At 66.3% G+C, this 230686-nt stretch carries 183 protein-coding genes, 1 tRNA gene and 1 pseudogene (2 of these 185 only partly in view); 87 read left to right on the top strand and 98 right to left on the bottom strand.

Features of this window, described 5'->3' with window-relative positions; all coding sequences use genetic code 11:
* From ACQPZ2_RS07195 to ACQPZ2_RS07170, 6 genes are all read left to right on the top strand, one after another.
* Nucleotides 1-90, top strand: the final stretch of a protein-coding gene (locus ACQPZ2_RS07195; protein WP_433524829.1) for a TetR/AcrR family transcriptional regulator. It extends 510 nt beyond the left edge of the window; only the last 90 of its 600 coding nucleotides appear in the window; the start codon falls outside the window, past its left edge; its stop codon occupies nt 88-90.
* 147 nt (nt 91-237) lie between these two features.
* Complete coding sequence (locus ACQPZ2_RS07190; RefSeq protein WP_063036709.1) at nt 238-444, top strand: heavy-metal-associated domain-containing protein; 207 nt, start codon at nt 238-240, stop codon at nt 442-444.
* A complete protein-coding gene (locus ACQPZ2_RS07185) occupies nt 444-1340 on the top strand; it encodes a hypothetical protein (protein WP_433524828.1) in 897 nt (298 codons plus the stop codon). The genes ACQPZ2_RS07190 and ACQPZ2_RS07185 overlap by 1 nt, the downstream gene beginning before the upstream one ends.
* A 60-nt stretch (nt 1341-1400) precedes the next feature.
* Entirely contained in the window at nt 1401-1649 is a 249-nt protein-coding gene (locus ACQPZ2_RS07180) for a hypothetical protein (protein ID WP_433524827.1), read from the top strand.
* Between the two features lie 15 nt (nt 1650-1664).
* Complete coding sequence (locus tag ACQPZ2_RS07175) at nt 1665-2261, top strand: TetR/AcrR family transcriptional regulator (protein ID WP_433524826.1); 597 nt, start codon at nt 1665-1667, stop codon at nt 2259-2261.
* Nucleotides 2258-3490 carry a cytochrome P450 gene (locus ACQPZ2_RS07170; protein ID WP_433524825.1) on the top strand — a complete coding sequence of 411 codons (1233 nt, stop codon included), beginning with the start codon at nt 2258-2260 and terminating at the stop codon, nt 3488-3490. Before ACQPZ2_RS07175 ends, ACQPZ2_RS07170 begins: the two co-directional genes overlap by 4 nt.
* An 11-nt stretch (nt 3491-3501) precedes the next feature.
* Here ACQPZ2_RS07170 and rsmA read toward each other — a convergent pair whose 3' ends face one another.
* The 3 genes from rsmA to ACQPZ2_RS07155 all read right to left on the bottom strand — a co-directional run bounded on the left by rsmA (nt 3502) and on the right by ACQPZ2_RS07155 (nt 6575).
* On the bottom strand, nt 3502-4383 hold the full coding sequence (rsmA, locus tag ACQPZ2_RS07165) for a 16S rRNA (adenine(1518)-N(6)/adenine(1519)-N(6))-dimethyltransferase RsmA (protein ID WP_433524824.1): 882 nt from the start codon (nt 4381-4383) through the stop codon (nt 3502-3504).
* A 31-nt stretch (nt 4384-4414) separates the two neighbouring features.
* Nucleotides 4415-5542 carry a transglycosylase family protein gene (locus tag ACQPZ2_RS07160; protein ID WP_433524823.1) on the bottom strand — a complete coding sequence of 376 codons (1128 nt, stop codon included), beginning with the start codon at nt 5540-5542 and terminating at the stop codon, nt 4415-4417.
* Between the two features lie 205 nt (nt 5543-5747).
* A complete protein-coding gene (locus tag ACQPZ2_RS07155; RefSeq protein WP_433524822.1) occupies nt 5748-6575 on the bottom strand; it encodes a TatD family hydrolase in 828 nt (275 codons plus the stop codon).
* 104 nt (nt 6576-6679) lie between these two features.
* Between ACQPZ2_RS07155 and metG the strand changes: the two genes are divergently transcribed.
* Nucleotides 6680-8239, top strand: a complete 1560-nt coding sequence (gene metG, locus ACQPZ2_RS07150; RefSeq protein ID WP_433524821.1) for a methionine--tRNA ligase — start codon at nt 6680-6682, stop codon at nt 8237-8239.
* 220 nt (nt 8240-8459) lie between these two features.
* Here the strand turns inward: metG and ACQPZ2_RS07145 are convergent, their stop codons facing one another.
* Both ACQPZ2_RS07145 and rsmI read right to left on the bottom strand, forming a co-directional pair.
* Nucleotides 8460-9212: an isocitrate lyase/PEP mutase family protein gene (locus tag ACQPZ2_RS07145; protein WP_433524820.1), complete on the bottom strand. Its 753-nt coding sequence runs from the start codon at nt 9210-9212 to the stop codon at nt 8460-8462.
* 87 nt (nt 9213-9299) lie between these two features.
* On the bottom strand, nt 9300-10157 hold the full coding sequence (rsmI, locus tag ACQPZ2_RS07140) for a 16S rRNA (cytidine(1402)-2'-O)-methyltransferase (protein ID WP_433524819.1): 858 nt from the start codon (nt 10155-10157) through the stop codon (nt 9300-9302).
* A 304-nt stretch (nt 10158-10461) separates the two neighbouring features.
* Between rsmI and ACQPZ2_RS07135 the strand changes: the two genes are divergently transcribed.
* Nucleotides 10462-12063: a dolichyl-phosphate-mannose--protein mannosyltransferase gene (locus tag ACQPZ2_RS07135; protein ID WP_433524818.1), complete on the top strand. Its 1602-nt coding sequence runs from the start codon at nt 10462-10464 to the stop codon at nt 12061-12063.
* Nucleotides 12064-12066: 3 nt separating this feature from the next.
* On the opposite strand, the gene ACQPZ2_RS07130 is transcribed toward ACQPZ2_RS07135, so the two are convergent.
* Nucleotides 12067-12426, bottom strand: a complete 360-nt coding sequence (locus ACQPZ2_RS07130; RefSeq protein ID WP_433524817.1) for a GntR family transcriptional regulator — start codon at nt 12424-12426, stop codon at nt 12067-12069.
* Nucleotides 12427-12433: 7 nt separating this feature from the next.
* A complete protein-coding gene (gene arcA / locus ACQPZ2_RS07125) occupies nt 12434-13732 on the bottom strand; it encodes an arginine deiminase (protein ID WP_245720748.1) in 1299 nt (432 codons plus the stop codon).
* A gap of 109 nt (nt 13733-13841) precedes the next feature.
* On the opposite strand from arcA, the gene soxR reads away from it, so the two are divergent.
* Entirely contained in the window at nt 13842-14327 is a 486-nt protein-coding gene (soxR, locus tag ACQPZ2_RS07120) for a redox-sensitive transcriptional activator SoxR (RefSeq protein WP_040695381.1), read from the top strand.
* On the opposite strand, the gene ACQPZ2_RS07115 is transcribed toward soxR, so the two are convergent.
* From ACQPZ2_RS07115 to ACQPZ2_RS07085, 7 genes are all read right to left on the bottom strand, one after another.
* Nucleotides 14296-15174, bottom strand: a complete 879-nt coding sequence (locus ACQPZ2_RS07115; protein WP_433524816.1) for an SDR family oxidoreductase — start codon at nt 15172-15174, stop codon at nt 14296-14298. The genes soxR and ACQPZ2_RS07115 overlap by 32 nt on opposite strands.
* 103 nt (nt 15175-15277) lie before the next feature.
* Nucleotides 15278-16405, bottom strand: coding sequence for a glycosyltransferase (locus tag ACQPZ2_RS07110; protein WP_433524815.1), 1128 nt, complete (start codon nt 16403-16405; stop codon nt 15278-15280).
* Between the two features lie 127 nt (nt 16406-16532).
* On the bottom strand, nt 16533-18350 hold the full coding sequence (locus ACQPZ2_RS07105; RefSeq protein WP_051182549.1) for a putative bifunctional diguanylate cyclase/phosphodiesterase: 1818 nt from the start codon (nt 18348-18350) through the stop codon (nt 16533-16535).
* Nucleotides 18351-18417: 67 nt separating this feature from the next.
* A complete protein-coding gene (locus ACQPZ2_RS07100; protein ID WP_433524814.1) occupies nt 18418-20565 on the bottom strand; it encodes an Rv1355c family protein in 2148 nt (715 codons plus the stop codon).
* The gene (locus tag ACQPZ2_RS07095; protein ID WP_433524813.1) at nt 20562-21326 is read right to left on the bottom strand and encodes a hypothetical protein; all 765 of its coding nucleotides are present in this window, start codon (nt 21324-21326) and stop codon (nt 20562-20564) included. Before ACQPZ2_RS07095 ends, ACQPZ2_RS07100 begins: the two co-directional genes overlap by 4 nt.
* A gap of 256 nt (nt 21327-21582) precedes the next feature.
* On the bottom strand, nt 21583-22017 hold the full coding sequence (locus ACQPZ2_RS07090) for an effector binding domain-containing protein (protein WP_354959785.1): 435 nt from the start codon (nt 22015-22017) through the stop codon (nt 21583-21585).
* A complete protein-coding gene (locus tag ACQPZ2_RS07085; RefSeq protein ID WP_063036734.1) occupies nt 22014-22457 on the bottom strand; it encodes a GyrI-like domain-containing protein in 444 nt (147 codons plus the stop codon). Before ACQPZ2_RS07085 ends, ACQPZ2_RS07090 begins: the two co-directional genes overlap by 4 nt.
* 241 nt (nt 22458-22698) lie before the next feature.
* Between ACQPZ2_RS07085 and ACQPZ2_RS07080 the strand changes: the two genes are divergently transcribed.
* Together ACQPZ2_RS07080 and ACQPZ2_RS07075 are read left to right on the top strand one after the other, a co-directional pair.
* Nucleotides 22699-23988 (top strand): M20 metallopeptidase family protein, encoded by a 1290-nt coding sequence (locus tag ACQPZ2_RS07080; protein WP_433524812.1) that lies wholly within the window; start codon nt 22699-22701, stop codon nt 23986-23988.
* 19 nt (nt 23989-24007) lie between these two features.
* A complete protein-coding gene (locus tag ACQPZ2_RS07075) occupies nt 24008-24730 on the top strand; it encodes a uracil-DNA glycosylase (protein WP_433524811.1) in 723 nt (240 codons plus the stop codon).
* A gap of 9 nt (nt 24731-24739) precedes the next feature.
* Here the strand turns inward: ACQPZ2_RS07075 and ACQPZ2_RS07070 are convergent, their stop codons facing one another.
* The gene (locus ACQPZ2_RS07070) at nt 24740-25456 is read right to left on the bottom strand and encodes a hypothetical protein (RefSeq protein ID WP_433524810.1); all 717 of its coding nucleotides are present in this window, start codon (nt 25454-25456) and stop codon (nt 24740-24742) included.
* 453 nt (nt 25457-25909) lie between these two features.
* Here ACQPZ2_RS07070 and ACQPZ2_RS07065 point away from each other — a divergent pair, with 453 nt between their 5' ends.
* Complete coding sequence (locus ACQPZ2_RS07065) at nt 25910-27160, top strand: KasA/KasB family beta-ketoacyl-ACP synthase (protein ID WP_433524809.1); 1251 nt, start codon at nt 25910-25912, stop codon at nt 27158-27160.
* Here ACQPZ2_RS07065 and ACQPZ2_RS07060 read toward each other — a convergent pair.
* From ACQPZ2_RS07060 to ACQPZ2_RS07050, 3 genes are read right to left on the bottom strand one after another with little or no spacing between them, the layout of a single operon-like run.
* Nucleotides 27157-28008, bottom strand: coding sequence for a GNAT family N-acetyltransferase (locus ACQPZ2_RS07060; protein ID WP_433524808.1), 852 nt, complete (start codon nt 28006-28008; stop codon nt 27157-27159). The genes ACQPZ2_RS07065 and ACQPZ2_RS07060 overlap by 4 nt on opposite strands.
* A gap of 42 nt (nt 28009-28050) precedes the next feature.
* Complete coding sequence (locus ACQPZ2_RS07055; RefSeq protein ID WP_433524807.1) at nt 28051-28548, bottom strand: DoxX family protein; 498 nt, start codon at nt 28546-28548, stop codon at nt 28051-28053.
* Between the two features lie 56 nt (nt 28549-28604).
* The gene (locus ACQPZ2_RS07050) at nt 28605-29039 is read right to left on the bottom strand and encodes a universal stress protein (RefSeq protein ID WP_433524806.1); all 435 of its coding nucleotides are present in this window, start codon (nt 29037-29039) and stop codon (nt 28605-28607) included.
* A 110-nt stretch (nt 29040-29149) separates the two neighbouring features.
* Between ACQPZ2_RS07050 and ACQPZ2_RS07045 the strand changes: the two genes are divergently transcribed.
* Nucleotides 29150-30040, top strand: coding sequence for an alpha/beta fold hydrolase (locus tag ACQPZ2_RS07045; protein ID WP_433524805.1), 891 nt, complete (start codon nt 29150-29152; stop codon nt 30038-30040).
* Nucleotides 30041-30208: 168 nt separating this feature from the next.
* Here ACQPZ2_RS07045 and ACQPZ2_RS07040 read toward each other — a convergent pair whose 3' ends face one another.
* On the bottom strand, nt 30209-30520 hold the full coding sequence (locus ACQPZ2_RS07040; RefSeq protein ID WP_433524804.1) for a hypothetical protein: 312 nt from the start codon (nt 30518-30520) through the stop codon (nt 30209-30211).
* Nucleotides 30521-30766: 246 nt separating this feature from the next.
* Between ACQPZ2_RS07040 and ACQPZ2_RS07035 the strand changes: the two genes are divergently transcribed.
* Nucleotides 30767-31390: an antibiotic biosynthesis monooxygenase gene (locus ACQPZ2_RS07035; protein WP_433524803.1), complete on the top strand. Its 624-nt coding sequence runs from the start codon at nt 30767-30769 to the stop codon at nt 31388-31390.
* Nucleotides 31391-31459: 69 nt separating this feature from the next.
* Here ACQPZ2_RS07035 and ACQPZ2_RS07030 read toward each other — a convergent pair whose 3' ends face one another.
* Nucleotides 31460-33010 carry an AMP-binding protein gene (locus ACQPZ2_RS07030; protein ID WP_433524802.1) on the bottom strand — a complete coding sequence of 517 codons (1551 nt, stop codon included), beginning with the start codon at nt 33008-33010 and terminating at the stop codon, nt 31460-31462.
* Nucleotides 33011-33131: 121 nt separating this feature from the next.
* Between ACQPZ2_RS07030 and ACQPZ2_RS07025 the strand changes: the two genes are divergently transcribed.
* Nucleotides 33132-33833, top strand: coding sequence for a class I SAM-dependent methyltransferase (locus ACQPZ2_RS07025; protein WP_433524801.1), 702 nt, complete (start codon nt 33132-33134; stop codon nt 33831-33833).
* Between the two features lie 114 nt (nt 33834-33947).
* On the opposite strand, the gene ACQPZ2_RS07020 is transcribed toward ACQPZ2_RS07025, so the two are convergent.
* Nucleotides 33948-34616, bottom strand: a complete 669-nt coding sequence (locus tag ACQPZ2_RS07020; protein ID WP_433524800.1) for a class I SAM-dependent methyltransferase — start codon at nt 34614-34616, stop codon at nt 33948-33950.
* A 471-nt stretch (nt 34617-35087) separates the two neighbouring features.
* Here ACQPZ2_RS07020 and ACQPZ2_RS07015 point away from each other — a divergent pair, with 471 nt between their 5' ends.
* Entirely contained in the window at nt 35088-35705 is a 618-nt protein-coding gene (locus ACQPZ2_RS07015; protein WP_433524799.1) for an HAD family hydrolase, read from the top strand.
* A 65-nt stretch (nt 35706-35770) separates the two neighbouring features.
* On the opposite strand, the gene ACQPZ2_RS07010 is transcribed toward ACQPZ2_RS07015, so the two are convergent.
* The 5 genes from ACQPZ2_RS07010 to ACQPZ2_RS06990 all read right to left on the bottom strand — a co-directional run bounded on the left by ACQPZ2_RS07010 (nt 35771) and on the right by ACQPZ2_RS06990 (nt 40408).
* A tRNA-Ala gene (locus ACQPZ2_RS07010) sits at nt 35771-35843 on the bottom strand.
* Nucleotides 35844-35928: 85 nt separating this feature from the next.
* Entirely contained in the window at nt 35929-36999 is a 1071-nt protein-coding gene (sepX, locus tag ACQPZ2_RS07005) for a divisome protein SepX/GlpR (RefSeq protein ID WP_433524798.1), read from the bottom strand.
* A 328-nt stretch (nt 37000-37327) separates the two neighbouring features.
* Nucleotides 37328-37978 carry a GNAT family N-acetyltransferase gene (locus ACQPZ2_RS07000; protein ID WP_433524797.1) on the bottom strand — a complete coding sequence of 217 codons (651 nt, stop codon included), beginning with the start codon at nt 37976-37978 and terminating at the stop codon, nt 37328-37330.
* Between the two features lie 12 nt (nt 37979-37990).
* Nucleotides 37991-39250: a molybdotransferase-like divisome protein Glp gene (gene glp, locus ACQPZ2_RS06995; RefSeq protein WP_063036798.1), complete on the bottom strand. Its 1260-nt coding sequence runs from the start codon at nt 39248-39250 to the stop codon at nt 37991-37993.
* A 201-nt stretch (nt 39251-39451) separates the two neighbouring features.
* Complete coding sequence (locus tag ACQPZ2_RS06990) at nt 39452-40408, bottom strand: UTP--glucose-1-phosphate uridylyltransferase (protein ID WP_387293430.1); 957 nt, start codon at nt 40406-40408, stop codon at nt 39452-39454.
* A gap of 86 nt (nt 40409-40494) precedes the next feature.
* On the opposite strand from ACQPZ2_RS06990, the gene ACQPZ2_RS06985 reads away from it, so the two are divergent.
* The 4 genes from ACQPZ2_RS06985 to mscL all read left to right on the top strand — a co-directional run bounded on the left by ACQPZ2_RS06985 (nt 40495) and on the right by mscL (nt 42790).
* On the top strand, nt 40495-41082 hold the full coding sequence (locus tag ACQPZ2_RS06985) for a 5-formyltetrahydrofolate cyclo-ligase (RefSeq protein WP_433527347.1): 588 nt from the start codon (nt 40495-40497) through the stop codon (nt 41080-41082).
* Between the two features lie 69 nt (nt 41083-41151).
* Nucleotides 41152-41448, top strand: a complete 297-nt coding sequence (locus tag ACQPZ2_RS06980; RefSeq protein WP_433524796.1) for an FmdB family zinc ribbon protein — start codon at nt 41152-41154, stop codon at nt 41446-41448.
* A gap of 110 nt (nt 41449-41558) precedes the next feature.
* Nucleotides 41559-42272: an SAF domain-containing protein gene (locus tag ACQPZ2_RS06975; RefSeq protein WP_433524795.1), complete on the top strand. Its 714-nt coding sequence runs from the start codon at nt 41559-41561 to the stop codon at nt 42270-42272.
* Nucleotides 42273-42382: 110 nt separating this feature from the next.
* A complete protein-coding gene (mscL, locus tag ACQPZ2_RS06970) occupies nt 42383-42790 on the top strand; it encodes a large conductance mechanosensitive channel protein MscL (RefSeq protein ID WP_433524794.1) in 408 nt (135 codons plus the stop codon).
* A gap of 134 nt (nt 42791-42924) precedes the next feature.
* Here mscL and ACQPZ2_RS06965 read toward each other — a convergent pair whose 3' ends face one another.
* From ACQPZ2_RS06965 to ACQPZ2_RS06925, 9 genes are all read right to left on the bottom strand, one after another.
* A complete protein-coding gene (locus ACQPZ2_RS06965) occupies nt 42925-43596 on the bottom strand; it encodes an MspA family porin (RefSeq protein ID WP_063036807.1) in 672 nt (223 codons plus the stop codon).
* 75 nt (nt 43597-43671) lie between these two features.
* On the bottom strand, nt 43672-44346 hold the full coding sequence (locus ACQPZ2_RS06960) for an MspA family porin (protein WP_063036809.1): 675 nt from the start codon (nt 44344-44346) through the stop codon (nt 43672-43674).
* A gap of 309 nt (nt 44347-44655) precedes the next feature.
* Nucleotides 44656-45324 (bottom strand): MspA family porin, encoded by a 669-nt coding sequence (locus ACQPZ2_RS06955; RefSeq protein ID WP_063036811.1) that lies wholly within the window; start codon nt 45322-45324, stop codon nt 44656-44658.
* 62 nt (nt 45325-45386) lie between these two features.
* A complete protein-coding gene (locus tag ACQPZ2_RS06950; protein WP_433524793.1) occupies nt 45387-46061 on the bottom strand; it encodes an MspA family porin in 675 nt (224 codons plus the stop codon).
* A gap of 505 nt (nt 46062-46566) precedes the next feature.
* The gene (locus ACQPZ2_RS06945) at nt 46567-46752 is read right to left on the bottom strand and encodes a hypothetical protein (RefSeq protein WP_083898204.1); all 186 of its coding nucleotides are present in this window, start codon (nt 46750-46752) and stop codon (nt 46567-46569) included.
* Nucleotides 46753-47247, bottom strand: coding sequence for a MogA/MoaB family molybdenum cofactor biosynthesis protein (locus tag ACQPZ2_RS06940; RefSeq protein WP_157123982.1), 495 nt, complete (start codon nt 47245-47247; stop codon nt 46753-46755).
* 80 nt (nt 47248-47327) lie between these two features.
* Nucleotides 47328-48791 (bottom strand): trypsin-like peptidase domain-containing protein, encoded by a 1464-nt coding sequence (locus ACQPZ2_RS06935; protein WP_433524792.1) that lies wholly within the window; start codon nt 48789-48791, stop codon nt 47328-47330.
* A 127-nt stretch (nt 48792-48918) separates the two neighbouring features.
* Nucleotides 48919-50391: an ATP-binding protein gene (locus tag ACQPZ2_RS06930; RefSeq protein WP_433524791.1), complete on the bottom strand. Its 1473-nt coding sequence runs from the start codon at nt 50389-50391 to the stop codon at nt 48919-48921.
* A 15-nt stretch (nt 50392-50406) separates the two neighbouring features.
* The gene (locus tag ACQPZ2_RS06925; protein ID WP_433524790.1) at nt 50407-51093 is read right to left on the bottom strand and encodes a response regulator transcription factor; all 687 of its coding nucleotides are present in this window, start codon (nt 51091-51093) and stop codon (nt 50407-50409) included.
* Between the two features lie 358 nt (nt 51094-51451).
* Between ACQPZ2_RS06925 and ACQPZ2_RS06920 the strand changes: the two genes are divergently transcribed.
* The 5 genes from ACQPZ2_RS06920 to ACQPZ2_RS06900 all read left to right on the top strand — a co-directional run bounded on the left by ACQPZ2_RS06920 (nt 51452) and on the right by ACQPZ2_RS06900 (nt 56505).
* On the top strand, nt 51452-54244 hold the full coding sequence (locus ACQPZ2_RS06920; protein WP_433524789.1) for an ATP-binding protein: 2793 nt from the start codon (nt 51452-51454) through the stop codon (nt 54242-54244).
* Entirely contained in the window at nt 54241-54648 is a 408-nt protein-coding gene (locus tag ACQPZ2_RS06915; protein WP_040695425.1) for a roadblock/LC7 domain-containing protein, read from the top strand. Before ACQPZ2_RS06920 ends, ACQPZ2_RS06915 begins: the two co-directional genes overlap by 4 nt.
* A gap of 7 nt (nt 54649-54655) precedes the next feature.
* Complete coding sequence (locus ACQPZ2_RS06910) at nt 54656-55030, top strand: DUF742 domain-containing protein (RefSeq protein WP_040695427.1); 375 nt, start codon at nt 54656-54658, stop codon at nt 55028-55030.
* Nucleotides 55031-55118: 88 nt separating this feature from the next.
* Complete coding sequence (locus tag ACQPZ2_RS06905; protein WP_040695543.1) at nt 55119-55676, top strand: GTP-binding protein; 558 nt, start codon at nt 55119-55121, stop codon at nt 55674-55676.
* Nucleotides 55669-56505: an MHYT domain-containing protein gene (locus tag ACQPZ2_RS06900; RefSeq protein WP_433524788.1), complete on the top strand. Its 837-nt coding sequence runs from the start codon at nt 55669-55671 to the stop codon at nt 56503-56505. The genes ACQPZ2_RS06905 and ACQPZ2_RS06900 overlap by 8 nt, the downstream gene beginning before the upstream one ends.
* A gap of 33 nt (nt 56506-56538) precedes the next feature.
* Here ACQPZ2_RS06900 and ACQPZ2_RS06895 read toward each other — a convergent pair whose 3' ends face one another.
* Nucleotides 56539-56913 carry a VOC family protein gene (locus ACQPZ2_RS06895; RefSeq protein ID WP_433527346.1) on the bottom strand — a complete coding sequence of 125 codons (375 nt, stop codon included), beginning with the start codon at nt 56911-56913 and terminating at the stop codon, nt 56539-56541.
* A 195-nt stretch (nt 56914-57108) separates the two neighbouring features.
* On the opposite strand from ACQPZ2_RS06895, the gene ACQPZ2_RS06890 reads away from it, so the two are divergent.
* Nucleotides 57109-58134 carry a glycoside hydrolase domain-containing protein gene (locus ACQPZ2_RS06890; protein WP_433524787.1) on the top strand — a complete coding sequence of 342 codons (1026 nt, stop codon included), beginning with the start codon at nt 57109-57111 and terminating at the stop codon, nt 58132-58134.
* A gap of 360 nt (nt 58135-58494) precedes the next feature.
* A complete protein-coding gene (locus ACQPZ2_RS06885; protein WP_040695430.1) occupies nt 58495-58719 on the top strand; it encodes a hypothetical protein in 225 nt (74 codons plus the stop codon).
* Nucleotides 58720-58950: 231 nt separating this feature from the next.
* Here the strand turns inward: ACQPZ2_RS06885 and rpmF are convergent, their stop codons facing one another.
* The 3 genes from rpmF to mrf are packed head-to-tail and all read right to left on the bottom strand — an operon-like array spanning nt 58951 to nt 60717.
* Nucleotides 58951-59124 (bottom strand): 50S ribosomal protein L32, encoded by a 174-nt coding sequence (gene rpmF / locus ACQPZ2_RS06880; protein ID WP_433524786.1) that lies wholly within the window; start codon nt 59122-59124, stop codon nt 58951-58953.
* 1 nt (nt 59125) lies between these two features.
* The gene (locus ACQPZ2_RS06875; RefSeq protein ID WP_433524785.1) at nt 59126-59401 is read right to left on the bottom strand and encodes a type B 50S ribosomal protein L31; all 276 of its coding nucleotides are present in this window, start codon (nt 59399-59401) and stop codon (nt 59126-59128) included.
* A complete protein-coding gene (gene mrf, locus ACQPZ2_RS06870) occupies nt 59398-60717 on the bottom strand; it encodes a ribosome hibernation factor-recruiting GTPase MRF (protein ID WP_433524784.1) in 1320 nt (439 codons plus the stop codon). The genes ACQPZ2_RS06875 and mrf overlap by 4 nt, the downstream gene beginning before the upstream one ends.
* Before the next feature lie 102 nt (nt 60718-60819).
* Here mrf and rpmB point away from each other — a divergent pair, with 102 nt between their 5' ends.
* Genes rpmB through rpsR form a run of 4 tightly spaced genes read left to right on the top strand, consistent with a single transcriptional unit; the run spans nt 60820 to nt 61830 of the window.
* Nucleotides 60820-61056, top strand: a complete 237-nt coding sequence (gene rpmB / locus ACQPZ2_RS06865; protein WP_063036843.1) for a 50S ribosomal protein L28 — start codon at nt 60820-60822, stop codon at nt 61054-61056.
* A gap of 10 nt (nt 61057-61066) precedes the next feature.
* The gene (gene rpmG / locus ACQPZ2_RS06860; RefSeq protein ID WP_040695436.1) at nt 61067-61237 is read left to right on the top strand and encodes a 50S ribosomal protein L33; all 171 of its coding nucleotides are present in this window, start codon (nt 61067-61069) and stop codon (nt 61235-61237) included.
* Nucleotides 61237-61542 (top strand): 30S ribosomal protein S14, encoded by a 306-nt coding sequence (gene rpsN / locus ACQPZ2_RS06855; RefSeq protein ID WP_063036845.1) that lies wholly within the window; start codon nt 61237-61239, stop codon nt 61540-61542. Before rpmG ends, rpsN begins: the two co-directional genes overlap by 1 nt.
* Before the next feature lie 33 nt (nt 61543-61575).
* A complete protein-coding gene (rpsR, locus tag ACQPZ2_RS06850) occupies nt 61576-61830 on the top strand; it encodes a 30S ribosomal protein S18 (RefSeq protein ID WP_040695439.1) in 255 nt (84 codons plus the stop codon).
* Between the two features lie 60 nt (nt 61831-61890).
* Here the strand turns inward: rpsR and ACQPZ2_RS06845 are convergent, their stop codons facing one another.
* Nucleotides 61891-62469, bottom strand: coding sequence for a LysM peptidoglycan-binding domain-containing protein (locus ACQPZ2_RS06845; RefSeq protein WP_433524783.1), 579 nt, complete (start codon nt 62467-62469; stop codon nt 61891-61893).
* Between the two features lie 245 nt (nt 62470-62714).
* On the opposite strand from ACQPZ2_RS06845, the gene ACQPZ2_RS06840 reads away from it, so the two are divergent.
* On the top strand, nt 62715-63167 hold the full coding sequence (locus ACQPZ2_RS06840) for a hypothetical protein (RefSeq protein ID WP_433524782.1): 453 nt from the start codon (nt 62715-62717) through the stop codon (nt 63165-63167).
* Here ACQPZ2_RS06840 and ACQPZ2_RS06835 read toward each other — a convergent pair.
* The 7 genes from ACQPZ2_RS06835 to ACQPZ2_RS06805 all read right to left on the bottom strand — a co-directional run bounded on the left by ACQPZ2_RS06835 (nt 63164) and on the right by ACQPZ2_RS06805 (nt 73577).
* Nucleotides 63164-64717 carry a family 20 glycosylhydrolase gene (locus ACQPZ2_RS06835; RefSeq protein ID WP_433524781.1) on the bottom strand — a complete coding sequence of 518 codons (1554 nt, stop codon included), beginning with the start codon at nt 64715-64717 and terminating at the stop codon, nt 63164-63166. The two genes, ACQPZ2_RS06840 and ACQPZ2_RS06835, sit on opposite strands and share 4 nt — an antisense overlap.
* Nucleotides 64718-64817: 100 nt before the next feature.
* A complete protein-coding gene (gene purH / locus ACQPZ2_RS06830; RefSeq protein WP_433524780.1) occupies nt 64818-66392 on the bottom strand; it encodes a bifunctional phosphoribosylaminoimidazolecarboxamide formyltransferase/IMP cyclohydrolase in 1575 nt (524 codons plus the stop codon).
* Entirely contained in the window at nt 66389-67081 is a 693-nt protein-coding gene (purN, locus tag ACQPZ2_RS06825; protein WP_433524779.1) for a phosphoribosylglycinamide formyltransferase, read from the bottom strand. Before purN ends, purH begins: the two co-directional genes overlap by 4 nt.
* 66 nt (nt 67082-67147) lie before the next feature.
* Nucleotides 67148-68698, bottom strand: a complete 1551-nt coding sequence (locus ACQPZ2_RS06820) for a cell division protein PerM (protein ID WP_433524778.1) — start codon at nt 68696-68698, stop codon at nt 67148-67150.
* An 83-nt stretch (nt 68699-68781) separates the two neighbouring features.
* Nucleotides 68782-69825 carry a DUF5336 domain-containing protein gene (locus ACQPZ2_RS06815; RefSeq protein WP_433524777.1) on the bottom strand — a complete coding sequence of 348 codons (1044 nt, stop codon included), beginning with the start codon at nt 69823-69825 and terminating at the stop codon, nt 68782-68784.
* A 247-nt stretch (nt 69826-70072) separates the two neighbouring features.
* Nucleotides 70073-70330 (bottom strand): hypothetical protein, encoded by a 258-nt coding sequence (locus ACQPZ2_RS06810; RefSeq protein WP_433524776.1) that lies wholly within the window; start codon nt 70328-70330, stop codon nt 70073-70075.
* Between the two features lie 82 nt (nt 70331-70412).
* A complete protein-coding gene (locus tag ACQPZ2_RS06805; protein ID WP_433524775.1) occupies nt 70413-73577 on the bottom strand; it encodes an AfsR/SARP family transcriptional regulator in 3165 nt (1054 codons plus the stop codon).
* 294 nt (nt 73578-73871) lie between these two features.
* Here ACQPZ2_RS06805 and ACQPZ2_RS06800 point away from each other — a divergent pair, with 294 nt between their 5' ends.
* Complete coding sequence (locus ACQPZ2_RS06800) at nt 73872-74504, top strand: Uma2 family endonuclease (protein WP_433524774.1); 633 nt, start codon at nt 73872-73874, stop codon at nt 74502-74504.
* An 89-nt stretch (nt 74505-74593) separates the two neighbouring features.
* The gene (locus tag ACQPZ2_RS06795; RefSeq protein WP_433524773.1) at nt 74594-75538 is read left to right on the top strand and encodes an undecaprenyl-diphosphate phosphatase; all 945 of its coding nucleotides are present in this window, start codon (nt 74594-74596) and stop codon (nt 75536-75538) included.
* A 57-nt stretch (nt 75539-75595) separates the two neighbouring features.
* Here the strand turns inward: ACQPZ2_RS06795 and sucD are convergent, their stop codons facing one another.
* Both sucD and sucC read right to left on the bottom strand, forming a co-directional pair.
* Nucleotides 75596-76510 carry a succinate--CoA ligase subunit alpha gene (gene sucD, locus ACQPZ2_RS06790; protein WP_364340945.1) on the bottom strand — a complete coding sequence of 305 codons (915 nt, stop codon included), beginning with the start codon at nt 76508-76510 and terminating at the stop codon, nt 75596-75598.
* 11 nt (nt 76511-76521) lie between these two features.
* Complete coding sequence (gene sucC / locus ACQPZ2_RS06785; protein ID WP_063036868.1) at nt 76522-77688, bottom strand: ADP-forming succinate--CoA ligase subunit beta; 1167 nt, start codon at nt 77686-77688, stop codon at nt 76522-76524.
* 705 nt (nt 77689-78393) lie between these two features.
* Between sucC and ACQPZ2_RS06780 the strand changes: the two genes are divergently transcribed.
* Together ACQPZ2_RS06780 and ACQPZ2_RS06775 are read left to right on the top strand one after the other, a co-directional pair.
* Complete coding sequence (locus ACQPZ2_RS06780) at nt 78394-79476, top strand: M23 family metallopeptidase (RefSeq protein ID WP_433524772.1); 1083 nt, start codon at nt 78394-78396, stop codon at nt 79474-79476.
* A gap of 1436 nt (nt 79477-80912) precedes the next feature.
* Complete coding sequence (locus ACQPZ2_RS06775; RefSeq protein ID WP_433527345.1) at nt 80913-81938, top strand: M23 family metallopeptidase; 1026 nt, start codon at nt 80913-80915, stop codon at nt 81936-81938.
* 585 nt (nt 81939-82523) lie between these two features.
* Here ACQPZ2_RS06775 and ACQPZ2_RS06770 read toward each other — a convergent pair.
* Complete coding sequence (locus ACQPZ2_RS06770; RefSeq protein WP_433524771.1) at nt 82524-82949, bottom strand: hypothetical protein; 426 nt, start codon at nt 82947-82949, stop codon at nt 82524-82526.
* A gap of 53 nt (nt 82950-83002) precedes the next feature.
* Nucleotides 83003-85630 carry a DNA helicase PcrA gene (gene pcrA / locus ACQPZ2_RS06765; RefSeq protein WP_433524770.1) on the bottom strand — a complete coding sequence of 876 codons (2628 nt, stop codon included), beginning with the start codon at nt 85628-85630 and terminating at the stop codon, nt 83003-83005.
* A gap of 443 nt (nt 85631-86073) precedes the next feature.
* Here pcrA and ACQPZ2_RS06760 point away from each other — a divergent pair, with 443 nt between their 5' ends.
* Nucleotides 86074-86364, top strand: a complete 291-nt coding sequence (locus ACQPZ2_RS06760) for a chorismate mutase (protein ID WP_397056570.1) — start codon at nt 86074-86076, stop codon at nt 86362-86364.
* 118 nt (nt 86365-86482) lie between these two features.
* Here ACQPZ2_RS06760 and ACQPZ2_RS06755 read toward each other — a convergent pair whose 3' ends face one another.
* Nucleotides 86483-87934, bottom strand: a complete 1452-nt coding sequence (locus ACQPZ2_RS06755) for an NAD-dependent succinate-semialdehyde dehydrogenase (protein ID WP_433524769.1) — start codon at nt 87932-87934, stop codon at nt 86483-86485.
* A gap of 195 nt (nt 87935-88129) precedes the next feature.
* Between ACQPZ2_RS06755 and pgi the strand changes: the two genes are divergently transcribed.
* On the top strand, nt 88130-89767 hold the full coding sequence (gene pgi, locus ACQPZ2_RS06750) for a glucose-6-phosphate isomerase (RefSeq protein ID WP_433524768.1): 1638 nt from the start codon (nt 88130-88132) through the stop codon (nt 89765-89767).
* 3 nt (nt 89768-89770) lie between these two features.
* Here pgi and ACQPZ2_RS06745 read toward each other — a convergent pair whose 3' ends face one another.
* From ACQPZ2_RS06745 to ACQPZ2_RS06735, 3 genes are all read right to left on the bottom strand, one after another.
* On the bottom strand, nt 89771-90193 hold the full coding sequence (locus tag ACQPZ2_RS06745) for an SRPBCC family protein (RefSeq protein WP_433524767.1): 423 nt from the start codon (nt 90191-90193) through the stop codon (nt 89771-89773).
* Between the two features lie 81 nt (nt 90194-90274).
* Entirely contained in the window at nt 90275-90955 is a 681-nt protein-coding gene (locus ACQPZ2_RS06740) for a nucleoside/nucleotide kinase family protein (RefSeq protein ID WP_433524766.1), read from the bottom strand.
* A gap of 65 nt (nt 90956-91020) precedes the next feature.
* Nucleotides 91021-91923 carry a LysR family transcriptional regulator gene (locus ACQPZ2_RS06735; protein ID WP_433524765.1) on the bottom strand — a complete coding sequence of 301 codons (903 nt, stop codon included), beginning with the start codon at nt 91921-91923 and terminating at the stop codon, nt 91021-91023.
* A 72-nt stretch (nt 91924-91995) separates the two neighbouring features.
* Between ACQPZ2_RS06735 and ACQPZ2_RS06730 the strand changes: the two genes are divergently transcribed.
* The gene (locus ACQPZ2_RS06730; protein ID WP_433524764.1) at nt 91996-92397 is read left to right on the top strand and encodes a nuclear transport factor 2 family protein; all 402 of its coding nucleotides are present in this window, start codon (nt 91996-91998) and stop codon (nt 92395-92397) included.
* 142 nt (nt 92398-92539) lie between these two features.
* Here the strand turns inward: ACQPZ2_RS06730 and ACQPZ2_RS06725 are convergent, their stop codons facing one another.
* Complete coding sequence (locus ACQPZ2_RS06725) at nt 92540-93217, bottom strand: class I SAM-dependent methyltransferase (RefSeq protein WP_433524763.1); 678 nt, start codon at nt 93215-93217, stop codon at nt 92540-92542.
* 74 nt (nt 93218-93291) lie between these two features.
* Here ACQPZ2_RS06725 and ACQPZ2_RS06720 point away from each other — a divergent pair, with 74 nt between their 5' ends.
* Nucleotides 93292-94158: a helix-turn-helix transcriptional regulator gene (locus tag ACQPZ2_RS06720; RefSeq protein WP_433524762.1), complete on the top strand. Its 867-nt coding sequence runs from the start codon at nt 93292-93294 to the stop codon at nt 94156-94158.
* 293 nt (nt 94159-94451) lie between these two features.
* Here ACQPZ2_RS06720 and ACQPZ2_RS06715 read toward each other — a convergent pair whose 3' ends face one another.
* Both ACQPZ2_RS06715 and ACQPZ2_RS06710 read right to left on the bottom strand, forming a co-directional pair.
* Complete coding sequence (locus ACQPZ2_RS06715) at nt 94452-96071, bottom strand: acyl-CoA dehydrogenase family protein (RefSeq protein WP_433524761.1); 1620 nt, start codon at nt 96069-96071, stop codon at nt 94452-94454.
* Complete coding sequence (locus tag ACQPZ2_RS06710) at nt 96058-96687, bottom strand: TetR/AcrR family transcriptional regulator (RefSeq protein ID WP_433524760.1); 630 nt, start codon at nt 96685-96687, stop codon at nt 96058-96060. The genes ACQPZ2_RS06715 and ACQPZ2_RS06710 overlap by 14 nt, the downstream gene beginning before the upstream one ends.
* A gap of 66 nt (nt 96688-96753) precedes the next feature.
* Between ACQPZ2_RS06710 and ACQPZ2_RS06705 the strand changes: the two genes are divergently transcribed.
* Together ACQPZ2_RS06705 and ACQPZ2_RS06700 are read left to right on the top strand one after the other, a co-directional pair.
* On the top strand, nt 96754-97515 hold the full coding sequence (locus ACQPZ2_RS06705) for a crotonase/enoyl-CoA hydratase family protein (RefSeq protein ID WP_433524759.1): 762 nt from the start codon (nt 96754-96756) through the stop codon (nt 97513-97515).
* A gap of 2 nt (nt 97516-97517) precedes the next feature.
* Nucleotides 97518-98906 (top strand): hypothetical protein, encoded by a 1389-nt coding sequence (locus ACQPZ2_RS06700; protein ID WP_433524758.1) that lies wholly within the window; start codon nt 97518-97520, stop codon nt 98904-98906.
* Here the strand turns inward: ACQPZ2_RS06700 and ACQPZ2_RS06695 are convergent.
* Nucleotides 98893-100119 carry an FAD-dependent monooxygenase gene (locus tag ACQPZ2_RS06695; RefSeq protein ID WP_433524757.1) on the bottom strand — a complete coding sequence of 409 codons (1227 nt, stop codon included), beginning with the start codon at nt 100117-100119 and terminating at the stop codon, nt 98893-98895. The two genes, ACQPZ2_RS06700 and ACQPZ2_RS06695, sit on opposite strands and share 14 nt — an antisense overlap.
* Nucleotides 100120-100196: 77 nt before the next feature.
* On the opposite strand from ACQPZ2_RS06695, the gene ACQPZ2_RS06690 reads away from it, so the two are divergent.
* The 3 genes from ACQPZ2_RS06690 to ACQPZ2_RS06680 all read left to right on the top strand — a co-directional run bounded on the left by ACQPZ2_RS06690 (nt 100197) and on the right by ACQPZ2_RS06680 (nt 102983).
* The gene (locus ACQPZ2_RS06690; protein ID WP_433524756.1) at nt 100197-100748 is read left to right on the top strand and encodes a TetR/AcrR family transcriptional regulator; all 552 of its coding nucleotides are present in this window, start codon (nt 100197-100199) and stop codon (nt 100746-100748) included.
* 92 nt (nt 100749-100840) lie between these two features.
* Nucleotides 100841-102031: an NAD(P)/FAD-dependent oxidoreductase gene (locus ACQPZ2_RS06685; protein ID WP_433524755.1), complete on the top strand. Its 1191-nt coding sequence runs from the start codon at nt 100841-100843 to the stop codon at nt 102029-102031.
* Between the two features lie 10 nt (nt 102032-102041).
* Nucleotides 102042-102983 (top strand): sigma-70 family RNA polymerase sigma factor, encoded by a 942-nt coding sequence (locus ACQPZ2_RS06680; protein ID WP_433524754.1) that lies wholly within the window; start codon nt 102042-102044, stop codon nt 102981-102983.
* Between the two features lie 79 nt (nt 102984-103062).
* Here the strand turns inward: ACQPZ2_RS06680 and ACQPZ2_RS06675 are convergent, their stop codons facing one another.
* Nucleotides 103063-103740 carry a pyridoxamine 5'-phosphate oxidase family protein gene (locus ACQPZ2_RS06675; RefSeq protein ID WP_433524753.1) on the bottom strand — a complete coding sequence of 226 codons (678 nt, stop codon included), beginning with the start codon at nt 103738-103740 and terminating at the stop codon, nt 103063-103065.
* An 81-nt stretch (nt 103741-103821) separates the two neighbouring features.
* On the opposite strand from ACQPZ2_RS06675, the gene ACQPZ2_RS06670 reads away from it, so the two are divergent.
* The 4 genes from ACQPZ2_RS06670 to ACQPZ2_RS06655 all read left to right on the top strand — a co-directional run bounded on the left by ACQPZ2_RS06670 (nt 103822) and on the right by ACQPZ2_RS06655 (nt 108884).
* A complete protein-coding gene (locus tag ACQPZ2_RS06670) occupies nt 103822-105219 on the top strand; it encodes a PLP-dependent aminotransferase family protein (protein WP_433524752.1) in 1398 nt (465 codons plus the stop codon).
* 472 nt (nt 105220-105691) lie between these two features.
* Nucleotides 105692-105937, top strand: coding sequence for a DUF2630 family protein (locus ACQPZ2_RS06665; protein ID WP_063036928.1), 246 nt, complete (start codon nt 105692-105694; stop codon nt 105935-105937).
* Complete coding sequence (locus ACQPZ2_RS06660) at nt 105934-107364, top strand: dihydrolipoyl dehydrogenase family protein (protein WP_433524751.1); 1431 nt, start codon at nt 105934-105936, stop codon at nt 107362-107364. Before ACQPZ2_RS06665 ends, ACQPZ2_RS06660 begins: the two co-directional genes overlap by 4 nt.
* A gap of 14 nt (nt 107365-107378) precedes the next feature.
* Nucleotides 107379-108884, top strand: a complete 1506-nt coding sequence (locus ACQPZ2_RS06655) for a carboxylesterase/lipase family protein (protein ID WP_433524750.1) — start codon at nt 107379-107381, stop codon at nt 108882-108884.
* A 1-nt stretch (nt 108885) separates the two neighbouring features.
* Here ACQPZ2_RS06655 and ACQPZ2_RS06650 read toward each other — a convergent pair whose 3' ends face one another.
* Together ACQPZ2_RS06650 and ACQPZ2_RS06645 are read right to left on the bottom strand one after the other, a co-directional pair.
* Nucleotides 108886-109755, bottom strand: coding sequence for an Fpg/Nei family DNA glycosylase (locus ACQPZ2_RS06650; RefSeq protein WP_433524749.1), 870 nt, complete (start codon nt 109753-109755; stop codon nt 108886-108888).
* A 137-nt stretch (nt 109756-109892) separates the two neighbouring features.
* Complete coding sequence (locus tag ACQPZ2_RS06645; RefSeq protein ID WP_433524748.1) at nt 109893-110750, bottom strand: NAD(P)H-binding protein; 858 nt, start codon at nt 110748-110750, stop codon at nt 109893-109895.
* Nucleotides 110751-110870: 120 nt separating this feature from the next.
* Between ACQPZ2_RS06645 and ACQPZ2_RS06640 the strand changes: the two genes are divergently transcribed.
* Nucleotides 110871-111854 carry an Lrp/AsnC family transcriptional regulator gene (locus ACQPZ2_RS06640; RefSeq protein WP_433524747.1) on the top strand — a complete coding sequence of 328 codons (984 nt, stop codon included), beginning with the start codon at nt 110871-110873 and terminating at the stop codon, nt 111852-111854.
* On the opposite strand, the gene cobF is transcribed toward ACQPZ2_RS06640, so the two are convergent.
* On the bottom strand, nt 111830-112570 hold the full coding sequence (gene cobF / locus ACQPZ2_RS06635; protein WP_433524746.1) for a precorrin-6A synthase (deacetylating): 741 nt from the start codon (nt 112568-112570) through the stop codon (nt 111830-111832). The two genes, ACQPZ2_RS06640 and cobF, sit on opposite strands and share 25 nt — an antisense overlap.
* Nucleotides 112571-112612: 42 nt before the next feature.
* Between cobF and ACQPZ2_RS06630 the strand changes: the two genes are divergently transcribed.
* The 8 genes from ACQPZ2_RS06630 (at nt 112613) to ACQPZ2_RS06595 (ending at nt 120048) form a co-directional block, all read left to right on the top strand.
* Nucleotides 112613-113419, top strand: coding sequence for a thymidylate synthase (locus ACQPZ2_RS06630; protein WP_063036939.1), 807 nt, complete (start codon nt 112613-112615; stop codon nt 113417-113419).
* The gene (locus tag ACQPZ2_RS06625; protein ID WP_433524745.1) at nt 113416-113964 is read left to right on the top strand and encodes a dihydrofolate reductase; all 549 of its coding nucleotides are present in this window, start codon (nt 113416-113418) and stop codon (nt 113962-113964) included. The genes ACQPZ2_RS06630 and ACQPZ2_RS06625 overlap by 4 nt, the downstream gene beginning before the upstream one ends.
* 153 nt (nt 113965-114117) lie before the next feature.
* A complete protein-coding gene (locus tag ACQPZ2_RS06620) occupies nt 114118-114444 on the top strand; it encodes a cupin domain-containing protein (RefSeq protein ID WP_040695490.1) in 327 nt (108 codons plus the stop codon).
* Between the two features lie 60 nt (nt 114445-114504).
* The gene (locus tag ACQPZ2_RS06615) at nt 114505-115533 is read left to right on the top strand and encodes a Dyp-type peroxidase (RefSeq protein ID WP_433524744.1); all 1029 of its coding nucleotides are present in this window, start codon (nt 114505-114507) and stop codon (nt 115531-115533) included.
* The gene (locus ACQPZ2_RS06610; protein WP_063036943.1) at nt 115530-116330 is read left to right on the top strand and encodes a family 1 encapsulin nanocompartment shell protein; all 801 of its coding nucleotides are present in this window, start codon (nt 115530-115532) and stop codon (nt 116328-116330) included. Before ACQPZ2_RS06615 ends, ACQPZ2_RS06610 begins: the two co-directional genes overlap by 4 nt.
* 77 nt (nt 116331-116407) lie before the next feature.
* Nucleotides 116408-116938: a hypothetical protein gene (locus ACQPZ2_RS06605; protein WP_433524743.1), complete on the top strand. Its 531-nt coding sequence runs from the start codon at nt 116408-116410 to the stop codon at nt 116936-116938.
* 64 nt (nt 116939-117002) lie between these two features.
* Nucleotides 117003-118628 (top strand): TerD family protein, encoded by a 1626-nt coding sequence (locus ACQPZ2_RS06600; RefSeq protein ID WP_433527344.1) that lies wholly within the window; start codon nt 117003-117005, stop codon nt 118626-118628.
* Between the two features lie 28 nt (nt 118629-118656).
* On the top strand, nt 118657-120048 hold the full coding sequence (locus ACQPZ2_RS06595) for a TerD family protein (protein ID WP_433524742.1): 1392 nt from the start codon (nt 118657-118659) through the stop codon (nt 120046-120048).
* Nucleotides 120049-120060: 12 nt separating this feature from the next.
* Here the strand turns inward: ACQPZ2_RS06595 and ACQPZ2_RS06590 are convergent, their stop codons facing one another.
* Nucleotides 120061-120714 carry a TetR/AcrR family transcriptional regulator gene (locus ACQPZ2_RS06590; protein ID WP_433524741.1) on the bottom strand — a complete coding sequence of 218 codons (654 nt, stop codon included), beginning with the start codon at nt 120712-120714 and terminating at the stop codon, nt 120061-120063.
* 232 nt (nt 120715-120946) lie between these two features.
* Here ACQPZ2_RS06590 and ACQPZ2_RS06585 point away from each other — a divergent pair, with 232 nt between their 5' ends.
* The 4 genes from ACQPZ2_RS06585 to ACQPZ2_RS06570 all read left to right on the top strand — a co-directional run bounded on the left by ACQPZ2_RS06585 (nt 120947) and on the right by ACQPZ2_RS06570 (nt 125985).
* Nucleotides 120947-122482: an amino acid permease gene (locus ACQPZ2_RS06585; protein WP_433524740.1), complete on the top strand. Its 1536-nt coding sequence runs from the start codon at nt 120947-120949 to the stop codon at nt 122480-122482.
* A 73-nt stretch (nt 122483-122555) separates the two neighbouring features.
* Nucleotides 122556-123305 carry a DUF1989 domain-containing protein gene (locus ACQPZ2_RS06580; protein WP_433524739.1) on the top strand — a complete coding sequence of 250 codons (750 nt, stop codon included), beginning with the start codon at nt 122556-122558 and terminating at the stop codon, nt 123303-123305.
* Nucleotides 123302-123922, top strand: coding sequence for an urea amidolyase associated protein UAAP2 (locus ACQPZ2_RS06575; RefSeq protein WP_063036963.1), 621 nt, complete (start codon nt 123302-123304; stop codon nt 123920-123922). The genes ACQPZ2_RS06580 and ACQPZ2_RS06575 overlap by 4 nt, the downstream gene beginning before the upstream one ends.
* Before the next feature lie 59 nt (nt 123923-123981).
* Nucleotides 123982-125985 (top strand): 5-oxoprolinase/urea amidolyase family protein, encoded by a 2004-nt coding sequence (locus ACQPZ2_RS06570; RefSeq protein WP_433527343.1) that lies wholly within the window; start codon nt 123982-123984, stop codon nt 125983-125985.
* Between the two features lie 7 nt (nt 125986-125992).
* Here the strand turns inward: ACQPZ2_RS06570 and ACQPZ2_RS06565 are convergent, their stop codons facing one another.
* Nucleotides 125993-126145: a hypothetical protein gene (locus ACQPZ2_RS06565; RefSeq protein ID WP_169814426.1), complete on the bottom strand. Its 153-nt coding sequence runs from the start codon at nt 126143-126145 to the stop codon at nt 125993-125995.
* 86 nt (nt 126146-126231) lie between these two features.
* Complete coding sequence (locus ACQPZ2_RS06560; protein WP_433524738.1) at nt 126232-127383, bottom strand: epoxide hydrolase family protein; 1152 nt, start codon at nt 127381-127383, stop codon at nt 126232-126234.
* A 63-nt stretch (nt 127384-127446) separates the two neighbouring features.
* Here ACQPZ2_RS06560 and ACQPZ2_RS06555 point away from each other — a divergent pair, with 63 nt between their 5' ends.
* Nucleotides 127447-128397, top strand: a complete 951-nt coding sequence (locus ACQPZ2_RS06555) for a helix-turn-helix transcriptional regulator (RefSeq protein ID WP_433524737.1) — start codon at nt 127447-127449, stop codon at nt 128395-128397.
* A 152-nt stretch (nt 128398-128549) separates the two neighbouring features.
* On the opposite strand, the gene ACQPZ2_RS06550 is transcribed toward ACQPZ2_RS06555, so the two are convergent.
* Nucleotides 128550-129023: a MarR family winged helix-turn-helix transcriptional regulator gene (locus tag ACQPZ2_RS06550; RefSeq protein ID WP_063036971.1), complete on the bottom strand. Its 474-nt coding sequence runs from the start codon at nt 129021-129023 to the stop codon at nt 128550-128552.
* Nucleotides 129024-129133: 110 nt separating this feature from the next.
* Between ACQPZ2_RS06550 and ACQPZ2_RS06545 the strand changes: the two genes are divergently transcribed.
* On the top strand, nt 129134-130261 hold the full coding sequence (locus ACQPZ2_RS06545) for a GDSL-type esterase/lipase family protein (protein WP_433524736.1): 1128 nt from the start codon (nt 129134-129136) through the stop codon (nt 130259-130261).
* A gap of 156 nt (nt 130262-130417) precedes the next feature.
* Here ACQPZ2_RS06545 and ACQPZ2_RS06540 read toward each other — a convergent pair whose 3' ends face one another.
* Nucleotides 130418-131029: a TetR/AcrR family transcriptional regulator gene (locus tag ACQPZ2_RS06540; RefSeq protein ID WP_433524735.1), complete on the bottom strand. Its 612-nt coding sequence runs from the start codon at nt 131027-131029 to the stop codon at nt 130418-130420.
* 71 nt (nt 131030-131100) lie between these two features.
* Between ACQPZ2_RS06540 and ACQPZ2_RS06535 the strand changes: the two genes are divergently transcribed.
* Nucleotides 131101-131673 carry a peroxiredoxin-like family protein gene (locus tag ACQPZ2_RS06535; protein ID WP_433524734.1) on the top strand — a complete coding sequence of 191 codons (573 nt, stop codon included), beginning with the start codon at nt 131101-131103 and terminating at the stop codon, nt 131671-131673.
* Here ACQPZ2_RS06535 and ACQPZ2_RS06530 read toward each other — a convergent pair.
* Nucleotides 131659-132234, bottom strand: coding sequence for a Uma2 family endonuclease (locus ACQPZ2_RS06530; RefSeq protein ID WP_433524733.1), 576 nt, complete (start codon nt 132232-132234; stop codon nt 131659-131661). The genes ACQPZ2_RS06535 and ACQPZ2_RS06530 overlap by 15 nt on opposite strands.
* 169 nt (nt 132235-132403) lie before the next feature.
* Here ACQPZ2_RS06530 and ACQPZ2_RS06525 point away from each other — a divergent pair, with 169 nt between their 5' ends.
* Nucleotides 132404-133789 (top strand): serine hydrolase domain-containing protein, encoded by a 1386-nt coding sequence (locus ACQPZ2_RS06525; protein ID WP_433524732.1) that lies wholly within the window; start codon nt 132404-132406, stop codon nt 133787-133789.
* 276 nt (nt 133790-134065) lie between these two features.
* Here the strand turns inward: ACQPZ2_RS06525 and ACQPZ2_RS06520 are convergent, their stop codons facing one another.
* From ACQPZ2_RS06520 to ACQPZ2_RS06505, 4 genes are all read right to left on the bottom strand, one after another.
* A complete protein-coding gene (locus ACQPZ2_RS06520) occupies nt 134066-134590 on the bottom strand; it encodes a DUF6879 family protein (protein WP_433524731.1) in 525 nt (174 codons plus the stop codon).
* Entirely contained in the window at nt 134559-134768 is a 210-nt protein-coding gene (locus ACQPZ2_RS06515; RefSeq protein WP_433524730.1) for a hypothetical protein, read from the bottom strand. Before ACQPZ2_RS06515 ends, ACQPZ2_RS06520 begins: the two co-directional genes overlap by 32 nt.
* Before the next feature lie 95 nt (nt 134769-134863).
* A complete protein-coding gene (locus tag ACQPZ2_RS06510) occupies nt 134864-135337 on the bottom strand; it encodes an NUDIX domain-containing protein (protein WP_433524729.1) in 474 nt (157 codons plus the stop codon).
* Nucleotides 135321-136085, bottom strand: a complete 765-nt coding sequence (locus tag ACQPZ2_RS06505) for a hypothetical protein (RefSeq protein ID WP_433524728.1) — start codon at nt 136083-136085, stop codon at nt 135321-135323. Before ACQPZ2_RS06505 ends, ACQPZ2_RS06510 begins: the two co-directional genes overlap by 17 nt.
* Nucleotides 136086-136250: 165 nt before the next feature.
* On the opposite strand from ACQPZ2_RS06505, the gene ACQPZ2_RS06500 reads away from it, so the two are divergent.
* Nucleotides 136251-136484, top strand: coding sequence for a hypothetical protein (locus tag ACQPZ2_RS06500; RefSeq protein WP_433524727.1), 234 nt, complete (start codon nt 136251-136253; stop codon nt 136482-136484).
* Complete coding sequence (locus ACQPZ2_RS06495) at nt 136481-136651, top strand: hypothetical protein (RefSeq protein WP_433524726.1); 171 nt, start codon at nt 136481-136483, stop codon at nt 136649-136651. Before ACQPZ2_RS06500 ends, ACQPZ2_RS06495 begins: the two co-directional genes overlap by 4 nt.
* A 219-nt stretch (nt 136652-136870) precedes the next feature.
* Here ACQPZ2_RS06495 and ACQPZ2_RS06490 read toward each other — a convergent pair whose 3' ends face one another.
* The 5 genes and pseudogenes from ACQPZ2_RS06490 to ACQPZ2_RS06470 all read right to left on the bottom strand — a co-directional run.
* Complete coding sequence (locus tag ACQPZ2_RS06490; protein ID WP_433524725.1) at nt 136871-181054, bottom strand: non-ribosomal peptide synthase/polyketide synthase; 44184 nt, start codon at nt 181052-181054, stop codon at nt 136871-136873.
* A gap of 270 nt (nt 181055-181324) precedes the next feature.
* Nucleotides 181325-182089: a precorrin-4 C(11)-methyltransferase gene (gene cobM / locus ACQPZ2_RS06485; protein ID WP_433524724.1), complete on the bottom strand. Its 765-nt coding sequence runs from the start codon at nt 182087-182089 to the stop codon at nt 181325-181327.
* A gap of 16 nt (nt 182090-182105) precedes the next feature.
* On the bottom strand, nt 182106-182531 hold the full coding sequence (locus ACQPZ2_RS06480; protein WP_433524723.1) for a PPOX class F420-dependent oxidoreductase: 426 nt from the start codon (nt 182529-182531) through the stop codon (nt 182106-182108).
* Between the two features lie 66 nt (nt 182532-182597).
* The gene (locus tag ACQPZ2_RS06475) at nt 182598-183215 is read right to left on the bottom strand and encodes a LuxR C-terminal-related transcriptional regulator (RefSeq protein WP_433524722.1); all 618 of its coding nucleotides are present in this window, start codon (nt 183213-183215) and stop codon (nt 182598-182600) included.
* Between the two features lie 281 nt (nt 183216-183496).
* Nucleotides 183497-184645: pseudogene (locus ACQPZ2_RS06470) on the bottom strand (sensor histidine kinase); the annotation flags it as partial.
* A gap of 130 nt (nt 184646-184775) precedes the next feature.
* On the opposite strand from ACQPZ2_RS06470, the gene ACQPZ2_RS06465 reads away from it, so the two are divergent.
* The 3 genes from ACQPZ2_RS06465 to ACQPZ2_RS06455 are packed head-to-tail and all read left to right on the top strand — an operon-like array spanning nt 184776 to nt 186990.
* Nucleotides 184776-185834 (top strand): ABC transporter permease, encoded by a 1059-nt coding sequence (locus ACQPZ2_RS06465; protein ID WP_433524721.1) that lies wholly within the window; start codon nt 184776-184778, stop codon nt 185832-185834.
* Nucleotides 185835-185865: 31 nt separating this feature from the next.
* Complete coding sequence (locus ACQPZ2_RS06460) at nt 185866-186597, top strand: ABC transporter ATP-binding protein (protein ID WP_433527342.1); 732 nt, start codon at nt 185866-185868, stop codon at nt 186595-186597.
* Nucleotides 186598-186651: 54 nt separating this feature from the next.
* Nucleotides 186652-186990, top strand: a complete 339-nt coding sequence (locus ACQPZ2_RS06455; protein WP_433524720.1) for a hypothetical protein — start codon at nt 186652-186654, stop codon at nt 186988-186990.
* A 93-nt stretch (nt 186991-187083) separates the two neighbouring features.
* Here ACQPZ2_RS06455 and ACQPZ2_RS06450 read toward each other — a convergent pair whose 3' ends face one another.
* Nucleotides 187084-188007: a LysR family transcriptional regulator gene (locus tag ACQPZ2_RS06450; RefSeq protein ID WP_433524719.1), complete on the bottom strand. Its 924-nt coding sequence runs from the start codon at nt 188005-188007 to the stop codon at nt 187084-187086.
* 141 nt (nt 188008-188148) lie between these two features.
* Here ACQPZ2_RS06450 and ACQPZ2_RS06445 point away from each other — a divergent pair, with 141 nt between their 5' ends.
* Both ACQPZ2_RS06445 and ACQPZ2_RS06440 read left to right on the top strand, forming a co-directional pair.
* On the top strand, nt 188149-189558 hold the full coding sequence (locus tag ACQPZ2_RS06445) for an MFS transporter (RefSeq protein ID WP_433524718.1): 1410 nt from the start codon (nt 188149-188151) through the stop codon (nt 189556-189558).
* A 76-nt stretch (nt 189559-189634) separates the two neighbouring features.
* Complete coding sequence (locus tag ACQPZ2_RS06440; RefSeq protein WP_433524717.1) at nt 189635-190381, top strand: 3-hydroxybutyrate dehydrogenase; 747 nt, start codon at nt 189635-189637, stop codon at nt 190379-190381.
* A gap of 190 nt (nt 190382-190571) precedes the next feature.
* On the opposite strand, the gene ACQPZ2_RS06435 is transcribed toward ACQPZ2_RS06440, so the two are convergent.
* A complete protein-coding gene (locus tag ACQPZ2_RS06435) occupies nt 190572-191180 on the bottom strand; it encodes an SACE_7040 family transcriptional regulator (protein ID WP_433524716.1) in 609 nt (202 codons plus the stop codon).
* Nucleotides 191181-191273: 93 nt separating this feature from the next.
* Between ACQPZ2_RS06435 and ACQPZ2_RS06430 the strand changes: the two genes are divergently transcribed.
* The 9 genes from ACQPZ2_RS06430 to ACQPZ2_RS06390 all read left to right on the top strand — a co-directional run bounded on the left by ACQPZ2_RS06430 (nt 191274) and on the right by ACQPZ2_RS06390 (nt 205836).
* Nucleotides 191274-192863, top strand: a complete 1590-nt coding sequence (locus ACQPZ2_RS06430; RefSeq protein ID WP_433524715.1) for a carboxyl transferase domain-containing protein — start codon at nt 191274-191276, stop codon at nt 192861-192863.
* A 5-nt stretch (nt 192864-192868) separates the two neighbouring features.
* Nucleotides 192869-194902: an acetyl/propionyl/methylcrotonyl-CoA carboxylase subunit alpha gene (locus tag ACQPZ2_RS06425; protein WP_433524714.1), complete on the top strand. Its 2034-nt coding sequence runs from the start codon at nt 192869-192871 to the stop codon at nt 194900-194902.
* A 76-nt stretch (nt 194903-194978) separates the two neighbouring features.
* Nucleotides 194979-196139 carry an acyl-CoA dehydrogenase family protein gene (locus ACQPZ2_RS06420; RefSeq protein WP_433524713.1) on the top strand — a complete coding sequence of 387 codons (1161 nt, stop codon included), beginning with the start codon at nt 194979-194981 and terminating at the stop codon, nt 196137-196139.
* Complete coding sequence (locus ACQPZ2_RS06415; protein WP_063037020.1) at nt 196136-196624, top strand: MaoC family dehydratase; 489 nt, start codon at nt 196136-196138, stop codon at nt 196622-196624. The genes ACQPZ2_RS06420 and ACQPZ2_RS06415 overlap by 4 nt, the downstream gene beginning before the upstream one ends.
* The gene (locus tag ACQPZ2_RS06410; protein WP_433524712.1) at nt 196621-197433 is read left to right on the top strand and encodes an HpcH/HpaI aldolase/citrate lyase family protein; all 813 of its coding nucleotides are present in this window, start codon (nt 196621-196623) and stop codon (nt 197431-197433) included. Before ACQPZ2_RS06415 ends, ACQPZ2_RS06410 begins: the two co-directional genes overlap by 4 nt.
* Before the next feature lie 31 nt (nt 197434-197464).
* Complete coding sequence (locus tag ACQPZ2_RS06405) at nt 197465-199408, top strand: acetoacetate--CoA ligase (RefSeq protein ID WP_433524711.1); 1944 nt, start codon at nt 197465-197467, stop codon at nt 199406-199408.
* Between the two features lie 83 nt (nt 199409-199491).
* Nucleotides 199492-200484 carry a LacI family DNA-binding transcriptional regulator gene (locus tag ACQPZ2_RS06400; RefSeq protein ID WP_433524710.1) on the top strand — a complete coding sequence of 331 codons (993 nt, stop codon included), beginning with the start codon at nt 199492-199494 and terminating at the stop codon, nt 200482-200484.
* 92 nt (nt 200485-200576) lie between these two features.
* Complete coding sequence (locus ACQPZ2_RS06395; RefSeq protein WP_433524709.1) at nt 200577-202976, top strand: beta-glucosidase family protein; 2400 nt, start codon at nt 200577-200579, stop codon at nt 202974-202976.
* A 25-nt stretch (nt 202977-203001) separates the two neighbouring features.
* On the top strand, nt 203002-205836 hold the full coding sequence (locus ACQPZ2_RS06390; protein ID WP_433524708.1) for a family 78 glycoside hydrolase catalytic domain: 2835 nt from the start codon (nt 203002-203004) through the stop codon (nt 205834-205836).
* A gap of 24 nt (nt 205837-205860) precedes the next feature.
* On the opposite strand, the gene ACQPZ2_RS06385 is transcribed toward ACQPZ2_RS06390, so the two are convergent.
* Nucleotides 205861-206460 carry a TetR/AcrR family transcriptional regulator gene (locus ACQPZ2_RS06385; protein ID WP_433524707.1) on the bottom strand — a complete coding sequence of 200 codons (600 nt, stop codon included), beginning with the start codon at nt 206458-206460 and terminating at the stop codon, nt 205861-205863.
* 48 nt (nt 206461-206508) lie between these two features.
* On the opposite strand from ACQPZ2_RS06385, the gene ACQPZ2_RS06380 reads away from it, so the two are divergent.
* The 3 genes from ACQPZ2_RS06380 (at nt 206509) to ACQPZ2_RS06370 (ending at nt 210750) form a co-directional block, all read left to right on the top strand.
* Nucleotides 206509-207939, top strand: a complete 1431-nt coding sequence (locus tag ACQPZ2_RS06380) for a DHA2 family efflux MFS transporter permease subunit (protein ID WP_433524706.1) — start codon at nt 206509-206511, stop codon at nt 207937-207939.
* A gap of 99 nt (nt 207940-208038) precedes the next feature.
* Entirely contained in the window at nt 208039-209328 is a 1290-nt protein-coding gene (locus tag ACQPZ2_RS06375; protein WP_433524705.1) for a TetR/AcrR family transcriptional regulator, read from the top strand.
* A 180-nt stretch (nt 209329-209508) separates the two neighbouring features.
* The gene (locus tag ACQPZ2_RS06370; RefSeq protein ID WP_433524704.1) at nt 209509-210750 is read left to right on the top strand and encodes a TetR/AcrR family transcriptional regulator; all 1242 of its coding nucleotides are present in this window, start codon (nt 209509-209511) and stop codon (nt 210748-210750) included.
* A gap of 12 nt (nt 210751-210762) precedes the next feature.
* On the opposite strand, the gene ACQPZ2_RS06365 is transcribed toward ACQPZ2_RS06370, so the two are convergent.
* From ACQPZ2_RS06365 to ACQPZ2_RS06295, 15 genes are all read right to left on the bottom strand, one after another.
* Nucleotides 210763-211878 carry a lipase family protein gene (locus ACQPZ2_RS06365; protein WP_433527341.1) on the bottom strand — a complete coding sequence of 372 codons (1116 nt, stop codon included), beginning with the start codon at nt 211876-211878 and terminating at the stop codon, nt 210763-210765.
* Between the two features lie 279 nt (nt 211879-212157).
* On the bottom strand, nt 212158-212847 hold the full coding sequence (locus tag ACQPZ2_RS06360) for a hypothetical protein (protein ID WP_433524703.1): 690 nt from the start codon (nt 212845-212847) through the stop codon (nt 212158-212160).
* 12 nt (nt 212848-212859) lie between these two features.
* Nucleotides 212860-214038, bottom strand: a complete 1179-nt coding sequence (locus ACQPZ2_RS06355; RefSeq protein ID WP_433524702.1) for an MCE family protein — start codon at nt 214036-214038, stop codon at nt 212860-212862.
* Nucleotides 214035-215114, bottom strand: coding sequence for an MCE family protein (locus ACQPZ2_RS06350; RefSeq protein ID WP_433524701.1), 1080 nt, complete (start codon nt 215112-215114; stop codon nt 214035-214037). Before ACQPZ2_RS06350 ends, ACQPZ2_RS06355 begins: the two co-directional genes overlap by 4 nt.
* Nucleotides 215111-216211, bottom strand: coding sequence for an MCE family protein (locus tag ACQPZ2_RS06345; RefSeq protein ID WP_433524700.1), 1101 nt, complete (start codon nt 216209-216211; stop codon nt 215111-215113). Before ACQPZ2_RS06345 ends, ACQPZ2_RS06350 begins: the two co-directional genes overlap by 4 nt.
* Entirely contained in the window at nt 216211-217215 is a 1005-nt protein-coding gene (locus ACQPZ2_RS06340; RefSeq protein ID WP_433524699.1) for an MCE family protein, read from the bottom strand. Before ACQPZ2_RS06340 ends, ACQPZ2_RS06345 begins: the two co-directional genes overlap by 1 nt.
* Complete coding sequence (locus tag ACQPZ2_RS06335) at nt 217212-218234, bottom strand: MCE family protein (protein ID WP_433524698.1); 1023 nt, start codon at nt 218232-218234, stop codon at nt 217212-217214. Before ACQPZ2_RS06335 ends, ACQPZ2_RS06340 begins: the two co-directional genes overlap by 4 nt.
* Before the next feature lie 4 nt (nt 218235-218238).
* Nucleotides 218239-219648 (bottom strand): MlaD family protein, encoded by a 1410-nt coding sequence (locus tag ACQPZ2_RS06330; protein WP_433524697.1) that lies wholly within the window; start codon nt 219646-219648, stop codon nt 218239-218241.
* A gap of 6 nt (nt 219649-219654) precedes the next feature.
* The gene (locus tag ACQPZ2_RS06325; protein WP_433524696.1) at nt 219655-220518 is read right to left on the bottom strand and encodes an ABC transporter permease; all 864 of its coding nucleotides are present in this window, start codon (nt 220516-220518) and stop codon (nt 219655-219657) included.
* Nucleotide 220519: 1 nt separating this feature from the next.
* Nucleotides 220520-221380: an MlaE family ABC transporter permease gene (locus ACQPZ2_RS06320; RefSeq protein ID WP_433524695.1), complete on the bottom strand. Its 861-nt coding sequence runs from the start codon at nt 221378-221380 to the stop codon at nt 220520-220522.
* Nucleotides 221377-221565, bottom strand: a complete 189-nt coding sequence (locus ACQPZ2_RS06315) for a hypothetical protein (protein ID WP_433524694.1) — start codon at nt 221563-221565, stop codon at nt 221377-221379. The genes ACQPZ2_RS06320 and ACQPZ2_RS06315 overlap by 4 nt, the downstream gene beginning before the upstream one ends.
* Nucleotides 221565-221789: a hypothetical protein gene (locus tag ACQPZ2_RS06310; RefSeq protein WP_040695729.1), complete on the bottom strand. Its 225-nt coding sequence runs from the start codon at nt 221787-221789 to the stop codon at nt 221565-221567. Before ACQPZ2_RS06310 ends, ACQPZ2_RS06315 begins: the two co-directional genes overlap by 1 nt.
* A 396-nt stretch (nt 221790-222185) precedes the next feature.
* Nucleotides 222186-223079 carry an NAD-dependent epimerase/dehydratase family protein gene (locus ACQPZ2_RS06305; protein WP_433524693.1) on the bottom strand — a complete coding sequence of 298 codons (894 nt, stop codon included), beginning with the start codon at nt 223077-223079 and terminating at the stop codon, nt 222186-222188.
* 29 nt (nt 223080-223108) lie between these two features.
* The gene (locus ACQPZ2_RS06300) at nt 223109-224998 is read right to left on the bottom strand and encodes a hydroxysqualene dehydroxylase (RefSeq protein WP_433524692.1); all 1890 of its coding nucleotides are present in this window, start codon (nt 224996-224998) and stop codon (nt 223109-223111) included.
* Between the two features lie 82 nt (nt 224999-225080).
* Nucleotides 225081-226199 carry a serine hydrolase domain-containing protein gene (locus ACQPZ2_RS06295; protein WP_433524691.1) on the bottom strand — a complete coding sequence of 373 codons (1119 nt, stop codon included), beginning with the start codon at nt 226197-226199 and terminating at the stop codon, nt 225081-225083.
* A 439-nt stretch (nt 226200-226638) separates the two neighbouring features.
* On the opposite strand from ACQPZ2_RS06295, the gene ACQPZ2_RS06290 reads away from it, so the two are divergent.
* Both ACQPZ2_RS06290 and ACQPZ2_RS06285 read left to right on the top strand, forming a co-directional pair.
* Complete coding sequence (locus tag ACQPZ2_RS06290; protein WP_433524690.1) at nt 226639-227451, top strand: carboxymuconolactone decarboxylase family protein; 813 nt, start codon at nt 226639-226641, stop codon at nt 227449-227451.
* Nucleotides 227452-228034: 583 nt separating this feature from the next.
* Nucleotides 228035-229375, top strand: coding sequence for a helix-turn-helix domain-containing protein (locus tag ACQPZ2_RS06285; protein ID WP_433524689.1), 1341 nt, complete (start codon nt 228035-228037; stop codon nt 229373-229375).
* Between the two features lie 57 nt (nt 229376-229432).
* Here the strand turns inward: ACQPZ2_RS06285 and ACQPZ2_RS06280 are convergent, their stop codons facing one another.
* Both ACQPZ2_RS06280 and ACQPZ2_RS06275 read right to left on the bottom strand, forming a co-directional pair.
* Entirely contained in the window at nt 229433-229651 is a 219-nt protein-coding gene (locus tag ACQPZ2_RS06280) for an MbtH family protein (RefSeq protein ID WP_433524688.1), read from the bottom strand.
* A gap of 26 nt (nt 229652-229677) precedes the next feature.
* Nucleotides 229678-230686: the 3' end of a non-ribosomal peptide synthase/polyketide synthase gene (locus ACQPZ2_RS06275; RefSeq protein ID WP_433524687.1), read on the bottom strand. It continues 24248 nt past the right edge of the window; the window shows 1009 of its 25257 coding nt (coding positions 24249-25257); the start codon falls outside the window, past its right edge; it ends in the stop codon at nt 229678-229680.

The following is a 230686-nucleotide window of genomic DNA, read 5'->3' as shown; positions in this document are numbered from 1 at the left end:
ATGTCGCAGGCGGCCCGAGATGGCGCGAGCGCCACGGAACTCGAGCGGGTTGCCGAAATGGCCATGCACGGTTGGTCTTCCGCCGTTTGATTCGGGAACTTTCCAGACCTCTGCGGCGACTGATCGACGGAACCTCGACGCAACTCACCCTTGCGTTCAATACCCTCCGGGGGTATGTTGATTTGCGTCGGGGATACCCCCGCACCGTATTATCGAATGTGAGCGAAGGAGTCGGAGATGGCCACGAGCACCTACACCGTCACGGGGATGACCTGCGGACACTGCGTCAGCTCGGTCAAGACGGAGATCGGCAAGATCGATGGCGTGACCAGCGTGGACGTCGACCTCGCCAGCGGTGCGGTCCGGGTGGACAGCACCGCACCGCTCGCCGACGCCGATATCGTCGCCGCCGTTGACGAGGCGGGATACGAGGTCGCCGTCTGATGCAGGCCCGGCTGAGATTCGCCGCGGTCGGCGGCGGTCTCGTCGCGCTGTTCGGTGTCGCACTCGGTATCGGCGCCCTGGTGGGCGATCCGACCGGATCGACACCGGACCACGGCGCGATGGCGCACACCGAACAGGACACCGGGCTGTCGGATTCGCGATCCGGCTACACCCTGACCGACCTGAGCGCGCCCACCGATCCGAATCGAGCCGGGGCCCTGCATTTTCGGATCACCGGACCGGACGGAGCTCCGGTCACCCGATTCACCACCCAGCACGACAAGAAGCTGCACCTGATCGTGGTCCGCTCGGATACCACCGGATATCGGCACGTGCACCCGACCATGGACGACACGGGCACCTGGTCGATCGATTGGAATTGGACAGCGCCCGGCACCTATCGCGTCTTCGCCGATTTCGTCCCAGAACGGGGACCCGGCGATCTGGTCCTGAGCCGGGCCGTGACGGTCGCGGGACCAGCCGAGCTCCAACCACTTCCATCCGAGTCCCGGTCGGCGACGGTGGACGGCTACCAAGTGCGCATGGCGGGCGATCCGAGCACCGCGGGCAGCGAACTTCGTTTCACCGTGACGCGCGACGGCGCGCCGGTGACAGACCTCGAGCCGTATCTCGGCGCGTACGCACATCTTGTGGTCTTGCGGGCCAACGACCTTGCCTACCTGCACGTCCATCCGCAGGGCGAAATCGGCCGCACCCCAGCCGGTCCGGAGGTCGGCTTCCATGCCCAGACCCCGAGTGCGGGCGTATTTCGGTTGTATCTAGACTTCTCCCACGGCGGTGTCGTACATACCGCCGAGTTCACTGCGCGCGTCGAATCATCCACAGCGCCATCCACATCCGATGGTGGACACCATCCGGGTGGCGGTCACCCCTGACCGTATGCGCCGACCAGCCCATGCTCGAGCTGGCATTCGGCGCGATGACCTGCGCTTTTCATGCGGCACGCGGAGTGTGGCGACACGCGCGAATTGATTGCCGCGGCACATGAATCCGGTTCCGCGACCAACAAGGCAAAAGTTGGTTATCCACAATCTGTTTCGCTCGCGGCGACACCCCCGCAAGCGAACCGCTCGGATAACGCCGCGCATGATCCCGCCTCACCCGCCACAGAAACCGACCAGTCCGGCAATCCTTCGCCATTGCCCGATACGGATTCCAAGCGCACACTTGGGAAATCCAAGTAGTTGATTGGGGAAACCGTGGCAGACGGTACTCGGGATCGCATCGTCGCCCAAGCGCTGCGCTTGTTCGCCGAACAGGGTTACGCGGCCACCAGCGTGGCGGCGATCGAGGAGGCGGCCGGACTTTCGCCGCGTTCCGGGGCGCTGTACACCCATTTCGGGTCGAAAGAGCAGGTGCTCGCGGCGGCCGTCGCGGGCGCGGTCGAATTGGCGCAGACCGGCTTCGCGCTGGCGTCGATGTTTCCGCTGGGCGATCTGCGGGCCGAACTCGTTCTGGTGGCGCGCGGCTCGCTGCTGCTGATGACGAACTGGCGCAATCTGATTCGGGTCATGATGAAGGAGAGCGAACAGTTCCCCGAGGTGATGTCGCAGGCCAGGGAGCGACTGTTCACGCCCTCGTATCGGTATCTGGCCGACTGGATGACCGAACGTGCCGCGCAGGAAGGTCTGCCCGAGCGCGACTTCGAGGCGACGGCCGCCGTCTGGCTCGGTGCGATCGAGAACTACTGGGTGATGTCGAACGTCTACCACCATCCACCCTTCGACATGGACGACGGAAGGTTCGTAGCCGAATGGGTTGATTCCCTACTCACCGCACTGGGGGCGAAACAATGACCTATACCTTCGATCTCAACGATCCAGCCGTCATCGCGGATCCATATCCGAACTACGCGCGACTACGCGACGAAGCGCCGGTACACCACTCGACCGACCCGGACCTGTGGCTGGTCAGCCGCTACGACGACGTACGCACCGTGGTGCGCGACGCCCAGCGGTTCTCCTCCGCGGTCTCCGCGATCGACTCCGATCCGTTCAATCCGAGCATGCAGCCACCGAAGTTGCTGCGTCGCCTATTCGCTGGAATACCCGCCATCCGGGTAATGCTGACCAGCGATCCGCCGGACCATACGATGTTGCGGCGCAAGGTGAGCCGCGTGTTCACCCCGCGCCGGATCGCCGAATGGGAGCCCCGGATCCGCGAGGTCACCGCACAGCTGATGAACGATATGTTGGCCGCCGACCGACCCGCAGATCTGGTCCGCGATCTCGCCTCACCACTGCCCGCCACAATCATCGCCGAAATGCTGGGCGTGCCCGCGGCACGCCAGGACGATTTCAAACGCTGGTCCGACGAACTGGTCGACGGATTGCTCACCGGCGGCAGCCGAACCAAGATGATCCGCAGCGCGATCGCCATCTCCTGGTTCTTTGTCCGCACCATTCGCCGACGCCGCCGCGCACCCGGCGACGACCTGATCAGCCTGCTTATCACCGGCACCGGGGACGAGGCGCTCACGCTTCCCGAGACCGTCAACTTCTGCGTCCTACTGCTGGTCGCCGGCCACGAGACGACAACCAACCTCATCGTCAACGCCATGCTCGCCCTCTTCGACCGCCCAGATCTCCGCGATCAGGTCCGTGCGAATCCCGAGTTGGCCGCTGCTGTCGTCGCGGAGGCGCTGCGCTTCGACGGTCCCGGCCAAGGTCTGCTCCGCGTCGCGCGCACGGATATCGAACTGAGCGGCACGACGATTCCCTCGGGCGCCTTTGTCCTGCCGCTGATCGGCTCCGCCAACCGCGACCCGCGCCGATTTCCGGACCCGGACGAATTCCGTTTGGACCGCCCGAATATCCAGGACCACTTGGCCTTCGGCGCGGGCATCCACTACTGCATCGGCAGCGCCCTCGCCCGCATCGAAGCCACCGCCGCCATCGCGGAAATCACCCGCCGTATCCCCGATATCGCTCCGGCCGGAGCGCCCGAGCGGATAGCCAGCCCCGTCCTGCGCGGTCTACGCACCCAACCGATCACCTTCACCCGCAACGAGATACACGCGGGTTGAACCTTCGGGGCTCACGCCTGGGCGGCGAGGCGGACGAAGGCTGCGGTGTCCAGGGTTTCGCCGCGGGCGGTCGGAGCGATTCCGGCGGCGACGAGGCGGCGTTCGGCTTCGGCGGGAGAACCGGCCCAGCTGCCCAGGGCGGCGCGGAGGGTTTTGCGGCGCTGGGCGAAGGCGGCGTCGACCACCTCGAAGACGCGGCGGCGGTGCGCTTCGTCCATCGGCCACGGCGGTTCGGCGTAGCGCTCGATGCGGACCAGGCCGGAGTCGACCCGGGGCACCGGCCAGAACACCTGGGTGCCCACCGCGCCCGCGCGGCGAACGGTGCCGAAGAAGCCCGCCTTGACGCTCGGGACGCCGTAGACGCGACTGCCGGGCTCGGCGGCGAGACGGTCCGCGACCTCGGCCTGCACCATCACCAATGAGGTTGTGATGCTGGGCAATTCGGCGAGCAGGTGCAGCAGCACCGGCACGGCGACGTTGTAGGGCAGATTCGCCACCAGCGCCGACGGCGCAGCAGGCAGTCTGTCCGCACGAACCCGCAGCGCATCGGCCTCCACGACGGTCAACTGCCCGGCCAGTTCCGGCGCGCGATCGGCGACGGTCACCGGAAGATGTTTCGCCAGAACGGGATCGATCTCGACGGCGATGACCGAATCCACCACATCGAGCAGCGCCAATGTCAGCGAACCGAGGCCCGGCCCGACCTCGAGCACCGCATCCCCGCGCCCGACCCCGGCCGCCGCGACAATCCGCCGCACCGTATTGGCGTCGTGCACGAAGTTCTGTCCGAGCTGCTTGGTCGGCCGCACGCCGAGTCGCTCGGCCAGTGCCCGCACCTCGGCGGGCCCCAGCAGCGCAGCACTCCCACGGGCGGAAATATCGGGTTCGGACACGTCCGACAACGTATCAACCCGCCCGCTGTGATCAGCCGATGCCCAGGCGACTCGTGCAGGCGGGCCAGGCACCCCACCCCTGGCGGGCGCGGGTGACTTCGGCGATGGCGATCTGTTCTTCGCGGGTCGCCAGGTCGGCGCGCGGGGCGTACTTGAGACCGCCCTGACGTTCCCAGGTGCCCTGGTCGAACTGGATGCCGCCGAAGTAGCCGTTGCCGGTGTTGATGCCCCAGTTACCGGTGGACTCGCAGCGGGCCAGCGCATCCCAGATATCACCGTCACGCACCGGCGGCACCTCGGTACCGGGCTTGGCCCCCTTGCGGACCGTCTTCGGCTGAGCCGTCACCTTCACATTGGAAGCGATCGGCCGCCGACTGACCTCCTGGCCATTGACCATGGTGACCGCGAACGTCACGTCCTGCACACCGGGCGCGCCCTGACTCTCCACCACGGTCCGGCTCATATTCAGGGTCGGATCCTCGATCACATTCTCCGGCGGATCCAGCGGCACCGTCTCGACCTTGTTCTCGACGCGCTGGCGGGTCACCACGATCCGCAGCCCATCGGTGAGCGGCGTGGTCGCCGCGGGCTCGACGGTGTCCTGCTCGATCAGCGGAATGCCCGCCGCGGTGAGGAATTCACCGACGGTCGGCGCGGCCAGTCGAACATCGACCGGATTGCCGATGCCGTCGAGCAGCGATATCGAACGCGGGCTGGCGATCTGCAGCGCGGCGCCCTCGAGCGGCAACTTCTCGTTGCGGGCGGGGGAAACGAATACCTCGCGGGGCAGGTGCAGTTGGTCGACCACGTCGCCCGCGGTCAGACCGGTCGACCACACCTTCTCGGGCTTGCCGTCCAGCGATATCGCGACCTCGCGCGCCCGGTTGTAGGTGATGGTCGCGCCATCGGTGATCGCCGCGGCCAGCGCGGGCCGGACCAGGTCGCGGTCGTTCACATCGAACCCCGCGGCCTTCAACACCCCGCTGACGTTGCGCGACATGGTGGTCTGCGTCATCTGCTCACCGTCCACGACGACCGTGACCGTCTTGCGGTTCACGATCGCCATCGCGGCACCGACGATCAGCGTCACCAGCAACGCCGCAACCGCCGCGTACAGCAGCGGCGAGCGGGACTGGTTGATCCTCGTGAATGGAGACATGGTCACAGTACGATAACGAAGGGGTCAGCGGTCTACAACCGTCGTGTTACGACCGGCGGGTATCAATATCACAAACGAATATCGACGCCGCAGGTAAATCACAAAACGTGCCGACCAAAGTGACCTAGGACACACTTACCCGCCCAAATGTGAAACAAGATCAGGTGAAATTGGGCGCCACTCGCGATTCCACCTGATCTCGAATTCAGATGCCGTAGATACGGCGGGCATTGGCGGTGGTGATTTCGGCGAGGGCCACCGGATCCTGGTCGCGCAATTCCGCCAGGGCGCGCACGGTGTAGGGAAGGCAATACGATTCGTTGGGTGCGCCACGGAATGGATGCGGCGTGAGATATGGCGCATCGGTTTCGACCAAGATCTGGTCATCGGGCACGACCTTGGCGGCCTCGCGCAATTCGTGCGCGTTCTTGAAACTCACCGTGCCGGAGAAGCTGAGGATGTACCCCTCGGCGACACACGACATCGCCATATTGGTGTCCGAGGAAAAGCAATGGAAGATCACGGTTTCCGGAGCGCCCTCGTCCAGCAGTACCGTCAGCAGATCGTGGTCGGCCTCGCGGTTGTGGATCATCAGCGGTTTGCGCAGACGTTTGGCCAGGTCGATATGCCAGCGGAAGCCCTCGACCTGATCCTCGATATCGGCGCAGCCCTCCAGCTTGCCCGGCCAGTAGTAATCCAGGCCGGTTTCGCCGATCGCGACCACGCGCGGGTCGGCGGCCAACCGCTCCAGTTCGGCCTTGGCCGCATCGTCGAGCGCATTCGCCCGCGTCGGATGCAGCGCCACGGCGGCGAACACCCTCCGATCCCAGCTCGCGGCCTGTACGGCCCACTGCGCCGCGGCCAGATCATCGGCGACGGTGACCACCTGGCCGACCCCGACCGAGGCCGCACGATCCACGATCACCGCCGTCGACTCCGCATCGGTCGCCCCGCAGGCATCCAGATGCGTATGCGCGTCGACCAGCGGCGCGAGCGGTTCCGGCAGCTCGGGCGCGGCCCGTTTGGCGCTCATCGGCGAACTCCGGCCGCACCGAACCCGGGCGCGTGACTGCGGCAATCGCGTCCAGGGATATTCACGTGAGCGTCGGAATCCACGCGCATTACAGTAGACACACCATGAGCCCAGCCGACCGCCCCGCCTTCTACATCACAACGGCCATCGCATACCCGAACGGTGCGCCGCACATCGGGCATGCGTACGAGTACATCTCGTCCGACGCCCTCGCCCGCTTCAAGCGGCTCGACGGTTATGACGTCTTCTTCATGACCGGCACCGATGAGCACGGGCAGAAGATGCAGCAGACCGCGGTGGCCGAGGGGGTGCCGGTGGAGGAGCTCGCGGCGCGCAACTCGGATGTGTTCGAGGCGATGGACAAGACGCTCGACATCTCCTACGACCGCTTCATCCGCACCACCGATGACGACCACCAGGTGGCCAGCGCGGCGATCTGGGAGCGGATGCTCGCCAACGGCGATATCTACCTGGACAACTACTCGGGTTGGTACTCGGTGCGCGACGAGGCGTTCTACACCGAGGAAGAAACGACACTGCTCGAGGACGGCACCCGGATCTCGACCGAATCGAAGACGCCGGTCACCTGGACCGAGGAGTCGAACTACTTCTTCCGGCTGTCGAACTACCAGGACAAGCTGCTCGCGCTCTACGACGAACATCCCGAATTCATCGCGCCCGCAACGGCTCGCAACGAGATGGTGAGTTATGTGAAGGCGGGTCTGAAGGACCTGTCCATTTCACGCACCACCTTCGACTGGGGCGTCCCGGTGCCCGGCCATCCCGATCATGTGATGTACGTATGGGTGGACGCGCTCACCAACTACATCACCGGCGTCGGCTTCCCGGATACGGAATCCGTTGCGTTCCAGCGGTTCTGGCCCGCCGACGTGCACATCATCGGTAAGGACATCACCCGGTTCCACACCGTGTACTGGCCCGCGTTCCTGATGTCGGCCGGGATCGAATTGCCGAAACGCGTTTTCGTGCACGGGTTCCTGTACAACAAGGGCGAGAAAATGTCCAAGTCGGTCGGCAATGTGGTCGACCCGCTGGCGCTGGTCGACGAGTACGGCGTGGACGCGGTGCGGTTCTTCCTGCTGCGCGAGATCTCCTACGGTCAGGACGGCAGCTACAGCCATGAGGCGATCGTCGGGCGGATCAATACCGATCTGGCCAATGAATTCGGCAATCTGGTGCAGCGCAGCCTGAAGCTGGTCGCGCGCGACTGCGGCGGTGTGGTGCCGACACCGGGCGAATTCACCGAGGCCGATCGCGCCCTGCTCGACCGCGCCAACGGCCTGCTGGAGCGCTGCCGCACCGAATTCGATACCCAGCAAATGCATTTGGCGCTGGAGGCGATCTGGCTGACGCTCGGTGAGGCCAACCGCTACTTCTCCGCTGAGGCGCCGTGGGCGCTGGCCAAGACCGGCACCGAGGAGTCGCTGGCCCGCGAGGCGACCGTGCTCTACGTGACCATCGAACTGCTGCGCATCGTGGCGATTCTGGTACAGCCGGTGGTGCCGGAGTCGGCGGGCAAGATCCTGGATCTGCTTGCCAGCCAGAACCGTACCTTCGCCGATATCGCGACCCCGCTGGTCCCGGGCACCCCGCTGCCCGAGCCCGAAGCGGTCTACCCGCGCTACGTGGAGCCGAAGAAGTAATCAGCAGAAGGCGATACGTAGCGCGAGGCGTTCCAGGCGGCTACCGCATCTGGGATAACAAGACGCGCCGTTACTGGGGTGACCACTACCAGCTGTGCCCGGACGATCTGCTGACCGAACTCAACGGTGCCGCCGATTACGCGAAGATCACCGCGTTACTGAGGCGCTACCGCTCGATGAAGCGGTAGCGCTTCAGGTTCAGCCGGATCTCCGGGGAGGGCTACTTCCAGCGGTCGAGCAGCCGATTGATCTCGGCGGTCAGCGCCCACTGCAGCATGGGGCCGAAGGTGATGCGGCCGACGCCCTGTTCAGCGAAGACGGCCTTATCCGACTTGCCGGGCAGCCCGACAGCGCTGATCGGCAGCGGCAATTCGCTGGTCAGCCGGCGCATATCGGTATCGGAGTGCCGACCCGCCGGGAACAGCGAATCCGCACCCGCCGCGGCGGCCAGCCGCAGGCGCGCGATGGCGCGATCGACGCGATCGCTCGCGTCACCGTCCTCGCGCATGAACAGGTCGGTGCGCGCATTGATGACCACGTGCACGCCCGCCGCGTCGGCGAATTGGCGCAATCCACGCACGAAATCGGCATGCTCCTCGGGCGTGCGCAACCGGCCGCCCTCGCTGTGCACCGTGTCCTCGATATTGAGGCCGATCGCGCCCGCCTCCAGCAGTCCCTCGATCAACTGCGCGGGTTCGAGGCCGTAACCGGATTCGATATCGACCGACACCGGAACCTCGACCGCACCGGTGATCTGCCGGACGCGGGTCAACAGTTCCGCGAATTTCATCCCTTCCTTATCGCTGCGTCCGATCGAGTCGGCGACCGGATGACTGCCCATGGTCAGCGCCGAAAATCCTGCCGCGACAGCGACATTCGCCGACCACGCATCCCACACCGTCGGAAAGACACCGGGATCGCCCGGGATATGCAATTCGAGAAACGCCTTCGCCTTGCTTTCCAAAGAGGTCATGACACCGATCATCGTCGCGCCCGTGATCGATAGCACTATGACACTCCCCATCCGTCCGCCCGGGAGTGTCGGCGATGGCGAGTCGCGCTAGGAACTGTCACCGCCGTTGCGGCGCGCGGTCAGCACCGCGTCGTACAGTTCGCGGCGGGAAACTCCGGTCTCGGCGGCCACCTGAGCGCAGGCGTCCTTGAGGCGAATACCTTCGGCGGTCAGCGATTCGACCTCGTCGACCAGATCGGCGGGATCGGCGGCGACGGGTTGGGCGCCCTCGAGGACGACGGTGATCTCACCGCGCGCCCCATCGACCGCCCAGGCGGCTAGTTCGCCGAGGGTACCGCGGACGACCTCCTCGTATGTCTTGGTCAGTTCCCGGCAGACCGCGGCCCGCCGGTCCGGACCGAGCACCTCGACCGCGTCGGCCAGACAGTCGGCGAGCCGGTGCGGTGCCTCGAAGAATACGCAGGCGCGCGGCTCGGTGAGTAAGGTGCGCAACCACTCTCGACGCTGGCCGGATTTGCGCGGCGCGAATCCGTCGAAACAGAAGCGTTCCACCGGGAGCGCGGACAGTGCCAGTGCGGTGGTCACCGCCGACGGTCCCGGCAGGCAGGTGACCTGCAGCTGACGCTCGACACAGGCCACCACCATGCGATAACCCGGATCGCTCACCGAGGGCATGCCCGCGTCGGTCACCAGCAGCACCGTGCTGCCGCCCTCGATCTCATCGAGCAGCGCCGGAATCTTGGCGGACTCGACGTGGTCGTCGAACCGCAGGACGCGCCCGGTGATCTCCACCTCCAGGGCCTTGGCGAGGGAGCGGGTGCGACGGGTGTCCTCGGCCGCGATGATCTCGGCGGATCCGAGCGCCTCGCGTAGCCGCTGTGAGGCGTCGCCGATCTCGCCCATCGGCGTCGCCGCGAGCACCAATCGCCCCACTCGGTCCACCACGCTCCTCCGCCTCCCCGGGCCTTTTGCCGGTCGTCAACGCCTCGAGACTTGGTCGCCGGACCGGCGGTTGGGTGCGCGACGAGTTCTGGGCGCACCCGATGAGTTACCCATGCCTCACGAAATCAGTCGCGACCTTCGCTGGAGAAAGATTCTCTCACCACAGGAAAACGAATCCGGTGCTGGGTGATCACGCCGACGTGGATACTCATCTCGTAACGTCTGGCCGGCTGCTCAGGGTGTGATTCGCGCGGCGGCGCGCTCACCGGTGCGGGTCACGGTGGCTCGAACAGCATACGATCGGGGCGTGACCCAGGTGACCGACCAGCGCGCGACCGTAGCCGGGGCCGTGCCCTCTTGGTCGAGCCCCGCGCCCCTGCGTCCATCGCCCGACTTCGGGCCGCTCGACAAGCTCCAGGGGTGGGTGGTCACCGCGGTACTCACCGCGATCGCGGCGTTGACGCGGTTCATCCTGCTGGACTATCCGACCGACGCCTACACCCCGGTCTTCGACGAGAAGCACTACGCGCCACAGGCCTGGCAGATCCTCACCGGCGGCGGCGTCGAGGACAATCCCGCATACGGGTTGGTGGTGCATCCCCCGATCGGCAAACAGCTGATCGCGGTGGGCGAGTGGATGTTCGGCTACAACGGCTGGGGTTGGCGATTCAGTGCGGCGCTGGCGGGCACCGTCCTGGTGCTGCTGGTCATCAGGATCGTTCGCCGGATGGCGCGGTCCACGATGGTGGGCGCGATCGCGGGCATTCTGCTGATCGCCGACGGACTCACCTTCGTCTCCTCGCGCATCGGCATGCTCGACATCTTCATGGCGGTGCTGGTCACCGCCGCATTCGGCTGTCTGATCGTGGACCGCGACGAGGTGCGCGCCCGAATCGCCAAGGCGGACTACGAGGGTCGGATCGATGCGAGCGAATGGGGTCCGCGACTCGGAGTGCGCTGGTGGCGCTTCGGCGCCGGTGTGCTGCTCGGACTGTCCTGCGGCACAAAGTGGTCCGGGATGTACTTCATCCTCGCGTTCGGGCTCATGAGCGTCTATTTCGACATGTCCGCGCGGCGCGCCTACGGTGTGCGGCGGCCCTGGGCCGGCACGGCCGTGCGCGACGTCGGGCCCGCGCTGTACTCGTTGATGCTGATTCCGCTCGGGGTGTATCTGGCCAGTTACTGGGCCTGGTTCGCCAGTGAGGACGGTGTCTTCCGGTATGCGGTCGGCAATCAGGTCGGTCGCGACGGTCCGTGGTCGTGGCTGCCGAGTGCGCTGCGCTCGCTGTGGTACTACAGCGGTGAAACGCTGCGGTTCCACGAGGGCCTGACCAATTCGGCAGGTAACCATCACCCCTGGGAATCCAAGCCGTGGACCTGGCCGATGGGGCTGCGGCCGATGCTCTACTACTACGCCGACAGCGGTGTCACCGGGTGCGGTCAAACCCAGTGCGTCAAGGCCGTGATGCTGATCGGCACCCCGGCGATCTGGTGGATCGCATTCCCGGTGCTGGGCTGGATGCTGTGGCGCACTGTGGTCCGTCGGGACTGGCGCTATGCGGCGGTACTGACCGGATACGGCGCCGGACTCATTCCCTGGTTCTTCACCCTCGATCGGCAGATGTACTACTTCTACGCCGTGCCGCTGGCCCCGTTCCTGGTGATGGGGATCGCACTGGTGTGCGGCGATATTCTCGGCCCGGCCCGATCGGTGCACATACCGCGAAGTCCGGCGGGCACCTATCTGCCCGCGGTCCCCAGTGAACGGCGCAGCCTCGGACTGCTCGCGGTCTGCATCTACCTCGGCCTGGTGATCGCCAATTTCATCTGGCTCTGGCCGATTCTGACCGCGCTGCCGATTACGCCCGGCAACTGGCACGACCATCTCTGGCTGCCCAGTTGGCGCTGAGGACTAACTCTCCAGAGCCGCTCTGACGTACTTCAGGGCCGCCTCGTCATCGAGACCGAGCCGTCTGATGGTGCCGACGTACTCGATCGCGGCGCGCCCTGCCAGATCCTTGGTCGGGTCACCCGAGGACGCGATGAAAGATCCTTGCCTGCCCCGGGTTTCGACGACCCCATCGGCCTCGAGTTCCCGATAGGCACGAGCGACCGTATTCGGCGCCAGCCCGAGTTGCGCGGCCAGCGCTCGCACCGTCGGGATCTTCGTTCCCGCCGTCAACTCCCCCGAGCGCACCTGCGCGATGACACCCAGCCGCAGCTGCTCGTAGGGCGGAATCGACGAATCATGGGTCACGGTAATGGTGAACATCGCACGCTCACACGTCATCTCGGGACAGCGGGCAGGACATGCACCGCGGTCCGCCGCGGCCGGAACCCAATTCGGAGCCAGGGATGCGCAGCACCTCGATGCCCGCGTCCTCGAGCCGCGCATTGGTCATATCGTTACGCTCGTAGGCGACGACCACGCCGGGCGCGAGCGCCAGCGTGTTGTTGCCGTCGTCCCACTGCTCGCGTTCAGCGGTGACCACATCGAGCCCGGTATCGATGACCCGCAGCTTGCCGATGCCCATCGCATCCGCGGCGGCGGGCAGGAACGGATCGGGGCCGCGCATGCTCACCCTGGCTTGATCGTTGCGTCCGCCGTAATCGTCCTCGCGATGAATCGTGAACGCGCACAGCGAATCCCGGACCGCCGGATACATCACGACGGCATCGGTGTCGACCATCGTGCAGACGGTGTCCAGGTGCATGGTCGCGCGACTCTGGGCGATCGGGACGACCAAAACCGTGTGGGCCAGATCGTCGTCGAACAGACTGCGCGCCAACGCTTCCGCACCCGCGGGCGAGGTGCGCTCACCGACCCCGACCGCGACCACGCCGGGCGCCAGCAACAGCACATCACCGCCCTCGATCGGCGCGGTATGCGATTCGTAGGCCCGCCGCACGCCGAGGAAGCGCGGATGGAATGCGTAGATGAGATCGGTCAGCGAGGTCTCGCGCATCCGCGCGGGCAGGGCGAGTGAGGTGATCGCCACCCTCGGGCCGACCCAGAATGACGAATCCCTGGTGAACAGCAGATTCGGCAGCGGATCGATGACGAAATCCGCACCGTGGTGCATGCGCCGCACCAGCGAGGTGTTGTCCCCCTCGAAGGGCAGTTCGTCGAAGGTCATCCCGGCCATCAGGATGTTGGCCAGATCCCTGGCCCGGACGCCGCGCAGGAAGGCCGCGAGCTCGTCGGCCAGCATGTGTCCGAGTTTGCGTGCGTCGACGGCGCCGGAGATGCCCTGGATGCGGGCCGCCCCGCTGACCGAGAGGGTTTCGGCGAGCAGATCGGCGAGCAGCAGCACCTCGACGCCGCGTTCGCGCAGCACCCCGGAGAAGATGTCGTGCTCCTGCTGGGCCCGCTCCACCCAGGGAATGCCGTCGAAGAGCAATTGATCGTTATTGCGCGGGGTCAGCCGCCGCAATTCGTCGCCTGGCCGGTGCAGCAGCACCGTGCGCAGGGTCCCGACCTCCGAGCTGACCGCCAGCCGACCGTCCGGATCGCCGACACCGTCCAGCTCATCGTCCGCACCGCCATCGTGCCCCGCCCGCACCGCGTCTGCTCCCATGATCCGACCGTAGTTCGCCGTAGGCGTAAGAGCACGCAATTGGGTGTCTCCGATTCCGACCCCAGCACACCCTAACCTGAAGTATTGTTTAGGTGAATGGAGGAGCGTGATGTCGACAACCGATTGGCGAGCGAAGGAGCTGACCCCCGGGCAGCTGTCCGAGCGTAGCGGAGTAGCGGTCTCCGCGTTGCACTTCTACGAACGCGAGGGTCTCATTTCGAGTCGTCGCACGAGTGGAAATCAACGCAGATACGCCCGCGAAACGCTGCGCCGCGTCGCCTTCATCCGCATCTCCCAGCGGGTCGGCATTCCGTTGAGCGAAATCCGCGCCGCGCTGGACAAGCTCCCGGAAGGCCGCACCCCGACCCGGCGCGACTGGGAGACCCTGTCCACCGCGTGGCAGGCCGACCTCGACGACCGCATCACCCAGCTGACTCGCCTGCGCGACAACCTGACCGGCTGCATCGGCTGCGGCTGCCTGTCGCTCGGCAGCTGCCGACTGGTCAACGAACACGACCGCCTCGGCGAACAGGGGCCGGGCGCCCGCGTGCTCGATGTGACGCTCAACTGCCCATCGAAGCCAGCAGCCTGTTGAACCGATCGCTGGCGCGGCGAATCACGAATTCGTAGGGGTAGGCGAATTTGCGCGCCCACCAATAGCCGAAACGGATATCGAAGGAGGTGTAGACGAGGAACCGATTGCGCTCGATACCCCGCAGGATCGACGCCGCAACATGTTCCGGCGATGCGGCATGCTTGGTGAACGCGGTGGTGAGTCGCTTTATCCTCGGGCTTTCCTTGTCCACGCCGACCAGCTCGACGCTCTGCACCAACGGTGTGTTCACCGCGCCGGGCACAACCAGATGTACCGAGATGTCGTGGTGCCGTAAGTCGAATCGCAGCACCTCGGAGACACCGCGGATACCGAATTTGCCCGCGCTGTAGGCGGCGTGCCACGGCAGCGCGAGGATTCCGGCCGCCGAGGAGACATTCACCAGTGCCCCACCGCGTTTCGCCCGGACCATCGGCGGCACGAAGTTCTCGATCACATGGATGGGGCCCATCAGGTTGACGTCCACCATCTTGCGCCAATGCCGGTGCTCGAGATTCTCGACGGTGCCCCAGGTGGAGGTGCCCGCGATATTCATGACGATATCGAGGCTGCCGAATTCGGCGTGCACGTCGGTGGCGAAGGCGGTGACCGCGTCGTAGTCGGTGATATCCAGTGCGCGCGCGACGAGCACGGTGCCGCCCGCCTCCTTGATGGTGCGAACCGTATCCTCGAGGCCCTCGGCATTGATATCGGTCAGCACCAATTCGGCGCCCCCGGCCGCGCACGCCACGGCGGTCGCCCGGCCTATCCCGCTCGCCGCCCCAGTGACCAGCACCTTCGCATCCCGCACTGTCTTCCTGCGCCCAAAGCCAAGCACACCGGATCCCATCTCGAAATTCCCCAATCGGTTGCACGCAGGGTACGCGGCAACGGTCACCTTCCGACGTTCATACGGCCGAAGCGGGTCGTGGAGTTCGAATCGGGACGGCGGGTTACCGCCCGAGCACCGCAAGCATCCCTGCCACCGCCCGCGGCCAGGTGAACTGCTCAGCCCGGCTGCGTGCCGCCTTCCGACGCCCGGCGGTGGGCATCGCGAGCACATCGGTGACGGCCTGGGCGAAGGCGGATGGGCGATCGGCGGCGACCGCGCCGCATTCGTCGGTGACGATATCGGCGAGCGCCGAGGATCGGCTGGCGACGACCGGCGTACCTGCGGCCAATGCCTCGAGCGCGGCGAGCCCGAAGGTTTCGTGTGGTCCCGGTGCCAGCGAAACATCGGCGGTGGCCAGTAGTTTCGCCACCATTGCCCGGTCGGTGATGAATCCGGTGAAGTGCACCGCGGGCAGACCGCCGGTCAGCGGCGGCAGAGAACGGGCCCGACGCTCCAGGGCTTCGCGCCGCGGCCCCTCCCCCGCGACGACCAGCCGCGCCTCGACACCCGCCTTACGCAGGGCGCCGATGGCTTCGATGCTGCGATCCACCCGCTTCTCCACCGACAATCTGCCGCAGTGCACAAGCAGCGGATGCCCCGGCACGCCGAGGTCGGCGCGCAGGCGGTAGTCGCGGCGACGCGGGCTGAACAGCTCCAGATCCACCCCGAGCGGCACCAGTTCGACATTGGGCGCGTCGATGCGCAGGAACTCCGCGCGCGCGAATTCCGTTGTGCAGACCACGATGTCGTAGTCGTCCGCGGTGCGCCGATTGGCGAAATCGGCGCACCGGCGAGCCACCGAGCCGGGCATGACCTGGCCGAGCAGTCGGTCCAGGCGCTCGTGCGAGATCATTACGCTCGCCACGTCGCGGGTGCGGGCCCAGCGTCCGAACCCCCGCAGCGTCAGCCGGTCCGAAACCTCGAGCACGTCCGGCCGCAATCCGGCCAGCACATCGGCCACCCGGCGCGGATCCGCAGCCCGATAACCGCCGGTTCCTGGAATCGCCAATGCGGGCAAAGTGATCCGCACCGCACCGGTCGGCAGGATCTCCTCGGCCCGGCGCGGTCCGGGCACGATCAGCACCACCTCGTGCCCGGCGGCCACGTACCCTTCGCCCAGGTGGTGCAAAGCGGTGCGCAGCCCACCCGACCGCGGACCGTAGAAGTTCGCCAGCTGCACGATGCGCACATCGCCGATCGTGCAGCGAATCGGGTTCCCTCCGGGACCGGTGCGCCCAACACCGCATGAACACCCGTGAAAGACCCTGCTAACGAGTGCGACGGCGCAGCAGTCCGACACGGGAGACCGATGCCGGTCACGCGCGCGTGGTACCCCGGCCCGCCCTGGGCAGATCGAGATCCAGCGGAATGCGCCCGACGGCCAGATGCGCCTCCACCTCATCGGCGGGCATCGGCCGCGCGATCAGAAACCCTTGCGCCCGATAGCAACCCAGCCCGACCAGGGTCCGCGCGGCCACCGGCGTCTCGACGCCTTCCCCGACTACACCGAGCCCGAACGACCCGGCCAACCCGATAATGGATTTCACGATCGCCAGATCGTCGGTGCTCGCGCCGAGGCGCTGCACGAAGCCACGGTCGATCTTCACCGCGTCGACCGGAAGCGCCTTCAGATGCGACAGCGAGCTGTATCCGGTGCCGAAATCGTCGATGGCGATCTGCACGCCCATTCGCTTGAGTCCGCGCAGCGTGACCTGGGTGCGCGCCAGATCCTGCACGACCACATGTTCGGTGATCTCCAGGCAGACCGAACTGCCATCGATCCCGAACAGCCGCAGAATGTCCTCGATCCGCTCCACGAAATCCAGGCTGACCAGCTGAACCGGCGAAACATTGATCCGCATCACCACATTCGCCGCCAGCCCCCGCCTGCGCCATTCGGCGAATTGCGCACAGGCCGAGCGGATCACCCAGCGCCCCAATTCACCCGCGAGATTGGTGGCCTCGGCAACGGTGACGAACGCACCGGGCGGCAGCAGCCCCCTGGTCGGATGCAACCAGCGCACCAGCGCCTCGAGCGCCACCACCCGGCCGGTGCGCAGATCGACCTCGGGCTGATAGTGCAGCAGCAGCGAGCCGTCCGAGACCGCGCCGCGCAGATTCAACTCCACATCGTCCTGCAGTTCGAACTGCGCGCGCATGGCGTCGGTGAAGACCGCGACACCGTTGCCGCCGCCCGATTTCGCCGACAGCAGCGCGTGGTCGGCCCGGCGCAGCACATCCGCGACCGTGGTCTCCCCCGGAATACCCACCGCGACACCGACGCTGGCGCCGCGGCTGACCGATTCCCCGCCGACGGTCACCCGCCGTCCGATGAGCTGCTGAATCCGCGTCGCCTCCAATTCGGCCGCCACCGCATCCATCGGTTTGGCCGGTACGATGACGAATTCGTCGCCACCGAGTCGGGCGATCATGTCATTGGGATCGAGATTCTCCCGCAGTCGCGAGGAGAGCGTGCGAATGAAGTTGTCCCCCGCGGTATGTCCGAGAAAATCGTTGAGCGCTTTGAGCCGGTCGAGATCGAGGAAGAAGGCGGCCACCGGGCCGGGACTGCCCTGTCTGAGCCGCTCCTCCATATGCTCGAGCAGCGCCCGCCGGTTCGCCAACCCGGTCAGATCATCGTGCAGGGCGATATATCGCAATCGTTCCTCGGCCACCACGCGCGCCTGCAACTGGGCGAAGAGTGCGGCGATCGCCTTGAGCACGTTCAGTTCCCGGGTGCTCCAGTCACGATCGCCCTGCTTGATGAACCCCAGCACGCCGGTCGACTCGCCGCGCGACAACAGCGGCACCGCGGCCATCGCGACCTGCGGAATACCCGATGAACGCCGGATCGTCTCCTGATAATCGGCGGATTGCTGGGACGGCCGCACAATGATCGGCTCGGTGGCGTGTTCCAATTCCCGGAATACCGAGTCGGCGTGCTCGAAATGCACGATCTTCAGCGGGTCCGGATCCGGTATGTCACCACGGTGCGGCCACTCCGCGATGAGCACGGTCGCCCGCTGCTCTCTATCGGTATGGCGTAGGTAGCTGAAGTCGACATCGAAATGCTCGACCAGCCTGGCCAGCACGCGTTCACTCGCCGCCACCATCGTTGTGGCGTCGACGCCCATCAACTCGGAGGCGACCTGGGTCACCAGTGAGTCGAGCGTTCGCCGAGGCACCCTATCTCCGATCGCGCTAGCTGCGGTTGCCCGCGCCCGGCACTGGAAGCCGCCTGCTGCGGACCGTGGCTGCTGCCGCATAGCTCAGGCGAAGCACCAATGCCATGATCTCATGCCCAGGCACTCCAAGCAGGTCCAGGAAACGGCCCTGAAGTGTCGTAAGTGTATCCGCGAAATCCGGTGAAATCCCTTTCAGCTCGTCGGGGTGCCGCGCATAAAGGAACAGGGGCGAGACCGGTTGCACCGCAAGACCGAGCCGTTGCGCCGCGATCCAGACCCGCTGCACGGCCGCGCCGCCGCGCGCGTAGTCGGCAAGTGATACCGACTCTGCTCCGGATCGACGCGGAAAAGTTATCGCGACCAGCGCCGAACTCGACAGCACGCGATCGCGGCTGTACTCGCCGAGCGCGGTCCCGCCGGACCATTCGCGCAGCCGATCCATGACATCGGAGCGCTCCCCGATCCGGATTTTGGCTTGCTCGTCGGCGGCCAATTCCATACTCCGGATATCGATCCCGGTGCGCGGATCCTCGCCGGGCCAGCGCAGTTCGCCGAACATCTCCTGATGCAGGCGCGGGGTCAGATAGCGAATGCGATCGGATTCGCCGAGCAGCGCGGCCGCGGCGGCGAGCTCATCGGGTGCGGTGACGGCATGGAGCACGGCATCGGTGGCGGCCGCGTCCAGGGCAGGCAGGACATGATCGCCCAGCGGCGCGCCCGCGCCGAGGTGTCGGTTCGTCTCCCGGGTCAGCGTGGCCGGATAGTCCGCGGCCAGTGCGGAATCGGTGCCGTTGCCGAGATGTAGCACCGCGGAAAACGGGGTGGAGTTGTTCTCGATGAACTCGTGCGCGCCGAGTATGCCGTGCGCGGCGGCCGCGGCGCGGGCGTTGTAGAGCGCCGCGCCGATCGATACCGCGCTGGCGCGATAGCCGATATCCATTGCGGACGAGCGGGTTCGGACGAGATCGATGCATAGCTCGTCGCCATCGACGCGGAGGTACCACGGTTGGGTATTGCCGCCCGACGGCGCCCGCTGCGCGGATTCGAGGACCTTCTCGACGGCGGACCCGTCCGGATTTGGTACACCGACGTCGGGCACCGGAAATTCGTCGGACACCTTCTCGCACACCGGCTCCGGTTCGGCCAGCTCGTCGAGACCACGCTCCAGATCGAACCGGGTCCGGCCCGAGGACAGCTTCTGTCCGAGCCCGACCCGGCGCACCGCCGCCGCCACGATGGCCGCGCCCAGCTGTACGTCACCGCCGAGTTGCGGCCAGGTCGTCACGGTTTCGTCGATCTCGACCAGACTCGCGGCCATCCGCGCGGATAGCTCCTTCGGGTCGAGAATCCGCATGACATGCGGCGCCTTGTCTTTGGTGGACAACCCGCGCAGATCCGCCCCGACGGTCGCACCGAGCAGACCGTGGAACGTCGGACGGTCCGGTTCCAGGTCATAGCGCTCGACATCGAGCAGGCCGCGATCGCTGGTATCCATCAACAGCGGAAGGCGGTGTCGGCGCGCACCTTCCCGGACGGCGAACTTGATATCGAGCGAATCGCATTCCTCGACGACCAGCGACAACCCGTGCAGGAATGCGTCGACGGTATGCTCGTCCACGCCCGCGGTGGCGACCTCGACCGGTAGATACGGATCGAGTTCGGCGATCCGGCGCGCGGTCACGATGGATTTGTTCACACCGATATCGAAGATCCCACCGGGCACCCGATTCAGATTCGACAGCTCGATGTCGTCGAAATCGGCCAGGCGCAATAGGCCACAGGTGCCTTCCAGTGCCAATGTGTAAGCGACCGCGTGCCCGACGCTCTGTCCGACCACCCCGATCGCGAGACCGGCGCAACGTTCCTGTTCGGCGCGGGTGAGCTTGTTCTGGTTGCGGTCCAAACGAATTGCCCGAAATGTCTTTTCACCGGGCAATCCGACGAGTGTGCGCCGCCATGGGTAATAGACCCATCGGTCGGTTTCTGGCCCACCGAGATCCGCAGGCGGCCGACGCACCTTGGCGAGTTCGGCGCGCAGCACATCACACAGGTCGAGAATGCGGACCTGCGGCGATTTCCGTAATTGCACGAGGATCCGTGCGTCGTCTGTGGCATTTTCATCGAGAATCAGCGGGCGGTGGTCCGCGGTGAGCTCACCGTTCATGCCTGCGCCAATCCTCCGATCCCTGATCCACCCGAGGGCGCTCGGCCATGTGGCGACAGCCAGGCATCGAGTGCCGCATGCTCCAGCGCGGTCAACGAACTTTGCAATTTGGTGGCTAATGACCGATATGTCCGGGCATCCCACCACATCGGAATGGTCCGATAGCGGTCGTCAGGATAAGGCACCGCCGGTATCCGATCGGCGACATACCCACCACTCGTGCGGTACAGACCGACATTTCGCGTGGCAGTGGTGACGAAACCGAACCTGGCATCGAGCAGCCCGGCGGCGTGCACGACACAGCGGGAGACCGCTGCGGCGAGCGCGGCACGATGCTCGGCCGCGCGGGAGACCCAGACGGCCTTCACCTCGACCACACCTTCTGGTATCCGATCGGCAACCATCGCGCGCAACTCGGCGGCGCCGGGTCGACCGGCCCAGGCGCGCAGTGCGTGCACTTCGTCGGCCGCACCGTAGGGCCCCTGCGCCCGCAATCCCGCGACGACCGCGCCGGACGAATCCACGGCGGCGAAGAACAACGACGTCGAACGGCCGTCGACAACGCTGTCGTATTCCAAAGCGTGATCAACACCGTAATGCCGGTAAACCTGCAGCGCACCACGCAGATAACGGCGCCACAGATCGGGATGAACCTGCGGAGTGGCGACATGAAAGGCATATCCGGAATGCATGTCGCGAAACCGCAACACCTCGGCATCGCGCGTGCCCCCCGGGCCGACTGCGATTGTTTCGACAGTCATGGTGTTCCTACTCCGTTTGCTACCGCACATCTGCACGGTCATCGAGCCGGCCTGACCGACTCGCCAGACGACTCGCCGATCGGTTGAGTTTGCCTAGGGCAGTATCCGTCATACGACAAGAATTGACCAGATATCTGGTTAATCTTCCGAAAACTGACTGCCCGACCCGAAATTACCGCAGGTCAGACCACTCGAACATGCCATCGAATAGATCGTGGAGACCAGTCGGTACTGACACAGCTAATGCATAGCAATCTCAAACCAGGATGGAGATGAACAGTTCGACCGACTCCGGCCCACGCCAGATCTCGATTTCCTCGCGGTACGCACGGGTGATCTCGGCCGATGCCGTCGCATCGTCGACCTGGGCCCACACGTCCTCGACCGGATCGTGGTAATCCCCGTTCGGCTCGAACCGAGCGTAGACACCCTTGGGCACCTTGACGAGTACGTCACCGACCGGAACCGCACTCGGATCGGAGTATTCGAAACACACGACGGCGTTGTAGTTTCCGGCCGGATCCGGCACGTATACCGTGTACATCGGCTGGTCCGCGCCCGCGCGGTCACGCAGCCGATCCTTCAGGAATTCGATCAGGTCGCTATTGCTGACCTTGAAGCTCGGACGTACCCGCGGCACCACCAGACCGCCGTAGATGGCCTCGCGGCGCACCACGATCGCGTATGTCATCGCGCCTCGACCGCCAGGTAGAGATCGATCTTGTAGGCGTGCGGATAACACTCGAAATCGCCGGTGTAGGTGCGTTTTATCTGGTTGTGTTCCTCGGCATAGGCGATCTGCGTCCACAGGTCCGTCATCACCTGCGGAAAGTTACCGACCGAGGAGAACCTGGCATAGGTGCCGCGCGGCAGCCGCGCCACCAGGTGGCCGCGGGTGACCTCGCCGAAGGATGCGCACTCATAGCCGACGATCTGGGTGTTGTAGGTGCCGAGTTCACCGGAGTAGTCGGTGTAGGCGCTGGCCAGTTGGCCGCCGAGCTCCTGATGCAGCACCGCCGCCCACGCGGCCTCGAGGTCGTGGTCCCGCAGTTCCCCGAGCGCACGTTTCGGGCTGCGCACCGGGAGCCCGGCAACCCACGTTTCGTCTCGCTCGACGATTTCAAACTGCATGGAAAGACTCTTTCGAGGTGAACCCGGGGGCGTTGCCCGCATCCGGTCGGCCAGAAAGGCCATGCTATCAACTCGACCGCGTGGTCCGGCTCACATGTCCGGGTCGTTATGCACATCTCACCGCCGCCTCGAACTGGTCGTGCGACCTGTACGCAAACCAGTGGCTATCGATGCATAGTGGACTTGATCGCTTCGTCTATCGCTGAGCGTGTGGCATCCCGACACAACGAACGGAGTTCAGATGACTGCAGGCGCGATCTATGACGAATTGGACGGGCGCGCGGCACAAGTGGCGGATCAGGTCATCCAGTGGCGGCACCATCTGCACCGGCATCCCGAGCTGTCCAACCGGGAGTCGAATACCGCCGCACTCATCGCCGATCATCTGCGCTCGCTGAATCTGGACGAGGTGCGCACCGGCATCGCCGGACACGGCATCGTCGGTGTGCTGCGCGGCGGTATGCACGGCGACCGGACAATCGCGCTGCGTGCCGATATCGACGCGCTGCCGGTACCCGACCTGTGCGGTGCCGATTTCGCATCGAAGGTCGTGGACAACGACTATCCCGGCGGACCGTTCCCGGTCTCGCACGCCTGCGGCCACGACTGCCACACCGCGATGCTGATGGGTGCCGCCTCGGTGCTGACCGACATGCGCGACCGCCTGCCCGGAACGGTGCTCTTCGTCTTCCAACCCGCCGAGGAGGGGCCGCCGGTCGACGAGAAGGGCGGCGCGAAGCAGATGATCGACGAGGGCGCGCTCGACGATCCATCGCCGACCATGGCGTTCGGCTTCCATGTCACGCCATATCCCAAGGGCTACATCGGATATCGGATCGGCAATCAGTTCGGCGCCTCCTGTCTGGCGAAGATCACCATCACCGGACAGCAGGTACACGGGTCCACACCGTGGATGGGCGTGGACCCGATGCCCGCCGCGGGCGCCGTCATCACCGGCATCGGCCAGTTGTACCGGCAGGTCAGCGCATTCGATCCGTTCACCGTCAGCATCGGCCACGTGCAGGATGTGGGCCGGTTCAACATCATCGGGCAGACCGTGACGCTGTGGGGCACTATCCGCTGCGCGGTCGAGGCCGATATGGGCGATATCCAGAAGCGCCTGGACACCCTCGCCGCGCATTCGGCGCAGGCCTACAACTGTACGGCGACAGTCGAATACCTGCAGGACGTGCCCGCCGTGCAAAACACCGAGGAGTGGATCAACGCCGCGCTGCCGACATTCCAGCGCGTCGCCGGGGCCGATAAGGTCACCCCGACGATCCCGACGCTCGGCTATGACGATGTCTCCGAATTCGTCAACAAGTACGGTGGTCTTTATGTGACCCTCGGTGTGCAGGATTCGGAGATCGATCCGAAAACGGGTATGCCCGTGCCGATTCCGGGTGGACGGGGTATGGCGATGAATCACAATCCGCACTTCTATGCCGACGACGGCCCGCTGGTCACCGGTGTGCGACTGCACGCACACGTCGCCCATGACCATCTGACCGGCCTGCTCGCGCCGAAATGACCTGCGGCACCTTGTGATCGTGTGCGAGACCATCGCCGAACTCGATGCCGCGGTCGCGGACTGCTTCGCCTGCCCGCGGCTGGTCGCCTGGCGGGAACGGGCGGCCAGGGAAAAGCGTGCCGCGTACCGTGACGAAACCTATTGGGGCAGAGCAGTTCCCGGCTACGGCCCGGACGACGCCCGGCTGCTGATCGTCGGGCTCGCCCCGGCCGCCCACGGCGGCAACAGGACCGGGCGAATGTTCACCGGCGACCGCAGTGGGGATTTCCTCTACGCCGCCATGTACAACGTCGGGCTGACCAACCAACCTACGGCGGTGCACCGCGATGACGGACTGCGGCTGATCGGTGCTCGGGTCACCGCGCCGGTGCACTGCGCGCCGCCCGACAATAAGCCGACACCCGACGAGCGGGATCGCTGCAGTCACTGGCTGAAGACCGAATTGGGCCTGCTCACACCGACATTGCGGGCGGTGGTCGTACTCGGCGCGTTCGGCTGGCAGGCACTGCTTCCGGTACTTGCCGCCGCGGGCTGGACCGTGCCGCGTCCGCGCCCCAAATTCGGGCACGGCGCTCACGTCGTGCTGCCGCCGACCGTCGATGATCGTGCGCCGCTGCACCTGTTCGGCTGCTACCACGTCAGCCAGCAGAACACCTTCACCGGTCGGCTCACTCCCGACATGCTCGAAACAGTCCTGGCCGCTGCGGCGACCACCGCGGGTCTTCCCGGCCGCCGGAGCTGAGCGGAAGACTCAGGACGGCGCGGTGATCTTGGTAATGACGGTGCTGCCCTCGTGGGGCGCGACGGTGACGAACTGTCGATAGGTGCGCACCGTCGCATCCAGTCGGAACTCGGTGATGACGACGTCGAAGCGACCGTCGAGCATCGGGGTGATCATGACGCAGTGCTGGGTGCCGGGCGGAATCGATTTGATGCCCGCGTCGATCAATGCGACCGAGGACACCGCCGCATCCGCTGTGGTCAGTGCCCGGGCATCGGAGGCCGAGCGGGTCACGTAGTAGGCATATTGGAAGGCCAGGATCACATCCGGACCGGATTCGGTCGACCCGGTTCCGTTGCCGCGCACCAGCTGTTCGGTGCGCGTCGGCTCGCAGTTCGGTCCGCCGCCGAGCACCCGATCGGTGATCGTGGCCGTCGACTGCCGGGTATTGCTCGCCTCGGCCGTGTATACGAGCACCAATGCCACCGCCGCCAGCGTCCCGAAGATCGCGGCACTGCCGACCAACCAGGGCCGACGCGGCGGACGCCGCTTCCGGCGATGTGGGCGCGTCGGCGGGAGGACCCGTGGTGCGGGTCCGGGCGGGAGCATGCCCGGCCACAGCGGATCGGCCGAGCGACTCCCGCGCCTGCTGACGTCTCGGGGGATGGCAGCCGGCGGAGCCGGCGGGGTGGGTGAACTCTGCGCGGCGGTATTGCCGCCGGACTCGGCTGTGTTCGACGACACCATGCTCTCGCCACACCCCTTCACCGGTGCCGCTGGGGCGACCCTTTCAATGCCGTTGTGCAATAACAAGATTGCATAGATGCGCCGGTAAGGCGACAGAATGGGCCGGAGAGAACCGGTCAATGGACCAGCAAGCTACGCCCGGATGGCCCGCGGATGAACGCGGTTCCTGCGACTTTGGAGGTTTCCCACAAGCGCCGGGCCGAAGGTTCGTAACGACGGGCATACCGTGATCAATCCGCGCCGGTATGCTCTTCCGGGAACGATGTCCAGCGAAAATACCAGCTCAGCAGTGCATTTCGGTGCATGCGGCGGCATAGTAGAACGCCTGCGACGATGCCGCACGACAACGAGGTCCGGCCGCCGTAGCCTGTCGAACGCCTGTCCACTTCAGCTAAGGCACTCGCCAGGACACCGAAAACCGCGTTATCGGAAGAGAAACCAGGAGCGACTCTCGTGCGAAACCTCTTTGCTGCCGACGGGCGATTCCCGAATGTCGTCGTGACGAGTCTCGCGGCGACCACCTCCATCGCGGGTGATGTCGACGCGACCTGGAAGGGACTCCTGAACGGCGAGAGCGGGATCGACGTGCTGGAGGATCCCTTCGTCGAGGAGTACGACCTCCCCGTCCGCATCGGCGGTCACCTGAAGGTTCGCCCCGAAACCCTGCTCACACGGGTCGAACAGCGCCGAATGGCTTATGTCGAACAGCTCGCGACGGTCCTCGGACGCGAGGTGTGGCGCAACGCGGGCAGTCCGGAGGTGGATCCCGAGCGGCTCGGTGTGGCGATCGGCACCGGGCTCGGCGGCGCGGATGCGATCACCGATGCGAACAACAAGCTGAAGAACGGTGGCTACCGCAAGATTTCGCCACTGGCCGTGCAGATGATCATGCCGAACGGCCCGTCGGCGGTCGTCGGTCTCGAATTGAAGGCCAAGGCAGGCGTGATCACGCCGGTCTCGGCGTGCTCGTCCGGGTCCGAGGCAATTGTCAACGCGTGGCGCATGATTGCGATGGGTGACGCAGATATGGTCGTAACCGGTGGCGTCGAGGGATACATCGATGTACTCCCGATCGCGGCATTCACCATGATGCGCGCGATGAGTACCCGCAACGACGACCCGAAGGGCGCCTCGCGTCCCTTCGACAAGGATCGCGACGGTTTCGTCTTCGGCGAGGCCGGTGCGCTGATGGTCCTCGAGACCGAGGAACACGCCAAGGCTCGTGGCGCGACCATCCACGCGCGCCTGCTCGGCGCCGGAATCACTTCCGACGGTTACCATTTGGTCGCTCCCGCCCCCGATGGCGACGGCGCGGCGCGCGCGATGACCCGGGCCATGCAGCTCGCAGGTCTCACCCCGAAGGACATCACCCACATCAACGCGCATGCGACCGCGACCCCCGTCGGCGACACCGCCGAGGCGAACGCGATCAACAAGGCCGTGGGCAACCATGCTTCGGTGTACGCGCCGAAGTCGGCACTTGGACATTCGATCGGTGCGGTGGGCGCACTGGAATCGATCCTGACCGTGCTCAGCATCCGCGACGGTGTCGTGCCGCCGACCCTGAACCTGGACAACCTCGATCCCGAAATCGATCTGGATGTCGTGCACGGCGAGGCACGCAACCAGGAGATCGAGTACGCGATCAACAACTCGTTCGGTTTCGGCGGGCACAATGTCGCGCTCGCCTTCGGCCGGTACTAGCGGACGAGAACAGCACGCGGGTAGAGCAGCTGGAAACCGAGCCTCTGCACGTTCTGCTGCGACTTCGAACCCGGCAGTGTGGTAACCACCGCGAGGTCACAACCCGCGGCCGCCGCGGCGGCGAGGCGCACCGACAGCAGTGCGCCCTGCACGCCGCGGCGGCGGAATTCGGGAAGGGTTGCCGCACCGCATAATTGGGCTACGCCGTCGCTGAGGCGCAGGCTCGCGCCGCCAGCGGGCTTGCCGTCGACCATGGCGAGCGAGCCGACGAAACCGCTCGTCGCGGTGAGGTCCCGCTCGGCCCGTTCGATAGCCTCGCGCGGGAATTCCTCGTGCGAGGCGACACCCTGGCTATCCGGCGTGGCGAAGCCGTCGACGACGACATTCACCCAGGTCTCGAATGCGTCGTGCCCGACATCGCGGATCTCGATGCCCTCGGCCGGCTGCGCCTGCCGCCCCGGCTCGAGCCGCAGGCCCAACACGTTCTCGAATCCGAACAGCACGTAGCCGCGGCGCGTCAGGCGTTCGACCACGGCCGGATCGGCCAGCGTGGAGACCTCGACCTGGACCGGTGCCTCCCGCTCGGCGAAGGCTTGTTCGACCGCGTCCAGCTCGGCGTCATCGAAGGCGGCGCCGTTCATGCCGATGCCGACCACCTTGTCGAGCGGTGAACCCGGGCCAGCCCACACCGCGAGCCCGCCGCCGATGGGGCGCACCAGCACTCGCTGCTGTGGGTCGCGGCGGGCGGCCGCGCGAGCGCCCTCTTCGATCAGCGTGCATTCGGCATGCTCGACCCGCGCGGCGAGGTCCTGTCCGGCGAACAAACCCGGGGCGAATTCAGTCGGCATGAGGCATTCCTACCTTGTCGGTAGCGCCGGATTCACCTGGTTTTACCGCTGGGCGGGTTCGGCGTGTCGCTTTTTGCCACGAATGAGCTCGGCGTCCAAGGAAAGTGTTCCGGCACCGACGATCAGCAGAAATGCGCTCCCACACAGTTGCGCGAGATCAGTGCGGGACTCGTGCAGGAAGGCCCACCATCCGGACTTGCCCGGGAACAGTGCCGCATCGCCCCAGAGCAATGGCAGTTTGGTAATCAGCAGCGCACCGACCATGTCGGCGATCATCGGGACTGCCGCGGCCCGTGTCAGCAGCCCGACGAGGATCAAGGCCCCGCAGGCGGTTTCGAAGACACCGTCGAGCGGTGCGACGAATCCGGGGGCCGGGATGCCGACCTTGTCGAATCGGCCGACGCCGAGGGTATCGGGATAGACGAACTTCTGGATGCCTTCGGATAGGAAAATCACACCGACGAACAGGCGGATCAGGACAACCGACGCGGGTGCGTTCGTCGTGGCCAGTCGAGCCGACCAGGTACTGAGCTGGGACATACGCTACGCCTCCGCCCGCAAGACCGTAATACCTTGCGCGCCGGACACATTCGGATTCACTTGTGGCCGTCCTGAGCGATGAGGACCGAGCAGTCGGCGTGCCGGGCGGCCTTCTCGGCGGTCGCGCCGATGAATCGGCCCCAGATCGCGGAATGTCCACTGCGGCCGAGCACCAGCAGATCCGCCTCGTGGTGTGTGGCGGCGACGGCGAGCTCATGTGCGGGGTGCCCGGCACGGATTTCGGCCGCGATAGCGATGCCACGTGCGGCGGCCGCCTCGGCAGCGGCGACGAGCCAGCGACGGGTGGTCACCTCCTCGACCGAGAGTTCCTCCTCGATCTCCCCGATCACCGGCCCATAGTGCGGACGATGCTCCTCCACCGCGACCACGGTGAGCACGGACTTGTTCGCGGCGGCCAGCTCGAGCGCCATCCGCAGAGCTTCCCTGGCGCCGGGTGAGTCGTCGTATCCCACTACGATCCGCTGGAACACACCTCCAGTGTGATCGTCGGTCCGGCGACGCGCTATCCGACCACAGGCGGTGGCCCGAATCCGACTCCAGAAGGTGGTTCGGCAGACGGTCGGCGAACTATCGTGAGCCTATGCCTGTTACCGACGGTACCGAACCGCCAGTCATACCCGGTGTGCGCCGTTCGTTCGTGACAGCTCGCGATGTCCGGTTCCACGTCACCGAATCCGGGCCCGAGGACGGTCGCCCGGTCGTGCTGCTGCACGGCTGGCCACAGCACCACTACGCCTACCGAGATCTCCTCGCCGACCCGCCCGAGGGACTCCGGATCATCGCCCCCGACCTGCCCGGATACGGCTGGTCGGGTCCCGCGCCGCACCGCTGGTCGAAGGAGGAAGTCGCCTCCGATGTGTTTGCACTCCTCGATGCGCTCGGACTGGAACGCGTGCTGCTCGTCGGCCATGACTGGGGCGGCTACATCGGCTATCGCATGGTGCTGCGCGAACCCGACCGCTTCGACGGCTACCTGGTGCTGAATATGGCCCATCCGTGGGTGCCGCCGACGACGGTCCTGCGACAGATCTGGCGCTTCCTCACCTACCAGCCGCTGGTCGCCACGGTGGGCGTGCCGCTGCAGCAGCGCACCCGCTTCCTCGAATGGCTCATCAGCGGGGCGATCACCGACCGCAGCACGGTCAGCCCCGAGGTGATCCGCACCTTCGCCGACCGCTTCCGTGATCCGGTCTGCGCCCGCGCCGCCACCGACACCTACCGCACCTTCTGGCTGCGCGAAATCCCGGATGCCGCACGTCATCCCGAACGCCGCCGTATCACCATCCCGATCCGCGTCCTCTTCGGCGTCGACGACCCCGCCGTGCACCGCTCCCTCGCCGCCGCCGAAACCGCCCGCGGCGCCGACGACTACACCTTCGAACCGGTAACCGGCTGCGGACATTTCGTCGCGGACGAACGCCCCGAACTCGTCCGTGCCCGCCTGATCGGACTCGCGGCAGACACGAAGTAGCCCATGCCACTGCGGCTTCCACGCCCACGCCTGGATAATGCGACGGTTGCCGACCGGTGTCCGGCATAGCGGAGTATGCGGCACCGGCGACGGCGGCCGTCAACCTGCTGCGACGGTGGAGCCGGATCGGCTGAACGCCGTCGAATACCAGCCGACTTCCGGCGTGGTTCATCTGTACCGCGAGACACCCGTCCTCGGCAGTGTCGAAGTCACCGCGATAACGGCCCGACCGGCATCACGGATGATGCGGTCGAGGTCGTCGATGATGTCGCTGATCGCATCGCGGGTCCGATCCGCCTGCGCGGCTGCGACCGGCTCCCTGTCGAATTCGATACCGATCTTGTTGAGCTGCAGTCCGGTATCGAGCAGACTTCGAACCAGGTTATCCGCGATCTCAGCGAAAGCGACTGTGTCGCTGTCCCATTCGTCGCTCTCGGGCTGCGGATGGGTGGTGATGTGGCCGAACTGCTTGTCCCACATAATAATTCCTCTTGCCGGACAGGTTCACTGGCTGCCTCGGCTGCCGATTGCCTGGAATTCGTTCAGCGCCGGAATTACCCCGCAACCAGCTATCGCAAACTCCTGAAGCCGCAGCGGCGGTCTCCGCCCATGAATATGCGTTGCGCGAAGTGTGCTGGCCCTATTGCCATGAGCGCCGCAGCGGGGCAGTGTGAACATGTCGGTGGCGCCACCGGGGCGCTGCCCTGAACACCGAGGGAGTCGCTCGTGTACGCACGTTCTACCACCATTCAGGCGCAACCCTCCGCTATCGACGCCGGGATTGCGCACGTACGTGACGAGGTAATGCCGGCTTTGGAAGACATACGCGGCTGTGTCGGACTATCGTTGCTGGTCGATCGCCAGTCCGGCCGGTGCATCGTAACTACCTCATGGGAAACCGAGGAGGCGATGACCCGCAGCGCCGACCGGGTTCGCCCCATTCGAGATCGCGCGGCCGCGGCATTCGGCGGCGGCGGCACCCAGATCGAGCACTGGGAAATCGCCGCCCTACATCGTGACCACCGTGCTCAGGAGGGCGCCTGCGCTCGGGTTGTCTGGATCAAGACGAACCCGGATCGACAGGACGCCGCGATCGAGACCTACAAGTCCCAAGCCCTACCCGACATGGAATCCCTCGAGGGGTTCTGCAGCGCGAGCCTCCTGGTCGAGCGCGCATCCGGCCGTGGCGTCTCCTGCGTCACCTTCGATACCGCCGACGCCATGGAACGCAACCGCGAAGACGCAACCGCCCTGCGCGAGCGAATCACCCGCCAAGCCGGTATGCAGGTAGTCGACATGTGTGAGTGCGAGTTGGCCATCGCTCACCTCCGCGTCCCCGAATTGGTGTAAACGCACGGCCGCGGCTCCCGGCCGAATGATCGGTCGGGAGCCGTCGGCGCTACACCGTTGCCCTGGGCATCAAGCTCCGTAGAGCGCCCGGAGTTCGCGTTTGTACACTTTGCCCGATTCATCCCGCGGCAAAGCCGCGACCACACGCACGTGGGCCGGAATCTTGTAGCGAGCAATCCGGTCGGCGAGACCCGCACGAATTCCACTGTCGGTAAGTGTCGCCCCGGATCGCGCAACGACATGCGCCGCAACCGCTTCCCCCAAATCGCCCGCATGCGGGACGCCGAATACGGCAACGTCCTCTACCCCATCGAGAGCAGCGATAGCGGCCTCGATCTCCGCAGGGTAGATATTGACGCCTCCCGAGATGATGATCTCGCTGGAGCGCCCCGTGAGGTAGAGATAGCCGTCGTCGTCGAGGTACCCGGTGTCACCGACATCGAGGAAGCCGGGGACGGGGCTGGTCGCTTGTGTATCGCGGTCGAGGTAGCGGAAATCGGGCCAGTAGTCGGCACCACGAACGAACACATTCCCGATCTCGTTCGACGGCAACGGTTTTCCGTCCTCGGTAGCGACAACGACATCGGAACCGTCGGCACCACGGCCGACGCTGCCCGGATGTTCGAGCCATTCCGCGGCGCCGATCCAGGTAACGGTGCCCGCCTCGGTGCAGCCATAGAACTCGATCACCGCATCACCGAACCACTCGATCGCGGCGCGTTTGACGGCGGGCGGACACGGCGCCGCGGAATGGATGAGGTGCGTCAGACTGGAAACGTCGTAACGACAGGCGATTTCGGCAGGCAGGGACAACAGCCGCGACAGCATCGTCGGTACCACCTTGGCCTGCGTAATCCGACGCTTCTCGACAAGCCGCAGAAATCGCTCCGCATCCCAACGCGGCATGATCGCAATATTGGTCCCCATCCGCAGCGCCAACACCGCCACCGCATTGGGACTGGTGTGATACAGCGGCCCAGCTACCAGCATCTGCCCACCCGGGGCCAATCCCATCCGTTTCGCCGTACCACCCGCGATGGACAACAGCTGATGCGGCGTCATACGTTCGCGGAGAACACCTTTCGGCGTTCCCGTGGTGCCCGATGTGTAGATGAGCCCCATCGAATCCGCGATCGCACCATCGAGATAACCGAGCGGTTCGGGATGATCCCGGATCCACTGCTCAACAGACCTGTGCCGACCCGTGGGCTGCGCCAACGCCGAGTTGAGCCCAGCTTCCTCGAGCAGTTCGATCGGCATAGCGACCTCGACAATCATCGGACCCACCCCGGCTGTCTCACAAGCCTTCTCGATGGTGCCGATGAACTCGGTGTGCGCGAGAACGACGCGGGCACCGCTGTCTTCGAGGACATGGGCAACCTCGGCGGCCCGCCAGCCGGTATTGACAGGAACGGGATTGGCCCCACAGGCAGCAACCGCAAGAGAGACTTCGAGAAACTCGATGTCGTTCCGCAACATCACCGCGACGCGATCACCGCGCGTGATTCCCGCCGCAACGAACGCCGAGGCAAGACACCCAGCGCGATGATGCGCCTCCGACTGAGCGCGCACCCGTGCACCGCAGCTGATCGTCGAGGCAGCCGAGGAACCATCGTTCATGCGCGCATTCTGTCAGGTGCGACCTCGGCAAGCGTTGCTCAGCGCGCTGGAACGCCGAGGACCTCGGCGACAACGGCGACCGCGCGTTGACAGACACCCAGGTCACTGATACTCATATGCTATGACTGGGCCGGATGATTTCGAGTTCGAAGCCGTCTACCGAGGCACGGGTGGCCCGTTCGGGCCGGGCGTCAAACCGCCGTGGAGTATCGGGGAACCCCAGCCGGAACTCGCCACGCTGATCGAGCAGGGCAAATTCCATGGCCATGTCCTCGATGTGGGATGCGGTGAGGCGGCGATCTCGCTGTATCTGGCCGAGCGGGGCTACACCACCGTGGGACTGGACCTGTCGCCGACCGCGATCGAGCTGGCCCGCGCCGAGGCGGCAAGGCGCGGCTTGGCCAACGCCTCCTTCGAGGTCGCCGACGTCACCTCATTCACCGGCTACGACGGTCGCTTCGACACGATCGTCGACAGCACGCTGTTCCATTCGATCCCGGTCGAGTCGCGGGCGGGCTACCAGCAGTCGATCGTGCGCGCCGCCGCGCCGGGCGCATCATATTTCGCGCTGGTCTTCGACCGCACCGCCCTGCCCGAAGTACCCGTACCGGGGCCTGCACCGGTCACCGCCGACGAGCTGCGCGAAGCGGTGGAAAAGTACTGGGTGATCGATGAGATCAGGCCGGCACGAATCCACGGCAACCTGCCTGTCGGCGACTTCGGCCCTGCCGACGGCCCGAGGTTCCGGTTCGAGGGCATCCGCGACGAACCCAGCGGCCGCAAGTCGGTTCCCGCCTGGCTGCTGTGCGCCCGACTGGGCTGACCTCCACAAACCCGGTCCATGCGCTGCGGCTCTCGGACTGATCAACCATCCGGCTGGTTGGGCCGCACCGAAGATGACTCCCCAAGGAATTCCGAGCCACCCGGTGCCGTTTGGCTAACCCTCGCCCCGGCGAGAGGTCAGGGGTGGCAGGGCCTGGGTGACGCGCCACAAACGGCGGGGCAGGTCGCCCTCTTCGAAGGAGTGGACCTCGGTCAGATCCCATCCGTCGGCGACAGCATCGACCAGCGTGCGCGAAAAGAAGTGGACCGCGAATCCGCCCTGCTCGTAGATGTCGTCACCATGGGAGATGCCCGTCTTGTAATGCGCGTCGCCGACATGGCGGACGGTGTAGATGAAGATGCCGCCGGGTCGTAGCACCCGCTTGATGTTGCTCGCCAAGGCGAGGATCTGCTCGGTGGACAGAGCCATGCACAACAGCATGTGCGCGAAAACGCCGTCGAATGCGTTGTCGGGCAGCGGGATCGGCGTGCGCGCATCGTGTTCGAGTGTCCGCACCCGGTCTTCGATACCCGCGGTAGCGGCGGCGTGCCGAAGCTGGGCCAAGCCGACTGCGCTGAAGTCGGTGGCGGTGACCTGAAAGCCGGATCGGGCCAGATACAAGGCGTCACGTCCGTGGCCCGCGCCGAGTTCGAGGACATCCCGCACAGCAGCGGCGCGGAAGGATTCGGCGGCGTGGACCGCAGCTCGGGAAGGCCGCTCACCGTACATGCCGGGGTGGGAGCGGTAGGTTTGCTCCCAGTGCTGATGCTGATCGTGGCCCATCAGGACAGCGTAAATCCATGAGCAGCAGCGCTTCTCTCGCGCCGAGCGAATCGACACAAGCGTCGCCAGCGGTCTCGGCTACGACGGCGGTGAGACCTTCGGATGGCACTTTGTGGAGCGGATCACCAAGGCCCGTTCCGAGTGGTACCTCGCCGTACCCCTTGGTAGGTTTCGGCTTGTTCGCGCAGCGTCGCGCATCACCTCCAGCCTCCGACTCGCGGAACATTCCTTCGATCCACAGTTTGTGCGCCTCTTTCGTCATGGAAGCAGGCGGGAATCGTCATACCCACGCAGCCGATTTCGCGGCCATTCTCGACGGCGAAGTCGTCGGCGGCACCGATAGAGCTTTCGCTCATCGCACCGCGACGACACCGCCCTCCTCATGCTGCTCGCCCTGCTCGTCGCGGGCGTGGCTGTCCTGTCCCATCAAGCCTTGGAGAACCGGTGGTAACTGCACTACCTCACCAGCCCGTGGCACTCGACGCGGTCATCTTCGACTACAACGGCGTCATCGGCCTGCAGCCGACTGTTCCAATGTGGAACAGGCTCGCCGAACTCGCCGGATGGCACGCAGACCAGCTCGGGCTTTTCCAAACCGCCTTCTGGAGCGCCCGCGAACCCTACGATTCCGGTGAGTTCGACGACGCGGACTTCTGGACCGCCGTGCTCGGATATCGCCCGGACCCGGAACTGCTCACCAGGTTGCGTGCCGTCGACACCGCGATGTGGACCCGGACCGACGACCGCGTCGTCGCACTTCTGCACCATGCGTGGCGGGCAGATCTGCCGATGGTGCTGCTCTCCAACGCACCCCATCCGGTCAGCGACGCCCTCGACGGCTCCGACTGGCGCACGCTGATGACCGACGCCCTCTACTCGGCCCGGCTCGGCATGAACAAACCCCACCCCGACACCTACCGAAACGCACTCGCCGCGACCGGAGTTCGCGATCCCGGCCGCGTCCTTTTCGTCGACGACCGTGCCGACAACTGCCAAGCCGCCGCTCGCCTCGGTCTACGCACTCTCCACTACACCGGCTCACCCACCGACATCGAGGATCACCTCCGCCTCGCTACCGTCGCCGCGTAGGCCCCTGCGAGTCGTCACAAAATCAAAAGGCGAGTGCTCTACACGAGCACTCGCCTTCCCATTTGTGGAGCTAAGGGGAATCGAACCCCTGACCTTCTCGATGCGAACGAGACGCGCTACCAACTGCGCTATAGCCCCGTGCGGCTCCGGGGAACCGCGCTGTGACACTGTATCAGGCGGGGTGGGCAGACTCCGAATCGTGTGGGTGACCTGGGGGGATGGGTCAGGCGCCAGCGGCGCGGCGCATGTCGCCGGTGCCGCGGCGGAGGGCGCGGGCAGTGGCCGGGTCGAAGGTTTCCAGGTAGTCGAACGTGGGGTCTTCGTCGTCCACCTCGATGAGGGCGGAGCGGCGGCGCAGGGCGCGGGCGGTGTCGCGGTCCATGACGCGCTGTTGGGCGCGCTGCCCGGCCTCGCGTTCGGCCTCGATGTGCTCGCCGCGGCTGCGGGCCAGGCGGGCGAGGCGGCGGCGGCGGATTTCCTCCTCCATGCGGACCTGCTTGCGCAGGTACGCCAGATAGGTCACCAGGACGAGCGCGGAGCCGCCGCAGCCCCACCAGAACATGGGGCTCAGCGCCACCGAGAGTCCACCGAAGGCGAGGGCGGCCAGAACGAGGCCGAGCACCGCGCGCTGACGGAAGGTGTAGCGGGCCGCGCGCGCGATGGCGTCGGCCTCCGGATCGAAGCCGCCGCGGCCGCGCCGGGTCGGCACGAAATCCGAGTCGTCGGAGTCGGATTCGTCGAATCGGGCGGGCGCCGCCGTCCGGGCCGGGGGGATTCGGGCACCGGTCGATTCGGTGTGCTCTAAAGCCACCCGGTCATCATCGGCGGTCGCCGGTTGCTTCGCAGCCGTTCGGGCCGTTGCGATTTCGGCATCATCGGAATCGGCGGCGTCGAGTTCTTCGGCTTCGTCGTCGAATTCACTATCCGCACCGTCGAATTCGTCCATGTCGTCGATTTCGGCATCGGATACCGCCGACTCGGCTTCGGGCGGGCTGTCCGCGGGATTGTCGTCCTCGGTGACCTGCTCGTCGGCCGGTGGGGTCATCCGGTCCTCCGCATCATCGCTGTGGGAAAGCTTTCTCTGCACTCGGGTCGGCCGGTAATCCGGATCACTGTCGTGTCCCGCGGCCGGACCACTCTTGGTGCGCCGCTTGGAACCTCCGCGGTGCAATACGCGGGTCGCCAACGCCGCGTCGGTCGTCTGCCTGATCCTGGGATGCCGGTCGGCGAGGATCGGGAACAGCACAAAGACCCAGAGCACGACCAGGCCGATCCATAGGATCGAATTCGGCATCTCGCCTCTGCACCTCCGTCCCCGCCGCATCGTCCGCTCGGCCTTTCGACCGGGTCGCACCACGCCCCGTCGCGGTGCGTTCGCTCGCCGCAAAACGCCTCGGACGGACGGAACGTCCGGCCGCCGTGAGGCGTATTCGGCACTGCCTCACAGGCTGATTTGCCGGTGGCGCGGGACGCACCACCGACGTCCGTAGGTTAATTCCGTGGCGCACCAAGTTCGGTCAGGCGCGCCGTGCACATACGCCACACCTGTCACAGTTCCACCATTTTCGCCGCGCGCCGAAGTCAGCCGGGCGCGTCGAAAACAGCACGGACGTACCGGTATTTCAAGGCAGCGTGGCCCGGCCATCGCGCACCAGTCGATCGACGACGGTCCCCGCCACCTCCTCGACGGTGATGCCGACCAGCAGGTGATCGCGCCAGGCCCCGTCCACATCGAGGTACCGCTTCAGCAGACCCTCCTCGCGAAACCCCACATTGCGCAGAACCGCTTGACTGGCCAGGTTTTCCGGCCGCACGGTCGCCTCGACCCGATGCAATCCGACCGGCCCGAAGCAGTGGTCCAGCCCGAGCGCCAACGCGGCCGTCGCCACGCCCTGACCGCCCAAATCCTTGGCCACCCAATAGCCGATCCATGCCGAACGCAGTGCACCGCGCACGATATTGCCGACGGTCAGCTGCCCGCTGAACGCGCCGTCGACCTCGATCACGAGCGGAATCATCGCACCGCGCCTGGCCTCGGCCTTCAGACTCGACCACAGCGACGGCCAGTTCGACACATGGTTGCGGGCCTCCCAGGCACCGCGCCCGGTCGGCTCCCACGGCTCCAGATGCGCCCTGTCGCGCAACCGGATCCGGCTCCATGCGGCCGCATCGCGCAACCGGACCGGACGCAATGTCACCTCCCCGGCCGCGACGCGCACCGGTCCCAGATGCGCGGGCCAACCGGGATGCTGCGTGACCCGGAACACATTCATCGTCTCCACGCCTCAGCCACGCTGTGCGAGAAATGCGACCCGGACCTCGTCACCGGTCCTGATCTCGGTGTCGTCCGGGTCGATCACGATCAGACTGTTCGCCTCGGCCAGCGTGGCGAGCAGATGCGACGAACCGCCCGTGCCGCCGCCCAGCGGCTGCACCAGGTAGTCGCCGGTGGCCTCGTCGCGCATGAGTTGCGCACGCAGGTACCCCTTGCGTCCGGCCATCGAGGTGATGGGGGTGATCGTTCTGGCACGGATGATCCGGCGCATGGGATGCCTGCGCCCCAACGCGATTCGGATCAACGGTCGCACCATGACCTCGAAAACCACCAGTGCGCCAACGGGATTCGACGGCAGCAAAAAGGTCGGCACCTCATCGCGCCCGAGCCGCCCGAAACCCTGCACGGAGCCGGGATGCATGGCGACCCTTGCGATTTCGAGTTCGCCGAGCCCCTCGAGCGCCTCACGGACCTGCTCCGAGGCCCACCCGCCGATGGCGCCCGCGATCACCACGACCTCGGATCGAACCAGCTGACCCTCCACCACATCGCGCAGCCGCCGCGGATCCGAACTCACGATGCCGACCCGGTTCACATCCGCGCCCGCGTCGCGCGCGGCGGCGGCCAGCGCATAGGAATTCACGTCGTAGACCTGCCCCGGCCCCGGCGTCCGATCGATGTCGATCAACTCGCCGCCGATCGAGATCACCGACAGCCGCGGGCGCGGATGCACAAGCACCTTGTCCTGACCGACCGCGGCAAGCAGACCGACCTGCGGCGCACCGATGATGGTGCCCGCGCGCACCGCGACGTCGCCGGGCTGCACATCGTCACCGATACGCCGGACGTAATCACCGGATCGCACCGGCTCGTACACCTTGATCCTGGCCCGGCCGCCATCGGTGAAATCCAAGGGCAGCACGGCATCGGCCAGCGTCGGCAGCGGCGCACCGGTATCGACCCGCACCGTCTGGCGCGGCTGCAATCGAATCGGCTGCTTGGATCCGGCGACCACCTCGCCGACCACCGGCAGCGTCAGATCGACGAGTTCGCCGTCCTCGTCGCGGATATCGGTGCCCGCGGCGGACACATCGACGCTGCGCACCGCGTAACCATCGATCGCGGCCTGATCGAAGCCGGGCAGCGGCCGCTCGGTGACCACATCCTCGGCACACAGCAGGCCTTGCGCCTCGGAGATCGCGACCCGGACCGGGCGGGGCGCGACCGCCGCAGCCGTCACCTTGATCTGCTGATCCTCAACCGAGCGCATCCAGCCCTTCCTGATCTCTCCGCACCGACCCGATTCCGCGACCGCGCAACCGAACCCGCGCGGCTCTGCCCGATCCGCGGTGTTCCCGGGGCTCTACGTGGTTACGCAAGCTGCCGCCTCCGAGCCCGTCGCTCACACCGCAGATGAACCATCATTCGTACCCGACGGTCCACTATCGGCGAAACCCGACGCCCGCGCCTATCAGTCGTAGGTCGTCAGCTGTGGGTCCCAGTCCGCACTGAGCCGATGCTGCAGCCACTCCCGCAGGGCGGGGCCGTATTCCTCTCGTTCCAAAGCGAAATCGACCGCAGCACGAAGATAACCGCCCGGGTTGCCCAAATCGTGGCGCGACCCACGGTGGACCACCACATGGACCGGATGGCCCTCCTCGATGAGCAGTGCGATCGCGTCGGTGAGTTGCAGCTCGCCGCCGGTGCCCGGCTCGATCCGGCGCAGCGCGTCGAAGATGGCGCGGTCCAACAGGTATCGGCCCGCGGCCGCGTAGGTCGACGGTGCGTCCGCGAGCGCGGGCTTCTCCACCATTCCGTTGACCCGCAGCACATTCGGGTTCACCGCATCGGGTACCGGCGCGACGTCGAAAACACCGTAGGCGCTGACCTGATCCTTGGGAACGTCGATGGCGCACAACACAGTTCCGCCGCGCTTGCGACGGACCCGGCTCATCACGTCGAGCACGCCACACGGCAGCACCAGGTCGTCGGGCAGGAGTACGGCGATGGCGTCCTCGTCGTCGTCGAGTGCGCCCTCGGCCTGGGCGACGGCGTGGCCGAGACCGAGCGGCTCGTCCTGGACCACCGAGGTGACATCGAGCAGCGCGGGCGCCTTGCGCACCTTCTCCAACAGCTGGAACTTGCCACGCTCGGCGAGCGTGCCCTCCAGTACCAAGTCCTCGACGAAGTGTGCGACCACGCCGTCTTTACCCGGCGAGGTCACGATGACCAGCCGCTCCGCACCGGAATCGGCGGCTTCCGACGCGACCAGTTCGATGCCAGGAGTGTCCACCACCGGCAGCAACTCCTTGGGCACGGTCTTGGTCGCGGGCAGGAACCGCGTCCCGAGTCCGGCCGCGGGCACGACGGCCGTGCGGAAACACGACACGACCGCGCCATTCGCGGATTGTCCGGCCTTTGCTGTCATACGCCTACCCTATCCATCCGTCATCGGCCCGAAGCGGCCATCACGCCGACTCGGGTCCCGGTGAGCTTAAGGTGATCACCGTGGAGATGCCCGGCGAGCGCGACAAACATGCCTGGCGGGCGGAAATAGGTGCACGACGGGCCGCGATGAGCAGCGCCGACCAGGAAAACGAGGCGCGTGAGCTGGCCCACAGTGTCGCCGAGCTGGACGTCCCCGAATGGGTGTGCGCGTATGTGCCGGTGCGCGGGGAACCCGGATCGACGGCGCTGCTGACGGCTCTGCGTGCGGCGGGCGCCCGGGTGCTGCTGCCGGTCACCGGACCGCCGGGACCGCTGCGCTGGGCCGAGTTCACCGGCATCGATGACCTGCGGCGCGCCAGATTCGGGCTGCTGGAACCCGTCGGCGAGGTGCTCGACGATGCGCTCGCGCTGGCGGAGCTGATCCTGGTCCCCGCGCTGGCGGTGGATCGCCGCGGTGTTCGGCTCGGCCGCGGCGCCGGGTACTACGACCGGACGTTGTCCGCGGCCCGGCCGACGGCGCGGCTGATCGCGGTGGTCCGCGATGACGAACTGCTCGACCGGCTCCCCGAGGAACCGCACGATCTGCGCATGGGCTGGGCCCTCACACCGCACGGCGGACTGCATCGATTGGGTGGCGATAAGGATGCGGAATGAAATGCCGATTAGCGGTGTTGGCACTGTCGGCTGTAGAGTGCCAGATTGACGAACCCTGCGGAGGATGCTGTGCCAACTTATTCATATGCGTGCACCCAGTGTGACAACCGCTTCGACATCGTTCAGTCCTTCGCCGATGAGGCGCTGAGCGTCTGCTCGGAGTGCTCGGGCAAGCTGCGCAAGCTCTTCAACTCGGTCGGCATCGTGTTCAAGGGCAGCGGTTTCTACCGCACCGACAGCCGCGGTGGCTCCTCGACCGCCAGCGAGCCCGCGAAGTCGGACAGCGGTGCCAGCAGCTCCGCGCCGAGTTCGGATTCCGGTTCGTCCAGCAGCTCCAGCACTACCAGCACGGCCGTCGCAAGCTGAGTTTCCCCTGGTAGGAGCAGCCCTGCGGGAGTTATCCCCAGGGCTGTCGTTATCCACAGGGCACGCCTTTCCCGGGCGAGTCGCAGTGCCGATGACCATAGGCTCCGGGCATGGCTCCCCTGGGCATCCTTCCGTCGGGCAAGACCCGATCCTTGGCCGACCTCGGCCGCGGCGACTCGTTGCGCTCGGCGATCTGGGATAGGGCGAGTTGGAACAGACCGCCCTGGGCGGATGCGCTCCTGGCCCGACGCCTGCTGGCGGCGGCACTCACCGCACTCGCGATCGTCCTGTTCCTCCGCGGCGATCCCGGCAGTGCACGCACCGAGGTCGTGGTCGCCGGACGCGATCTGCCGCCGGGCCACCTGCTCGAGGCGACCGATCTACGCTCGACACCTCTCGAATCCGGCACGCTACCCTCGGGTGCGGTCGCTGATATCGCCGTTTTGGTCGGCGCGACGCTGACCGGCGGGATGCGCACCGGCGAGGTATTCACCGATCTGCGCATCGTCGGACCGCGACTGGCGGCGGTCGCCACCGGGGCGAGCAATGCCCGCATCGTGCCCATCCGGCTGGCCGATTCCGCGGTCGCGGAGATCCTGCGGGCGGGTGACCGGGTGGATGTCATCGGAGCCGAGGAGCAGAGCGGTCCCGGCACCCGTCCCGCCCGGCTGCTTGCGATCGACGCCGCGGTCGTACTGGTATCCGGTCCCGGTGACCGGCGCGGCGCGCCCGAGCGCGTGGTGCTGGTCGCGATGGACGCCGAACACGCCACCGCGGTTGCCGCCGCCTCGCTGCGCACCGCGCTGACCGTGGTTTTTCATTGACCGCAGTTCGCCGAGAATTTGCCTTCAAGGTCAACTAGCATCGGTCGATACGGCAGCCCGAACCGCCGAGCACAACGAGTCAGCTCCCACCCGAAGAGGAGATATCGGCAATGCTCAAGGGTTTCAAGGATTTCCTACTCCGCGGAAACGTCGTCGACCTGGCAGTAGCCGTGGTGATCGGTACCGCGTTCGTCGCGATCGTCACCGCCTTCACCAATGGCATCATCAACCCGATACTCGCCATCTTCGGCGAACGGGACGACCTCGGCCTCGGTTTCCAGTTGATTGCCGATAAACCGGCAACCTTCGTGCAGGTGGGTCCGCTCATCACCGCGGCCATCAACTTCGTGGTCATCGCGGCGGTGCTGTACTTCGTGCTGGTGCTGCCCGCACTGCACGCGAAGAAGCGGTTCGGCACCACCCCGGACACCGAACTCAGCGATTCCGAGGTGCTGATCGAGATCCGCGACCTGCTTGCCGACAGCCAGCGCAGCGCGGGTGGACGTCACGAATTCTGAATCGAATTCCCCTGCCCGCCAACATGAGCGGGAATTCGACTGCGCCACAATCACATACGGTAATTCCCTGCACCACAAGGCAAACGGGCCCGTCGCGCGTGCGACGGGCCCGTTCACATATTCGAGCGGAAGACTCAGCCGAGACTGAACGGCTGACCCCACAACGTCGTCCAGGTGATGACGTTGTCGGTCTCCACCTCGACGCTGACGAAGGCACGCGCCTGCGCGTAGCCACCACAGCCGCTGAGACCGATGGTCTCGTCGGCCCAGGTGACCGAGCCGCTGCCGCCCTTGAACTTGTTGCGCTTCTTGTGCGCCTCGTTGCCGAAGTCGTCGGCCTGCTCGAGATCGAGCACATAGAACGACTGCGCCTGGCCGGGACCGAGACTCAGGTTGGCGCCGCTGTTGGCGCTCACCTTCGGCTTGACGTTCTGGCTGTCGCTCCAATCCAGACCACCGGTGACGCCGCCGTCGACGCCACCGCCGTCGATATTCACTTGGCAGGCAACGACATAACCCGGGAAGATCGCGCCGTTCCAGCCATCGGTCACATCGACCTGCGCGCTACCGGACACCCACGCATTGCGGTGCACGGGTGTCGCGCCCATGGACGGATTGATATTGGCCGATTCGCCGACCAGCCGAATGGTAAGAACCGTTCCGTCGGAAAGCGTTTTGACGATTTGACCGCCCGGCAGCGGAATGAAGGTGTCGGCATTCGCCGCACCGGTGGACAACAGGCCGAGTGCCAGCGCGGCGGCACCGCCGAGCCCGGCAACGCGCGCCACAAACTTACGATCGATCATGATTGGTACTACCCCTAGCGATTGAGTTCGATGAATTCGATTCGGCGAGTAGAGATTCGACAGATCCCACCGCGGTCAGCCGATGCTGAACGGCGCTCCGTACAGGGTGACCTTGGAGTAGTTGTCGCCGATGATCTCGACAACGGTGTAGGCACGCGCCTGGGCATAGCCCGCGCAGCCCTGGATCTCGATCTCCGCATCCTGATACTCGACCGAGTAGCGACCCGGCTTCAGAATGTCCTTGTAATCGATCTGAACGAACTTGACATCGCCCGGGCCGAGGTTGAGGCCGATCGACCCACCGAGCGAACCGCCCGAGAGGTTGATGCCGCCGGAAACCCCGGCCGAGATCGCGTTATCGGCGATGCTCACCTGGCAGCCGACGATGTAGCCGGTGCTCAGCTGCGAAGCGCCGTGCGTCGAGGAGTTATTGGTACCCGGCGCCCCTGAGGCGCCATTGTTCGGGCCGATGGTGCCCTCGGGAGTGATGGACACATCGGCAATGGCGTTACCCGAGACCCACACGACTCGGCCCGCGCCATTCGCGGCCAGAGATGGTGAAATCAAGGCGCGTTCACCCGTCCGGCTGACGGTCACGCCCGGGCCCAGTTTCTGGCCGTCCGGCAACGGCACAAAAACGTCGGCGTTGGCAGCGCCGGTCGAAAGCAGGCCCATCCCAGCAGCGGCGGCGACAACGGCACCCGCGATGCGGACACCTCGACGCAGACCGCTGGTGCGGTTCTTGCTCATACTTCCCCTCATCGGATTCTAGCGGTCGGCCTCGGGGTACCGAGGACGAAAACCCTTTCATGCGGACGCCGCTCGCTGGAAAGACATTGGCCATCAAGCGGTTTGCCGACAATCTCGTCGGTGGACGATCTTGGGTGCGCCCAATATTAGTGGTTTGCGCCGAATTCCTGTGAGATTTCGCACATGTTACCGCTCGATCCGCTACGATCTGCGAATTTGGCTGGGCGCCACGGGGTTTCACAACGAAAACGGGCCCGCCGCGAATGCGACGAGCCCGCTCGGATTTTCAAGGGGCGTTGCCCCTACCGATCAGCCGAGGCTGAACGGCTGACCCCACAGCGTGGTCCAGGTGATGACGTTGTCGGTCTCCACCTCGACGCTGACGAAGGCACGAGCCTGGGCGTAACCGGCGCAGCCGGACAGGCCGATGGTCTCGTCGGCCCAGGTGACCGAGCCGCTGCCGTTCTTGAACTTGTTGCGCTTCTTGTGCGCCTCGTTGCCGAAGTCGTCGGCCTGCTCGAGGTCGAGCACGTAGAACGACTGCGACTGGCCGGGACCAAGGGTGAGGTTGCCGCCGCTGGTCGCGCCGACACCACCGGTGACGGTGTCACCGCTCCAGTCCGCGGTGCCCTCGACACCACCGGTGGCACCGCCACCGGAGATGTTCACCTGGCAGCCGACGGTGTAGCCCGGGAAGATCGAGCCGCCGCCATCACCGGACACCGAGACCTGGGCGCTACCGGACACCCACGCGTTGCGGTGCAGCGGGGTCGAGCCCATGGACGGGTTGATGTTGGCGGATTCGCCGGTCAGGCTGATGGTGACCACGGTGCCGTCGGAGAGCGTCTTGGTGATCGAGCCACCCGGCAGCGGCACAAAGGTATCGGCGTTCGCGGCGCCGGTGGAGAACAGGCCAAGAGCGACAGTGGCAGCGGCGCCGACACCGGCCACCCGTGCCACGTTCTTACGGTTGATCATGCTATTAATCCCTCGAGGGTTGAATCGCTTGAGCGAGAAGAATATTCGTGGATTGACCGATGTCAGCCGATGCTGAACGGCTGCCCGTAGAGGGTGGTCTTCGAGTAGTGGTCACCGATGATCTCGACGACGGTGTAGGCACGCGCCTGGGCATAGCCCGCGCAGCCCTGGATCTCGATCTCGGCATCCTGGTACTCGACCGAGTAGCGACCCGGCTTCAGAATGTCCTTGTAGTCGATCTGCACGAACTTGACCTCGCCGGGGCCGAGGTTGAGGCCGATCGAACCGCCGAGCGAACCGCCCGAGAGGTTGATGCCGCCGGAAATACCGGCCGAAATGGCGTCGCTGGCGATGCTCACCTGGCAGCCGACGATGTAGCCGGTGCTCAGCTGCGATGCGCCGTGGGTCGAGGAGTTATTGGTACCCGGGGCGCCCGAGGCGCCGTTGTTCGGCCCGACCGTGCCTTCCGGCGTCACGTTCACATCGGCGACAGCATTGCCCGAAACCCAGACCACACGGCCGGCACCGTTGGCCGCCAACGAAGGCGAAATCAGGGCGTGCTCACCAGTACGGGTGAGCGTCACATCGGGGCCGCCCTTCTGGCCGTCCGGCAACGGCACGAAGGTATCGGCATTGGCAGCACCGGTCGAAAGCAGGCCCATGGCCACGGCCGCGGCAGCGCCGACGCCCGCGATCCGGGCACCGCGGCGCAGACCGTTGGTGCGGTTCTCGCTCATACTTCCCCTCATCAGGTTCTAACAGTCAACCTCGACCATCGAGGCTGGACGTTGGTCCTCTCAGGCCCAGCTCAGTTTGTGCCCCGTTTGTTGCCGGTATGTAACCGGCTGTTATTTCGGCGCAACGGTCAGCGCTGGCATCGGAACCGAGCCGGGTTCCGCCGAGTCGACAAACGTACGTGCCGCACCCGGGCCCGCGAGGTCCAGCAGCGTGGGTGGCTCGTGGCGAGATTAAACCGACCAGTAACGGTCTGGCAACGTAAGTTTTCATTAAGATCAATGTGATCTAGATCACACCATCTCAAATGCTCATATTGCTTGACGTGCATAAACAGGAAACAAGCGCCACCCGAACGACCCCAAAGGGCGACTGCAGTCGCAACGATGCCGTTGGTAACTACGAGACAGCCCCGTACTTGAAGGTCGAGCAAAATTCAGCGTGAGGAATTCGCAATGGATGAAGGCGCGACCGCGGACCTTGGTACGTGACTGGACCGTAGATGAGTCAGGAGCCGTGATGGGGTGGCACCTGCGACCGGAGCCAGTCGTCGGATAACGATTCGGTCTCGTCGCCGCGCTCGTCACCGGTCGTCTCCGGGAGGACCTCACCGAAAATTTTTGCCAGACGCGCCGCGTCCCTCGCCCGGCGTGTCGCCGGACGAGGGTCGTCGGAGGAGTCCGCGGCGGTAATTTATTCCGCCAATCCGGACAGCTCGCCGATCACTCGGCTGGCGAGCGGACCGAGGGTTGCCATGCCGTCGCGCACCGCGGACCGGCTGCCCGGCAGATTTACCACCAATGTGCTGCCGGAGATTCCGGCCAGACCGCGCGAGAGGCCGGCGTCGAGCGAACCGGCCACGCGACCGGAGGAACGCAGCGCCTCGCTGATCCCCGTGAGTTCCCGGTCGAGCACCTGCGAGGTGGCCTCGGGCGTGACATCGCGCGGTGACATGCCGGTGCCGCCGACGGAGATGACCAGGTCGACACCGCCGATCACCGCGGTGTTGAGCGCATTGCGGATCTCGACCTCATCGGCCTGCACCGATACCGAAGCGTCCACCAGGAAACCCGCCTCGGTGAGCAGCTCGGTGACCAGCGGCCCGAGCGAATCCACACCTCCATGCGCCGTTCGATCGTCGACGACCACCACCAGAGCACGCCCCGCGACAGGAGCATCGATTTCCATATTGGTAACCGTAGCGTCCAGATCGACGAGGTGGGCGTCGGCTCCCGGTCGTGCCGACAATCCGCCGGGCAGGACCCGCATCACCGGCCACCGTCCGCGGCCGCACCGGAGAGCGTCACGTCGACTGTCTTGGGGTTGTTGCCTTGTTCATCGGTGTAGGTGACCTTCACCTTGTCTCCTGGCTGATGGGAACGGACGGCGGCGATGAGTGCGTCGCCCGAGTCGATGGTCCGGCTGTCCACCTTGGTGATGATGGCGCCGGCCGGAATTCCCGCCTTGGCGGCCGGGCCGTCCGGGGTCGCCTCGAGCACCCGTGCGGCGGTGTCCTGCGGGCGCAGTTTGATGCCGATCTGGGCGTAGGTGGCGTGACCGGTCTTGATGAGTTCGTCGGCGACCCGGCGGGCCTGATCGACCGGGATGGCGAAGCCGAGGCCGATGGAACCGCTCTGCTGACCGGTCGCCTCGCTGCCGCCGAGGCTGGCGATGGCGGTATTGATGCCGATGAGCTTGCCGTTGGCGTCGACCAACGCGCCACCGGAGTTGCCCGGGTTGATCGCGGCATCGGTCTGGATCGCATCGATGACCGGCTGCACCTGGCTCGGGGTGCCCTCACCGTTGGTGGAGACCGGGCGGTTGAGTGCCGAGACGATGCCCGTGGTCACCGTGCCCGCAAGCCCGAGCGGCGAGCCGATGGCGATGACCGGCTGGCCGACCGCTAGATCCGACGAGCTGCCCAGATCGATCGGGGTCAGTCCGCTCTTGCCCTGCACCTTGATCACGGCCAGATCGGATACCGGATCGGCACCGACCAGCGTGGCCGGTGCGGTGGTGCCGTCGGCGAAGGCGACCTCCATCTTGGCGTTGGCGCCGCCGCCGGAGGCGACATGGTTATTGGTGAGGATCAGACCGTCGGAGGACAGCACCACACCGGAGCCCTCGCCCTGGGCGCGATTGCTGGCGACCTTGATCATCACCACGCTCGGCAGCACCTTCTGCGCCACCGCCTGGGTGGAGCCGGCCGGCGCGTTCGCGACATTACTGACGTTGGGTTTGGGCACATCCAGGGCATTGGTCACCGTGGCGTGGCCGTTATCGGAGCGGGTGACCAGCGAGCCGACCGCGCCACCGACACCACCGCTGACGAGTGCGAGCGCGACCGCGCCGACGACGAGACCGGTACGGACCGGGCGGCGTGCGGGTTCGGGCTGCGGCTCGGCGGCGAATGCGGCGCCGGGATACGGCCCGCCGGGTGGAACGGGCGGGGCGTAGGACGGCTGGGCGTATTCCGGGCCCGCCTCGGGACCCGGGAATTGCTGCGCGTATTCCGGCCCCCCTTCGGGACCGGGGAATTGCTGTGTCGGGTTGGGCGGCATGCGTTGCTGCCAGATCGTCGGACGCGGTGTCGGTGCCTGAGGCCCGTATCCGGATTGCGCGTAGGTCTGGCCCGGTGGTGCGACCGGGATCTCCTGGGTCGGATGCGGACCGGGCGCGGCGTCGGCGTTATCCGGCTGCGGCGTCAAGCCTTCCTTGGAATCCTCGGTCATTTTTCTCCTTACGTCTTCGACCAGCTTGGCGACGACGACTGAGAGCGGACTGAGACGCTGCTTTCAGTTTTCCGAGTATTGCGGGCGGACCGGGTAAGGCCCGCCATCACCTTAGTCTCGAACGGCGTCAATCGGTTACGGAGTCGACCACACCGTCGAGCATGCTCGCCGCACCCGGCAGCACGATCCGGATCAGGGCGCCGCCGCGCTCGGAGGTCTCGATGGTGATCGTGCCGCCGTGCTTGGTCACCACCTGTTTGACGATCGCCAGGCCGAGCCCCGAGCCCGGCATGGAACGCGACGCCGTGGTCCGATAGAAACGATCGAACACCAGCTCGCGCTCGGCGGCCGGAATGCCCGGTCCGGCATCGTCGACATCGAGCTCGAGCAAGCCGCGACCGGTTTCCCGCATGGTGACCTTCACCTGCACGCCCGCCGGACTCCACTTCGCGGCATTGTCGAGGACATTCAGAATCGCCCGCTCCAAGCCCGCCTCATGGCCGTATACGAACCAGGGCTGCAGTTGCGCGGCGAACTCGATGGAACCGCGACGGCGCCGGGCCCGCTCGAGTGCGCGCTCGGCCACCTCGCCGAGATCCACTCGCTCGTAAACGGTTTCGGGCGCGTCCTCCCGGGCGAGATCGACGAGATCGCCGACCAGGGTCGACAATTCCTCGATCTGAGCCATCACATCCGCGCGCAGCTCGGCCATGTCCTGTTCCGGAATCTGCGGTGCGCCAGGGCGACTCGAGGCGATCAGCAATTCCATATTGGTGCGCAGCGAAGTCAGCGGCGTGCGCAATTCATGTCCGGCGTCGGCGACCAATCGGCGTTGCCTATCGCGCGATTCGGCGAGTGCGCGCAACATTGTGTTGAAGCTCTCTGTGAGCCTTGCGAGTTCATCGTCACCCGTTACCGGAATCGGTGTCAGATCATCGGTGCGCGCGACCCGTTCGGTCGCCGCGGTGAGCCGTCCGATCGGGCGCAGCCCAGTGCGACCGACCGCGGTACCCGCTGCCGCCGCCAGCACAACTCCACAACCGCCGACGACGAACAGCAACCAAGCCAGCCGGTCCAATACCTCGCGAGTAGGTTGCAGCCGCTGCGAGATGACCAGCGTCGCGCCGGAATGCGTCGGCATGGCGAGCACCCGCTGATTACTCACGGTGCGCAGTGACGAGGGCAGCTCACCGTTCGCGACCGCGAGTTCCTGGGCGCCGACCGGCGGAATCGTTTGCTGCGGCGGCATATACGCCTTGTCTTTCGCGTATATCAACGCCACTCCGACATCATTGGAGTACAGGCCGGCCAGCACGATCGACTGGAAACCCAAACTGTCGAAATTATTGTTGATCATGGTGTTCGCGCGTGCCTGGAGCTGCGCGTCCACATCGGCGTTCAGTGCGCGGGCCACCATGGCATAGGCGGCGATGGAAGTGACGGCAACGGCGATGGCGACCACCGAGGCGGCGAGCAGGGTGACCCGCCAGCGCAGGGAGACCGACCTGGTCAGGGGCATGGGCGGGCGCATATCCGGCGGTTCCGACGGGTATGCGCCGAGCGCGGCGACCACTTGCCGCTTGGGATTGGTTCTGGCCATGGGGTGTCGACTCGCCTACGGGGGTGTTTCGCGCAGCACGTAGCCGACACCGCGCACCGTGTGGATGAGCCGGTTCTCGCCCTCGGCCTCGGTCTTGCGGCGCAGGTAGCCGATATAGACCTCGAGCGCATTACCGGAGGTCGGGAAGTCGTAGCCCCAGACCTCCTCGAGAATGCGGCTGCGGGTCAGCACCCGGCGCGGATTGGCCATCAGCATTTCCAGCAGTGAGAACTCGGTGCGGGTCAGGCTGATCGAGCGGTCGCCTCGCGTCACCTCGCGGGTCACCGGATCCAGCGACAGATCGGCAAACGTCATAGTCTCGGAAACCTCGCCGGGATCGGTGGCCCGGCGGCGCAACAACGCGCGCAATCGGGCCAGCAATTCCTCCAGTGCGAATGGTTTCGGCAAATAGTCATCGGCGCCGGCATCGAGTCCGGCTACCCGTTCGGAAACCGAATCACGCGCCGTCAAAACCAGAATCGGCAGATCGTCTCCGGTGCTGCGCAAGCGTCGGCAAACTTCGAGCCCATCCATCCGGGGCATCATCACATCGAGCACGAGTGCGTCCGGTCGCTGCACGGTTGCTTTCTCCAGTGCGTCGACTCCGTCGACTGCGAGATCGACGGAGTAGCCGTTGAAGGTCAGCGACCGGCGCAGCGATTCCCGGACGGCACGATCGTCGTCGACTACCAGAATGCGCATGCCCCCAGTTTGACCGCATCGACTGAGAGTCGACTGAGAGGGCGCCGCCCGACACGCCGCGCCAGCATCGATGCCGCCCACTAGGGGCTGGACGAGCGACCAGCAGGTTTGTGATCACGTACAGATCTCGACGGAATCCGGCAACCGTTTTGGGCGACGAAAGCCGTTCTGAGTAGCCATATTCGAGTGAATTACAGAGCGACTGCCCCAGATTGCCGTTAGTCACTCTGCGCGGTATGTTCCCTGCGGTAAAAAGAAGACCTCTAGTTGGTTCTCAGCGGGTTGAATCAAAACCGAACAGCCACGCGCCATCCGGGGGCACACGTGCAAGCTCGTGAAGCGGAGGCAACGGAAGCGGATGGAAGCTGCACCGCGGTCCTGGCAATTCAGTCTGTCCAACTGGTCGGTCACTCGCAAGGTTGGCATCGTGCTGGTCCTGCCCGTGCTGCTGGCCACCGTCTTCGCCGTGCTCCGCATCAACAACGAACTGCGTACGATGTCGCAGTTGGACGCGGCGACCGAACAGGTCATCATCATTCGCCCGATCGTCAAGTTCGGCACGGCCACCGAACAACTCGCGGTCGCGGCGACCGCCTCCTGGGGTAACACCGCGGATCCGGCGACCGACGCGGCATTGACGAAATTCGATCAGGCGCTCGCCGATCTCGAGGCCGGAATGCACACCACCAAGGTGAGCACCCGGGTCACCTCCGAATTGGCCTCGGCCGTCGCCACCGGCACCACCATGCGCAATAGCCTGCGCAACGGATCGCCGATGATGGTCGGTGAGCAGGCCGACGAGATCGCGGTTCGGATCGGCAACGCGTTCGCGCTGTCGCCCTCGGTCGAGGACCTCAACATCCAGCGCTACTTCCTGCAGATCGGCGCGATCCAGAACGCCCGGCGGGTACTCACCCAGCAGCGCATGATGATCGGCTCCCCCGATGCCGGCCGCAATCCGAGCGTGCGCGCGAAGGTGCTCATCTCGGCGGGCGCCGAGATGACCATGATCAACACCTACGGCATCATCCTGCTGGACAATGCGCCGAATATGCGGCCGCTACTGGACGCGGTCGGCGTCCGCCTCGGCGCGTTCAGTCAGAACGTCGGGGATCCGACATCGAATCCGGCCGTACTGGATTCACTACAGGCCAGCTCGGACACCTACGAGAAGACGACCAATTCCCTCGCCGACACCATCGATAAGGCGCTGGCGCATCGGACCACCGAGGCGCAGACCGGTGCGCTGCGCGAGACCACGATCGTCATCGGCATGCTGCTGGCCGGTCTTGCGCTGGCCCTCGCCGTCGCGCGCACCCTGGTCGTCCCGGTGCGCAGGCTACGCCGCGACGCGCTCGAGGTCGCGCACGTCAAGCTGCCCGACGAACTCGCGGTGGTGCGCAGCGGTGGCGCCACCCCGGAGATCACCCCGGTCGGCGTGCACACCACCGACGAGGTCGGCCAGCTGGCCCGCGCCGTCGACGAAATCCACGAGCAGGCGCTCAATCTCGCCGCCGATCAGGCCCGACTGCGGCTGCAGATCGGGAATATGTTCGAAACCCTTTCCCGCCGTAGCCAATCCCTCGTCGAACAGCAGCTGTCACTGATCGAGGATCTGGAACACGATGAGGACAATGCCGAACGGCTACAGAGCCTGTTCCGCCTCGACCACCTCGCCACCCGCATGCGCCGCAACGGCGACAACCTGCTGGTGCTCGCCGGTACCGCGCTGCGCCGCGGTCAACTACATCCGGTGCCGCTATCGGACATGCTCTGGAGTGCGGTCTCCCAGGTGGAGGATTACCAGCGGGTCGAGATCGGCGCGGTGCCCGACGGCATCGTCGCCGGTGAGCCCGCTGTCGATATCGAACATCTGCTGGCCGAACTGATCGATAACGCGCTGCGCTACTCCCCGCCGACCACACCGGTTGCGGTGATGGTGGCGCGCGCGGTCGACGGCGGCTATCTGATCGAGATCACCGACCGCGGCCTCGGCATGTCACTCGAGGATCTGCAGCTCACCAACGACCGGCTGGCCTCCGGTGGTGAGGTCACCGTCGAAACCGCCCGCCGCATGGGCCTTTTCGTCGTCGGCCGACTCGCCAAGCGGCACACCATCACGGTGAGCCTGCGCCGCACCTCGACCATGGCGCAGCAGCCCGGCATCACCGCGAGTGTGCACCTGCCCGGCGCACTGGTCGCGCCGCCGCTCGATGCGACCGATCCGAACCAGCGGGCCATCGAAGCCCAGGTCATGGCCGCGTTGCCCGCCCCCTCGCAACAACAGCCGCCGCGCACGCTGGTGCCGGTGCCGAGCCTGCCACAGCGTGAACCATCGCGCTTCGCGGTCACCAGTTCCGGTCTCCCGCAACGTCGTCCGACCATGCGCGTCGCCGACGCGCCTGAAGTACCGATACCCGGCGATGATCACACCGAAACCTCGGTCGATGTATTCGCCGAGAATCCGGGCAGCCGCCGCGGCGACGACGACCGGTCCCGCATCGCGCCGTTCGGGCCGCCGACCCCGACGGATGAGCCTGCCACCGGACCGAATTCGGTCATCGACGTGGAACCACAGGTGCCCCTCGGCGCGGTCACCGATATGTGGGCCGAACAGCCCGACGAGCCGGTGGACACCGGATCGAACCCGATCGTCTCCCGTGAGCCCGCCGAGCCGTATCAGACCGCCGTCCTGCGGCCGACGCTGCCGACCAGAAAGCCCGCCGCCGCAACGGAACCCGAGCCGACCTCGACTCGACTACAGCCGGTCTCGGCCGACGCCGCGACCAACACCTCGACTCGACTACAGCCCGTGCAGGGCGAAACGCCCACCCCGATCTATCAGCGGATGGTCTCGGAGTGGTTGGTCGAGCCCGCGACGGCACAACCCTCGCCCTCGGCATGGACCTCCCCCGCCGACGCGGGCTGGACGGCCGCCGAGCAGGCCAGCCATCCGACCGCCGACGCGCGCACCGTCGGCGGACTGCCGATCCGCAGGCCCGGAGCGCAATTGGTGCCCGGCGGCCTCGCGCCGGTCGAGGAACCGGGCGTACGCGATCCGGAGGAGATCCGGAACAACTTGACCAGGCATCTCAGTGGGGTCCGCAGCGGGCGGGCCGAAGCGCAGTACAACGACGGAGGGCTTGTATGACCAACCCGAACAGCACCACGGACGAGAACCTCAACTGGCTGGTTGCCCGCTTCACCAAGGATGTGCCCGGAGTGTCGCACGCGGTGCTGGTGACGGCGGACGGTCTGCTGCAGGCGACCAGCCCGAATCTACCCGCGGACCGCGCTGAACAGCTTTCAGCGGTCACCGCGGGTCTGGCCAGCCTCGCCACCGGAGCGGCATCGCTGTTCGACGGCGGCAAGGTGATGCAGTCGATCGTGGAGATGCAGCGCGGCTACCTGTTGGTGATGAGCGTCGGCAACGGGTCGCACCTGGCCGTGCTCGCCAACAAGTCGCACGACATCGGTCGGATCGGCTACGAAATGGCCCTGCTCGTCGACCGCGTGGGCACGGTGGTCACGGCCACCGCCCGGACAGCAGTCTGATCCAACGATGTCGAGTCCATTCGGCCACGGACCGAACCGGCCGACCACCCGCGTCAGACCGTATGCCCTGACCTCCGGGCGTACCGAACCCGCGGTCGACCTACCGCTCGAAGCGGTTATCGAAACCCTGTCGTACACTGCGCATCTCGATTGGCCGGCGGGCGATCTGCGCACCGAGATCCTGCGGCTGGGCACGCACCGGCTGTCGGTCGCCGAGATCGCCGCCCACCTGGATCGACCGCTCGGCATGGTCCGGGTCATGGTCGGTGACCTCGTCGTCGACGGCGCGCTGCGCGTGCATTCGACACTGACCGACGAGGCGAGCTTCGACGAGCGCCGTTCCCTTATGGAGAGGACTTTGCGTGGACTCCGTGCCCTATAGGCAAGGCGGAAATTACGGGCAGCCCGGCAACTCCGGATCCGGCAATACCGGACCCGCCGATGCCGACACCCGCGTCGCCTCGACCAAGATCGTGGTCGCGGGCGGCTTCGGGGCAGGCAAGACGACCTTCGTCGGCGCGGTATCGGAGATCGTTCCCCTACGCACCGAGGCAATGGTGACCCGCTTTTCCGACGGTATCGACGATCTCGCCGATACCCCGGATAAGGAAACCACCACGGTCGCAATGGATTTCGGCCGCATCATCCTGCCCGGCAACCTGGTGCTCTATCTATTCGGCACGCCGGGCCAGCGCCGCTTCTGGTTCATGTGGGACGACCTGATCCGCGGCGCCATCGGCGCGGTGGTGCTCATCGACACCCGACGGCTGGAAGACAGCTTCGCCGCCGTGGACTTCTTCGAGGCGCGCAAGCTGCCGTTCCTGATCGCGGTCAACCGCTTTCCGGACGCGCCCCGCTTCCCGATCGCCGAACTGCGCGAGGCGCTTTCGGTGCGTGAGGGGGTACCCATCGTGGATATCGATGCGCGCAATGCCATGGAGGTCCGCCAGGCGCTGGCGGCCGTCACCGAATACGCGATCGCCCAACTGAAGGCGCTCGAATTGGAAGGAACCGCTCGACATGCATGACGTCCGGTTGTTCGCCGCGGCGGACAACGGCGCAGTGGTGGACCAGTTCTCCATGGGGTACTGGGTCGCCGCACTCTCCTTCGGTGTTTCGGTGCTCGGCGCCGTGGTCGGGCTGGCCTGTGTACTACACGCGGCGCGATCGTCGCGGTTCCGGTTGGTGTGGGTGACCTCGGCCGCGGTGGCGGTCGGCGGCGTCGGGGTCTGGTTGTCGACCTCGGTCGCGCTGCTCGGCCTCGATATTTCGGGTACCGCGGCGCGCTTCGACGGCGGCAAGATGATCGCGGCGATGGTGACCGCGTTCGTCGCGGTATTCGTCGCGCTGATCATCATCGGCCGTCGGCTGCAACTGGTCCGGCTCATCCCGGGCGGGCTGGTCATGGGATTCGGCATCGGTCTCACCCTGTATCTGGGGATCGGGTCCATTCGCATCCGGGGCTCGATCGATATATCCCCGTGGCTCGCGGCGGTCGCGATGGCGGTCGCGGTGCTCACCGGTGTGGGCACGCTGTGGTCGTTCCAGGCGCTGCACGGTCTGCTCGCGCGGGCGGCCACGGTGCTGCTGTTCGCCGCCGGTGTGGCGGGCATGTACTACGCCGGGGTCGCGGCCATCGACCCGAACATCGATATCACCGCGAAGGCACCGGACGGACTCACGCTGTTCGAATTCGTCTTCCCGATGTTCGTCATCGGATCGCTCGCGCTGACGGTCCCGATCAGCGCGGTACTCATCGCACCGGACCGGCGCGAGACGGCGGCTGCGCTCGAGGCCAAGCGCCGGTCCGAGCTGCGGTCGGACCGGCTCCGGTCCGAGCTCCAGTCGGTGCGCTGAGCCTGCTGGAGCTCGCTGCCGATCGGCCGAGGGTCAGGCTTTGGGTGTCGGCATCTCGCCGACGGTCTTGCTCGGATCGATGATGCCGATCGCCTCGCCCTGCGGACCGGCGATGACGGCTGAGCGTCCGGCAGGTGAATCCGCGATCGCCTGCAGCACCCGGCCACCCAATTCCGTTGCCTTGGCGACACCGGCGTCCACATCGTCGTGCTGGAACCACACCAGCCAGTACGAGGGCATACCGTCGGCGGGCTTACTGGACTGGTCGGCTATGCCACCGACGCCCTCGGTTCTGGCGGGCGGGGTGAACACCACGTAGTCGGCGTCGCCGAAGTCGAATTCGGTGTAGCTGAAGCCGAATACGTCGGCGTAGAACTTCTTCGCCGACTCGATATCGCGGGTGTGCAGTTCGTTCCAGCCGTAGGCGCCGTGCTCGTTGTAGACGGCCGCGCCGTTGTGCCCCGTCGCGTACGGGCATCGGTCATCTCCGTTTCCAGTGAACAGGCACCTCCAGGGACCTGGTCAACCACGGGGCGCCGACAGTTTCGGCGGGTTCGGCGATGCCGCCGATTTCGGCCCACGACACCCCCTACAGTGAGAGATATGCGTTTGGGGCTGGACTACGCAGGGGGCCGTCCCGGCGGCGCGGCCATTCGAGCGGCCGGTTTCGATTTCGTCGTGCGCTATCTCTCCGATGGTGGTCCGACCCTGCCCGGCAAGCAGTTGACCCCGGCCGAGGCCGACGACCTGCGGGCCAACGGCATCTCCATCGTGTCGAACTGGGAGACCACCGCGGCCAGGATGCTGGACGGCTACGGTGCCGGAATAGTCGATGCCCGTGCGGGTTCGGCGCACGTGCTGCGCTGTGGCGGGCGGTCGGATCGGCCGATCTACTTTTCCGCGGATTTCGATTCGACACCGCAGGAACAGGTGGCGATCAACGCCTATCTCGAAGGCGCGGCCACCGTGCTCGGCGCCGCGAATGTGGGTATCTACGGCGGGTTCTGGTCGATCAGCCGGGCGCTGGACGCGGGCGTCGCGGCTTGGTCGTGGCAGACCGGTGCCTGGTCGGGCACCAATGTGGAGACCAGGCGCAATATCCATCAGACATTGCGGCAGGTGGTCGTCGGTGGCGTGCTCTGCGATGTAAACGAAGCCGAGACAATCGATTTCGGTCAGTGGGACTTCGTACAGGAGGAACCGGATGTGACGCCGGAACAAGAGGCAGTGCTGCGCGATATCCAGATCCAGCTGCGCGGTCCGGAGCTGTCCGGCTGGCCGCAACTCGGCACCGATGCGGAGGGCCGCTATCGCACGCTGGTGGACGGCGTGGCGGCGGCGCTGCAGCGGATCAAGGAGCTGGAGGACGAATCTGCCGATTTGCGTACGCAAATCGGCGAATTGCGCACGGAGATCAGCGAACTCGAAGCCACCACCGCGGATCTGGTGGAAGAGGTCAAGCGGTTGGACGGACCGCATTGGCCGTGGCCGCTCTCGCTGATCGAGGGTCCGGCCGACTTCGTGGGTGAGCAACTGGCCCGGCTGGAGTCTCTATTGCCGGACTTGCCAGGTCGGCCCAGTGGCCGGGAAGTGGGGAAATCGGCAGAGAGGCCGGAAGTTTGGCGATGAGCGGGTTCCCGGAGATCCGGTGAACCGGGGGTTCCGAGAACCCGCCCTCTCGGATGAGGGTACCGGCGCGAGAGCACGAAATCATCACTGCGCCAGGACTTTTACGGATACGAAAAACCAACTCACAGTACGTAATTGATTAATGAGCTACCATGTCGCAATCATAGACACGGAAAACTTCCATGTGACACGATCTATTTGGGTAGCTATTGGATTGCTACGGTCTCGAGCGGTTCCGATCCGAGACCGGCATCGAGCCATTCCGGTCGATCGACCATCGACCCAGCGCGTTCCGTCCCGTACCAGCAGCGCACGAGTTATCGTCAGCTTGCACATACCGGTTCGTACGAAGGAGTTCGCATGACCGTAAACGTGGTGCTCGACAAGGCGCTCGACAAGGAATTCGAGAACAAGTCGCTGAAGGACATCCTCTCCGCCCCGCCGTCGGCGCTGGCGGGCCTCACCCCGGCGCACGATAAGCAGCTGCTGGAGGCCCTGAAAATCAAGACCATCGCCGACCTCGGCAACAACAAGTTCTTCCAGCTCGCCGCCACCTTGGTGCAGCTCGCCGAAAAAGAGGGCTGAGTTCGATTTGCCGCGCCTGCGGCGCGGCGTGTTCGCGGCCCCCTGGTGTCTCGCGTCCGAGCCTTTCGAGCGACCTGCAAGCAGTCGCCAGCGGCGCCGTCGAGACATACGACTGCGTCGTATGCGCTTCGACGACTCGGCTGTGTTCGATGGCCGCGCCTTCGGCGCGGACGCGAGACGGGCCGCGAACTCCTCGCTCGTAAGACTCGCTCCGTTGTGGTTACGAGGGCGTCAGATTCGCCCTGGATCGACGAGTCCGCGTTTGACCGCCTGCACCAAACGGCGCGGCACCTTGTGTACAACCCCGCCGACACTGACCGGCACCAGGTCCGGCGGGGTGGCCTTCCACTGCGAGCGACGGCTGCGGGTATTCGACCGCGACATCCTGCGCTTGGGCACCGCCATATCAGCCCTCCCCTCGTGAGGGCCGGGACGAGGCCCGTCTGCCGTATTTGCGCTCGAACTTCTCCACCCGGCCCTGGGTATCCAGCACGCGGTGCGCGCCGGTCCAGAACGGGTGCGAATCGGAGGTGACGTCCACGACCAGCAGCGGATAGACATTGCCGTCTTCCCACTCGACGGTGCGTGCGCTGGTGGCGGTGGACCGGGTGAGGAACCGCTTTCCGGTACTCGAATCCTCGAACACCACAGGGTGGTAGTCCGGATGTATGCCAGTCTTCATTTCGCTTCTCCTCCAGGGCTTTTCGTCTGACCATCGATCGGCAGGCCGGTGGATTCGCAGGGGTCGGCATGCCATTCGCCGAAGGGGTCCTCCCACTGCGCGACCCGCTCGGGTGCGCGTTCCACCAGGCGCAGTTCGTCGTCCTCGACCAGCGCCCAGTGCAGGGCCTGCCGGATCTCGGCCGGGTCCGCGTCACAGGCCAGGACAACCAGCGAAATATCGCGGTCGCCGAACTGCTCGTCCCAGCGCAGCGCGGCCATGGCCCGGCGCGTGGGGTCGGCCTGTGCCAGCTCGCTCGGACTCATGGCGGCCAGCCACGGTCCCGCGCCGCCGACGCGCAATCCGCCGCCCGCAGATTCCAGCCACACCACCTCGTTCGGCTGGGTGGCCAGCCACATCCGTCCCCGTGCGGTCACGACGCCGTCGAAGAGCACGTCGAGGGCCTCGTGCAGGCGAGCCGGATGGAACGGGCGGCTCGCGGCGAATTCGACCAGGACGACACCGTATTCGGCGCCGAGCGGCGGCTGGCCGCGCAACAGCGGCGCATGGGCATCGAAGACGCGGCCGCGCCGCGATTGGACCGGAATGCGTGCGAGCAGTGCCTCGACATCGGCCGAGTCGAGCAGATCGATATCGTCGATCCAGGCCACCGGTGCTTCGGGCGCGAGCCGGGACAGCACCGCGGCGAGCCGCGCCCGATCGAGGGGATCGCCGGTACTACCGTGTGCCACAACGGCATCCGCGAAGTCGACCTGACCGACCGCCACCTGGGCCACGGTCCGGTCGTCGGCGGCGGTCGTCGGCCCACGCTCGGCGAGGGTGTCCTCGCCGGTGGCATCGGCCAACCAGGTTCGCGCGTCCACACAGGTGAGCACGGCCTCGACTCGCACATCGCGCCCGGCCGGGCCGTCGACACGTCCGACCACACCGGTGACGACGATATTCTCGATCGCCCGGCATACCGCATCCGCCTCGAAGGCCGAATCCAGCTCCAGCACAATGCGATCCACCGAGCCACGGGCCGTGAGCGCGCACAGCAGCGGCAGCAGATCGATGCGCAGGGTGCAGGAGACGCAGCCGTGCGCCAATTCGAGCACGGTCGAGGTCTCCTGCTCGCCGATGCGCACCGCGCGATGCACGATGCCCTCGCCGAGTCCGCTCAGGTCGTGGCGGATGGTGACGGTGCCCGGCGTCTCGCGCAGTGCGGCGGCCAGTCGTGCCACACCCGCCGCGGCCGCTCCGGAGCATCCGGCGAGCACCACGACGGGGGTTCTCCGGTCGGACTGCCTCCCGGGTGGGGGTAGGGCGGGTTCCACGCAACCTTCCTTTCGATAACGATTTTCATTTGCTGTCAGGCAACGGTACATTGTCGAACAGCCGTTGTCGAAAATGATTGTCAAATACTGGAAGGAGTCCGCATGTCGGCCCACTGCCAGGTCACCGGGCGCAAGCCGGGATTCGGCAAGTCCGTATCGCACTCGCACAAGCGGACGAGCCGGCGCTGGAATCCCAATGTCCAGCGCAAGACCTATTACCTGCCCAGCGAGGACCGGCGCATCACGCTGAACGTCTCCGCCAAGGGCATCAAGACCATCGACCGGGACGGGATCGAGGCCGTGGTGGCCCGGATCCGAGCCCGCGGCGACAAGATCTGACAGGAGCGCCATGGCCTCGAAATCGACCGAGATCCGGCCGATCATCAAGCTGAAATCCACTGCGGGAACCGGATATACGTACGTCACGCGGAAGAACCGGCGCAACGATCCGGACCGCATGGTGTTGCGCAAATACGATCCGGTGGTGCGCAGGCACGTCGACTTCCGCGAGGAGCGCTGATGGCCAAGAAGTCGAAGATCGCCCGCAATGAACAGCGCAAGGAGATCGTCGCCCGCCATGCGGCGCGGCGCGCGGAGCTCAAGGAACTGATCCGCAAGCCGACCACCTCCGAGGAAGCCCGCGCAGCGGCACAGTCGGCGCTACAGCGGCTGCCCCGCGATGCCAGTCCGGTACGATTGCGCAATCGGGACGCCGCGGACGGACGACCGCGCGGTCATCTCCGGAAGTTCGGACTCTCCCGCGTACGTGTACGCGAGATGGCCCATCGGGGTGAACTCCCCGGTGTGCACAAATCGAGCTGGTAGACAACCACTGATCTCGAGAAGGAAACCCGTCACATGGCAGTCAAGCGAGCACCCTCGAAGAAGGTTCGCGCCGAGCAGGCCCGTCGCCCGAAGAAGAACCCGCTGATCGCGGCGGGCGTCGAGACGGTCGATTACAAGGACGTCAACCTGCTGCGCACCTTCATCTCCGACCGCGGCAAGATCCGCAGCCGCCGGGTCACCGGGCTCACCCCGCAGCAGCAGCGCCAAGTCGCCGTCGCGGTGAAGAACGCCCGCGAGATGGCACTTCTGCCGTTCACCAGCCGGTAGACACCGACCCGGAAGGGCCCCGAAGCTGAAGCAGCCTCGGGGCCCTTCGTCGTCAGCACGTCACGGGATGGTGAGCACCTGGCCGGGGTTGATGGCATCCGGGTTGTCGATGCCGCTGGCGTCCGCGATCTCCTGGTAGCGGTTGCCGTCGCCGTAGAAGCGCTCGGCGATCGCCCACAGGGTGTCGCCCGGCTCGACCGTGTAGGTCTGCGCGGCCGGCGGCGGTGGCGGAACCTCTTCGGCGGCGGGCGCGGCGGCCTGCTCGGCAACCGGCTCGGGCTCCGGTTCCGGGGCGGGCAGCGGGTTGTCGGTCTGGGTGTCCGAGGCCCACAGCGCGCTGCCGTCCGTGCCGTACAGCACCACATTGCGATCGGCCTGCACGGTCAGCCGGTCCGCTTCCCGGCCATTGGTTTCGGTGGCCCAGGCCGCGCCCTCACCCTTGTAGAGCACGAAGTTGCCGTCCTCCTGCAGGACGGCCCGCTCGACACCTTGATCGTGAGTCAGGGTGGACCACACGACATTTCCATCCGGTTCCGACAGCACCAGATTGCCATCGGGCTGCAGGGTCAGGGTGTACGCACCGCCGACCAGAGTCTGGCCGAGCCCGAGTTCTTCACCTACGCGCAGCGTGTCGCCCACGTTCTTCCTTTCGAAGGTTTACTGTGCCAAGCATTCCGACTCGATGCGTGCGCTCGGCGCGCATCGGCCCCCGAATGTACTGTGCGGGCGAGCGGCGCGGAGGTATTACGCGCAGGCTTAGCCGAATGTTCACTGTGTGGGCTTCACCGCTCTATCATCTTGTCGCACAAATCGACACAATCGTTCGCCTGGTTTGCTGGTGCGGTTCGGCTCGGTGCTTCGACGCGTGGATTAGGGTGGTCGGTATGTATCGGATGTCGCGAGTTCGGCCCGCCGCAGTCGCCGTCGCTTTGTTCGTCGGCCTCGCCGTCACCGCATGCGGTGGCTCCGATAACGGTGGGACACAAGGGAAGACAACGAGTGCGGCGAAGAGCACGCCGACCGAGGGTACACCCGCAGACGCGGGCCGGATGTTCGTCGCCGATCCGACGATCGTTGGCGCGCATCCGATTCCGTTCACGTCCTGGTCACGGGTGGCCGATGATCGGATCGCGGTCAACTTCGAAACCGGATCACCGGAGTGCTACGGCGTGGATGCCGGGGTGACCGAGACCGATTCGACGGTCACCGTGGAACTGCGCTCCGGTACGCGCGCCGATGCCGTCGGCCGAATGTGCACCATGATCGCGGTTTTCGGCACCCTCGAGGTGCCGCTGAAGGCTCCACTCGGCGGCCGACAGGTCCTCAGCGCGGTCTAGACGGGTTCGGCGACCGCGTCCGCGAGGGCGGCGAATTCCAGGTAGGTTACGGGTTTGGCTGGGCCCCAGGTCTTTTGCGCCATGACGCGCAACGGCATCGTGATCGATGCGGCTATCCGGGCCGGAGTTTGTGCGGTCGGATCGTCACACCATACGTGTAGACCGGAGCCGAGATTGCTCGCGTTCTGGTCCGGAGCCAGTCGGGTGCCGTCCACGAAAAGTGTTGGGTCCCATAGCTCGTAGGCCAGTGGGGCGGGAATATTGCCGATGGTGGCCGGTCGGCCGGTCACATAGTACGTGGGCGTGAAGGCCGCATTTTTCACCTGATGTCCGGTGGCGATGAGATCCGATGCGGTGCGCGCATTTCCGAAGAACGGCAGGGGCAGTTGCGGGATGCCCGCGCGGCTCCAGAAGTCGATGACGATATCGCGGTCGGGAGTGATGGTTCCCTCGCCGGTGTGCAGTCCGTCGTTCCAGATGCGTGGACGTTTGCCGTGGGCGCGCACGATTTCGGCGCCCCAGTTGATCAGGCCGAGGTAGGCGTCGACCGGTTGGGCCTGCGGGCCGTAGGTGGCGCGGGCGTATTCGCCAAGTTGCGGGTATTCGTCCATGGAAACGACGCGGGTGCCCTGCAATAGAAACTCGTCTGCGCCGAGATGCCAATAGCGGCCGGGGAATTGGGGCAGGAATTCCTCCAGGATGTCGCGCATCAAGTCGTAGCTTCGCGGGTTCGAGATATCGATGGCGGAGTCCGAGACGACTCCGGCCGCGCTACGCAGCTTCAACTCAGGGTGCGCCGCGAGGATTCCGTTCATATGGCCAGGGAAATCCACCTCCGGCACGATCTCGACCTGATAGCGCGCCGCGTATTCGATCAGATCGTGCATGTCTTGCTTCGAATAGTGTTCCGGCGCAGTGATTTCCGGATGACTTACGCTCTCGAGCCGAAAGCCGAAGGTGTCCGAGAAGTGCAGGTGCAGCAGGTTGAGTTTGAGCTGGGCCATGCGCCGGATCTGATCGCGCAGCATATCGACCGGCATGAATTCGCGGCCGACATCGAGCATGAGTGAGCGTTCGCGGTAGTCGGGCCAATCCGTCACGGTGCCGCCGGGAATAGTGGTGTTCCTGCGCAGCATCTGCAGTGCGGACCTGGTGGCGTAGAAGGTTCCGGCCGTGTCCGAGCCCTGGAGATCGAGCGTGTCGCCGACCGCTATCCGGTACGACTCCGGAGCGTTCGGCGCGCCGACGACCGGACCGTTCCGCAGCACGACGTCACCCGGACCGCCGGACGAACCGGACTGTGCCACAACATCATTGCCGGTAACAGCGCGTAGGCCGTCCGCAAGATCCACTGCGGCGTCGCGCAGCCCGTCTCCGGCATACAGCACTCGCGCATGTACGCCGAGTGTGAACCCGGTACCACCGGGAGTCCAGCTCTTCACCGACGGAACCGTCAGCGGTGCGGCCTGTTCGGCACGCGCCTGGGGCTGGGCGACAAGCGCCACGGCCGCCATAGCCACCACACCGGATACCACCGCACGAGTCGCCATACCGGTCACTCTACGAAAACCGTCCTGCTCTGCCCGGCAGTCGACTCATGACACGCAAAGAGGGCGGGAACCGGTGGCTCCTGCCCTCTTCAGGGATAACTCAGTGCGCGAAGTGGCGAGATCCCGTCAGGTAGAGGGTGACTCCCGCCTCACGGGCCAGATCGATGGTGTCCTGGTCGCGGACCGAGCCGCCGGGCTGCACAATGGCCCGGATACCGGCCTGGATGAGCTGCTGCGGGCCGTCGGAGAACGGGAAGAACGCATCCGATGCGGCGACCGAACCCTTGGCGCGGTCACCGGCACGCTGCACCGCGAGACCCACCGCGTCGACCCGGTTGACCTGGCCCATGCCGACGCCGACCGAGGCGCCGTCGTGGGCGAGCAGGATGGCATTGGACTTCACGGCACGGCAGGCGCGCCAAGCGAACTCGAGATCGGCAAGGGTTTCCGAATCGGCCGCCTCACCCGCCACCAGGGTCCAGTTCTCCGGGTTGTCGCCAGGGGCGTCGAGGATATCGCGGCTCTGCAGCAGTGCGCCGCCGCTGATCGGGCGCAGCTCCGCACCGGCGCGCCGCGGCGGCTCGGCGACCAGGATGCGCACATTCTTCTTGCGCTGCAACACCTCGACGGCGCCATCGGCATACGACGGTGCGACGATTACCTCGGTGAAGATATCGGCGACCTGCTCGGCCATCTCCACGCTGATCTCACCGTTGGCCGCGATCACACCGCCGTAGGCGCTCACCGGATCGCATGCGTGCGCCTTGCGGTGCGCCTCGGCGAGATCCGCGCCGATCGCGATGCCACAGGGGTTGGCGTGCTTGATGATCGCGACCGCCGGTGCCGAATGGTCGTAGGCGGCGCGCCAGGCGGCGTCGGCATCGGTGTAGTTGTTGTACGACATTTCCTTGCCGTGCAACTGCTTCGCCTGCGCCAGGCCCCGGCTGCCGTCGTTCTGGGTGTACAGCGCGGCGGCCTGATGCGGGTTCTCGCCGTAGCGCAGCACCGAGGCGCGCTCCCAGGAGCCGCCGATCCAGCTCGGGAACTGCTGTGCGGCAGCCTCATTCGACTCGACAGCCGGGGCGAGCACGCTGGTCATCCAGCTCGCGACCGCGACGTCATAGCTTGCGGTGTGCTGGAATGCCTTGGCCGCCAACGCGGTCCGCTCGGGCAGAGTGAAGCCGCCCGCCCGCACCGCCGCCAGTACGTCGTCGTAGTCGCCGCTGTCGACGACCACCGCGACCGACGGATGGTTCTTGGCGGCCGCGCGCACCATGGACGGACCGCCGATATCGATCTGCTCGACGCATTCGTCATTGCTCGCACCGCTGGCCACGGTCTGGGTGAACGGGTACAGATTCACCACCACGAGCTGGAAGGCCTCGACGCCGAGCTCGACCAACTGGTCGACGTGTTCGGCCTTGCGGGTATCGGCGAGGATGCCTGCGTGCACCCGCGGGTGCAGGGTCTTGACCCGGCCGTCCAGGGTCTCCGGGAATCCGGTCAGATCCTCGACCTTGGTCACCGGGATGCCCGCGTCGGCGATCTTGCCCGCCGTCGAACCGGTCGAAACCAGTTCGATACCGGCGGCGTTCAGTCCGGTCGCGAGTTCGATCAGCCCCGTCTTGTCGTAGACGCTGATCAGCGCCCTGTGAATCCCCTTACGCTCACTCACCGAAGTACCCGCTCATCTGGAATTACTGCCTTTCGTCCGTCGGAGACAATGCCTCTGGTGGCGACGGCGGCGACAATCTCCGCCAGCAACCGTCGCTCGACAACCTTGATGCGCTCGTGCAGCGTGGCCTCGTCGTCATCGTCTAGCACCGGCACCGCCTCCTGGGCCAGGATCGGTCCGGTATCGATGCCGGAATCGACCAGGTGCACGGTCGAACCGGTGACCTTCACCCCGTAGGCGAGTGCGTCGCGGACCCCGTGCGCGCCCGGGAATGCGGGCAGCAGCGCGGGGTGGGTATTGATGATCCGGCCGCCGTAGCGAGCCAGGAAGACCGGGCCGAGGATCTTCATGAATCCGGCCGAGACCACCAGATCGGGTTCATAGGCGGCGACCGCATCGGTCAGCGCGACATCCCAGGCGGCGCGATCCGGGAAATCTTTCACGGCCATCCGGAAGGCCGGAATCCCCGCGGCGGCCGCGTGTTCGGTGGCCTGGCAGACGCGGTCCACGCCGACGGCGACGACAGTCGCGGGATACTCCGGAGCGGCGGCGGCCTCGATGAGGGCGCGCAGCAGGGAACCGGTGCCAGAGGCCAGCACGACGACGGTTGCCGGGGTCGCGGATGGGACCCACGGGGCATTCGAGGACGGCTGGGGGTCGGCAGCCGGCGGAGCCGGCGGGGTGGGCAAGCTCAGCGGTCTACTCCTGCATGTCGGTCGAAAGGGTGGAGGCGGTGTTACACCGCCAGGTAAAGCCTAACGACCGTCCACCCGGTCACTTTCCGGCAGGTCCGCCTCGACCACTTCGGCATCGACGATGTCGGGGAAGGTATTGCTGCCCGCGGCGCCCGAGGTGGCGATGGCGGGCTGCTCGTCGACCAGTTCGCCGTCGAGTTCCACGTCGAAGTCGGGACCGGCGTAGTCCTCGTATTCGTCGTCGTAGTCGTCGTACTGCTCGTCCTCGTAATGGTCGTCGTAGTGGTCGCGGTCTTCGTAGTCGTCGTCTTCGTAGTAGTCGTCGTAATCCGCGTCCTCGTCGTCGTACCCGGTCACCGGCGCGCCGATGGGAACGACAACCCAACGCGCGAACACCAGACCCACATATCCGGTTACGGCCAACCAGCCGAAGGCCACCACCGCGAAAATCGGCAGGTCGAGCCCGAACTGCCCGAACGTTCCGAGGTCGCCGCCCGCCACCACGCCGAGCAGTACCAACGTCACGGTCGCCACCCCGGCTGAGGTCAGCGTCGCCCACGGCGCGGCCGCGCGGTCGTGGGAGGTCCTTCCGATATCGAGCCCGCCGAGCATTCCTACCGCGGCCGGAATCAACAGCAGCACCGGCCACCAGCCTTGGGCGGGTCCGGTCGGCACTGCCGCCATGAGCGGAACGGCCGGAATCGGGCCGCCGACAACGGAAAACACGCCGATCGACGCATCTCCGAATTGCGCGCCGGAGCCGACGAGGACGCCGACCGTCGCGATCACCACATTCGGCAGATACGCCAGCGAGAGCAGGATCAGCCCGAGCACACCCGCCGCATTGCCCGCGGTGTGAAAGGTGTCACCGATGCGCGACCAGTGCGCGAGGAAGGACACGATGACGACCGCGGTGGCGCAGGTCAGCAGGCGTACGACTGTCCGACCCGCGCCGAATGCGCCCGCGATCGCCCAGTCCGGCAATCGCAGCATGGTGAACAGCCGACGCCGACTCCGGCTCGCGATGCCACCGACCGCGGCGACCAGATGCACTGCGCCGACCCAGCCGAAGGCAGCCAGCGTATTCGGCGGCTGCAATGCCACGACACCGGAGGCGTCCTCGGCGACCGCCAGACAGACGGCAGTGACCAGCAGCGGCCCGGACAGCGCCGCACCGACGATCCAGCCGAGATCGGCGCGTGAACTGTCCGGCTCGACCGCGCGGGCACAATCACGACCGGTCGCCCAGACCAGCAGCCCGGTCGGCAGCAGCGGTAGGAGTTCGAGCGAGGTTTTGCCGATCATCAGCGGAACCTGGTGTGCCGCAAGCCAACCCGCGGCGATCGCACCCGAGGTGCCGGTCAGGTTACTGCCCGAGGACAGTAGGGCGGCCAGCATGAGGACGACGACGGCGACGAGCGCGTAGGTCGTCGGCCGGGCCGCGACCAGGAGCAGCACGCGGGCGCGCTCGGGGGTCAGCGATAGAAATCCGGCCTCGTCGAAAAAGTCCGCGGATGTGCGCGGCGTCGATCGGTCGCTCCGCGCCGAACGTTCCGGCGCGCCGCGGGACTCGGCGGTCCGGCGAACAAGAGAGGATCTCGAGGAGCTCATGGAAATTCAGCGTGGCAGCTCCCCCGGCGCGAGCGGGTCAGGCGCGCCGACCCGTTCTGGGGCGCGCCGGGAGAGCCGACGAACTATTTGTTCTCGTCCGGACGGAATGCGTGGGTGGCGTCCGAGGACGGGTCCGAACCGGATTCACCGCCGAACGGCTGGTTCTGCTGACCCTGCTGACCCTGACCGAAACCCGGTGTGCCGTACTGCTGTCCGGACTGCGGGGTCCCGAAGTGCTGGGTGGCACTCTCATCCGGGCGCGGCTGCGCGGCGGGCGACGAACCGTAGGGCGAGCCCTGCTGCGCCGCACCGTATCCGGGCTGCTGACCATAGGCGGGCGGCTGCTGGCCGTAGGACGGCTGCTGGCCCTGGCCGTAGGTCGGCTGGCTCGGCTGACTCTGACCGTAGGGCTGCTGCGACTGGTACTGCGGGGCGCCCTGGCCGTACTGACCCGGCTGGCTCTGGCCGAACTGACCCGGCTGACCGTACTGGCTCGGCTGCCCCTGACCGAAGGCTGAGGGCTGCCCCTGTCCGAACGCACCCTGCTGGCCGTAACCGCCGGAACCGAAACCGCTCGGCGGGGCCTGCGGAGTGGCGGGCTTGGGTGCGGGCGGGGTCAGGATGCCGGATTCGAAGAGCACGGCGACGACCGCGACGGCCGTCTGCACGAGCGCGAGGAATAGCAGCACGTACGCGCCCCACTTCAGCTCGACGTTCAGATCGTCGGGCGTGGTGAAGGACAGGAACAGCGTCCCGAGGAAACCGGCCGCGGATGCCGCGGCCGCGGCGCCGGTCCAATTCTGCTTGGGCAGCAACGAAAGTCCGGCGAGCAGGCCGCCGAGCAGCAGGATGGCCAGCAGTCCCGCCGCGCCAAAATACTGGAAGAGACTGAGCGTGTCATTACCCTCGACCGTGACACCACGCACTTCCCGCGGCTTCTGGCCGAAGAACGGGAGGAAGCCGAGCAGGAAGTTGATCACACCGAGCGCGGCGACACCGACCACCAGGAAATACGGCAGGCCCTTCGCGGTGGACTCGGTGCCGGTACCAGCCGATTGGCCGGAGCTTGCAGGTGCGGGTGGCGTCGCGGGTGCGTTGTACCCGGAGCCCCCGGTCGGGTATGACATGGTGGTCGTCTCCTAGGTCGAGTCGTACGTCGTCTGAACGGCTGGATCTCTACCTGACGCTACTGCACTCGCTTGCCCGGGTCACCCTTGACCAACTGGCCGGTCGGCCGAAAAATGGCGCATACGCTGGTCCTTTGCGGATCTGCGCCGACCGATAACAATTCTGCGCTACCACCTCCGATGGGAACGCACTTCGGCCAGGAGCAAGCTGCTCCGGGCCGAATCCCCTCCTGTGCGCCCCAAGTGATCAGCGGGGCACGACATACCAGGCGCCGTAGCTGCCGACGCAGTCGAAGTCCTGCCATTCGCCGGTACGGATGCCCTCGTTGCCGCGAGCGAGGCACTGGTGTTCGTATTCGAAAGGGCCGAGGTTGCCCGGCTGGGCCTGGGCCGATCCGGTGCCGAACGGGCCGGCTACGGCGGGGGCGATGCCGCCGATGAAGCCGGCGACGGTGAGGGCGGCGATGGCCGCGATGCGGGCGGGGCGGATGCGATTCATGCTCATTGTCTGCGCCTTTTCTCTGGTTGGTTCCTTTGGCGATGACCAGAGTCCCGTGCGGCCGTCTCAGCGCGATTTCATCCGCATTTCACGAGGTAGTGCCCGGTTTTTCGAGTCTGTTGAGATAGCGCTGCCAGCCGAAACCACTGGTCTGGTAGGCGGACCGAGTGCGCTCGACCAACTCGCCGTCCGGGTCGCCTCGGACATGCCGCAGCGCGACTTCGATCGCGCGGGCGGCGAGTGCAGGGACGCCGCCGGGAGCCGCCGCGTCGTGTTCCGCGAGCAGTCCTGCGGCCTCGTCGAATTCGCCCTTGGCGATGAGGACGTCGGCGAGTTCGAGCCGGGCCAGACCGGCCTCCTCTTCGTGGGCCAGGGCGGAGCGGCAATAGGATTCGGCGGCGTCGAGTTGTCCGGCGGCCAGCGCTACCGCGGCACGGGTGAGGTCGTTGAGCGGCAGGATCTGTCGATCGTCGAGGCGGCGGGCGTAGCGGTCGGATTCTTCGACCATCGCGAGTGCGTCCTCGGTGCGGCCCAGATCGAGCAGCGCCTTGGCCTGATTGCTCAAGCCACGGGAGAGGCTGTGCTCGTCGCCATTGGCCCGGTCGACCTCGGTGGAGCGCTGATACGCGGCGAGTGCGCCTGCCGCGTCACCCGAATACAACAGTGCGGTGCCGAGTGCGTCGGCGAAGGATGAGGCCTGGGTGACGCGCACCGCCAGCCGCTCCCCCTCGCGCAGGCGCTCGACCGCCTCCGGGAGTCTGGCCCGTTCGATATCGACGATGCCCTGGTAGTAGCGCACGGTCTGGGCGAGTTCGATGTCGTCCAGCGGCACGGCGAGTTCGCTTGCTCTGGCCAATTGTGCTGCGGCGGAATCGAAGTCGCCGGTCATCAGGGTGTGGAAGCCGTAATGACTCAGCGCCTGCGCCAATTCGGCCTGCGAAGTGTCGGCGGGCAGTGACTCGATCAGTGCCCCGTAGTGGCGTCGAGCCTCGCGGAACCAGGCCCTGGCCAGCCAGGGGACGTGCATTGCGGTGGCGAGTCGTAAACCGGCGGCGGCTCTCGGTGTTCCGGGTGCGTTTTCGAGCGCGGCCAGAATATTCGGCCATTCGGCGAACACCGCGGCCACGGATTCGGCCGTTGCGAAATCGTCGGGCTCGCCGATGTCGCGCACCAGATCGAGACACCAGGCCACGTGCCGGGCACGTAGCGGATCGATCTCGTGGGTTTGCGCCAGTTGTGCGAGTGCGTAGTCGCGGACGGTCTCCAAGAGTACGAATCGTCTTGTCGCACCGTAGTTCTGGACCGTCACCAAGCTTCGGTTCACCAGATCCGCGAGTGCGGGCGCGATATCGCCGTCTTCGAGATCCGCTGCGGGCGTCACAGCTTCGGCCGCCTCCAGCGTGCACCCGCCCGCGAATACCCCGAGCCTGCGCAGGACCGCCCGCTCCCGTTCGGCCAGCAGTTCATAACTCCAATCCAGGGCCACCCGCAGACTCGTATGCCGCCCTCCCCCGGCATCCCGCGCCCCGCCGACCAACAGCCGCACCCGATCATCGATGCGCTGCGCGAGTTGCGAAATCGTGAGCGTCCGAGTGAGACCTGCGGCCAATTCGATCCCCAGTGGCAGCCAATCCACCGCCGCGCAGATCCGTACCAGTTCCGCTCGCTCATCGACGGTGACCAAACCGTGCAATCCGGCACGTTCGGTGAACAGTGCGACGCCATTGCCACGTTCCAGCGGACCCAGCGGATAGATCGACTCGCCCGCCACTCCCAGTGCTCGCTGCGAAGTGATCAAGATGCTGGAACCGGCTGCGGCAGTCGCCAATTCAGCAACCGGCTCGATCAGGTGCTCGGCATTGTCGAGGATCAACAAGACTTGCTGCGCGTTACCGCTGGCGGCGGCCGAATTCGTCGACGCCATGAGGTCATGCAGTGCACGCGAGTCGCCCCGCGCATGCGACGGATCAAGCGCGCCGTCTCCGCGCGCACCCGAACCACCTCGGATGCCCGAGTCATTCGACGGACCCGCATTTGCGCGCTCGGGGTCACGCGAATCACCCATCGCTGCCGCAGCACCTGGCGCGCCCGAATCCCCGCGAGCACCGGAATCATCTGCGGTTCCCGAAGTACCCAGCGCCGCAACGATTCCCGGCAATGGGTCGTCGGGGTCGATCGGAATGTCTTCGGTCAGGCCATTTGTCTCGAGTACTGCGAGGACCGCGGGCAGCACGTCCTCGGCTCGGGCCAGGGGTGCCAGTTCGACGAAGGCGACCGGGCGGCCGGAGTTGGCGGCGGCGCGGGCGAGTTCGGCTGCGAGGCGGGACTTTCCGCTGCCTGCGACGCCGACCAGGGTGGTCAGGCCGGGTTCGGTGAGGCGGGTGCCGAGGGTGTCGAATTCGCGGCCGCGGCCGATAAAACTGGTCGCCGGGGCCGAGACGACCGGGTCAGGGTGGGGTGCGTCGGTTGCTGGTTCGGTAGCGACGGGGGTTGTGGGGATCGGTGCGGCATTCGTGGGACGCAGGGTCGGATCGTGGTCGAGGATGCGCAGTTCCAGCGCGGCTGTCTCCGGTGCCGGGTCGACACCGAGTTCGTCGGCGAGATTCCGGCGCAGGCGGGCCAGCCGGTCGAGTGCGTCCGCTTGCCGCCCAGTGCGATACAGCGCCAATGCCAGCAGACCCGAGAGCGGCTCGTGCAGCGGATAACGCGCCACCAGGCCGGTCAGCTCGGTGACGACCTCCCCCGCCGCGCCCAATTCCAGATTGGCCTCCAGCCCTGCCACGGTCAGCGACAGGCGCCAATCATCGAGCCGATCCCCCTCGGCCGCCGCATACGCAACGCTGCGCAGATCGGCCAGCGCGGCTCCACGCCACAACCCCAGCGCCTCTCGCGCGGCCGCCGCGACAACGGCATGGTCACCAGCCCGGCGCGCGGCATACAGCCGCTGCGCCGCCGCCTCCGCGGTCACCAGATCCGATGCCCTCGAGCTCGCGTGATATCCGGCAGGCGTCCGTCCGATGACCTCCGCATGCGCCCCGAGCGCCGCCCGCAGCCGCGAAACCACCACCCGCAGCCGCTGCACCGGCCGCTCGACGTCCGCACCCCACAGATCCTCGGCCAGCCGCCCATCCGGAACCGGCACACCGTTCGCCAACGCCAACCGCACCAGCAACGCACGCTCCAGTTGCCGATCGATGGCGACAATGTCTTCGCCTGCCCAAAACTGCACTGGGCCCAACACCAGCACATCCACGCCACACAGCATGTCAGTGGCGGGGCACCAGTGCCCAGCCGCCGCTCCGACCTGGCAACCATCGCCACCGGGCAGGGTATCCCTAGCAGTTGTAGCGGCTTCAGTGTCATGCCTGCGCCACGCTGCGCCCGGCCCGCTCAGCGTCCCCATTCGAGACCAGGTCACTCAGCCGGGGACCCTCGGTCCCAAATATGGATGCGATCATTGGTCTGCGTGCACGCTAATGTTTTGTGTGCACGCAAAACCGGGTACTTCCCCACGGCGCACAAGGCGACAAGGCACGGAGGCGGATCGATGACAGTCGAAATGGTGCCGATCCCGCACGGGCGGCCGATCAGCGTGCGAGAATTCGACGCTCTGCCGACCGACACCAGCCATCGTTACGAGATCGAGAACGGACTCTTGCTCGTGAACGCTCGCCCCGCGCCTCCCCATAGCCGCGCCATCATGAGGCTGGTCTTTCAGCTCGATGGTCAGTTGCCCCCGGGATGGGAAGCCTTCGCCGAAATCGAGGCGGAGCTGCCCGTCGGACGCTCCCAGCGGCGAGTGCCCGATATCGTCGTCACGCAGGTCGACATCGACTCGCAGGCACGTATCCGCAGTGAGCAGATCGCACTGGCCATCGAAATCGCTTCCTCGGACGAGTCGGCAGTTCGCGACTATGCGACCAAAGCAGGCGAGTACGCCGCCAATGGCATTCCGCACTACTGGGTGATCGACATCGTGGATCTCGAATCGATCGGCTTGACGGTGTACCGCTTGAACAATGACACCGGCAAATACGAGATCGCACCACGTATGACCGGTGTCGTGCAGCTCGAGTCTCCGCTTCCGCTCACCATCGATCTCGACATGCTGGCGGGGCCACGACGCGACAGCGGAGCCGGATCGGCCGGGGCGACCGCAGCGATCCAGACCACCGACTGAAACCCCCACTGCGACAAGCATTCCAAAACGGACACAGGTCTGTTTCAGGGCGGTGTCGTGGCGGGTTGGGCGTGCCAAGCTGTCAGGCGATGCTCACCTACACCCAAGCCGTTGTTATCGGCGCACTGCAAGGCATAACCGAACTGTTCCCGATTTCCAGCCTGGGTCATTCCGTTTTGGCGCCCGCGTGGCTGGGTGGGTCCTGGAGCGATCTGGTCACCCAGGGCGATTCCGATTCCGGCACACCGTATCTCGCCTTCGTGGTCGGGCTGCATGTGGCGACGGCGATCGCGCTGCTGGTGTTCTACCGGCGCGACTGGGTCGAGATCGTGACCGGTTTCCTCACCACACTGCGCACCCGCCGGATCGAAACCTCGACACAGCGCCTGGCGTGGCTGGTGGTCCTGGCGACCGCGCCGGTCGGCGTTCTCGGGTTGCTGCTGGAACATCCGTTGCGCACCTTGTTCGCGAAACCCCTTGCGGCGGGCTTGTTTCTGACGTTGAACGGAGTCGTGCTCGTCACCGGTGAGGTAATGCGCCGCCGCAGCCAGCCGACGCTGTCCGACTATGGCCGCCGCTTCGCCGAGTCCGAGGCACGGGCCAAGGCCATCGAAGATGGATACTTCGTCGCGACGGCGGAGGAGGAGCCGACCGGCCTGGGCGATCTGTCGGCCAAGGACGCGTTGATCATCGGTGTCTCGCAGGCAGGCGCACTATGCGCGGGCATCAGCCGCTCCGGCATGACAATGGTCGGCGGCCTGCTGCGCGGTTTGGACCATGAGGACGCGGCGAAATTCGCCTTCCTGCTTGCCACTCCGGTCATTCTGGCGGCGGGCGTGCTGAAGCTGCCGACGCTGGCGGGTCCGCAGGGCGACGGCATTCTCGGTCAGGTGCTGGTCGGATCGATTGTCGCGGGCGGTGCGGCGTATCTGGCGGTCCGCTTCCTGGAGCGCTACTTCAAATCGAATTCACTGCTGCCGTTCGCGGTGTACAGCCTCGTCTTCGGAATCGCTTCGATAGTCCACTTCTTCTGACACAACGCCGAAGGCCGCCATCCCGATCGGGATGGCGGCCTTCGTTCGATCAGCGAATCAGGCGGTGACGCTTGCCTTCTCCAGGATCTCCCGCGCCAGCGCGGCGGTCTCGGACGGCGTCTTGCCGACCTTCACCCCGGCGGCCTCGAGCGCATCCTTCTTCGCCTGGGCGGTACCGGCCGAACCGGACACGATGGCGCCCGCGTGGCCCATGGTCTTGCCCTCGGGAGCGGTGAAGCCCGCGACGTAGCCGACGACCGGCTTGGTGACATTGGCCTTGATGTAGGCCGCGGCCCGCTCCTCGGCGTCGCCGCCGATCTCACCGATCATCACGATCAGCTTGGTCTCCGGGTCCTTCTCGAACGCCTCGATGGCGTCGATGTGGGTGGTGCCGATGACCGGGTCGCCGCCGATGCCGATGGCGGTGGAGAAGCCGAAGTCACGCAGCTCGTACATCATCTGGTAGGTCAGGGTGCCGGACTTCGACACCAGGCCGACCGGGCCCTTACCGGTGATGTTGGCCGGGGTGATGCCGACCAGCGACTCGCCGGGGGTGATGATGCCGGGGCAGTTCGGGCCGATGATCCGGGTCTTGTTGCCCTTCTCCACGTTGTAGGCCCACGCGTACGCGGTGTCCTGCACCGGAATGCCCTCGGTGATGACCACGAGCAGCGGGATCTCCGCGTCGATGGCCTCGATGATGGCATCCTTGGCGAACTTCGGCGGCACGAAGGCGATGGAGACGTCGGCGCCGGTCTCCTTGATGGCCTCGGCGACGCTGCCGAACACCGGCAGCTCGACCGCGTTGCCGTCCTTGTCGGTGTGCGCGACGGTGGTGCCCGCCTTGCGCGCATTGACGCCGCCCACGACCTGGGTGCCGGCCTTGAGCATCAGCGCGGTGTGCTTGGTGCCCTCACCGCCGGTGATGCCCTGGACGATGACCTTGGAATCCTTGTTGAGGAAGATAGACATTTCCGGTTTCCTTACTTGGCCGCTGCCAGTTCGGCGGCCTTGTCGGCGCCTTCGTCCATTGTCTGCGCAAGTGTGATCAGCGGATGCGCGGCATCGACGAGAATCTTGCGACCCTCGTCCACCTTGTTGCCGTCGAGACGGACGACCAGCGGCTTGTTCGCTTCGGCACCAAGGATTTCCAGCGCCTTCACGATGCCGTTGGCGACCGCGTCACAGGCGGTGATACCACCGAAAACATTGACGAACACGCTCTTGACCTGGGCATCACCCAGGATGACATCGAGGCCGGCGGCCATCACCTCGGCCGAGGCGCCACCACCGATGTCGAGGAAGTTGGCGGGCTTGACGCCGCCGTGGTTCTCGCCCGCGTAGGCGACCACGTCGAGGGTGGACATGACCAGACCCGCACCGTTGCCGATGATGCCGACCTCACCGTCGAGCTTGACGTAGTTGAGGTCGTTCTCCTTGGCCTTGAGCTCCAGGGGATCGGTGGCGTCCTTGTCCGCGAAGGCCTCGTGGTCCGCGTGGCGGAATTCGGCGTTCTCGTCCAGGGTGACCTTGCCGTCGAGCGCGAGGATCTCGTTGTCGGGGGTGCGGACCAGCGGGTTGACCTCCACCAGGGTGGCGTCCTCGCCGATGAACACCTCCCAGAGCTTCTGGATGGTCACGGCCGCGGCGTCGAGCACGTCGGCGGGCAGGTGGCCCTGCTCGGCGATCGAGCGGGCGAACGCGAGGTCGACACCCTTGACGGCGTCGACGGGCACCTTGGCGAGGCGCTCGGGCTTGGTCGCGGCGACCTCTTCGATCTCCATACCACCTTCGACCGAGCACATGGCCAGGTAGGTACGGTTGGAGCGGTCCAGGAGGAAGGAGATGTAGTACTCCTCCGCGATGTCCTTGGCTTCGGCGACAAGGATCTTCTTGGTGATGTGGCCCTTGATATCCAGGCCGATGATGTTCTGCGCGTGCGTGAACGCGTCGTCCGGAGTGGCGGCGAACTTGACGCCACCCGCCTTGCCGCGGCCACCGGCCTTCACCTGGGCCTTGATCATCACCGGCTTGCCGATTTCCGCCGCGATGGCGCGGGCGTCCTCGGCCGTGTCCGTGACGCGGCCCTCGGACGAAGGCACTCCGTGCTTAACGAAGAGCTCCTTCGCCTGATATTCGAAGAGATCCATGTACTCACCGTCTCGTCTGCGTTGTGATGACAACGTCTTTGTTGGCGGCCCGACGTCGGAAGCGGGTCGGGTCGGACTTTAACCAGTCACATGGAGGGCCAGACGGCCACGTTCATCCTAAGTGGCGCAGGTCACGGGGTGCCGCCCAGGGCGGGAAAACGCCTGGCCAAGGCTACTCGCCAGTAGGTTGCTGACGGCGCGCCAGGTAGAGCCGCCGAACCGGTCGGCCGAGGGCCTTCTACTACGGTTCGTCGTCGCTTCGCCTCACCCGCGTGCCCCGATCGCAGTGAGATATTCCGATGCGTTACGGTGATCAATCTCACATGTTTGGATTGATCGCACGTAGCGCTTGCGGACCCCGCAATCGTTTCGTTACCGTAATTGCGGTCGATGTCACAACACGGTCACGACTAGGAGGACGGCAAGCTTGACGCAGCACAGCACTCCGCAGACGGAGAGCCGTTCCTTAACGCCTCTGACCAGGCAGTTCGACACCGTGATCTCTCGCTCGATGATGTGGCACCACCGATGAACCATCGCTCGACCTTCGCAACCGAAAATCGCGCTCACTCCGGACATCGTTACCGGTCCGATGATGACGAGGGATTCGGTGGACATTCCAGTGCTGCGGTAGACCCGTTCGGGACTTCGTCGCGGCGTGCCGGTGGGCATCGATATGCGACCGGCGGACATGAGGACAGCTCGTTGAGTGCGAATGATTCTTGGGCACAGTCCGATTCCGCTTGGGGGCAGTCGCGGGCCGACTCGTCGCCACAAGTTGATTCGTGGGGACAGTCGCAGGCCTGGGCGCAAGGCGATTCCTGGGCCGGTGGCGGCGCGTGGGCGTCCGAAGATTCTTGGACCCCCGAGGGCAACGAGACCTGGAACGCCGATTCCGAGGCGGCATGGACGCCGGAGGCGGACGGGTCCTGGGACGCCGACGAGTCCTGGGATGGCGAATCGTGGGAGGGTAGCGACTCTTCCTGGGAATCCGAGGATCCGGAAGGGCCGGCCCGGCCCACTGTGATCCCGGGCCGCAGGGCGAACCGCGGTAACGGTGGGGCGCATCGGATGCCCGCACCGCCCGCCTCGCTCAAGGGCCGCGCCGCGGTCGTCGCGGTCGCCGCGGGTGCGGTGGTCGCCGCCGGACAGGCCGCCTTCGCCTCGCCCGAACAGCCTTCGCAGGCTGTCGATTACGAGGCCGCCGGACAGATTCACGAAATCGCGGCGCAGTCGGTCAGCGTGGCCGATCCGAATACGTCGCCGGATTCGCCTCAGGTGCTCAATGTTTCGGCGCCGACCAATCTCGGTCAGTTCGGCGACATGCTGCAAAAGGGGCAGAAGTTCGCCGACGATCTGGCGGCGCAGGAGGCCTCGAAACTCCGCCCGTTGTTCACCAAATTCGCGGCAGGCAATTTCACCTCCGGATTCGGCGCCCGCTGGGGCGTACAGCATCTGGGCGTCGATATCGCGGGCCCGATCGGGACTCCGATCTACGCCGTCGCCGACGCCACCGTGCTCGAAGCAGGTCCGGCATCCGGATTCGGTATGTGGGTGCGACTGCTGCACGATGACGGGACCGTCACCATCTACGGTCACATCGACACCGCGACGGTATCGCAGGGTCAGCGCGTGCTGGCCGGCGATCAGATCGCCACCATCGGCAACCGTGGTTTCTCCACCGGCCCGCACTGCCATTTCGAGGTGTGGTTGAACGGTGTCGACAAGGTCGATCCGCTGCCGTGGTTGGCAACGCGCGGTATCAGCTTGGGCCCGCAGCGCGACTGATTCATTTTCCGGACAGGGGACTCCCTTTGGGGTCGGTGCATCTTTGCGCGCTTGGAGCCGAATTCAAAGTGCGGCAATAGGATTCATCGGACGACTGGTTGCGGTACCGCTATCGATTCGTTACCGTCGATGGACCCGCTCCCCTTCCGTAGTTGTGACCGGAGGATAGATATCTCCATGCGCGTTGCGAACACCCCGAGCGCCGTCCACGACACTCGAAGACCAGGAACTTTCGAACTTCCCTCGCATTCAGGACAATTCGGGCGCACCAGTGGTGTGATGCGGTTACCGCGATGACGCGAGAGTGGCTATCGGGCTCCAATGAGCAAGAGGTGCCGGTTCAGCATTATCCAGATAATCCTTGGCAATCTTCAGGGCAGTCGAACGGCGCCGAATCCTGGCAGCTGAATGATCAATGGTCGCAAACGGATTCACCGTTCGACAGTGGTATTCAGAGCTACCGCGGGGGACGGAATTACGCCGCGTGGCAGGACCGCACGTGGCAGAGCTACGACGGCGACGGCCAGTATCACGCTGGGCAGGGCTACAGCACAGGCCAGGATCAGGGCGCTGGCCAGATCAACGACGCACACCAGGATTATGGCGATAGCCCGCTTTACAGCGCGGGCAACGGCAGCTGGCACGGGTTCCCCGACGGCCGCGATGAGAGCCTGGACTGGAACGGCAGTGCCATCCAGGATCACGCCGCAGGCAGGGGCTACAACGCGGACTTGGATTACGGCGGGAGCTGGATCTACAGCACGGACAATGCCGACTGGCACGGGTTCCCCGACGGCCGCAACCAAGGTCTGGACCGGTACGGCCGCGTGCCCCGGAATCACGGCAAGAGTCAGGGCGAGGGCACACGCCAGGACCACGACGCAAGCCAGAACTACGAAATAAGCCAGGATGTCGGCCACGGCCTGATCTACAGCACGGGCAACGGCGGCTGGCACGAGCTCGGCGACCGCCACGAGCAGAATGCAACCTGGAACAGCGACGCCAGCCGGAATTACGACACTGGCCAGGATCACAGCGCAAGTCCGAGCCAGGAAAGCCAGAATCACGGCACCAGCCTGGACAACGGTACGGGCAACGGCGGCTGGCGCGAGCCCGGCGGCGACCACGATCGGGACTCGAGCTGGATCGGCGACGGCGCAAGCCAGGAATACGACACAAGCCAGAGCGACGGCACAAGCCGACACCACAGCGCACACCAGGGCCACGGCGGACACCAGGATCACAACGCACGCGAGGACCACGGCGCACACCAGGATCACAGCGCGAGCCAGTACGGCGCAAGCCCGGATTACGGCAACAGCCTGGACCACGGCATGGGTAATCGCGGCTGGCGCCAGCTGCACGGCGACCGCGATAAGAGCCTGGACTGGAACGGCCACGCTATCCAGCACCACGGCGAAAGCCAGGGCGAAGGCATAGGCGGGAGTCAGGAGACAAGCCTGAGTGCCGATGCGCGCCAAGAGCACGATGCACGCCAGCACTACGACGCAAACCACGATTACGGCGACAGTCTGCTTTACAACGCGGGCAATGCCGACTGGCGCGGGTTCGATGAGGGCGTGGAGTGGGATGGGATCGCGCTCCAGGATCGCGATGTCGCTCGGCGCGACGACGCTTTGCGGAATCGCGGTGGGGCTCGGGGTGATAGCGATTTCGGGGGCAGCGCTCGGGATGTCGAGGGGCGGGCGGGGGCCCCTGCCGATTCGGCCGGGCGGCGGAAGCGGCGAAGTGGTGCGCATCGGGTGCCTGCGCCGCCACGGGCGTTGAAGGGGCGGGCTGCGGTTATTGCGGTGGCGGCGGGGGCGATTGTGGCTGCGGGGCAGAATTTGGCGGCGGGTAGTGAAAAGTCGCCGCAGACAGCGGAATTGCAGGCCGTCGGGCAGCAGCAGGCGTTGGAGCCGGTGAGCGGTGACCTGCCGACGACACCGGAGTTGCTCGACACGGCCACACCGACGAACCTCGGGCAGTTCTCCGATGTGCTGGAGAACGGCGATAAGTTCGCGCAGGATCTGGCGGCGGAGGTGGAGGCGAAGCTGCGGCCGCTGTTCACGAAGTTCGCTTCGGGCACCTTCACTTCCGGCTACGGCGAGCGCTGGGGCGTGCTGCATCCCGGTGTCGACGTCGCCGCCCCCATCGGCACACCGATCTACGCGGTCGAGGACGGCACCGTCATCGACGCCGGCCCGGCAGCGGGTTTCGGCATGTGGGTACGGATGCGCGGCGACGACGGCACCGTCACGGTGTACGGCCACATCAACACCGCACTGGTCTCGGTAGGCCAGCACGTCATCGCGGGCGACGAGATCGCCACCGTCGGCAACCGCGGCGAATCCACCGGCCCGCACTGCCACTTCGAGGTCTGGCTCAATGGCACCGACCGCATCGACCCTCTCCCCTGGCTCGCCACCCGCGGCATCAGCCTCGGCCAGGAACGCGACTGACCCCTCACCAACGGCCCCGAGCCCCTCACCCCAGAGACTCACCAGGAATCGCCTTCGACGTACTCCGAGCCCTCTTCGAAGAGATGGCCGGTCCAGCTGGCCGCCACTCCCGCTGGCGACCCTCGGTATCGACGACCCAGATCTGGTATTGGTCAGATGTTCCCCATGCGCTGACGACAGCATCGGTCGAGAGACCCACTCCACCAGCGCATGGTGAACATGCGACCAGCTGGTAGTTAGTTGTCGAGGGGGCACTGCGGCGATAAGGCTGTTGCCGCTGTCCCATTTCGGCGCTCGTTGGCGTGGTAGCCGCCGCCGGTTTCGACGACCCGGAGTTGTCTGGCCAACGGCTGTCGCTTCGATGCCGCCAACGGCAGTCACCTGTGTATCCCGGCCAGACGCCGCCCGCTTATGCACCCGCTCCGAGGCGGAACGGGCAGGCACTGAAGCCCGGGCCACGGCGCGGCAGCGATTGCCAGTCCGATGGCTTCGATGCCGCCAACGGCAGTCACCTCGTATCCCGGCCCAACACCGCGCGTTTGGGTGCCCAATCCGACGCGGGACGGTCAAGCACTGAAGCCGGGGCTACGGCGCGGCGGCGATTGCCAGTCCGACCAAGCCCACGACCTTGACTACCTCCAACCCCACATACCAATAGTGAGCGTGCGAGCGCGGTAGCTCCGCGCCCGCGAGCACGCGGTTCGAGCGGCGGGTCAGCAGTGGCCGGACCGCGAGGAGTTGGACGGCGAGGATCGCGGCGGCGATGCCGAGCCAGATCCGAACGGCACCGCTGGGTGCGACAACCAGGGTCGCCACGATCAACAGGGCGGCGAGGACCGTCTCCACGATATTCAGCGCCCGGAATACCAGCCGCCCGATGCCCAGGCCGAGTGGCACGGTGATGCCCGGCGCCCGGAACTTCAGCGGCGCTTCCAGGAACGAGATGGCCAGCACCATGCCGAGCCACAGCATCGGAAGCAACCACAGCAGGTATTGCGCGACGGTTTCCATGTCGCGCACGCTACCGACAACATCGTCGCTAGATCAGGGGCGGAAGGCCCCTATCAGAGCTTGACCAGGGTGCGGCTGTATTGCGGGATGAGACGGATCTTGCCTGCGGTGCCGAAGTCGATGGTGACGGTCGCCAGGGGCCCGAAGCCTTCGGCGGCTACCACGCGGCCGAGGCCGTACTTGTCATCGCTGACTCGATCGCCAACCGCAAGTACGAGATTGGCATTGTTGCGGCTTGCGCCGCCGGGTGCGGGGCGGCGCGGGGCCCGGTCGCTGACACCCGGGCGCTGCTGGTTCCAGCCGTCGCGGGTCCAGTCGTGTTCCAGGCCGTCGTCGTCACCGCGGCGGCGGATGCCGCGGGTGAGCGGGGAACCCTTCGGCTCCAACCGCTTCCAGTCGACGAGGTGGGCCGGTATCTCTTGCAGGAAGCGGGATTCCGGATTCGAGACCGGCTGCCCCCAGCCGGAGCGCACCACCGCGCGGGTGACGTAGAGCCGCTGCCGCGCCCGGGTGATGCCGACGTAGGCGAGGCGGCGTTCCTCGGCCAGTTCGGTCGGATCGCCGAGTGCGCGCATATGCGGGAACTGCCCGTCCTCCCAACCGGTCACGAAGACCACCGGGAATTCCAGGCCCTTGGCGGTGTGCAGCGTCATCATGGTGACCACGCCGCTGCCCTCCTCGGGCAGCTGATCGCTATCGGCCACCAGCGAGACGCGTTCCAGGAAGGCGGCGAGCGAGCCCGGGTCGGGTTCGCCCTCGGCCACCTCCGGCACCAGTCCCTCTTCCCGGGCAGCCTCGGCATTGTTGTATGCCTCGGAGCTGAATTCCCGCGCGACGCTCACCAATTCGTTCAGGTTGTCGAGCCGGGCACCGTCCTGCGGATCGTCGGAGCCCTCCAACTCGGCCCGGTAGCCGGTGCGGTCGAGTACCGCCTCGACCATATTGCCGAGGTCGGGGAAATCCTGATCCGCCTGCGCACCGGCCGCCCGCACCTCTTCGAGCAGGTCGAGGAATCCGGCGATCGCGCGCTGCGCCCGCGTATTCAGCAGCGCCACCTTGCCATCGGCCGCATCGTGCAGTGCCTCGGCGAAACCGATGCCGCGCTGTTCGGCATGCACGGCCACACAGGCCTCGGCCCGGTCGCCGATGCCACGGCGCGGGGTGTTGAGGATGCGGCGCAGGCTCACCGTGTCCTCCGGATTGTCGAGCACGCGCAGGTACGCGACGATATCGCGCACCTCCTTGCGCTCGTAGAAGCGCACGCCGCCGACCACCTTGTAGGGCAGTCCCATGCGAATGAAGATCTCTTCCAGCGCGCGGGAGTTGTTGTTGGTGCGGTAGAAGACCGCGACATCGCTGTAGTTGGCATCGCCCGCGTCCACCAGCCGGTCGATCTCGCGGGCCACGAACGAGGCCTCGTCGTGCTCGTTGTCGGCGACGTAACCGGTGATCAGATCGCCCTCACCGGAATCGGTCCACAGCCGCTTGTCCCGGCGCTTCTCATTGCGCGATATCACCGCGTTGGCGGCGGACAGGATGTTCTGGGTGGAGCGGTAGTTCTGTTCCAGCAGAATGGTTTCCGCATCCGGGAAGTCGCGTTCGAATTCCTCGATATTGCGGATCGTCGCGCCGCGGAAGGCGTAGATGGACTGGTCCGCGTCACCGACGACGCACAGTTCGCTCGGCTCGACCGCGTCTTCGGCCTGCTCTTGCGCGTGATGCCCGACCAGCTCGCGGACCAGGGTGTACTGGGCGTGGTTGGTGTCCTGGTACTCGTCGACCAGCACATGCCGGAACCGGCGACGGTAGTACTCGGCGACCTGCGGATGGTTCTGCAGCAGCGCCACCGTTTCGCCGATCAGATCGTCGAAGTCGAGTGCGTTCGCCGAACGCAACCGGCGCTGATATTCGGTGTACACGCGGGCGACGAGTCCGGGCAGTTCGGTTTCGTCTGTTTCGGCATCGGCGGTGGCCTGCTCGGGCCCGATGAGCTCGTTCTTCAAATTCGAGATGGCGGTGGCCAGCAGCCGCGCCGAATATTTCTTGACGTCGATATCGAAGTCGCGGCTGATCATGGTGAGCAACCGCCGGGAATCGTCGGCGTCGTAGATGGAGAAATTGGAATTCAGGCCGGGCAGCAGCGCGGCCTGCATGCGCAGGATGCGAACACAGCTGGAGTGGAAGGTCGAGACCCACATATTGTTCGCGCGCGGACCGACCAGGCCGCTCACCCGCTCGCGCATTTCGGCAGCGGCCTTATTGGTGAAGGTGATGGCCAGGACCTGACCAGGGGTAACGCCCCGAGCAGCCAGCAAGTAGGCGATGCGCCGGGTGAGCACGGCGGTCTTGCCCGAACCCGCGCCCGCGACGATCAGCAGCGGCGCACCGGTGTGTACGACCGCGGCGCGCTGCTGCGGGTTGAGACCGTCGAGCAGCCGCTCGGCCTCCTCCGCGCGACGTTGCTCACGTTCGGCGCGGCGCTTTTCTTGTTCGACACGGTGCTTGTCGTCCGCGACACGCCGCGACGCATCATCGGTGGCCGGGTGCGGAACCCCCGCCGCGGTGGGCACGGCAGACTCGCCCATCTCCTCGGTGCGAGCAGCGTCGACCTGCGGTTTCTGGGCTGAATCCTGGTGCCGAGTCCGCCCGGCCTGCGTCTTGGGAGCCACCGTGATGTCCATCGCCCATCCACGCTACCGGCGGGCACCGACAGAGATGAAGTCCCGGTCGACATCGGTGTCCATTCAGCGAGCTGATCGTTTCGAGCGAACTGCAAGCAGTCGCTACGGGGAGGTGAACCACCCCGGGTCGACACAGGGAGGTGAACCACCCCGGGTCGACACGGGCGTCGCAACGTGCAAGCCTTACTCGGGAGATTCACAAAATGAGGTGTTTTGCATTGCTTCGGCCCCGTGGCAGACTGGCCCATATGACCTGCGCGACCGCCGCGAAGTATCCGATTCGGCTGACGGCCGGATATCGTGATCGCGGGCTTTGTACCTGAGCGCGCTGCCTGGGGGGAGGATTGCAAGACCTATCAGGTTTGTTTTACACGGTGAAAGAACCGATCGGTAACGAGCTCGGCTCACCGGCCGATCCATGTTCTGACACGAGGAGATGAATGATGAGCACCCCCGCCACGACCGGGTCCGATTCGGCTCTGCCCCACACCGAGGCCGAGATCGACAAGCTCCGCAAGGAGATCGACCAGCTCGACGCGGAAATTCTGGCAGCCGTCAAGCGCCGCACCGAGATCTCCCGGATCATCGGTCGCACGCGCATGGCCTCCGGCGGCCCCCGCCTCGTACACAGTCGTGAGATGAAGGTGCTCGAGCGCTTCAGCGAACTCGGCCAGGAGGGACACACCCTCGCCATGCTGCTGCTGCGCCTCGGCCGCGGCCGACTCGGCCACTGAGCGTCTCCGGCCGCCACTAGCGGCACAATCGAACCACGCGGCGTTCGCGAGATCGCCGCCTTCCACAAGGCCGCCCCGGGTGTATTCCACCCCGGGGCGGTCGTTTCATGTCTGCGGGTCAGGTGAGGGCGATGTACTTTGTGGACAAGTACTCCTCGATACCCTCGATACCGCCTTCGCGGCCGAAGCCGGACGCCTTGACGCCACCGAAAGGTGCTGCGGGATCGGAAATCACGCCGCGGTTGATGCCGACCATGCCGGATTCGATGCCCTCGGCGATGCGCAGGGCGCGGTCGAGATCGCGGGTGTAGACGTAGCTCACCAGGCCGAATTCGGTGTTGTTGGCGGCGGCGAGGCCCTCTTGCTCGGTGTCGAAGCCGACGATGGGGGCGACGGGGCCGAAGACCTCCTCGCGCAGGATCCGAGCATTCGCGGGGACCTCGCTGAGGATGGTCGCGGGATAGAACCAGCCTGGGCCGCCGGGCGCCTTTCCGCCGAGGCGGACCTGCGCGCCGACCGCCACCGCGTCATCGACCAGTTCGCTGACGGTATCGAGTTGCTCCTCGTTGATCAGCGGGCCGAGCGTGGTGTTCGGATCGGTACCCGGCCCGAGGACCGTATTCGACATCGCCTCGACGAGTTTGGTGGTGAACTCCTCCAGCACGCCGTTCTGCACGTGGAAGCGGTTGGCCGCGGTGCACGCCTCGCCGCCATTGCGCAGTTTGGCCAGCATCGCGCCCTGTACGGCGGCGTCGATATCGGCATCGTCGAAGACCACGAACGGTGCGTTGCCGCCGAGTTCCATCGAGGTGCGCAGCAGTCCGTTCGCCGACTTCTCCACCAGCTTCTTGCCGACCTCGGTGGATCCGGTGAAGGTGAGCTTGCGCAGTCGCGGATCGTCGAGCAGCGGCTGAGTGACGGCGCCGGAACGGCTGGAGGTGATCACCGAGAGCACCCCGTCCGGCAGCCCCGCCTCACTGCACAGCTTGGCCAGCGCCAGCATGGTCAGCGGTGTAGCCGATGCGGGCTTGACGATCATCGTGCAGCCCGCGGCCAGCGCGGGTCCGATCTTGCGGGTGCCCATGGCGAGCGGGAAGTTCCACGGCGTGATGGCCAGACACGGCCCGACCGGCTGCTTGTGCACCATGATCCGCCCGGTGCCAGAGGGCGCGTGCAAGTAGCGCCCGTGTACCCGCACAGCTTCCTCGCTGAACCAGCGGAAGAATTCTGCGCCGTAGCGCACCTCGTTGCGGCTTTCCGGCAGCGCCTTGCCCATCTCCAGCGTCATCAGCAGCGCGAATTCCTCGGCGCGCGCGGTCAGCTGATCGAAGACCCGGCGCAGGATCTCGCCGCGCTCCCGCGACGGTGTCGCCGCCCATTCGGCCTGCACCGCGACGGCCGCGTCGAGCGCGCGCACGGCATCTTCCGGCGTGGCGTCGGCGACTTCGGCCAGCACCTGTCCGTCGGCCGGATTGTGCACTGGGAAGGTGCCGCCCCCGGTGGCGTCGACGGGACCGCCGATCCACAGTTGCGTCGGCACGGATTGGAGTACTTCGCGTTCGGACACCATGTACCCCAGCCTAAGCCGCGCGCTCGCGCATCACCTCGACTCATCGATCCGAAATTCGCCGACCTATTCGAGCGGGTCGCACCCCCGTCCGAGCGACACGCGAATGATCGCCATGGGGTAGCCGTCAGGACAACATCGGCGAAAGTATGCCGTCCCTGCCTGCGCGCCCGATCGAGTGCTTGTAACCTCGCGGACGTGAGCAGCGACATCACCGCATCGGCGGCCTGGCGGAAACTGCACGAGCACCATGCCGCCGTCGCCGGACGACACCTGCGTGAATTCTTCGCCGAGGATCCCGATCGCGGCCGCGACCTGATCATCCAGGTCGGGGACCTGCACATCGACTACAGCAAGCACCGCGTCACCCGGGAAACCCTGCATCTGCTGGTCGAATTGGCGGATGAGGCCGGGGTGGCCGAACGACGCGACGCGATGTACCGCGGCGACCACATCAACACCTCGGAGGACCGCGCGGTCGAACACGTCGCGCTGCGCCTGCCCGAGGGCGAATCGGTCATCGTGGACGGCGTGGATGCGGGCGCCGAGGTGCACGAGGTGCTGCGGCGGATGGGCGAATTCACCGACGCGCTGCGCTCCGGTGCGTGGCGCGGAGCGACCGGCGAGCGCATCAAGACCGTGGTGAATATCGGCATCGGTGGTTCGGACCTCGGCCCGGATATGGTGCACCGCGCGCTGCGACACTATGCCGATGCCGGGATCGGCGCCCGATTCGTCTCGAATGTCGACCCGGCCGATCTGCTCGCGAAACTCGACGGACTCGATCCGGCCAGCACGCTGTTCATCGTTGCCTCCAAGACGTTTTCGACGCTGGAGACGCTGACCAATGCCACCGCGGCCCGGCGCTGGCTGGTCGCCGCGCTCGGCGAGGATGCCGTCGCCAAGCACTTCGTGGCCGTCTCGACGAACGCCGAGCGAGTCGCCGAATTCGGCATCGACACCGCGAATATGTTCGGCTTCTGGGATTGGGTCGGCGGCCGCTATTCGGTGGATTCGGCGATCGGGCTTTCGGTCATGGCGACCATCGGCAAGGAGCGCTTCGCCGAATTCCTGGCCGGAATGCACGCCGTCGACCGGCATTTCGCGACCGAGCCGCTGGACCGCAACGGTCCGGTACTGCTCGGCCTGCTCGGCATCTGGTACTCGAACTTCTTCGGCGCGGAATCGCGTGCGGTGCTGCCCTATTCGAACGATCTGTCGCGCTTTCCGGCCTATCTGCAGCAGCTGACCATGGAGTCCAACGGCAAATCGGTACGCGCCGACGGCACCCCGGTGACCACCTCGACCGGCGAAATCTTCTGGGGCGAACCGGGAACCAACGGCCAGCACGCCTTCTACCAGCTACTGCACCAGGGCACCCGGCTGATCCCGGCCGATTTCATCGGATTCGCCCAGCCCACCGCTGATCTGCCCACCATCGACGGCACCGGCAGCATGCACGACATCCTCATGAGCAACCTGTTCGCGCAGACCAAGGTGCTCGCCTTCGGCAAGACTGCCGAGGAGATCGCGGCGGAAGGCACCGATCCGAAGGTGGTGCCGCACAAGGTGATGCCGGGCAATCGGCCGAGCACCACGATCCTCGCGCCGCAGCTCACACCCTCGGTGGTCGGCCAGTTGATCGCGCTCTACGAGCATCAGGTGTTCGTCGAGGGCACCATCTGGGGCATCGATAGCTTCGACCAGTGGGGCGTGGAACTCGGCAAGCAGCAGGCGCTCGCGCTGGCCCCCTTGCTGACGTCTCCGGAAGAGCCACAGCCGCAAGGGGACTCGTCCACCGACGCCCTGATCGGCTGGTACCGCGACAACCGCTGAGCCTCAGCCCAGCGCTTGCGCCGTCTTGATCAGGGCGGCCACGACATCCGGGAAGTCGGCGGTGATCTCCGGACCGATTTCGGGGCCGACGGTATCGGCGGCGTCGCCGATGATCTCGGTCCGGTAGACGACGCGGGTCCACCCCTCGCCGACCGGCTCCAGGCGGTGCTCGGTGACGACGGTGAAATCGCCGCCGTCCATTTCATCGGTGAACAGTTCGCCGGGTTCGATCTCCACCAGGCGCATGCGCACGGTATCGCCGCCGGGGAGCGTCATGGTGAACGAAGTGCCGACCTCGAACGGGCCGTCGATTTCGATCTCGTCGAGCCCTTCGTTCCATTCGGGCCAGGACTCCACATCCGACCAGCACCGCCACAGCGCCTCCGGTGCGACCGCAGTCTCCGCGCTGTATTCGTACTCCCACATCCCGCTTGCTCCCGGTGCCTCGACACGATTTGTCGAGCGAGATCATGTCACTTCCAGCGTGATTCGGCGACGCGGCGCAGATCACCCCTCGGCGGCGTAGTAGCGGCCGCCACGCTGACGCAGCACGAGGTCGGCTCCGTGCCTGGTATCTGCGATCAGATCGGCATTGAGTAGATCACTGTCGTACACCTTGATTTTCGCGGCGTCGGGGGTGCGGCCGCCGCGAATGTGGCGGCGCAGCAGGCGTTGTTCGAGCACCTCGCGGGCCACGTCCAGGTACCAGACCTCGTCGAGGAATTCGCGGACGCCCGACCAGGCGCCGTCGGACAGCAGCAGGTAGTTGCCCTCGGTAATGGCGATCTCCTGCCGATCGAAGACGACACCGGCCGGGGTCGGTTCTTCGATGGCGCGGTCGAAGGTCGGCCACGGCACCGGCTCGCCGAGCGGGGTATCGCGTAAGCGGTGCAGGGTTTCCACGAAGGCGGCCACGTCGAAGGTGTGTGGTTCGCCCTTGCGCTCCAGATTCGCCGTCGCGCGCAGTACGGCATTGGGCAGGTGGAAACCGTCCATCGGCGCGATCTCGGCGATCCGGGCACCGGATCGGTTGTTCAGATCGTCACGAATGGCCTTGGAGAGCGTGGATTTACCCGCACCCGGCGGACCGGCGATGCCGAGCACGTACCGTCGGGCGCACCCCGCCGCCCGGATCCGCAGGTGCTCGACGAGCGAGCGCAACGGCATTTCGACGGAAGTCCGTGTCATCGAAATCACAGTACTCAGCATGAGTCGGTCCGCTGCGAATTCGGTCACGTGGCTATGTAAGTCGGCTATCGAAGTCGCTGGCGGACTTCGGTGGCGAGGTCGGCGGCGACGTCGCGCAGTGCCTCGATGAAGATCTGTCTCGGGGAGTCGCCTCTTCGATAGACGACGCACGTCGTGCGAACCGCCGCGGGATGGTCGATGCGGACCAGTGCGATGCCCGGCGGCAGGACGGGCACCGCGATTCCGGGTACCACGGTGCTGCCCATACCCGCCGCGACCAGCCCGAGCTTGGCGAACCAGTCGCGGGCGACGAAGGCGATCTCCGGTTCCCAGGTGGCGTCGCGCCATGCGCCGAGCAGGGTGCTGCTCACCTCGGTGCTGCCCGCGATCCAGCGTTCCCCGCGCAGCCGCGCGGGCGTGACACTGGCATGGCCTGCGAGTGCGTGGTCCGGTGGGACCGCGATGAGCAGCGGGTCGTCCAAGAGTGGCTCGATCTCGGTATCCGCGGGCAGATTCCGCGTCTCGGTCACCACCGCCAGATCAAGCCGACCGCGCGCGACTGCGGATACCAATCGCGGACTGGTTCCTTCGCGTAGCGGTACTCGCGCGAGTCGCGATGCGGTGACGGCAATGGCCCTTGGCACCAGTGCGGCCATGGCGGTCGAGAATGCGCCGACTCGGAGTGTGGCGGGCGGACGCGCGGTGAGTTCGTCGAGTTCTTGCCGCGCGGAGCCGAGCCCGCCGAGCAGCGTTTCGGCATGCCGCAGCACGATCCGGCCCGCCTCGGTGGTCTGCACACCGCGCGCGTGGCGCTCGAACAATACCCGGCCCGCCGCCTGCTCCATCAGGGCGATCTGCCGGGACACCGCCGACTGCGTGTAGCCCAGATTCTCCGCGGCCGTCGAGAACGACCCGCTCCGGGCTGCCTCCCGGACCACTCGCAATCCGACGATCGTGAACTCACCCATGCTGCTTACTCATACCAAATATGCGAGACTGTCGCTTGTTGCATATCTCGGCGGTACCTAGCGTCGGATGTTATGAGTGCAGCAGCGAACAAGAAACTGATCGAGGGTATCTTCGAGCAGATGTCCCAGGGCAATACCCGAGCGATGGGCGAGGCCATGGCCGAGGACTTCCGCTGGATCTTTCCGGGGAACTGGTCGTGGTCGCGCACCTGGGAATCGAAAACGGTTGTGCTGAACGAACTTCTGCGGCCGCTGATGACCCAGTTCGCCGAGTACCGCAGCGCGGCCGACTTCGTGATCGCCGAAGACGACCGCGTCGTCGCCCAGGTCCGCGGCCATGGCATCACCACCGGCGGCGAGCCTTACGAGCAAACCTACTGTTTCATTTTCCGGATCGCGCATGGCCAGCTCACGGAGGTGATCGAGCATTGCGATACGGCACTGGTCGAGCGGGTGCTCCAGCGCCTCGGCTAGGGCACCGTCCAGATGGGCTGCCGCACGTCAGGTTCGGCTCGCTCGCCGAGCGCAGTCGAAACGCGGCACGACACGCCCCGCAGTACCGCCACGTGACTGCGCTCGACGGATCTCGATGCCTAGAAGCCAGCTGGACGCGGCGCTACTTCGGGCGGGTGCCGCGGTAGAAGGTGACGCGACCGAGGCGACGGTGACGTTGGGAGGCGACCACGGTGCAGTCGAAGCCCACGGTGCGCAGGAGTTGAGGGATGCCGTCGCCGAGGTTGTCGTGGGCATGGTGGTTGTGCAGCAGCAGCCGGGCCATCAGGCCGTCGTCCGGGGACACCTCGCCGCCGATATCGAGGATGTGCAGGCTGCCGCCGGGGCGCAGGACGCGCAGCGCTTCGGCCAGTGCGGCGGTTTTGATGTCGGTTTCGAGGTGGTGCAGCATCATCGATGACAGGATGCGATCGAATTCTTGGTCCGGATACGGCAGTTCCTGGGCGTAGGCGCGTTCGAAGCGGATTCCGTTCAGGCCGTTCGCCTTTCGCTCGGCGCGGGCGAGTGCGAGCGGGTCGGGATCGGATCCGATCAGCTCCGCGGCAGGTTGGGCACGTTTGGCCTTCATAGTGAGATTGCCTGTGCCACAGCCGATTTCCAGTACGTGCTGACCAGGTTCGAGTTCGGCTTGGGCGACGAGGGTTTCGTGGAGTTTGTACATGCCGAGCAGGCGGGTGAGCAGATCGTAGGTGGGCAGCAGTGCGTCGCGACCCGCTGCGGGCAGGTAGTCGTGCTGGTTGCCCATGGCTTTGAGTACCGAATGTGGATGATCTTTGGTCATGATTCTCATGGTGCTCGCAGATCCAGCTTGATAATTGGGTGATTGTCGGCCGAATTTGGACTATTTTCGGTGTCATGACCGAGGCTACCCGGGTGGTCCGGCACCGCCGTGGTGTTCCGGTGTACGACTATCGGAGTGATCAGGTCACGCCGCCGGTGTCGCTGCTGCGCTTCGATCGTCATGCCGGACTCGGGCACCGCCCGCATATTCACAACTTTCCGGTATTGCTCTACGTCCGGTCCGCCGGTGTGGTGTACGTCGTCGCCGCAGGTCAGGTAATCGAGGCCGCGCCACCGCACGAGTTCGAAGGCGCGGTCGGGGTGTTCTTCGATCCCGCGACGCTCGGCGATGCCGGACGCGCGCCATGGCCCGCGTGGCGAGCGCATCCGTTGCTGTTTCCATTCCTGCACGAGCATTCGGGTGGGGTGCTGGAATTGACGGTCCCGGTGGAACGAAGACCGTTGTGGGACAATGCGATTGCCGCCATTGATGTCGAGCTGGCACAGCGACAGGAGGGATATCGGCAGGCGGCGTCGGCACATCTGACACTGCTGCTGATCGACCTCGCGCGGCTGGCCGCCGACGTGGTGGGAGATTTGCGGCGCAGCGGCGAACCGCTGCTCGCCGAGGTGTTCGATGTGATCGACCAGCGGCACACCGCACCGCTGTCGCTACGCGATGTGGCGGATGCGGTCGGCATGACCCCTGGGCATCTGACCACCGTGGTGCGCCGCCGCACCGGACGCACCGTGCAGGCCTGGATCACCGAGCGGCGGATGACCGAGGCGCGGCGGTTGCTGGCCGAGACGGATCTGCCGGTCGGTGAGATCGCCCGGCGGGTCGGGATCCCGGACGCGGGCTACTTCACTCGCTTGTTCCGGCGCAACAACGATCTGTCACCTCGACAATGGCGCGCCCAGTCTGGTTCGCTCGCGCGCTGACGCAGGCACCGCAGCGCGCTGACGCAGGCACAGCAATGGGCCGACGCAGGGCACCACAACGCACCAACGCAGGGCACCACAACGGACCCACGCAGGCACCCGCAGCAGACTCGCCCGAGCACCCGCAGCAGGCTGTCGCGAGTGCCGCAGCAGGCTGTCTCGAGCGCCGCAGCGAGCTGGCCCGCGCACTCACGACGCGCTGAGGTGGGCGCGTGCAGCCGTAGCGCGCTGAAGTGAGTGCCTGCACGAAACCCGTCGTCGGCGCCGACACGGGATGCCCGCGAACAACCGGGTCAGGTGAGGGCGCGCGCGATGATGTCGGTGGTGTTCACGCCGGTGGGGAGGGTGCCGAAGGCGATGCCCCAGTCGCCGCCGAGGCGGGTGGCGCAGAAGGCGTCGGCGACTGCGGGGTGGCCGTGCCGGACGAGTTGCGCGCCCTGTAGGACCAGGGCCATGAGTTCGACGACGCGGCGAGCGCGGTATTCGATTTCGTCGAGGTCGGACAGTTCCTTGCCGAGGCGAGCGATGGCATCGTCGAGGCGAGGGTCGGCGCCAGAGGCCAGCGAGACTTCGTTGAAGAAGGCCTCTACCGTTTCGGGCTGACGGCCCATGGCGCGCAGAGCATCCAGCGCCGCGACATTGCCGGAGCCTTCCCAGATCGACATGAGCGGGGCCTCACGATAGAGGCGCGGCATACCGGATTCCTCGGCATAACCATTGCCGCCGAAGCATTCCAAGGCCTCGGCCGCATGCGCGGGAGCGCGCTTGCAGACCCAATACTTGGTGACCGCCAAGGCGATTCGGCGCAGCGCGGCCTCGGCGGGGTCGGTGCTCGCACGGTCGGTCGCACCGGCCAGGCGCATCATGACCGTGGTGGCTGCATCGGATTCGATCACCAGGTCGGCGAGCACATTGCGCATCGCGGGTTGATCGATCAGCTTGGCCCCGAACACTTCTCGGTGTCGCGCGTGGTGCGCGGCGTACACGGCGCCGACGCGCATGCCGGTGGCGGAGCCGATGACGCAGTCCAGGCGGGTCATATTGACCATTTCGATGATGGTCTTGACGCCGGCCCCCTCCGTGCCGACCAGCCAGCCGGTGGCGTTCTCGTATTCGATCTCCGAGGACGCGTTCGACTTGTTGCCGAGCTTGTCCTTGAGGCGTTGGATCCGGATGGGATTGCGGGTGTCGTCCGGGAGGACGCGCGGCAGCAGGAAGCAGGACAGACCGCCGGGCGCCTGAGCCAGGGTGAGGAACATATCGGACATGGGCGCCGAGGTGAACCACTTGTGGCCGACGATGCGGTAGCTGCCGTCGGGTTGCGGTGTGGCGGTGGTGGTATTGGCGCGGACATCGGAGCCGCCCTGCTTCTCGGTCATCGACATGCCCGCGATGAGACCGGCCTTCGCCGACGGTTCGCGCAGGCCGAAATCATAAGTGCGGGAACCGAGTAGCGGTTCGTAGATGGCCGCGAGTTCCGGATTGTGGCGCAACGCGGGCACGACGGCGTAGGTCATCGAGATCGGACACATATGCCCGGCGTCGGCGACACCCCAGGTGTAGAACTTGGCCGCGCGGGCGGCATGGGTGCCGGGCCGGTCGTCGAGCCAGGGCGAGCCGTGGAGTCCGTGCGCGACAGCGACTTTCATCAGCTCGTGCCAGTACGGATGGAATTCGACCTCGTCGATGCGATTGCCGTAGCGGTCGTGCGTATGCAGGACGGGCGGGTATTCGTTGGCGAGGCGGCCCCACTCCTGCGCTTCGAACCCGCCTGCGAGCCTGCCGAGTTCACGCACTTCGGGTTCGGCCCAGCCCGCGCCTTCGCGGTGCAGTCCCTCGAGCAGGGCCGGGTTCTGCGCGACATCGAAGGGCACGATGTCGGGAACCTGGTTGAAGACTTCATGCGTCGACATCGGACACTCCTGAGTCGGATTCATCGCGCACACCGAGTGCGCGTAACGCGAAACTGATGAGTTCGGGCACAACGGATTCGCTGTGCGGTGCGTCGGCCAGCGGGCCGACCAAGACCTCGCCGATCGCGCCGACGAGCGCGGCCGCGCTGGTCTTGGCACCCTGCGCGGGCAATTCACCGCGCGAAACACCCTCCGCGACAGCGGATTCGAAGGCTTCGGCAAAGGCGCGGCGGAAGCGAAGCCGCTCGGCATCGACCACGGTATCGACGGGTTCGACGAGCAGGACGTAGGCGAGTTTCGGATTCTTCAGCGCCCGGCCCGCGAAGGTTTCCACCGCCGCGGTCACCCGCTCGACGGCCGTTCCCGAGGCACTCGCGGTAACCACCGCGGCCACTTCGTGCGCGACCACCTTCCGGAATACCGCGCTCACCAGGTCGGCCTTGCCACTGAAGTTCTTGTAGACCGTTCCGGTGGCCACGCCCGCCTCGGCGGCGACGGCCGCCATGGACAGTCCGGCATAGCCCGCGCGCGACAGCACCTTGGTCGCTGCCTGCACGATCAGGCCCGCCTGGGCATCGAGGCGAGCCTGCACAGCAGGGGTTCTGCGGTAGGCCATACAAGAAGTGAACCACAAATTCATTTCTTCACACAAGGGTACTTCCGACGGCGTATGGTCGTGCTCGTGACTGTGCGAATCGAACGCAACGGGCCCGTGACCACCGTGATCCTGCACCGCCCCCAGGCACGCAATGCCGTCGACGGCCCGACCGCCGCGGCCCTGGTCGACGCATTCCGCGAATTCGATGCCGATCCGGATGCCGCGGTCGCCGTGCTATGGGGCGACGGCGGCACCTTCTGTGCGGGCGCGGACCTGAAGGCGCTCGGCACCGAGCGCTCGAATCGGGTCACCGAGGACGGTGACGGTCCGATGGGACCGACCCGAATGCGACTGTCCAAACCGGTGATCGCCGCGGTCTCCGGATACGCGGTCGCGGGCGGACTGGAGTTGGCGCTGTGGTGCGACATGCGAGTCGCCGAGCAGGACAGTACCTTCGGCGTGTTCTGTCGCCGCTGGGGTGTGCCGCTGATCGATGGCGGCACGATTCGGTTGCCGCGCATTGTCGGCACCGGGCGCGCGATGGATATGGTGCTCACCGGTCGCGCCGTCGGCGCCACCGAGGCGCTGCAGATCGGGTTGATCAACCGGGTGGTGCCGAGTGGCGAATCCCGCAGTGCCGCCGAACAACTCGCCGCCGAGCTGGCCGCACTGCCGCAGACCTGCCTGCGCTCGGACCGCATGTCGCTGCTGGAGCAGGACGGTATGGACGAAGAGGCTGCGCTGCTCAACGAGTACCGACACGGCCTGAAGGCCCTGGCCGACGGAGCCCTGGACGGCGCGCAACGGTTCGCCGACGGTGCGGGCCGTCACGGTTCGCGTACCTGACAATGACTGCTGCCCAACGGTTGAGCGTCGTCGACGAGATCTTCCTGCGCACGCATCGCGGGCTCGGCACCCCGATCGCGCTCCAGGGTCTGTGGCGCACCGCCGATCGCGTCGATCCGGAGCTACTACGGCGGGTGCACACGGTCCTGCGGGTCGGGCCGTTGGGGCGCAGAGTGATTCGGCCTTCGGTTCCGGGTGCGCGTCGCAGCTGGCGGGCGAATGCGCGGGCATATCCGCTCGAGTTCACCGATGGCACTATCGCTACCGAGGACCTGCTCAGGTGGGCCGACGAGCAGGGCGCGAACCTCGATCCCGAATACGGTCCGGGTTGGCGATTGTCGACCGCCGCCTTGGATGACGGCGGATCGATTGTGTCGCTGACCTGTTCGCATGCGCTCGCGGATGGGAGAGCGCTGGTGCTCGCGGTCGATGATGCGCTGGGCGGCCCGAGCCTGACCACGTCGCCGGTACCGGCGGATACCGGATCAGGCATGAGGTCGGCATCGAAAGCAGGGGAACCAGACCGGTCCGACGCGCGAATGAATGCGTCGCTGGGCCGGGAAACCCGAGCTGCGGCATCGGATTGGTCCGATACTCGGCGGCAGTGGTCGATCGTTGTGCGCGGCACATTTCACGCGCTTCGTCGCGGAATCCCCGAACGTCCCGCCCGGACTGCGCCGACTCGCGAACAGGGGATATCGACGCCTGAAAGCGGGTCGGTCGCTGGACGCGTCGGGGCTGAGAGCGCGCCGACCCTCAGCGTTGTACTGCAGTGCCCCGCTGCCGACTGGGAGTCGGCGGCCGCGGCGCAGGGCGGTACGGCCAATAGCCTGTTCATCGCACTGATCGCGAAGATGTTGTTGGCCAGTGGATTTCCCGCCGAGACGATCGATGCCAGCCTTCCGGTCGACACCCGCGACGAGCCGCGCGTCGACAATGACCTCGCGATGACCGAGATCACCATCGAGCGCACCGATACTGCGGCCACGATTCGCGAGAAGGCCCGAATCGCCTACGAACGGCGCATGTCCAGCCCCGGCGGGATGCCGGAGGAACTGCTGCAGGTGATTCCGGATCGCTGGGCCTACGCGTTGTCCAAGGGGGCCGGTGAACGAGACATCCTGTGCTCCAACATCGGAACGCTCCCCGACTCGCTGCGCTCCCTCGGCCCACACCGCTGCACCGGCGTCGCCGCCCGCGCCATCCACCCCGGCCTCACCGCGGACCTCCTCCCCCGCACCCGACTATCCGGCTATCTCTGCCGCATCGCCGACACCTACACCCTCGCCGTCGTCAGCCTCGACCCCGCCCACATCGGCACCCCAGGAACCCTCCGCACCCTGGCCGACGAAACCGCAACCGCCCTCGGCCTCCCGATCACCCTCTGGTGACCGCCGCGGCGGGCGACGGTGGGTAGTCCTCGACGGTCATCGAGTTGTAGAGGCGTGCGCTCTTGGTGGTGAGGCGGATGAAAGCGCGGCCGGCCCCTGCGGGCAGGGCGGAAATCAGGCGGCTGCCCTGGACCAGTCCCGACACTCCGAGGCGTGACGTGGGGATCAGTGTCTTGCCCGCGCTCAGCGCGACCGCGTGGCTGCCGCGTATGTGATCCGCCATCGCGCGCTCGTAGGCGGGGAAGGCGCGCTCGTGGTCGCCGCCCGCGCGCGCCAGCTCCCCTGCGAGGACGTACGCGCCGACGACGGCCAGGGTGGTGCTGCCGCCGACGGCAGGGCCGGGGCAATAGCCCGCATCGCCGACGAGCGTCACCCGCCCCCGCGACCAGGTGTCCATATGCAGTTGGGTGATCGAGTCGAAGTAGAACGCCGGGGTGCGGTCGAGTTCGTCGAGCCAGCGGTCCACGTCGGCGTGCATGCCGCCGAACGCATTGCGCAGCAAGTCCTTCTGCCTGGGCACGTCACGGTGGTGGTAGTCGAGCTCGCGCACGCTCCGGAACAGGAACAAAGCCCTCGCGTCGCCGAGGTGCCGCGCGCCGTACATGCCAGCGGTTCGGCCGACGCCGACGTGGATGCGGAGCTCGCCGTCCAGACCGAAGCCGTTGGGCAGGGTCAGCACCCCTAGGTACGCCCCGATGAAGTCGCTGAAGCGGGACTCGTCACCGAAGACGAGGCGGCGCACGTTGGAATGCAGCCCGTCCGCGCCGATGACGAGGTCGAAGCGGCGCCGCGTTGCGTTCTCGAACCGGACCTCGCCGTCGGGTGAGATCGCGGTGATCGAGTCGCCGAAGACGTACTCGACGTCGTCGCGCGCGGCGTCGTAGTAGATCTCGCTCAGGTCGTCACGCATGATCTCGACGTGCCGGTCGGAGGTGGCGCCGAAGATCTTTGCGAGGTCCACCTGGACGGGACGCCGTTTGCCCTCCGGGTAGAGGGTCATCCGCTTCGTGCCGGTGGCCCGCTCCTCGACACGTGACAGCACGCCCATCTTCTCCGAGATGTCCATCGCGGGCCGGAACAGGTCGACCGCGTGGCCGCCGGTCTTGCGCAGAGCCGGTGCGCGCTCGACAACGGTGGCGGAGAAGCCGTGCCTGGTGAGCCAGTACGCCAGCGCCGGACCGGCGACGCTGGCGCCGGAGATGAGAATCCGCATGAGAATTTCCCCTTACTTAACGATAAGTAAGGGTAGCACCGTTACTTACCTATCGTTAAGTAAGATAGGCTCGCAGCATGCCTCGGCCCTCCGACACCAAGCAGCGGATCCAAGAGGTCGCCCGCGAACTCTTCGCACAGCAGGGTGTGCATCGGACCGGCCTGCAGGAGATCGCCGACCGGCTCGGTATCACCAAACCTGCGCTCTACTACCACTTCTCCTCACGCGAGGAACTGGTCCGCAGCATCGTGCAGCCGATCATCGACGAGGAAGAAGCGTTCCTCGAGGAGCAGGAGGCACTGCACGAGGTAGAGCCCCGCGCCCTGCTGGAGGGCTACTTCGACTTCCACTACCGCCACCGCAAAGACATCGTGCTCATGCTCGCCGAGTTGACCACCCTCGCCGACCTGGGCCTGATCGACCTGGTGCTGGCCTGGCGCGGACGGCTGGTGCAGCTGTTGTGCGGCCCCGAACCCACACTGGAGCAGGCCACCCGTGCCGTGATCGCCTTCGGCGGCCTCCAGGACTGCACGATCCAATTCGCCGACGTGCCAGAAGACGAACTCCGCCGAGCGGCCGTGGACGGCGCCTGCGCCACCCTGGGCATCGCCTCGCGCCCCGAACCCTGACTCTCGAGGGTGATCCACGTCACTGGAGAGTGCTGTCAGAAATTCGGGGGCTGTCTCGTTCAGGAAGCACGCGAACCAGACAGGAGCGAATCATGAAGCACCGCATCGTCGTCCTCGGGGCCGGATACGCCGGAGCCTTCTCGGCCGGATACCTGGCGCGCCAACTCCACCGCGACGACTTCGAGATCACCGTCGTCAACGCCGAACCCGATTTCGTCGAGCGGCTGCGCCTGCATCAGCTCGCCGCCGGGCAGGATCTGCGCCACCGGCCGCTGGCGGAGGTGTTCGCGGGCACCGGCATCCGGTTACGACTGGCGCGGGTGACCAATGTCGACGCCGAGCACCGGACTGTCACAGTCACCGACGGCGAGGGCATCGACCGGCTCGAATACGACACCCTGCTCTACGCGCTCGGCAGCACCGCCGCCGACCACGGCGTTCCGGGTGTCGACGAGCACGCCTTCCACGTGGCCGCGCGGCCGTCCGCACTGCGCCTGCGCGCACGCCTGGACGAGCTGGGCGAGGACGGGAAGGTGCTGGTAGTCGGCGGCAATCTGACCGCGATCGAGGCCGCCACCGAGCTCGCCGAATCCCGTCCAGGACTTCGGGTCAGCCTCGCCACCAGCGGCGAACTCGGCGGCTGGCTGGGCACGAAGGCCCGCCGTCACCTGCTGCGCACCTTCGACCGGTTCGATATCACGGTCCATGAGCACACCACCATCGAGCGCGTCGAGGCGGAGGCGGCGGTCGCCGCCGACGGCACCGTTTTCGCCTCCGACGCGACCGTGTGGGCCGCCGGCTTCGCCGTCCACCCGATTGCCGCCGCCAGCGGCCTCGAGGTGGCATCCAACGGCCAGATCACGGTCGACCGTCAGATGCGGTCGATCTCGCACCAGGATGTCTACGTTGCCGGTGACAGCGCCTTCGTCATCGGTGCGAACGGTCGGCCGTTGCCGATGTCGTGTGCTTCCGCGGGGTTCACCAGCATGCAGGCGACGGCCGCGATCATCGGGGACCTGACCGGGCGCAAGATCTCTACGACCTCGCTGTCGTACGTCGGCAACCACATCAGCCTCGGCCGCAAGGACGCGATCTTCCAGCTGGTCGACGGTGACGCGCGATCGAAGTCGTGGGCCCTGTGTGGCCGGATGGCCGCGCGCGTCAAGAAGGCAATCCTCGACACTTCCGCTTGGAGCCTGAGCCACCCGACCTTCGGAATGCCGAGTCACAGGTACCGCTCGGCCACCACCGGAGAGCACTCGCCCGCCGTGGTCGCCGCATAAAGTCGCGCTCATGGACACTGCCACCGTGGCGCGTTTCGAGGCCAGCCGGAATCGACTGGCCTCGCTCGCCTACCGTCTGCTCGGCTCGGCCGCCGACGCCGAGGACACGGTGCAGGACGCGTTCCTGCGGTGGCAGGCCGCCGACCGGGAGTACGTCGACGTGCCCGAGGCATGGCTGACCAAGATCGTCACCAATCTGGCGCTCGACCGGCTCCGCTCGGCGAAGGTGCGGCACGAACGCGCGGTCGGCGCCTGGATGCCCGAACCGCTCCTCGACGGCGACCCGATGCTCGGCCCGGCCGACACCGTCGAGCAGCGCGAATCGGTGACCCTGGCGGTGCTGACTCTCATGGAGCGTCTGTCGCCGGTGGAACGGGCCGCTTACGTGCTGCGCGAGGCCTTTGCGTACAGCCACGCCGAGATAGCCGAGATTCTCGGCATCACCGAGTCCGGGAGTCAGCAACACATCCACCGAGCGCGGCGTCGAATTGCCGCCGCCAGCAACGGCAATGACATCGACCGTGCCTCCGCGCGTCGAATCGTCGAGGCGTTCGTCGACGCCGCCTCCTCGGGCCGGACCGAACGGCTGGTGGCGCTGCTGACCGACGATGCGACCGGCATCTCCGACGGCGCCGGGCTGGGACTGGCCGAGAGGCTGATCCGGTACTCGACCCCGGAGCGGATCGCGAGCGCGGTGCGGGCGGGCTTCAAACCATCTCCGGCCAAGCGAAGACTCGCCGGTGGCTCGCCCTCGATCCACGCCGTCGTGGTCAACGGTTGCCCGGCCATGCTCGCCACGCTCGACGAGCGGGTCCTGGGCGTCGTGATCCTGGAGATCCGGGACGACAAGATCGCAGGCGTGCGCGGCATCGCCTCCGCGGACCGGCTCGGTCGCCTCACCGAGGAATGGCGGCGGCAGGAGCATGACGTCCCGCTGATCGAATCGTGGTAACCGACTGTCCGACACTCGATCTCACGTTCGTCCGTTAATTCCGGTTCGCGCCGACTTGACTGAGCCGGGACAGATCGGGTCAACGGGCGGGGACGGTGTCGGTTCGATCGAGTACGTCCTGTGGTATCTCGATGCCCGGTTCCAGGTCGTCCGAGGAGATCGGGGCGTCCCATACCTGGCGCAAGGGCAAGACGCCCGCCCAGACGCCACCGGTTTCGATATCGGCAGCATCGTCCTTGGGGCCGCCGGTTCGGACCTTCACCGATGCCTCGGTCAGGTCGAGGGCCAGGACCATGGTGGCAGCCATTTCCTTTTTGCTGGGCTGCCGCACGCGATCCCACGCACCCGGGGCGGAGTGTTCGACGATGACCCGCAGCGCGTGCATGCGGTCATCGGGATCGGTGAGTTCGATGGCACGGCCGCGCACTACGGCCGAGCGGAAGTTGGCGGAGAAGTGCATGGCCGAGCGGGCGTAGACGATGCCGTCGACCAGGGTGACGGCGACGGAGATATCGCCGGTCAGTGCTGCCCGCAGATTTCCGGCTCCGGTCGAGCCGTGCAGGTACAGCGTGTCGCCGTCGCGGCCGTAGACGGTCGGGAGCACCACCGGACTGTCGCCGAGCAGCACGCCGAGGTGGCAGACCAGGCCCGCGTCGAGCACCGCATCAAGTTCGGCCCGATCGGTCCGGCCACGCTCCTTGGAACGTGTCAAGGTGGTACGTGGGGTAGGCGAAAGCGGCGGCCGAGAGTTCGTCATACCTCTAGCGTGGAGCCGGAAGTGGCATTCTGAAATAGCCAATTCATGGAAATTCGAACAGTCCAATTCGGGAGGTGCGCGATGCTGGAGGAACTTCCGCTCGTCCTCGACCGCGAGGCTGAGCAGCCATTATCGGTTCAGGTCGCGGAAGGGCTGCGCGCCGCGGCGAGCAACGGACTCCTGCGCGCGGACGATCGACTCCCCTCGTCGCGAGCGCTGGCCCAGCGCCTCGGCGTGAGCCGCACGGTGGTCGCCGCCGCCTATGACCAACTGCACGCCGAGGGCTGGATCGCGGGCCGCCGCGGCTCGGGCACCTACCTGACCACCGCCCCCGCCGAACCGCCCGCACAACCGAGCGCACACGGCACCGCCGAGCACGCGCCTGACCTGCTCGATCTCGGCCCCGGCGCGCCCTGCACCGAGGCCCTCGACCAGGCAGCCTGGCGACGCGCCTGGCGCGCGGCCGCCGACGACTCCCCCATCATCCGCAAGAATCGCGGCGGCGAACCGGAATATCGCGCTGCGGTCGCCGAACACCTGCTGCGCCACCGCGGCCTCGGTGCGGGCAGTAAGTCCGTGGTGCTCGCGACAGCCGGAACCAGTTCGGCCGTAGGCGAACTCGCGGCCGCCCTCCTGCGCCCCGGCGATGCCATTGCCATGGAAGATCCGGGCTATCAGCGTGCCGCGGGCGCGTTCGTCGCGGCCGGAGTCCGGGTACTACCGGTGCCGATCGATGCCGACGGCCTGCGAGTCGACCGACTGCCCAACCGCATCAAGGCCGTGTATTGCACTCCGGCACATCAATTTCCACTCGGCACGCGCATGCAAGCGGCGCGGCGCGTACAACTTGTCGAATTCGCAAGGCGCGCTGGTCTACTCATAATCGAGGACGACTACGACGGCGAATTGCGTTATGACACTGCCCCTTTGCCGCTACTCGCTGCTATGGCTCCGGACGTTGTCGTCCATCTCGGCACCACGAGCAAGATCCTCTCGCCGACCTTGGGTGCCGGCTGGCTCGTCGCCGCCCCGGATATCACCGAAGCCGTTGTCGCGCACCGCGAACGAACCGGTACCGGGCCGAGCCCCGCGGGCCAGCGAGTACTCGCCGCATTCGCCGAGCACGGCGATCTCGCGAGACACCTGCGCCGACTGCGCCGCGCGGTGCCCCCACGCCGCGCCCTGGTCGTGGACGAGCTGCGCCGCCGCGGACTCGAAGTACTCGGCGACGATGCCGGTTCACACGTGGTGGTGCCACTGAATTCGGCCGAAGCCGAACGCCGTGCCGTGACAGCGGGCCGAACGCGCGGTGTGGAACTGGACGGACTGTCCCGCCATCACCTTGTGGTACAACAACATCCACTCGCCGCAGCCGTTGGTCCGCACACCTTCGGCATCGCCCTCGGCTACACGGCACTGAGCTGGACCGAGCTGCGTACCGCGATTCCGATTGCCGCAGAATGCCTTACACAGCCATAGCCCAACGTTGCCTCCCTTGCCGTCCGGTGGTCGGCGCGAACCGAACTGCTGGAACACTCCGCCCCGCGCACCCGGCCGAGTCCGTCTTCGATGGCGGCGATCGCGCCCGTGCAGTCGATGACCACCTCCCAACCCGGGCGGTCGAATTCGTCGGCGGCGGTGGTGGCGATATGGCACGAAGTCGGACCCGTCGGCCGCAGACGCCCCGCTGCGGTGCTGAGACGATCGCCGCTGGGACGGTGCGGTGCTGGTGCACGGCGCGGCACAGCGGAATGGGACGCCTTCACCGTAGGCGTTTCCAACGGCGAGTTCGACCGTGCGTAGTCCCGCGAGAACAAAGCATCAGGCCCGGTCCGGACCATTCGGATCGGGCTTTTTCGTGCACGCGGAACCAGCCGTTACGGCACCGATCAGCCCCGGGCCGATTCCCGAAGGACCGTGACCGCGCCGACGCGGTCGTAGCATGGTCCCCATGACCGAACAGGACATCCTGGCGCGTATCAAAAATCTGGTCGATCGTGAGCATGATTTGCGATCCAGGGCGACGGCGGGTGCGGTCGATCCGGTAACCGAGCGGCAGCAGCTCGCCGCACTCGAAGTAATGCTCGATCAGGCCTGGGATCTGCTGCGGCAGCGCCGGGCGCGCATCGACGCCGGGGCCACGCCCGAGGAGGCGCAGGAGAACCCGGCCCGTCAGGTCGAGGGTTATCTCCAGTGACCTCCGATTCCACCGCCGAATACGACGTCATCGTGATCGGTGGTGGGCCGGCGGGCGAGAACGCCGCCGCCTACGCCATCGCGGACAGCGAGCGCACCGCCGTGATCGTGGAACGGGAACTGGTCGGCGGTGAATGTTCGTATTGGGCTTGTATGCCGAGCAAGGCGCTGCTGCGACCGGCCCACGTGCTGTCCGGCGCCGAGGCGATGGCCGGAATCACCGCGAGCGGGCTCGATGTCGACGCGGTCTTGAAGCGGCGCGATACCTTCACGCATAAGCACGACGACAGCTCGCAGGTCGACTGGGCGAACGACAATCGCATCGAGGTGATCCGCGGCACGGGACGGCTCGCGGGCGAGCGATTGGTCGAGGTCGGCGGCCGACAGCTGCGCGCCCGGCACGCGGTGGTGCTGGCCACCGGCACCAAGGCCGCGGTTCCCGATGTGCCCGGATTGCGCGATGCGCTGCCGTGGATTTCCCGCGATGCGACCAATCTGCACGAGGTTCCGCGCCGGGTGGTGATCATCGGCGGTGGTGTGGTCGCGTGTGAGGCGGCAACCTGGCTCGCCGCGCTGGGCGCGAATGAGATCACCATGCTTGTCCGCGGCGATGCGTTGCTGGGCAATGCCGAACCGTTCGCGGGGGAACGCGTTGCTGCGGCGCTGTCCGATGCCGGTGTTCGGGTTCTGTTCGGCACCCAACCCACACGGGTGGTGCGCGCCGATGCGAAGGACTCCGGCGAGGGCTGGATCCACGGCGGTGTGGTGACCGTCGAGATCGGCGATGACGAGATCGAGGCCGACGAGGTCTTGGTCGCCGCCGGGCGCGGACCGGCGACGGCGGAACTCGGCCTTGGCTCGGTCGGGCTGCCGGACGGCTATGTCGAGGTGGACGACCGCTTGACGGTGCGCGGCATTGACGGCGACTGGCTTTATGCGGTCGGCGATGTGAATCACCGTGCGGCGCTTACACATATGGGGAAGTACCACGCCAGGGTGTGCGGTGATGTCATTGCTGCGCGGGCCGAGGGGCGCGCGCTGGCGGATGCGCGATACGCGGCGACGGCCGACCACGGGCAGGTGCCGCAGGTGGTATTCACCGCACCGGAGGTCGCGTCCGTCGGGCTGACCGAGGCGGCGGCGCGTAAAGCGGGCTATGCGGTGGAAACCGTGGAGCTCGATATCGCGGTCGCCGGATCGGCGCTGGCCCGCGACGATTACGCGGGGCGGGCGAAGATCGTCATCGATACCGCGACCGACACGCTGCTCGGGGCCACTTTCGTCGGACCGGAGGTCGGCGAGTTGATCCACGCGGCGACCATTGCCGTGGTCGGCGAGGTGCCGCTCGCGACGCTATGGCACGCAGTGCCAGCCTATCCGACGGTGAGCGAGCTCTGGTTGCGTCTGTTGGAGGCCCGCCGCTCGTAGTTACCATCGGAAAGATGTCCGAGATAACGACCGCCGACGGAGTTGTCCGCGGTTACCGCGGCCGTCGCGTCCTGCGCTGGCGCTCCCTGCCCTATGCCGCCCCACCGGTCGGCGACCTGCGATTTCGCGCACCACAGCCGGTGGCCTCGTGGACCGGTGTCCGCGAGGCCACCACATTCGGGTTCGCCGCGATGCAGCATCGGACCGGTGCAAGGATCGGGCCGCGCCGGTATCAGCCGACCAGTGAAGATGCTCTGACACTCAATGTCGTCGCGCCGATCGAACCATCGACGACACCCCGGCCGGTAATGGTGTTCATTCACGGCGGCGGGTATCTGATCGGCACCTCGGCGCTCGGTCTGTATTCCGGTGCGCGACTGGTGGTCGGCGGCGATGTGATCGTGGTGTCGCTGAACTACCGGCTCGGTGCGTTCGGTTACGTCGATTTCGGCGAATTCAGCACGTCCGAGCGAGCTTTCGACAGCAACCTCGGACTGCGCGATCAGGTCGCGGCGTTGGAGTGGGTGCGGCGCAATATCGCGGCGTTCGGCGGAGATCCCGGCAATGTCACCATTTTCGGCGAGTCCGCCGGTGCCCATGCGGTGCTCTCCCTGCTGGCCACACCGGCCGCCAAGGGACTGTTCCATCGCGGCATCGCACAAAGTCCGCCCGCCGATTGGGGTATGAGCGCAGAGGATGGGCGCGCGTTCGCCCGACGATGTATAGACGCGCTCGGAGCCACACCCGATACCGCAGCCAAAGCACTGATCACCGCCGGTGCCAACGATATTCGGCGCGCGGTCGACAAGACCAGCGACAAGGTACTGCGGGAGCGGCCCGGGCTGTTTCCGATCGCGCCGGTCGTGGACGGCGAATATCTGCCGCAGTCCCCGATCGATGCGATTACCGGCGGTGCCGCACATCAGGTTCCGCTCATCATCGGTACCAATCGCGATGAGGGCACATTGTTCGCGCGGTTCGGCGATGAACTGCCGACCACCCCGGATCGCCTGCATTCCTTGCTCACCCGTGCCGGTGGCGCGGAACTCGAATCCCGCGTTATCGCAGCCTATCCCGGCTATCCGGATGCGAAGGCCGCCGTTCGTGCCGGTGGAGATTATGTGTTCTGGCGACCTTCGGTGACCGTGGCGGCGGGTCACAGTTGCTACGCACCGACCTATTCCTACCGTTACGACTTCGCTCCGCGCACACTGCGCCTCGCGAGGATCGGCGCGACCCATGCCACGGAGCTGATTCCGGTCTTCGGTGCCGCCAATTCGCCGATCGGCCGGGCCTTCACGGCAGCGGGCGGGCGGCGGGGGATGCAGTCGGTCACTCGGCAGTTCCAGGACAATTGGCTCGCATTCGCGCGGACGGGGCGACCGCTCCCCTCGTGGCCCGCCTATACCGAAGACCGGCGGACAACGCTGATCATCGATGAGATCACCCGGTTGGAGAATGATCCGGACAAGGCCAAACGTATTGCCTGGCAAGGCATCCGGGTGCCCACGTTGATCTGAACTACTTCAGCAGGCGCGACATGCGACGGTCCGCGAGTACCTTGCCGCCGGTCTGGCAGGTCGGGCAGTACTGGAAGGAACGCTCGGCGTAGGAGACCTCACGGACGGTGTCGCCGCACACCGGGCAGGGCAGGCCGGTGCGGGCGTGTACCCGCATGCCGGAACGCTTTTCGCCCTTGAGACGGGCGGCGTCCTGGCCGACCGAGCGCTGCACGGCGTCGGCGAGCACCGAGCGCATGGCCTCGTAGAGCACCGAAATGGTCTCCGCCGACATTGTTTTGGTGTTGGCGAAGGGTGAGATCTTGGCGGTGTGCAGAATCTCGTCGGAGTAGGCATTACCGATCCCGGCGAGCAGGGTCTGGTCGACGATCGCGGTCTTGATGCGTTGCGATGCGCCGTGCAGGATCTCGCCGAATTGCTCCTCGGTCACCTCGAGTGCGTCCGGGCCGAGGCGCGAGATGCCGGGCACGAGTTTCGGATCGTCGACGATGTACACCGCGAGCCGTTTCTTGGTGCCCGCCTCGGTCAGGTCGAATGCGGGCGTCATGCCCTCCTGGGTGAAGAAGTGCACCCGCAGCGCGAGCGGGCTCTTGCCGCCCGGTTTGGGTGGCGTCTGGCTCGGCTCATCGATCCAGCGCAACCATCCGCCGCGCGACAGATGGGTGATCAACCAGAGTCCGTCGCACTCCATCCCGAGGAATTTCCCCCACCGGCCCGCCCCGGACACATCGCGCCCGGACAGCGCCGTAACCGGCGGATCGAACGTCTTGACCGCACTCAAGGCCGCCACATCGACACGCCCCACCACAGCGCCGACCGCGTGCTCCCGCAGGAACTGCGCCAACGCCTCCACTTCCGGTAGCTCAGGCACGCCCCTCAGGCTACCCGGCCCCACCGACATCGGCGCAGCTCACGCGAACGGTTGAATCAAGATCAGGTGGACATGGTGGCGGTGGCTTCGGGCGATGCCGCCACAGATTCCACCTGATCTTGATCGCCTGGCGGGCGTTAGGCTGCGGGGGCGAAGTGGGGGCGGTGGTGCTCGGCCCAGGTGTGGAAGGGGCGGGGTGGGGTTTTGGTGATGTGCTCGACGGTGGGGTGGATGACCGAGGTGAAGGCTTCTAGGGCGGTGGCGCGTAGGGCCATGATCGCGTCGGCCATTTCGTCGGGGACGCCGTGGTCGATGATCGACTGGCGGGCGGTGGCGGGTTCCACTTCGACGTAGCGCAACGGGCGGTCGAGTACGTCGGCAAGGATTTCGGTCTGCTCGCCGGGGGACAGCGGCTGCGGGCCGCTCAGGGTGTAGATCTCGCCCTCGTGGCCGTCGGTGGTGAGTGCCGCAGCGGCGACGGCGGCGACGTCGTGCGGGTCGACGACGGCGATGCGGCCCTGGCCGAACGGGGCGTAGACCGCGCCGTGATCGCGAATCGAACCGGCCCAGTGCAGCGCGTTGGCCATGAATCCCAAGGGGCGCACCATGGTCCACGGGACTCCGCTGTCGCGGACCGCCTGTTCTCCGGCGCGGTGCCAGGTGGGAATCGGATCGGTCGCGGTGTCGTCACCGGTGCGGCCGGATGACAACTTGACGATGTGCCGAACGTCCGCACGGGCTGCGGCTTGCGCGAGATTCGCATCGTGCGTGGGGATTTCGGGGCCGCTGGACAACAGGAACACTCGATCGACACCACGCAACGCCTCGGTGAGGCTGTCGGGATCGCCCAGGTCCGCGCGTACCACCTCGATGCCGTCGGGCAGTCCGGCGAGTTCGGGCCGCCGGGTCACCGCCCGCATCGGAACATCCTGCGCCAGCAACTGGCCGACCAACTCACGGCCTACGGTTCCGGTCGCTCCGGTCACCAGAATCATCGACTTCTCCTTCGTCTGCCGGGCCGAGCAGCCCGAGGCGAAGTCCACCTTCGGCAGACGCGCCGAAATTCACCATCAACCGAAGAAGATCAACAGATACTTTCCATATCAAGCGCAAATATGAAAGATATTTCCATGCTCGACGACGTAGACCGCGGCCTGATCCACGCCCTGCACATCGACGGCCGCGCGCCGTTCAGCAAGATCGCGGCGGTCCTCGACGTCTCTACCCAGACCGTCACCCGCCGCTACCAACGCCTGCGCGCCACCGCCGGACTGCGCGTGGTCGGCCTCGCGGATCCGAGCCACGCCGCACACACCCAGTGGTTGGTGCGCCTCACCACCACGACGGCCAGCGGCCAGAACCTCGCGAACTCGCTGGCCCGCCGCCCGGACACGTCATGGGTCAAACTCACCTCCGGCGGCACGGAAATCCTTCTGGTAGTCAATATTCCGCGCGGTGAGGCCTCCCGCTCGATATTGCTGCGGGACCTCCCCCGTGCCGCAGGTATTACCGCCGTCTCCGCGCACTACGTTCTGCACACCTACCTCGGCGGACCGACCGCATGGCGCGGCCACGTCACCGCACTGACCGAACAGCAACGAAAACAATTGGAGCCGAACCGATCCGGGCCCACACCCCGTCGTGGCCTCGCGGACTCCGATGCCCCGCTACTGAACACCCTGCAACAAGACGGCCGAGCGACCTTGGCCCACCTCGCCACGGCGACGGGCTGGTCCCAAGCCACCGTCACCCGTCGACTCACGGAACTACAAGCGGCACAGGCGATCTTCTTCGATGTCGAACTCGACGATGCTCGCTTCGGCGCCACCACCCAAGCGCTGCTGTGGATGTCGGTGGCACCGTCGCAGCTCGATCGCGTCGCAACCGCACTGGCCGAGCACGAAGAATTGGCCTTCGTCGCCGCCACCACCGGTCCGAAAAACCTTGTCGCGCAAGCCATGTGCTCGGATCCCGAGGCCCTGCATCACTACCTCACCCGGCGCCTCGGGGCATTCGAGGCCATTCACACGTTGGAGACCACACCCGTCCTCGTCACCGTGAAGGCCGTTTCGCATCAGGAGCCCGGACGTAGGAGGTAGACGTCCATGATCCAACCCTTTTCGGCACGTAACCGAGTGCGCCGCTCGACGATCTCCTGTTCGACCGCACGCAGCGGTCCTTCGATCAGCGTCTCGTCGGGCATTCCCAGATACGCGCCCCACCAGATGTGCACGTCGTCGCCGGGCACCTCCGTGAACGAACAGTCACCGTCCAGCATCACCACGGTCGAGCCGCTGAGTCCGTCCTCGCGCAACCGACGCCCGGTGGTGACGTGCACCGGCTCGCCGATGCGATGCAGCACCATCCGATGCCGAGCGGCCAAGGCCTGCACGCTGGTGATGCCGGGAATGACCTCGTAATCGAAGCTCTGGGCACCGCGATCCAGCACCCGCTCGATCATGCGCAGCGTGCTGTCGTAGAGCGAGGGATCGCCCCAGACGAGGATGCCGCCGACACCGTCGACCTGCGCGAACTCATGCTCGAGCAGCGCCGAACGGCGATCGTGCCAATCTTCGACAACGCCCTGATAGTCGGCGGGATCGCGGTCACGCGGCGGATCGGCGATCTCCACGATGCGGTACGGGTGATCGAGGTGTTCGGTCAGGATCGACGTGCGCACGTCGACCAGTTCCTGTTTCTCGGCCCCCTTGCCGATCACGAAGAACACCTCGACCTGCCGCATTGCCTTGATCGCCTGGACCGTCACCTGGTCCGGATCCCCGGCACCGATGCCGATCACGTAGAGCTTGCGCATGGCTCGAGCTTGCCAGGCACGACATGGGTAAGCTCGCCAGGCGTGGCCAACAATGCTGATACCCAGTACGAGGACCTGCTGCGCTCGGTCCTGGAGTCCGGCACCGCGAAGGCGGATCGCACCGGCACCGGCACGCGCAGCGTCTTCGGCCATCAGCTGCGCTACGACCTCGCCGCGGGCTTTCCGCTGATCACCACCAAAAAGGTGCATCTGAAGTCGATCGTCTACGAATTGCTGTGGTTCCTGCGCGGCGATTCGAATGTGGCCTGGCTGCACGAACACGGCGTCACCATCTGGGACGAGTGGGCGGATCGCCACGGCGAACTCGGCCCGGTCTACGGCGTGCAGTGGCGATCATGGCCCACCCCCAACGGCACCCATATCGACCAGATCGCCGAAGTGCTGCACACCCTGCGCACCAATCCGGATTCCCGGCGCATCATCGTCTCGGCCTGGAATGTGGCCGACCTCGACAAGATGGCATTGGCGCCGTGCCACGCGTTCTTCCAGTTCTATGTGGCCGACGGCAAGCTGTCCTGCCAGCTCTACCAGCGCAGCGCGGACCTTTTCCTCGGCGTGCCGTTCAATATCGCCAGTTATGCACTGCTCACGCACATGGTCGCGCAGCAGACCGAGTTGGAACCCGGTGAATTCATCTGGACCGGCGGCGATTGTCATATCTACGACAACCACGTCGAGCAGGTCACCGAGCAGCTGACCAGACAGCCCTACCCGTTCCCCACATTGAACCTGCGGCCCGCGCCGACGCTGTTCGATTACGTCTACGAGGATGTGGAAGTGGTCGGCTACCAACACCATCCGGCGATCAAGGCGCCGGTTGCGGTATGAATGCGGCATCGCATAGCGATTCGGTGGGGGGTGGTGGTCGGGCGACGGGAGGGCGCGACCGCACCATCGGTTTGATCTGGGCGCAGACTCCGGACGGGGTGATCGGCTTCGAGAACACCATCCCCTGGCGCGTGCCCGAGGATATGGCGAATTTCAAGGCCGTCACCATGGGTCATCCGGTCGTGATGGGCCGGCGCACCTGGGATTCCCTGCCGCCTCGATTCCGCCCGCTCGACGGTCGCCGCAATATCGTGGTGACCCGGCAGCCGGACTGGTCGGGCCCGGGTGCTGAACGCGCCGCATCGCTGTCCGAAGCTATGGCCGTGACCGCGCCGGAGGACGTCTGGATCATCGGCGGCGGCGAAATCTACCGAGCCGCCATGGATTTCGCGACCGACCTACTCGTCACCGAGGTGGACACCGCCGTCGATGGCGACGCCTACGCACCCGCCATCGGCCCCGAATGGCACGCCGACGACACCGACCCGTGGCACGAATCGACGACCGGCCTGCGCTTCCGGATTCGTCGCTACACCCGCAAGTAGTTCGACTTTCGAGCACCGATCGGCAGCGAACACGCCGCATACCGCCACGGCGACCAAACCGGACACACGTCACCCGGCATTCGGGCATACTCCTGGATATCAGCCCGTGTCACCAGCCCTGATCCGGCTGATTGCATCTGCGGAAGGTGGTCCATGGACAAGAAATCGCTGACTGCGGTCGCGCGCCAACAGCTCAAGTTGGCCAGCACCGCCACGAGCGGGCGCAGTTCGCAAACCATCTACGGCGGTCATGCCAATGCGCTGCGGCAGACCGTGGTCGGTCTGTCGGCAGGCCAGAGCCTGGCCGAACACGACAATGCGGGCGAATCCACGCTGCTGGTGCTCAGCGGCACACTGACCTTGATCAGCGGCACCAACGAGTGGAAGGGGTCGGCCGGAGACCTGCTGGTCGTGCCGAAGGCACGGCACAGCGTCAAGGCCGTGGACGATGTCGCATTCCTGCTGACGGTCGCCAAGTAGGAGCCGACGGGGCCGCACCGCGTGGCCGGTTTGCCGGAGCCGCCCTCTAGGGTGGAGCCCATGGGTGAGCCGCAGCCGATCCTCGAACCGCTCACACCGGCCGCCATCTTCCTTGTCGCCACAATCGACGAGGGTGGCGAAGCGGCGGTGCGCGACCTGCTCGCCGATCTCCCCGGATTACGTCGTTCCGTCGGTTTCCGGCTGCCCGGCGCCGGGCTCACCTGCGTCGCATCGATCGGGTCCGACGCGTGGGATCGCCTCTTCGCGGGCCCACGACCGGCCGAACTGCATGTGCTGCCCGAATTCGCCGGCGAGCACCACAGCGCGCCGACCACGCCGGGCGATCTGCTCTTCCACATCAAATCCGAATTCCAGGACGCTTGTTTCGAATTGGCGATGACGATCGGTGACCGGCTCGACGGTGCGGTCACCATCGTCGATCAGACCGTCGGGTTCCGGTATTTCGAGCAGCGCGATCTGCTCGGCTTCGTGGACGGCACGGAGAACCCGGAGGGCTCCGCGGCCTTCAGCGCGGCCTTCGTCGGCGATGAGGATCCGGACTTCACGGGCGGCAGTTATGTCATCGTGCAGAAGTACCTGCACCCCATGACCGAGTGGCGGGCGCTGTCGATCGAGGAGCAGGAGCGGGTGATCGGACGCACCAAACTCGACGATTTCGAGCTCTCCGATGCGGATAAGCCCGCGAATTCGCATGTCGCGGTGAATACCGTCACCGACGACGACGGCACCGAGCGAAAGATCCTGCGCGCCAATATGCCCTTCGGCAGCGTCAAGGACGGCGAATTCGGCACCTATTACGTCGCCTACGCGGCCACGCCGAGCATCACCGAAACCATGCTCACCCGGATGTTCATCGGAACCGAGGAGGCGGCCTATGACCGGATCCTGGACTTCTCCATCGCGGTGACCGGCACGCTGTTCTTCGCACCGCCCCTCGACTTCTTCGACGACCTCCCCGACGCACCCGAGGTCGCCGCGACAGCGCTCGCGGAATCTTTATCGCCGAATCATGTTGGCAGTAACGGTTCTCTGGGTATCGGCACGTTGAAAAGGAGCATGCAATCATGAACAACCTCCATCGCGAACTCGCGCCGATCACCGCCGAGGCATGGACAGCCATCGAGCAAGAGGCGACGCGTACCTTCAAGCGTCATATCGCTGGTCGCCGGGTGGTCGACCTGTCCGGGCCGCACGGCACCGACTACTCCGCGGTCGGCCTCGGCCGCACTACCGTCATCACCGCACCGGATGAGGGTGTGCAGGCCCGGCAGCGGGTGGTCGCGCCGCTGGTCGAATTGCGGGTGCCGTTCACGTTGTCGCGCGAGGAACTCGACGATGTCGAGCGCGGCGCGCAGGACACCGATCTGGATGCGGTGAAAGAGGCCGCGCGCAAGATCGCCTTCGCCGAGGACCGGGCCATTTTCGAGGGCTATCAGGCCGCGAATATCACCGGCATTCGGGCGAGTTCGTCCAATTCGCCGATTACGCTGCCCAGCGATCCGCGACTGGTTCCGGAGTCGGTCGCCCAGGCGTTGAGCGCGCTGCGGTTGGCGGGCGTCGACGGTCCGTATTCGGTGCTGTTGAGCGCGGACCTGTACACGGCGGTCAGCGAGACCTCCGATCACGGTCACCCGATCCGCACCCATATCGAACGCCTCATCCCGGAGGGCGAGATCATCTGGGCCCCGGCCATCGACGGTGCGTTCGTACTGACCACGCGCGGCGGCGATTTCGATCTGCAACTCGGCCAGGACCTGTCCATCGGCTACCAGACCCATGACGCGCAATCGGTGCAGCTCTACTTCCAGCAGAGTCTGCAGTTCCTCGTCTACACCGGCGAGGCGGCCGTCGCACTGGCGTCCTGATATCCGGGACCCGCCCGCATCGGGAAGCCAGCAGTAAACCGACCGGCTAGGTTGGGTGCGGTATGCAGGAGGTCGAGATGACGATGGTGCGCGCGGGTGTGGTTCCGACCGGGCGGGCAATGCTGTACGGGATCCTCGGGATCGCGGTCACCGTGTTGGTCTGCGGTGCGATCGTGACCGGATTCGGGGTCAACCGGATCTTCACCGGTCTGCTGGCCGGTGCGGTCGCCGGAATCGCGCTGCTGGTCGCGCTGTTCGGGCGCGATGTCGTCGTGCTCACCGAAGGGGCGATCTACCAGCGCACGCCGTGGCGGGAATCCAGTATCGACTGGGAGCGGGTGGTGGCCGGACGGTTCGCACTCGACGAGCGGGCCCGCTGGTCGCTGGCACTGGATCTGATCGGCGGCGACGAGCGGCACGGCGAACTCGTGCTGCTGTCCATCCCGCCGGTGCGGCGGCCGGTCGCCGGGGCGTACGACATGCGCAAACGTGAGCAGGTCAACGAGATTCGGGCCATGTTGCGGCGCAAGCGCGTGCCGGTCACGGTGCTGCCGGAGATCGCCGGTGCGCTGCAACACCATTGGCAGATCGCGCCGCCCACCCGCTGATAGCCGGGGCCCGCGGTGACCGAGACAGGGCACACCCAGGTCGTATACCTTGGCAGATGTGTCGATGATGAAGGGCGCCAACGTTGCGGTGCCGATGTCTTCAGTCCGCGTCGAGCTGGGGTGGCAGTCAGGTCCAGGGGTTCCGGATGCGGATGCGTCCGCGCTGTTACTCGTCTCCGGGAAGGTGCGGTCGGATAACGACTTCGTCTTCTACAACCAGCCGAATCATCCGTCCGGCGCGGTGCGGCACGAGGGGAAGCGGCCGGGACCGACGGTCATCGACACGTTGTCGGTGAATCTGGCTCAGGTCGAATCGCAGATCGACACGATTGTGATCGCGGCATCCGCGGATGGCGGCACGTTCGGGCAGTTCCAAGGGCTTTATGTGCGGGTGCTCGACGCGGTGAGCGGCGCGGAGGCGGCGCGGTTCGACAGTACGGGGGCGAGCACCGAGACGGCGTTCGTGCTCGGGGAGTTGTATCGACGGCAAGGGGCGTGGAAGTTCCGGGCGGTTGGTCAGGGTTATGCGACCGGGTTGGCCGGGCTGGCTACCGATTTCGGGATTTCGGTCGATGATCCGGGGGCTGGGCAGGCGCCTGCGGGTCAAGCGCAACCGGCTTACCCGACGCCCCCGTATACGTCCTCGTCCACCGCTCAGCAGCAGTACACGCCGCCCACAGCACAGCAGCAGACGCCGACGCCCGCGTCACAGCAGTTCGGGGCGCCGCCCGCGGCGCAACAATTCACGCCGCCGCCCGCGCCGCAGCAGCACGCGCCTTCGCCCGCGCAGCAGCAGTCCGTGACACCTCCGCAGTATCCGCCCGCGGCACCACCCGGGTTTCCGCCGAATCCGGGGCAGCCGTATCCGGCGAGCCCGACTTCGCAGCCCTACGCGCAGAACTCTTTTCCCCCGAACCAAACGCCGCAGCCCTATGCGTCGCCTGACCAGCAACCGCAGACTTATGCGCCGCCGAACCAACCGTCGCAGCCATATCCACCACCGACCGCGTCCAACCAATTCGCCCCGCCTGCTGCGGCTTCCGGCGCGCCGGTCGATCTCAGCAAGGTTTCGCTGACGAAGGACGCGCCGACGGTTTCGCTGACCAAGCACGGTGCGACCTCGGGCACCATGCGGGTCAACCTGAATTGGGTGACCGCGCAGACCGGCGGCGGTGGCCTGTTCGGCCGCAAGCGCGCCAACACCCTCGACCTCGATCTCTGCTGCTTCTTCGAACTGGCCGACGGCCGGATCGGATCCGTTCGCGCCCTGGACCGTTCGTTCGGCGCGCTGGATCGCCCACCGTTCATCCGGCTCGACCAGGACGACCGGACCGGCAGCAGCACGACCGGTGAGAATCTCGATATCAATCTCGACCACACCGCGCAGTTCCGCCGGATTCTGGTCTTCGCCTCGATCTACGAGGGTGCGAACAACTTCCAGGGCGTGCAGTCCACCGCCACGCTCTATCCGCTGAACTCGCCGCCGATCGAAATGATCATCAGCGGCTGCCAGGACAACTCACGCGATGTGATCCTCGCGCATATCGAGAATGTCAACGGCGAGTTGATCGTTCGTCGCGACGGCACCTTCGTCCGGCCGCCCTCGGGACATCCGGGCGGCGGTGTGCGCGAAATCGCGCGCATGTATAACTGGGGCTTCGAATTCAAAGCCACACGCGGTAAAGGCTAGGTCGTCCAAAACGATTGCGGGGGTATCTATGTCGATGATCAAGGGCGCCAATGTCGCGGTGCCGACGTCCACTGTTCAGGTCGAACTCGGCTGGCAGCCCGGGCCGGGTGTGCCCGACGCCGACGCGTCGGCACTGCTGCTCGCCGGTGGCAAGGTGCGCTCGGACAACGACTTCGTCTTCTACAACCAGCCGGGCCATCCGTCCGGCGCGGTGCGTTACGAGGGTAGGCAGCAAGGACCGACGGTGCTGGATGTGCTGTCGGTCAACCTGCCTCAGGTCGAAGCCGAGATCGAGACCGTCGTGATCGCGGCATCCGCCGACGGCGGAACCTTCGGGCAGTTCCAGGGTTTATATGTGCGACTGGTGGATTCGGCGACCGGTGCCGAACTCGCGCGCTTCGACAGCGTGGGCGCAACCACCGAAACCGCCTTCGTCCTCGGAGAACTGTATCGGCGACAGGGCAATTGGAAGTTCCGCGCAGTCGGCCAGGGATACGCCTCCGGATTAGCCGGACTGGCAACCGATTACGGAATCTCCGTCGACGAAGATCCGGCACCGCAACAGCCGATGTCGCAACAGCCCGCGCCACCGCAGCAGTTCGCGCCGCCGCAGCAGCCCGCACCGGCACAACAATTTGCAGCGCCCCAGCAGCCCGTGCCCCCACGGCAATTCACGCCACCCCAACAGCCCACGCCGCCACAGCAATTCGCACAGCCCCAGCAGCAGGTGCCGCCACAACACTTCACCCCGCCTGCGGCTCCGCCCTCAGCCCAGCAAGCACCGCCGGTCAACATGAGCAAGATCTCGCTGACCAAGGATGCCCCCGCCGTCTCGCTCACCAAGACCGGTGCCACACGCGGCATTATGCGGGTGAATCTGAACTGGTCCTCGCCTTCTGGCAAGGGCATCTTCGGTAAGCGGAAGACCGGGGATGCGCTCGACCTGGATCTTTGCTGCCTGTGGGAGCTGCAGGACGGGTCCAAGGGGACCATTCACGCGATCGGTAATTTCGGGTCGCTGGAGAATTCGCCCTACATCCTGCTCGATCAGGATGACCGCACCGGGGGCAGCGCGAGCGGTGAGAACCTCGATATCAATCTCGATCACACCACCGACTTCCGCAGGATCCTGGTGTTCGCCTCGCTGTATGAGGGTGCGCCGGACTTCCGCGGTGTGCGGGCCACCGCGACGTTGTATCCGGTGGGGGCTCCACCGATCGAAATGAGCGTCGACGGTTGTACGAATGATTCGCGGCGCATGGTGCTGGCGCTCATCGAGAACATCAATGGTGAGCTGGTGGTGCGGCGCGAGGGGGTATTCCTGCCGCGCCCGACCGATCCTTCGATCTTCCTCAATCAGGGCGTCGACCTGGCCTACGGCTGGGGCATGGAGTGGGTTGCGGCCGACGGAAAGTCCTGACGTGCGGGCGGTTCACGCCAAACGCTGGAGGAGTTCGGTGGCATCGGCGCGGAGGCCGTCCAGATCGCCGCGCCAGCCGAGCATGCGCATGATCGCGTCGGGAATGGTGCGTTCGGCGTGGGCGGGTGCGCTGCCCTCGTCCGAGCGGATATTGATCACCGTCTCCACGAGCCGGAACGGCAGGGCCTCTGCCCCATGCACGCCTGCCTCGGCAGCGACCGCCGCCGCCAAAGTTTCGTAATGCCTGCGCAATTCGTCGCGGCGCAGCCGAAAGGCGGCGAAGCGTTCGGTGCGCAATTCCGGAAGTAGGTAGAGCGCACCGAGATTCCAGTGCGACGCGCACAGTTGGCGCACGTCGAACCAGGCCAGCGCGTACAACCGGGTGTGCGCAGGCTCCGGCACCTCACGTATGCGTTCGGCGAGATCCAAGGGCCCTGCGATGGTTTCGGCGAGCAGTGCGTCGAGGATGTCGTCCTTGGCGCCGAAGTGGTGGTAGAGCGAGGCCTGCCGGATACCGACCGCATCCGCGACCGTCCGCGTCGAGGTATTGGCGTAGCCATTGGTGGTGAACAGTTCTCCGGCGGCGTCGAGGATCTCGTCGCGTGGCGTCCGACCGCGCCGGGGGCGCTGGTCGAGACGGGGACGGCCGGGACCGAGATTTGCCACGACGCCATTCTGACACCGCGCCCGATCCGGCCGACCGCCGCCATAGCGATCAGATCGGTCTGATGTTTCCAAGGCGATTGCCCAGGTGTGAGGTTTCTGTCACTCGATAGAAATCCAGGCAACGCAGAAGTTACCGGGGTTCCCGGAAGCGATACACGAGGGACACCGAAAGCGCGATCGCGAACGCAAAACTGTCATGCGATAGGTATTGGCCGCTCGCGAAGGAACCCCCATGGCCACCAAAGTCGATTCCCCCGCCCCCGTCCTCCCACCGCCCGCCAACCAGGACAATGCCGACCTGGCCGGCTTCGGCTATCAGCCGGTGCTACACCGCAAACTCGGCCGCTATGCCTCATTCGCGGCCGGATTCTCCTTCGTCTCGATCCTCACCACGATCTTCCAGTTCTTCGGCTTCGGATATTCGTTCGGCGGTGCCGCCTTCTTCTGGACCTGGCCGATCGTGTTCGCCGGACAGTTCCTGGTCGCGCTGAACTTCGCCGAACTGGCTGCGCGCTACCCGATTTCGGGCTGTATCTACCAGTGGTCGCGTCGGCTCGGCGGCGAGGTCGTCGGCTGGTTCGCCGGGTGGATGATGGTTATCGCCCAGATCGTCACGGCCGCCGCCGCCGCGATCGCGCTACAGGTGGTGCTGCCATCGATCTGGAGCGGATTCCAGATCGTCGGCGACGACACCGCGCTCACCTCGACCTCCGGCGCCACCAATGCGGTACTGCTCGGCAGCATCCTGCTGGTGCTCACCACGGTGATCAATGTGATCGGCATCGATCTGATGGCGCGGATCAATTCGATCGGCGTCACCGTGGAGATCATCGGCGTGCTGGCGATCATCGCGCTGTTCTTCACCCACACCGAGCGCGGGCCGGGCGTGGTGCTGCAAACCGATCAGGCCGCACCCGGGCCGTATTGGGCGGCGTTCCTCGTCTCCGGTCTGATGGCTGCCTATGTGATGGTTGGATTCGATTCCGCCGGAGAGCTTTCCGAGGAGACCAAGAATCCGCGGCAAGTCGCGCCGCGCACGATTCTGACCGCGCTCTCGGTCTCCGCGCTCGGCGGTGGACTGCTGCTGCTCGGTGCATTGATGGCAGCGCCGAGTCTGGATGACGGTTCGTTGGGCACCGAGGGCCTGGCCTATGTGCTCACCTCGAAGCTGGACAGCCCGGCGGGCAAGGTGCTGCTCGGATGTGTCGCGGTGGCGATCACGGTGTGCACCTTGGCAATTCAGACCGCGGGCTCGCGGTTGATGTTCTCGATGGCACGAGACGGCAAGCTTCCCTTCGCCCGTCGCCTGGCCGTGGTGCATCCGCGCTTCGGTACGCCGGTGCTGCCCGCGGTGATCATCGGCGTGCTCGGTATCGGTCTGCTGGTGCTCAATCTCGGCAATGCGGCGATCTTCGCCACCCTGGCCAGTGTCTGCATCGTGACGCTCTATCTGGCGTATCTGCTGGTCACCGTGCCGCTGCTGATGCGGCGGATCAAGGGGTGGGACAGCGGTGCTGCCGGGCTGTTCAGCCTGGGTCGCTTCGGAATTCCGATCAACGCACTCGCCGTCGTCTGGGGCATCGCGATGGCGGTGAATCTCGCATGGCCGCGGGCCGAGGTCTACACGCCGAATGGCGGTGGCTGGTGGATGCTCTGGGCCGCACCGCTTTTCGTGGTGATCGTGGTCGCCGTCGGAGTTGTCGTGCATCGGATCGTCAATGCGGGGTCAAGGACCGAAAGTCTCGAACCCGCCGCCCAGCTCGCCTGACCCTGCGCGCGGCGGTGGGTGCTGACGCCCACCGCCGCCGCACCAGTCGCCCACTACGACCTTAGGGACAACGATGACCAGCACAGCCTCCACTACCGGAGCGCGCACACATGCGAGGTCGCAAGCCGCCGCCGCAACCATTGCCGGACCTGAACTACCGGACGACGTCGCGGTGGCGAGTATCACCTTCGCACAACGCATTCCGGCCGGTGGATACGCGAATGTCGTACTCGGCCGCGGGACCAGACTGCGCTTGCGCGATCCCGACGGTGCCGCATGCGCGCACGTGTTGTTGCTGCGGGCCGACGCACCGTGGGAGCGGCTCAATGTCGCCGATACCGTGAAGGTGCCGTGGCAGGCCTATCTGGGCACCGGACATCCACTGCTCTCGGATCAGGGCCGGGTGCTGGCCACCGTCGTCACCGACAGCTCCGGTCGACACGACACCCTGTGCGGCCCAACGCCCGAAGGCCGTGCGCTGCTGCGCCTCGCGGGGGCCAAGCAGGGACTCGAGCCACGGGATATCGGGCCGACCGTGTCCTTCTTCCGCGGTGCGCGTGTCGAATCCAATGGTGCGCTGACCGCCACCGGTAGTGCGGGCCCGGGGTCCTCGGTCGACCTGCTCATCCATCTGCCGGTGGTACTGCTCATCGCCGACACCGCACACCCGCTCGATGACCGGCCCGCGACGGATCTCGACCTCGTCGCCTGGTCTGCACCGGAAGAGCTTGCCGTACAGCACAATTCCGATCCCGAGTATCTGCGGGCCGTGGAAAACACCGAACAGGCCTGGACGGCCGCGACTCTGGAGGTAGGGGCATGATCTCGGCACCGGCCCGCACCATCGTGCTCGACGAAACCGTGCCCGCCTGCGCGCCGTGGTCGACCGTGGTCCGCGCGGGCGACCAGCTCGAAATCATCGACCTGCACGGAAATCAGGCGGTGGACTGCCTGCTGTATTCGGCGGCCGACCACACCGACCGCTACAGCGCGCAGGCCACCATTACCGCACAGCGCAATATATTCCTCGGCACAGGCAGCGTGCTGCGCACCGACGCGGGCACCGCGCTGATGACCGTGCTCGTCGACGAGGTCGGCAACCACGACACCATCGCGGGCGCCTGCTCCCAGGAGTCCAACACGCTGCGTTACGGCCATCACACCCGCCACCAGCACGCCTGTGTGGAGAACTTCCTCACCGAGGCGTTGAAATGGGGACTGGGCAAACGGGATCTGGTGTCGAATATCAACTGGTTCATGAATGTCCCGGTCGAGGCCGATGGCACCCTCGGCATTGTCGACGGATTGTCGGCGCCGGGAAAGAAGGTCACGCTGCGCGCCGAGATCGACACGTTGGTGCTGGTGTCGAATTGCCCGCAGATCAATAACCCCTGCAACGGCTTCGATCCCACGCCCGTGCGGATGGTGGTGACCCGATGACCGTCGCCGACCTAGTGGTTGTCGCGCAGAGCGAAGTTGCGAGCCCCGCCCAGGATGCGATGCCGATCGACGGTACGCCTACCGTCGATCCAGAGCAGTCGGCGCAGGTGGTACGGCCGGGAATGCTTACCACGGTGCAGGATTGGCCGGGGCGAATCGGATATTGGCACGTCGGCGTTCCGCCCTCGGGGCCGATGGACGATCTGTCGTTCCGGCTCGGCAACCGTGTGCTCGGCAATCCGGAGGGTGCGGCGGGCCTCGAGTGCACACTCGGCGGTCCCGCGCTGAAGTTTTCCGCGCCGACCTGGGTGTGTGTCACCGGCGCACCGACCGATGTCACCGTGAACGGGACTCGCGTGCAGCAGTGGCGAACGGTGCTGGTCCCGGAGGATGGAATTCTCGATATCGGTGCGATAAGCGGGCCGGGCATGCGCTGCTATGTGCTGATCGCGGGTGGTATCCAACTGCCCGGATATCTGGGCAGCGCAGCCACATTCACCCTCGGAAAGTTCGGCGGCAGCGCGGGTAACACGTTGCGTACCGGTGAAATACTGCCGCTCGGCACGCATCAGGGCCGGGTGGCGGCCGCAGTGCCGATGGAGGAGCAGCCGGTCCTGTCCCGGCGGTGGGAATTGGCCGTCACCGAAGGTCCGCACGGCGCACCGGAGTTCTTCAGCCGTAGTGACTTCGACACGATTATCGGCACCGACTACGAGGTGCATTTCAATTCCGATCGCACCGGAGTCCGATTGATCGGCCCGAAACCCGAATGGGCCAGAACCGATGGCGGCGAAGCCGGACTGCACCCGTCCAATATCCACGACACCCCGTATTCGGTTGGAGCGCTGGACTTCACCGGCGATACGCCGATCCTGCTCGGCCCCGACGGACCCAGCCTAGGCGGTTTCGTCTGCCCGGTGACGGTGGTCGCCGCCGACCGATGGAAACTCGGTCAGCTCGCCCCCGGCGATGCCGTACGCTTCGTCCCGATCCGCAGCGATCGCGCCGCCTCGGTTCGCGAACTCGGTCCCGCCAGGCGCGCCGCGTGGCCCACGGTCCTCTCCCCCGGCGGCGACGGCGATGACGGTGTGCTGCGCCGTACCGATGTCGACGACGAGACCGGGGTGACCTACCGCCGTCAGGGAGATGACGGCGTCCTCGTCGAATATGGCGCCATGACACTGGATCTCGGGCTGCGTGCCCGCGTGCACGCCTTGCACCAGCACCTGCTCGAGATCGGTGTGCGCGGCGTGACGGAGCTGACGCCGGGTGTCCGTTCGCTGCAGATCCGCGTCGATCCGGCGGTCATGCCGGTCGCGACGCTGCTCGATCTGCTCACCGAGGCCGAACAGCACATCCCAGCTTCCGACCAGCTCGTGGTGCCGAGCCGCACCGTGCACCTGCCGCTGTCCTGGGACGATCCAGCCACGCGGGAGGCGATCACCCGCTATATGCACGGCGTGCGCGCGGACGCGCCTTGGTGCCCGTGGAATATCGAATTCATCCGGCGCATGAACGGATTGGCTTCGGTGCAGGACGTCTACGACACCGTCTTCGGGGCCGAATACCTGGTCCTCGGTCTCGGCGACGTCTATCTCGGCGCACCGGTCGCCACCCCGACCGACCCACGCCACCGGCTCGTCACCACGAAGTACAATCCGGCCCGCACCTGGACTCCCGAGAATGCCGTCGGCATCGGCGGCGCGTACCTGTGTATCTACGGGATGGAAGGCCCCGGCGGCTACCAATTCGTCGGCCGCACAACCCAAGTCTGGAACCACCGCCACCCCGGCACCGTGAGCGACGAATCTCCTTGGCTGCTACGCTATTTCGACCGAATCCACTGGTATCCGGTCGAGGCCGATGAACTCCTCGACCTGCGCGGCGATTTCGCGGCGGGCAAGATCCAGGTGCGGGCCGAGGACGGTGAGTTCGCGCTCGCCGACTATCGGAAGTTCCTCGCCGACAATGCCGAATCCATCGACGAATTCCGCGCGGTCCAAGCCGAAGCTTTTGCCGCCGAACGCGACTCTTGGCGGCAGGCAGGTGAACTCACCGCCTGATCACGCGTTACCAGCCGAAGAGCTCCGCCATATCGATGGACTCGTCATCCCAGAGTTCCTCGATATGGCGTCGTTCGGCCTCCGGCAGACCCGGTGACCAGCCGCAGCTCCGCCAGAAGTCTTCCCGATGTTGCTGAGTAATCCGTCTCGGCTCACTCATGGCGCTCACCTCTGCATTGCCACCGTCGTGCTGCCATTGATTGTGAGCCTGCTCCGGCCGCGACATGCCGGAACAGGCCCAACTTTTCAGCGCAGGTCGCGGAAGAACTCGCGAATATCGTTCGTCAGCAATACCGGTTCCTCCAGGGCCGCGAAATGCCCGCCGTGATCCACATCGTTCCAGCGGGTGATGGTGCTCTCGGCTTCGGTGTAACGGCGAATGGCGACGTCATGGGCCAGAACCAGGCCTGCGGTCGGCACACCGGAGTTCGGCTTGGGCGCGCCCCAGGTGCCTGCCTGTGCATAGACGACGTAGGCAGCCGAGCCCGCGGTGCCGGTGAGCCAGTACAGCATCACATTGGTCAGCAGCCGGTCGCGATCAATGATCTTGTCCGGGTCGACATTTCGCGGAAACGTCCATTCCCGGAACTTGTCCATGATCCAGGCGAGTTGGCCGACCGGTGAGTCCACCAGCCCGTACGCCACGGTCTGCGGGCGGGTCGACTGAATCGCGATATAGCCGTACTCCTCGCGCATGAATGCCTCGATGCGCCGGATCCGGTCGCGTTCGAGATCGGTCAGACTCGCCAACTCTTCCTCATCGAGTTGCTGTGTGTTGATCGGTCCGGGACCGTTGACGTGCACGCCGACAACACGATCCGGTGCGACTCGCCCGACCTGCGGGCTCACCGCGGCGCCGACGTCGCCACCCTGGGTGCCGTAGCGTTCGTAGCCGAGCCTGCGCATCAGCTCCGCCCAGGCCGCGCCGATGTGCTCGGTCGTCCAGCCGCTCTCGGCGACCGGACCCGAGAATCCGATACCCGGCAACGATGGAATGACCAGGTGGAAGGCGTCGGCGGGATCGCCGCCGTGGGCGCGCGGGTCGGTGAGCGGTCCGATCACGTCGAGGAATTCGACGACCGAACCGGGCCAGCCGTGCGTAACCAACAGCGGCATGGCATCGGGCTCGGGCGAACGGACGTGCAGGAAGTGGATGCGCTGCCCGTCGATCTCGGTGGTGAATTGCGGATAGGTGTTGAGCTGGGCCTCGGCGGCGCGCCAGTCGTAGCCGGTGCGCCAGTAGTCGACCAGTTCACGCAGCCAGGTGGTCGGCACGCCGGTATCCCAGCCGTCGCCGGGCAGCGGTGCGGGCCAGCGCGCATTGTCGAGACGATTGCGCAGGTCATCGAGCTGCTGCTGGGGGATTTCGATGCGGAACGGGGTGAGTTCTGTGCTCATGAGAACAACGCTACGACGCACCTAGGACAGCTCCGGCCCTAGGTTTGCGGCAGACTTTCAGCCATGTTGGAAACCTCCGCGCGCCTGCTGCGATTGCTGTCGTTGCTACAGACGCCTCGCGACTGGACCGGCACCGAACTCGCCGAACGCCTCGAGGTCGATGTGCGCACGGTGCGCCGCGATATCGATAAGTTGCGCAATCTCGGCTATCCGGTGGACGCGACCGCCGGTGTGGCGGGGTACCGCCTCGGGGCGGGCGCGAAACTGCCGCCGCTGCTGCTCGACGACGATGAGGCGGTCGCGGTCGCCGTCGGGCTGCGCACCGCGGCGGGCGGCACCATCGCGGGCATCGCGGACAGCTCTTTGCGCGCGCTCACCAAACTCGAGCAGGTACTGCCGTCGAGGCTGCGGCATCGAGTCAGCCTGCTCCAATCGGTCACCGTCACAGTGCCTTCCGCGGGACCCACCGTCGATCCCGACGTGCTGACCGCAATCGCAGGCGCCATCCGCGATAATCACCGTCTGCGCTTCGACTACCGAACCCACAGCGACACAACATCATTGCGCACCGCCGAACCACATCGCCTGGTACACACCGGCCGACACTGGTACCTCATCGGCTGGGATGTCGACCGCGCGGACTGGCGTACCTATCGGGTCGACCGCCTGCACCCCCGCATACCCACCGGCCCCCGCTTCACCCCGCGCGAGCCACCCGAAACCGACCTCGCCCACTACGTCACCAGTGGCACAACGACTTCCCCTTACCGCTATGTCGCCCGCGTCACCCTGTACGTACCCGCCCAAGTCGCCGCAGAACGCATTGCCCCGACAGTCGGCGTCATCGAGGCCATCGACGACCGGACCTGCCTACTCCGCACCGGCTCCAACTCCTTGGACGAACTCGCCATCTACATAGCGACTTTCGGCTTCGACTGCCGAATCCACGAACCCCCCGAACTGATTGCCCACGTCCACGAACTCACCAATCGCCTTACCGCGGCGATCGAGTAGCGGTCACACGGCGACAGCCTCGATCCCACAACCGCACCTGGCACGGCGAGTCCGGCCACCTCGGCGACGGTGATCGCGGGCGGATTCGACCGCTGCCACCGCACTTCGCCGAATGCCGGGATTCCGCCCTGGAGCGGCTGGCCGCGCGGTGTTCAGTCGGGTTCGCGGGCAGTGGCTTCCGGACTCACCTGATCGCGAATCGTGCGCAGACCGCCGACGAAGGCATCGAGTTGGTCGGGGGGCAGCAGACCGGTGAACCAGCGCTCGATGACCTCGAGGTAGTCCGGGAGTACGCGGGCCAAGCGGGTCGCACCGGCGGCGGTGAGGACCGCGTAGGAGCTGCGGCGGTCGACCGAGTCGAGCTCGCGGCGCACGAAACCGTTGCGCTGCAGGCGGTCGACCAGCCGGGTGACGCCGCTGGTGGACAGGTTGGTCTGGGCGGCGAGATCGGTCATGCGCAGGCGACGCTCCGGTGAACGGCTCAAGCGCATCAGTGCGTTGACATCGAGGCCGGACAGACCGTGTTTCTTCCAGGTCGGTTCCAGTTTTCGGGTCAGACCGTCGTACGCCTCGTACAGCAGGCCCATGGTGGTGAGCCTGGGATCGTCGAAGAGTTCTGCGTCCACGGGAGCGAGCTTAGCCGAGATAGTTGCGGCGGGGATAGTTGACATGCGGAACATATGCGCTAGATTGTTGTCATCGCAATATTCCTCACCGCAACTAAATGGAGATTCCGATGACTACCTCTTCGCGCTGGGTCGCGGGCTTCCGTTCCACGCTGGTCGACCCCACCGAGCGGATTCGTTTGGCCGAGCCGCGCGGCTTCGCCGATGAGACGGTGCGCCAGGTGTTGCACCTGGTCGGGGGCGGCGAGCAGCTGCGGGTGCGGCTGACGAACCGCTATGGTGCGACGCCGGTGACCATCGGCGCGGCACGGATCGCGGTGCGCAAGTCCGGGGCGGAGATCGTCGCGGAGACCGATACCGAGCTGCGTTTCGACGGCGAGGTTTCAGCGACCCTTCCGGCGGGCGCCGATCTCGTCAGCGACCCGGTCGATTTCGCGACGACGGCGGGTACGGATCTGGCGCTGAGTATCTACTTGCCGGAAGAGACTGGCCTGGCACCCTTTTCGCACCTGCCGATGGAATCCGGTTTCGTGGCCGCTGGTGACCAGGTCGCCGCACTCGCGCTATCCGAAGCCGGGGAGACGACCTCGCGCTTCTATGTGACCGGTGTCGACGTGCTCACCACGACGAATGGCCCGATCGTTGTCGCATTCGGCGACTCCTGGTTCGAAGGGGTCGGATCGACCCTGGGCGCGAACCATCGTTCGGTCGACGTTCTCAATGAACGTCTCACCAGCGGTTGGGTTCTCAATCAGGGCATCGGCGGGACCCGTTTGCTGACCGACCAGATCGGCGAACACGGACTGGCCCGTTTCGACCGCGATGTGCTCGAAGTTCCCGGCGTGACCCATGTCGTCCTGAACTTCGGCATCAACGACCTGATCCTCGACAACAGCACATCATCTGCCGAGGCACTCATTGACGGTTATACGGAATTGGCCGGACGTGCGCGTGCGGCGGGACTTGCGGTGTACGCCAACACCATCGGCCCCTTCGCAGGCGTCATCTATCCGGACCTCAATGTCGCCGAGGGGCGGGTGGTACGCCGTGCGGTCAACGAATGGCTCCGCACCACCCGTATTTTCGATGCCGTGTTCGATGTGGCTGCCGCTGTCGAAGATCCGAATGATCCCGACTTCATTCGATCCGATCTGGACAGTGGCGACGGTCTGCATCTGAACGATGCGGGTCACCGCATCATGGGGGCGACCATGTCCATTCCAGGGCTTACCAACTAGCTGGTCTCGATTTTCCGGCGCAAGCCCGCTTCCGGCGTTCGAGATGATCGAGCACGCGAGAAGTGTTTACGACCTCATCGAGAGCACTCGGACTCCGCAAGACTAGTTCCCCGCCCAACGACGGAGATACGCCGCCCTGGTGGCACTAGCCGAGGTTCAGCGGGCCAGGCCGCGCAGGACGGTTTCGAGGCCGAGGCGGAATTCGGTGTCGGCATCTATATTTCGGGCTTCAGTGGCGGTTTGGACGAGTAGCGGATAGTCGGCGGGCATGAGTTGGGTCATCGCGGCGGTGCCCGCGCCGGAGAGTGGGCCGTAGTGCTCGTTCTGGAGATGGCCGAGCAGGAAGGCCATGAGGGTGCGTTGGGCCAGGACTCGGCCGATCCCGGTGAAGCCCGCATCGGTGAGGACGGTCAGCATTGCCTCGATCCAGCGCAGGCTGTTGGGGGCGGACTGGCGGTGGCGTACGACCAGCGGGATCGCGGCCGGGTGGGCGGATACCGTCGTGCGCATGCGGTCGAGGAGGGCCGCGATGCGGTCGCGCCAGTCCGGGTCGGCCGGTGGCGTGAGGTCGATATCGGCCAGGAGATGGTCGACGACCAGCATCTCGAGTTCGTCGCGGTCGGCGACGTAGCGGTAGAGGCCCATGGTGGCGATGCGGAGTTCCTTCGCGACCGCGCGCATGGTGAGGCCGGACAGACCGTCGCGGTCGAGCACCGCGACGGCGGCGGCCGCGATGGCGGGGCTGGTCAGCGAGCGAGGCCGGGGCACGGGTTGACAGCGTACAAGGTACGCGCATACTTGTCGTAGGCGTACGTCGTACACCTACGAAGGGAGTTTTCATGCCAATGCCGACTACGGTGCCCGCCCGAGAACTGGTCACCATCGCCGACAGCACAATTCGGATTCCGGACCAGGATTGCCTGATCCACCTGCAGTTCCGCCGCTTCGCCGGCTGCCCGATCTGCAACCTGCACCTGCGCTCGTTCGCGGTCCGGCACGCCGAAATCCTCGCCGCCGATATCCGCGAGGTCGTCGTATTCCATTCCAGCGCAGCCGAATTGCGCACATATGAAGGCGACCTCCCCTTCGACCTGATTGCCGACCCGACCCGGACCCTCTACCGAGAATTCGGCATCGAAGCCAAACCCCGCGCCCTGCTCGACCCCCGCGCCTGGCCCGCCATAATCCGCGGCGTCACCACCGCGACCATGGCCGTCCTCCGCAAGGAAAAGCCCGCTCCCCCATCGGAACCCGAAGGCGGCCGCCTAGGCCTACCGGGCGATTTCCTCATTGCCCCCGACGGACGTGTGCTCGCGAGCAAACTCGGTGTGCACGCCGATGACCAATGGTCGGTCGATGAACTGCTCGCCCACGTACCCGCCCGTGACAAGTCCGGCTCAGGGCATCAGTGAAGCCGGATCCACGGTGAATTCGAAGGGACTGCGCAGGGTGGCGGTATCTCCGGCCGCCACCCGGTGCGTCCGCTCGTAGGTGTCGTCCGCACCGAGGGCGTGTGCGAACAGGATCGGCAACTTTTCGTCGGGGAGCTGACCTTTGAACGGATTGATCTCGACGCGCCAGTAGTTGGGGATTCCGGCTGCGGCATAGAGCACGGGCTTGACCATGCGGTCCTGCAGCGTCGTCGATTTGGAGACGACTTCGACGACCAGTTTCACCTGTTCGACAGGGACGCCGCGGTCGTCCCAGTCGATCGGGCCGGTCGCCACCATCAGGTCGGGAATGGGCTCGTCGTCGCCGATCAGTACGCCGACGCCTTCCAATACGACGTATCCAGGCGGCAGCACGTCGTCGAGAGCGCGCATAAGCCATTTGATCAGCCACTGATGCCGTGGCTTGGGCGCAGCGTTCACGACGAGCTGGCCATTCAGCACCTCGTACCGTAATCCGTCTTCGGGAATGTGATCGAGGTCAGCGGCCGCCCAATGGTCGGACCGAGGAGTGGGCATTGCCATTGGAACCACCTCCAACCTCGTCGAACGGGAGCGAACGATGTCCGCTCAGTCCGTCCGAGTCTAGCCCGAGCAGCTCGTGTCAGCGGCGTGTCAGTGGGGGTGGGCATGGTTCTGACAGGCCGCACGGGGGACTTCCCCGGGGTGGCGGACAGGACGAAAGGGTTGGACGATGACTGACGTTGAGCTGGGGGAATTCGTTGCGGGGATGGCGGCGAAGTTCGGGGTGCCGGGGGCTGCGGCGGGGGTTTGGGTTGATGGGCGGGAGGTTTTCGCTGCGCATGGGGTGACGAGTATCGAGAATCCGGTGCCGGTGGATCGGGACACGATGTTCGTGTTGGGGTCGGTGAGTAAGACGTTCACCGCGACGGCGGTGATGCGGCTGGTCGCGGAGGGCAAGGTCGAGTTGGATGCGCCGGTGCGGCGGTATGTGCCGGAGTTGATGCTCGGCGATGAGTCGGCAGCGGCGGAGATGACGGTGTTCAATCTGCTCAATCACACTGCGGGGCTTGGGATTCGGCTGATCATCGAGACCGGAGATGGAGATGACGCGCTGGCCGAGTATGTGGCGCGACTGAACGAGTTGGATCAGATTGGGCCGGTCGGTGCACGCGCCTCTTATTCGCAGGCCGGGTACAACCTGCTCGGGCGGGTCATCGAGAAGGTCACCGGGCTGACCTTCGAAAAGGCGGTCGCGCGGTTATTGCTCGACCCGATCGGGCTGTCGCACAGTCGGTATCTGTTGAGCGCGATCATGACTCAGCGTTTCGCGGTCGGACACAATCGCGGTGCGGACGGCGTGCTGTCGGTCGCAAGCCAGTGGAAGGACACCCGCGCCAATAATCCGGGCGGTGGCATCGTCTCCTCGGTCGCCGACCAATTACGGTGGGCGCGTTTTCAACTCGGTGACGGCCACACCGAAAGCGGTGAACGCGTGGTGCCCGCCGAGGTGTTGACCCGGATGAAGGAGCAGACCGTCGAGTTGCACGGTAGCTCGCTCGGCGACGCCTTCGGCATCTGCTGGTTCCTGCGCGCCGTGGACGGTGTGCGAGTCGCCGCCCACGGTGGATCGTCCAACGGCCAATTCGCCGAACTCGTCACCGTGCCGGAACGGAATTTCGCCATCACCGTCATGTCCAACGCGGGCCCGGATGACGGCATCCAGTTCAACCAGGCCGTGGTGCGGTGGGCGCTCGAGCACTACCTCGGCGTGATCGACAAGGATCCCGAACCCCTCCCCTTCGATCCGGCACGCGCCGAGGAGATCATCGGCGACTACGAAATCGACGCCATGATCCTCACCATCGGCACCGATGAGACCGGGCTGACGGTCGCCTGCGGGATCAAACCGGACGTCCGTGCGGCCTCGGAAATCGAACTGCCCCCGGACCTTCCGGCGGCCGGTCTCGGGCTGCTGCCCGGCGACCGCGACGAATACGTTGTCACCAGTGGCGGTCTGCAGGGGCAGCGCGGTTTCTTTACCCGCGACGAGAGTGGCCGCATCGTGGGCGCCGATATGGCTGGTCGGATGTTCAACCGGGTCTCGGTCACGGCCTGATACGCAAAACGAGCGATAGCCGTTGCCCAGTGCGGCAACGGCTGTCACGCGCCGAGCAAGCCGCATAACCGGCACGGCCTGGCGAGTGAAGAGCGATTACGATGCTCCGTCGAAGGCATCCACAGTGGTATTCAAGAGTGGGCACAACTCCAGACGGCGCACTAAAGCCCGTCAGACGGCTATCGAGCCCGCCTTTCGAGCGCCTTCCGGATGAGTTCCCGGGCTGCCTCACCTGTAACTGATTGACCGGCAAGCACAGGCCATGAACGCCGTTGCTCACCTCCGGATGTCTACCGCGTACTCGGTGTACGGCGTAGCTAGCTGCCACAAGCGCTCTTTCACCTGTCGGCACTGGTCGGCAATCCTCGGGTCGGTGGTCAGAGCTGACGCCCCGGCCGCACGTCCGTTCTCGTCGACGAGGTTGAACACCACCCGTTCGTCATCCAACAGCCAGAAATCATCAACGGGCACGTCTCCGGCGAGATGCCGGGGAAGGTACCTGATCTCTTCACCCGCTTCGGTATTCAGCGCTGTCAGCGCTAGCAACCATCGCTGGTAGTCCACGTGAGGCAATGTGACAACCCGGACACGGGTCACACGCACACCCCGGCCGGTTGTTGCCCGTACAAGCTGCCCCCACGGTTCGAACCATGCGTTGTCGTCCGGCTCCCCATCAAGAAACCGGCGCAGCGGTTCCGACTCGTTCGGCACTGCGTAGGTGTCTCTGACTTCGAGGTGGAACGCTTCTCGTTGGCACTGCCCGAAGAGGTCAGGCCACGGATTGCCCTGAAGCAGCTGCACCGTAGAACGTCCTTTCTGCCTTCGGAACCTCGATAGCGGTTTCGTAGGTCTCCATCGTCATCTTGCCCAGCGTTTCACGGTCCGTGATCGGGCTACCGGACACAAGGAACGTGCCTCGGCCCGAATCGGTCAAGGTCGCATCGATGAACGTGTCCGGCTCGAGGAATCCCAACAGCAAGTGCGGAATCTCAACCGTTTCCGTTTACACCGGGATAGCATTATTCAATTCCTTGCTATCTCTGCTTTGGAATTGCAGATAAAGGTTGATCTGGCCTAGCCCAGGTACGGCTGGGTCCGTTCCTCGGCATGGTGTCGTAGCCGTAACCGCACTGTGGCGTGTACCGGCAACTCGGTTAGCTCGCCCAGGCTCAGGAATCGAACCTCTGTGGATTCGTTGCTGACCGTGATCCGGCCGTCCAAGACACGGCCGTAAAACGTGATGTTGAACTCTTGGCGAATCTCGCCGTCCGCGTATTCGATGATGTGCTCGGGATCTGTGTAGATACCGAGTAGCCCGGTTATCTCGATATCGAGCCCGGTTTCCTCCTTGGTCTCGCGGATAACGCATTGTTCCAGCGTTTCGCCTATTTCCATGATTCCACCCGGTAGCGACCAGTTACCGGAGTCGCTGCGGCGCTGCATGAGTATCGCGCCGTCGCCATCGACTACCAATGCGGATCCGCCTGGTACCAGGCTGTTCGCCTCGGGTGCGTCCGGGTCTCGGTAGTAGTCACGCCGTGAGCCCATCGGAATTCACCTCTTGCAGGTACGGGGTTACGGTTCCCCAAATCTGTTCGAATTGGTCCTCGAACGATGCGAACAGCCCGTAAGGGGAGAGCTTTCGGAGGTGGAGCGCGGGGTGCTGATAGCCTCTCGCTCGAACCAGGTACGGAGTCACCAACATCAGGTCATCGAACCTGAACACCGAGTTGTACAAGTGCGTTGTATGTAGCCCGATTCGGCACCCGGAAGTCTCGGCAAGTACGCCGATCATGCTCAACGCGTTTCGTATCCGTCCGGGCAATGTCCCTTGCATCTGTTCGAGCGCGTCACGCTCGGCTACGTGTGCGGACTCCGGGTCAGCGAATGCGAGGCGGACGCTCGCGCCGTTTCGGCACTTGTCCGCGATCAGATCAGCGGCATCGGGCAACAGCTCGAGGACGAACGGGTAGGCGTACCCGAGGATGTCTATTCGCTGAGTAGCGCTCAGCAGCAACGATGTCCAAAGCTCGTTGGGCACGTCGGCCCGGTGTGCGTACGCACCGATGACTTCGGCTGTCGCGGGGGCTCCCGCGCTGATATCCGGACGTGTAGCAGGCCAAAGACTCGACTCCGATTCGCCGAGCGCATCAGCCACAGCGGCGCGAGTTCGTTTGTGCGGCACCCGACCTGCTAGCCATCGGTTCACGGTCTTCACATCTACCTCGACCGTCTTCGCGAGTGTGGCGGAGTCGATCTGTGCTCGCAACATCGCCGATTGGAGGCGGGGAGTCATACCGAAACGATACCGGGACGTTTAGGCGTTTTGAAGTGTCCGGCGAAACGTCCTTCGCGAAGTTCAGGTGTCCCTGCCCTGTCCATAACGTTGAATCCGGCCCCCGTGAAATGTGGCGCCAACCGGTCACGGGGTGCCTACCAACACCGGACTACAGGAGTCGAAATGAACAGGCGCACAAGACTGTTCGTGCTCCCAGGAGGGGTGTTAGAGGTCGCCGACTACGGCGACGAGAACGACGGTCCGGGCGTGTACCCGGAGTTGCGGACTCCAGCCGATCATCTACTACCGCAACGTATTCCGGGTGCCGGCGTCGCCGATCACCGAATCAGCCCGGTCGAACCTGCCGACGCCGAGACGTGCGCCACGGTGCTGCGACTGCTCCGAGATCTGCCGTGATTGCGCTCGGCTGGGTTGTCGCGATCGGGCTGCCGCTGGCAGTGACGGTCGCAGTGATCGTGTGGCCGGAACGTATTCCGAAGGACCGCTCCGTCAGGGGGATCCGCGAACGGATCGAATACGAGGACAGGGGCGGGATAAAACCCGATGCGACACGAGAGTACTGACCGGATCCCAGCTTGTCAGGCTATTCAGAATGGGGAAAAACAATGCGTAACAATATTTCTCGGCTCGTAAGAGGAATCATGCGAAACTGGTGATCCGGTCCTCCTCGGGGAATCCGACCTCGAATTTCCTCGAAGCTGACACAGCGCCCCAGGCGAGCCCCGCACCTTCATCTTTTCGAGGTGCGGGGCTCTTGCCCTCGTAGACCGGGGCGGTCTCGGTTACTCGACGATCACGATTCGCACGTCCTCGTCCGCCGCGTCGGTCGCCTCACCCACGGTGACGAACCAGTGGGTGACCTCGCCGTCGGCCAGGTCATCGGCGATGTCGTCCGCGCCGGGCAGTACCGACAACGCACCGGCAACGGCTGCTGTCATGGACTCCAGGAATGCGGCTCGACCCGAGATGGCGGTGGTGAAGGTCGTCGACTCGTAATCGATGTCGTACTCCGAGCGGACCTGCTCGGCCTGTTCGAGTGCCTCGGTCTGGCTGAAGGCGCGTACGGCACCGTCTGCTGTGCGGACTACGAAGGCCGGGTGTTCCTCGGCGAGCGGGCGGACCCGATCGGCGTAGGAGACCGGGTGCGATGGGGCGGCGGCCAATTCCGCCTGGACCGCCGGATCGCTCGGGACCAGCCAGTTGATCGGGCCGTCGGCCGGTTCCAGCGTGATACCGAAACCGGCTCCGGCGGTGGCCATTTCGGCGGCGGAGAGATCACCGGCGAACAGGCAGGCGGCACCGGCCTTCTGGATGGCCCAGACCGCGACCACCGCATCCTCCGAACGCGGCAGCGCAAGGGCCACCACGTCGCCGGGTCCGGCACCGTGTGCGATGAGCACCCGGGCCAGCTGCGAGGAACGGCGATCCAGGACGTGGTAGGCGATTTCGTCGCCGTCCACCAGCAGCGCGGGCGCCTCGGGATCGGCCTCGACCACCTCGGCGAGCACCCGCGACACCGTGCGCGCACCGACCCGGCCCACCGGTTCCGGTGCGGGAGCCGTTGCCGCGATACCGGATTCGACGAGCAGACGGGCCCGCTCACCGGCATCGAGGATATCGATATCGCCGACCAGTCCGGCCGGATCGGCGAGCAGTGCGTCCAGCACCCGGAGCAGCCTGGTGGACAAGGTTTCCACCTCTTCGGCGCTGAACCGGCTGAGCAGGTACTCGAAGGTGAATTCGAGGGTGGACTCCGCGGTCACCTGCAGGGTGAGCGGGTAGTGCGTCGCGCTTTCCATACCGACACCGGTCACCGACATGCCGTCGATCGAACTCGCCGCGGCGATCGCCTCCCGATCGATCGGGTACGACTCGAACACCAGCAGGGTGTCGAAGTGCGAGGCGATTCCGGCGGCCCGCTGGATATCGGACAGGCCGACGTAGTGGTGGTCGAGCAGCTCGGTCTGGCCGCGCTGCAACCGCTCGAGCTGATCGTCGATGGTCGCGCGGTCATCGATGCGCACCCGGACCGGGAGCGTATTGATGAACAGACCGACCATCGACTCCACGCCGGGCAGCTCGGCGGGCCGACCCGACACCGTGGCGCCGAAGACCACATCGGCGCGGCCGGTGAGCCTGCCGAGCAGGATGCCCCAGGCCGCCTGCACCAGCGTGTTGACCGTAATGCCGAGTTCGGCGCAGTGCTTGGTCAGCTGACGGGTGCGGTCGGCGTCGATCTCGGTGATCAGTTTGGCGGTCTCGTAGGTCTCGGCCGTCGGCGCGGGCGGCGCCAATTCGGTCGGCTCGGTCGCACCGTCGAAGGCATCGGCCCAGACCCGCAGCGACGCGTCCTGATCGCGAGTGGCGAGCCAGTCCAGGAAGTCGCGGTAGGAGGAGACCTGCGGCAGTGCCGACTGATCGCCACGCGTCGCGTAGAGCACCAGCAGATCCCGCATCAGCAGTGGCATCGACCAGCCGTCGATCAGCACGTGGTGCGTGGTGATCGCCAGCGTCCATTCCTCGGCCGCAGTGCGCAACAGCGTGTACCGCACCAGCGGCGGGTTGGACATATCGAAGCGGTCCGCATGGTCGGCATCGATCCGGCGACGCAGTTCGGCGGCCCGCTCCGCCTCCGGCACATCGGTGAGATCCTCGATGCGCCAGGGCACTTCGATCCGATCGAGCACGACCTGGCGGACCTGACCGGTGGAGTCGGTGACGAATGCGGTGCGCAGGTTCGGGTATCGATCCAGGATCGCCTGCGCGGCCGCATGCAACCGCGCCACATCGACCGCTCCGGCCAGCTGCACCACGGCCTGCATGGTGTAGACGTCCACGGTGGCCGTGGTCATCAGCGCGTGGAAGAGCAGGCCGGACTGGAGCGGCGAGACCGGCCAGACATCGTCGAGGCCCGGGTAGGTCTGCTCCCACAGGTCGATATCGGCCTGGCCGACCTGCACCAACGGCAGATCCGACGGCGTATGACCACCGGCATCCGGCCGCTGCGCGTGCTTCGCCAGCGCGGTCAGCGCGGCAACCCACAGTTCCGCCAACTCCTGCACCTGCTCCGGGGACAGCAGCCCGACCGGGAACTCGAAGGTGGCGAGCAGCCGCGGCCCATCGTCCTCGTCGCCTACGGTGACGGCGATATCGAGCGCACCGTTCGCGGGCATGGTGGCATCCCGCTCGGTCTTGATCGCCGCTTCCTGGTACCGGAAGCCGACCTGACCCGCCAGCGGCAGATTGAGCAGCCCGTGGCCGACACCCTGATCGGGCACCGCGAGCAGCTGTTCCTTCACCGCCTTGATGATCGAACCCGCGGCAGCGCCGCCGTCGAACGCCTCGGCCAGATCGATCCCGCTCAGCGCGAGCCGGGCCGGATAGACGGCGGTGAAAGCGCCCACGGTGCGCGACAATTCGGCACCGTCGACCGCCGCCCGGCCGTCACCGTCGAGCCGGATCAGCACATCCGATCCGTGCTCCGCACCGCGCCAGCGGACCAGCGCCATGGCCAATGCCGACAGCAGCCCGTCCGGCACGCCGCCGTGGAACCGCGCCGGAACCGTGGTGAGCAGGACCTCGGAGATCTCCGTCGGCACCTCGATGCGGACCCGTCGCGTCGTGGCGACGGTATCCAGCGCCGGATCGAAGGCCCGCGCGCCGAGCAGCGGATCGGGTGTGGCCGAAACCTCCTGCCAGAACGGCAGTTCGGCGGTGCGACCACTCGCCTGCTCGGTCAGGCCGTAGGCCCAACGCCGCAGTGAGGTACCGACCTCCGGCAGGGCGACCTGGTCGTCGGCGATCAGATCGAGCAGATCGCCGGTCAGGATGCCGAGGGACTTCGGATCGGCCGCGAAGCCGTGCACCACGACGAGCATGAAGTTGCCGCCGTCGAGCCGGTCGGCGGTGCAGCGCACGAACTGCGCCATCACACCGTTGGCCGGATCGAGGCGATCCGCGGCGGCGGCGCGTTCGTTGTCGGCCAGGCGCATGAGCTCGTCGTAGCCGTAGTCGTCGTCGAGGACGGTATCGAAGGCGACCTCGTGCACCAGCGCATCGATATCGATGGCACCGCGCTCGAGTGCTTCGAATTCCCAGGCCTCGTCGACCCTGCGCAGCCGAGTGCGCAGCGCATCGTGCCGGTCGACCAGGGCGGCGATCGCCGCACGCAGCCGATCCCCGTCGAGTTCGCTCGGCAGTGCCACCGCCGCCTCGTAGGAGAAGCGCTGGTACGCCGTGTCGTTCGCCAGTACCGCCGCGATGCCGGGCAGCAGCGGGATCTCGCCGATCCCACCGCCGGGCAGCTCGGCCATGGTCGCCTGCCGCAGATCCGCGGCCGAGGACGCGATCGAGGCGAGTCCGGCGACGCTGCGCTGGTCGAAGACGTCGCGCACGGAGAACACCACGCCCTGTGCCTTCGCCCGCGATACCAGCTGGATCGACAGGATGCTGTTACCGCCGAGTGCGAAGAAGTCGTCGTCGGCGCCGATCCGTTCGATGCCGAGCACATCGGCGAACACACCGGCCACGACCTGCTCGACCGGGGAGACCGGCGCGCGGAAGGTGGCATGTTCGAAGGTGGGCTGCGGCAAGGCGTTTCGATCGAGCTTGCCGTTCGCATTGAGCGGCAGGGCGTCCAGCGCCAGGAAGGCGCTCGGCACCATGTACGACGGCAGTTCGGCGGCCAATGCCGACTGCACCGCACTCTTGTCGAATTCGCCGGTGGTCGGAACCACATACGCGACCAAGCGGTCACCGAGTGCCGGATCGGTATGCGCGAGCACCGCGGCCGACGCGATCGCGGTCTGCCGCAGCAGCGCCGCCTCGATCTCGCCGAGCTCGATGCGGAAACCGCGGATCTTCACCTGGAAGTCGGTGCGGCCGCGGTACTCCAGCTCACCATCAGCATTCCAGGCCACCAGGTCACCGGTGCGGTACATCCGAGCGCCGGATTCGAACGGATCGGCCACGAACCGCTCCGCGGTCAGATCGACCCGCCCGAAGTAACCACGCGCCAATTGCGCACCGGCCAGGTACAACTCACCCGAAACGCCCACCGGCACCGGACGCAACCGCGAATCCAGCACATAGACACGGCTGTTCCACTCCGGGGCACCGATCGACACCGAGACGGTGTCGGCATCGGTCACCTCGTGGTTGGTGATCGAGACCGCGGCCTCGGTCGGACCGTAGAGGTTGAACAGGCCTGCCGCGTTCGCCTCCCGGAACCGCTGCGCCGTCGCGGCGGGCAGCGCCTCACCGATGGCGAGCACCCGGCGCAACGATTCGGGCAGCTGTCCGTCCGATTCGATCAGCAGGGCATCCAACATCGACGGCACCACATGCAGGGTGGTGACGGCGGTATCGCGCATCAGCGTGTTGAGGTAGGACGGGTCGCGATGTCCGTCGGCCGACGCGATGACCAGTCGGCCACCGGAAACCGCCGCCGACCAGAACTCCCACACCGAGAGGTCGAAGGTCGCGGCCGTCTTGAGCAGCACCGCATCCTCGGAGCCGAGGCCGAACTCGCTCGTCTTCCACAGCAACTGGTTGACGATCGCCGCATGCGGCACCGCGACGCCCTTGGGGCGACCGGTCGAACCCGACGTGAAGATCACGTACGCCGTATTGGCCGCGCGCAATGGCGCGATCCGCTCCGCGTCGGCGATCGGCGCGTCGGTGACGTCCGCGAGTGCGTCCATCCGGACGACGTCGGTCACCGAGGTCTGGAAATCGGTGGCGGCGTTGGTCACCACACACAGCGGCCGAGCGGTTTCGAGAATGTAGTCGGTCCGCTCACCCGCCTGATCCGGATCCAGCGGCACGTACGCGCCACCGGCCTGGGTCACCGCGTACATCGCGACCACCAGGTCCACCGAGCGGCGCAGCGCGAGCGCCACCCGCGCCTCCGGTCCGACACCCAGCGAAATCAGGTGCCGGGCAAGCTGATTCACCCGGGAGCCGAGCTCGCGATATGACAGCATCGCGTAGCGATTCGATGAGGGGTGGTGGTCGGGCGACGGGTGGGCAACGGCGGTGCCGTCGTCGCCGACCAGCGCCACCGCGTCCGGCGTGGCCGCCACGGTCCGATCCAGCAGCGAGGCCAGCGTCGCGGCCGAATCCACCTGGTGCGCTGTGGCATTCCGACCGGAGACCAGTTCGCGGCGTTCATCCGCGGCCATGATCTCGAGATCGCCGACAGCCGAGCTCGGCGCCGCGATGATCTCGGCGAGCACACGTGCGAAGCGATCGGCGAAGCCACGGACGGTATCCGGGTCGAAGAGATCGGTGGCGTAGGTGAAGTACCCGCCGATACCCGACGCAGTGCCGTCCTCGTCGTAGCTGTCCGCCACGATCAGATGCAGATCGAACTGCGAGAGCTGGGTGTCGATATCGAATCCGGCCACCGTGAGTCCGGGCAGTTCCAGCGTGGTCCGCGCCAGGTTCTGGAACGACAGGCCCACCTGGAACAGCGGATGGCGCGCCTGCGACCGCACCGGGTTCAACACCTCGACCAACCGCTCGAACGGCACGTCCGCATGCGCGAACGCCTGGATATCCGTTTCGCGCTGGCGCGCGAGCAGATCCGTGAACGCCTCGCCGCGCTCCAGCTGGGTACGGAACACCAGGGTGTTGACGAACATGCCGATCAGGTCGTCGAGGACGGCCTCACCGCGGCCTGCCATCGGTGTGCCGATCGCGATGTCATCGGTTCCGGAGAGCCGCGAGAGCATTACCGCGAACGCGGTGTGCACCACCATGAACAGCGTCGCACCCTCGGCCCTGGCCAAACCGACCAGCGCACGATGCGTTTCGGCGTCGATGCTCAGCTCGACCTTGCCGCCCGTGAAGGACTGCACCGCGGGACGCGGGCGATCCGAGGGCAGATCCAGCTGATCCGGCACGTCCGCCAATGCCGACTGCCAGTAGGCGATCTGCTTGGCCGCCAACGACTCCGGATCGTCCTCGCTGCCCAGCAGCTCGCGCTGCCAGATCGAGTAGTCCGCGTACTGCACCGGCAGCGGCGTCCATGTGGGCGACTCGCCGACCGAACGCGCCGCGTACGCCGTCATCAGATCCCGGGTCAGCGGGCCCATCGACGAACCGTCACCGGCGATGTGGTGCACCACGAGCACCAGCACGAACTCGTTCAGGGTAGGAGCGGAGCCTGCGGAGCGACCCGACGACACAGCGGCGGGAGCGTCGGTCACCTGGAACAGCTCGATACGGACCGGCACCTCGGCGGTGACGTCGAACGGCGCCGCCATCACCGCGATCACCGTGGATTCCAGCTCCGCGGCCGCGATCGGCCGCAGCTCCAGTGCCGGAACAGCCTGCGCCACCGGCAGAATCACCTGCGCCGGGGCGCCCGCGGTCTCCGGGTACACCGTCCGCAGAATCTCGTGCCTGCCGACCAGATCCGCCATGGCCGCACGCAGCGCGTCGACATCCAGCGCACCGGTCAACCGGACCGCGATGGGCAGGTTGTAGGCCGCCGACTCGGTGTCGAAGCGGTTCAGGAACCACATCCGTTGCTGGGCCAGCGACAACGGCACCGGATCCGGTCGCGGACCGGCGACCAGCGGCCGCCGCTCGCCCACACCGGACAGCTGCTCCAGCTTCACCGCCAGGGCCGCGACGGTCGGCGCCTCGAACAGCGCGCGCACCGGCACCCGGCCGCCGATCGCGGCGCTCAGGCGCCCGACCACCTGGGTGGCGACCAGCGAGTTGCCGCCGAGTGCGAAGAAGTCGTCGTCGGCGCCCACGCGCTCGATACCGAGCACGTCACTGAAGACGCCCGCCACGATCTCCTCCACCGGCGTTGCGGGGGAGCGGAATTCGCGCGTGGTGAAGGTCGGTTCGGGCAGTGCCTTGCGGTCGAGCTTGCCGCTCGAATTCAGCGGGAAGGCGTCGAGCACCACGACGGCCGCCGGAACCATGTAGGCCGGAAGCACATCCGAGACCTCGGCCAGCAGGGTCCGCTGGTCGATCGACTGACCCGGCGCGGGCACCACGTAGGCGACCAACTGGTCGCCCAGCGCCGACGCCGCCACCAGTGCCACCGCCTGGCTCACCGCGGCATGGGCGAGCAGCGCCGTCTCGATCTCGCCGAGCTCGATCCGCTGGCCGCGGAACTTCACCTGGAAGTCGGTGCGACCCAGGTATTCGAGGCGATAGCCCGCATCCGCGGGTTCGCGCCAGACCACGAGGTCGCCGGTGCGGTACATCCGCGCGCCGGGCGCGAACGGGTTGGCCACGAAGCGATCCGAGGTCAGATCCGGCCGCGCGACGTAACCGCGGGCCAGCTGATCACCGGCGAGGTACAGCTCACCGGCCACACCGGCGGGCACCGGCCGCAGCCGCGAATCCAGCACGAACACCTGGGTGTTCCACTGTGGCAAGCCGATCGGCACGGTGCGCACATCCGTCTCGCGCGCGGGCCAGTAGGTCACCGACACCGCGGCCTCGGTCGGCCCGTACAGGTTGTGCAGCAGCGCATCCGAAACGGATCGCCACGCCGTCACCGTTTCCGGCGGCAGCGCCTCACCGATCACGAACACGTCCCGCAGCGTCGGCAGCGAGCCCGCCGCCAGCTGCGCGGCGAACACCGTCAGCATGGACGGCACGAAGTCGGTGACGGTAACCCCGTGCGCGGCAATCGCATCCGCCACGTAGGCCGGATCGCGATGGCCGTCGTGGGTGGCGACCACCAGTTTCGCGCCCGCGCGCAGTGGCATGAAGTAGCCCCACAGCGACACGTCGAACGTGGTGGCGGTCTTCTGGAAGTACACGTCGGCCGAGCCGAGCGGGTACTCCGCGAGCATCCACTCGATCTGGTTGTTGATCGCCTCGTGCGATACCGCGACGCCCTTCGGACGACCGGTCGAACCCGAGGTGAAGATGACGTAAGCCGGGTTGTCCCGGGTGACCGGGCGCAGCAGCTCACCGGGTTCGATCGGAGCAGACGAGAACCCGTCCAGTTCCAGCGAATCCAGTTCGAGCACCGGAATGTCCGCGGGGACCGGCACGGCGTCGGCCGCGGTGGTGACCACGCACGCGGGCTGGGCGGTATCCAGGATGTGCGCGATCCGCTCCGCCGGATGATCCGGATCCAGCGGCACATACGCGCCACCGGCCGTCACGATCGCGTACATGCCGACAACCAGATCCAGCGACCGCCGAACGGCGAGGCCGACCAGCGACTCCGCACCGACACCTTGCGAAATCAACAGGCGGGCAAGCTTGTTCACCCGCTCGTCGAATTCCCTATAAGTCAGCGTCGCGGAGCGACTCGATGAGGGGTGGCGGTCGGGCGACGGGTGGGCCAGCTCGGCGCCCTCGAACACCACCGCGACGGCATCCGGGTGCGCCACGACAGCGCGCCGGTAGCCGTCGAGCAGCAGCTCGGGCTGCACCGGATGCGCGGTGGCGTTCCAGCCGTCGAGCATCCGTTCCCGCTCCACCGATGTGAGCAGCTCGAGGTCGCCCACCGCAGCGCGCGGCGCGGCGATGATCTCGCCGAGCAGCCTGGTGAACCGGTCCGCGAACCCTTCGACCGTGCTCCGGTCGAAAAGATCGGTGGCGTAGGTGAATATGCCCGCGATGCCCGCAGGGGCCCCGGACTCGTCGTACAGATCGCTGAGAATCAGGTGCAGATCGAACTGGGAGATGCGGGTATCGAAGTCCACGCCGGAGACCGTGAGATCCGGCAATTCCAGAGTGGTCTGGGCCAGGTTCTGGAACGACAGGCCAACCTGGAACAGCGGATGCCGCGCCTGCGACCGCGCCGGGTTCAGTACCTCGACCAACCGCTCGAACGGCACATCGGCATTCGCGAACGCCTGGATGTCGGTTTCGCGCTGCCGCCCGAGCAGATCCGCGAACGGCTCGGCCGAATCCAGCCGGGTACGGAACACCAAGGTGTTGATGAACGTGCCGATCAGATCGTTCAGCGCCGCCTCACCGCGGCCCGCCATCGGCGTACCGATCGCGATGTCGTCCGTGCCCGACAGCCGGGACAACAGCACGGCCAGCGCCGTGTGCACGATCATGAACAGCGTCGCACCCTCGGCCTGCGCCACGCCGCTGAGACCGCGGTGGGTGTCGGCGTCGATGCGCACCTCGACGGTGCCACCCGCGAAGGACTGCACCGCGGGCCGCGGACGATCCGCGGGCAGGTCCAGTTGCTCCGGCAGATCGGCCAGCGCGGTCCGCCAGTAGGCGACCTGCTTGGACATCAGCGATTCCGGATCGTCCTCGCTGCCGAGCAGTTCGCGCTGCCAGATGCTGTAGTCCGCGTACTGGACCTCCAGCGGCGCCCAGTTGGGTGCGACACCCGCCGAGCGCGCGGCGTACGCCGTCATCAGATCCCGCGTCAGCGGTCCCATCGAGGAACCGTCACCGGCGATATGGTGCACGACCATCGCGATCACGTACTCGGGAGCCGGACTTTCGGTGTCGATCTCGAACAAGCGCACCCGCACCGGCACCTCGGCGGTGACGTCGAACGGCGCCGAAATCAACTCGACCACGGCGGTTTCGACCTGATCCGGTGTGACCGTCCGGACGTCCAGCTCCGGAATCGCCTGTCCCACCGGCAGAATCAGCTGCACCGCACCCGACTCGGTCTCCGGGTAGATGGTGCGCAGGACCTCGTGCCTGCGCACCAGATCCGCGATCGCGGCGCGCAGTGCGTCCACATCGAGCGCGCCGGTGAGCCGCACCGCGATCGGGACGTTGTAGGCGGCGGACTGGGTGTCGAAGCGGTTGAGGAACCACATCCGCTGCTGCGCCAGCGACAGCGGAATTTGCTCCGGCCGCGGACCGGCGACCAGGGCGTGCCGTCCGCGCCCGTCGGCCTGCTGTTCGACCCGGATGGCCAGTGCGCCGACGGTCGGTGCCTCGAACAGCAGTCGCACCGGGACGCGGGTGTTCAGCGCCGCGCCGAGGCGCGCCGCGACCTGCGTCGCGAGCAGCGAGTTACCGCCCCACGCGAAGAAGTCGTCATCCAGGCCGAGCCGCTGCGCCTGCGCTCCGGAACCGAGGTGCAGCACCTCGGCGAAGGTATTCGCGACGATCTCCTCGATCGGGGTGACCGGGGCGCGGAAGACCGCCTTCTCGAAGGTGGGCTCCGGCAATGCCTTTCGATCCAGCTTGCCGTTCGCGTTCAACGGCAGCGCATCGAGGGTCAGGAAGACCGACGGCACCATGTAGGACGGCAGCTCGGCGGCCAACGCTGATTGCAGCCGCGTGTTGTCGAGCTCATCGGCTTCGGGTACCACGTAAGCGACCAGCCGGTCGCCCAGATTCGGGTCGGTGTGCGCGAGGACGGCGGTGGCCGCGACCTCGGGCTGCCGCAGCAGGGCCGCCTCGATCTCACCGAGCTCGATCCGGAAACCGCGGATCTTCACCTGGAAGTCGGTGCGCCCGCGATACTCGAGCCCGCCCTCGCTGTTCCAGGCCACCAGGTCACCGGTGCGGTACATGCGCTCGCCCGCGCCGAACGGGTTGGCCACGAAGCGATCCGCGGTCAGGTCGACGCGCCCGAAGTAGCCGCGCGCCAACTGCGCACCGGCCAGGTACAGCTCACCGGAGACGCCGACCGGCACCGGGCGCAGCCGCGAATCCAGCACGTACACCTGGCTGTTCCACTCCGGAGCACCGATCGGCACCGACACGTTGTCGGCATCGGTGACGGTGTGCGTGGTGATCGACACCGCGGCCTCGGTGGGGCCGTACAGGTTGAACAGCTCGGCCGCGTTGTCCCGGCGGAACCGCTGCGCGGTCGTCGCGGGCAGCGCCTCACCGATCGCCAGCACCCGCCGCAGCGACTGCGGCAGGCGGCGACCGGATTCGGTGAGCAGCGCGTCCAGCATCGACGGCACCACATGCAGCGTCGTGACGCCGGTGGTGCGCATCAACTCGTTGAGGTAGGCGGGATCGCGGTGACCATCGGCATCGGCGATGACCAACCGGCCACCGCAGACGGCGGCCGACCAGAACTCCCAGACCGACAGGTCGAAGGTCGCCGCGGTCTTGAGCAGCACCGCGTCGTCGGCAGCCAGGCCGAATTCGGCTGTCTTCCACAGCAACTGGTTGACGATCGCCGCATGCGGCACCGCCACGCCCTTCGGCTGGCCGGTGGAGCCCGACGTGAAGATCACATACGCGGTATTCGCCGCCACCAGCGGCCGCAGCCGGTCACCGTCGGAGATCGGACCGTCCGCGACGCCGGATAGATCCAGCTCGTCGATCGACACCACCGCGGTCACGGTGCTGTCGAAATCATCGCGGCCGGTGGTCAGCACGCAGACCGGCGCCGCGGTGCTCAGGATGTAGTCGGTGCGCTCGGCGGGCTGATCGGGATCGATCGGCACATACGCCGCACCCGACTTCGCCACCGCGTACATCGCGACCACGAGATCCACCGAGCGCCGAATGGCCAGCGCCACCCGGTCCTCCGCGCCGACACCGAGCGTGATCAGGTGACGTGCCAGGCGGTTGGCCCGGCCGTCCAACTCGGCGTAGGTGAGCGTCGCGTCCTCGGCCACCAGCGCCACCGCGTCCGGGTTCGCCGCCACCGTGGCGTCCAGCAGCGACACCAGCGTGGTCGAGGCGTCGATGTCGAGCGAGTGCGCGGTGTCGTTCCAGGCGTGCAGGATTCGCGCGTTCTCGGCGGGCGAGAGCAGATCGATCTCGCCGACCCGCACGCCGGCATCAGCCAATACGGCATCGAGCACCAGCACGAAGCGGTCGGCGAAGCCCTGCACCGTCGACTCGTCGAACAGGTCGGTGGCGTAACCGAATTCGGCGACGATCTGGGCGGGCGTGCCGTCCTCGGCGTAGCGGTCGTACAGCGTGACGTGCAGATCGGTCTTGGCCAGCTGCGAATCGAAGTTCACCGCGCTGACCGAAAGGCCGGGCAGCGTGAAGGTGGTCTCGGCCAGGTTCTGGAACGAGAGTCCGACCTGGAACAGCGGATTGCGCGCCGTCGAACGCTCCGGGTTGAGCACCTCGACCAGCCGCTCGAACGGCACATCGGCGTTCGCGAATGCCTCGAGGTCCCGTTCGCGCACGTCGGCGAGCAGGTCGGCGAAGGTGTCACCGGGCTCGATGATCGTCCGGAACACCAAGGTGTTGACGAACATACCGATCAGATCGTCGAGTTCGCGTTCACCGCGACCCGCGATCGGGGTGCCGACCGCGATGTCGTCGGTACCCGACAGTCGCGAGAGCAGTACGGCCAGCGCCGCATGCGTGACCATGAACAGCGAGGCGTTATTGGCCCGCGCCAACTCGTGCAGCTTGGCGTGCTTGTCCGGTGCGATCTCGAAGCGAATCGCCTTGCCCTGGAACGACTGCGCGCGCGGGCGCGGCCGGTCGGCGGGCAACTCCAGCTGATCGGGCATACCCGCGAGGGCGGACTGCCAGTAGGCGACCTGCTGTGCCGCGAGCGATTCCGGATCCTCCTCGGAGCCGAGCACCGCCCGCTGCCACAGCGCGTAGTCGGCGTACTGCACCGGCAGCGGCTGCCACTGCGGGATCTCACCCTGGGCCCGTGCCACATACGCCGCCATGACGTCACGGGCCAGCGGGCCCATCGACGAACCGTCGGCCGCGACATGGTGCACCGTGAACGCCAGCACATGTTCCTGTTCGGCGAGCCGGAACAGCCCCACCTTCAGCGGCACCTGAACGGTGACATCGAAGGTGGTGAGCGCGAATTCGATCACCGCGCCGACCAGGTCCGATTCCGAGATATCGGTAACGGTCAGCTCCGGCACGGCCTGGTCGGCGGGCAGGATCACCTGGTGCGGGCCACTGGCCGAACTCGGGTAGGTGGTGCGCAGCACCTCGTGCCGGGCGAACACATCGCCGAGCGCCGTTTCCAGCGCCGCCACATCCAGCGCACCGGACAACCGCACCGCGAGCGGGATGTTGTCCACGGCAGAGGTAGTGGTATCGAACTGGTTGAGGAACCAGTACCGCTGCTGTGCGGGCGAGAGCGGCACCCGGGCCGGGCGCTCCCCGGCGACCAGCCGCGGCCGGGTGCGGCCGGATCCGGCATTGTGTTCGGCCTTGGCCGCCAGCGCGGCGACCGTCGACGCCTCGAACAGATCGCGGACCGCGAGCTGGGTATCCAGTGCCGCGCCGATGCGCGCGGTCACCTGGGTAGCCAGCAGCGAGTTGCCGCCGAGTTCGAAGAAGTCGTCGTCCAGCCCGACGCGTGCGACGCCGAGCACATCGCTGAACACACCCGCCACGATCTCCTCGATCGGGGTGGACGGTGCGCGGAACACCTTCGCCTCGAATACCGGCGCGGGCAGCGCCTTGCGATCGAGCTTGCCGGAGGCATTGAGCGGGAACGCTTCCAGTACGACGAAGGCGGTCGGCACCATGTACGCGGGCAGTTCGCCCGCGAGTTCGGCGCGCACCTGGTCGATATCGATCGAATGATCCGCCGCCGCGATCACATACGCGACCAGCTGATCGCCGAGGCGGTCGTCGGAGCGGACCACCACGGCCGCCTGCGCGATCGTCCCCAGTGCGGTGAGCGCCGATTCGATCTCGCCGAGTTCGATGCGCAGACCGCGCAGCTTCACCTGGAAGTCGGTGCGGCCCAGGTACTCCAGCTCACCGTCGGCGGTCCAGGTGACGAGGTCACCGGTACGGTACATCCGCTCGCCGGTGCCGAACGGGTTGGCCACGAAGCGATCCGCGGTCAGATCCGGACGCGCCACATAGCCGCGCGCCAGCTGCTCGCCCGCGAGGTACAGCTCACCCGCGACACCGACCGGAACCGGGTGCAGACGCGAATCCAACACGTACACCTGGGTGTTGAAGACCGGCGCACCGATCGGGACCGAGACCGTATCGGCGTCGGTGACCTCGTGATAGGTGACGTCGACAGCGGCCTCGGTGGGGCCGTACAGGTTGTGCACCCAGACACCGGTCAGTTCGCGCAACCGCTGTGCGGTGACCGCGGGCAGCGCCTCACCGGAGGCGAAGACATTGCGCAGGTCGAAGCATTCGCCCGCGCGGTCGTCGGCCACGAAGACCGACAGCATGGACGGCACGAAGTGCACCGTGGTGACCTGCTCGTCGGCAATGGTCTGCACCAGGTAGGCCGGATCGCGATGACCGTCCGGCTTCGCGATGACCAGGCGCGCGCCGACCTGCAGCGGCCACCAGAATTCCCATACCGACACGTCGAAGGTGGCTGGCGTCTTCTGCAGGACCACATCGCCGCGGTCCAGCCCGTATTCGGCCTGCATCCAGACCAGACGGTTGACGATCGCGGCATGGCTGACCGCCACACCCTTCGGACGACCGGTCGAACCCGAGGTGAAGATCACGTACGCGGTATTCGACGGCCGCAGCGGCGCAAGCCGTTCCGCATCGATCAGCGGTTCGTCGGAGTATGCCGACAGATCGAGTGCGTCGATCTCGAGCGTCGGCGTCGAGCCCGCGTCGAACTCGTCGGCGGCGGTGGTCAGCACGCAGACCGGCTGCGCGGTGTCGAGTACATAGCGGGTGCGGTCGGCCGGATGATCCGGATCCAGCGGCACATACGCGCCACCGGCCACGCTCACCGCGTACATGCCGATCACCAGTTCGAAGGATCGGCGCATGCCGAGCGCGACCATCGAATCGGGTCCGACACCCAGCGAAACCAGGTACCGGGCAAGGCGATTCACCCGGGAGGTGAACTCGCCGTAGGACAGACTCGTCCCCTCGAAGGTCAGCGCGATCGACTTCGGGCTCCGGACCGCCTGCTCCTCGAACATCGAGACCAGGGTGGCCTGGGCGTCGACGACATACGCCGTCTCGTTCCACTTTTCGAGCACCTTGGTGCGCTCAGCGGCATCGAGCAGATCGACGTCACCGACCGCGACGGCCGGATCCGCGACCACCGCACGCAGCAGGCGGGTGAGGCGCGTGGCGACACCGGCGATCGTCTTCGCGTCGAACATATCCGTCGCGTAGGCGAATTCGGCGGTCATGCCGTCCGCGTTCCCGGCCGCGTCGATACGGTCGGCGAGGTTCAGGTGCAGATCGAACTTCGCGGTGACCACGTCGAGCGGCACACCGGCCACCTCGAGACCGGGCAGTTCGAACGATGCCTCACCGGTGTTCTGGAACGACAGCATCACCTGGAACAGCGGATGCCGCGCCTGCGAACGGGCCGGGTTGAGGATGTCGACCAGCCGCTCGAACGGCAGGTCGGCGTGGCCGAAGGCGGCCAGATCGGTTTCGCGTGCCCGCGCGACCAAGTCGGCGAAGGACGCACCGGATTCGACCGGCGTGCGCAGCACGAGCGTATTGACGAACATGCCGATCGCGTCGTCGAGCACGGCCTCGCCACGACCCGCGACCGCGGTGCCGATGGCGATATCGTCGCTGCCCGACAAACGGGACAGTAGGGCAGCAAACGCCGCGTGCACCACCATGAACAGGCTCGCGCCGTTCGCGCGGGCCAGTGCGTTGAGCTCGGTCAGCAACTGCGCGTCGATGCCGAATTCGTAGACGTCACCACGGTTCGACGCGACGGCGGGGCGCGAACGATCCGACGGCAGATCCAGCTGATCGGGCAGCCCGGCCAGATTCCGCGACCAGTACGCGACCTGCTGGGCGATCAGCGATTCCGGATCGTCCTCGGAGCCGAGGGTGTCGCGCTGCCAGAGCGCGAAGTCGGCGTACTGCACCGCCAGCGGCGCCCAGGCGGGCGATTCGCCGCGGGTGCGGGCCGCGTAGGCGACCATCACGTCGCGGGCCAGCGGACGCACCGACCAGCCGTCACCGGAGATGTGGTGCACCACGAAGACCAGCACGTGGGTATCGGGCAGCGAGCCGTCCATCGGCGACTCGAGCCGGAACAGCTTGGCGCGCACCGGAACTTCGGCGGTGACGTCGAAGCCGGTCAGCACCAGTTCGCTGATCGAAAAGCGAATATCGGTCTCGGACACCACGAGCGGGGTCAGGTCGAGGTGGACCTGACCGGTGGGCAGCACGACCTGCACACCATGACCGTCGGCGGTTTCCGGATAGACGGTGCGCAGCACCTCGTGCCGGTCCATCACGTCGGCAACGGCCATGCGCAGCGCATCGGTGTCGAGTGCGCCGGTGAGCCGGACCGCCAGCGGGATGTTGTTGACCGCGGTCTGGTTGTCGAAGCGGTTGAGGAACCACATCCGCTGCTGGGCCAGCGAGAGCGGAATCTGGTCCGGCCGCGGTCCGGCCGTCAGTTCCCGGCGTCCGCCGGTGCCCTGCTGTCCCTCCATCCGCGCGGCGAGCGCGGCGACATTCGGGGCCTCGAACAGCAGCCGCACCGGAATGCGGGTGTCGAGTGCGGCGCCCAGGCGAGCGACCACCTGGGTGGCGATCAGCGAGTTGCCGCCGAGGTCGAAGAAGTCGTCGTCCAAACCGACCGGACGCGCGCCGTCCGCGGTCGACAAACCGAGCACCTCGGCGAAGGTGTCGGCCACGATCTCTTCGATCGGGGTCGACGGTGCGCGGAATTCCTTGGCCTCGAAGGCGGGTTCGGGCAGGGCACGGCGGTCGAGCTTGCCGTTGGGGTTCAACGGCATGGCGTCGAGCACCATGAGCGCCGCGGGGACCATGTACGACGGCAGTTGCGCGATCAGGTGGGTGCGCAGCGCGTCGATGTCGACGGTGGCGCCGTTCGCGGGTACCACGTAGCCGACCAGCTGATCGCCGGTCCTGGCATCCGAACGCACCAGCGCCACGGCCTGTGCCACCGAATCGTATGCGGTGAGCGCGGTTTCGATCTCCCCGAGCTCGATGCGCAGACCACGCAGCTTGACCTGGAAGTCGGTGCGGCCGAGGTAGACGATCGAACCGTCGGCGGCCCGGGTCACCAGGTCACCGGTGCGGTACATGCGAGCGCCCGGTGCGCCGAACGGGTTGGCCACGAAGCGATCCGCGGTCAGATCCGTGCGGCCGAAGTAGCCGCGCGCCAACTGCGCACCGGCCAGATACAGCTCACCCGCGACACCAGGAGCGACCGGGTGCAGGCGCGAATCCAGCACGTACGCCTGCGAATTCCACACCGGCAGGCCGATCGGCACCGCGCCTTCGACCTTGTCGGCCACCGGGCCGTGGGTCGCGTGGACGGTGAATTCGGTCGGGCCGTAGAGGTTGTAGAGCTCGGCCGAGCTGACCCGGCGGATGGCGGTCGCGGCATCGGCGGTGAATGCCTCACCGGCGATGAGCAGTGCGCGCAGCGATGCCAGTGCGTCGCTGCCGACCGCCGCGTCGACGCTGCTCGCGAAGACGCTCAGCATCGAGGGCACGAACGAGGTCATGGTGACCCGCTCGGCCGCGATCACGTCGGCCAGGTACTGCGGGTCGCGATGGCCGTCGGGGCCAGCGACGACAATCCGGCCACCGGTGGACAACGGGCCGAACAGCTCCCACACCGACACGTCGAAGGTGGCAGGGGTCTTGAACAGCACGACGTCATCGGCACCGATGCCGTATTGACCGGTGATCCATCGGATCTGGTTGACGACGGCCGCATGCGGCACGGCCACACCCTTCGGCCGACCGGTCGAACCGGAGGTGAAGATGACGTACGCGGGGTTGCTCGGCCGCAGCGGCGCAATCCGCTCCGCCTCGGTGACCGGCGCGTCCGAGTACTCGGACAGATCCAGGTCATCGATGACGATCGTGGGCAGACCGGTGCCGTCGAAGTCGTCACGCGAGGTGGTCAGAACGCATACCGGCGCTGCCGAATCGAGCACATACCCGATCCGCTCCGCAGGCTGATCGAGGTCGAGTGGCACATAACCGCCACCGGCCTCCAGCACGGCGTACGCCGCGACCACGAGGTCGACCGAGCGCCGAAGACCAAGGGCCACCAGGCTCTCCGGGCCGACCCCATCCGCGATGAGGCGCCGTGCCAACCGGTGCACGCGGGCACCGAATTCGGCGTAGGTAAGCGAAGCACCCGTCGCCGGGTCCACGATCGCGACCGCATCCGGCGTCGCCGCCGCCTGCGCGGCGAATTCGTCGACCAGCGTGCCGACCGCACCGAGATCACGCTCGGTGTCGTTCCAGCCGCGCAGTGCCAGTTCGGCTTCGGACGCATCGAGCAGGTCGATATCGCCGATGGCCCGATCCGGTTCGGCCGCAACGGCTCGCAGCAGCCGGTTGAACCGCTGTCCGAACGCCGCCATGGTGTCGGCGTCGAAAAGGTCGGTGGCGTAGATCAATTCGCCCGCGATGCCCGAAGGCGCGACCGTGGTGGCGCCCGCACCGTTCGCGGTACTGATCGGGGTAGCGGTCTGCTCCGAGAGCACCAGCTGCAGATCGAACTTGGCCACATCGATCGGCAGTTCGACTCCGCTGACGGTGAGTCCGGGCAGTTCCAGGCTGTTCTGGCCGGTGTTCTGGAACGACAGCATCACCTGGAACAGCGGATGCCGCGCCTGCGAACGGGCCGGGTTCAGGATCTCCACCAGCCGCTCGAACGGCAGGTCGGCATGGCCGAACGCGCCGATATCGATGGCGCGCACGGTGCGCAGCAGTTCGGTGAAGGTGGCCTCGCCGTCGATCGGGGTCCGCAACACCAGGGTGTTGACGAACATGCCGATCAGATCGTCGAGCGCGCGCTCACCACGTCCGGCGATCGGCGTACCGATCGCGATGTCTTCCTCGCCGGACAGCCGCGACAGCAGCACGGCCAGCGCGGTGTGCGCGACCATGAACAGCGTCGTACCTCTGGTGCGCGCGAGTTCGGTGAGCTTGCCGTGGGTTTCGGCATCGATCTCGAAGACGTGCGTCGCACCGCGACCCGATGCGACCGCCGGACGCGGCCGGTCGGCGGGCAGGTCGAGCTGTTCGGGCAGTCCGCGCAGGGTCTCGGACCAGAACGCGATCTGCGCCGAGATCACCGATTCCGGATCGGATTCGGCGCCGAGCACCGCGCGCTGCCACAGCGCGAAGTCGGCGTACTGCACGTCGAGCGGACGCCAGGAAGGCTCGCCGCCCTCGACGCGGGCGGCGTAGGCCGTCATCACATCGCGGGTGAGCGGGCCCATCGAGAAGCCGTCGGCCGAAATGTGGTGCACCACCAGGGCGAGCACATGTTCGGTCGGGCTGATCTCGAACAGCTTGGCCCGGAACGGAACTTCGGCGGTGACGTCGAAGCCGGTCAGGATGACTTCCGCGACGCGCTGCGGCAGTTCGGCTTCGGTGACATCGATGGGCGTCAGGTCCGGGATCACCCGGGCGGTGGAGACGGTCTGCTGGTAGGCGGTGCCGTCGTACTCCGGGTAGAAGGTGCGCAGCGACTCGTGACGAGCCAGCACATCGGCGACGGCGATCTGCAGCGCCTGGCGGTCGAGCAGACCCGACAGCCGCACCGCGGCCGGGATATTGTCCACGGCCGATTCCGGATCGAAGCGGTTGAGGAACCACATGCGCTGCTGGGCCAGCGACAGCGGCACCCGCTCGGGACGCTGCTGCGGCACCAGGGCCATGCGCGCACCGGCACCGGCACGCGATTCCGCGCGGGCCGCGAGCGCGGCCACCGAGGACGCCTCGAACAGTTCGCGGACACCGAGATCGGTATCCAGTGCGGCCGAGAGCCGGGCGGCGACCTGGGTGGCGCTCAGCGAGTTGCCGCCGAGTGCGAAGAAATCGTCGTCGAGACCGACGCGTTCCAGGCCGAGCACGTCGGCGTAGGTGGCCGCGATGATCTCCTCGATCGGCGTGGTCGGCGCGCGGAATACCGCGGCCTCGAACACCGGTGCGGGCAATGCCTTTCGATCCAGCTTGCCGGAGGCATTGAGCGGGAAGGCATCGAGCACGATGACCACCGACGGGACCATGTACGCGGGCAACTGCCGCGCCAGATCCTCGCGCACCGTCTCGATATCCAGCCGCAGATTCGGCGTCGCGATGACATACGCGACGAGCTGGTCGCCGGTGTGCTGATCACCGCGCACCACGACGACGGCCTGGGCGACCTCGTCCAGCGCGGTGAGCGCCTGCTCGATCTCGCCGAGCTCGATGCGCAGACCGCGCAGCTTCACCTGGAAGTCGGTGCGGCCCAGGTAATCCAGCTCGCCGTCGGCCGTCCAGGCCACCAGGTCGCCGGTGCGGTACATGCGCGCGCCATCGGTGGCGAACGGGTTCGCGACGAACCGATCGCTGGTCAGATCCGGACGCGCGACATAGCCACGCGCCAGCTGAGTGCCCGCGAGGTACAGCTCGCCCGCGACACCGACCGGCACCGGGCGCAGCCGCGAATCGAGCACGTAGACCTGGGTATTGAAGACCGGCGCACCGATCGGCACGGTGTCGGTATCGGTCGCGACCACCTCGTGGAAGGTGACGTCGACCGCGGCCTCGGTCGGGCCGTACAGGTTGTGCAGCGCCGCACCGGTCAGCTCGCGCAGGCGATGGGCGGGCTTGGGCGGCAGCGCCTCACCGGAGGCGAATACCAGTCGCAGCGAATCACACCGCGCCGCGGCCGCATCGGCCACGAAGACCGACAGCATGGACGGCACGAAGTGGGTGACGGTGACCCGCTCGGCGGTAATGATCTCGGCGAGGTAGGCCGGATCGCGATGCCCGTCCGGCTTCGCGATGACCAGCCGCGCACCGATCTGCAACGGCCAGAAGAACTCCCACACCGAAACGTCGAAGGTGGCGGGCGTCTTCTGCAGTACGGCGTCGGCACCGGTCAGCCCGTAGGCCGACTGCATCCACACCAGACGGTTCACGATCGCGGCATGGCTGACCGCCACACCCTTCGGACGACCGGTCGAACCCGAGGTGAAGATCACGTACGCGGTATTCGACGGGCGCAACGGCGCACGCCGCTCCGCCTCGGTCACCGGCTGGTCCGAGAGCCCGAACAGGTCGAGCAGATCGATGCGCACCTGCGCGGTATCGATCTTCAGATCGTCACCGGAGGTCAGCACGCAGACCGGATCGGCGGTGGCGAGAATGTATTCCGTGCGCTCGGCCGGATGATCCGGATCCAACGGCACATACGCGCCACCGGCCACAGCCACCGCGTACATGCCGACCACCAGATCGATGGAGCGCCGCATGCCAAGGGCCACATACGATTCCGGGCCGACACCGCGTTCGATGAGCCAGCGCGCAAGGCTGTAGACCCGGGCGCCGAACTCGGCGTAGGTCAGACTGGTCCCCTCGAACGTCAGCGCGGTCGCGTCCGGAGTCGCGGCGAGCTGGGCCTCGAACATCGAGACCAGTGTGGCGGCAGCGTCCACGTCGTGTGCGGTGTCGTTCCACTCGGACACCACGAGTTCGCGCTCGGTGGTGTCGAGCAGTTCGATATCGCCGACGACCGCGGCGGGTTCGGTGGTGATCGCGGTGAGCACCCGCACCAGGCGGTCGGCGATGCGGCGCACCGTCTGCTCGTCGAACAGGTCGCGCAGGTAGCCCGCGCGCACTCGCAGCTGCGAGTCCAGCTGCGCGATCAGGGTCAGCGGATAGTGCGTGGCGTCGGCGGCCTGCATATCGACCACGGCCATGCCATCGATATCGGCGGCCTGCGCCCGGATGCCCTCGGCATCGACCGGGTAGGACTCGAAGACCACCAGCGTGTCGAACAGACCGCCGATTCCGGCGGCGGACTGGATATCGGCCAGGCCGACGTAGTGGTGATCGAGCAGATCCGCCTGCTCGCCCTGGGTCCGGGTGAGCAACTGCTCCACCGATTCCGACGGATCGAAGCGCACCCGCACCGGGACGGTGTTGATGAACAGACCGACCATCGATTCGACGCCGGACAGCTGTGCCGGACGGCCGGAAACGGTGGTACCGAACAGCACATCGTCACGGCTGGTCATCCGGCCGATCAGAATGCCCCAGGCGACCTGCAGCACGGTATTCGGCGTGACGCCGAGCGAGGCGGCGAGCGCGGTGAGTCGAGCGGTCGCCTGCTCGTCCAGCTCGAAGAAGTATTCGCCGGACAGCGAGGTGATCTCACGGCTCGCATCCGGACGGGACAGCAGCGTCGGTTCGCTGACACCGCGCAGCGCGTGGGTCCACGCGGCCACCGAGGCCGCGTGATCCTGCTGCCTGGTCCACTCCAGGAAGTGCCGGTAGGAGCGCACCGCGGGCAGCACATTGGCATCGGCGTGCGCCGCGTAGAGCACCAGCAGATCGCGCATGAGCAGCGGCATGGACCAGCCGTCGAGCAGGATGTGGTGGTTGGAGACCACGAACTGCCAACTGCCTGTGTCCGATTGGCGGCGGCCGCGGGTCCCTTCGTGGTCACGCTCCGCTACCGCCTCCGGGCCCGTCGCGGCCGCCGCGGAAGCGGTTTGGATCAGCGTGAAGCGGATCAGCGGCGGCGCGGTCAGGTCGAAGCGCTGGGTGCGGTCGGCGGCGATGAGATCGGCGGCCTCGCCGGATTCGATCCGGTCGTGCTCGGCCCAGGCGACCCGGGCGCTGTCGAGGACGACCTGCACCGGGTTGCCGTCGGTATCGGTGACGAAGGCGGTGCGCAGGTTCTCGTAGCGGTCCACCAGAGCCTGTGCGGCCGAACGCAATCGGGTCGGATCCACCCGGCCGGTGAGCGTCAGCACGGCCTGCGCGGTGTAGACGTCCACCGAGGTGGCGGCCAGGCGCGCGTGGAACAGCAGACCCGCCTGCAGCGCGGACAGTGGCCAGATATCGGCCAGTGCCGGGAAGCGCTGCTCCCAGCTATCGATATCGCGCTGTGTTAGTTCCCGCCCCGAGCCGCCCCGCGCCGAGCGCACCAGGGCGAAGTCGGACGGTGTGTGCCCGCCCGCGCCGTTCGAATTGGCGTGCCGGGCAACCGCTTCCAGTGCGGTGGTCCACAGTTCGCCGAATTCGCGGACCTGCGCGGCATCGAGCAGGGTGCTCGGGTAGCCGATATTGGCGGTCAGCTTGTCGCCGACCACGATGGCATTGATATCCAGCGGAGCCATCGCGGGCATATCCGCGTCGTAGGCTCCGCCGAGCGCGCCGAGTTCGGCGGCCGGGATCCAGCCGAAGCCGCGCAGCGCCTCGGGCACATCACCCTCGGAGACGCGGCCCAGGTAGTTGAAGCTCACCTGGCCCGGCTGTTCGACGGGCAGTTCCGTCGCGGTCGCTTCGTTCATGTAGCGCAGCAGGCCGTAGCCGATGCCCTTGTCCGGGACCGCGAGCAGCTGCTCCTTGACCGCCTTGACGGCCTTGCCGAGCGCGGGGCCGCCGGTCAGCGCGGCATCGATATCGATGCCGGACAGGTCGAAGCGGACCGGGAAGATCGCGGTGAACCAGCCGACGGTGCGCGAGAGATCCGCGCCGGGCACGATGCCCTCTTCGCGGCCGTGGCCCTCCAGGCGGATCAGCAGCGCATCGTCGGCGCGGGCAGTGGTGCGGTCGGCGCGCCACTTCGCGGTCGCCAGGGCGAGCGCGGTCAGCAGACCGTCGTTGACGCCGCCGTGGAACAGCGCGGGCACGGTGGTCAGCAGCGCCTTGGTAACCTCGGCCGACACCTCGACCTGCAGCTTCTCGATGGCGCCCGAGGTATCCACGGCGGGATCCAGCGCACGCTCGGTCAGCAGCGGATCCGCCGTACCGACCACCGAACGCCAGTAGTCGAGTTCGGCCACCCGCTCGGCACTTTCGGCCTCGCGTCGCAGTGCGTCCGCCCAGGCCCGCATCGAGGTCGCGGGTGCGACGAGCTGCGGTTCCTGGCCCGCGGTGAGCTGGCCCCAGGCGGCGACGAAGTCCGGCACCAGGATGCGCCAGGAGACACCGTCCACCACGAGGTGGTGCGCGGCCACGATGAGTCGACCGCCGCGGCTGCCGTCCGAGGGTTCCAGCCAGACGAACCGGATCACCACGCCAGCGGCCGGATCGAGTCGATCCAGTGCGGCATCCAATGCGGCGGAAGCGATCTCGAACAGTCCCGCGTCGTCGATACCGGCATCGAATTCGGTGCGATCGATCAGCGCGTCCACGTCGATGGTGCCCGGCTCGACGGTCTCGAGGGTCCAGTCCGCATCCTCGCGGTACAGCCGCGCCCGCAGCATGTCGTGGCGGTCGACCACCGCGGCAACGGTTTTCGCGATACCCGCGCGGTCGATGCCGACCGGCAATTCGAGCGCCATGGTCTGGTTGAACCGGCCGAACGAACCCTGCCGCTGCGCCATGAACCGGACCACCGGGGTCAGCGGCATGGCGCCGATGCCGCCACCGGGCAGCTCGGCCAGCGCCTCGACGGCGGTATCGGTGCTGTCGGCGGTCTCGGCGACCGCGGCGAGTCCGGCCACGGTGCGCTGCTCGAAGACATTGCGCGGGGTGAAGACCACACCGCGCGCCTTGGCCCGCGAAACCAGCTGGATGGACACGATGCTGTCGCCGCCGAGGGCGAAGAACGAATCATCGACACCGACGCGCTCGACGCCGAGCACCTCGGCGAACACCTCGGCAATGGTGTGCTCGATCGGCGTGCGCGGTGCGCGGAAGACCACCTCGGTCGCGAATACCGGCTCCGGCAGCGCCTTGCGGTCCAGCTTGCCGACCGGGGTCAGCGGAATGTGGTCGATCACCATCACCGACGACGGCACCATGTACGCGGGCAGGCGTTCCTCGACGTGCGCGGTCAGCTCGGCGACATCGATCGAATGACCCGGTACCGCAACCACATACGACACCAGCGAGGTCGCGCCCGCCGCGCCCTTGTGGCCGACGGTGACCGCGAAGTCGACGGTCTCGTGCGAGGCCAGCGCCGCGTCGATCTCACCGAGTTCGATGCGGAAACCGCGCACCTTCACCTGGAAGTCGGAGCGGCCCACATATTCGACCTCGCCGGTACAGGGCCCACCCGTCGCCCGACCACCACCCCTCATGGAATCGCTTCGCGATGCTGGAACCCATCTGACCACGTCACCGGTGCGGTACATGCGCGCACCCGCCACGTACGGATTGGCCACGAAGCGTTCGGCGCTCAGCCCGGCGCGGGCGTGATAACCGCGCGCCAGCTGGATGCCCGACAGATACAGCTCACCCGCGACACCCACCGGCACCGGCCGGAGCTGGGCGTCCAGGATCAGCGACTGCATACCGCGGATCGGCGCACCGATCACCACCGTGTCACCGGCCACCAGCGGCTCGCTGATATTGGTCATGATGGTGGTCTCGGTCGGACCGTAGCCATTGTGGAAGTTGCGGACGGACCCGTTCTCCAGCGGTACCGCCCACTTGGCGACCAGATCCGCCGGAACCGCTTCACCACCGGCGACCAGTACCCGCAGCGAGTCGAGGCCGGTCGGATCGAAGGTGGCCAGCGCGGCGGGTGTGATGAAGGCGTGCGTCACCCGCTCGGTGCGGATCAGCTCGGACAGTTCCTCACCGCCGTACACGCCGGGCGGCGTCACCACGAGCGCACCGCCCGCGCCGACCGCGAGCAGCAGTTCCAGGATCGAGGCATCGAAGCTGGGCGAGGCGAAATGCAGTGCGCGCGAACCGGAATCGAGGTCGTAGCGCACGATCTGCTCGACGCTGAAGTTCGCGAGTCCGGCATGGGTGACCACCACGCCCTTGGGCACACCGGTGGAACCCGAGGTGTAGATGACGTAGGCCGGATGCGCCGGGCGCAGCGGGCGGACCCGGTCGGCGTCGGTGATCGGACCGCCGTCGAATCCGTCCAGGTCGAGCTCGTCCAGCACCAGCCAGCGCACCGAATCCGGCAGGCCGTCGCGAACCGCCGCGACCGTCAGGCCGACCGGCGAACCGGAATCGGTGACCATGTGCGCGATGCGCTCGGCCGGGTAGTTCGGGTCGACGGGCACGAATGCCGCACCCGTCTTCGATACCGCCCAGGCGGCGAAGACCGAATCCGCGGACCGCGGCACGCCGACGGCGACCAGATCCTCGGTGCCGATGCCCTCGGCGATGAGCAAGCGCGCCAACCGGTTCGACTGCTCGTCGAGGTCGCCGTAGGACACACGTGTCCCCTGGAACACGATGGCGGTCGCCTTCGGATCCATCGCGGCGGCCTCGGCGAGCAGCTCGGGCAGAGTGCGCGCGGGCACCGCGGGCGCACCGGTGCGGGCGATCAGATCGGCCCGCTCCTGCGCGTCGAGCACATCGATGGCACCGACCGCGACCGTCGGGTCGGCGGCGATGGCCTCCAGCACTCGCCGCCAACGCTGCGTGATCAGCTCGGCGGTCGACTCGTCGAACAGCTCGGTGGCGTAGGTGAGCGCCAAAATCATTCCGGCGGAACCGGTTTCCGACAGCGTGAACTGCAGGTCGAAGCGGGCCACATTCTCGTCGAGGTCCAGTGCGGACACCGACAGACCCGGCAATTCGAGTGCGGTGCGCTCCAGGTTCTGGAATGCGAGCATCACCTGGAACAGCGGGTTGCGTGCCTGCGAGCGTTCCGGTGCGAGCAGTTCCACGAGCCGTTCGAACGGCACGTCGGCGTTGCCGAAGGCATCCAGGTCGGTCGAGCGCACCCGGTCCAGCAGCGCCGTGAACGATTCGGACTGATCGATACCGGTGCGCAGCACGAGGGTGTTGACGAACATGCCGACGAGATCGTCGAGCGCCTGCTCACCGCGTCCCGCGATCGGCGAGCCGACGGCGATATCGTCGGTGCCCGACAAGCGGGCCAGCAGCACCGTGAGCGCGCTGTGCATCACCATGAACAGCGACGCACCGCGTTGGCGCGCAATACCTTCCAGCGCCGCGATGAGTTCGGCGGGCAGTTCGGTCTGCAGGGTCGCGCCGCGATGTGAGGCGATCGCGGGACGCGGTCGATCGGTGGGCAGCGGCAGTTCGTCCGGAACACCGTCGAGAGCGCGCTTCCAATGCGCTACCTGACGCGCCATCAGCGACGTCGGATCGTCCTCGGCGCCGAGGACTTCGCGCTGCCAGATGGCGAAGTCCGCGTACTGCACCGGCAGCGGCGCCCAGCCGGGCGCGGCGTCCTGGGCGCGCGCGGTGTAGGCGAGCATCACATCGCGGGTCAGCGGGCCGATGGAGAAGCCGTCGGCCGCGATGTGGTGCACCACGACGACGAACACATGCTCGTCGGCGCCTGCGGAGAAGAGCCTGGTCCGCAGCGGAGCCTGTTCGGACACATCGAATCCGGTGGTCACGAATTCGGTCACCGCCGCGGTCAGCTCGGCCGGATCGACCGAAACCGGCTGCAGATCGAGCGCGATCGCGTCGGCGGGCACGATCACCTGGACCGGGGTTCCACCGTGCTCCGGGTAGCGGGTGCGCAGCGATTCGTGCCTGCGCACCACATCCGCCACCGCCAGCCGCAGCGCCTCGATATCGAGCGCACCGGTCAGGCGGATGGCGACCGGAAGGTTGTAGGCCGCGGATGTGGTGTCGTACTTGTTCAGGAACCACATGCGCTGCTGCGCGAACGACAGCGGCACGAGTTCGTCGGCCTTGCGCGGGCGGGCGACCAGCCGGGCGCGCGCGGCGCCGTCGGCATGCGATTCCACTCGGGCCGCCAGCGCTTCCACGGTGGAGGCCTCGAACAGCGCGCGCACCGGGACGGTGGTGCCGAGCGCCGCGCCGATCCGGGCGACCACCCTGGTCGCGATGAGCGAGTTGCCGCCGAGGTCGAAGAAGTCGTCGTCGACACCGACCCTGGGCAGGTCGAGCACATCGGCGAAGACCGCGGCGACGGTCTCCTGCACCGGCGTCACCGGTGCGCGGAAAGCCTTGGCCTGCACCGCGGGCGCGGGCAGCGCGCGACGGTCCAGCTTGCCGTTGACGGTCAACGGAATCCACTCGAGCCGCACCAGCGCCGCGGGCACCATGTAGGACGGAAGTCGTTGCGCCGCACCGCTGCGCACCACGTCGAGGTCCGGGACGACATCGGGTTCGGCGACCACGTAGGCCACGATCCGCTGATCGCCCGGCTGATCCTCGCGCACGATGACCGCGGCCTGGGCGATGCCCGGCTGGGCCAGAATGGCGGATTCGATCTCACCGAGTTCGATGCGGAAGCCGCGCACCTTGACCTGATCGTCGGCGCGGCCCAGGTACTCGAGCTCGCCGAAGCGGTTCCAGCGCGCGAGGTCGCCGGAGCGGTACAGGCGTGTGCCCGCGGCCTCCGCGTCGGCGAGGGGGTTCGCGACGAAGCGGGTGGTGGTCAGGTCCGAGCGGCCGAGGTAGCCGCGGGCCAACTGCGGTCCCGCGACATACATTTCGCCCGCGACACCGACCGGCACCGGCCGCAGCCGGTTGTCGAGGACGTACACGCGCAGACCCGCGATGGCGCGGCCGACCACGCTGCCGGAGGCGGCGGCGATGGTCGCGGCGTCCAGCGCACGGTAGGACACGTGCACCGTGGTCTCGGTGATGCCGTACATATTGACCAGCAGCGGAGCGACATGCGCCGAGCGCCGGTCGGTGCCGTCACCGTGTCGGGCAACCCAATCCGAGAGCCTGCGCAATTCGAGGGCTTCACCGCCGAACACCACGTAGCGCAAGGCCAGCGGTTCGGCATCCGGCGCGGCATTGCGATCCGCCTCGGCCAGTTGGTAGAACGCGGACGGCGTCTGGTTGAGCACCGTGACCTGCTCCACCCGCAGCAGTTCCAGGAACTGTTCGGGCGAGCGCGAGGTGTAGTAGTCGACGACCACCAGGGTGCCGCCGAACAGCAGCGGACCCCACAGCTCCCACACCGAGAAGTCGAAGGCGTAGGAGTGGAACAGTGTCCACACATCGCGGGGGCCGAAGCCGAAGTCGCGATCGGTATTGGCGAACAGCCGCACCACATTCCGATGCGCGACCGCCACACCCTTCGGGCGTCCGGTGGAGCCGGAGGTGTAGATCACGTACGCGACATTGTCCGGGGTGAGCGCCGCGAGACGGTCGGCATCGGTGATCGGCGCATCGTCGGCGTCCTCGACATTGCCGGTCTCCACCGCGAATCCGTCGAGCACCACGGTCGGCAGCTCGTCGGGCACCCTCACCTGAACCGTCGAATCGAGGATCACACTGGTCGGACGCGAATCCGCGAGCACGTAGGCGATGCGGTCGGCCGGGTAGGTCGGGTCGACAGGCACATAGCCCGCACCGGTCTTCACCACCGCGAGCAACGCGACCACGAGATCGAGCGAGCGCGGCAGGATCACCGCGACCAGCGATTCGGGACCCGCGCCGTCGGCGATCAGCCTGCGCGCCAATACATTCGCGCGCCGGTCCAGCTCCGCGTAGGTCAGCGATTCGATGCCGAATTTGGCCGCCGTATTGTCCGGATGCGCGGCCACCGCCTGCTCGAACAGATCGACCAGCGTGGTCCCCGGTGCACTGAATCGCGGTGCGCTGTATCGGATTGCGGCGCTCCCGGTGCCCTGCGTGCGCGAGTACGCCTTGCCGAGCGCTGTCTCGACGGCCCCCCGTGCTGCCTCCGGGCCCGTCGCTCGCGCCAGGCTGTCGAATCCGGACGACACCCAGCGCTGCGACACATTGAGCCGCTCGGCCTCACCGAGCAGATCGATATCACCGATGACGATCTCGGGATCCTCGACCACACTCTGCAGAATCCGGACCAGGCGATCGGCGAACGATGCCACCGTCTCCGGATCGAACAGCTCGGTGGCGTAGTTCCAGGACAGGCCCAGTGCACCGTCGGCAGTCTCGCCGACGGTCAGCTGCACATCGAATTTGGCTGTGCCGGGATCGAATTCGACCACCGACAGCTCGACACCCGGCAGCGCGACGGTGCCCATTTCCGCGGCCGACGCGGCCTCGAAGGTCAACGCAACCTGGAACAGCGGATGGTGTGCCTGGGACCGGGCCGGGCTGTGTCTACCCACCCCGGCGGCTCCGCCGCCTTGCCGTCCCCAGAGGACATCCACCAGCCGCTCGAACGGCACATCGGCATTGGCGAAGGCCGCGAGATCGGTGCGACGCACCTGTGCGAGCAGATCGCTGAACTTGGCGCTCGGCTCGACCTCGTTGCGCAGCACCAGCGTATTGACGAACATGCCGACCAGATCGTCGAGCGCGCGTTCACCGCGGCCCGCGATCGGGGTGCCGATAGCGATATCGGTGCTGTTGGACAGCCGGGCCGCCCAGGCCGCAAGTGCCGCGTGCATGACCATGAACAGCGTGACCCCACGCGCGCGGGCGAGTTCGGCCAGCGCGCCGTGCAATTCGGTGTCGATCGAGAAGCCGTGCGTGCCACCGGCATTGGACGCGACCTCGGGCCGCGAGCGGTCGGCGGGCAGTTCGATCTGATCGGGCAGATCGGCCAGCTGCTCGGTCCAGTACGCGAGCTGCTGTGCCGCGACCGATTCCGGATCGTCCTCGCTGCCGAGCACGTCGCGCTGCCACAGCGTGTAGTCGGCGTACTGGACATCCAGCGGCGTCCAGGCGGGCGCCTCGCCGCGACTGCGCTCGGTGTAGGCCAGCACCACGTCACGCAGCAGCGGACGCAGCGAGAAACCGTCACCACTGATGTGGTGCATGACGAGCACCGCGACATGGTTCTGCGCATCGATGCTGAGCAGGTTGGCCCGGAACGGCACCTCGCTGGTCACATCGAAGTGCACGCTCGCCAGCTCGACGATGCGCGCGGGCACCGCGCCGGGGGCGATCGCCTCGGTCGCCAGCTCGAAGCGCACCTCGTCGGTGTGCAGCACGTGCTGGTAACCGGTGCCTTCGACCTCCGGGTAGATGGTGCGCAGCGCCTCGTGCCTGGCCAGCACGTCGCCGACGGCGGCGTTCAGCGCGGCGATATCGACATCGCCGGTGAGCCGGACGGCCACCGGAATGTTGTTGACCGCGGTGCGGTTGTCGAAGCGGTTCAGGAACCACATCCGCTGCTGGGCCAGCGACAGCGGTACCAGCTCGGGGCGCGGTTGCGGAGTCAGCGGTGCGCGACCGCCTTCGCCCGCGGCCGATTCCACCAGTGCGGCCAGTGCCGCGACATTCGAAGCCTCGAACAGCGCGCGCACCGGGATCTGGGTGTCCAGCGCCGCACCGAGTCGCGCGGCGACCTGGGTTGCGATCAGTGAGTTGCCGCCCAGTTCGAAGAAATCGTCGTCCAGACCGACGCCGTGGCCGACGCCCTGCAGACCAAGCACCTCGGCGAAGGTGCCCGCGACGATCTCCTCCACCGGGGTGGTCGGCGCGCGGAATACCTTGGCCGCGAACGTCGGTGCGGGCAGCGCCTTGCGATCCAGCTTGCCGGAGGCATTGAGCGGGAACTCGTCGAGCACCATGTATGCCGCTGGCACCATGTACGCGGGCAACTGCTCGCCGAGCGTGTTCTTGACGGTCTCGATCTCGATGGCCCGGTCCGGATTTGCGACCAGGTAGGCGACCAGCTGATCGCCGGTCCGGTCATCCGAATGCACCAGCACGACCGCCTGCGCGACCGCGGCCTGCGCGGTGAGCGCCGACTCGATCTCACCGAGTTCGATGCGCAGACCGCGCAGCTTCACCTGGAAGTCGGTGCGGCCCAGGTATTCCAGTTCACCGCGCGGCGTCCACATGACGAGGTCACCGGTGCGGTACATGCGCTCGGCGGCACCGAACGGGTTCGCGACGAAACGTTCGGTGGTCAGGTCCGGGCGGCCGACATAGCCGTGCGCCAGCTGCGCGCCCGCCAGATACAGCTCCCCCGGGACGCCCGCGGGCACCGGACGCAACCGCGAATCCAGCACGTACACCTGGGTGTTGAACACCGGCGCACCGATCGGCACCGAGCTGATATCGGCGTCGGTGACCTCGTGGAAGGTGACATCGACCGCGGCCTCGGTGGGACCGTACAGGTTGTGCAGTCGCGCGCCGGTCAGCTGGCGCAGGCGCTGCGCGGCCACGGCGGGCAGCGCCTCACCGGAGGCGAAAACATTACGCAGACTGGTGCATTCGGCCGCGCGGTCCTCGGCGACGAATACCGAGAGCATGGACGGCACGAAGTGTACCGTGGTGACCTGCTCGTCGACGATCAGGCGCGCCATATAGGCCGGATCGCGGTGACCGTCCGGCTTGGCGACGACCAGGCGCGCGCCGACCTGCAAGGGCCAGAAGAACTCCCACACCGACACGTCGAAGGTCGCCGGAGTCTTCTGCAGCACAACGTCTTCGGCGGACAAGCCGTATTCGGCGTGCATCCACACCAGGCGGTTGACGATCGCCGCGTGCGAGACCGCGACCCCCTTGGGACGACCGGTCGAACCCGAGGTGAAGATCACGTACGCGGTATTGCCCGGACGCAGCGGGCGATGCCGATCCGCGTCGGTCAGCGGTTCGTCCGAGAACTCGGCGAGATCGAGTTCATCGATGCGGACCTGGCGCGACACCGTGGTCTCCAGATCGGTGCCGGAGGTCAGCACGCAGACCGGTCGCGCGGTCTCCAGGATGTAGTCGATGCGCTCGGCCGGATGATCCGGATCCAGCGGCACGTACGCACCACCGGCGGCATTGATCGCGTACATGCCGACGACCAGATCGATCGAGCGCCGCATGCCAAGGGCCACATAGGATTCCGGGCCGACGCCGTTCTGCTTCAGCCAGCGCGCCAGTCGGTGCACCCGGGCGGCGAACTCGGCATATGTCAGCGTCGCGGAGCGACTCGATGAGGGGTGGTGGTCGGGCGACGGGTGGGCCAGACTTGTCCCCTCGTAGCTGACCGCGTAGGCGTCCGGCGTGCGCAGCACCTGCGCCTCGAACAGTGAGACCAGCGTCGCGGCCGCATCGCCGACCGGCGAGGTCAGTGCCGCGTCCACCGGGAATTCGGTCTCGTTCCACCGGTCGAGCACCTGGGTCCGCTCGGTGTCGTCGAGCAGGTCGATATCGCCCACCACGATCGCCGGTGCGGCGGTGATACCGCGCAGCACCCGGACGAAGCGCTCGGCGAAGGCGTCAGCGAACCGATCGTCGAAAAGGTCGGTGGCATAGACGAGTTCAGCGGCCATCTCCGATTCCGCGCCCTCGCTCAGCGTGAGCTGCAGGTCGACCTTGGCGGTCGGCGGATCGATACCGAGTTCGGAAACCGCGAGTCCGGGCAGCTCCAGCGAGGTGCGCCCGAGGTTCTGGAACGACAGCATCACCTGGAACAGCGGATGCCGCGCCTGCGAGCGGGCCGGGTTCAGCACCTCGACCAAACGCTCGAACGGCACGTCGGCGTGGGCGAAGGCCTGCAGATCGCGCTCGCGCACCTGGGCGAGCAGATCGGTGAACGCTTCGGTCGGATCGACCTGGGTGCGCAGCACCAGGGTGTTGACGAACATGCCGACCAGGTCGTCGAGGACCTGCTCGCCACGACCGGCCACCGGGATGCCGATGGCGATGTCATCCGAACCGCTCAGCCGCGCGAGCAGAGTCGCGAAGGCGCTGTGCACCACCATGAACAGCGTGGTGTTGTGCTCGTGCGCGACGCGGTTGAGCGCCTCGACGAGTGCGCCGGGCAGCTGGAATCGGTGCGTGCGTGCCGCATACGACGCGACGACCGGCCGCGGCTTGGGCGAGAGACGCAGTTCCTCCGGCAGTCCGGCCAGGGTTTCGCGCCAGTACCCGAGCTGTTCGGAGATCAGCGAGGTCGGATCGTCCTCGGAGCCGAGCGTTTCACGCTGCCACAGTGCGTAATCCACGTACTGCACCGCGAGTGGCGGCCAGACCGGCGCGGATTCCGAACTACGCGCGATGTAGGCCGACATCAGATCGCGGACCAGCGGACGCATCGAGAAGCCGTCCGCCGCGATGTGATGCACCACGACCGAGAGCACGTGGTTCTGCGTGTTGTCGCGCCACTTCTTACTGCTCAGCGGCGCGCGCTCGACCTGGTAGAGCCGAATCCGCACCGGGGATTCGGTCGTGATGTCGAAACCGCGACCGATGAATTCGTAGAGGGCACTGCCCAATTCGCTTTCGGCGACCGGGACGATCTCCAGTTCCGGAATCGCCCGCGCGGCCGGAAGCACCTGCTGGTAGGCCACGCCCTCGTGCGACGGGTAGATCGTGCGCAGCGATTCGTGCCGGGTGATCACATCGGCGATCGCGCCGCGCAACGCGGGCAGATCGAGATGCCCGTGCAGCCGCACCGCCGCCGGAATATTGTCGGCGGCCGAATCGGCGTCGAAGCGGTTGAGGAACCACATCCGCTGCTGTGCGAGCGACAGCGGCGGGTACTCCGGCCGCGGGCGCACGGTCAGCGCCTGGCGGGCACCGGCCCCGGCGCTGGCCTCCATGCGCGCGGCGAGCGCGGCGACGGTCGGCGCCTCGAACAGCAGGCGCACCGGAACCTGGGTGTCCAGTGCCGCGCCGAGCCGCGCCACCACCTGGGTGGCGACCAGCGAGTTGCCGCCGAGATCGAAGAAGTTGTCGTCGATGCCGATGCGCTCGTGGCTCAGCACATCGCTGAAAATGTCGACGACGATCTCTTCGATCGGGGTCGACGGTGCGCGGAATTCCTTGGACTCGAAGACGGGTTCGGGCAGCGCGCGCCGATCGAGCTTGCCGTTGGGGTTCAACGGCATGGCGTCGAGCACCACGATGGCGGCGGGGACCATGTACGACGGCAGCTGCTCGGTCAGGTGCGCGCGCAGCTCGTCGAGGTCGACCGTGCCGCCAGTGGCGGGCACCACATAGGCGACCAGCTGATCGCCGGTCCGCGCATCCGCACGCACCAGCGCGACCGCCTGGGCCACCGAATCGTGTGTGGTGAGGGCGGTTTCGATCTCACCCAGTTCGATGCGCAGACCGCGCAGCTTCACCTGGAAGTCGGTCCGGCCGAGATAGACGATGGCACCGTCCGCGTTGCGGGTCACCAGGTCGCCGGTGCGGTACATCCGGGATCCGGAGGAGCCGAACGGGTTCGCCACGAAGCGATCCGCGGTCAGATCGGTACGCCCGAAGTAGCCGCGCGCCAACTGCGCACCGGCCAGATACAGCTCACCCGCGACACCCGGCGCGACCGGATGCAGGCGGGCATCGAGCACATACGCCTGGGCATTCCAGACCGGCAGACCGATCGGCACCGCGCCGACCAGACCCTGCGCCACCGGGCCGTGCGTCGCGTGCACCGCGAATTCGGTCGGGCCGTAGAGGTTGTAGAGCTCGGCGGAGCTGACCTTACGAATGGCGGCGACGGTGTCACCGGTGAAGGCCTCACCGGCGACCAGCAATGCGCGCAACGACTCGAGTGCCGCGCCACCGGCGGCATCCACACTGCCCGCGAAGACGGTCAGCATGGACGGCACGAACGAGGTCATGGTGACCCGTTCGGCCGCGATGACTTCCGCGAGGTACTGCGGGTCGCGATGACCGTCCGGGGTGGCCACGACAATTCGGCCGCCGGTGGACAACGGACCGAACAGCTCCCACACAGACACGTCGAACGTTGCCGGGGTCTTGAACAACACGACGTCATCAGCACCGATGCCGTATTCACCGGTGATCCAACGGATCTGGTTCACCACCGCGGAATGCGGCAGCGCCACACCCTTCGGACGACCGGTCGAACCGGAGGTGAAGATGACGTACGCGGTGTTCTCCGCCCGCAGCGGCGCGATCCGCTCCGCATCGGTGACCGGCGCATCCGAGTACTCGGACAGCTCCAGCTCATCGATGGAAAGCGTGGGCAGCCCGCCGCTTTCGAAGTTGTCCCGCGAGGTCGTCAGCACACAGGCCGGTGCTGCCGACTCGAGCACATAGCTGATCCGCTCGGTGGGCTGATCCAGGTCCAGCGGCACATAGCCGCCGCCTGCCTCCTGCACCGCGTACGCCGCGACCACGAAATCGACCGAACGCCGCAGACCGAGGGCGACAAGCTTTTCCGGTCCGACGCCGGCCTCGATCAACCGCCGCGCCAAACGGTGCACGCGCGCACCGAATTCGGCATACGTCAGCGAGGTGCCGATGGCCGGATCCACGATCGCGACCGCATCCGGCGTGGCCGCGGCCTGCGCGGCGAACTCGCCGACCAAGGTGAGCCCGGCACCCTTGCGAACACCGGAGCGACGCGGGGTGCGGCCGGGCTGACGACGCGGCAGCAAATCGTGCTTGGTGTCGTTCCAGCCGAGGACCGCGAGTGCGGTTTCCTGATCGTCGAGCAGTTGGATATCGCCGATCGGCACGGTCGGATCGGCGATGATGGCCGCCAGGATCCGATCGAGGCGCCGCGCGAAGGCCGCCACCGTGTCCTCGTCGAAAAGATCGAGGGCGTAGGAGATTTCGGCCGACATACCGGCGGCCTCGCCCGATTCCTGGGTCTCCTGCAGGGTCAGCTGCAGATCGAATTTGGCCAGTCGCGCGTCGTAATCGATGCCGTTGACCGACAGTCCGGGCAGTTCCAGGTTGGCCTGCTTGACGTTCTGGAACGCCAGCATCACCTGGAACAGCGGATTGCGGGCCTGCGAGCGGGCCGGGTTCAGGATTTCGACCAGGCGCTCGAACGGCAGATCCGCGTGCGCGAACGCCTGCAGGTCGGTTTCCCGAGCCAGGGCGAGCAGGTCGGCGAAGCTCGCCGAACCCGCGACATCGGTGCGCAATACGAGCGTATTGACGAACATGCCGATCAGGTCGTCCAGCGCGGCCTCACCACGACCGGCGGCCGGGGTACCGATCGCGATATCGCTGGTACCGCTGGCCCGCGCCAGCAGCACGGCGAGCGCGCTGTGCATGACCATGAACAGCGACGAATTGTGCTTGCGCCCCAAATCGATGAGCGCACGCTGGGTCTCGGCGGAGATCACGAACGCGTAGGTGCCGCCGCGGTAGGAGGCGATCGCCGGACGCGGGCGGTCCGAAGGCAGCACCAATTCGTCGGGCAGATCGGCGAGTTGTTCGGTCCAGTACCGGATCTGGCTGGAGATCAGCGATTCCGGATCGCCCTCGGAGCCGAGCACCTCGCGCTGCCACAGCGCGTAGTCCGCGTACTGCACCGGCAGCGCGGACCAGGCGGGCGACTCCCACGAGGTGCGCGCCGCGTACGCCACCATGACGTCACGCGCCAGCGGCCCCATCGACCAACCGTCGGCCGAAATGTGGTGCACCACCATGCCGAGTACGAACTCGGACTCGCTGATCTCGAAAAGCCTTGCGTGCAAAGGCACTTCGTCGGTGACGTCGAAAGCCATGGAGGCCAGGTCGATCAGATGCTCGACCAGCGTCTCCTCGGTGACCCGGTACGGGGTCAGGTCGGGCACGATCTGCGCCGCGTCGAGCACCACCTGAACCGGACCGCTCTTGGTCTCCGGGAAGACGGTGCGCAGCGATTCGTGCCGGTCGATCACGTCGATGACGGCGACCTGCAGTGCGGCGACATCGAGGTCACCGGAGAGCCGGATGGCGACCGGAATGTTGTTGACCGCCGAGGCGGTATCGAAGCGGTTGAGGAACCACATGCGCTGCTGTGCGAGCGACAGCGGCACCTCTTCCGGGCGCTCCCGGGCGACCAGCGCACTGCGGGCACCGGCACCGGCATGCGATTCCACCCGGGCCGCCAGCGCGGCCACGGTGGACGCCTCGAATACCATCCGCACCGGCACCCGGGTATCGAGTGCGGTGCCGATGCGCGAGGCCACCTGGGTGGCGATCAGCGAGTTGCCGCCGAGTTCGAAGAAGTCGTCGTCCACGCCGACGCGCGGCAGGTCGAGCACCTCACCGAAGATCTGGGCGACGATCTCCTCGATGGGTGTGCTCGGCGCACGGAAGGTGTGCACCTCGAAGACCGGCTTGGGCAGGGCGCGCCGATCGAGCTTGCCGTTCGCATTGAGCGGCATGGCCTCGAGCGTCACGAACGCCGCGGGCACCATGTAGGTGGGCACCATGCCTGCCAGATGCGTGCGCAGCGCGGTATCGAATCCCGCCTCCGGCTCGGCCTCGGTCGGCACCACATAGGCGACCAACTGGTCGCCGAGCCGGCTGTCGGAACGGACCAGCGCGACCGCCTGCGCCACCGCCGGATGGGCGCGCAAGGCGGCTTCGATCTCGCCGAGCTCGATCCGGACACCGCGCAGTTTCACCTGGAAGTCGGTGCGACCGCTGTAGACGATCTGTCCCGCGGCATCGCGGGTCACCAGGTCACCGGTGCGGTACATGCGAGAACCGCTGGGGCCGAACGGATTCGCGACGAAGCGGTCGGCCGTCATATCCGGCCGGGTGAGATAACCGCGCGCCAGCTGGTCGCCCGACAGATACAGCTCACCCGCGACACCCGGGGGCACCGGATGCAGTCGCGCGTCGAGCACATAGGCCTGGGTATTCCAGACCGGCGCACCGATCGGCACCGCGCCACGCACCACCTCGCCGACGACGGCATGGGTGGCGTTGACGGTGAATTCGGTTGGGCCGTAAAGGTTTATCAGCGTGATATCGGGCCGGCCGAGCTTGCGGAACGCCTCAACCGCCTCACCGGTGAACGCCTCACCACCGACCAGCAGCATGCGCACCGAGCTCAGCGCCGCCGAATCGACGGTACCGGCGAATACGGTCAGCAGCGACGGCACGAACGAGGTCACGGTGACCTGTTCGGCGGCGATGACCTCGGTCAGATATTGGGTGTCACGATAGCCGTCGTGGGTGGCGATCACGGTCCGGCCACCGGTCAGCAAGGGCGCCAACGGCTCCCACACCGACGCGTCGAAGGTGGCCGGAGTCTTGTACAGCGCGACATCGTCGGCGCCGAGCCCGAATTCGCTGATGAGCCAGCGCATCTGGTGCACCAGCGCGGCATGCGAGACCCCGACGCCCTTCGGGCGACCGGTGGAACCCGAGGTGAAGATCGCGTACGCCAAATGCTCTGGGCGCAAAGGCGATACGCGCTCGGCATCGGTCACCGGGGCATCGGAGATCCCCGACAGATCGAGCTCGTCGACAACGAGCGACTCCAGGCCCTCCGGCGCGAACCGGTCCCGCGACGTGGTCAGCACATAGGCAGGCGCCGCGGTATCGAGCACATGGGCGATGCGTTCGGCAGGCTGATCGAGATCGAGCGGCACATAGGTGCCACCGGCCTCGAGCACCGCGTGGATCGCGGTCATCAGGTCGAGCGAGCGCCGCATACCGAGCGCGACCGGGACATCCGGGCCGACGCCCGCCTGGATCAGCCAGCGCGCGAGCGCGTGCACCCGAGACCCGAAATCCGCATACGTCAACGACGCACCGACGGCCGGGGTGAAACCGTCGACGGAGCGGTCGACCACGGCGATCGCGTCCGGTGTCGCGGCCACCTGGCGGGTGAACAGATCGCTCACCGTCCCGGCCGTATCGAGCGCACGCGGCGCACCGTGCCAGCCGTCGCGTGCCAGCTCGACTTCGCGTTCGTCGAGCAGATCGATATCACCGACGATCGCCGCCGGATCCGCGGTCACACCGCGCAGAATCCGTACCAGCCGATCGGCGAACGACGAGACGGTCGCCTCGTCGAACAGGTCGGTGGCGTAGGAGACGACCACCGAAACGCCCGCGGGCTCACCCTGGTTGCCGCGCTGTTCGGTCAGCGTCCAGAGCAGATCGAATTTGGCGATGTGGACTTCGAGTTCGGCGGCCGACACCGACAGTCCGGGCAGTTCCAGTGTGCCGTGCGACATCTCCTGGAACGACAGCATCACCTGGAACAGCGGATGCCGCGCCTGCGAGCGGGTCGGGTTGACCACCTCGACGAGACGTTCGAACGGAACGTCGCTGTAGGCGAACGCCGCGAGGTCGACTTCCCTGGTGCGCCCGAGGAATTCGGTGAAGGACCGACCCGGATCGACCTCCGAGCGCAGCACGAGCGTGTTGACGAACATGCCGATCAGGTCGTCGAGGGCCTGTTCGCCACGTCCGGCGACCGGGGTGCCGATGGCGATATCGGTGGTGCCGGACAGCCGGGCCAGCAGCAGTGCGAGCGCGGCGTGCAGCACCATGAACGGGGTCGCGCCCTCGGCGCGGGCCAGTGCGCTCAGCCGGGTGTGCAGTTCGGCATCGATATCGAAAGCGAACTGCGCGCCGCGGAAGCTCTGCACCGGCGGACGCTGCCGATCGGTGGGCAGATCCAGCTGATCCGGCAGACCGGCCAGCGCATCCCGCCAGTAGGCGATCTCGCGGGCGGCCATGGACTCGGAATCGCTTTCGGCGCCGAGCAATTCGCGCTGCCACAGGGTGTAGTCGCGGTACTGCACCGGCAGGGGCGCCCAGGCGGGCGCTTCCCCGGCCGCGCGGGCCAGATACGCGGTCGTGACGTCGCGCGCGAGCGGCCCGAACGAGAAGCCGTCCGCCGCGATGTGGTGCACGACGAAGGCGAGCGCGTACTCGGGCGTGTCATCCGAGGACGCACCGATGATCTGATACAGGCGCACCCGAATGGGCAGCTCGGTCGAGACATCGAAGCCAGCCGAGGCGAATTCGGTGAGCACGTCGAGCAATTCGGCCACCGCGAGCGGCTGCACGTCGACATCGAGGTCGACCTGGTCGATCGGCAGCACCTGCTGATAGGCGCCGTCGCCCGAGTTGGGGAAGATGGTGCGCAGCGATTCCTGGCGGGTCAGCACATCGGTGAGTGCGGCCCGCATCGCGTCGAAATCGACGCGACCGCCCAACCGCACCACGAACGGCAGGTTGTAGGTCGGCACCGTGGAGTCGAACTGGTTGATGAACCACATCCGCTGCTGTGCCAGCGACAGCGGCACCCGCTCGGGCAGTTCCTGGGCCACCAGGGCCGGTCGTGGCCGATCGGTGGGCGGCGCCGATTCGGCGCGGGCGGCCAGACCGGCCACGGTCGGGGTCTCGAACAGCGCGCGCACGCCGATCCGGGTGCCGAATGCCGCGCCGATCCGCGCCACCACCTGGGTGGCGACCAGCGAGTTGCCACCCAGATCGAAGAAGTTGTCATCGATGCCGACGCGTTCCTGGCTGAGCACATCGGCGAAGATGGCCGCCACGATCTGCTCGGCCGGGGTACGCGGCGCCCGGAAGGCGGTCGCGTCCACGCTGAACACCGGCTCCGGCAAAGCCTTTCGGTCCAGCTTGCCGGAGGTGTTGAGCGGGAATGCGTCCAGCACCATGATCGCCGCGGGCACCATGTAGCTCGGCAGCTTTTCCGCGACGAACCGGGTGAGTTCGATCGGTTCGATCGACCGGCCCGGCGCGGGCACGACATAGGCGACCAACTGCTGACCGGTCGCGGTATCCATCACCAGCACCGCGGCCTGGCTGACCGCGGGATGGGCAAGCAGATCGGTTTCGATCTCACCGAGCTCGATGCGCTGACCGCGGAATTTCACCTGGAAGTCGGTGCGGCCGATGTATTCCAGGGTCCCCGCGACATTCCAGCGCACCAGGTCACCGGTGCGGTACATGCGCTCGCCATTGCTGCCGAACGGGTTGGCGACGAACCGATCCGAGGTCAGATCCGGGCGACCGCGGTAACCGCGCGCCAGCTGACGCCCGCCCAGATACAGCTCACCCGGTGCGCCGACGGCCGCCGGGCGCAGCCGCGAATCCAGCACGTAGACCTGGACATTCCACTCCGGAATACCGATCGGCACCGTGACGGTGTCGGCGGCGGTGGCCTCCCAGTAGGTGACCGAGACGGCGGCCTCGGTGGGGCCGTACAGGTTGTGCAGACCGGCCGAGGTAAGAGCGCGGAAACCCGCGGCGGTCTCCGGCGGCAGCGCCTCACCGATGACGAAAACCGCACGCAGCGTGGCACATTGGACGGCGGTGGCATGGGCGACGAAAACCGTCAGCATGGACGGCACGAAGTCGGTGACGGTGACCCCGTGCCGCTCGATCATCTCGGCGACATACAGCGGATCGCGGTGCCCGTCCGGAGTCGCGACAACAAGTTTCGCGCCGACCATCAGCGGCAGGAAATAACCCCACAGCGATACGTCGAAGGTGGTCGCGGTCTTCTGCAGGTACACATCGTCGGCAGTCAGGCGGTACTCGTCGAGCATCCACAGCTGCTGGTTGACGATCGCATGATGGGTTACCGCAACGCCTTTCGGGCGTCCGGTCGAACCCGAGGTGTAGATCACGTAGGCGGTGTTGTCCGGCCGCAGCGGACCGAGGCGCTCGGCATCGGTGACCGGGGCATCGTCGTACGCGGAGACGTCGAGGGTGTCGATTTCCACCCGGCGCACCGATTCCGGCAGCTCGAGTTCGTCACCGGAGACCGTCAGCACACAGACCGGTGCCGCGGACTCGAGGATGTAGGCGGTGCGATCCGCCGGATGATCCGGATCGATCGGCACATACGCGCCACCGGCCTTGAGCACCGCGTGCATACCGACGACGAGATCGAGCGAACGTCGCATGCCAAGTGCGACAAGCGATTCCGGGCCGACACCGTCGGCGATCAGGAACCGGGCCAGGCGATTGACCCGCGCGGCGAACTCCGCATAGGTCAGCGTCGCGGAGCGACTCGATGAGGGGTGGTGGTCGGGCGACGGGTGGGCCAGCTGCGCGCCCTCGAAATCGAGGGCGACGTTGTCCGGGGTCAGCTGAATCTGCGCATCCAGCAGGGCCGCCAGGGTGGTTTCCGGGACGTCCTGCTCGGAGTCGTTCCACTCCGCGACGGTCAGCTCCCGCTCCGCCGCGGTGGTCAGCTCGAGGCCCCAGACCGGCGCATCCGCTTCGGCCCGCAGGAAGCGCTCGAAGAATTCGAGGAAGCGTTCGTGCTGCCGCTGTGTCTCCGCCTCGGAGTACAGGTTCGGGTTCGTCTCGAAGTCGATGCGCGCGCGCGAACCGCCCTCGGACTGATAGAAGTTGACGCCGAGATCCTCGATGCTGCCGGTCGACAGCACCACCATGGTGCCGACCATCGAGCCCATGCTGATCTTGTCCTGGAACAGCATGATATTGATCCAGGGGCCGAAGAACTCCCTGGTCACCGCGCCGGCACCGGCCGCGTCGCGGCGGATGTCCTCGTGCCGGTAACGCTGGTGCCGCAGCGCGCCGGTCACCTCGACCTGGACCTGCTTGAGCACATCGGCGACGGTGGTCTCGTGCCCGATCCGCAGCCGCAACGGCACGATATTCGACGAGACGCCGCCGGAGCGGCGCATCACGGCGGTGGTCCGCGCGGTCACCGGCAGGCTGAGGATCACGTCCTCGGAGCTGGTCCACTGCGCCAGATATCCGGCGAACGCGGCGAGCAGCAACCCGGCCGGCGACGAATCATGGCGCGCCACGGCCGCTTCCAGCACCGCGTTCTGCTCGTCCGCGAGCAGCACACTGCTGAGGGTGTTGATCGGCGCAGGTCCCGCGGACCGGCCCGCCAGACTGGTGCCGTCCTCCACACCGGCGACCCGCTCGGCCCAGTACTTCTTGTCCGACTGGAACCGGGAACTGTCCCGGTAGGCCATCTCCTGCTCGTAGAGCGTGCGCAGGTGCGCGGCATTGGCCGGTGCGGGCTCGGTGCCGTTCAACAGGGCGGTGTACCAGTCGGCGACCCTGGAAAGGTTGGTCACCGCGCCGAAGCCGTCCAGCACGATGTGGTGGGCGCGCAGGTACAGGTACCAGTGGTGATCGCCCACCTGCAGGCCCGCGAAGCGCAGCAGCCGATCCTCGAGCAGGTTCAGCGGGGCGCTGTACTCGGCGCGCATCCACGCCATGGCGGCGGCCTGGGGATCGGCCTCACCGCGGAAGTCGACGTAGTAGACCTTGTCCCGGTCCGGAATGGTGTAGTCGATCCACTGATACGGCTGGCCGTCGATCTCGGTGATGCAGAGCATGCCGGAGCCGCGCTCCTGCCCGGAGCTGATCAGCGCTTCGCGCAGGACCTTCAGGTCGAGGTCGCCGTGCAGGTCGACGTACTGCGCGATGTTGATCGGCACCTGCGGGTCGACGTGCTGGGCGTACCAGATACCCAGCTGCGCCGGGGACAACGGGAACGGCTCGCTCGACTCCCTCGAAGCAGCGTGCGTCCGTTCGCCACCAGTTTCGCCGTTTCCGCCGAAATCCAGCCGGTCCAACCGTAACCTCGCTTCCGGAACACCACACGAGCGCTCCCCGATGAACACCGGGACGTCGACGCGCACCTATACCAGCGTGGCGCCTGTGTTCCCGCGTTCAGTTCTCATCAATCAAGCAAAAATGTTCATTGGCACTATCTGCCCGTCAGGCCGAGCTTGTTACATGGGCGCGACCATGCCCGCCACCCACCGACCGGCTCCGCCGGGAAGTTCATTGCAGATCACCGAAACAATCTACCGTCGCCCTCGCCAGCCGACCAATCAGCTCTCATAGCCGGGAAACATCAGCCCAGGCAGGGGGATCATCGCAAGTTTGCTGGGTGACTGTCACCGATCTCACACTGCTTGCGAAGGTCGGTGTCGGGAGCGGGCCGGGTCGTAGAGATGGGACTGGGTACAGGACAGATTCGGGGTGAGGGCGCGGCCGACGAGGATGACGGCGGCTTGACGCAGACCCGCGGATTCGACCTGGTCGGCGATATCGGTGAGGGTGCCGCGCAGGACCAGTTGGCCGGGTTGGCTGGCTCGGTAGACCACGGCGGCCGGGCAGTCGGCGCCGTAGGCGGAGACCAGCTCGGCTGCCAGCGGGCGGATTCGGGTGATGGCCAGGTGCAGCACGAGCGTGGCCTGCGTCCGGGCGAAGTCCGCGAGGGCCTCGGACTCGGGCATGGCGGTGGAACGGGCCTGGGTGCGGGTGAGGACCACCGATTGGACCACTTCGGGGACGGTCAACTCGGTGCCGAGCAGGGCGGCCGCGGCGGCATAGGCGGGGACGCCGGGGGTGATGTCCCACGGCACGTCCGCGGCGTCGAGGCGGCGGGTTTGTTCGGTGAGGGCCGAATATATGGAGGGGTCGCCCGAGCACAGGCGGGCGACATCCTTACCGGAGCGGTGCGCGCGCACCAGGTGCTCGGTGATCTGGTCGATGTCCAGGTGCTGAGTATCGATCAGTTCGGTATCGGGGGCGCAGTGCGCGAGCACCTCGGGGTCCAGGTAGGTGCCCGCGTAGAGGCAGACCGGGGCGGCGCGCAGCAGTTCGACCGCGCGGACGGTCAGCAGGTCCGCGGCGCCCGGCCCGGCCCCGATGAAATGCACGGTCATGCCGGTGAGTGTAGGGCTAGGCCGTCGCGTCGAAGTGGGCGATCACCTTGGACGGGCGCACCCGGACCACCAGTTCCCCCGGGACGCCGTTGCGCTTGCCGAATTCCTCGGCCCGATCCGCGCCCATATAGCGGCCGCCGATCTCGGTGGCGGTGCGCAGGAGTTCGTCGGGATCCTCGGACAGGGTCACCGTGCCCTGGATCTGAATGGACGAATACGGCGCTTCCTCGAGGTCGACCACCACCGCGATGCGTGGATCGCGGGCGAAGGCCTTGCCCTTGGCCGTGACCTTGCCGGTATTGAAGACCAGCTCGTCGCCCTCGAGGACGAACCACACCGGGGTCACGATCGGGCGTCCGTCGGCGCCCACCAGTGCGACCTTTGCGGTTCGCGTGCCATGAGAGAGGAATTCGCGCACCGCGGGATCCGAAAGTGAGGCCATTCCTCAACCCTAGGTCCATATCGCGCGCCGACCGCGCCGACGGGCCGCAATACTGCCTGTGGCTGTTCAGATGGCGCCTTGTTCGCGGGCGCGTGCGACGGCGGAGGTGCGCGAGCGGACGCCGAGCTTGGCGTAGATGTGCACGAGGTGGGATTTGACGGTGGTTTCGCTGAGGAAGAGCTCCTTGGCGATCTCCCGGTTCGAACTGCCGTCGGCCACCAGCCGCAGCACCTCGATTTCGCGCGGGCTCAGAGTGGTGTCGGCGCGGCGAACGCGGATCATCAGTTTGGAGGCCACCGCGGGCGACAGCACGCTCTCCCCCGCGGCCGCCGACCGCACCGCCGCGAGCAGTTCCACCGGCGGGGTGTCCTTGAGGATGTAGCCGCAGGCCCCGGCCTCGATGGCGCTCAGGATATCGGCGTCGGTGTCGTAGTTGGTGACGACCAGGACATTGGGCGGCTGTGCGAGCGCACGCAACTCGGCGGTCGCGTCGACGCCGGAGCGGCCCGGGCCGAAGCTGAGATCCATCAGCACCAGATCGACCGGGGTGGTGGTGCAGAAGGCCACGGTGGCCTCGGCGGTCGGCGCGTCGCCCACGACGGTGATGTCGGGATTGCTCTCCAGTAGTGCGCGCAGACCCGCGCGCACGATGGCGTGGTCGTCGGCCAAGAGGAGGCGGATCATTTGCTGTGCTCCTGGTCCGTTGCGTTTGGCACGCCCGTTGCGGGCGTGCTGGGCTCGCTCGGCGCATGCCCGGATTCCGGCGCAGTATGCGCCGCTGCGGGCGTGCCGGTTTCGTCCTGCGCAGTCTCGGGTTCCGTTGCACGCTGTGCCACTGCGGGCAGGTCGGGGTCGTTCGGCACGGGCGCGGATTTCGCAAGGCTCGTTTCCGCTGCGGATAGGCCCGAATCAGTTGCGGGCAAGCCCGAATCGGCTGTGCCCGAGGCGGATTCCGCGAGGGCGGGCTCCAGCGGAAACGAGACGGTGACGGCGGTGTGGCCGGGCTCCGACTCGACCGCCATTGTGCCGCCCTGCTGTTCGACGCGACTGCGCATAGCGGCCAACCCGAAGGTGCCCGTCGGGGCGCGATCGAGCACAGCGGGATCGATGCCCATGCCGTCGTCGACCACGTCGAGGTACACATCGGTATCGGCGTAGGTCAGGGTCAATCGCATCCGGCTCGCGCCCGCGTGGCGCACCACGTTCGAGACCGCCCCCTGCGCGATCCGAACCAGTGCCGCCTCGACGGGCATCGGCAGACGCTCCGGGGTGCCCTCGACGACCATCTGGGTGAGCAGTCCCGGAGCCTCGGCGCGTTGACAAATGCGCTCGAGCGCCTGCGCGAGGCTCTGCCCCTCCAGGGCGGCGGGGGTCAATTCCGCTATCAGCCTTCGGGTTTCGGCCAGATTTTCGGCAGCCGTCTCGCGGGCCAGCCGAATCTGTTGCAGCGCAGGATGATCCGGTGCCGACTGCTCGGCAGCGTGCAGCAGCAGCTGGATGCTGCTCAACCCCTGCGCGACGGTGTCGTGGATTTCCTGCGCCAGCCGTTCGCGCTCGGCCAATTTGCCCGCGGTGCGCTCCTGTTCCGCGAGAGTCGCTCGGGTACTGAGCAATTCGTCGATCAGGCGCTGGCGTTCGGCGGATTCGCGGAACAGCGCCTCGTAGCCGAGCCCGATCCCCACCGCGACGGCCGCGCCGATGATCGGGCCGATCGCACCCGCCACCGACCAGCCGCGATGCACCCCGAAACCGATCACCGCAACCACCGTGGCCGCACCGACCGCGAACAGGCTCCACGGCCGTGGCAGCAGGTGCAGGTAGAGGAAGAACACGCCGAACGCGAGGTATCCGGCATCGGGTGCGAGCACCACGAGGCCGAGCCACAGCACCGTAAGCGCCGCCAACCAGATGCGGATGCCCGCCGGGCGGCGGCCGACCAGCGCACCGGCGAAGTACACGGCCAAGAACGCCACGGTCAGCGTGACGACGCCGAGCGGATGTCCGGCGCCCGGCAGCAGTGCACGCATCGCGACCACCACGGCCAGCGTCGTCACCAGCACATGCAGCCCCAACCGCAGCGCGGTGAAGACAGGCGTGAACGGCGACGAATGCACGTTGCCAGCTTATGTGCGGCTATCCGGGCGGCATCCACCGAAAGGCGTAAAACACCGACCAACCTTCGATCGGGGCGCATTCCTCCGTGTGCGCGATGGCGTGGGTGCCGACGCACGGCAGGGTGATGGCATGTTCGTCGCACTCCGGGATCTGCGGGCCGCACGCGGCCGTTTTCTGCTCATCACGCTGGTCGTCACCCTGGTGGCGCTGCTGGTGAGTTTCCTGAGCGGTCTCACCGCCGGACTCGCGCACCAGAACATCTCGGCCATCGAGGCGATCCACGCCGATGCCATCGTCTTCGCCGATAACGGCGCGGATCCCTCCTTCGACACCTCCGCACTGACCGAGCAGCAGGTCGAGACCTGGCGGGCGGCCGCGGGCTCCGTTGACCCGATCGGCATCAGCCGGGCGGAGAGCGCGGTGTCGGGTCAGGGTGCGACCAAACCCGCCCAGGTCGCGCTGTTCGGCACTACCGGAACCGCATTCGGCAACCGCGTCGCAACCGATTCGGGCACCGTCGTGCTCAGCATCGGCGCGGCCAAGGCCCTCGATGCCATCGCCGGTGACACCGTCACGCTCGGCGCGGGCACCTTCCGGGTGGCCGCAGTCGAGGGCGACGACTGGTACAGCCACACCCCCGTCGTCTGGATGACGCCCGCCGACTGGCAATCGGTGAGCCCGCGCGGCGGCGCCGCCACAGTGCTCGCGATATCCGGCATCCCGAATATGGCCTCCGTCAACGCATCTGCGCACACGACCTCGACCAGCGTCTCCGGGTCGCTGTCGGCACTGAGCTCCTACCAAGCCGAAAACGGTTCGCTGACCTTGATCACGGTGTTGTTGTTCGCCATTTCGGCCCTGGTGATCGGCGCATTCTTCACCGTGTGGACGGTGCAGCGCCTGCCCGATATCGCGACCTTGAAGGCGCTCGGCGCGACATCCGGCGCACTGGTCCGCGACGCTCTCGCCCAAGCGGCGATAGTGCTGACCGCAGGTGTCGCACTCGGACTCGGAATCACCATAACCGCAGCAACATTCATGGGCGACGCGCTGCCTTTCATACTCAGCGTATCGACAACTCTGTTTCCCGCGGCGGCCCTGATCCTGCTCGGTCTGCTCGGCGCGGCCTTCGCCCTGCGCTTCCTGTTCACCACCGACCCGCTGACCGCACTCGGTGCGGCCCGCTGACCGTTCGGAGACCCGCATGACCACCGCAACCATGACGAAAACCGCTCTCACCGTGAGCGGAACAACCCTCACCTACCCGGACGGCGCGGGCCGCCTCACCGCACTGAACCAGGTGAACCTGCACGTCACCGGCGGCACCATCGCCGCGATAACCGGCCCCTCCGGCTCCGGAAAATCCAGCCTGCTCGCCGTAGTCTCCACCCTGATCCGCCCCGACTCCGGCCGCATAGCCCTCGAAACACCCGGCGGCACAATCGATTTCGCCACTCGCACCCGTCGCGAAGCCACCGGCCTGCGCCGCTCGTCCATCGGCATCGTGTTCCAACAGCCGAACCTGATCCCCGCCTTGACCGCCGTCGAACAACTGGAGGCCATGTCCCACCTCGGCCAGCGCCTCTTCACCTCCCCGGCCCGACGCCGCGAAACACGCACCAAGGCAATGGAATTACTCGACGCCGTCGGCCTCGCCGACCAACACGCCAAACGCCCCGCCCAACTCTCCGGCGGCCAACGCCAACGCGTCAACATAGCCCGCGCCCTGATGAACGACCCGTCCCTCCTGGTCATCGACGAACCAACCAGCGCCCTCGACACCGAACGCGGCACCGCCATAATCGAACTCATCCTCACCATGGCCCGCACCCACGAGGCCGCCACCCTCCTGGTAACCCACGACCACACCCACCTCCATCAAATGAACGCCGTCTACCGCATGATCGACGGCACCCTCACCCTCGACCACACCACCGGCCGCCCTACCTGAAACCTGCACGCCCGCTTGGATTTTCCTGTCGGTAACCACCGCTAACCTGCAGGCATGCCCAGCGTCGCCACAAGCGTATTCCCCGCGCCCCGCGGCGAGATGTACATTGACCTGGTAGCAGCCATCTTGCCCAAGGCGGCCCGGCACTTCTTGGAGAGCCTCATGACGACCGGCACCTACGAATACAAGAGCGAGTTCGCCCGGCGTTACCACTCGCAGGGCAAAGCCGAAGGTGAGGCCGCCGCGCTGCTCCGGATTCTCGCCAAGCGTGGCTTCGACGTCTCCGAAGCCCTGAAAGCCCGCATCAACGCCTGCACCGACCTCGACCAACTCAACCGTTGGATCGACGATTCACTCACCGCCGACCGCATCGACGAGATCTTCCCGCAATAGCCGGAGGCCTGATGATGGCGCAGTTGCCGACGACATCTTCACCGAAGAAGCTGCGGTGCGCGTCATAGCAAAATCACATCGGCTATCAAACGATCAGGCCGATAAACCGAGCAGAACATTCCGCTGCTCCCGCACCCGAACCTGAATCGCGTCGACCACCGCCGCCACCTCGGGCCTGCGCAATGTCTCGGTGCGGGTGACGAGCCAATAGGTGAGCCGAACGGAGACTTCCTTCCGAAGCACTCGGATCAGGTCATCGTGACGATCGGCCATAAAGCATGGCAGCAAGCCGAGGCCCGCGGCCGCACGGGTCGCTTCGACGTGCACGAAAACATTTGTGGAAGTGACGGATTCACGCATGGCGGGCGCGAAACTAGAGGACAGGTCCAAATCGTCCACTTGCAGCATCGAATCGATGAAGTACACCAGCGAGTGCCGCGCGAGATCACCGATGGCCGTGGGCGTTCCATGTTCGCGGAGATAGTCACGCGAACCGTAGAGCCCGAGACAGTAATCGGCCAACCGAATTGCCCTGGCGCGGTGCACTTGCGGTTCACCCACCACCACTTCGATATCCAGACCCGAACGCTGCTGGGACGCGCGCCGGGTCGCCGCCACGATCTCGACGGCGATCTTCGGGTGCCGCCGCTGCACCTCGGCGGCGGCCGGTGCGGCCATATAGGCACTGAATCCGTCGGTCGCCGAAATCCGAACCACACCCTCCAGTACCCGCATGCCATCGGCATCGGTAGCCAGCGACTTGACCGCGGATTCCACCGCTTCCGCCGCCGCCAGCGCCTCCCGCCCGAGATCGGTCAGCTCCCAACCACCGGTCACCCGGGTGAGCACCCGCCCGCCCAGCGTCTGTTCCAGTGCGGCAATGCGGCGGGAGATGGTGGTGTGGTTGATCCCGAGCTCCTCGGCGGCCGAGACGAAGCGCCCAGAGCGCCCGACAGCGAGCAGAACCAGCAGATCATCCGCGCTGGGGCGGTTGGGACCCGAGGCAGGCGGACTCATTTCTGCATTCTTGCAGATACGCACTGCACAACTGGTCATTGCGGCCGAAGATATGTGCACGAATACTCGTTCTGACCACGAAATGTGGGGGCCGTCACATCTTGTTGCCAGATGTGGCCCCGGTCATGAAGGAGATGTTCGATGAGCGTGCGCGATGCAATGCGGCCGACGGGAAACGATCCCGGCGGGATACCGGCCGGGCTGAGGCGGGTGGTGGCCGCGTCCATGGCAGGCACCGTGGTCGAGTGGTACGAGTTCTTCCTCTACGGCACGGCCGCGACGCTCGTCTTCAGCAAGGTGTTCTTCGCCAAGGGCACCAGCGATCTCGACGCGATCCTCGCCGCCTTCATCACCTACGCCGTCGGCTTCGCCGCCCGTCCATTGGGCGGCGTCGTCTTCGGACATTTCGGTGACAAATACGGCCGCAAGAAGCTACTGCAGTTCAGTTTGGTGCTGGTCGGCGCGGCGACTTTCCTGATGGGCTGTCTGCCGACCTTCGCCCAAATCGGTTATTGGGCACCGACATTGCTGGTGGTACTGCGATTCATCCAGGGCTTCGCGGTCGGCGGCGAATGGGGTGGCGCGGTACTGCTCGTGGCCGAACACAGTCCGAACAAGAGCCGCGGATTCTGGGCTAGCTGGCCACAGGCCGGGGTGCCGGTGGGCAATATGCTGGCGACGGTCGCATTGCTGGCATTGACCTCGACGCTGTCCGATGCCGCCTTCCTGAGCTGGGGTTGGCGCGTCGCATTCTGGTTGTCCGCGGTGGTCGTGCTGGTCGGGTACTACGTCCGCACCAAGGTCACCGACGCACCCATTTTCGTTGCGGCACAGCAGGAAATCGAACAAATCAAGGCCAATTCGCTCAGTGTCGTCGAGGTGCTGCGGCGCTACCCGCGCGGCGTGTTCACCGCCATGGGGCTGCGATTCGGCGAGAACATCCTCTACTACCTGGTGGTCACCTTCACGATCACCTATCTCAAGGTGCATGTGCACGTCGATACCAAGGTCATCCTCTGGTGGCTGCTGGCCGCACATGCCGTGCACTTCTTCATGATTCCGTTGGCGGGCAGTCTCTCCGATCGTTTCGGCAGGCGGCCGGTGTATCTGGTCGGCGCGCTCACCGCGGGCACCTGGGGCTTCTTCGCCTTCCCGATGATGGACAGCGGCCACAACGCGGTCATCATGTCCGCGATCATTGTCGGCCTGGTATTCCACGCCTTCATGTATGCGGGACAGCCCGCGATCATGGCCGAGATGTTCCCGACCCGGATGCGGTATTCCGGTGTCTCCCTCGGTTATCAGGTCACCTCGATCGTGGCCGGATCGCTCGCCCCGATCATCGCCGTGCGCTTGCTCAATACCTACGGGTCCGCGGTACCGATCGCCCTGTACTTGGCTGCCGCCGCCGCGATTACCGCGATCGCCGTCCTGTTCGCCCGCGAAACGACGGGCATCACGCTGGAGAGCATCGACAGTGCAGATGCGGAAAACCTTGCCGCACAGACCCCGGATGCGCGGGTCGAAACCCTACGAGCGGAGCTCACATGAGCGAGCGCAGCGAGCGAACAATCAACACGGCGACAAGGTCGGTCATGCCGGAACCGAGCGCCAGCGAGGTGCAGGCATGAGTGACCTGAACGGACGTTCCGCCCTGATCACCGGCGGCGCCAGCGGTATCGGCGCCGCCTGCGCCAGAGAACTCGCGGCACGCGGCGCAACCGTCACCATCGCCGATATCGATGACGTGACCGCGAAGGCACTCGCCGGTGAGATCGACGGAAAAGCCTGGGCCATAGATCTTCTCGACGTCGCCGCCCTGGAACATCTCACCCTGGACCTGGACATCCTGGTGAACAACGCCGGTGTACAGAGCATCAACCCGATCGAGGACTTCCCACCGGAGCGATTCCGGAACCTGATGACCCTGATGGTCGAAGCGCCGTTCCTGCTCATCCGCGCGGCACTGCCGCAGATGTATCGGCGGGGCTTCGGCCGGATCATCAATCTGTCCTCGGTGCACGGGTTGCGCGCGTCCGAATACAAGGTCGCGTATGTGACGGCCAAGCACGCACTCGAGGGCCTGTCCAAGGTGACGGCGCTCGAGGGCGGCCGCCACGGCGTAACCAGCAATTGCGTCAATCCCGGCTATGTCCGAACTCCCTTGGTGGACAAGCAGATTGCCGATCAGGCCAAGGCGCACGGCATCGACGAGCAGGAGGTGCTGGAGCGGGTGCTGCTCACCGAGAGCGCGATCAAGCGCCTCGTCGAGCCGGAGGAGGTTGCGTCACTGGTGGGTTGGCTCGCCTCATCGAATGCGGGCATGGTCACCGGCGCGTCCTACACCATGGACGGCGGGTGGACCGCAAGGTGATGCTGCGTTGGATTTGCCGCGCCTGCGGCGCGACCCGTTCGCGGCCCCCTGGTGTCTCGCGTCCGAGCCGTCGAGACTCGCGCCTACGGCGCATGCGCTTCGACGACTCGGACGCGAGACGGGCCGCGAACGGGTCGCTCGTAAGACTCGCTCCGTCGGGGCTGGCAGAGGCTTGAAAAGCGATGGGCGATCAACCCGGCGCCGCCTGCGCCAATGCGGACAGCGCCATGCGACGCAGTATTGGCCGGGCCCGGGTGGCGGTGGCATTGGTGGCGCTGTGCGGCGTGGAGTTCATCAAGCCGAAGCCCGCATGGGCCTGCACCCGCGCGGTCTCCTCCGGCAGCTCCGGATGCAGCTCCCGCAGCACCGCCACCCAGATCTCGACGTACTGACGCTGGGTGCGCCGCAGTTCGCGCCTGGGCCCGGGTGGCACGTTCTCGAGGTCGCGGTCCTGGATCCGGATGAGTTCGGGCTCGCCGAGCGCGAAGTCCAGATGGAAATCGACCAGCCCGTCCAGCGCCTCCCGCGCCGACCCGGTTCGCGCCACTACCGCCTTCCCACCGGCGAGCAACCGCTGACTGACCCCGATGAGCAGTTCGACCAGCAGCGCTTCCTTATTCGGGAAGTGCCGGTAGACCGCCGGACCGCTGATCCCGACGGCCGCGCCGAGGTCGTCGAGGCGCATGCCGAAGAACCCGCGATCGGCGATGAGCCGGGCACCCGCATCGAGCAGCTGCGCTCTTCGCTGCAGCTTCAGTTGTTCCCTGCGGGTGGGCGCGACGGGGTCAGTGCTGGTCACACGCGCTCCTTTCAGCACACCTGGACATCTCGGTTAATCAACATTAACCTGAATTCCAGTTATCGGCGACTAACTGGATGGCAGGACAGCGTGATGACGGTGACCGAACAGGTCGGGGTCGACAACCGCGCGGCACACGGGGCGCTACTGGAGGATCTGCGCGCCCGGCTGGCCGCCGCGGCGCTCGGCGGGCCCGTGAAGGCGCGCGAGCGGCATGTGGCCCGCGGCAAGCTGCTGCCCCGGCAGCGGGTGGATCAGCTGCTCGATCCGGGCAGCCCGTTCCTCGAGCTCTCGCCGCTGGCCGCGACGGGCATGTACGACGACGAATGTCCCGGCGCCGGGATCATCACCGGCATCGGCCGGATCTCCGGGCGGGAATGCGTGATCGTGGCCAATGACGCCACGGTCAAGGGCGGCACCTACTACCCGATGACGGTGAAGAAGCATCTGCGCGCCCAAGAGGTCGCATTGCAGAACCAGTTGCCCTGTGTGTATCTCGTCGACTCCGGCGGAGCGTTCCTGCCGCGCCAGGACGAGGTCTTCCCGGATCGGGAGCATTTCGGGCGCATCTTCTTCAACCAGGCGACCATGAGCGCCAAGGGAATTCCGCAGATCGCCGCGGTGCTCGGTTCGTGCACCGCAGGTGGTGCGTACGTACCAGCGATGAGCGACGAGGCGGTGATCGTGCGCAATCAGGGCACGATCTTCCTCGGTGGCCCGCCGCTGGTGAAGGCCGCGACCGGCGAGGTGGTCACCGCTGAGGAGCTGGGTGGCGGCGAATTGCATTCGCGCACTTCGGGAGTCACCGATCATCTGGCCGAGGACGATCAGGACGCGCTGCGCATCGTGCGCCGCATCGTGGCCACGCTCGGCCCGCGCCCGGCCAGCCCGTGGGAGGTGACGCCGACCGTCGCGACCGCGAAGCCGGAGTCCGAACTGTACGACGTGGTCCCGGTCGATCTGCGCACGCCGTACGACGTCCGCGAGGTCATTCACCGGCTGGTCGACGGCGAAGACGGATTCCACGAATTCAAGGCCGAATACGGCAAGACGCTCGTCACCGGATTCGCGCGCATCCACGGCCATCCGGTCGGCATCATCGCCAATAACGGTGTGCTGTTCAGCGAATCCGCCATGAAGGGCGCGCATTTCATCGAACTGTGCGATAAGCGCAAGATTCCCCTGCTGTTCCTGCAGAACATCACCGGTTTCATGGTCGGGCGCGATTACGAGGCGGGCGGCATCGCCAAGCACGGCGCGAAGATGGTCACCGCGGTGGCATGTGCGCGGGTGCCGAAACTCACCGTGGTGATCGGCGGATCGTACGGCGCGGGCAACTATTCGATGTGCGGGCGCGCGTATTCGCCGCGCTTCCTGTGGATGTGGCCCAATGCGCGAATTTCGGTCATGGGTGGCGAGCAGGCCGCCTCGGTGCTGTCGACGGTGCGCGGGGATCAACTCGACAGCAGCGGGCAGCCGTGGTCGGCCGCGGACGAGGAGGCATTCAAGGCGCCGATTCGGGAACAGTACGAACATCAGGGCAATCCGTACTACTCGACCGCGCGGCTCTGGGACGACGGCGTCATCGACCCCGCCGATACCAGAACCGTGCTCGGACTTGCCCTTTCGGTGTGTGCGCAGGAACCGCTCGAACCCGTTTCCTACGGCGTCTTCCGGATGTGATCGCGATGATGAACAAATCCCATCCCATCGATTTCGACACCGTGCTCGTCGCCAATCGCGGCGAGATCGCGGTGCGGGTCATCCGCACCTTGCGCGCCATGGGAATTCGCTCGGTCGCGGTCTACAGCGACGCGGACGCGCAAGCCAGGCACGTGCGCGAGGCCGATACCGCGGTGCGCCTGGGTCCGGCTCCGGCCCGGGAAAGTTATCTGGATATCAAAAAGGTCGTCGCCGCGGCGGTGCGCACCGGCGCCAAGGCCGTGCATCCGGGTTACGGATTCCTATCCGAGAATGCGGCTTTCGCGGCCGCGCTGGCCGAGGCGGACATCGTCTTTCTCGGGCCGCCTGCCAAGGCGATCGAGATCATGGGCGACAAGATCGCGGCCAAGAACACCGTCGCCGCCTTCGATGTGCCCGTCGTCCCTGGTATCGCCCGTCCAGGGCTCACCGATGCCGAATTGATCGACGCCGCAACCGATATCGGCTATCCGGTACTGGTCAAACCATCGGCGGGTGGCGGCGGTAAAGGTATGCGATTGGTCGAGGAGCCGTCGGCATTGCCCGCGGCGCTGGCCAGTGCCCGGCGGGAGGCGGCCGCGGCATTCGGTGACGACACCCTGTTCCTGGAGCGGTTCGTCACCCGGCCACGCCATATCGAGGTGCAGATCCTGGCCGACCAGTTCGGTCACGTGATCCACCTCGGTGAACGCGAATGCAGCCTGCAGCGGCGGCATCAGAAAGTGATCGAGGAAGCCCCTTCGCCGCTGCTCGATGCCGCGACCAGGGCACGCATCGGCGCCGCCGCGTGCAATACCGCACGCAGCGTCGACTATGTCGGTGCGGGCACGGTCGAATTCATCGTCTCCGCCGATCGGCCGGACGAGTTCTTCTTCATGGAGATGAATACCCGGCTGCAGGTGGAACATCCGGTTACCGAACTGGTCACCGGGATCGACCTGGTGGAGTGCCAGGTGCGCGTCGCGGCCGGGCAGAAGCTGGCGGTCGAGCAGGATGAGCTGCGGCTCGTCGGACATGCGATCGAGGCCCGCGTTTATGCCGAGGATCCCGGTCGCGGCTTCCTGCCCACCGGCGGCACGGTGCTCGACCTGTCCGAGCCCGAAGGCGCAGGCGTGCGGGTGGACTCGGGACTGCGCATCGGCACGGTCGTCGGCAGCGATTACGACCCGATGCTGTCGAAGGTCATCGTGCACGCCGCCGATCGCCATACCGCGCTCGCGAAACTCGATCGGGCACTGAGCGATACCGTCCTGCTCGGCGTCACCAGCAATATCGAGTTCCTGCGCTTCCTGCTGGCCGACCAGGATGTGGCCGCCGGGAAGCTCGATACCGGACTGCTGGATCGGCGCGTCGGCGACTTCCAGCCCGCCGCGGTCGGTGATGAGGAATTCATCGCCGCCGCTGCCTATCACTGGCTGCGACGCTGGCCTGCCGCACCGAGCGATCCGTGGGATATCCCGTCCGGATGGCGCATCGGCACGCCCGCGCCGACCACCATCAGGCTCGCGGGCGGCGACCGCACCGAGCACGTTTACCTGACCGGCACTCCCGATGCGGCCGAGGTGCATCTCAACAGCAGCGAATCAGTCTCGCTCACCGCGGATTTCACCGACGGCAGGCTGGTCCTGACGCTGGACGGTCTGCGCCGGGAGTTCCGCGTCGCGGAGCACGACGGTCAGCTCTGGGTGGCCGGACCGTCCGGTGTCGCCGTGCTGCGTGAAGTGGCCGAACTGAATGTCCGCGGCGCCGCCGAACACGTCGGTGACGCCGAAATCCGCAGTCCCATGCCGGGTTCGGTGATCGCGGTACCGGTCGCCAACGGTACCACCGTCGCCGTGGGGGCCCCGGTCGTCGTGGTCGAGGCCATGAAGATGGAGCACACCCTCACCGCCCCGGTCGCGGGCACCGTCGAAGTCCTGGTCGAGCCGGGTACCCAGGTCCGCCTCGACCAGCCGCTGGTGCGCATCGCCGCGGCTCCCACCGAACCCGAAACCGCCGAGCGAGAAGGAACTTCCGCATGAGTGAGCGCAGCGAACGAACAAAAAACACAGCCGACCTGTCGGGCACGACGGAGCCGAGCGTCAGCGAGGCGCAGTCATGAGCGACTTTCTGTCCACCGGCACACTGCCCGAGGACTATCGCGACCTGGCACTGACGGTGCGCGATTTCGCCAAGTCGGTGGTCGCCCCGGTAGCCGCCGAACACGATGCGAACCATACGTTTCCGTACGAGGTCGTCGCGGGCATGGCCGATATGGGCCTGTTCGGCCTGCCGTTCCCGGAGGAGTACGGCGGTATGGGCGGCGACTACTTCGCCCTCTGCCTTGCGCTGGAGGAGCTCGGCAAGGTCGATCAGAGTGTGGCGATCACGCTGGAGGCCGGTGTCTCGCTGGGCGCCATGCCCATCTACCGCTTCGGCAACGATAAGCAGAAGCAGGAATGGCTGCCGCAGTTGACAAGTGGGCGCAATCTTGCCGCGTTCGGCCTCACCGAACCCGGTGCGGGCAGCGATGCGGGCGGCACCAGAACCACCGCCGTCGCCGACAGCGGTGAATGGGTCATCAATGGCAGCAAGCAGTTCATCACGAACTCCGGCACCGATATCACCAAACTGGTGACGGTGACCGCGGTGACCGGACAGTCGGGCGGCAAGAAGGAGATCTCGACCATCCTCGTGCCCACCGACACCCCCGGCTTCGTGGCCGAACCCGCCTACAACAAGGTCGGCTGGAATGCCTCGGATACGCACCCGTTGAGTTTCACCGATGTGCGGGTGCCGGAGGAGAATCTGCTCGGCGAGCGCGGTCGCGGCTATGCCAACTTCCTACGCATTCTCGACGAGGGCCGCATTGCCATCGCGGCGCTGTCGGTCGGCGCGGCCCAGGGCTGTGTCGACGAGAGCGTGCGCTACGCCAAGGAGCGCGAGGCCTTCGGCCAGGCCATCGGCCGCAACCAGGCCATCGCCTTCAAGATCGCCCGCATGGAGGCGCGCGCCCACGCCGCCCGCACCGCCTACTACGATGCCGCCGCACTCATGCTGGCGGGCAAACCCTTCAAGAAGGAAGCGTCCATCGCGAAGCTGGTGGCCAGTGAGGCGGCCATGGACAACTCCCGCGATGCCACCCAGATCTTCGGCGGCTACGGCTTCATGAACGAATACGCTGTGGCCAGGCACTATCGCGACAGCAAGATCCTGGAGATCGGCGAGGGCACAACGGAGGTGCAGTTGATGCTGATCGGACGGGAGCTGGGTCTGTGACGGAGACAAACGCTCCACGCCGGGTGGTGCAGCGCGGACTGTGGTTCGAGGAGTTCGAGATCGGCGTGGTGTACGAGCACCGGCCGGGCCGGACCATCACCGAGGCCGATAACGTCCTGTTCACCACGCTGACCATGAACACCCAGGCGCTGCACCTGGACGCTGCGTTCAGCGAACAGCTGCCACCGTTCCACCAGCGCCTGGTGAATTCGATGTTCACCCTCTCCACGCTGATCGGCCTCTCGGTCGCGCAGCTGACGCAGGGCACGATCGTCGCCAACCTGGGCTTCTCCGAGGTCGCCTTCCCGAAGCCGCTGTTCCACGGCGACACCATGTATGCCGAGACGGTGGTCACCGATAAGCGCGAATCCAAGAGCCGTCCGGGCGAGGGCATCCTCACCTTCGCGCACACCGCGCGCAACCAGCACGGCGATATCGTGGCGACGGCGGTACGCAAGACATTGGTACGCAAGGAGCCCGCATGAGTTGGCAAATGCCAGGACCGGCTTGGCTGTTCTGCCCCGCCGACCGCCCCGAACGCTTCGAAAAGGCCGCCGCGGCAGCCGATGTGGTGATCCTCGATCTCGAGGACGGGGTCGCGGCCGGGGATAAAGCGGCCGCGCGCAAGGCGCTCATCGAGACTCCGCTGGATCCCGAAACCACCGTGGTCCGGGTCAATGCCGTCGGCACCGATGAGCACGAGCCCGATCTCGCGGCGCTGGCGCAGACCGAATATCGACGGATCATGCTGCCGAAGGCCGAATCCGCCGAACAGCTCGGTTCCCTCACCGACTACGAGGTGATCGCGCTGATCGAATCGCCGCTCGGAGCCATGGCGGTCGGGCGAGCGGTACTGGCGCGCAATGCGATCGGGGTCATGTGGGGTGCGGAGGATCTGGTCGCCGGGCTCGGCGGCAACTCCAGTCGGCATGCCGATGGCAGCTATCGCGATGTGGCACGCCATGTTCGGTCGACCACCCTGCTGGCGGCCAAGGCGTACGGCAAGTTCGCGCTCGACTCGGTGTATCTGAACATCCGCGATCTCGACGGGTTGCGCGCCGAAGCAGTGGATGCGGTCGCGAGCGGGTTCGACGCCAAGGTGGCGATCCATCCGAGCCAGGTGCCCGTCATCCGGGCGGCCTACGCGCCATCGAACGACGAAATCGACTGGGCCCGAAGGGTACTCGACGAAGTCCCGAACCATCGAGGCGTCTTCGCGTTCGAGGGCCGCATGGTCGATGCCCCGGTACTGCGGCATGCCGAGCAGATCGTGCGGCGCGCGAACCACACCTGATTTCCGAAGACTCTCCCCAGGAGGTAATGCGGTGCAACCACAATGGGTGCCGACCGAATCAGATATCGCGGAGGCGCGCATCACCGACTTCGCCCGGTTCGTGGCTGCGCGCACCGGGCAGTCCGCGCCGGATTACCGGTCGCTGTGGCAGTGGTCGGTCGACGATCTGCCCGGCTTCTGGGGTGCGCTGTGGGATTACTTCGAACTCGGACCGATCGCGGGCGAGGTGCTGGCCAGCGCCGAGATGCCGGGCGCGCAATGGTTTCCGGGTACCCGGCTGAACTATGTCGATCAGGTCGTGCGGCAGTTCCGTACCGATCGGCCCGCCATCATCGCGGTGACCGAGGACGCTCCGGTGCGCGAGGTATCCTGGAGCGAATTGATCGACAGCACAGCGGCATTCGCGCGCACACTGCGTTCACTCGGCGTGCAGCCTGGTGATCGGGTGGCCGGATACCTGCCAAATATTCCGGAAGCGGTGGTCGCCTTCCTGGCCACCGCGAGCATCGGCGCGGTGTGGAGCGCCTGCGGTCAGGACTATTCGCCGAAGGCGGCGTTGGACCGGCTCGGCCAGCTCGCACCCACCGTGCTGGTCACCGCGGACGGCTACCGGTTCGGCGGTAAGACGCATGACAAGCGCGACGATATCGCGGCATTGCGGGCCGGACTCGACACCGTGAAGACGACGGTCGCGGTCTCCCAGCTGGGCCTGCCGGTACCGGACGCAGTGGCCTGGACCGAGGCGGCCGCCAATAGCGAGACCGTCGTCATCGAAACCGAGACGGTCGATTTCGACCATCCGCTGTGGATCGTCTTCTCCTCCGGTACCACCGGACTGCCCAAGGGCATCGTGCACGGGCACGGCGGCGTCCTGCTGGAACATCTCAAAGCCGTTGCGCTGCAAGCCGATATCGGCTCCGAGGACACCTTCTTCTGGTACACCAGCCCGAGCTGGATGATGTGGAACTTCCAGGTCGCCGGACTGCTGGTCGGCGCGACCATCGTCTGCTACGACGGCAGCCCCACCTACCCGACCCCGGATGCACTGTGGCACATCGCATCTCAGGTCGGCGCGACCGTCCTCGGCACCAGTCCCGGCTATGTGCTCGCCTGCATCAAGGCGGGTTCGGTGCCGCGTACCGAGCACGATCTCACCGCACTGCGACAGGTCGGCATCACCGGTTCGTCACTGCCGCCCTCGTCGGCGGTGTGGTTGGGCGAGAATGTCGGCGACCACGTCCAGGTCGCCTCGATCAGCGGCGGCACCGATGTGGTCTCCGCCTTCATCGGCGGCGCGCGAACCGTACCGACTTGGCCGGGTGAGCTTTCCGCGCCCTATCTGGGCGTCGCACTGGAGGCCTTCGACACCGACGGCAAGCCGGTCCGCGACGAGGTCGGCGAACTCGTCATTACCAAGCCGATGCCGTCGATGCCGGTGCGCTTCTGGCATGATCCGGACGGAATCCGTTACCACGACGCGTATTTCGACATGTTCCCCGGCATCTGGCGGCACGGCGACTGGATCACCATCACCGAACGCGACAGCATCGTGGTGCACGGCCGCTCCGACTCCACCCTCAACCGCCACGGCATCCGCATGGGCAGCGCCGATATCTACCAATCCGTCGAGCGCCTCCCAGAAATCACCGAGGCCCTCGTCATCGGCGCCGAACAACCCGACGGCGGCTACTGGATGCCGCTCTTCGTCACCCTCACCCCCGGCACCGACCTCACCGACGACCTGAAGACCCGCATCAACACCACCATCCGCACCGAGGTCTCGCCCCGCCACGTCCCCGACGAAATCATCGTCGCCCCCGGCATTCCGCACACCCGTACCGGCAAGAAACTCGAGGTCCCCATCAAGAAGCTCTTCCAGGGCGCCGACCCGACGCGCGTCGTCGAACGCAGCGCCGTGGACAATCCCGAACTCCTCGACTGGTACGCCGCCATTCGCCCCAACACTCAGCACTGATCCGATAGCCCGCTTACCCGGAGTACACCTCCGGATTACCCTTCCCTGCGTATCGGTGGTAGCACGGGAAGGTGGTGAGTGAGATGCCCGGAAGACGGGTCACGGCGGCGGACGTTGCGCGCGCCGCGGGGATCTCGCGGGCCACGGTCGGCTACGTGCTGAACAACACCCCGGGCCAAACGATTTCCGAGGACACCCGACGGCGGGTGCTGGCCGAGTCCGCGCGGCTGGGGTATCGGCCGCATCGGGCCGCACAGGACCTACGGCGGGGCAGCAGCAAGGTGATCCTGTTCGTGCTGCCGGAGTGGCCGATGGAAACAATGATGGGTCAGCATCTCGACCAGGCGGCGCTCGATCTGGACGAGGCGGGGTATTCGCTGGTCACCTGGGCTCGACAGCCCGGCCGCCGTACCCGGCCGCTATGGGAACTGCTGGTCCCGGATGTCGTGATGGGCCTGGCGATGTTCGATGACGACGAACTGGCCTCGATGCGGGCATCCGGCATCACCAAGATCATCCCCGATCCCGCGAATCCGCAACCGCTGCGGGATTGGCCCGCGATCGCCACAGGGGCGAAACTGCAGGTCGAGCATCTGTGGGAGCGGGGTCATCGACGCCTCGGCTGCGCCGTCCCCACCGATCCGCGGCTGGCTCGGATGATCGACGCGCGGGTCGATGTCGCTCGGCTCGCCGCGGCGCGGCTCGGCGTCGAGACGCTGGACGTCCGGGCCGTCGACTATCTCGACGGGTCCGCGACCGAGGTCGTCGACCAGTGGCGCCGGGCCGGTATCACCGGGGTGGCCGGATTCAATGACGAGACCGCGGCGGCCGTGGTGAGCGCCGCGGTCCGTGCGGGCGTGCCGGTGCCGGAAGAGCTGGCCGTCATCGGTCATGACGACACCCCGTTGGCGACGATGTTCGTGCCCTCGATCTCGAGCATCAGGCTCGACGTCCTCGGTCTCGGTCGCCGGTTCGCGGCGCTGGCATTGGGCACCGCCGAGGGGCGGCCGGTGCGGGCGGACGGGTGGGAAGGCGGGATCACCGTGATCGCCCGGGAGTCCACCAGAGCCCGGTAGGGGGTTGGCCCGATCGCGCGCGGGTGCTACCGTCCACGTTACTTGCACGTGCAAGTAGCATGTCGCACCAGTCGGCGCGAGAAGGAGATCCGATGGACCCGCTGCAGCGCGCGGATGATCTGCTGGCGCGAATGACGCTCGAGGAGAAGGCATTCCAGCTGACCTCGGTAATGCCCATGGACTTGTTGGGGCCCGACGGTGCGGAGCCGGACCGGTTGGCCGCGCGGATCGGCAGCGGAATCGGGCATATCTCGGCCCTCCCCGGTTTCGGCGTCAAGCCGTCGGCCGAGGTGGCGCGGTGTGTCAATCAGATTCAGCGGTTCCTGGTCGAAAAGACCCGCCTCGGCATTCCCGCGATCTTTCACAACGAGGCGCTCAACGGCGTGATGGCACCGGGTTTCACCGTATTCCCGACCGCGATCGGACTGGCCGCTACCTGGGATCCGGACGCCGTGCAGCGCATGGCGACGGTGGTCGGCAGGCAACTTCGGGCGATCGGCATGCGACAGGCCCTTTCGCCGGTGCTGGACGTGGCCCGGGACGCGCGCTGGGGCCGGGTACACGAGACCTACGGCGAGGATCCCTATCTCGCGGCGGCGATGGGTGTCGCCTACGTCCGCGGTGTGCAGAGCCAGGACGTCATCGCGACCGGCAAGCATTTCCTGGGCTATGCCATGACCGAAGGCGGCCAGAATATGGCCGCGACCAGCGTGACCCCGCGCGAACTGTACGAGGTGTACGCCCGGCCGTTCGCCGCGGCGATACACCGCGGCGATCTCGGCTCGGTGATGAATTCCTACTCCGAGTACGACGGTGTCCCGATCGGTGCTTCGCCCGCGCTGCTCACCGAGTTGTTGCGCGACCGGTTGGGCTTCACCGGCACGGTCGTGTCCGACTACATGACCGTCGACTGGCTGGTCTCCCGGCATCAGGTCGCCGCCGATCACCAGCAGGCCGCAGCCCTTGCCCTGGCCGCCGGACTGGACGTGGAGCTCCCGGAGATCGCGGGCTACGGCCCCGCTCTCGTAGCGGCCGTGCGCGGGGGCGCGGTCGCCGAGGAGTTGGTGGACCGGTCGGTGCGGCGGGTACTGCGCGACAAGTTCGCACTCGGACTGTTCGACCAGCCCTATATCGACGAGGACCCGATCACCATCCGACGAACCGCGACCGAGGGCGCCGAACTGGCCACCGAACTGGCCCGCAAGTCGGTGACCCTGTTGACCAACGACAGCGCGATCCTGCCGCTGCGCCACGATATTCGCCGCATCGCGGTGATCGGCCCACACGCCGAGGATGTCACCGCCGCGTTCCCCACCTATACCTATCCCGCGATGCGCCGGATGATCATCGGCCGCGCCCGATCGGCGACCGCGATGCCCGGCACCGAATCCCTGGGCGGCAACCAGATGTCGCAAGCCGCTGCCGCGCAGTTCGCGGCCGCCCTGGCCCAGGACAACGACGACTGGGTCCGTGCCGAATACCCGGTGTCCTCGCTGGCCGATGCGTTGCGGGCGGCGCTGCCGGACTGTGCGATCACCGCGGTCACCGCCACCAGCGTGACCGGCGACGGCCCGGCCGACATTCCCGCTGCCGTCGCCGCCGCGCAGGCGGCCGACCTGGTCGTCCTCGCACTGGGCGGGCGGGCAGGCTGGTTCCCGGACGACATCACCGACGGCGAGGGCCACGACACCGCCGATATCGAGCTGCCCGCCGCGCAGCTGCGGTTGGTGCAGCAGGTCGCCGCGACCGGCACACCGACCATCGGAGTGATCCAGACCGGTCGCCCACTGGTGATCTCATCAATCGTGGACGACCTGCACGCGTTGGTGTGGACGTACTACGGCGGCCAGGCCGGAGCGCAGGCGGTGGCCGAGGTGCTCACCGGCGCGGCCGATCCCGGCGGCAAGCTGCCGTACAGCATCCCGCGCCACGCCGGTCAGGTTCCCGTGCACCACGCCCAGCGGGTCGGCAGCGGCTACCGCCGCACCGCCAGCGACATGCATACCGGCTATCTGGATATGCCCGCAACTCCACTCTTCGCGTTCGGACACGGCATCGGCTACACCACGTTCGCCTACGGCGAGCTGGATATCGATCCGCCGACGGTCCCGATCGACAGCGCGGTCACCGTCTCGGTGCCGGTGACCAACACCGGCGACCGAGCCGGTGACGAGGTGGTCCAGCTCTACATCCACGACACCGCGACCGGTCTCACCAGACCCGGGCAGGAACTCGCAGGCTTCGCCCGCGTCCACGTGGCCCCCGGCGCAACCACACTCATCGAGTTCACGATCCAGTTGAGCCAGCTCGCCTACGTCGGCCTCGACGGCGACCTCGTCCTTGAACCCGGTCCGGTCGACGTACAGGTCGGCGCGGCGTCCGATGACATCCGTCGGCGGGCACGGTTCGAGATCGTCGGCGAACCGATCACCCTGAGCGCCGATCGCGCCTACCTCTCTGACGTGCGAACGCACAGCACAGCTGTCCACTGAATTACACTGTCCCAGAAGGTAATCCATGCCGAGCGATCTCGTCGTCGACTATCTCACTGTCGAGTATCAATCCAACCCGATGCCCCTCGACGTCGATCGCCCGCGCTTCGGGTGGCAGATCGTCTCAGCTGTCCGAGGAGTGCGGCAAGCCGCATATGAACTGCGGGTCGGCACGAGCCCTGACCCACAGAAGGACGCCGACCCGGTATGGACGAGCGGGCGGGTGGACAGCGACTCCTCCATTGGAATCGTCTACGCCGGACCGGATCTCGCCCCACGTACTCGCTACTACTGGACCGTTCGAGTGTGGGCAGGCGGCGACGAGTCCAGTACGTGGGCAGATCCGGCTTGGTGGGAGACCGGATTGCGGCTCGCGGACTGGCAGGCGCGATGGATCGAGCCCGTGCAGCGCCCCGCGCAGCCCGAGCCGTCGGTCCGGGAGATTATCGGTACCGGTGCGGACATGCTGTCCGGAGCGGCGCGCCACGACATGCTCAACCCGCCGCAGCAGATGCGCAAGACCTTCACCGCGCGAGCCGGATTGACCGACGCGCGTCTGTACGCCAGTGCGCACGGCATCTACACTGCCGAGATCAACGGGGCGAGGGTAGGCGACCTCGAACTGGCACCGGAAACCACCGCGTACCCGGACTTCCTGATGTACCAGGCCTATGACGTCACGGACCTGATCGTCGCCGGGGACAATGCGATCGGATTCATCGTGGCCGACGGCTGGTGGGCCGGTCGGCTCGGCATGTTCGGCACATCGGTCAGCTACGGCGACCGTCTGGCGTTGATCGCCCAGCTGGAGCTGCGCTACGCGGACGGGAGCCTGGAGGTCGTGGCAACCGACGGCTCGTTTCGATCCTCGACCGGCGCGATCCGCTATGCGGACCTCCTCATCGGCGAGAAGCACGATGCGCGCCTGGACCAGATCGGCTGGACCACGGCGGATTTCGACGACATATCGTGGACATCGGTCACCGTCACCGACACCGCCCTGGACAAATTGCGCGCGCAGGTGGGTGAGCCGGTCCGCGCGGTCTGCGAATTGCCCTGCCTGGCAACCCATCCGACCTCGGACCAAGGTCAGATAGTGGACTTCGGCCAGGTGATCGCGGGGCGGATCCGGGTCGACTTCGCGGATTTGCCTGCCGGAACGGAGGTTCGGATACAGCACTGCTCGGTACTCGGACCGAACGGTGATTATTTCGACAGCATCAACGGCCGCAACAACGAGAACACAGACGTCTACATCGCCCGCGGCGGCCGGGAGACCTTCGAGCCACGGCTGACATATCACCCGTTCCGCTATGTCAAGATCACCGGCCATCCCGGTCCGGTGGCACCCGCCGCGATCCACGCGGTCGCGATCTCCTCGGATCTTGTGTCCGACTTCACCTTCCACACCTCTGATCACCGAATCGAGCAGCTGCACAGCAGTGTCTTGTGGACCCTGCGGGACAACTCGGTCTCCATTCCCACCGACAACCCGGACCGCGAGCGTGCGGGCTGGACAGGGGATCTCGCGGTCACCGTCGCGACGTCGGCGCTGTACTTCGGGATCAATGGCTTCATGACCAGATACCTGGCCAACTTGCGGATCGAACAGTTCGACGATGGAACCGTTCCGATGGTCATCCCGTTCTTCAAGGGCTATCGCGAGCTGACGAGCGACATCCTGCACGCATCCAGTTCCCCGGCCTGGGGGGACGTGGCTGTGATCGCCCCATGGGAGGTATACCAAGCCTATGGCGACCAGCGCCTGCTGGAACAGAGTTACGAATCCGGCCGGATGTTTCACGAATACGCCAGACGGACAGCGGCGGGTACGGTCACCGAGGCAGATCGCGCCGACGATGATCTGGCGGCCATCTGGCGCGCCTCGACATTCTTGTTCGGTGACTGGCTCGCCCCGAGCACCACCGAGATCGTCGACGGCTTCTACAACGGTTTCGCCGGTCCGGGCGCCAACGAGTTGATCCCGACGCTGTACTACCTGCACTCGACCGACATCCTCGTCGATCTGGCTCGGGTGTTGGGCCGTACCGAAGATGAGACCCGGTACCGAGATATCGCGGCACAAGTGCGCCGGGGATTCCGCAAAGCCTTCATCGACTCCGACGGGTGGCTGACGGCCGACACCCAATCGAGCTACGTTCTCGCGCTGGCCTTCCGAGCCGCGCCGGAACTGGACGATCGCTTCGCCGATCGCCTGCGCGCATTGATCGAAGCCAACAACGGTCTGCTGGACACCGGCTTTCTGGCCACCGCGTTCCTGCTGCCCGTCCTGTCCGAGCATGGACTGAACGATTTGGCGTATTCGATCCTGCTCACCGATCGGTATCCCTCGTGGCTCTACATGCTCGGCCACGGCGCGACCACGATCTGGGAGATGTGGCGGGGAGTCGAGGCCGACGGAACGCCGAACCGGGCCTCCTACGCCCAGCCCGGCCTGAGCACCGTCGGCCTGTGGTTGGGCCGGTACGCGGCAGGGATCCGGCCTCTCGAGCCGGGCTATCGCCGCATCCTGATTCATCCGAGGCCCGGAACAGGGCTCGACTGGGTCGACGGCCGGTATCGATCCGTGCGTGGCGAGATCACCGTTCGGTGGGAGCGCCGCGATACGGATCTACTTGTGGCGGTGCGGATTCCACCGAACACCACGGCCTCGGTGGTGCTCGACGGCGCGCGGCTCGATGAGATTCTGCTCGATGGAGCGTTACTGACCGGACATCGAGATGTGGGGGCGGCCGCTCAGGACGGTGATCGGGTGTGCGTCGAGATAGGTTCCGGTGCATACGATTTCCGCTATCCGATGCACCACCTCACCAGCCGAGACCCTGGTACCGGCTCGTAATGTTCCATGGATGCGCCGGCTGTTTCACCGGACGGCGAAGCCGGTGAGCAGCAATTCGGCGACCTGAACACCGAGTTCGGCTGGGTCGGCGCGGCGGCTGCGGGCGAATCGGGTGACTATGTGCAGGGTGCCGACAATGGCCTGGGGGAACAACTCCGGTGGCAGGTCCGAGCGTAGGACGCCCTCGGCTTGGCCGCGTTCGACGAGTTCGAAGACGGCTTGGTGCATGCGGCGCGCGGCCGGGGGTGGCGATGGGCGGTGGGTGTCGGCGGGTAGCGGCTGCCACGCGGTACTCACCGACAGCATCGGATAGCGCTGGACGATCGCGGCCATTTCGATGATCAGTTCGCGCAGCGCGGTGCACGGATCCAGTTCGCGATCGCGCGCATCGCTGATAACCTGCTGGGCCTCGACGGCGGCGGTGTCGTAGATGGCGCGTCGGATCGCGTCGCGATTGCGGTAGCGCCGATAGATGGTCATCCGCGCGACCTCGGCCTCGTCGGCGATGCGCTGGATGCCGGCGTGCGGATCGTCGGCCAGCACCCGCGCGGCGGTGCGCAGAATGTGCTCGTCATTGCGCTGCGCGTCGCTGCGTGGTCCGCGACGGCGAACGGATTCACTCACCGCTTAAGTGTTACACATGCGACCCACTTAGCCTTCTAGCGTCAAGCCATGCGAGCCGAACAAGCATCCGAAGAGCATCTCGATCCCCAACTCATCCGACTGGGACTGGTCGTGGTGGTCGGGGTCTTCATGAGCATGCTGGACACCACGATCGTCAATGTCGCACTGCGCACGCTGGGGCACGAGCTGGACGCCGGATTACCGACGATCCAATGGGTCGTCACCGGTTACCTGCTCGCCCTCGCCGTAGTCATCCCGACCACCGGTTGGCTGACCGAACGCTTCGGCGGGAAGCAGGTATTCATACTGGCCACCGCCGCATTCACATTCACCTCGGGACTGTGTGCGGTCGCGTGGAATGCGAACAGCCTCATTGCCTTTCGCATTATTCAAGGTACCGCCGGTGCGCTACTGATGCCGGTGGCGCAGACGATTCTGGCGCGAGCCGCCGGGCCGGAGCGAATGGGCCGGGTGATGATGGTGGTGGGCGTGCCCGCCATGCTGGCCCCGATCCTCGGGCCGGTATTGGGTGGCGTGCTGATCGACAATGTCTCGTGGCGGTGGATCTTCCTGATCAACGTCCCGGTCGGCGTGTTGTCGGTACTGCTCAGCATGCGCCTGCTGCCCACCGACACTGCGTCGAAAGAGGTGCAGCCGTTCGACTTTCGCGGATTGACGCTGCTCGGCCCCGGACTCGCGCTGCTTGTCTACGGACTCTCACAGGCGGGCAAGGACGGCAGCTTCGCGCCCGCCGAGGTGTGGCTCACGATGCTCGGCGGTATCGCACTGATGGCACTATTCGCCTGGTATGCCCTCGGCCGCGGCGAGCAGGCACTCATTCCGCTGGGCTATTTCCGTGACCGGACCTTCACCGGCGCGAGCGTGGTCGCACTATCGCTGGGCATCACGATCTTCGGCGTAATGCTACTGATTCCGCTGTACTACCAACAGGTTCGATCCGAAAGCGCACTGATGGCCGGATTGCTCATGGCCCCACAGGGATTCGGCACCGCACTGGCGATGCCCATCGCGGGCAGGCTGACCGACGCATACGGACCACGACGCGTTGTCCTCGTCGGTAGCATCCTGACAACGCTGAGCGCGCTTGCGCTGACCCAGGTTTCCGGGACGACGTCCTATTGGCTGCTGGCCGGCGCGCTCGTCGTCCGCGGCCTCGGCTTCGGCGCAACCATGATGCCCGCAATGGCAGCCGGCTACCGCAATCTGGCGTCGACCGCGGCCGGACACGCCAGCAGCGTCCTGCAAATCCTCTCCCGCATCGGCGGAACACTCGGCGCCGCCCTCATGGCAGTCATCCTCGCCCAACACATCGCCACCACCACCGACCACACCCCCGCCGCACTGAGCAATGCCTACGCCACCACATTCTGGTGGGCCGCAGCCGCCAACGCCGTCGGCATCGCCTTCGCCCTACTGCTCCCCAACACGCCGCCGGCACGCCCTGACAAGGACGCATAGCCCGGATGGCGGGTCGACCGTAGGCAAACTGGACCCCACCTGGGCAAACCAGACCGTCCTAGACAGATCGTAAGGCGAGGTTGTCGATACCATGGCGGCATGAGTGTCGACAATCGCCGTACGGCGCGCAAGGCGGTCAGCGGCGACTCGGCACCGCGGGAGATTCGGCGCAGGCCGAAGAATCGGCGGGCCCAGATCGCGGCGGCGTCGGCGGCCGCATTCGGCGCGCTGGGCTACCACGGTGTGAGCATGGAGGACATCGCGTCCGGGCTCGGGATCAGTTCGGCAGCGCTGTATCGGCACTATCCGAGCAAGTACGCGCTGTTCCGGGAGGAATTGCTGCGGGTGGGCCGGGCCATGACCGAATCGGTCGAGCTGCCGGAGGTGGCACGGGACAGGGGGACGGCAGCCGACGGAGTCGGCGGGGTGGGTGAACTCAGGACGGCGGAGCGGCGGCTGCGGCAGGTACTCGACGCCCTGATCGGCGTCACGATCGAGAATCGGCCGACCGTCACCCTGGTGCGCTGGGAGGGCCGCTATCTCGAACCCGAGGACCTGACGGTTCTCACCGACCAGCAGCTCGCCGTCGTCGGCGCGATCGGTGTGCAATTGGCCGCATTGCGACCGGAACTCGCCGAGGACGAGCTGCGGGTGCTGCGCGCCGCCCTGCTCAGCGCGATCACCAGCATCGCCGATCACCATGCCAGTTTGCCCGCGAAATCCCTTGCCCGGCTGTTGAGTTCGGCCTGCTGGTCGATCGTGCCCGCCGAGCTGCCAGCGCTGGACTCGGATGCCGAACTGCCGGTGGCAGCCGAGATTCCGGATTCGTTCAAACATGAGCTGTTGCTGCGCAAGGCCGTCGAACTTTTCCATGATCGCGGCTACCCGAATGTCAGCGTCGAGGAAATCGCCACTGCCGCAGGACTTTCCGCCGCATCGGCGGTGTACCGGTTCTATCGCGGCAAGAGCGATCTGCTCGCGGCCGCGTTCCGACGGGCCGCCGACCGGGTTTCCGGTGCGATCGGCCCGGCGGTGGCGGCGGCGGCCGACGCCGAAGCGGCCCTGACCACACTGATCGAGCAGTACGTCGAGGGTTCGTTCTCCGAGCGCGCACTGACCTTCGTGTATTACACGGAGTTCCAGCATGTTCCGAGCGATGAGCGCACCGTGCTGCGGAATATCCAGCGGCTCAGCGTCGAAGAGTGGGCGCGGCTGCTGCGTGACGTGCGACCGGAGCTTTCACCCGCCGAGGCCCGCTTCCTGATCCATGCGGCCTTCGCGTTGGTGGTCGATCTGGGGCGCAACTTCAGTGCCGAACCGATCGCCTCCCCGGCCCGGGTTCGATTGCTCATGCAGCTGGTCCTGTTCGGACGCCCGGCGCGCTCGTAGTCCGCGCCCCTCCGCTTCGACATGCGGGCCGCGGCCACGCCACTTATGTTAGTGAGTATTCTGCACCGATTGCCCCGAGGTGATCCACGTAGTAGCGCATTTTTGTGATCTTCCATTCAATGCGTTTTCAGCCCTGGGAAGAGACGTCGAGCAAGCGTCCGGTTGGGCTAACATCGCGGGATGGATGCCGAGGATCGTCGCGCGCCGGAGGACGCGACCGCAGGCCGTACCGCGCCATCGCGTGAGGTGCGCCGCCGCCCGCGTAACCGACGCGCGCAGATCGCCGCCGCCTCCGCGGAGGCCTTCGGCGCATTCGGCTACCACGGCGTGAGCATGGAGGACATCGCCTCGCGCCTCGATATCAGCTCGACCGCACTGTATCGGCACTATCCGAGCAAGTACGCCCTGTTCCGCGAGGAGGCTCTACGGCTGGCCGGATTGAGCACCGAGGCCGCGCGTCTGCCCGAGCAACTGCGGGACCGGCCCGCCGCCGAACGCCTCGACTACATCCTCGATGCCCTGATCGCGGCCTCCATCGCGAATCGCCGTAGCGCCGCACTGCTGCGCTGGCAGAACCGGTATCTGGAGGACCCCGATCGCCAGATCCTCATCGATCACCTGATCACCACCGATTCGGTCGCCCGCAAACTACTGGCCGAGACCCGGCCCGAACTGCCCGACGGGGATCGGGCGGTGCTCTCGGCCGCCGCGATGAGCGTGATCGGCAGCATCTCCGATCACCATGTCGCGGTGCCGGTGCGCGCGCTGACGGCACTGCTGCGATCGGCCTGTCATGCGGTGACCGCGTGTGATCTGCCCGCACCCGGCGATGACACCGAATCCCTTGGCGCGAAGGAGGTTCCGCTCACTTTCAAACACGAGCTTTTGTTGGTGCGTGCCATCGAGCTTTTTCATGAGCACGGGTATCCCAATGTGAGCGTGGAGGATATCGCCAATGCCGCGGGCCTGCCCGCCTCGTCGGCGGTGTACCGCTTCTACCGCAGCAAGGGCGACCTGCTCGCGGCCGCGTTTCGCCGTGCGGCGGACCGGGTTTCGGCGGCCATCGGACCCGCCATCGCCGCATCGGACACCTCCGAACAGGCACTGAGCACCCTGATCGAGCTGTATGTGCACGGCTCGTTCGCCGAGCGCGAGCTGACCTTCGTGTACTACGCGGAGATCAGCAATGTGCCGCCGGAGGATCGCACCGTGCTGCGAAATATCCAGCGGCTCAATGTCGAAGAGTGGGCCAAACTGCTCATCGGAGTCCGGCCCGAGCTCTCCGCGGCCGAATCACGGGTGTTGGTGCATGCCGCGCTGGCCCTGGTCGTCGACCTCGGTCAATGGCTCGGCCCCGATAACCCGCTGTGCGCACAGCAGCGCATCGCACACCTGATGCGGGTCATCCTCTTCGGCCGCTGATCCGGTCCCGTTTCAGCAGGCCACAGGCGCGGGCTCGCCGCGCATCCGGCCTTCGAGCCACCGCAGTACCTCGGGGGCGCCCTGTACCGCCGCGGACAAATGCTCGGGCGCGGACACCTGCATCGTCTGCAACCGCACCCCGGCGCCGCACCACCGGCGGTCGGTGTTGCCGATGGAGTCGACCGGAATCAGCGGGTCGGCCGGCGAATGCCATTCGAACATCGGTATTTCCGGCACCCCGGGATAGAGCTCCAGACTGTTCTCCTCCACCACCGACCGCGCGGTACGACTATCGATGAACGAAGTGCTGGTGACGAATTCGCGGGCACTGCCGTTGGCGCCCATGAAGAGGATTTCGTTGGTGCAGCTGTTGGCCATGGCGCCACGGAGCGCGAGGCCGCGCGGGTTGAGATACGCGCCGGTCTGCACCTGGTCCGGGTACTCCCGCTCCAGACCGATCGCCGCTGCCATGGCCAGTCCGAAGGCCGGGTGCGGCTCCAGACCCAGCCCCTGCGCCATCGTCACCAGGTTCTCCGGGACGCCGCCCATGGCCGCGCCCTGGAGCTGCAGCTCGGGTGCGTACGACGGCTGCAGCACTGAAGCCCATGCGGTGGCCAATCCGCCACCGGAGTATCCGGCCAGCGCTACCGGGCTGTGCTGTACGGCGAGTTCGGGCAGCCGTTTCACCGCCCGGATGCCGTCCAATACGATCTGACCACCCAAACGCGCTGCTCCGAGGGCGAACTGCGGTCCGAGATGATCCGGCAGCGCGATGCTCCAACCCCGCTGCAGCACCGCATTCAACATCGACACTGTCGTCCCCAGATTCAGATCGCCGCTGTACAGCGCGTGCGATACCGCGCAATTCGTACCGAGCGCATTGATGAAATGCTGATACGACAGCAACGGAGCGTCGGCCTGATGGAGCAGTGGGGTAATGACCGTGGTGGTCGCCGCGATCGGCCCGCCGTGCGAGTCGGTGGACCGGAACTTGACCAGCGTGGCGGTGGCGCCTGCGAAGAGGGGCACCGGCGGCAATGGCCGCACGTCGAGCACGTCACCGGGGCTGTGCGCGCCCAGATCCGCCGGTGCGGCGTAGAACGGGTCCGGATCGGGCAACGGATACATCGGTTCCGCGGTTGCCGGCGTCGCCAGCAGCAGCGCGAGTGCCACACCTCCGAATGCACCGAGGGCATGGGAACAACCGCGATGGCTGCGGCGGAGAAAAAGAAGAATCAGACGAGTCAAGATCTCTACCTCCACGAGTAGTGCGGGGTATCCATCGACTAGCCGGGCTGCATTCGAGCGCAATCATTGGCAAACTTACAGCGGCATAGCGCGGAGGGACGCAATACGCCGAAAAATGGCACTGCTTTTACTTTGTGCAACACCGTTACGGGGCGTGGACTAGGACCGGGGCGGGGTGGCGAGGGGGGAATTCACCTTATTGACCAGCCAGCGGCCGTCCACCTTTTCCAAGCGCATCACCATGGATAGTTGACCTGGGGCGGGTTTGCCCTGGGTGCCCATGCTGGTGATGGTCTGGCCGATGACGACGATTGCTTCGGCGGAGGTGGTATCGCCGGATTTGATCGCGCACTGGACGTCGTTGACCTTGGAGACAACTTCGCCCTGGGTGAGGACGTCGCGCAGTTCCTTGCTGGTGCTGTCGAATTGCTTCTTCCAGTCGCCGGTGGCGCCGTCGAGCACGGCGGCGAAGTATTTGTCGAGGTTCTTGGCATCGTAGTCGGCGAGTACGGGGGCGTATTGGCAGGCGGCGAGGCGGGCATCCTCGTGGGCGGTGACTATGGCCTTGTTGTCCCTGTTCTGGAGGTAAGAGAAAACCGTGGAGGCTACTGCGGCGGCGAACAGTAGTGCGGCGGCGGCGCGGTAGGCGATCGCGGTCCGCTTGTCGGGCCTGCGGAGGAATGCAAATCGCTTGGCCGCAGGCATTTTCGAACCCGCATCTGGCGTGGCGTCGGTACTCGACGCCGCATTCGCGTCGATATCCTTGCCGAGCGAAACGCTTACCTCCGGCGCGTCGGCCCGCGCATTATCGATCTCGTTGTCGGCTGTGTCGATCGTTGGCTCGCTCATAGCTTCTCGTTCCTATCTGCCGGGTGCGGGTCGGGAAAGTTCATTGCCGGTTACGCCGGGCGGCGGGCCGGAACCGTTGTCCGGCACATTCGGACGTGGCGCATTCGCCGAACCACGAACCTGCAGTGCGGGATCGGTGGTGACGCAGTAGTTGTAGAGCGGCACCCTGGTATCGACGGTCTTGTCGGTCGGCACCACGGGAATCGTGTCGTAATCACAGGTCGGACGCGGCCACGGATCGACCATTGTGTTGAAGGCGTTGTCGTGTGCCGGAATTCCGATGGCTTCCGAACCCGCACGCAGCGCCGGGAACAGCGCTTCGATAGCCGGTTGGCGCAACTTGGCGGCCTTGGTGATGGCGACGAAGTTGGTGATCAGATTCGTCATCGGATCCTGCGTGTCGTGCACGATGCCGCCGAGTGTGGCCAATTGGCCGGGCCCGAGTTCGAGGAATTTGCGCACTTCCTGATCGGCCGCGGTCAACTGCTGGAACAGTGCGCTAGAGCCGGTGGTCAGCGTGGTCAGATCGGGTTGGGCGTGAGTGGTGGTTTCGGCGATCACCTGCAGGTTCTCGATGAGTCGCTGGGTTTGCGGGAGCAGATCGGTCAGTCCGGACATGGCCCGGCTGATTCCGGCGACCATATTGCGCAACCGATCCGGACCACCGGCCAGGGCCTTGTCGAGTTCATCGATGATCACATTGAGTCGGGCCGGATTCATCCCGCCGATCAGCCCGCTCATATTCGTGAGCACCGACTGCACCGTCACCGGTGTGCTCGTGGCCGACCGATCGACGATCGAGCCGTCGGACAGATACGGTCCGCTGTCGGAGTCGGGGCGGAAGTCGAGGTACTGCTCCCCCGCCGCCGAGAGCCTGCCGACGGCGACGGTGCCGCCCACCGGAATCTTTGCGGTGTCATTGATTTCGGCGATGGCGGCGACACCGTCACCGGATACCCGAACGTCGAGTACCTTGCCGACCCGGCTGCCGCGGAAGGTGACGTCATTGTTCGGCGCGAGTCCGCCGGAACTCTTCAGCTCGACCCGGACCCGGTAGGTGCTCGGCAGCGGATTGATCCGCAGCACGGCCGCACCGAGATAGGAAATGCCGAGAATCAACACGACGATCAGACCGATATTCGCCACCGTGATCCGATGCCGAACGAGCCAGTGCCACAGTGGAATATTCATCGCCCACCGCCCTGCAACCGCCCGATGACCTTCTGGATCACCTCGGCCAGACTGCCGATGAATGCGGGTACATCGCCGCTTTCCGGCCAGCGGCTACCCTTCGGATCGGTGAGCGCACCGATATCGAGATAAGAAACCGTGGCGGCGACCGCAAGCACCGGTCCGTCATAACTGGCCATGACATTGGGATAGATGGCGTGCAGCCCGTCCAGCGTCCCCGCCAAATTGTCGCCCATCTGGGTGAAGCCGGACATCAGCCGCTGAATACTGTCGAACAGGCTCAGGAACTCCGGGCCGGTGGTGTCGGTGAAATCACCGAGCGCGGACATGGTGACCGAGACCTTGGCGACGAGTTCGGCGATACTCCTGTTGTTTTCGGCGACCAGTCCGATCAACGGCGGGAATGTATCCGCAGCCGCACCTAATTCCGCCTTGCGCCTGGCCAATTCGCCGGTGAGCACATTCAGTCCGGAGAGCACGCTGTCGACGTCGGCGGTGCGTGCGTTGAGTGCCGCGAGCACATCGGTCATCTCGGTGATCAGATGTGACAGCTGCGGTGCCCGACCGGCGAACATCGAATTCATCTCGGTGGTTATCCGGGCCACCTGATTGAGCCCACCACCGTTGAGCAGCATGGAGATCGACATCATCAACTGTTCGACCGACGCGCCGGTGCCGGTATGGTCGGGCGCGATCGTGTCACCGGGACGCAGCATTTCGGCGCTCTCTTGCTTGGCGGGCAGCGTCATGGCGACGAACATGTCACCGAGCGGAGTAGCCTGGCGCAGTTCGGCGGTGGTGCCGCGGGGTAGCTGAATATCCTGCCGAATCCGCATTTCCACATCGGCGAGAAAGTTCGTGGTGCTGATCTTGGAGACCATGCCGATTTCGGTGCCGCCGATTGTCACGTGTGCATTGGCGGGCAGGTTGAGTGCGTCCTTGAAAACGGCGTGCAACTCATAACCCGGCCCACCGATGCCCGGCTTGGGCAGCGGCACATTGTCGACCGTCACGGCACACCCCGCCGAAGCGACAACAACGATCGCCGCGACGAAAGCCGAACGCGCCGCCCTCATTTGGTGATCCCGAGCAGTGCGGCGGTCAACCCGAAGTCGGGGCCGAAGTCCTGGATCTTCCCGGTGCGGCAACCGTCGAGACGCAGCTGGATACGCTCGCAGAACAGCGAGAGCGCCGCACCGTCCAGCACCGCTTTGTCCAGCAGACCGTGCAGGCGCAGCGCCCGGTTCTCACGGCTCACCGCATTCGAGAAGTTCTCGAAGAAGAGCGGTGTCACATCGGTGATTTCGGTGAGCCCGCGGGCATTGGCCCGCATCTGCGCGGTCAATGTCGTGAATCGGGTGAGCGCACCGAGCAGTTGTTCGCGGTTCTGGCCGACCACGGTCGAGGTATTGGTGACGAAGTCGTTGAGCTGGGTGATCACCGCCTGCAAACCCGGCGCCTGCTCCCCCATCAGTTGCACGAGTTCGGTGAGCCGACCGCTGAAATCCCTTACCGTCTGGTCGTTCTGGGCGATGATCTCGGTGATCTCATTGAGTTTGACGATGGTATTGGAGATCTGGTCGCCATTGGCGAGGGTGACCTCGAATGCGGAGGACAGATCGTCCAGCGTTTCGCGCAGTTTGTCGCCATTGCCGTTCAGCAGCGGAAACAACACCCGGCTCGCCATCGGGCCGGTTTCGTTGTCGCCCTTCAAGGCCGCGCCGAGTTGATCGAAGGTTTCCAGAATGCGATCGAGTTCGACCGGGGTACGAGTCCGGGCGAGCGGGATGTGCTGGCCGTCGGTCAGCACCGGACCATTGCCTTCGTAGGCCGGGGCGAGTTCCACATGCCGATTGGTGATCAGCTGCGGTGAGACCAGCGCAGCCATGGCGTCGGCCGGAATGCGCACGCCCTTATCGATGGACATGGTGACTTCGACATAACTGCCCTTGGGGGTCACGGTATCGACCCGGCCGACCGGAACACCGAGCACCGCAACGTCATTGCCCGCATATAGACCGGCGACATTCTCGAAGTCGGCACTGATCTGCAGATGTTCACCGAGATACTGATCGGGCAGTGCGGTGAGGCTGTCGGGTAGCAGCGAACAACCGGTCGCCACCGTTGCGGCGAGGCCGAGCACCGTCGATTTCAGCAAGGTACCGATCTTCATCAATTGCACCCCTGTACGGCTTGGGCGAAGCACAGCCAGTTGTCCGGGAATACCCATGGCGCCCACACATCGCCGTACGGGCCGTTGCCGAGGGCATTGTTGAACTGCCGCAATGCGACCGGCATGATCTCGTAGAGCGAATCGAGGTTGTCCCGGTTCTTTTCCAGGCCCTCGGACATGGTGTTCAGATTCTGGATGAGCGGGCCGAGCTGATTCTGGTTCTCCAGGCCCATGTCCTGCAGCAGCCGCGACAGGCTCGCGACATTGTCGAGCAATTGTTTCAGCAGGTTCTGCCGCAGTGCGACGGCATTGCCGATGGCCTCGCCGCGGGTCAGCAGCACCAGCACGCTATTGCGGTTGTCGGAGGCCAGCTCGGCCACCTGATCCATGCTCTTCAGCAGTGTGTCCACCTCGTCGCGGCGATCATTGATCACCTTGGCCAGCGCACCGATGCTGTTCAGCGCCTCGACGGTGAGCTGCGGAGAGTCACCCATCTGCTGGCTGAGCACATCCAGTGACTGCCGCAGTTTCGCCGGATCCAGGCGTTCGATGCGCTCGAAGGACGATTTGTAGTTCGGATCCCGGATGACCTTGCCGAGGTTGTAGGGCACCGAGGTCTGCTTCAGCGGAATCCGGTTGTCCGGCAGTCCTTTTCCATTACCCGGCACCAACTCGACGTGCAGCTTGCCGAGGATGGTCGTCATCTTGATGGCGGCCGAGGCGTCCGGACCGAGTCGAAGATCTTTGCGCACCTTCAGATCCACGACGACCTTCGCGCCGTCGAGTCGCACCGCACTCACCGAACCGACCTCGATGCCGGAGACATCCACCGATGCTCCCGATCGCAGACCCGCCGCTTGCGCGAATTCGGCATGAATCGTCTTGTCGCCGAGATGCGCCTGCGATAACGCACTCGAGCCGACCAACAGCACGACGACCGAACCGGCCGCGAGCAGTCCCAGCCACAACAAGCGATTGCGTATCCGACCCAGTAATGCCGTCATCGGCAGACCTCCGAATGGGAATTGCCGCCCACCTGCGAGAACAGCCCCGGTGGCAGCAGCACGCCCCATAGCGAGACGTCCAGCGAGCAGATATAGGCGTTGGCGTACGCGCCGTAGCTGGTGAACCGGGCGAGACCATTGAGAATGGTCGGCAGCTCTACCGCCGCCTGATCCAACGACGCACCATTGAGAATCAGCAGGGCGACGCCGCTGGTCGCATCGTTCTGTGCCCGAGCCAGATTCGGCTTCACCTGACCGATCAGCGCCGCCAGCGAATCGGTGGATTTCGCCACCGTATCGACCGACGACTTCAGCGATTCGCCCTGCGCGTAGAGCGATTCCACCAGCGAACGCGCCTGGGTGATCAGGGTTTCCAATTCACCGCTGCGATTGGCCAGGCCCGCGATCACACTGCTGAGATTGCCGATGACATCGCCGAGAATCTTGTCGCGCTGACCGAAGGTGCCCGCGAGTTCGGCAGCCTGGGTGATCAGCGCACTGAGCGATACATTGTTGCCTTGCAGGGCCTGGATCAGGGTCTCCGACAGCGAATTGACCTGGTCGGGTTGCAGCACACTGAACAGCGGTTCGAAACCCGACAGCAACGATGACACATCGAACGACGGTTCGGTGCGCTCGACGGGAATCGCGGATCCGGCGGTCAGCACGGTGCCCTCGTCCTTGCCCGGAACCAGCGCGATATAGCGTTGGCCGATCAGATTCTGGTACCGCACCAAGGCTTTCGTCGTCGTTGTCAGCCGCTGATTGTGCTGGATACGGAAGTCCACGCGCGCCTTGTAGTCGCCGTCGAAATCGATGGCGTCGACCCGCCCGACCCGCACACCCGCCATCCGGATGTCATCGCCGATGCGCAGTCCGAGCACGTCGGTGAAGGTGGCCGAGTACGAGTCGGTATCGCCGGTCACCGAACGTTGCAGCGTCGACCAGATCGTGTACGTCAACAGCACCGCGACCACGGCGAACAGACTGAATCCGGCCAGTGCTTTCCCTGATTTCATGTATTCACCGCCCTTCATCCGGTGCGGTGTCGTACACGGTCACCGAACCACCGGCCAGTACCGGAGCCAAGAGCAGGTATTGCGCCGTGGTCGGCCGACCGCCGACTATCGCCGCCGCGGCATCGAGACCGCGCAGATTCGAATTCGGCTGGACGGGTTGATCCGTCGCAGCGGCCGGCGCGGTGATACCCGGAATACTCGGCAGCCCCGGAATACTCGGCAGTCCGGGAATACTCGGCAGTCCGGGGATACTCGGTAGCCCCTGTGCCGGAGCAATGGGCGCCGGTCCCGCGGCTGCCAACCGCTGCGGCATCAGCTGCGGCGGAAACTCCTGCGGCGGTGGGACATCCGGTACCGTACTGCCCCCACACCGCGGACCGGCCATGGTGCCGTAGTGCGGACAGTCCTTGGCCGTGTACTGCTGGAAGGGCGTGAAGCTGACATCCATCTTCCACACCATCTGTCGGCTCGGTCCGAACCCGAAGGTCGTGCGCACTCGTTGCAGCGCGGCATTGAAATTGGCGGCGGTATCCGGGATGGCCTGAGGATCCCTGGCCAGACCGCCGAACAGGCCGTCGAGTCCGACGACCAAGTCCTTCCCGGCGTCCGGATTACGTGCGAAAAGTGAATTGACCGAGTCGACCGCGCCGCTGGCATTGGTCAGCAGCGCGACGAGGTTGTCACGCCGCTCGGTGAGCGTGCGTGCGGTGGTCACCGAATCCGACAGCACACCGACCAACTCCGGCGCCGAAACGCTCAGCGCCGTCACGGCCCGGCCGAGGTTGCCGAGCAGATCGCCGATGCCGGGAGTCGCGTGCACCTGGGTGAGCCAGGTATCGAGGCGTTCGATGGTGGAACCCGGCACCCGCGCGGCGGGATCGAGTGCGTCGGCGAGTGTCGCGAGCACCCGGCCCAGCTTCTCCGGCTGGATATGATCGAGCACATCGCGCAGCACACTGAGCGTGGTCTGCAGCTGCACGGTGCCTTCGCTGGTGTCCTCGGGAATCCGGGCCCCCGCGCGCAGGGTCTCGGTGGCGTGCCCGTTGTCGACGAGTTCGATGGCGGTCACGCCGAAGATATTGCTGGGGATCACCCGGGCCGTGACATTCGCCGGAATAAGGGCCGCCACAGCCGGTTTCAGATCCAGGGTCGCATCCTGACGTTCACCCTTGGCGACGACATCGACACCGGCCACGGTACCGACGACCATGCCACGGAACTTCACATCGGCATGGGTCGGCAGCCCGTCACCGGTACTGGTGAGCACCGCGACAACCGAGACCTTGTCCTGGAAATAGCCGGTATAGCGCAGGCCGAGCAGGTACAGCAGCAATGCGGCCGCCGTGGTCATGGCTATTCCAGCGAGCGTGAGTTGACGTGCGGTGGGTCCGCGCCCACTTGGATCGAGCAGCATCGCCACCTACCCCGAAATCCGGAATCCGGGGTCGATGCCCCAGATCGCAAGGGTCAGAAACAGATTCACGAACACCATGACGACGATCACCATCTTGATCGCGCGTCCGGCCGCGTGGCCGACACCTTCCGGACCACCGGTGGCGATATAGCCGTAGTAGCACTGGATGAAGGTCGAAATGAGTACGAACACCACGACTTTGACGACCGAGAACAAGACATCGATACCGTTGAGGAACTGGAAGAAGTAGTGGTCGTAGGTCCCGGCGGAGGTGCCTCCGAGGAACAGCACGGACAGCTTCGTCATCAGATAGGCAACGGCGAGACCGACGCTGTAGAGCGGGACGATGGTCAGTGTCGCGGCGATCATCCGCGTGGTCACCAGATACGGAAGTGGCCTGATGGCAATGGATTCCAGCGCATCGATCTCCTCGGAGATCCGCATCGCACCCAATTGCGCGGTGAATCGGCAGCCCGCCTGGATGGCGAAGGCCAAAGTCGCCAGGATCGGGCCGATCTCGCGCGTCGTCGCGAAACCGGAGATCGCGCCGGTCAGCGGATTCATGGTGAGCAGATTCAGCGCGGTGTAGGACTCCATGCCGACGGTGATCCCGCCGAATCCGCACAGGATGATGACCACACCGACCGTGCCGCCGCCGACAATGAGCGAACCATTGCCCCAGCCCACATCGGCGGTCAGCCGCAGCACTTCCTTGCGATAGTGCCTGAGCACGAACGGAATTGCCGCCACCGCTTGGCAGAAGGTAATCCCCTGGTGGCCGAGCCGTCGGTTGGCCTGGACCGGCAGGATGGCGATCGCGCCGACCGTGCGAAACGGCTTCAGCGCGGGCGGGGTGTATCGGGTGCCCATCTCAGATCACCTTCGCCGGAAAGAGCGTGTTGTAGATCTGGGTGATGATGATGTTCGTCGCGAACAGCATCAGCGCCGAATTGACCACCGCGGCGTTCACCGAGTTGGCGACCCCACCTGGACCGCCCTTGGTGTGCAGTCCGATATCGCAGGCGATGATCGCGGTCAGCGCACCGAAGATGGCCGCCTTGACCAAGGCGACTACCAGATCGTTCGCCACCGCGAAGGAGGCGAAAGTGCTGATGAACGAGCCTGCCGTGCCGCCCTGGGCGTACACGTTGAACATATAGCCGGTGGCGAAGCCGACGAAAACCACGAATCCGCACAGCAGAATGCTGACCAGGATCGCGGCCAGCAGTCGCGGCGCGACCAGTCGGCGCACCGGATCGACGCCCATCACCATCATCGCGTCGATCTCCTCGCGAATGGTGCGGGAGCCGAGATCTGCGCAGATGGCCGAACCGACCGCGCCCGCGATCATCAGCGAAGTGACCAGCGGCGCACCCTGCCGAATGATGCCGAGACCGCTGACCGCGCCGATAAATGTCGTCGCACCAACCTGATTCACCAGCGCGCCGACCTGGATCGACACGACAACGGCCACCGGGATCGCGACGAATACGGTCGGTGCGGCGGAAACGCTCGCCATGAACGCGCACTGCTTGATGAACTCGTGGAATGGGAAGCGGCGCACGAACATCGCGCGCAGCATCTCGATGAAGGCATCGCGCATGAGCCGAACCTGGCGACCCAAGGTCTCCAGCGACCGCTGTGGATGCCGTTGCCACAGGCCTTTCAAATCCTCGACGGCCCGCTCCAGATCCGTTGGCTCCTTCGGCCTTTCGGTGAGCCGAGTGCTCATGCCGACTCGCTGAGTTGATGCTGCAGCAGGACGAGGAGATAGCCGACCACGGCGATACCGGCGACGGCGGTGCTGAACACGGCGAGCCAGAGCCCGAACCGCAGCACCGGATTGACTTTCATACGCCCCCCGAGGATCTTGACGCCGATCACCAAGATGTCGATGAGCCAAACCAAGATCATCATCAGGTCATGCACACATTCGAGAAGGTGAGCACCGGCCAGCACACGATCGAGCCGAGGAAGGATATGACCACGTCGATGCCGTGCATGCGGTGCAGATGGCTGGTGTGGGTCAGCGTCCAGATGAGGCCGACGAGCCCGTATGGAATGGCGAGAATGATGATGGTGCCGAGGAATTCGGAGACCTTCATCTCGTAGCTGAATATTCGATCCAGCTTCTTGAGCATGCGCCTGTGTCCTTTCCCCCGCCGCCTGAGCGGCACAGCCGGACACACGCCGGGGCGAGGTATCGCTGCGGCGCGAGTGCGGCCGATCACGCTGCGATCGGTCGGGTATGGGTGCGTATGTTACGCATGATTCCTTCAGTTACGGAAGAACTTGAGAACACTTAGTTCAGCGAATCTCGCTAGAGAACCCTGTACAGCCAGCTAGACTCGGTTAACAAGAAAGAGAATCCTCAGTAACATAACGGATGCTGGCCCGCCTCGGGCCGGTTCGACGCAGGAGCGTTCGATGACGAGCAACGCGGATTTCCGCGGCAAGCCAGCCCACCACGGTGACAGCGACGGACCGATGGCCGATCTGCGCGCCGCATCCGCATGTAGAAGAACCCGATCCGAGCGCTAGCCCGAGTAGGTGTGCCACATCTGGTCGACGATCGCTTCGATGCCGGAATACTTTGACACCCAACACAATTGGTCCATCGCCTTGGCCGGATCGGCGACCAGCGAACTCGGCTCCGGCACCGCTGGGCGGTGGATGAGCGCCACGCGTCGTCCCGATACCTTTTCCACAGCGGCAACCACCTGACGGACACTCGCGCCCCTGCCGCTGCCGATGACGTACCGCTCGGTCACGCCCGGCGGTGGCAGGTGTTCGAGCCCGGCCACGAACGCATTCGCGGCATCGGCCACGTGCACATAGTCACGGACCGTCGTGCCGTCGCCGTTGACCTCCAACGGTTCATTCCGCGCCGCAGCGCCGAGCACCCTCGGGATGAGCCGAGTGGGATCCGGATCGCGGCCCCCCGCCACATTCAACAGCCGAAGAACGACAGCGGCGGCATCGTGGGCTTCGACGGCCTTTTCAGCCGCCAGCTTGCTGCTCGCGTAGGGGTGCGGCGGGTCGTCGGGCAGCTCCTCGGTGATCGCCCGACCGCTCACATCGCCGTAGATCGCGCCGGTCGAGGCGAATACGAGCCGGGGCACCTCGGCGCTCGCCATGGCATCGAGCAGGGCGATGGTCCCGACAGTATTGACTCCGAAGTACCGGAGGGGGTCGGTCATCGACTCCCGCACCCGGGTCAGCCCTGCCAGATGACACACCGCATCTACGCCGTCGACCGCACGTCGAAGTGCGACGGGGTCGCGTAAGTCGGCAACGCGAATCGCGCTGGCATCCGCGATGTTCGGTCGCTCCGCACGCACCATGGCGACGGCATCGTGCCTGGCCTCCGTCAAGGCCGAGACGACAGCTGTGCCGAGGTAACCCGCCGCTCCCGTGACAAGTACGCGCATGGCGCGAGCCTATGGAAGGCTCTGGTGGGCTACCGGATCGGGTAGCGACGGTCGATGATGTCGAACATATTGGGTTGGCCCGCTCGGTAGAGTTCGCGGTCGACGAGCTTGAGCGGTTCCCAGAGCGGCATGGTGAAGCGCGGGGTGACGGTGGCCGGTCCGGCTGGCGAGCCGGAGGCGTGCAGGATGGCGTTGGCGGCGAGGCGGCCGCCTTCGTTCGCGCCCTCCATACAGGCGACGTTCATGCCGGTCTTGATCCAGTCGCCCGCGAGGAAGAGGTTATCGATCGCGGTGGCGGCGTCGGGGCGGTCGAACCAGGAGCCCGGGTTCTGGATGAAAATGGCGTCGTCGTAGGCGATTCCGGGTGTACCGGCGTCGGTGAGGGCCGGGTCGATCATCCAGGAGTGCAACATTTCGTCGGCGAGCTGGATTTCGCCGTCGTCATTGACGTGCGCCTTGATCTGCGCCCAGGTTTCGCGGGCGATCTCCTCGGGGGTGCACTGCTTGGCGGTCTTGCGGTTGAAGGTGCCCGGCTCCTCCCATTCGGAAATGATGGCGGACAACACATCCTGCACACTGCCGTCGCCGTAGGTGGTCACTGGCCGTCGCCAGAACTGGGCCTCGCTGATCGAGGTCAAGCCCCATGGCGCGTCGTTGTAGCCGACGTGGCCATTGGCCAGGTCGACGCGTTTGCGGAGGAAGAATTGGATGCCGACCATCCAGGCGGCCTGCAGGTTCCGGATGCGCTCGAGATTCGGATCGGCCGCCGCCATATCGTCGGTGAGTACGTCAGGGAACTTGTCGAGCGGGATTGCGGAGAGGTAATAGTCGGCCTCCACCCGATGACGCGCGCCGCCCTGGTCGGTCACGGTGGCGGAGGTGAGGTGCGCGCCATCGCTGTCGAAACCCGAAAGGCGCTGGCCGAGTTCGAAAGTAACACCGATCGAGCGCAGATGGTCGATCCACGGATTGATCCACGCCTCGCTGGTCGGGCCGTTGAGCACGCGGTCGTTGCCCTTGCCGTCGCTGTCGTTGTTCAGGTTCAACACCGACCACACGTACTCCTCACCGACCAGCCCGATCGAATGTGCGCTGCAGTTACGGGATTTGGTGGCGACGAGCTCGCGGATGAAACCGTCGCCGAGGAAACGGTTGTATTCCGGGGACGAGTTGTCCAGGCGCGCGAAATCGGTCCAGGTCACCCGCTCCCACTGCCCCAATTTGCGTTCGGTGCTGCTGGAGACGTAGACGGCCAAGCGCTCCGCGGCGAAAACCGCTTCGTGCAGCGGCAGTCGGAACAGCGATTCGAAGACCGATGCGACGGAGTCGATGAATCCCTTGGGAGTCATCGGGAATTGCGAGAACGGCAGCGGGAACGGCAGCGGGACGGTGAGATTGCGCCGGTCCATGCCCGCGATCATGGCCGCATTGAGTCGGACGAGGTTGTCCCACACGCCGTTCGCATTGCCGGGGAAGGGGATTCGGCGCAGCGTATCGGGCAGATTGTGATAAAAGCCGAAGAAGCTGCGGAATCCGTGTTCACCGGGCAGGTCGTCGGCGTAGATGCTGCGGGTCTTGCCGCCGAAAGCACCGAGCTTCTCGTACACCGTGACCGAGAAACCGCGTTCGGCCAGTTCGTGTGCGGCGGTCAGACCCGCCGGACCCGCACCGAAGATCGCCACGGACCGGCCCGGCTGGGCGTTCGCCCGGCCGGTGGGCGCCAATGTCATGGCGGCGGCGACACCACCGGCCATAGCGGCGTTCCTCATGAATGTTCGTCGCGACTGCTTGGTCCGCATGCTGAATCTCCCGACCATCCGGCCTGCCACGTCCACGTGAGCCGCGCACAGGCGCCTGCGATGTCGCACGATGTTACTGACTATTCTTAACTTAGGAGGACGTTTCGACGATGTATCCACTGAGCGAAATCATGGTCAAATATTCCAAGATCACACATTCACCACATCAACCACGCTGCCACGATGTTGCTATTGATTCTATTCAGGGACAGAGAGCGTGCGAGAGTATGGTCGTCAGATCGGGCATGGCTTTCGGCGACTTGGTATAGGCGTAGGTCACCGCCCGACCATCCGGTGTCGCGCCGGAGACCGTGAGGAATCCGTAGATGCCTCCGGTGTGCCCGACATACTCTGCGCCACAGGGCAGGTGAGTGGAGCCGATGCCGAGTCCGTAGTTCATATCCGCCTGCCCCATCGGCACACCGGTCCGCATCTCCCGCAGTTCGGCGGCCGGGACGACCTGTCCGGCCAGCAGCGCTTGATAGAAGCGATTCAGATCGTCGCCGGTGGAGACCATTCCGCCCGCACCCCACGGCACCGAAGGTTCGATGCGTGACACATCGGTCACCACACCATCGATATCGGCGTACCCCTTGGGATGTGGCCCTCGGATATCGAGCTCGCCCGGCGCGGGCAAGTAGGTGTCTTCGAGGCCCAACGGCTTCAGGATCCGCCGATTCAACTCGTCGACATACGCCGCACCCGTAACCCGTTCGACCAGCACATCCGCCACGATGTAATTCGAATTGCTGTACTCGAACCGCGCACCGGGCGCGAAATCCGCTGGCCTGCTGAGGATTATCGCGATCTGCTCGGCGGGTGTCATGATCCGTCCCGCCAGCGCCGCCGTATACTCGTCGACGCGCGGGTCTTCGGTGAGCTCCGGCAAACCGCTTTGGTGCCGCAGGATCTGGCGCACGGTGATCGCCCGCCCATCGATCCCCTCGCCCCGCAACAGCCCCGGCAGATAGTTATCCACCGGCTCATCGAGCCGAATCTTGCCCTCCGCCACCAACTGCAACACCACCGCGCTGGTGAACGTCTTGCTGATACTGCCGATCCGCACCCGCTGCGGCGGCGCGACCGGAATCGGCGCGCGAGCGCCGATATCGGCGACTCCACTCGTGAGCGTGACCGTCTTCCCGTTCTCGGTCAACGTCGCGATCATCCCGGTGACACCACCCTCGACCGCACGATCGATATCCTCCTGGACCACCCGAATCCGCTCCTCCGAAACTCGCACCGGCGCAGCGGAATCCGTGGCACATCCCGAAAGCAGAGCAACCACATCAACAGCGATACCTACCGTCACAAGGCGCATGCCTCGACGCTAGGAATATTCCCCGCCCCACACATCGGGGTCGCTCCCTGAGATCTCCCCAGGGAGGCCCCCTAGTACCACCGGGTGATCGTCTGCCGCCCAGATATGAATCGAGCCGGATCCGAAGGACAGACCGGTCGGCAGGTGCCGAAAAGAGCCGCCACAGCGAGATCCGTTCGTCGGTCCATCAGCCATCTGCTGCGGCCCGCCGGCCGATGGCGAAACGAAATCTGCCCGTCCGTCAGTGCACTGCTTCGTTGCCTTCCACCAAGACACCTGGTGCAAGCTCGAACTCGCCCCGTCGGACAGCCGCCCGCTGTGTGAACTCGCGGACGGTTCACTGGGTGAGGTCGGGGAAGACGGATGGCTCGAGGCTCCGGACAGCCGCTACGATTCAATGCTTGCGTTGGAGCACACTCCAACTTCTAGAGTTCGGGGCATGACCAACACACAGGCCTCTACCAGCAATGATCGTTTCGAGCGCGGACTGGAGCTGCTTCGGCAGGTCGGCGGGCAGGAGCGGCCCGCGGTGCTGGACAGTCTCGCGGATATCGCACCGGACCTGGGTCGGCTGACCGTCGAATTCGGGTATGGCGACATTCTCTCCCGGCCGGGGTTGACGTTGCGGCAGCGGCAGTTGGCGACGGTGTCGGCGCTGGCGGCGATGGGAAATGCCGCGCCGCAGCTGCGTTTCCATATCGACGGGGCACTGAATGTGGGGTGCACACGGGAGGAAATCGTGGAGACGCTGATCCATGTCAGCGTGTATGCGGGGTTCCCTGCCGCGCTGAACGGACTGGGTGCGGCGCGCGAAGTGTTCGACGCCCGTACCGATCTCCCCGCACCGGCCGAACCGGCACCGGCACCGGCACCGACCGGTGACCGGTTCGAGCGTGGGAGCGCCAAGCTCGCCGAGATCGACGGGCACGCAGGCGAACAGGTCATCGCCTCGCTGCGCGATATCGCGCCGGATCTGGGGCGCTACATCATCGAGTACAGCTTCGGCGATATCTACTCACGGCCCGGTCTGGATCTGAAGACCCGTGAGATGGTCACCGTCGCCATGTGCACCGCGCTGGGCTCGGTGGCGCCGCAACTGGGCGTGCACATCCACGGCCTGCTGAACGTCGGCGGCACCGAGACCGAGGTCGTCGAAATCATCACGCAGATGGCGGGTTACGCCGGATTTCCGGCCGCGCTCAACGCAATCACAGTGGCACGCGCGGTTTTCGCGGAGCGCTCGGGCAACTGACGCGCAGGTAACGCCCGATCGATTCGCCGTGGCACCACAGCGATAAAGGTTGCCCCGATGGCCTTTTCGGCCCATCCCGGTGCGGCACTCTCTGCGGATGAGCGCCGCACCGGAACCCCCATCAGGGCCGCGGGTTATCTCTCGGCAGCGCGCCGGTAGCAGTGCGCGGAGGCGGCCAGATATTGGCGGCAGCGGGCGCCGTGTCCAGCGTGCACGGAGAGGATGAAACGCGCCCGGTCATCACTGAGGCCAACCGGCTCTTGATTGCAATCGCGGCTCTGCACCAGCCACAATTCCCGGATATCCGAATGCAAAACGTCCATTGTTCACCTCCACCGAAGAGATAAGTGCACCCGGCACCGGCAGCACCACCGGAACCCGCCGTCGACGCTGCGGATCGGAACAGCGTCGGGACCGTGCGTCGGGTTCCGGAGAGCCGGCACCCCCGAAAGGGTTTGGGGTACAAACCCGGTGCCGGGTACTGCTTCAGCGTGCACGTTGCGATTCGGTGGATAACAGAGCCGAATGCGATAAATGGGAGTAATTTCCGATTGAATCAGCCTGCTACGAGGGGGCGGCACCTATGGTTGAGGTCGACTGGACCGGCGAAGACGTACTCGCTCTTCGCGTGGCGATGAAGCGGAGTCGCTATGAGTTCGCGCGCCTGGTGGGCGTCACCCCGCGCACCGTGATCTTGTGGGAGAACGGCCGGACAACCCGGATGCATGCCGCAAGCAGACGTTTGCTCGATCGAGTGCTCTCGGAGGCCGATTCGGTCGTCGTCGCGCGATTCGAGCGCGCGGTCGCGAGCCCGACGACGGCCCGCGATGCCGAAGAGACGAGCCCGGCGCTCGATCGGATACAGCTCGGTAGGGACATCGGGCTCGACAAGGAAGTCGAGGATGACGACGTGAGAAGGCGATTGCTGTTGGCCTGCATCGGTGCGGGCCTGGCCGGTCAGGCGGCCGATATGGTCGCGAGCGAACCGGAGAAGATGCTCGCCACCCTGGACGCGGGCTCGATGAGCGAACGACGGCTCGGCCTGCTCGAGCAATCCGTCGATGCCCTTGGCACCCGCGTCGTGCAGGTGCCGCCGCACGAGTTGCTGCAGGCCACGCTCGACCAATTCCGTGCGGTCCGCGGCTGTCTCGCGGAGCGGCAGGCGACCCATCATCAAATCCGACTGGTCCGTACGGCCGGGCGCCTGGCGAATGTCGTCGGCGAAATTCTGTTCAATGAGGGTCATTTCGGTCAGGCGCGATTGTGGTACACCACCGCAATTCACGCTGCCCAGGACATCGGAGATCGCTATTCCGAGGACATCGCACTGGCCGGATTGTCGTATTTACCAACCTATAGCGATAATCCGAAGGAAGTTTTGAACCTGCTCAGCCCGCGCCTCGAAGAAAATCCGGGCAACGGTCCGGCGGCGGCCTGGTTGTGGGGAATGGCGGCCCGCGCGCACGCCAGCCTCGGTAATTCCGACGGCTTCGCCCGCTGCATCGCGAGGTCCGAGCGGGCGCTGGAAAATGTTCCCGCGGAACAACTCTCGATCGGCATCTTTTCCTTCCGCCCGGAGAAGCTCGCCTTCTATCAGGCCATTGGCTACTCCCGATTGGGCCGCGCCGAGCAGACCGCCCTGGCATCCGAGCGAGCTATCGGGCTCTACGACCCGAGCGAGACCATGGAACCGGCACTGGTCCGGTTCGAACACGCCACCGCGCTGCTCGCCTCGGGCGAGGTGGACGAGGCCTGCGCGGTGGCGACCCGCGCGATCACCAACGGCCACACCTACGTCGGACTCACCGTCACCAAGCGCGCGAAACAATTCGATACCGCGCTGTCCGGTTTCCAGGGTCGCGCGGTCGCTGATTGGCGCGAGCAGGCTCGGATGATCGTCAATACTCCGCGCACCCGGGCATGAGGAGGTAGGGCGCACCGGTCGGCAGGGGGGATGTACGAACCGGCGCACCCTACCTATTCAGTTGGCCTCGGGTCGCATCGCGGTGATGAGTGAATTGGGACGCATATCCAGCCAGTGGGATTCGACGTACTTCAGGCAGGAGCGACGCGCGGCCGCGCCGTAGGCGATGGTCCAGCCGCCGGGAACGGCGGCGAAGATCGGCCACATGGAGTGCTGGCCCTCGGCATTGGTCAGGACGTAGAACTGGGCGTCATCGTCGTCGAACGGGTTGATCATCTGGTCGGCCTTCCTGGTGGGAGAGTTCAGGCCCGGTCGGCGTGTGCCAAGACATTCGTCAGGACGTGGCCGATGCGGGCGAGGGCGGATTCGGAGGTCATGCGCCAGTGCGTGGCCTGGACGGCATGGTTGTGCACGGTGCCGTCGACCGCGTCGGACCACCCGGCCGCGCCGGTGGCCCCGGTGGGGTCGTCGAGTGCGGCGGTGAAGTAGACGAGATTGCCCTTGTAGGGCCGTGGCCGGTAGCGGGTGATGAGTTCCAGTGAGTGCGTGCCCGCGTCGAGGAGTCGGCCGAGCCGGTCGACTCCGAAGGAAGCGAACGGTTCCGGAAGTTCGGCGATGCGCCGGGCGAGCCGACTGCGATCGAGTTCGGTATCGGTGTCGTCGGCCTGTTCGCCGAGCAGCCCGCCGAGCAGATCGGCCATCGGCACCGTCGCAGTCTCGTCCACCGTGCTGTGCAGCGGGCTGTCCATCATGGCCAGCAATGCGACATATTGGCCCTGGTCCTGTAATTGATTCGCGACGGCGTGTGCGAGTACGCCGCCGAGCGACCAGCCGAGCAGGTGGTAGGGGCCCTCGGGCTGTACCGCGCGGATTTCGCGGACGTAGTGTCCGGCCCAGTTCTCGATGGAATCCGGAAGCGGTGCAGCGGAATTCAGTACCGGGGACTGGATGCCGTAGATGCCGCGTTCCGCATCGATATGTGCGGCCAGACCCGCGAACGACCAGGCGACGCCGCCGACCGGGTGGATGCAGAACAGCGGTTCGCGAGAGCCTCCGGGGCGCAACGGTAGCAGGACATCGAAGGCCGCTTGCGCGTCGACGCGACCGCGGCCGCGGCGGTGCAGTTCCAGTTGTGTGATCAGGTCCGTGGGTGTCGGCGCGGCGAACAGCCATATCACCGGGATCTGTTCGGCGAGTGCGGTACTCAGCTGGGCTGCGAGTCGGGTGACCAATAGTGAATTACCGCCACGTTCGAAGAAGTTGTCGTCCATGCCGATTCGCTCGACCTCCAGCGACTCGGCGAAGACTGTG

The organism is Nocardia pseudovaccinii, assembly GCF_050942345.1.
Taxonomy (GTDB): Bacteria; Actinomycetota; Actinomycetes; order Mycobacteriales; family Mycobacteriaceae; genus Nocardia; species Nocardia pseudovaccinii.
Note: the sequence above shows the minus strand (reverse complement) of the source record. Positions and strands in the feature narration are given on the sequence as shown.

What these genes read in the sequence shown, in the direction of transcription:
- ACQPZ2_RS06710 (WP_433524760.1), bottom strand. Translation starts at nt 96,687, where the DNA reads ATGGCCTACCGCAGAACCCCTGCTGTGCAGGCTCGCCTCGATGCCCAG.
- mscL (WP_433524794.1), top strand. Translation starts at nt 42,383, where the DNA reads ATGCTCAAGGGTTTCAAGGATTTCCTACTCCGCGGAAACGTCGTCGAC.
- ACQPZ2_RS07060 (WP_433524808.1), bottom strand. Translation starts at nt 28,008, where the DNA reads ATGCCGACTGAATTCGCCCCGGGTTTGTTCGCCGGACAGGACCTCGCC.
- ACQPZ2_RS07180 (WP_433524827.1), top strand. Translation starts at nt 1,401, where the DNA reads ATGCGGCACGCGGAGTGTGGCGACACGCGCGAATTGATTGCCGCGGCA.
- ACQPZ2_RS06985 (WP_433527347.1), top strand. Translation starts at nt 40,495, where the DNA reads ATGCCCGGCGAGCGCGACAAACATGCCTGGCGGGCGGAAATAGGTGCA.
- metG (WP_433524821.1), top strand. Translation starts at nt 6,680, where the DNA reads ATGAGCCCAGCCGACCGCCCCGCCTTCTACATCACAACGGCCATCGCA.
- ACQPZ2_RS06615 (WP_433524744.1), top strand. Translation starts at nt 114,505, where the DNA reads ATGGGTGAGCCGCAGCCGATCCTCGAACCGCTCACACCGGCCGCCATC.
- cobF (WP_433524746.1), bottom strand. Translation starts at nt 112,570, where the DNA reads ATGCGCAAGCTCTACGTGATCGGCATCGGTGCCGGGGATCCGGACCAG.
- ACQPZ2_RS06355 (WP_433524702.1), bottom strand. Translation starts at nt 214,038, where the DNA reads ATGAATATTCCACTGTGGCACTGGCTCGTTCGGCATCGGATCACGGTG.
- ACQPZ2_RS06295 (WP_433524691.1), bottom strand. Translation starts at nt 226,199, where the DNA reads ATGCGCCTTGTGACGGTAGGTATCGCTGTTGATGTGGTTGCTCTGCTT.
- ACQPZ2_RS06930 (WP_433524791.1), bottom strand. Translation starts at nt 50,391, where the DNA reads ATGGCCAGAACCAATCCCAAGCGGCAAGTGGTCGCCGCGCTCGGCGCA.
- ACQPZ2_RS06795 (WP_433524773.1), top strand. Translation starts at nt 74,594, where the DNA reads ATGCTCACCTACACCCAAGCCGTTGTTATCGGCGCACTGCAAGGCATA.
- ACQPZ2_RS06740 (WP_433524766.1), bottom strand. Translation starts at nt 90,955, where the DNA reads ATGACACGGACTTCCGTCGAAATGCCGTTGCGCTCGCTCGTCGAGCAC.
- ACQPZ2_RS07185 (WP_433524828.1), top strand. Translation starts at nt 444, where the DNA reads ATGCAGGCCCGGCTGAGATTCGCCGCGGTCGGCGGCGGTCTCGTCGCG.
- ACQPZ2_RS07130 (WP_433524817.1), bottom strand. Translation starts at nt 12,426, where the DNA reads ATGTTCACCATTACCGTGACCCATGATTCGTCGATTCCGCCCTACGAG.
- ACQPZ2_RS06320 (WP_433524695.1), bottom strand. Translation starts at nt 221,380, where the DNA reads ATGAGCACTCGGCTCACCGAAAGGCCGAAGGAGCCAACGGATCTGGAG.
- ACQPZ2_RS06800 (WP_433524774.1), top strand. Translation starts at nt 73,872, where the DNA reads ATGACAGTCGAAATGGTGCCGATCCCGCACGGGCGGCCGATCAGCGTG.
- ACQPZ2_RS06350 (WP_433524701.1), bottom strand. Translation starts at nt 215,114, where the DNA reads ATGAGGGCGGCGCGTTCGGCTTTCGTCGCGGCGATCGTTGTTGTCGCT.
- ACQPZ2_RS06885 (WP_040695430.1), top strand. Translation starts at nt 58,495, where the DNA reads ATGACCGTAAACGTGGTGCTCGACAAGGCGCTCGACAAGGAATTCGAG.
- ACQPZ2_RS07095 (WP_433524813.1), bottom strand. Translation starts at nt 21,326, where the DNA reads ATGACTGTCGAAACAATCGCAGTCGGCCCGGGGGGCACGCGCGATGCC.
- ACQPZ2_RS06280 (WP_433524688.1), bottom strand. Translation starts at nt 229,651, where the DNA reads ATGATCAACCCGTTCGACGACGATGACGCCCAGTTCTACGTCCTGACC.
- ACQPZ2_RS06730 (WP_433524764.1), top strand. Translation starts at nt 91,996, where the DNA reads ATGAGTGCAGCAGCGAACAAGAAACTGATCGAGGGTATCTTCGAGCAG.
- pcrA (WP_433524770.1), bottom strand. Translation starts at nt 85,630, where the DNA reads ATGGACATCACGGTGGCTCCCAAGACGCAGGCCGGGCGGACTCGGCAC.
- ACQPZ2_RS07115 (WP_433524816.1), bottom strand. Translation starts at nt 15,174, where the DNA reads ATGGGATCCGGTGTGCTTGGCTTTGGGCGCAGGAAGACAGTGCGGGAT.
- ACQPZ2_RS07155 (WP_433524822.1), bottom strand. Translation starts at nt 6,575, where the DNA reads ATGAGCGCCAAACGGGCCGCGCCCGAGCTGCCGGAACCGCTCGCGCCG.
- rpmG (WP_040695436.1), top strand. Translation starts at nt 61,067, where the DNA reads ATGGCCTCGAAATCGACCGAGATCCGGCCGATCATCAAGCTGAAATCC.
- ACQPZ2_RS07025 (WP_433524801.1), top strand. Translation starts at nt 33,132, where the DNA reads ATGACTGGGCCGGATGATTTCGAGTTCGAAGCCGTCTACCGAGGCACG.
- ACQPZ2_RS06890 (WP_433524787.1), top strand. Translation starts at nt 57,109, where the DNA reads ATGCGTTTGGGGCTGGACTACGCAGGGGGCCGTCCCGGCGGCGCGGCC.
- ACQPZ2_RS06595 (WP_433524742.1), top strand. Translation starts at nt 118,657, where the DNA reads ATGTCGATGATCAAGGGCGCCAATGTCGCGGTGCCGACGTCCACTGTT.
- ACQPZ2_RS06375 (WP_433524705.1), top strand. Translation starts at nt 208,039, where the DNA reads ATGAGTGTCGACAATCGCCGTACGGCGCGCAAGGCGGTCAGCGGCGAC.
- rpmB (WP_063036843.1), top strand. Translation starts at nt 60,820, where the DNA reads ATGTCGGCCCACTGCCAGGTCACCGGGCGCAAGCCGGGATTCGGCAAG.
- ACQPZ2_RS06670 (WP_433524752.1), top strand. Translation starts at nt 103,822, where the DNA reads ATGCTGGAGGAACTTCCGCTCGTCCTCGACCGCGAGGCTGAGCAGCCA.
- ACQPZ2_RS07080 (WP_433524812.1), top strand. Translation starts at nt 22,699, where the DNA reads ATGACTGCAGGCGCGATCTATGACGAATTGGACGGGCGCGCGGCACAA.
- ACQPZ2_RS06910 (WP_040695427.1), top strand. Translation starts at nt 54,656, where the DNA reads ATGTCGAGTCCATTCGGCCACGGACCGAACCGGCCGACCACCCGCGTC.
- ACQPZ2_RS06420 (WP_433524713.1), top strand. Translation starts at nt 194,979, where the DNA reads ATGAGCGACTTTCTGTCCACCGGCACACTGCCCGAGGACTATCGCGAC.
- ACQPZ2_RS06745 (WP_433524767.1), bottom strand. Translation starts at nt 90,193, where the DNA reads ATGTGGGAGTACGAATACAGCGCGGAGACTGCGGTCGCACCGGAGGCG.
- ACQPZ2_RS06335 (WP_433524698.1), bottom strand. Translation starts at nt 218,234, where the DNA reads ATGAAATCAGGGAAAGCACTGGCCGGATTCAGTCTGTTCGCCGTGGTC.
- ACQPZ2_RS06820 (WP_433524778.1), bottom strand. Translation starts at nt 68,698, where the DNA reads ATGAGCTCCTCGAGATCCTCTCTTGTTCGCCGGACCGCCGAGTCCCGC.
- ACQPZ2_RS06380 (WP_433524706.1), top strand. Translation starts at nt 206,509, where the DNA reads ATGCGAGCCGAACAAGCATCCGAAGAGCATCTCGATCCCCAACTCATC.
- ACQPZ2_RS07070 (WP_433524810.1), bottom strand. Translation starts at nt 25,456, where the DNA reads ATGGTGTCGTCGAACACAGCCGAGTCCGGCGGCAATACCGCCGCGCAG.
- ACQPZ2_RS06445 (WP_433524718.1), top strand. Translation starts at nt 188,149, where the DNA reads ATGAGCGTGCGCGATGCAATGCGGCCGACGGGAAACGATCCCGGCGGG.
- ACQPZ2_RS06585 (WP_433524740.1), top strand. Translation starts at nt 120,947, where the DNA reads ATGGCCACCAAAGTCGATTCCCCCGCCCCCGTCCTCCCACCGCCCGCC.
- ACQPZ2_RS06510 (WP_433524729.1), bottom strand. Translation starts at nt 135,337, where the DNA reads ATGGGCTCACGGCGTGACTACTACCGAGACCCGGACGCACCCGAGGCG.
- glp (WP_063036798.1), bottom strand. Translation starts at nt 39,250, where the DNA reads ATGCGCTCGGTTGAGGATCAGCAGATCAAGGTGACGGCTGCGGCGGTC.
- ACQPZ2_RS06360 (WP_433524703.1), bottom strand. Translation starts at nt 212,847, where the DNA reads ATGAGCGAGCCAACGATCGACACAGCCGACAACGAGATCGATAATGCG.
- ACQPZ2_RS06875 (WP_433524785.1), bottom strand. Translation starts at nt 59,401, where the DNA reads ATGAAGACTGGCATACATCCGGACTACCACCCTGTGGTGTTCGAGGAT.
- ACQPZ2_RS06755 (WP_433524769.1), bottom strand. Translation starts at nt 87,934, where the DNA reads ATGGTGTCCGAACGCGAAGTACTCCAATCCGTGCCGACGCAACTGTGG.
- ACQPZ2_RS06345 (WP_433524700.1), bottom strand. Translation starts at nt 216,211, where the DNA reads ATGAAGATCGGTACCTTGCTGAAATCGACGGTGCTCGGCCTCGCCGCA.
- ACQPZ2_RS06695 (WP_433524757.1), bottom strand. Translation starts at nt 100,119, where the DNA reads ATGCGGATTCTCATCTCCGGCGCCAGCGTCGCCGGTCCGGCGCTGGCG.
- ACQPZ2_RS06840 (WP_433524782.1), top strand. Translation starts at nt 62,715, where the DNA reads ATGTATCGGATGTCGCGAGTTCGGCCCGCCGCAGTCGCCGTCGCTTTG.
- ACQPZ2_RS06575 (WP_063036963.1), top strand. Translation starts at nt 123,302, where the DNA reads ATGATCTCGGCACCGGCCCGCACCATCGTGCTCGACGAAACCGTGCCC.
- ACQPZ2_RS06990 (WP_387293430.1), bottom strand. Translation starts at nt 40,408, where the DNA reads ATGACAGCAAAGGCCGGACAATCCGCGAATGGCGCGGTCGTGTCGTGT.
- arcA (WP_245720748.1), bottom strand. Translation starts at nt 13,732, where the DNA reads ATGGGAGCAGACGCGGTGCGGGCGGGGCACGATGGCGGTGCGGACGAT.
- ACQPZ2_RS06450 (WP_433524719.1), bottom strand. Translation starts at nt 188,007, where the DNA reads ATGAGTCCGCCTGCCTCGGGTCCCAACCGCCCCAGCGCGGATGATCTG.
- ACQPZ2_RS06640 (WP_433524747.1), top strand. Translation starts at nt 110,871, where the DNA reads ATGAAAGATATTTCCATGCTCGACGACGTAGACCGCGGCCTGATCCAC.
- ACQPZ2_RS06735 (WP_433524765.1), bottom strand. Translation starts at nt 91,923, where the DNA reads ATGGGTGAGTTCACGATCGTCGGATTGCGAGTGGTCCGGGAGGCAGCC.
- ACQPZ2_RS06395 (WP_433524709.1), top strand. Translation starts at nt 200,577, where the DNA reads ATGGACCCGCTGCAGCGCGCGGATGATCTGCTGGCGCGAATGACGCTC.
- ACQPZ2_RS06290 (WP_433524690.1), top strand. Translation starts at nt 226,639, where the DNA reads ATGACCAACACACAGGCCTCTACCAGCAATGATCGTTTCGAGCGCGGA.
- ACQPZ2_RS06440 (WP_433524717.1), top strand. Translation starts at nt 189,635, where the DNA reads ATGAGTGACCTGAACGGACGTTCCGCCCTGATCACCGGCGGCGCCAGC.
- ACQPZ2_RS06545 (WP_433524736.1), top strand. Translation starts at nt 129,134, where the DNA reads ATGACTACCTCTTCGCGCTGGGTCGCGGGCTTCCGTTCCACGCTGGTC.
- ACQPZ2_RS06530 (WP_433524733.1), bottom strand. Translation starts at nt 132,234, where the DNA reads ATGGCAATGCCCACTCCTCGGTCCGACCATTGGGCGGCCGCTGACCTC.
- ACQPZ2_RS06715 (WP_433524761.1), bottom strand. Translation starts at nt 96,071, where the DNA reads ATGTCGACGCATGAAGTCTTCAACCAGGTTCCCGACATCGTGCCCTTC.
- ACQPZ2_RS06525 (WP_433524732.1), top strand. Translation starts at nt 132,404, where the DNA reads ATGACTGACGTTGAGCTGGGGGAATTCGTTGCGGGGATGGCGGCGAAG.
- ACQPZ2_RS06430 (WP_433524715.1), top strand. Translation starts at nt 191,274, where the DNA reads ATGACGGTGACCGAACAGGTCGGGGTCGACAACCGCGCGGCACACGGG.
- ACQPZ2_RS06770 (WP_433524771.1), bottom strand. Translation starts at nt 82,949, where the DNA reads ATGGAAACCGTCGCGCAATACCTGCTGTGGTTGCTTCCGATGCTGTGG.
- ACQPZ2_RS07045 (WP_433524805.1), top strand. Translation starts at nt 29,150, where the DNA reads ATGCCTGTTACCGACGGTACCGAACCGCCAGTCATACCCGGTGTGCGC.
- ACQPZ2_RS07055 (WP_433524807.1), bottom strand. Translation starts at nt 28,548, where the DNA reads ATGTCCCAGCTCAGTACCTGGTCGGCTCGACTGGCCACGACGAACGCA.
- rpsR (WP_040695439.1), top strand. Translation starts at nt 61,576, where the DNA reads ATGGCAGTCAAGCGAGCACCCTCGAAGAAGGTTCGCGCCGAGCAGGCC.
- ACQPZ2_RS06975 (WP_433524795.1), top strand. Translation starts at nt 41,559, where the DNA reads ATGGCTCCCCTGGGCATCCTTCCGTCGGGCAAGACCCGATCCTTGGCC.
- ACQPZ2_RS06925 (WP_433524790.1), bottom strand. Translation starts at nt 51,093, where the DNA reads ATGCGCATTCTGGTAGTCGACGACGATCGTGCCGTCCGGGAATCGCTG.
- ACQPZ2_RS06570 (WP_433527343.1), top strand. Translation starts at nt 123,982, where the DNA reads ATGCCGATCGACGGTACGCCTACCGTCGATCCAGAGCAGTCGGCGCAG.
- ACQPZ2_RS06390 (WP_433524708.1), top strand. Translation starts at nt 203,002, where the DNA reads ATGCCGAGCGATCTCGTCGTCGACTATCTCACTGTCGAGTATCAATCC.
- ACQPZ2_RS06455 (WP_433524720.1), top strand. Translation starts at nt 186,652, where the DNA reads ATGCCCAGCGTCGCCACAAGCGTATTCCCCGCGCCCCGCGGCGAGATG.
- ACQPZ2_RS06535 (WP_433524734.1), top strand. Translation starts at nt 131,101, where the DNA reads ATGCCAATGCCGACTACGGTGCCCGCCCGAGAACTGGTCACCATCGCC.
- ACQPZ2_RS06810 (WP_433524776.1), bottom strand. Translation starts at nt 70,330, where the DNA reads ATGAGCATGAATCGCATCCGCCCCGCCCGCATCGCGGCCATCGCCGCC.
- ACQPZ2_RS07085 (WP_063036734.1), bottom strand. Translation starts at nt 22,457, where the DNA reads ATGCAGTTTGAAATCGTCGAGCGAGACGAAACGTGGGTTGCCGGGCTC.
- ACQPZ2_RS06950 (WP_433524793.1), bottom strand. Translation starts at nt 46,061, where the DNA reads ATGAGCGAGAACCGCACCAACGGTCTGCGCCGCGGTGCCCGGATCGCG.
- ACQPZ2_RS07170 (WP_433524825.1), top strand. Translation starts at nt 2,258, where the DNA reads ATGACCTATACCTTCGATCTCAACGATCCAGCCGTCATCGCGGATCCA.
- ACQPZ2_RS06400 (WP_433524710.1), top strand. Translation starts at nt 199,492, where the DNA reads ATGCCCGGAAGACGGGTCACGGCGGCGGACGTTGCGCGCGCCGCGGGG.
- ACQPZ2_RS06365 (WP_433527341.1), bottom strand. Translation starts at nt 211,878, where the DNA reads ATGTATCCGTTGCCCGATCCGGACCCGTTCTACGCCGCACCGGCGGAT.
- ACQPZ2_RS06645 (WP_433524748.1), bottom strand. Translation starts at nt 110,750, where the DNA reads ATGATTCTGGTGACCGGAGCGACCGGAACCGTAGGCCGTGAGTTGGTC.
- ACQPZ2_RS06625 (WP_433524745.1), top strand. Translation starts at nt 113,416, where the DNA reads ATGAATGCGGCATCGCATAGCGATTCGGTGGGGGGTGGTGGTCGGGCG.
- ACQPZ2_RS06565 (WP_169814426.1), bottom strand. Translation starts at nt 126,145, where the DNA reads ATGAGTGAGCCGAGACGGATTACTCAGCAACATCGGGAAGACTTCTGG.
- ACQPZ2_RS06760 (WP_397056570.1), top strand. Translation starts at nt 86,074, where the DNA reads ATGAGCACCCCCGCCACGACCGGGTCCGATTCGGCTCTGCCCCACACC.
- ACQPZ2_RS06505 (WP_433524728.1), bottom strand. Translation starts at nt 136,085, where the DNA reads ATGACTCCCCGCCTCCAATCGGCGATGTTGCGAGCACAGATCGACTCC.
- ACQPZ2_RS06370 (WP_433524704.1), top strand. Translation starts at nt 209,509, where the DNA reads ATGGATGCCGAGGATCGTCGCGCGCCGGAGGACGCGACCGCAGGCCGT.
- ACQPZ2_RS06480 (WP_433524723.1), bottom strand. Translation starts at nt 182,531, where the DNA reads ATGGCCTCACTTTCGGATCCCGCGGTGCGCGAATTCCTCTCTCATGGC.
- ACQPZ2_RS06580 (WP_433524739.1), top strand. Translation starts at nt 122,556, where the DNA reads ATGACCAGCACAGCCTCCACTACCGGAGCGCGCACACATGCGAGGTCG.
- ACQPZ2_RS06500 (WP_433524727.1), top strand. Translation starts at nt 136,251, where the DNA reads ATGAACAGGCGCACAAGACTGTTCGTGCTCCCAGGAGGGGTGTTAGAG.
- ACQPZ2_RS06285 (WP_433524689.1), top strand. Translation starts at nt 228,035, where the DNA reads ATGGTTGAGGTCGACTGGACCGGCGAAGACGTACTCGCTCTTCGCGTG.
- ACQPZ2_RS06655 (WP_433524750.1), top strand. Translation starts at nt 107,379, where the DNA reads ATGTCCGAGATAACGACCGCCGACGGAGTTGTCCGCGGTTACCGCGGC.
- ACQPZ2_RS06815 (WP_433524777.1), bottom strand. Translation starts at nt 69,825, where the DNA reads ATGTCATACCCGACCGGGGGCTCCGGGTACAACGCACCCGCGACGCCA.
- sepX (WP_433524798.1), bottom strand. Translation starts at nt 36,999, where the DNA reads ATGCCGAATTCGATCCTATGGATCGGCCTGGTCGTGCTCTGGGTCTTT.
- ACQPZ2_RS06675 (WP_433524753.1), bottom strand. Translation starts at nt 103,740, where the DNA reads ATGACGAACTCTCGGCCGCCGCTTTCGCCTACCCCACGTACCACCTTG.
- ACQPZ2_RS07020 (WP_433524800.1), bottom strand. Translation starts at nt 34,616, where the DNA reads ATGGGCCACGATCAGCATCAGCACTGGGAGCAAACCTACCGCTCCCAC.
- ACQPZ2_RS07000 (WP_433524797.1), bottom strand. Translation starts at nt 37,978, where the DNA reads ATGAATGTGTTCCGGGTCACGCAGCATCCCGGTTGGCCCGCGCATCTG.
- cobM (WP_433524724.1), bottom strand. Translation starts at nt 182,089, where the DNA reads ATGACCGTGCATTTCATCGGGGCCGGGCCGGGCGCCGCGGACCTGCTG.
- ACQPZ2_RS06835 (WP_433524781.1), bottom strand. Translation starts at nt 64,717, where the DNA reads ATGGCGACTCGTGCGGTGGTATCCGGTGTGGTGGCTATGGCGGCCGTG.
- ACQPZ2_RS06460 (WP_433527342.1), top strand. Translation starts at nt 185,866, where the DNA reads ATGACGAAAACCGCTCTCACCGTGAGCGGAACAACCCTCACCTACCCG.
- sucC (WP_063036868.1), bottom strand. Translation starts at nt 77,688, where the DNA reads ATGGATCTCTTCGAATATCAGGCGAAGGAGCTCTTCGTTAAGCACGGA.
- ACQPZ2_RS06475 (WP_433524722.1), bottom strand. Translation starts at nt 183,215, where the DNA reads ATGATCCGCCTCCTCTTGGCCGACGACCACGCCATCGTGCGCGCGGGT.
- ACQPZ2_RS06965 (WP_063036807.1), bottom strand. Translation starts at nt 43,596, where the DNA reads ATGATCGATCGTAAGTTTGTGGCGCGCGTTGCCGGGCTCGGCGGTGCC.
- ACQPZ2_RS07105 (WP_051182549.1), bottom strand. Translation starts at nt 18,350, where the DNA reads ATGGGCGTCGACGCCACAACGATGGTGGCGGCGAGTGAACGCGTGCTG.
- rpsN (WP_063036845.1), top strand. Translation starts at nt 61,237, where the DNA reads ATGGCCAAGAAGTCGAAGATCGCCCGCAATGAACAGCGCAAGGAGATC.
- ACQPZ2_RS07090 (WP_354959785.1), bottom strand. Translation starts at nt 22,017, where the DNA reads ATGACATACGCGATCGTGGTGCGCCGCGAGGCCATCTACGGCGGTCTG.
- ACQPZ2_RS06325 (WP_433524696.1), bottom strand. Translation starts at nt 220,518, where the DNA reads ATGGGCACCCGATACACCCCGCCCGCGCTGAAGCCGTTTCGCACGGTC.
- ACQPZ2_RS06940 (WP_157123982.1), bottom strand. Translation starts at nt 47,247, where the DNA reads ATGGAAATCGATGCTCCTGTCGCGGGGCGTGCTCTGGTGGTGGTCGTC.
- ACQPZ2_RS06920 (WP_433524789.1), top strand. Translation starts at nt 51,452, where the DNA reads ATGGAAGCTGCACCGCGGTCCTGGCAATTCAGTCTGTCCAACTGGTCG.
- ACQPZ2_RS06305 (WP_433524693.1), bottom strand. Translation starts at nt 223,079, where the DNA reads ATGCGCGTACTTGTCACGGGAGCGGCGGGTTACCTCGGCACAGCTGTC.
- ACQPZ2_RS06620 (WP_040695490.1), top strand. Translation starts at nt 114,118, where the DNA reads ATGGACAAGAAATCGCTGACTGCGGTCGCGCGCCAACAGCTCAAGTTG.
- ACQPZ2_RS06610 (WP_063036943.1), top strand. Translation starts at nt 115,530, where the DNA reads ATGAACAACCTCCATCGCGAACTCGCGCCGATCACCGCCGAGGCATGG.
- ACQPZ2_RS07030 (WP_433524802.1), bottom strand. Translation starts at nt 33,010, where the DNA reads ATGAACGATGGTTCCTCGGCTGCCTCGACGATCAGCTGCGGTGCACGG.
- ACQPZ2_RS07040 (WP_433524804.1), bottom strand. Translation starts at nt 30,520, where the DNA reads ATGTGGGACAAGCAGTTCGGCCACATCACCACCCATCCGCAGCCCGAG.
- ACQPZ2_RS06465 (WP_433524721.1), top strand. Translation starts at nt 184,776, where the DNA reads ATGTTCGTCGCACTCCGGGATCTGCGGGCCGCACGCGGCCGTTTTCTG.
- ACQPZ2_RS07160 (WP_433524823.1), bottom strand. Translation starts at nt 5,542, where the DNA reads ATGTCTCCATTCACGAGGATCAACCAGTCCCGCTCGCCGCTGCTGTAC.
- ACQPZ2_RS06900 (WP_433524788.1), top strand. Translation starts at nt 55,669, where the DNA reads ATGCATGACGTCCGGTTGTTCGCCGCGGCGGACAACGGCGCAGTGGTG.
- ACQPZ2_RS07100 (WP_433524814.1), bottom strand. Translation starts at nt 20,565, where the DNA reads ATGAACGGTGAGCTCACCGCGGACCACCGCCCGCTGATTCTCGATGAA.
- ACQPZ2_RS06425 (WP_433524714.1), top strand. Translation starts at nt 192,869, where the DNA reads ATGATGAACAAATCCCATCCCATCGATTTCGACACCGTGCTCGTCGCC.
- ACQPZ2_RS06960 (WP_063036809.1), bottom strand. Translation starts at nt 44,346, where the DNA reads ATGAGCAAGAACCGCACCAGCGGTCTGCGTCGAGGTGTCCGCATCGCG.
- ACQPZ2_RS06955 (WP_063036811.1), bottom strand. Translation starts at nt 45,324, where the DNA reads ATGATCAACCGTAAGAACGTGGCACGGGTGGCCGGTGTCGGCGCCGCT.
- soxR (WP_040695381.1), top strand. Translation starts at nt 13,842, where the DNA reads ATGTCGACAACCGATTGGCGAGCGAAGGAGCTGACCCCCGGGCAGCTG.
- ACQPZ2_RS06555 (WP_433524737.1), top strand. Translation starts at nt 127,447, where the DNA reads ATGTTGGAAACCTCCGCGCGCCTGCTGCGATTGCTGTCGTTGCTACAG.
- ACQPZ2_RS06935 (WP_433524792.1), bottom strand. Translation starts at nt 48,791, where the DNA reads ATGACCGAGGATTCCAAGGAAGGCTTGACGCCGCAGCCGGATAACGCC.
- sucD (WP_364340945.1), bottom strand. Translation starts at nt 76,510, where the DNA reads ATGTCTATCTTCCTCAACAAGGATTCCAAGGTCATCGTCCAGGGCATC.
- ACQPZ2_RS07190 (WP_063036709.1), top strand. Translation starts at nt 238, where the DNA reads ATGGCCACGAGCACCTACACCGTCACGGGGATGACCTGCGGACACTGC.
- ACQPZ2_RS06685 (WP_433524755.1), top strand. Translation starts at nt 100,841, where the DNA reads ATGAAGCACCGCATCGTCGTCCTCGGGGCCGGATACGCCGGAGCCTTC.
- ACQPZ2_RS06915 (WP_040695425.1), top strand. Translation starts at nt 54,241, where the DNA reads ATGACCAACCCGAACAGCACCACGGACGAGAACCTCAACTGGCTGGTT.
- ACQPZ2_RS06600 (WP_433527344.1), top strand. Translation starts at nt 117,003, where the DNA reads ATGATGAAGGGCGCCAACGTTGCGGTGCCGATGTCTTCAGTCCGCGTC.
- ACQPZ2_RS06700 (WP_433524758.1), top strand. Translation starts at nt 97,518, where the DNA reads ATGACTGCTGCCCAACGGTTGAGCGTCGTCGACGAGATCTTCCTGCGC.
- ACQPZ2_RS06330 (WP_433524697.1), bottom strand. Translation starts at nt 219,648, where the DNA reads ATGCTGCTCGATCCAAGTGGGCGCGGACCCACCGCACGTCAACTCACG.
- ACQPZ2_RS06340 (WP_433524699.1), bottom strand. Translation starts at nt 217,215, where the DNA reads ATGACGGCATTACTGGGTCGGATACGCAATCGCTTGTTGTGGCTGGGA.
- ACQPZ2_RS06725 (WP_433524763.1), bottom strand. Translation starts at nt 93,217, where the DNA reads ATGACCAAAGATCATCCACATTCGGTACTCAAAGCCATGGGCAACCAG.
- ACQPZ2_RS06410 (WP_433524712.1), top strand. Translation starts at nt 196,621, where the DNA reads ATGAGTTGGCAAATGCCAGGACCGGCTTGGCTGTTCTGCCCCGCCGAC.
- ACQPZ2_RS06665 (WP_063036928.1), top strand. Translation starts at nt 105,692, where the DNA reads ATGACCGAACAGGACATCCTGGCGCGTATCAAAAATCTGGTCGATCGT.
- rpmF (WP_433524786.1), bottom strand. Translation starts at nt 59,124, where the DNA reads ATGGCGGTGCCCAAGCGCAGGATGTCGCGGTCGAATACCCGCAGCCGT.
- ACQPZ2_RS06605 (WP_433524743.1), top strand. Translation starts at nt 116,408, where the DNA reads ATGACGATGGTGCGCGCGGGTGTGGTTCCGACCGGGCGGGCAATGCTG.
- ACQPZ2_RS06310 (WP_040695729.1), bottom strand. Translation starts at nt 221,789, where the DNA reads ATGCTCAAGAAGCTGGATCGAATATTCAGCTACGAGATGAAGGTCTCC.
- ACQPZ2_RS06720 (WP_433524762.1), top strand. Translation starts at nt 93,292, where the DNA reads ATGACCGAGGCTACCCGGGTGGTCCGGCACCGCCGTGGTGTTCCGGTG.
- ACQPZ2_RS06680 (WP_433524754.1), top strand. Translation starts at nt 102,042, where the DNA reads ATGGACACTGCCACCGTGGCGCGTTTCGAGGCCAGCCGGAATCGACTG.
- ACQPZ2_RS06560 (WP_433524738.1), bottom strand. Translation starts at nt 127,383, where the DNA reads ATGAGCACAGAACTCACCCCGTTCCGCATCGAAATCCCCCAGCAGCAG.
- ACQPZ2_RS06315 (WP_433524694.1), bottom strand. Translation starts at nt 221,565, where the DNA reads ATGATGATCTTGGTTTGGCTCATCGACATCTTGGTGATCGGCGTCAAG.
- ACQPZ2_RS06690 (WP_433524756.1), top strand. Translation starts at nt 100,197, where the DNA reads ATGCCTCGGCCCTCCGACACCAAGCAGCGGATCCAAGAGGTCGCCCGC.
- ACQPZ2_RS07145 (WP_433524820.1), bottom strand. Translation starts at nt 9,212, where the DNA reads ATGACCTCTTTGGAAAGCAAGGCGAAGGCGTTTCTCGAATTGCATATC.